Raw genomic sequence first — 225,021 nt, forward strand, 5'->3', positions numbered from 1 at the left:
GGTGTTCATGACGCTGCCGGCGCCGGTCTGCAGGCCGCAGCCGAGCGGGCCGAGCAGCTCGAGCGGTAGGTCCTTGTCGACCTTCACCGCGTTGTTCTTCGAGCAGATCGCGTACCCGGCGAAGGACGACTGCCCGAAGAAGTTGCCGGCGATCTCCTCGTCGCCCTTGGACAGCGTCGTCGTGCCGTCCATGCGGGAGCCGAAGTAGTTAAGCGCGGCGAAGACCTCGCAGTAGGCGGGGTGGCCGGAGGTGCACACGTCGCACTCGCCGCAGTGGTCGAAGGAGATGGCGACGTGGTCGCCGATCTCGAAGCCCTCGACGCCCTCGCCAATCGCCTCCACGACGCCCGAGCCCTCATGACCGAGGACCGTCGGCAGCGGCAGCGGGATCATCCCGTGCGCGCCGGAGATGTCGGTGTGGCAGACGCCCACGCCCCTGATCTTCACGAGCAGCTCGCCCTCCTGCGGCGCGCCGACCTCGATCTCCTCAACGGACAGGGGACTCTCGGTATCGCGCAGGACGGCGGCGGTCGTCTTCGTCATGTGGCTCTCCTTGGAACAGTCGGCGGCGACGGCGGACGGCCGTCGCGAGGATGCCCTGAACCTACGTGCGCGACCGTCCGGAACGCTTGCCCTTGCGGGGGGAACCGCACCCCCCAACGTGGGCAATGCCCCGTCCGGGGGACCAAGTGCTCGCGTTGGAGTCAGGCTCCGAAGGGGTCGACCGCTTAGCGTTGGGCGCATCATGAACGCACCCCGAACCCGTGTCCGCCGTGTCTGAGTCCGTCGTCCGGCAAGAGGTCGTCGGCCGCGTGCTGCACGTGGTCCTCGACCGCCCCCCGGCCAACGCGCTCGGGGCCCCGATCATCGAGGGGCTCACTGCGGTTGCCGACACGCTGGAGCGCGACGACACGGTCAAGGTCGCCGTAATCAGCTCCGCGATCGACGGCATCTTCGCCGCCGGCGCCGACATCAAGCAGATGGGGACGCTGGACCCGGAGTCGTTCGCGGGCTACCGCGACGCGCTCCGCGCCCCGGTCGAGCGCATCAACCGCTGCGGCAAGCCGACGATCGCGGCGATCGACGGGCTCGCGCTCGGCGGCGGCCTCGAGCTGTCGATGGCGTGCACGCTGCGGTTCGCGACGGCGGCGTCGAAGGTCGGCCTGCCCGAGGTCAAGCTCGGCCTGATCCCCGGCGCCGGCGGCACGCAGCGCCTGCCGCTGCTGGTCGGCCGCGGCCGCGCGCTGGAGATCATGCTCAGCGGGCGCAGCGTCCCAGGGGAGGAGGCCTTGCAGATCGGCCTCGTCGACCGCCTGGTCGACGGTGACGTGGTGGCGGAGGCGCTCGCCTACGCCGAGACGCTCGCGGCGTTCCCGGTCACCGCGATGAAGGCGATCATCGACTGCGTCGACGCGGTCTCCGGCGTCCCGGCCGACGGCATGCAGCTCGAGGGCGAGCTCGTCGTCGAGATGCTCGCGTCCGGTGAGGCCGCCGAGGGCATCGCGGCGTTCATCGCCCGCCGGCCGGCCGCGTACGCCTGACGATGTCCGCTCCGTCCGACATCGCCACGCCGGACGTCGGCTTCGTCGTCGACTCCGTGTCCTTCCCGATCGAGGAGGGCAAGCTGCGCGAGTTCGCGATCGCGAGCGGCGGCGACCCGGACGCGGTGCTGGCGGCCGGTGTGCTGCCCCCGACCTTCGCGGCCGTCGCCGCGCACTGGCGCGACCAGGCCGCGATGGTGCGCGTGCTGCAGCTCGACATCCGTCGCGTCGTCGTGGGCGGCAGCGAGTGGGAGTACGGCGCACCCGCCTGGATCGGTGACCGGCTGACCGGCGACCGTGTCGTCACCGACGTCGCCGTCAAGTCGAGCGGGATGCTGATCCTCACCCTCACCACGACGCTGCGGCGCGAGGACGGCGAGGTCGCCGTCACCCAGCGCGACACGGTCATCCAGGTCCCGCCGAAGGGCTCGCCCGGGGGGCTCGCCCTTCGGTCGGGCGATCTCGCCCAGGGGGCTCGTTCGCCCAGGTCGGTGGGCTCGTGACGCTCGCGGCCCTCGACGTCCTGACCCCGCCTGTCACCCGGACGCAGATCGTCCGCTTCGCCGGCGCCGCGGGCGACTTCAACCCGATGCACCACGACGAGCCGTTCGCGGTGGCCGCCGGATCGGAGTCCGTCTTCGCGATGGGCCAGCTGACCGCGGCGATCCTGGGCGAGGCCGTGGCGGAGTGGCTCGGCCGCGACCGCGTGGCCGGCTACGGCGTGCGCTTCAAGGCGAAGGTCCTGCCGGACGACGTGCTGCACCTCACGGGCCGCGTCACCTCGGTCGAGGACGACGGCACCCAGGTCTGCGAGCTGTCGGCGACCCGCTCGGGCAGCGACGAGGTCGTGCTCACGGGCTGGGCGAAGGCCCGCCCGTAGGGCACCGTCCGTTCCGGGGCGAGGAGTGTCCTGATTGCGGCAACGAAGCGAGCATTTTCGTGGAACGCGAAACGGCCTCTAACGACGGCGCGATCGGGACTGGCGGCAGTGCGGGGTGCGGTTCCGCGGGCGGTCCCCGGTGGCAGCGAGCGGGAGCGGGGGCGGGGCGTGTTGCGGACGTCCGGGAGCTGCACAGCCCGGCTGGGCGTGGGAGGTGTGGAGGGTTTGGGGGGTATGCCCCGCCGAATCCTCCGAGGGGGCACGGCCGCCCGGCCGTGCCCCGCATGCGCGGAGGGTTTGGGGGGCGTGCCCCGCCGGATCCTCCGCGGACCCGTGCGATCCGCCGTTGGTCCCGGCCGGCGCGGTGAATGGCGGTCCACCGGGCTGGGACCCGTGCGATCCACCACTCGTCCCGCTGGCCAGCCGCCCGTCCCGCGCTCCGCACCCGAGACCCCGCAGCCTCCCAGCGCCCACTGCCGTCTTCAGCCCGCAGTTCTCAAGGCCGCCACCGCTGGGGCGGTCTTCGGCGTCAGCGCCACCGGCCCGAGACCACGAGGCCCGCGGCGTCAGCGCCGCCGACCTCCCGACCACTAGGCCCCAGCGTCGACGCAACCCACAACCACAACAGTTCGTGCAGCGCAGAGGGCCGGCGCGCTCAGACCAGCTGCAGCGCGTCCGCGATCCGGTCCTCGTAGACGCCGGCGCCGCCCAGCAGCACGGCGTCGGACTTCGCCCGCTTGAACAGCAGCTGCATGTCGTGCTCCCACGTGTAGCCCACGGCCCCGTGGAGGAACAGCGCCTTGTCCGCGACCAGGTTCGCCGCGCGCGCCGCCCGCGACTTGGCGACCCAGGCGTCCGTGTGGGCGCCCTCGACGTTCTCCCCGACGGCCCACGCGGCGTACTGCACGGCTGCGCGGGTGCCCTCGATCGCCACCAGCATCTCGGAGGCGGCGTGCTTCACCGCCTGGAACGAGCCGACCGCGACGCCGAACTGCACGCGCTGGCCGACGTACTCCACCGTCAGGTCCAATAGGCGCTGCGACGCACCCAGCGCGTCGGCCGCCAGCACGACGGCGCCCCAGGCCGCCAGGTCGCTGAGCGCCGCGCCGCCTATGCCCGCGAACGTCGTGCCGCCCGAGTCCGGCACTGTCACGTCGCCCAGGCAGCGGGTGCGGTCGACCATCAGACGGGGGACGACCTCTGCGGCCGCCGCGTCGTAGCTGACGACGCTGTCGTCCGTCGGCAGCAGCAGCTGCTGCGCCAGCGGGGCGCCGAAGACCAGGGAGTGCGGCCCCGTGCCGGTCGCGCCCGCGTCCAGCGGTGCGTCGCCGGGGACGACGATGGCCAGGGTCGTCTCACCTTCGGCGGCCGCCCCCACCAGCGCCGCAGCGTCGTCGCTCGTCGAGGAGCCGAGCAGCACCGCGCCCAGCAGCGTGGCGTACAGCGGATCGGCGGGGACCCCGGCACGGCCGAGCTCCTCGGCCAGGACGGTCAGCTCGAGCAGCCCGCCGCCCTGTCCGCCGCGCTCCTCGTCGATGCCGATGCCGGTCCAGCCGGAGCGCACCGCCAGCTCCTGCGCGGGCGCGAGGTCCACGTCGCCCTCGAGCACCCACTCGCGGACCATGGCCAGCGACGCCTCGCGGTCCAGCGTGCCCCGGACGGCCTCGCGGAGGAACTGCTGCTCGTCGGTGTAGGACAGATCCATGCCCGCAACCATAACGATCGTTCCACGCTGGGGGGTAACGATCGTTCCGAACCTGGTAGCGTCGCGTGTCATGAGCACGAATCCCCAGCCCCGCGTCGCCCTCGTCACCGGCGGCGCGAGCGGCATCGGCCTGGCCATCGCACAGCGCCTCGCGGCGGACGGCAACGAGGTCGCGATCGCCGACCTCTCGATCGACGCCGCCGAGCAGGCCGCGAGCGACATCGGTGGCAGCACGATCGCAGTGGATATGAACGTCGCCGACAGCGACGCGGTCACCGCCGGCCTGGCCCAGGTCGTCGGCCAGCTCGGCCAGATCGAGATCCTCGTCAACTGCGCCGGCTGGGACGACCTGATGCCGTTCGTCAAGAGCGACGAGGCCCTGTGGGACAAGGTCATCGAGATCAACTACAAGGGCGTGCTCCGCACGACGCACGGCGTCCTGCCGAACATGATCCAGAACGGCTACGGCCGGATCGTGAACATCGGCTCCGATGCCGGCCGCGTCGGCTCCTCGATGGAGGCCGTGTACGCCGGCGCCAAGGCCGGGGTCATCGCGTTCACCAAGACCATCGCCCGCGAGGCGGCCCGCAAGGGCGTCACCGCGAACGTCGTCTGCCCCGGCCCGACCGACACCCCGATGCTGCAGGGCGTCGTCGCCGCCGCGCCGGATGCCGACAAGGTCATCGCCGCGATGACCTCGGGCGTCGCGATGAAGCGCCTCGGCAAGCCCGACGAGGTCGCGGCCGCCGTCGCCTTCTTCGCCCGCGAGGAAGCGGGCTTCATCACCGGCCAGACGCTCTCGGTGAGCGGCGGCCTGACCATGGCTGGATAAGGGAGAGACCTCATGAGCATCCTCGACAACCTGACCGACATCGCCTACGAGATCGACAACGGCCTCGCGACCATCACCATCAACCGCCCGGAGCGCTTCAACTCGTTCCGGGCGCGGACGGTCGACGAGCTGATTGCGGCGTTCAAGAACGCCTGGGCCAGCGGCGAGGTCGGCGTCGTGTGCCTCACGGGTGCCGGCGACCGCGCCTTCTCGACCGGCGGCGACCAGAAGCAGCGCGCCGAGACCGGCGACTACGGGCCGTCCGAGACCGGCCTCTTCGAGATCGACTCGCTGCATCGCGTCATCCGGGACTGCCCGAAGCCGACGATCGCCGCGGTGAACGGCTTCGCCATCGGCGGCGGCCACGTCCTGCACGTCCTGTGCGACCTGACGATCGCAGCCGACACCGCGAAGTTCGGTCAGGTCGGCCCGAAGGTCGGCTCGTTCGACGCCGGCTTCGGCACCGGCTACCTCGCCCGCGTGGTCGGCGAGAAGAAGGCCCGCGAGATCTGGCTGATGCTGCGCCAGTACACCGCGGAGGAGGCGGCCGACATGGGGCTCGTCAACAAGGTCGTCCCCCAGGCGGAGCTCATGACCGAGGTCCGCGCCTGGGCCGACCAGATGCTGAACCACTCGCCGACGGCCATGAAGGTCCTCAAGCAGTCGATGAACATGGACACCGAGCACTTCGCCGGCACCGGGCAGCTCGCGTTCTCGCACCTGGAGCTGTTCACGCAGACGCCGGAGGCGAAGGAGGGCGTCACCGCGTTCAACGAGAAGCGCGCGCCCGACTTCTCGCCGTTCCGCGGCGCCTGAGCGCGTCTCCCTGCAGCACTCGATGTGCCACCACGTGCGCCGGTGGCGTGTGGTGGCACATCGAGACCCCGCCTGGCCAGCGCCGTCAGCGCCTGACCGGCGGCGGAACCGTCAGCCGAACGTGAACGCGAAGGCCCGGACGCCCGGCGCCAGGCGCAGCTCGAGGTCGTGCTCGCTGACCGAGCCGACGTCGACCAGGCGGTAGAGCCGCTGCCCCGTCACCGTGGCCGCGCCGCCCTTGACGTCCTCGCCCGCGAGCGACGCGGCGATCGGCTCGCCGTCGAGCAGCACCTGGACCTTGCGCGGGGCGTCGCCCTTGGACGCGAGGACGAGGTAGACCTTGCGCGCGTTGAACCGCGTCTTGACCACGGCGTCGCGCAGCGCGAGCGCCGACTCCGGCCCGGCCTTCCAGCGGCCGCCGAGCGCGAAGCCGTCCGTCGGGACCGTCGCGGGCGCCGTGTAATCGTGCTCACCGTCGACGGGCTCCTCGGCGAAGCCGCGCGCCCGCTCGGTCCCGAGGTAGGTCTCTTCGGTGCTGACGCCCTCGGCGATCGTCTCCACCTGCGCCGGGGCGGGCGCGCGACCGTCGACCCCGCTGGCGCCGGCCTCCTTCAGGAGGGACCGCACCGCCGCTTCGGTCTTGGCGTCGTCGCCCTCGCCGAGGTGCGTGTAGCGCACCTTGCCCTCGGCGTCGATGAGGTACTTCCCGGGCCACGCGTTGTTGCCGAACGCGTCCCAGGTGCCGTACTCGTTGTCCTGGACGACCGGGTAGCGCAGCTTGTTCTGCTTGATGGCGTCGGCGACGTTGCCGGCGTCCTTCTCGAACCCGAACTCCGGCGTGTGGACCCCGACGATGGTCAGGCCCTTGTCGCGGTAGCGCTCGTCGAGTGTCCGCAGGGCAGGGAACGTACGGATGCAGTTGATGCAGCTGTAGGTCCAGAAGTCGATCAGGACGACCCGGCCGCGCAGGCGCTTCAGGGTCGTCGGCTGCCCGTTGAACCACTGGCCGGTCTCCTTGAGCTCCGGTGCGGTGCCGAGGACGGGAAGCTTGGCCGGGACGGCGGCCGCCTGCTCGTCGCTGAGGTTCGCCGGCCGCCCGCCGCCCGCCGCCTCACCGGTGCCCGGCGAGGTGCCGCTCCCCGTGACGCCGGCTTGCGCCTCCTCCTGTCGCGCCTCGAACTTCGCCTTGCCGCGGACCTTCTCCAGCCCGGCCTGGACGGAGTCCGAGTTCTCGATGCCCTTCGTCGGGTTCGACAGGAAGGACGGGAAGTCGTTCGCGAGCGCGGTCTGGAAGCGCGTGTCGAGGTCGGCCGCCATCAGGACGGCCGTGGCCAGCAGGATGGCGCCGCTCGCGCGCTGCAGCTCCGCCGCGCGGCCGGCCAGGAGCTTCCGGCCGCCCTTCGCGACGGCGAACAGCGCCGCGGCGGAGCCGATCGAGTAGGCCGCCGCCACCGCGATCGTCCGGCCCGTGGCGCCCTGGGTCGCGCTGACCGAGATCACGGCCGCCAGGATCGGGCCCGCGCACGGCGCGTAGACGAAGCCCAGCGCGCCGCCGACCAGGAGCCCGGACCCGAAGCCGTCGCCGGCGTTCCGCGGACCGAGCCGGGTCAGTGGCGCCAGTCGTGCCTCGATCCAGTGCATCGCCGGGGGCCACAGCAGGGAGAGGCCGACGCCGGCCAGAACGAGGATCGCCAGCGTCCTGGTCGCGCCGTCGGCCAGGCCGACGCCCTCGACCACCGTGGCCAGCGCGACGATCGTCAGGAAGTGCGTCGTCACGAGGCCGATCACGACCCCGGTCGGCCGCCGCCGTCCGCCGGTGCCGGACGCCGACAGCAAACCCGGCAGCACGGGCAGGACACACGGCGTGACCGCGGTCAGCGCGCCGGCGATCGCGGCGAAGAACAGCAACGTCAGCATCGGGACTCTCCTCGTTCGGCATCCCGCCGGGTCGGCGACGACGCCTGCATCTGTCTACGAGCTTTCCCCAGCGCCGGTCTATCTCGTACCGGGCGTCCGGGGGAGACCACACCCCCGTTGGGGGGAGGCGCGCGCGGGCCCTGGCGCGTCGCCGTCCGGATGGCGCGCCGCCGCTCCGCCGCCCGTCAAAGGTGCAGGACGATCTTGCCGCTGTGGCGCCGCTCCTCCATGACGCGGTGGGCCTCGGCCGCTGCGTCCAGCGGCAGGATGCGGTCGACGAGCGGCCGCCAGCCGGGCATGCGGCCGACGAGCTCGAGCAGGGCGGCGAAGTCCCGCGGGCTGCCCATGGTCGTGCCGAGGATCGATTGCTGGGCGAAGTACAGCCGCCGCACGTCGACCTCGGTCGCAGCGGCCTGCGTCGCGCCGAAGGTCACCAGGCGGCCGCCCGCCGCCGTCGCGGTCAGCGGGTCGTGCCAGCTGCCCACGGAGTCGAACGTGAGGTCGGCGCCGCGCCCGCCGGTCAGCTCGCGGATGGCGTCCGGCCAGCCGGCATCGCCGTAGAACGCGCCACCGTCCGCGCCGAGTGCGCAGGCGAGCTCGAGCTTCTCCTCGCTCGACGTCGTCACGAGGACGCGCGCCCCGGCGGCATGGGCCAGGCTGATCGCCACCGACGCCACGCCGCCGCCGGCGCCCAGGATCAGCACGGTCTCGCCGGACTGCAGGCCGCCGCGGGCGAACAGCGCCCGGTGGGCGGTGAGGCCGGCCAGGGGCAGCGCAGCGGCGTCGGTGAACGACCAGCCCGCGGGCGCGGGGAACACGCAGTCGACCGGGACAGCGACACGCTCGGCGTAGGTGCCGGGCGTGACGTCGCCCAGGATCTCCCAGCCGGGTCCCGGCGCGCGCTCGTCGTCCCCCCACCCGAGGGACGGCAGGATCACGACGGCCTCCCCAGTGTCGCTGCGCGTGCCCGCTCCGTCGGAGCCGATCACGTGCGGGAAGGACACCCCGGGGTACTGCCCGCGGCGGACCAGGCAGTCGTGCCAGTTCAGCGCGCACGCCTTCAGGTCGACCACGACCCAGCCGTCGCGAGGCTCCGGGTCGGGATGCTCGCGGCAGGCCAGGACCTCGGGTCCGCCGAACTGCTCCAGGACGACGGCTCGCATCGCAGCGACGATACCCGCGTGGCGCCCACGCTCGGAGGATCCGGCGGGACGGACCCCCGCGATCCGCCGCGGAGGCGGACGCCGACCGCGCCGCTACTTGCGCGGGAGCTTGAGGACCCGCTCGGCTACGATGTTGCGCTGGATGAACGTCGTCCCGCCGGCGATCGACGTGCCCCGTGCCTGGTAGGCCAGCCGGAGCCAGCGCGCGGCCGGACTGTCGTCGTCGTCCGGCTCGAGCTGGCCCGCCAGGCCGTGCTGCGCGACCGCGAAGTCGGCCATGTCCTCCAGCAGCGGTGCCGACATCAGCTTGCCGAGCGACGACGCCGGCCCGGGTGTCCCGGCCATCATCCCGTCCAGCGCGCGCAGCCCGTTGAGGCGGTAGATGCTCGTCCGCGCGTGCAGGTCGGCGATCGTCCGCCGCACGGCGGGGTCCGCGCCGGTGCCCGCGGCACGGACCTCGTCGATGAGGTCGCTGAGGAGGCGCTGCATGTTGACGCGGCCGGTCGCCAGGACCACGCGCTCGTAGCCCAGCGTCGCCATCGCGATCTTCCAGCCGCCGTCGACCTCACCGACCACGAGCTCGTCGGGGATGAAGACGTCGTCGAGGAAGACCTCGTTGAACTCCGCCTCCCCGAGCATGTGCTTCAGCGGGACGATGTTCACGCCCTCGGAGTCCATCGGCAGCAGGAAGTACGTGATGCCACCGTGACGCGGGGCACCGCCGGTCCGCGCGAGCATGATGCCCCACGACGAGACCTGGGCCCGGCTGGTCCAGACCTTCTGCCCGGTGACCCGCCAACCGCCGCCGGCCTCGTCGCGCACGGCGCGCGCCTCGAGCGCCGCGAGGTCCGATCCGGCCGCCGGCTCGGAGAACAGCTGGCACCAGACCTCGTCGCCGCGCAGGATCGCCGGCAGGAAGCGCTCCTTCTGCTGCTCGGTGCCGAAGTCGATGATCGTCGGCCCGGCCAGGCCTTCACCGAGGACGTTGAGCCGGTCGGGCGCGCCGGCCCGGTCGTACTCCTGGGCGAAGATCGCCTGCTGGACGAGCGTCGCCTCGCCGCCCCCGTAGGCCTTCGGCCACGAGAGCCCGGCGTAGCCGGCGTCGTTCAGCTTCCGCTGCCACGGCTGCCAGAAGGGCAGCCGCTCGGCGATCGTCGCCGGCTCGGGTCCGAGCTCGGCGACGGCCGCCTCGAGCCACGCCCGCAGCTCGCTGCGGTACTGCGCGTCTTCTTCGCTGTCGCGGAAATCCATGACCCGTCCTCCCGGTCGCACGACGTGGCGTGCGGTGGTGTATAACGATCGTTACCCTAGCGGATGCCGGGCAGGGTGTCGCCCCGGTAACGATCGTTCCATCAGGAGGAGCAAGCCGTGGATTTCACCTTGACCGAAGACCAGCAGTCGATCCGCGAGGCCGTCGCCGCGCTGGCGGCGCAGTTCGACGACGAGTACTGGCTGCACAAGGACACGAACCACGAGTTCCCGCGGGAGTTCTACGACGCGTTCGCCCGTGACGGCTGGCTCGGGATCTGCGTCCCGGAGGAGCACGGCGGCACCGGCCTGGGCATCACCGAGGCGTCGATCATGCTCGAGGAGATCAGCGCGTCGGGCGGCGGGATGAACGCGGCGAGCAGCCTGCACGGGATGATCTTCGGGATGCATCCGGTGATCAAGCACGGGTCGCCGGAGATGAAGGCGCGCCTGCTGCCGCAGATCGTCTCGGGTGAGATGCACGTGTGCTTCGGGATCACCGAGCCGGACGCGGGCCTGGACACGACCGCGACGAAGACGTTCGCGAAGCTGAACGAGGCCGGGGACGAGTACACGGTCAACGGCCGCAAGGTGTGGATCTCCAAGGCGCTCAACAGCGACAAGGTCCTGTTGCTGACGCGGACGACGAAGGTCGAGGACTGCCAGAAGAAGACGGACGGCATGACGCTGTTCCTGACCGACGTGAAGTCGCCGAACATCGAGATCCGGCCGATCCCGAAGATGGGCCGTGAGGCGGTCGACTCCAACGAGCTGTACATCGACGACCTGAAGATCCCCGTGGAGGACCGGGTGGGTGACGAGGGCCAGGGGTTCAAGTACCTGCTGGACGGCCTGAACCCGGAGCGGATCCTGATCGCCGCCGAAGCGCTGGGCCTGGGACGCGTCGCGCTGAAGAAGGCCGTCGCCTACGCGAACGAGCGCGTGGTGTTCGGCCGGCCGATCGGCAAGAACCAGGGCATCGCGTTCCCGCTGGCCGACTCCCGGATGCGGTTGGACGCGGCGGAGCTGATCCTCAGGAAGGCGTCGTGGAAGTACGACCAGGGGATCAACGCGGGCCAGGAGGCGAACGCCGCGAAGTTCCTGTGCAGCGAGGCCGCGACGGAGGCGTGCGACCGGGCGATCCAGACGCACGGCGGCTTCGGCTACGCACGGGAGTACCACGTGGAGCGGTACTACAAGGAGGCGCGTCTGCTGAAGCTGGCGCCGCTGCCGCAGGAGATGGTCCTGAACTACATGGCCGAGCACGTGCTCGGCCTTCCGAGGAGCTACTGAAGCCATGCGTGGACTTGACGGGCGGATCGCGCTGGTGACCGGCGCCGGCGCCGGCGTGGGGGAGGCCGTCGCGCGCCGCCTCGCCGAGGAGGGCGTGCGCGTGGTGCTCGCCGACCGCGACGGCGATGCCGCGCAGGCGGTCGCGGCGACGCTGCCGCACGACGCCGTCGGGGTCGCCTGCGACGTCGCGTCCCCGGACGACGTCACGGCCGCTGTCGAAGCCGCGGCCGCGCTGACCGGCACGATCAACATCGTCGTCTGCATCGCGGGCAACTCGCGCCCGGCGATGCTGAAGAACCTGGATGAGGAGACGTTCGCCTCGGTCGTCGACGTCCACCTCGGCGGCACCTATCGCACCGTGCGCACCGCGCTGCAGTACCTGCCGGACGACGGCACGGGCCGCATCATCACCACGACGAGCGCGGCCGGGCAGTCCGGCACGATCGGCCAGGCCAACTACGCGGCGGCGAAGGCGGGCATCATCGGCTTCACGAAGTCCTGCGCGAAGGAGCTGGCGCGCAAGAGCATCACGGCGAACGCGGTGGCGCCCCTGGCGGCGACCGCGATGACCGAGAAGGTCCGCACGGACGAGAAGCTCGCCAAGCTCACGCTCGCCCGGATCCCGCTCGGCCGCTTTGCCGAGCCCGCGGAGGTCGCCGGGACGTTCGCGTTCCTGGCCTCCGACGACGCGGCGTACATGACCGGTCAGGTCCTGGCCGTCGACGGCGGGACGGTGATCTGAGTCATGTCCCGCGAGATCCACTCACCCCTGCTGGACGCCTCCCGCGAGGTCGTCATCGTCGACGCGGTCCGCACCGCCATCGGCCGCTCGCACCCCGAGAAGGGCGCGTTCCGCGACACCCACGCCGCCGACCTGCTGGAGACCTGCCTGGTCGGGCTGATCGACCGCAGCTCGCTGGACCCCGCTGAGGTCGACGACGTCATCGCCGGCTGCACCGCCCCGTTCGGCGAGCAGTCGCGCAACATCGCGCGCAACGCCTGGCTGCAGGCGGGCTACCCGCCGTCCGTCCCCGGCATCCAGATCGACCGCCGCTGCGGCTCGGCCCAGTCCGCCGTCGCCTACGGCACCGCGATGATCGCGTCCGGCACCCACGAGCTCGTGATCGCCAGTGGCGTCGAGCACATGCAGCACGTCCCGATGCCGTCGGTCGTCGAGACCGAGAAGCTCTACGGCCCCGCGTGGACGTCCAAGCTCACCGACCTCTACGACGTCAAGGGCCAGGGCTGGAGCGCGGAGGAGATCGCGCTGAAGTGGGACATCTCCCGCACGGAGATGGACCAGCTCGCGGTGACCTCGCACGAGCGCGCCATCCGCGCCACGGAGGAAGGCCGCTTCAAGGACGAGATCGTCCCGCTGACTACGCCGCACGGCGTCGTCGACACCGACCAGGGCATGCGCCCCGGGACGTCGCTCGAGACGCTCGCCGGCCTGAAGACGCCGTTCCGGCCCGAGGGCGGGCGCGTCACCGCCGGGACGTCGTCCCAGATCTCCGACGGCGCGGCCGCGGTGCTGCTCGCGTCGCGGGCCACCGCCGAGCGGCTCGGCCTGCGGATCCGGGCGCGGGTCATCGACCACGTCACGGTCGGCGTCGACCCGGTGCTGATGCTCACCGGCCCGATCCCGGCGACGCAGAAGCTCCTGGCTCGCACCGGGCTGCAGATCGGCGACATCGACCTGTTCGAGTGCAACGAGGCGTTCGCGTCCGTCGTGCTCGCGTGGGCGAAGGAGCTCGGGCCGGACATGGACCGCGTGAACGTCAACGGCGGTGCGATGGCGATCGGCCATCCGGTCGGCGTCACGGGCGCGCGGATGTTCGCGACGATCCTGAACGAGCTCGAGCGGACCGGCGGGGAGCTCGGCCTGACGACCATGTGCTGCGGCGGCGGCCAGGGCGTCGGCACGATCATCCAGCGGGTCTGAGCCGGCCGCATGCCCGCCATCCTGGACCCGGACGCACCCGACCTCTCCGAGTGGGTCAGCGCCGGGGACGGGGTGGTCGCGGCGCAGTGCTGCGCGGAGCCGACGGCGCTCATCGCGGCGCTCGCCGCGATCCCCGGGGTCGGGGACGGCGGGCTCAGCGTGTTCGCGGGGATGAGCTACACCGACGTCTTCGCGCGGGTTGCGGAAGCAGGTGTGCGCGTCGTGTCCTACGGCGGCCTCGGGCGCACCGGCAAGGTGCCGGGCCTGGAGGTCGTCCCGTGCAACTACTCCGCGCTGCCGGCGCTGTTCGCCGCGGGCCGGCTTCCCGGCGATGTCGTCCTGCTCCAGGTCTCGCCGCCCGACTCAGGCGGCCGCTGCAGCTTCGGCCCGGCGGCCGAGTACCTGGTCGACGCGCTGCCGCACGCCCGGGCGGTGATCGCGGAGGTGAACGAACGCTGTCCGCGGACCGCGGGCGCGTCGATCGCGTACGCGGACCTCGACGCCGTCGTCCACACGCGGCGTGAGCTGGCGACCGGGCGGGCGGGGGAGCCGGGCGAGGTCGAGGCGGCGATCGCGCAGCACGTGGCAGCGCTCGTGCGCGACGGCGACACCCTCCAGCTCGGCGTCGGCACGCTCCCCGAGGCGATCCTGCGCGCGCTCGGCGGTCACCGGGACCTCGGCCTGCACGGCGGGATGATCACCGACGGCGTCCTGGCGCTGATCGGGGCGGGCGTCATCACGAACGCGCGCAAGCCGCGGCCCGACCGCGGCCTCACCGTCACCGGCGCAGCGCTCGGGACGACGGCCCTGCTGGACGCGCTCGACGGCCGCACGGACATCGTCTTCCGCGCGACCAGCGAGACCCACGCACCGGCACGGATCGCTGCGGCGGGCCGCCTGGCGACGATCAACTCGGCGCTGCAGCTCGACCGCGACGGCAACGCGGGGAACGAATCGGCCGGCGGACGCCAGATCGGCGCCATCGGCGGACAGGGCGACTTCCTGCGCGCAGCCGCTGCCGCGGGCGGGTCCGCCGTGGTGACGCTGCCGGCGGCGCGCATCGTCGCGCGGCTCGACGGCCCGGTCAGCGTCCTGCGCGCCGACATCGACTGGGTCGTCACCGAGCACGGGGCCCGTTCCCTGGCCGGCCTGACGCCGAGCGCGCGCCGTGCCGCCCTGACCGAGCTGGCCGGCCGCGACCTGGACGCCGACGCATGACGACCGTCCGCCGCAACCCGTGCCCCCAGCCCGGCACCGGAGGGGCCCAACATCCATCGTGCCGTCTCCAGGGGGGCAGGACCGATGTTCGGCCCTGGAGGCGGTAGGGCCGTGAGTGCGACGGAGCTCACGCGGCACGCCCGCGAGCGACCCGGCCACCCCGCGTTCGTCGTGGCCGGGGGCGACGGCGGGACGCGCACCTACGCCGAGCTCGAGGACCGCTCGTCCCGCCTCGCATCTGTCCTGCTCGGCGCCGGCCTGCAGCCGGACGACGTCGTCGCGGTCGTGATGGACAACCGGGTCGAGTTCGCCGAGGCGATGTGGGCCCCGCTGCGCTCGGGCCTGCGGGTCGCCGCGCTGAACACGCACCTGCACCCAGCCGAGCTCCAGGCGCTGCTGCGCGCTGCGGCGCCGCGGGCGATCATCACCGACCGCCCGCCGACCGGGGCCGAACATCCGTCGTGCCCGCCCCACGCGGGCAGGATGGACGTTCGGCCCTCCCGGCCGCTGCTCCGCATCAGCGTGGGGTCGCAGCTGGAATCGCTGCTCGCCGCCGCTGCCCGGCTCGACCCGGCGCACGAGCGCGCCGGCGCGCGCATCGCCTACAGCTCCGGGACGACGGGCCTGCCGAAGGCGATCGCCGAGCCGCTCCCCGACCGGGCCGGCGATGGCGACGCGCTCCCGCCCCCGCGCCTGGCGCCGCTCATGGAGCTCCTCGGGATCGGCGCGGACTCCGTCGTCCTCTCACCCGGCCCGTGCTACCACAGCGCGCCGTTCGGCTTCACGTCCACCACGCAGCGACTCGGCGGGACGGCGGTCACGTCCGCCGACCGGTTCGACCCGCAGGCCTGCCTCGACGCGGTCCGGGAGCACGGCGTCACCCACCTGCATCTCGTCCCGACGATGCTCGTCCGCCTCCTGCGCCTGCCCCAGGACGCTCGCGCCGCCTTCGCCGCCGCGAGCCCGCTGCAGGCCGTCGTCCTGGGCGGCGGCGCCTGCGCCCCGCAGGTCAAGGCCGACGCGCTCGAGTGGCTCGGCCCGATCGTGCACGAGTACTACGGCGCCAGCGAGGGCTACGGCCAGACGTACGCCTCGCCGCTGGACGCCGTGGCCCACCCCGGGACGATCGGCCGGCCGGTCAGCGGGACGATCGCCGTCACCGACCCCGCCGACGGCAGCGACGCCCCGGTCGGGGTCACGGGCCGGATCACCTTCGGCCGCGGGGGCTTCGGCGACCTCGGCCACCTCGACGAGGACGGCTTCCTGTACCTCGACGGCCGCGAGAGCCAGGTCGTCATCAGCGGCGGGGTCAACGTCCACCCGCAGGAGGTCGAGGACCGGCTGCTCGCGCACGCCGCCGTCCTCGACGCGGCCGTCTTCGGCGTGCCCGACGACGAATACGGCGAGCGGCTCGTGGCCCTCGTCCACCTGGTGGCGGATACCGACGCCCACGATCTCCCCGCCGAGCTCGCGGCCCACTGCCGCGAGCAGCTCGCGGGCTTCAAGTGCCCGCGCACCATCCTTCTCACCGACTCGATCCCGCGGTCCGCCGCGGGCAAGCTGCGCGTCAGCGACGCGCGCATCCACTACCAGGAGGTCCTCGCATGTCATCGGTAAACGCCCCGTGGTCCGGGATCGGAGCCGCGCTTCCGTGCGTCGACGCCTACGGCACGGGAACCCCCGTGCTGCCGGTGGCCAGGGCGGCCGAGGCGGCCGGGCTGGACCACGTCTGGGTCCCGGACCACCTGATCTTCCACCGCCCGATCCTCGAGTCGGTGACGACGCTCGCGGCGGTCGCGGGCGCCACCGAGCGGGTCGGCCTCGGCTTCGCGATCCTGAACCCCGTCCTGCGCAACGTCACGCAGCTGGCCAAGCAGCTCTCGAGCCTCGCCGTCCTGGCCCCGGACCGGCTGCTCCTGGGCGTCGGCCTCGGCGGTGAGATCGAGGCCGAGTTCGTCGCTGCCGGCGTCGACAAGACCACCCGCGGAAAGCGCCTGGACGAGGTCCTCGAGCTGCTGCCGCGGCTGCTCGCGGGGGAGCAGGTCAGCTTCGACGGCCACAACGTCGTCGAGTGCGCCGGCCTCGCGCCGATCCCGGACGCGATGCCTCCCGTCATCGTCGGTGGCCGCTCGCCGGCCGCGCTGGCCCGCGCCGCCCGCGTCGGCGACGCCTGGATGCCGATGTGGATGGACCCGTCGACCGTCGCCGACTACAAGGCGCAGCTGGCCGTGCAGGCGGCCGCGGTCGGCCGTCCCGCCCCCGGCGTCGCGCTCGTCGGCTTCGTCAACATCGGCGACGACGTGGAGAAGTGCCACGAGCAGGCCGGCGAGCTCGTCAAGCGGCAGTACGCGATGCCCTACGAGAAGGTCCGCAAGTGGACGCTGGTAGGGGACGTGGAGGAGGTCGCGCGGCGCATCGCCGAATACCGCGCCGCCGGGGTGGACGGGTTCAGCCTCGCGTTCGCCCACCCCGATCCCCTGTCCCAGGTGGACCCGCTGGCGGCGGTCCGGGAGCTCGCCCTGGCCTAGTGGCGGACGGCGCCTGCGTAACGGCTGATCGCCTCGGTGCGGTTCGCTGCACCGACCTTCCGCAGGATGTGCTTCACGTGGGACTTCACCGTCCCCTCCTTGATCACCAGCCGCTCGGCGATGACCTGGTTCGTGTAGCCGTGGAGCATCATCGCCATGACCTCGCGCTCGCGTTCGGTGAGCAGCTGGTCGATGGCCGTCGCCGCCTCGGTCGGGCTCGGCTCCGGGTCGCCCTGGGTGCCGGGGTCGTCGTGCCGGACGAGCTCGATGTCGCTCGTCGCCACCGTGCTCATGAAGCTCTCGACGACGTCGAACGTCTCGCGGACGTGCGCGCGCTGGCGGGCCATGCGCTCGAGCAGGACCGCGCGCTCGTAGATCCGCCCGAAGGCCTCGGCGAACATCCACAGGATGTCGCGGTCCTCGTCGTCGACGGGCGCCCCCGCCGCGCCGTGGTCAGCGTGCATGAAGCCGACGACCCGCCCGGCGGGCGTGAGCGGGACGACGACGTAGCTGGTGCTGCCGGTCAGCGCGGCGAGCGGCAGCGCGGAGCCCTCGGAGTCGTCCACGGTCAGCGGGTGGCGGCTGTCGAGGACTGCCTGCTCCTGGGGCAGGAGCGCCAGGGCGACGCCGTCCGCCGACGCCCGCAGCAGCTCGTCGGAGTGCTCCTTGTCGTCGGTGAACCAGGCCATCCAGGGATACCAGGCGTCGCCCACGATCCGGCTGAGCAGGACGCGCTCCAGGCCGCAAGCGCTCGACGCCTCGCGGCAGGCAGCGTCCACCAGCTCCGCCGACGTCTGGAACCGCCGCAGCCGGCTCAGCGACTCGTCGACGGCGACCGACAGCGCGCGCCGGCGGGCGTCGTTCGTGCGCCGGACGATGTCGTCGACCTCGAGGGCGTCGGCTGCGAGCGTCGCGAGGTCGCGCAGCAGCGCGGGCGTCGGCGGCGCTGCCTGCGCGTCGGCGTCGTCGAGGTGGGTCAGCACCGCGTCGAGCACCAGCCGGGCGACCGTCGAGCCCGGCGGGGTCACCGCGATCACCTTGGCCTCCCAGCCACTGCCGAGCAGCGCGTCGGCGCGCAGCGGGAGCGCCGCCAGGCGCTGGGCGGTGGTCTCCCGGCGGGGCCGGTCGGTGCGGACGCGGGGCCGGAGGCTCAACGCTCGTCCTGCTCGAGCCGCAGCAGCTGCAGGTAGCGCGCGACCGCCTCGGCGCGGTTGGCCACGTGGAGCTTGCGCAGGATGCGCTTGACGTGCGACTTGACGGTGCCCTGCGAGATGACCAGCTGCTCGGCGACGGCGGTGTTCGTCGCGCCGGACGCGACGAGCTCGAGCACCTCGCGTTCGCGGGCGGACAGCAGCGAGGACAGGGCGGACGGGCGCCCGCCGTGCCCGCCACCGACCCAGCCCGCTCCGCGCGGGACGACCAGGTGCTCGTTGCGCGCGAGCGCAAGCTCCTCGTCGCACAGCTCGTTGATGACCTCGGCCGCGTCCATGAGCGTCGTGTGGATCTCGGCCCGCTGACGCTCCAGGCGCTCGACGAGGATCGCGCGCTCGAACAGCAGGCCGAAGTGCTCGGCGAACGCCCACAGGTTGTCGCGGTCGGTGGCGTCGACCGGGCGGTCGTGGCCGTTGCGGTCGACGTGGAAGAAGCCGATGACGCGCCGCGTCGGCATGATCGGCGCGGCGGCGTACGACGTGACCTCCGCGATGGAGATCAGCTCGCTGAAGGTTCGGTTGTCGTTCGGCGCGTCGGCCACCAGGACAGGGACCCGGCGGCGGACCAGATCGGTCTCCAGGAGCAGGTGCTCGAGGGGGATCTCGACCTCGTCGACGTAGGCGGCGAAGCTGTCGATCTGCGGCGCCTCGGGCGATGCGTAGAGGACCTCGGGGACCCACATGGACCCGCGGACGCGGGAGATCATCGCCCGGCTGAAGCCGCAGGATCGACACAGCTCCTCGGGGGCGGCCTCGATGAGCTCGGCGATCGTGCCCAGACCCTGCAGCCGGCCGATGGCCTCGTTGATCGCCACCAGCGTCCGCATCCGTCGCTGCGCGTCGGGAGTGCCGTCGCCGCCACGCAGGCGGTGCATCGCGCTGTCCAGGCCGCGGATGCTCGCCGCGAGCGCCGGCGCCGACGCGGGAGTGTCGGACCTCAGACCGCCCGCAAGCTGATCGCGCTCGAGGACGAACGACGGGACGTCGCCTGCGCGATCGTCGACGAGTGGCGGCGTGGTGGCTGTCATGAACCGGATCCCTCCCTCAAGGGCATCGCCCGTCCGATGCTACAGACGCCGGGTCGTTGGTTCGCCATCGGCAATCGGGTATGACTCGGGTATGGACGACGAACCGAAGCGCGGCCGCCTGAGCACCGGCGTCTCCGACCTGCTCAACAATCTGTCGAGTGCCGCGCTCCTGATCTTCGCGGCGGTGCTGTTCCTCGCGGGCGCGATCGGCGGCATCGGCCTCGTCAGCCGCCTCGGCGGTGCCGGCTGGTTCATGTACGCGCTCGTCATCGGGACGTACTCGCTGGTCTTCGGCCCGATCATCGCCCAGGCGATGACCATGCGTCAGAACGGCAGCCCGAAGCACCGCGCCGAGCTCGAGCGGCGCCGCGAGCAGCAGCGCCGGAAGTTCGGCCTGCACCTGCGCGCGACAGAGGCGACTCAGGCGCGCGAGGAGGCGGACAGCGCCGAGGGGCGCAGCGCCCAGAACACGAGCAGCAGCCCGGCGAGCGCGACGAACGGCCCCGCGGACAGCGACACGTCCGTGAGGAACCCGGGCAGCAGGTCGTCCGGCGGCGACAGGATCCGGTAGATCACGAGCACCACGCCCAGCGCGGCGGCCGCGTCGAGCGCCGGCGGCAACCACACCACGACGACCTTCCGCGCGTCGGCGTAGAGCAGTCCCCACGCGCCGAGCGCGATGAACGTCAGGTAGAGGTCGAGCAGGTCCGACCCCGACCAACCCGTGAACGTGTCCGGGGTGGAGATCGACGCGACCTCCGGCGAGTACCAGCGCAGCGTCAGGCCGACGAGGAGCACGACCGGGCCGACGAGCAGCGCCAGCCGGGTCGCGGGGGTGGGGGTGATCATCCGGAGCGGTCCAGTGCGGTGATGCGCAGATAGCGCGAGACGGCCTCCGCGCGGTTGGCCGCGCGGAGCTTGCGAAGGATGTGCTTCACATGGGACTTGACGGTTCCCTCGGAGATCACGAGCCGGCTCGCCACACCGGAGTTCGTCTCGCCGGCGGCGAGCAGCCGCATGACGTCGATCTCGCGCGGGGTCAGCAGCTGCTCGAGCCTGGAGGGCGCGCCGTCGAGGAAGCTCGCCGTGTCGTGCGCGGCGCGGGAGGAGTCCTCCTGGTCGATGCGGCTGACCTCCACCTCGGCGAACAGCAGCTCGTCGATCAGCGCCTCGGTCGACGCCAGCATGTTCCGGACCTGGCCGCGCTGGGCCTGCAGGCGCTGGCCCAGGACCACGGTCGCGAACGCGAACCCGAGCCCCTCGGTGAAGACCGCGAGCGCATCGCGGTCGAGCTCGTCGACCGACCCGTCCTGTCCGCGGCGGTCGGCGTGGAGGAAGCCGATGACCTCGCCCTCGGGCATGATCGGCGCGGCGACGTAGGCCGGCGTGCCCCAGGCGTCCACGAAGCCGCGGTGGACCCGCTCGTCCCCGTCCGTGTCGTCGACGAGGATCGGCATCCGCCGCCGCATCATCTCGGTCTCGATCAGGTGGTGGGTCAGCTCCGGTGGGTCCTCGCTGATCTGCGCCAGCAACGCGATCGTGCGGCCCGAGCCCGGATCGGGGTAGGCGCTGACCGGCACCATGTGCTCGTCGGTCACCTGGAAGAGGATGGCGCGGGCGAACCCGCAGCCGCGGCACGCCTCCTCGGTCGCCTGCGCGAGCAGCGCCGTCGAGGACTCGATGCCGCGCAGCCGCGCAAGCCCGGCCTGGATGCCGCGCAGCGTGCCCGCGTGGCGGGCGAGGACCTCGTCGTCGGCTGGGCCGCGGTGCGTGGTCCTCACCCTCGACCGGCGCTAGGCGGCGGGTGCGTGCGACCACACCGTGAAGTCGAAGGACCGCAGGATCGGCATGATCCGCAGGAACTTGCGCACGGGCCCGGTCCACTCGACCTCGCCGTGCATGATCGCCATCGCGAGGTGACGCTCGCCGCGCGCGTAGCTGACGAACTTGTCCGCCGAGCCCCACAGCTCGATCTCGGCGTTGCCGACGATCCGCGGCTCGGCCTGGATCGGCGTGGAGTCCAGGCGCAGGGTCACGCCGACCGTGTCGGTGAAGTAGATGTGCACCGTCGTGTTGGCGAGGCTGAGCCGATCGCCGAGGCGCTCGTCGTGGGCCGCCTGGAGGAAGAACTCCGCGGTCTGCTCGGCGACGCGCTGCGGGTCGGACGGGGGCATCTCGGTGCTGGGCTGCGGCTGTTCGGTCATGTGGATGCTCCTCGGCGCGTCACTGCGCCCTGGTCGTTGGTCTGCGGGGTACGCTGGCCGCCCGGAGGCAGCAGCGGAGGACGGTCGTGGAGAAGTTTGATGATGAGCCGGGCGGGAACTGGATCGAGGGATTCGCCCTCGACGACCCCACGCTCGCCGACAGCATCCTGGGACTCTGGCAGGCCGCGGCCCGCGTTGCCAGTGCAGCTGACGACGAACAGCCCACGCCGCGCGATCTGCGGACCGCGACGGCGCTGCTCCAGGAGGCGTCCGAGTGGGTCGTGACCGCCCTCGAGGGCGGCGACCGGACGTCCACCCCGCGGATGCTCGTCGAGATCAGCCAGGCGCAGGGCGCCGTCCGCGAGTACGGCAACCGGGCGCGTACGCAGGCGCTCGCCCGGGTTCACTCGGGCCTTGGCCGACTGCGCGGGCTGGGGACGGTGGAGGAGCTCATGGAGCTCGGTCCGACGGAGCTCTGCCGGTGCGGCTTCGACCGCGCGATGATCTCGCGCATCGATGGCTCGCACGTCATCCCCCAGGTCATGCACATCCCCGAGGACCCGGACTGGGCGTACGACCTGCAGCAGGTGATCAGCGGGCTGCGGATCGAGCTCGGTCCCGCGGTCGCCGAGACCGACATGCTGCGCCGGCCGGGTCCGATGCTGATGGCGCACGCGCTCGACGACGACCGCATGGCCGCGTCGATGCTCGAGGCCACCGAGACGCGCTCCTACGTCGCCGCCCCGATCATGCCCGAGGGCACCGTGATCGGCTTCCTGCACGCGGACTGCCTGCTCAGCCGGCGGACGCTCGACGAGTTCGACCGCGACCTCATCGGCACGTTCGCGCAGGGCTTCAGCTCCGCGTGGGAACGCGCCGTGCTCATCGAGCGCCTGCGCACGCTCCGCCAGGACGTCCGCCGCGTGCACTCGTCCGTGCTCGCCGTGATGGACGACTTCAGCGAGGCGGCGGTCGAGATCGAGCTGCACGACCCCGGCGACCAGTCGGTCGTCAGCTCGGCCGCCGCGCTCCCCGTCTCGGGGGCGATCCGGCTGGAGCGCCTGCTGACGCGGCGCGAGCTCGACGTCATGCACCTGATGGCCGCGGGGGAGACCAACGCGCAGATCGCGTCCGCCCTCGTCGTGTCCGAGGGGACCGTGAAGTCGCACGTCAAGCACATCCTGCGCAAGCTGCGGGCGAAGAACCGCGCCGAGGCCGTCTCGCGCTTCGTGACGCTGTCGCGACGCGACAACGCCGCCTGAGGTCCTCACGTCGCGACCAGCCCGAGGTCGGTCAGCAGCGTGCGCTGGTCGGCGATGACCCGCGCGACCGGTCCGCCGTCGGTGCGGCGCGCGACGCGCGGGAGGTCGAGGCCCTTCGCCAGCCCGGCCAGGGTGCGGACGGCGGCCTCGGCCAGGGGGAGCTGACGGGCGATCCATTGCTGCAGGTGGCGCCGGTTGGCCGGGCCATGCGTGGCGTCCCGGACGAAGAACTCGAGGACCGCGGTCGTCCACGAGCGCGTCAGCGCCCACTCCTCCTGCCCGGCCTCGGCGACGACGGTCGTCACGTGATCGCCGTGGGCCGGACCGAGGCCCATCGCGATCTCGCGGCGCAGCAGCTGCCCGGCGAGCGGCTCGAAGCAGAGGTTCACCGCGACGAGGGTCTCGCCCCAGTCGGTGCAGGTCGCGGCCTGCTCCAGGTAGTGGTGCGCCGGCAGCCACTCGCGGTCGGTCTCCCAGCGGCTGCGTGCGGTGTGCATCGGCATCTGGCCCATGCGCTGCTCCATGTCGGCCGCGTAGAGCACGATCGACTGCGCCTGGCGATACTGCATCGACGCCTGCAGCTGCAGCCCGTGCGCCATCCCGCCCCACGGCGTGCGCCGGCTCACCGCCTCCAGCAGGCGCCCGCACTCGTTGAACGCGAACGCCGCCACCGGCAGGTTGCGCTGGAGGAACTTCAGCCACAGGGGTGAGACGTCCGAGAACGTCTCACCGCGGATCACGCGGGCGACGGCCGCCTTCACGCGCGCCTCCGCCTCGGCCTCCATCCGCTCGATCGAGCGGGCCCAGCGTTCGCCGGGCCCGGTGAACGCCTGCCAGTCCGTGCACGCCAGCGCCGACCCGCCGGCCGGCTGCGTGGGGGTCTCCTTCCGCGCGGAGACGTCTGGCCGGGTCATGGCGCGACACTAGTCGGGCGGCGAGGCTGCGGACAACCACCCCACGGCGGCAACGCGTTCCCTCTCTCGGGTGAGACGCGCGCACCTGCCACCGATCAGGGCCAGCTTGGGGGGCGAATATCTCCCGAGAGGGGGATGGCACACCGCAGGCACCCGCTTAGGTTCGTGCCAAGGCGGCGCCGTCCGGTGTCGCGCACGAGACAGATTCACAAGAGGAGAACCCCTTGCCCTTTTTCGCTGACGAGGCTGAGGTCTACAAGTACCTGGGCGGCGTCTTCCAGAAGGCGTCCGAGACCGAGGCCGGCCCCAAGATGGCGGCCGCCGACATCGACCTCGAGATCTACTACTCGGATCCCGAGTCGAAGATGCTGATCTCCATGCACGGGGACAACATCACCGTCGAGACCGGCGTCGACAACGAGGACGCGGACGTGAAGCTGTTCATGCCCGCCGACATCGGCGACAAGTACTGGCGTGGCGAGTACAACCTCGCGGTCGGCCTCGCCAAGGGCCAGGTCAAGGCCAAGGGCCCCGTCAACAAGATCCTCAAGCTCGTCCCGCTGACGAAGCCGCTGTTCCCGATGTACCGCGAGATGATCGCGGAGAAGGACGGCGCGACCGCCTGATCCGGACGCCTGTCGGCAGGTCGTGGCGCGCCACCGCTCGACGGTGTGCGCGCCCACCTGTCCCGACGGCGACGATCGGGCCCCGCGAAGCTGTGAACCGGCTTAGGATCGACGGATGAGCTACCTGGCGATCACGGTGAGCACCCCGATGCTCGGGGTCTACTTCTTCGTCGGGATCCTGCTGTTCTTCTTCATCCTGGGCCGCGTGAGTCCGGGTGACGGGTCCGATCTCATCGACTGGGATCCGTCCAAGCGGGTCGACGCGAAGCGCATCGCGGAGCACGAGGACGTCGAGCAGATGCTCGAGACCGCGAACCGGCGCCGCCGCGCGCAGGGGCTGCCGGAGCTCAGCGAGAACGAGGTGCTCAGCGGATTGCAGCGGGAATCGGACAAGCGGGGGTAGGTCTCCTGGCGCACGAGAGCCCCATTTCATGGGGTCTTTTGTCGCCATACCCCCAAAAGGGGGCAGTCGGTTCCCCCTCTCGTACAAGGCACGGTGTCCTCCCACCGGCGTAGTGTCGGCCAATGCCAAGGATTTCACGAGGCTCGGGGAGAGGCGACGCCATGGACGCGCGCCTGGCGTCCGGGAAGCAGATCGACCCCGAGGCGGCGTCGCTGCTCGATCAGGCCGCGAGCTTCGGTGCCGAGCACCAGCTCCACGAGGGGTCGATCCACGTCGAAGAGGACAAGCCGGGCGACTACTGGTCGATCCAGGTCAAGGACGTCAAGAAGTCCTTCGGCCGCGCGAAGATCCTCGACGGCCTCGACGTCGGCATCCCTGAGGGCATGGTCACGTGCATCCTCGGCCCGTCGGGTACCGGCAAGTCGGTGCTCATCAAGCACCTCATCGGCCTGCTCTTCCCGGACCGCGGCGAGGTCCTCATCCACGGCGAGTCGCTGAACGACATGCCGATGTCCAAGCTGCTCGAGGTCCGCAAGAAGTTCGGCATCCTCTTCCAGGACGGCGCGCTCTTCGGCTCGATGAGCGTCTTCGACAACGTCGCCTTCCCGCTGCGCCAGCACACGGACCTCTCCGAGAAGGAGATCCGCCGTGTCGTCAACGCGCGCCTGGACGACGTCGGCCTCGACATCGCCCGTGACCGTCTGCCGAACGAGCTCTCCGGCGGCATGCGCAAGCGCGCCGGCTTCGCCCGCGCCCTCGTCCTCGAGCCCGAGATCGTCATGTTCGACGAGCCGGACTCCGGCCTGGACCCCGTCCGTACGGCGCTCCTGTGTGAGCTCATCCGCCAGATGCACGAGCAGCACGGCGGCACCTACATCGTGATCACCCACGACGTGAACTCGGCCCGCCAGGTCGGGGAGTACTTCGCCGTCCTGTGGAAGGGCAAGATCGTCCAGGCGGGCGAGCGCGACGAGATGTTCAACTCCAAGAACCCGTTCGTGAACCAGTTCCTGAACCGCCGCATCGACGGTCCGCTCGGCATGGAGTGAGCGCCTACGCGCTCTGACGGCCCGGCATATCCCCCAGGGGGGGGATATGTCCTCCCCCCACGGCCTCTACCTGACCCGGTGTAATGGGACAAGGCTTAGTCAACTCCGGCAGGGGACCGTCCCCGCCGACCGAACAGCAGCAACAACGGGAGCAATCGCCATGAACGCATCACAGGGAAGGGGGAACGACTGATGGCCACCAATCTGACTAAGCCGCAAGTTCAGCCAGACGTCAACGTCCCCGGCTATGAGGAGGACGACCGCCCGAGTCCCGGGCAGCGCATCTTCAACGACTACTTCGGCTGGCTCGAGCAGATCGCCGGCATGATGCTGCTCACCGGCAAGGCCGTGGTCGCGACCTTCACGCCGCCGTACAGCTGGAAGGAGGAGTTCGTCGAAGAGGCGTTCCTGATCCTCCGCCGCTGCCTCATCCCCATGATCATCAGCACCGTCGCCTTCGGCTTCGGCGCGCCGGGTCTTCAGGCCTCGAACCTGACGCAGATCTTCGGCACGATCGACCGTGAGGGTGCCTTCTTCGTGATGGCCTCCATCCGCGAGTTCGCAGGTTGGATCAACGGCATGGTCATCGCCGGCGTCGCCGGCACCGCCATCTGCGCCGACCTCGGTGCCCGCAAGGTGCGCGAGGAGCTCGACGCCATGGCCGTCCTCGGCCTGGACCCCGTCCGGCAGATCGTGACCCCGCGCTTCCTCGCGCTGGGCATCATCACGCCGCTGATGAACATCCTGGCGCTGACCTTCGGCGTCATGGGCGGCTGGGTCGCCGCGGTCGTCGTCTGGGGCGAGACCTCGGCCGGCTACATCGCGACGTTCACGTCGAACTTCACCTTCCCCGATCTCTTCGGCGCGGTCTTCAAGACCACCGGCTTCGGGTTCATCATCGCTGTGGCCTGCTGCTACAAGGGCCTCAACGTGAAGGGCGGCGCCCAGGGCGTGGGACGTGCGGTCAACCAGGCCGTCGTCATCTCGTTCGCCGGGATCTGGATCTTCAACTACCTGTTCACGGCCATCCTTCTCGCGGCGTACCCCGAGACCGGCAACCTCCACTAAGGAAAGGAGCACGACATGGAATCTTCAACAATGCGTGAACCTCGCCTTCGTGGTGAGATGTCCGGGCCCCCGCCGAGTCAGCAGTTCAAGACCGGCCTGAAGCGGCCCGTGAACAACCTGCTCCAGGAGGCCGCCGAGATCGGCGTCTTCACCGGGCGGGCGCTCATGGAGCTCCGCGGTGTGTGGCGCTACTCCGCAGAGATCCTGCGGCAGTGCGGCATCCTCATCGCAGGCTCTGCGGCGATCATCTGCTTCATGACGTTCCTGATGGGGACGACCTGCGGCACGGAGGCCAACTACGTCCTCCGTGGCTACGGCGCCACCGTCTACTCCGGCGTCTTCACGAGCTACTGCGCAGTCCGGGAGATGATCCCGTACATGTGGGGCTACATCGTGGCCGCCAAGGTCGGATGCGGACTCTGCGCCGAGATCGGCTCGATGCGGATCCAGGACGAGATCGACGCGATGGAGTCCATGGGCCTCAACCCCATGCGCTACATCGTCGCCACGCGCCTCGTCGCCGGCTGGATCACGTTCCCGCTCATCTGGGTGCTGGCGGTTGCGGCGCACTGGGCGGGCAACTTCCTCGTCATCGTCGTGCAGATCGGCGAGGTGTCGCAGGGTGGCTGGGAGAACGTCCACTGGACATTCACCACACCCAAGGACATCGTGTTCTGCTTCATCAAGGTGATGATCACCAGCACCACGATCATGATCCTGGGCATGTTCTACGGCTACCGCGCGAGCGGCGGCCCGGTCGGAGTCGGCAACGCGACAGCGAAGTCGATGATCCTCAACCTCATCATGATCCACGTCCTCGGCGCGGCCATGACGATGCTGTTCTGGGGAGTCAAGCCGAACGCACCGGTCGGCGGTTAGCCGGCAGGTGTGACGCAGGTCCCGCTGCTGCGACTGGAGGGTCGCAGCAGCGGCAGGTAGGAAGAGCGAGAGAGTCAGGGGTTGGGAATGGCATTGGGACACACTGGCGACGACGTCAGGGACGACGAGCGGGAAGAACGGCTGGGCGCGGGCGACCGCGCCCGTCGCGGCGGTCTATGGATCGTCGGACGGCCGTGGATCCTCATCGGGCTCGCGCTCTTCATCGCCCTGGGCGTGTGGGCGAAGGGCACCCGCACCCAGCCGCACTCGGTGAAGGTCGTCTTCGACGAGGCCGTCAGCGTCTACTCCGGCCTCGACGTCCGCGTCAACGGCCTGGACGCGGGCAAGGTCAAGAGCCAGAAGAACGAGAACGGCAAGGCCATCGTCGAGATCGGCATCAAGGACGACAAGGTCTGGCCGCTCCACCAGGGCACGAAGGCGCAGCTGCGCTTCGGCTCCACCATCGGCAACGGCACGCGCCAGATCGAGCTGCTGCTCGGGCCGGAGAGCGCCCCGGAGATCAAGGACGGCGGGGTCATCCCGAACGCCGACTCGATCGAGGCGACCGAGTTCGACGACATCTTCGACACCTTCGACAAGAAGACCCAGGCCGCGCTGCAGGGCGCGCTCAAGGGGACGGGCGACACGTTCGGCCCGCGCGCCTCGGAGCTGAAGGCCGCCGTGCAGGAGACGCCCGACGGCCTCGAGTCGCTGGCCAACCTCACGGGTGACCTGAGCGCCGACCAGCCCGCGCTGCGCGCGTTCGTCGCCAACACCTTCCGCGTGACGGACACGCTCGCCAAGCGCCGCGGCCAGATCTCGGATCTGATCAACGTCGCCTCGCAGACGTTCCGCACCTTCGCGAACAACACCGAGGGGATCAAGAACTCCCTCGACCGCTTCCCGCCGGCCGTCCGCGAGGCGCGCACGACGCTCGCGCGCCTGGACACCACCGTCGACCACCTGGACGGCCTGGTCACCGACCTGCGCCCCGGCGCCAGGGAGCTCGGCAGCCTGAGCAAGGACCTGCGCCCGGCCCTCGCGAGCCTGCGCAAGACCGTGCCGGTCGCCGTGTCGACGTTCCGCACGGCGCGGGCGACGGCGCCGCGGATCACCACGCTGCTCGATGACGCGCAGCCGTTCTCGGACAAGGCCGCCCCGGTGTTCACGCGCCTGGCGCCCATGTTCTCCTGCCTGCGTCCGTACGCACCGGAGATCGCCGCCCTGGCGCAGACCTGGTCCAGCTGGACCGGGCTCTACGACAACATCGGCCACACCGGCCGCCTGCTGGTGGACGCTGGCGCGTCGTCGATCACGTCGCTGCCGACCAACTCGAAGGACTTCGTCGCTGCGACCGGTCAGGGCTACGCCCTGATCAGGCCCCCGGGCTTCTCAGGCGGCAAGTCGTGGTTCCAGCCGGAGTGCGGCATCACCGCCGACGGCCTGGATCCCTCCAAGGACCCGGAGGCCAACCCGTGAAAAAGCTCATCCCCGCACTGCTCGCGGCTGCCGTCGTGGTGGTCGCCGTGATCATGCTTCGCGGTGACGACGACAAGTACGTCGTCTACATCAAGGCCAAGGACGCCGGCGGCGTCCTGAAGAACTACAACATCAAGGTGGGCGAGGTCGCGGCCGGCAAGGTCGTCGACATCTCCCTCGACGACCAGGACAACGCCGTCCTGAAGGCCGAGATGGACGACGGCGCCTTCCCGATCGGCGCGGGCGCCTCGGCGGCCATCCGGCCCGTCAACCTCCTCGGCGAGAAGTACATCGATCTGGACCCCGGCGACCTCAAGCAGCCGCAGCCCTCCGGGACGACCGTGCAGCCCGACAAGGTGACGGTCCCGATCGAGCTCGACGATGCGCTCAACGTCCTGGACCTCGACACCCGCACGGGCATGAAGCTCCTCATCAACGAGGCCGGAATCGCCATGGCGGGCCGCGGAGCGGACTTCAACGAGACGCTCGACCAGCTGCCCCCGGCCCTCGACGCCGCCAAGCGCGTCGTCACCGAGGTCGACCAGGAGAACGTGAAGCTGAAGTCGGTCATCGCGACCGGCGACCGCGTCCTGGCGACGATCGCCCCGAAGGCCGACGACTTCGGCGACATGGTGAAGAGCGCGGCCGACGCGCTCGAGACCGCAGCGCAGCGCCGCGAGGCGCTCGGCCGGACCGTGCAGACGGCCCCGGCGGCGCTCGCGTCACTGCGCAACACGCTCGTGAAGCTGCAGGACGCCAGCGCGCAGATCTCGCCGGCGGCCAAGGACCTGACGCAGGCCGCGCCGGACCTCGACACGACCCTGAAGCGCCTGCCGCAGTTCGCGGAGGACGCGTCCGGGACGCTCGACGAGATCAGGAAGACCTCGCCGGCGCTGTCGAAGCTCGGCAAGCGCAGCACGCCGACGCTTCGCTCGCTGCGCCCGACGCTCAGCCGGCTCGCGAACTTCGCGACCGACTTCCAGCCGCTGCTCGACACCCTTGACGGGAAGGGCGGCACGAAGCAGCTGCTCCAGTTCGTCAACGGCTGGGCCAGCACCACGAGCCAGCGCGACGGCCTCGGCCACGTGTTCCGCCTGCGGACCACGGCCGACTCGTCGCTGATCACCGGGCTGCTGCAGCGTGGCGGCCTCGGTGCCCTGACCGGCCCGTCACCCGCCGAGACCAACCAGGTCCCGAACCCGCCGATCAAGCGGAAGGCGGCACCGGCGAAGGCGCCGGAGGCCAGCGCGCCGCCCGCTGCGGAGGCGCCGAAGAACCCGGTCAAGAAGATCGTCGATGACCTCGACAAGACGGTCAAGGGCGCGACGGGTGCCGTCAAGGACGTGCTGAACGGCCTCATCGGCAACCGCCAGGACGGCACCGGCCTCCTCGGTGGCCTGACCGGCGGCAAGAAGTCCCAGCCCCAGGGCTCGGGCTCCGGAAGCGGCAACGAAGCCGGCAAGCTCCTCAACTACCTCCTGGGACCATGAGAACTCGATTTGCAGAACGGCCCGCGTCACAGCAGCGCGGGTGGATGTTCATGGCGCTCGTCGGCTCGGTCGGCGTGCTCGGTGTCCTGGTCCTCGTCTACGTCGGCTTCAAGGCCCCTGACAAGATCCCGGGCCGGTCGTACTACAACCTCAAGGCCGAGTTCAAGAACGCGGACAACCTGACGGGCCACTACCAGGTCCGCAACGGCGGCAAGCTCGTCGGCCAGGTCCTCAAGCCGCGGATCGAGAACGGCGTCGCCGTCGTCGACCTGCAGCTGGACCCGACCGAGAAGGGCCTGAAGTCGGACACCCGCCTGGAGGTGCGCCCGCGCTCCGCCGTCGGCGTCCGCTACCTGGACATCAAGCCGGGCAAGAACGGCACGCCGCTGCAGGAGGGGGACACGATCCCCTTCACGCAGACGGGCTCGACGGTCCAGCTCGACACGGTGCTCGGGACGTTCGACACCGAGACCCGCGCGAACGCGCAGAAGTTCCTGCGCGAGCTCGGCACGGGCTTCGCCGGCCGCGGCGAGGACCTCAACGAGGCCATCGGCGGCGCGTCCAAGATGCTCCGCCTCGCCTCGGGCGCGCAGCCCGGCACCGGCGCGGCGGACTCGCTGTCCAGCACCGCCGGCTGGCTCAGCGCGATCGCGGACCGCAAGGGCTCCATCCGCTCGCTGATCTCCGGCTCCGACACGATCGCCGGCACCTCCGACCCGGTCCGCGAGCAGATTGCGGCGGGCTTCAAGCCCCAGGCGAAGGCGCTCGAGCCGTTCGCCCAGGAGCGCGGCGCGATCCACTCGACGCTCGAGAAGGCGCCGGGCACGTTCACCACAGCAAGCAGCCGCCTGCCTGCCGTCGACGGCATGGTCGAGCAGCTGCGCGGGTTCGCCCGCGACATCCGACCGGGCCTGCGCGCCGCGCCGGCCTCGTTCACGCAGACCAGCGCGCTCCTCACGGAGTCCCGCCCCGGCCTGCGCGACGCACGGGCGACGCTCCGACTGGCGGACCGCGCCGTCGATCCGACGCTCGGCCTGCTCGACACGGTCAAGCCGGTGCTGCCGCAGATCGACCAGACGCTCGCGAACACCACGCCGATCGTCTCCCGCCTCGGCGACTTCGGCTGCGACATCGTCCAGTTCGGCACGCGCTGGGGGTCGATGCTCAAGTACGGCAACCAGGGGGGCTCGTACCTGCGCTTCAACCTGAACGCCGGGCCCGAGTCGATCTACGGCTGGTCCGCGCGACAGGGCGGGACCTCGGCGAAGTTCAACTTCTCGCCAGGCCCGAACTGCCAGGCCTACAACGAACCGAAGGTGAAGTAGCAATGGGTGCTTTCAGTCGCTTCGAGCAGGTCCCCGGTCGCGCCCGCGACCGTCACACCCGCAATGGCCTGATCGTGCTGCTCGTGCTGGGCGCGCTCCTGTACTACGCCTACACCAGCGGCAACGTCCCCTTCATCCCGAAGGGTGGCGAGCTCGTCACCGCCGAGTTCGCGACCGCCGCGAACGTGCAGGCCGGCAAGACGCCGGTCCGCGTGTCCGGCGTGGAGGTCGGCAAGGTCGAGAAGGTCGAGCGCCTCGACGACGGTCGCGGGGTCCGCGTGAAGATGCGGATCACCGACGACGGCGTCGACCTGCGCAAGGACGCACGCGCCGACATCTACTGGCGGACCTTGCTCGGGTTCGCGTTCTACATCGACCTCGACCAGGGCTCCGACTCCGCGAAGCTCGGCGACCAGACGATCGCGATGAAGGACACCTCGACCCAGGTCGAGCTCGACCAGGTGCTCGCGAGCGTCACGCCGCCGAGCCGCGAGGGCATCCAGACGCTCTTCAAGGAGTTCGACAAGGGCTTCAACGGCGACACGTCCGCCGGCCGCGCGACCGACGCCCTCGGGCCGTCGATGGCGCAGGTCGCACCCGGCCTCGACGCCCTTCGCGGCACGAAGCCCGGCGACCTCACGGACACCGTCCGCGACGCCAGCCAGCTGATGGGCGCCCTCGCCAAGAACGAGGTGCAGCTCGGGCAGGTCATCGGCAACGCCGACACCACCCTCGCCGTGACTGCTGCCCGCAGCGCGGCCCTCGACTCCACGCTCCGCAACGGGCCGTCGGCGCTCGACCAGACGCGTCGCACGATGACGCGCCTGCGCACGACGCTGGAGATCCTCGATCCGCTCGCGGACAAGCTGCGCCCCGGCGTCCGGGTCCTCGACGACGCGAGCCGCGCCGTGCGCCCGGCCCTGCGTCAGCTGAACCCGACGCTGGCGGACGCCCGTCCGCTCCTGGCGGACCTGCGTCCCGCGTTGACGCGACTGCGGAGCGCCAGCAACTCCGGCATCCCGCTGCTCAAGGACCTCGACCCGACGCTCACCCGTCTGCAGGAGAAGATCCTGCCGGCGCTGGAGAGCAAGGACAAGAGCGACCTGAACATGAAGCTCTACGAGACGATCGGCCCGGCGGTGTCCGGCGTGGCCGGCAGCTCGTCGCTGTACGACTCCTACAGCTACGTGCAGCACTTCCAGGCAGTCGCGGGTGGCGGTCAGTCCGCCGGGTTCCTGCCCTGCAGCCTCAACGTGGCCCCGGTCGGGATCAACTGCAACGACCTGAACAAGGTCGTGACCGGGCTGTTCGCCGGCATCCCGGGCAACCGGATCCGCAACTCGTCGCTCCCGAAGGTGCCGAAGGGCACCGCGGGGACGGCGGCGAAGACGTCGTCGGGCGGCAGCACGAAGCAGTCGGCGCCCTCGGCGGTGTCCAACGTCACGTCGTCCGTGACGCAGGCCACCGGATCTGTGAAGAACCTCGTGACCAACACCCTCACCCAGCTGACCGGAAAGCTCGGAGGCTGACCTGATGCCGAACACCGAACGCCTCTTCATCGAAGTCCGGCGGGCCGCGCGCCCGCTGACGCTGCTGCTGCTCATGTTCGGGCTCGCGATCGCGACGATCGTGGTCGTGTCGAAGAACCTCACGTTCCAGCGCCCGTGGCAGTCGTACCGCACCGTCAAGGTGCAGTTCGACGACGTCAAGGGCATCTTCCCCGGCGGCCATCAGGTCCGCATCAACGGCGTCAAGGTCGGCATCGTCCAGAAGTCCGACCTCGTCAAGGGCCGCCCGGTCCTGACGCTCAAGCTGGAGAAGAAGTGGGGCCCGGTCTACAAGAACGCGAAGATGCGCATCCGGCCCGTCACCCCGCTGCAGGACCTTTACGTGAACATCACGGACCGCGGCACCAAGGACGCCGGCGAGGCGGGCGAGAACGACCTGATCGCGTCGAGCCAGACGGTGACCCCCGTCGACGTGTCGCGGGTGCTGAACACGTTCAACGCCAGCACACGTGACCGCATGACGATCCTGCTCAGCGAGATGAGCAAGAGCCTGGACGACGGCGGCGCGAAGCTGCGCGCGACGTTCGCCGAGCTCGCGCCCTTCTTGCACGTGGCCGAGGACACCACCCGGGTGATCGCCGACCGGCAGGCCGCGGTCAAGCGCATCATCAGCAACTTCGGCAAGCTCAGCGCCGCGCTCGCCAAGCGGGACTCGGACCTCAACAAGTTCGTCGTCCAGGGCAACTCCGCCCTCGGCAAGCTCGCGGAGAACGACCAGCCGCTGTCGGCAACACTGCAGAACCTCGGCGACCTCGTCCCGGTCATGCGTGACTCGTTCGCCACGATCGAAGGCCTGTCCGGCGACCTCGACCCCGCGCTGCGCAGCCTGCAGCCGGTGGCGGCGGACCTGAAGACGGGTCTGGCCGCGCTGCAGAAGTTCGGCAAGGAGGCGACCCCGGCCCTCACGGCCCTGCGTCCCGCCACCAGGGACCTCCGCGTCATGGCACGGCAGCTGCCGGCCACGTCGAACTCGCTGTCCACCGCGTTCACACGACTGCGAGGGCAGGCGCCGCAGTTCGACCGGATCACGCAGACGGTGGATCCGTGCATGGACACCATCCGCCGCTTCATGGAGCAGACCATTTCCGTCGTCAAATTCACCGGGCCCGGCGGGTCGTTCCCCCGCGCCGATCAGATCGTGGACACCGATGTCATCTCCGACGGCGGGACCTCTGGCGCGCTCAACAGCCAGATCATCCCGACGTGCGTGAAGTGAGGAACTGACCAATGCGCGTTGACAACCTCCGCCTCAAGGTCATGGCCCTCATCGGGTTCGTGATCATCTGCATGGCGCTGTTCCTCTACCTGTTCACCTCCGCCGGCGGTCGCCTGCGGGTGAACAGCCCCTACACGGTGAGCACGCTCGTCCCCGACGCGCTGAACATCGTCAACAACTCTGACGTCCGCAAGGACGGCATCCGCATCGGCCGCGTCCGGTCGATCGAGCCCGAGGGCGACATCAGCAAGATCAAGTTCGAGATCGAGAAGAAGGGCCAGGACGTCGTCTTCAAGGACGCGACGATCCGGGTCCGGACGAAGACGCTCGTCGGCGAGAGCTACCTCGACATCGAGCCGGGCACGCCCGCCTCCGGCAAGCTGGCGGATGGGTCCACGATCCCGCTCGACCAGTCCAAGGAAGTCGTGCCGCTCGAGCGGATCCTGTCGAGCTTCGACGCCAAGACGCGTAACGAGGTCCGGCGCAACCTGCGCGGGATCGGCGTCGGCCTCGACGGCGACGGCCAGAACCTCAACAAGCTGTTCGGCACGATCAACCCGGTCGTGGACAACGGCGTCCGGCTCGGCAACATCCTGCAGCCACAGCGCAAGCAGCTCGCCGCGCTGATCGGCAACACCGGTGTCGTGCTGGAGGCGCTCGGTGAGCGCACCGAGGCGTTCCGCAGCCTCGTCCGGGACGCTCGCTCCACCGCGGATGCCGTCGTCGACCGTGACGACAAGCTCCGCGAGTCGCTGCAGGAGCTGCCCGCGACCCTCGACCGCGCCAAGTCGAGCGTGAACAAGCTCGCGAGCTTCTCCACGTCCGCCACCCCGGTCTTCCGGTCGCTGAAAATCTCGTCGCGGTCGCTGTCGCCCGCGATCACGGACCTCGGACCGGCCGCCAAGAGCGCCCGGACGCTGTTCCGCGAGCTGCGTCCGTTCCTGGACAAGGCCGACCCGCTGCTCAGCGAGCTCTCGCCCGCCAGCAAGAAGCTGCGCACCATCATCAGCCCGCTGGACGCGTTCCTGCGGCAGGTCGACCCGACGGCGAACTACCTGAAGGACTACAACGACGAGCTCGGGGCGTTCTTCGCGAACGTCGGTGCCGCGGTCTCCGCCAAGGACGCCTACGGCTACCGTGCCCGCGCGTTCGGCGTCTTCGGGCTGGACGCCATCTCGTCGCTGACGCCCGCGCAGGGCAAGATCCTGCAGGCGCTGACGTCCACCGCGACGTTCGGGAACCTGACCCCGGGCAAGTACAACCCGTACCCGAAGCCCGGCAAGCTCGACCCGATCGAGCCCTTCGACGGGAACTACCCACAGGTGCAGGCGGCGAAGTAGTTTGCTCAGCCGGCCGGGCACCACGCTCGCTGCGGCCCTTGTCGTGCTTCTCCTCTGCGTCGCCGCGGCGACGCAGCTGGAGAGCGTCCCCTCGACCGACCTGCTCGCGGGGTCCCGTTCAGAGATCGCCAAGGCCACATCGGACCTGACCGACCAGTTCGGTCAGGATCCGATAGCGATCTCGCTGGAAGCGGACCTGAGCTCCACGCTCGCGCCCGGGGCGCTGACGAGCCTGCTGTCGATGGAGGGCCGGCTCAACCAGCTCAAGGGCGTGAAGGCGGTCTACGGCCCCGGGACGTTCATCAACCAGACCGTTGTCCAAACCGAGCGGATCGTCAAGCAGCAGCTCGGTGCCGTCGGCAGGCAAGCCGACGCCGCGGAGGCCGCCGCCGTCAAGGCCGCGCAGGCTCGCGGCGACAGCCCCGCGCAGGTCGCCGCGGCAAAGAAGGCTGCGTTCGACGCCACCGTCGGCACCAAGGGCAAGGAGCTGCAGGAGCTGCTGGTTCGCTTCGGCTCCGTCGGGCTGCCCGGCCTGGCCAACGCGAACTTCGTCAAGACGCTGGTCTTCGGCGCGGGCATCGAGCCCAAGCAGCGCTTCAAGTGGCTCTTCCCGGACGCCGAGCACGCCTTGATCCTCGTCCGGCCCGATCCTGGGGTCAGCGGGCCCGACATGCTCGCGCTCGGCAAGCAGATCCGCAGGGTGGTCACGCAGACCAAGCTCGGGGACGCGAAGGTCGAGATCGCCGGGCTTCCGCTCCTCGCTGCCGGACTCGAGCGCGAGACGCGAGCTGAGATCCTGCGGCTGGCGCCGATCGCTGGCGTGGCGATGCTGCTCCTGCTGCTGCTGGTGCTCCGCCGTCGTCGGGGCCGGCTGGCCGCGCTCGCCCTGGCGCTCGGGTCGCTGGGCCTCACCCTCGGCCTCAGCCTGCCCCTGGGGCTCGGACTGACGGTCTCGACCGTCGCCGCGCTGCCGGTGATCCTGGGGCTCGGGCTCGACTTCGCCGTGCAGCTGCAGGCCCGTTACTGGCTCGAACGAGCGGACGGGCTGGCGCCGGACGTCGCGGCGCGCGCGGCACGGGAAGGGCTGCAGCCGACCCTGCTCCTGGCCGCCGGTGCGATGGCCGCCGGATTCCTGGTGCTGATGGTCGGGCCCGTCCCGCTGATCGACCGCCTCGGTGCCGTCCTCGCCATCGGCGTGCTCAGCGCGGTCGCTGTCGCGCTGCTCGTAGGGCCGGCCCTGCTGGTGGCCCTCGACCGCGGGCCGGTGAAGCCGCTCGCGCTTCCCGGCGGCGACCGCCTCGTCCGCTTCTCGCCGGCGCCGATCGTCATCGCGGTCGTGGTCGGCCTCGCGGTCGCCGGGCTCGTCGTCAGCGACCGGGTGGACCTGCAGTCGGACATCTCGCAGCTGGCGCCCAGCAACCTCGAGCAGCTCAAGGACACGCAGGCCTTCCAGCGGGAGATCGGGACCAGCGGCCAGATCAGCGTCGCGGTGCGCGCGACGAACGTCACCGACCCGGCCGTCCTGACGTGGCTCGGCGAGGTCGCGCGCAAGGCGCAGTCCGTCGACAAGCGCCTCAGCGCCGGCCCGAACCTGGCCGACCTCGTGACCGGCGGTGATCCGACCGCGCAGATCAACCGCAGCGGTACACAGGCGATGATGAAGCTCCTGCCGCCGTACTTCCTGGATGCCGTCGTGTCGAAGGACCGGCGCACCGCCGAGCTGACCTACGGCGTGCCGTTCGTGAGCGTCGACGAGCAGGGCCGCATCGCGCGCCGGATCGACGACCTGCTCAAGAACCCACCGGCGGGCGTCAGTGCCTCGGTCGCCGGCTTGGTCGCCGAGAGCGCGAACAGCACGCGTCAGCTGGACCGCTCGCGACCGTGGCTGTTGCTGCTCGCCGCCGGCGTGGTCGGCGCGATCCTGTTCGCCTTCTGGCGCGACTGGCGTCGGGTCGCGCTCGTGCTGGCGCCCGCGCTGCTGGCCGCCGGGTTGTCGTCGCTCGTGCTCGCGCTCTCCGGGGTCACGCTGTCGCCGCTGGCCGCGGCGCTCGAGCCGCTGGTACTGGCGATCGGCCTCGAGTTCGGCATGTTGCTGGACATGAGCTTCCGCCAGGCCCGCGCCGCCGGCCGCTCGCCCGCCGAGGCACGTGCGATCGCCACGCGCGACATCGGCGGCGCCGTCGGCCTGTCGGCCGCGACCGTCGCCGTGGGCTTCGCTGTCCTGGGCGCCAGCCGCCTGCCGCTGCTGGCCCAGCTCGGCTGGCTGGTCGCCGCCGAGCTCGTGGTCTGCCTCGTCGTCGCGGTCCTGATCGTTCCGATGGTCTCCGAGCGCATGGCCCCGAAGGTCCGCGCCGAGGGGTCCCCGTCCGCCGGGAGGACCCGCCCCGGGGCCCGTCCGTCCAAGCAGGAGGTCCCGACATGAGCAAGGGCACACGACCGATCGACGCACCGGAGGAGGTCGCCGACGTCGACTGGGAGCGGCGCTGGGGCCGTCCCGTCGGCGTGCTTGCGATCCTGTCGGTCGTCGGGACGATCGCCGCGGTGCCCGTCGCCGCGAGCGACATCGCCCGCGACTTCGAGAAGCAGAACGACAAGACCGTCCTGATCAACTCGGGCCTGTCCGGGGACGGGCAATTCACGGCGATGGTGCTGCGTGTCCTCTGCATCCTGGTGCTGATCCCGTTCGCGCTCTACACCTTCCGGGCGATCCGCGACCGGGGGAACGAGTCCTACGTGCGGTACATCCCGATCCTGGGCCTCGCCGCGATCGCGGTCGTGAGCATCTCGACGGCGATCGGCTTCCTGGACCAGCGCGACGCCGGCCGCGAGTTCGTCGCCCTCGCCGAGCCGATGCAGACGCTGGCGCGGGCGGAGGAGCTGACGGACGACCTCACGAAGAGCTTCGCCGCGTACTTCAACGTCTTCGGCGGCTTCCTGTTCGGCCTCTGGATATCCATGACCGCGGCCGAGCTGATGCGGGTCGGCCTGACGACGCGCTTCCTCGGCCTGTTCGGGCTCGGCGCCGGCATCACGACGGTCATCGGATCGATCTTCCCGTTTCCCATCAGCTCGGCGCTCTTCATCGCCTGGCTCGGCAGCGTGGGCGTGCTCGCGTTCGGCTACTGGCCCGGCGGGCGCCCGCTCGCGTGGCAGACCGGCCGCGCCGAGTCGCCGATGGAGACCGAGGCGGACGGTCAGTTCAAACGCCGCGGCAGCGAGTCCGTGTGACGATGCACGTCGATCAGGGAAGATCCGTGGGAGCACCCACTGACAGCGAGGCAGAGGACGCGTGATGCGCACACCGACCAGCCCCATCATCCCGAGCGACGGCGGCGCCCCGCCGCCCGTCGTCCACGACGGCGCGCCCGTCGACGAAGGCCCGATGCGCGCGGAGCTGCTGCGGCAGATCCGGCGCCTGGAGATCGAGATCTCCCGCTTCGCGGCGGCGAACTGCCCGTACGAGGACCTGCCCGGGTCCGCCCGTCGCGGGCCGGCGATCCTCACCACCGCGCAGCTCGAGGAGATCCGCGACGAGCTGCTCGCCACGCGCAACGCGCTGCACGAGGTCGTCATCGCGAAGGCGACCGCGAAGGTCAAGGACTCCACGACGGCCACCTCCACACCGCGACGTCGCGGGCTGCGCCGCCGGCGCGAGGGGTAGCCGAGTGGGCAAGCGCAGCCGAGCACGGTCCGGTCCGGTGAAGGGCGTCAGCCGCGAGCCGGCGTCGTCCGGGCGCGCCGCTGCGGCCGCGCCGCCGAGCGCCGACGCCGGCCCGGTCGAGCGCGCGAAGGCATCGTGGAAGGCTGCGGGCGACCTCGCCCCGAACGTCGTCAAGACCCCGGGGCAGAAGCCGAAGGCCGTCATGCGGCCGAGCGCGTCCCTGGGGAGTGGCGGCGGCACGGCCGCCGAGCGTCGCCGCCGCCGTGCGGCCGCGAAGCCCGATCGCCCCGCCGCGCTGTGGGGCAAGGCGCCGATCTCCGAGTTCGCGATCGCGATCGGGCTGATCGTCTTCCTCATCGGCCTGGCCCGCGGGCCGGGCTCCCCCGCCATCAGCGGCGGGCTCATCTTCATCTCGATCGCCGCGATCGAGTTCGCCGGGCGCGAGCACATCCGCGGCTACCGGTCGCACACGCTGTTCCTCTCGATGATGGTCGTGGTCGCCGTCCACCTGAGCATCGCGCTGATCGTCGGCGCGAAGGTCGCCCGGGGGCCGGCGTTCATCGCGGGCGACGTCATCCTGTTCGGCGTCCTCGCGTCGGCCCTGTCCAAGCAGTACTCCATCGCGCGGCTCGATGCCGTGCCCAAGAAGGGTCGATGATGGCCAGCGCCACCCGCCGCTACTTCCCGTTCGTGCAGTTCGAGTTCGCCCATTCGCTCGGGCTCGCAGCCGGGCGGTACCTCCTCCAGCCGCCCCCGGAGGCCCCGCCGGAGCAGGTCCAGGCCGGGTCCGAGGCACGCCGGCGCGCTCCGGAGGCCGCGATGGCCGCCGGCGGTGGCGCTGCGCGAGGTGCGGAGCCGGCTCGCGCCGAGCGTGAGGCGCCCGCGGAGCCGCCCATCCAGCGCGGTGAGGGCGACTCGCGGCTGCTCGGCAGCGCGGACGTCCTCGTCATCCGGGTGCGCGGCGCCAAGGCGTCCAGCGGCTCGTTCCTGCGCCGCGGCCAGAAGGACGAGAGCCCCGACACCGAGCGCGAGGTCCCGCTGACGATCGCGACGGTCATCCGCGGGCGGCACATGCTGCGCGAGAAGATCCAGGCCGATCAGTTCCTGAAGGCGATGGAGCCGCTCGAGACCGAGCGCTGGGTCCGCGACGGCCTCGCCGACCTGAACCGCGCCGTCGGCGTCTATCGCGTCTGCGCGGCCGACCCGTACGTCTTCGACGTCTCGCGCGCCGATCCGCGCCTCGTGCGGCTGGGGCACGGGTTCTCCGAAGAGGTCTTCGCAGGCCGCTGGACGCGGGCGATCAACGTCGAGGCGCCGAAGGCCGGGCGCCTCCCGCGCGCGCTCCAGCTCGCGCCGAGCGAGGGCGTCGCCGCCGTCCTCGCCGGCCAGGGGATCACCATGGAGTCCGAGGAGCTGCTGCTGCGCGTGCTCCTGGACCTCGACCAGCGCCGCTACCGGGCGGCGGCCGTCGGCCTGAAGGGCGCTCTCGACCTGCTCCTGGCCGAGCTCGCCGGGCAGGTCATCGGCGGCCGCGTCCGCCTGCTGATCGACGAGATCACGGAGGTGCGCGAGCCGATCGCGACGCTCGCGATCCGGGCCTGCCGCACGGAGATCACCGTTCCGGAGGCCAAGCAGCTGGCCGAGTGGGCCGAGATGATGGGCGCCGCGATCGACCGCTGGCGCTACGAGCCCCGCGGCTACTGACGCGGGCGTCCCCCCCTGGGGGGAGGGCTTTCCTCCCCTCGGTAGGCGCACCGCGCGCAGGCGGCAGCGAAGGTAGAGCCATCAAACTCTCACTTCAGGAGGACCCGTCGTGGCCACCGTCAGCGTGAAGCACCATCAGATGTTCATCGACGGCAAGGACGTCGATGCCGCCGAGGTCTACGAGATCCGCAGCCCGGCGACCGAGGAGCTCGTCGCCACCATGGCGAAGGGCTCGGTCGAGCACGCGGATGCGGCCGTCGACGCCGCCCGCCGTGCGTTCGAGTCCGGCTCGTGGTCGCGCAAGTCGCAGGAGGACCGCTCCGCGATCATGACCCGGATCGCCAACCGCCTCGGCGAGGAGCTCGAGGAGATCATTGAGCTCGAGACGTGCGCCAACGGCGCGACCGTCCGCCAGGCGACGGGCTTCCACTGCGGGCTCGCCTCGCCGCACTTCCTGTACTTCGCCGAGCAGGCGCTGACGTACGAGTTCGAGCGTGCGGTCGCGACGAAGCCGTACCCGACGCATTCGGTGAACACGATCGTGCGCGAGCCGATCGGCGTCTGCGCCGCGATCGTGCCGTGGAACTTCCCGCTCGTCCTCGGCATCTGGAAGATCGGCCCCGCGCTCGCCGCCGGCAACTCGATCGTCGTCAAGCCGGACGAGAAGACCCCGCTGTCGCTGCTGCGCCTCGCGCAGATCGCCCACGAGGAGGGCGTCCCGGACGGCGTCTTCAACATCGTCAGCGGCGACGGCGCCGAGGTCGGCGCGCGCCTCGCGTCCCACCCCGACGTCGACAAGATCGCCTTCACCGGCTCGACGGCGATCGGCCGCGAGATCATGCGGCTCGCCTCCGGCACGGTGAAGAAGGTCTCGCTCGAGCTGGGCGGCAAGGCGCCGGTCATCATGCTCAAGGACGCCGACCTGTCCTACGCCATCGACGGTGCGCTCTTCGGCTGCATGCTCTACTCGGGCCAGATCTGCGAGTCCGGCACCCGGCTCTTCGTCCACCGCGACAAGTACGACGAGGTCGTCGCGAAGCTCGTCGACCGTGCGTCGACGATCACGCTCGGTGACCCGACCGACTTCGACACCGACATGGGCCCGGTCGTCTCCGGCCGCCAGCGGGACCGCATCCTGTCCTACCTGGAGCAGGCCAAGGCCGACGGCGCGACATTCGCGCTCGGTGGCGGTGCCCCCGACGGCGACGAGTTCGCCAAGGGGTACTGGATCTCCCCGACGATCATCACGAACGTCACGAACGACATGCAGATCGCCCGCGAGGAGATCTTCGGGCCGGTCATGGTCGTGATCCCCTACGACACCGTCGACGACGCCGTCGCAATGGCGAACGACAACGAGTACGGCCTGACGGCCGGCCTCTGGGCGTCCGACCTCGAGGAGGCCCTGGAGGTCGGAGCGCGCCTGCGGGCGGGCACGGTCTGGATCAACAACTGGCACGCCGTCGACCCGGCGCTGCCGTTCGGCGGCTACAAGCAGAGCGGCGTCGGCCGCGAGCTCGGCCCCGGCGCGCTCGACGAGTACACCGAGTCCAAGCACGTGCACCTGGACCTCTCGACGGACGTCGAGCGCCTGCCGTTCGACCTGCTGGTCTCGGCGCCCCAGCCGAAGTAGTCCCGCTCCGGCGGGCGTCGCTCAGGCCGCGGGTTGTGCGACCGCGGCCTGGGCGATGGCGCCGAGCGCCATCTCGCACAGGCGGTCGACGACGTCCGGCGCCTTCAGGACCGACGGCGGCCAGAAGACGACCGAGTGCAGCATGCCGATCGCGGCGTGCGCAGCGATCGCGGCGTCCTGCCGGCTGGCGTCGGGGTAGCACGCGGCGATCGTGCGCCGCCAGCGCGAGCCGTGCTTCTGCAGGCGCTTCTCGAACGTGGTCTTCCACGGGTCGACGAGGCTGCGGTGCTCGTGCGCGTAGATGCTCACGAGCGCGAGGTTCTCGACCGCGAAGGTCGCGTGGTGGCGGACGATGAATGCGAGCTCGGCCTGGGGATCGTCGAAGCTCGCCGACGTCGGGATCGTCACGATGTCGAGAGCGCCCTCGAAGAGGATCGCGAGCAGCTCGTCCTTACCCTTGAAGTCGCGATAGATCGCGGGGCCGTTGGTCCCGGCGCTCCGCCCGATCTCGTCGATGCCGACCCCGTGGAACCCGCGCTCGTGGAAGAGGGTGGCGGCGGCTTCGAGGACGCGGTCGCGGCGGGTCACGGCGTCACAGGTTAGCGATTTGATAACGACCGTTACCCGCTGGCTCGCGATGCGCTACGTGTCAGTCCATCTCCCAGGCCAGGGGATCTGCGTGGGTCGCCGGCTCCGGCGCGCCGAGCTCGGCCAGCACGCCGGCCAGCGCCTCCCGACGGACGCCCCCGTAACTGAGGACGTGCGCCACCGCGCCGCCGTAGGTGAACGCCTGCGGCGGCTCGCAGAGGGCGTCGACGAACGCGTCGTCCCAGCCATCGCGGGAGCGGAGGGCGGTCGCGATCCGGGTGAACGCCGCGCCGGCCAGCTCGAGGCGCCGCGGCCAGTCCCCGCGCACGTCCACCGGCTGGGGGAGGCCGTCCATGGCGGCGACCCAGACCTCGACCGCGTGCACCACACCCTCGGCGAGGTGTCGTGCCGAGGGCTCCTCGCCGTCGAACCACACGATCACGAGCCCCGGCCGCAGGACGCGGTCCAGAGCGGCGTCCGGCAGCTGCGCGGCCGCTGCGACGAGGTCGGCGGACCGGGCCAGGTGATGGGCGAGGAGCCGGTCGACGGTCACGTCGCGGGCGGGCGCGGCGCGGCCCGGGCCGCTCGTGCGCCGGCGGTGGGGGCCGACGGCAGGACGAACCCGGCCGGCGCCAGGAAGTGGATGCCGTTCGGCGCGTCGATGCGCGGCGACGGGACGGCGGCGCCCGCCGCGGCCGCGCGCGCGTACTCGCTCGGAGGCACGCCGAAGGCGCGGGAGAACGCGCGCGAGAAGGCGGCAAGCGATCCGTACCCGGCGGTGGCGGCGACCGCCGCGACGGCGGGCCCGCCCCGTCCGGACTCCGCCTCCGCGGCGGCCGACGTCGTCGCCGCGGGGTGCAGCTGCCACGCCGCGCGCTCGAGCAGCAGGCGCCGGCGCAGCGCGACGGGTGTCTCGCCGGTCGCCGCGGCCAGCAGGCGGTCGAAGTGGTCGCGGGAGAAGTGCGCACGGCCCGCGAGCCCGCGCCCGTCGGCCGCCGGGTCGTCGAGCGACGCGACGATCAGGTCCAGCAGGTCTCGGAGCCGGTCGGCCATGCCCGGCGCATTCTCGCGGCCCGCCCGGTTGACCGTGCGGTTGATCGCGTTCGACAAGCTCGGGCGGGGCCGGGAGGGCCCGTGCGACCCTCGGCGGCATGGCCACCTGGAACGAGCTCCACGCCGCAGAGCCGGCATTCGCGGATGCGGTCCGCACACGACTGGACGCGTACGTCCACAAGACGCTGGCGACCGTGCGTGCCGACGGATCGCCGCGGATCAGCGGCACCGAGGTCCAGCTGATCGACGGCGACCTGTGGATCGGATCCATGTGGCAGGCCCGCAAGGCGCACGACCTGCAGCGCGACCCGCGGTTCGCGCTGCACAGTGGCTCGGACTCGCCGCCGGACTGGACCGGGGACGCGAAGCTCGCCGGCCTCGCGGTCGAGGTCACCGACCCGGAGACCGTCCTGCGGATCAACGGCGAGCACGCCGCGGCCGGTCCCACGCACCTGTTCCGCCTCGACCTGCGCGAGGTCTCGACCGTCACCCTGGCGGCGGGCGGGAAGGAGATCGAGATCGCCGTGTGGACGCCCGGCGCGCCGATCCGGAGGCAGCATCGCGCCTGAGCCGTGAGCGGCGGCGTCGCGCGTGCCGCCCGCTACTCCGCGCGGGCGAAGCGGATCACGTCGGCGCTGCGGTCCTCGGTCACGAGCCCGCGGTCGATCAGGAGGTCGAGGTGGCCCAGGATCTCGCTCAGGGTGAGGAAGACCTGCGTGACGGCGACCTCGCCCCACGTCTCGGTGGCGAGCTCGTGGGCGGTCCGCGGACCGGCGGCGAGCTTGTCGAAGATCTTCTCCGCTCGCCGCTCGTGCTCCTGCAGCCGCTCGGCGATCAGCTCACGGTGACCGGTCACGGGCTGGCGATGGCCGCCGAGCATGACGTCGACGTCGAGCTCCGCGGTCAGGCGCAACGACTCGCGGTAGTCGAGCAGCGTCTTCGGGCGGCGGCCGTCCCACTTGTGGACGAGCGGACGCGAGATCACCGCGTTCGAGGAGATGCCGGCGAGCAGATGGTCGCCCGTGATCGCCACGCGATGCTCCTGGTCGACCAGCAGGATGTCCGACGGCGAGTGCCCGGGCCGGTGCAGGACCTCCAGCGAGCGGCCGGCCAGCTCCAGCGGTCGGCCGGGCACCAGCGGCCGGTCGACCCGGCAGGAGACGCCCCAGCCGCGAACGATGTCGGCGACGGACCGCAGCGCGACCGCCACGTGGTCCTCGACGCCGTGGCGGCGCATCAGCAGCAGGGCGTCGTCGTCGTCCTGCGCGCCGTGGTGCTCCCAGTTCTCGAGCACCGGCGCCAGCTTGTCCAGGCAGGCGATCTCGGCCCGGCCCCGCGACGCGAAGACGTGCGCCAGCCCCATGTGGTCGATGTGCTGGTGGGTGATGACCAGCAGCTGCACGTCACGCAGGGAGTGGCCGAGGCGCTCCAGCTCGCTCTCGAGCGCCAGCAGCGCGACCGCGGAGCTGGGCCCGCAGTCGACGAGCGTGAGCGGGTCGTCCTCGATCAGGTAGCAGTTGACATCGCCCACGCCGAACGGGGTGGGGATGACCAGGCGGTGGATCCCCGCATCGGCAGCCGCTTTCAGCATCGCCCACACCTTACGCGCCTACTTGCGGAGCCAGCGGGTAAGTGCCACCCATGGACGCCACCGCCGCCGCCGTGGGAGCCGCCGACGGCGACTCCGGCCCGCCCTCCGAGCTCAAGCGCGTCATCTCGAACAACGCGCTCCTGCTGCTGGTGGTGGGGGATGTGCTGGGTGCCGGCATCTACACCCTGGTCGGCATCGTCGGCGGCCGCATGGGCGGCGCGATCTGGATGGCGTTCCTCGCGGCGCTCGTCCTCGCCGCCTTCACCGCGGCCGCCTACGCGGAGCTCGTCACGAAGTACCCGCAGGCGGCCGGCGCCGCGCTTTACGTGAACAAGGCGTTCGGCATCCCCTTCCTCACGTTCATGGTCACCTTCGCCGTGATGGCGTCGGGCCTCGCGTCGGCGGGCACCCTCGCCCGCTCCTTCGGCGGCGACTACCTGTCGGTCTTCGTGGACGTGCCGACGGTCTCCGTCGCGCTCGGCTTCCTCGTCATCGTCGCGCTCATCAACTCCCGCGGCATCGGGGAGAGCGTCAAGCTCAACGTCGGGCTGACGCTGATCGAGCTGAGCGGCCTGCTGCTCGTGATCATCATCGGCGGCGCGTACATTCTGGACGGCGGTGGGGACGCCGGTCGCGCCCTGGAGATCAAGGACGGCGAGCCCGCGCTGGGCGCCATCATGGCCGGCACCGGGCTCGCGTTCTACGCGCTGATCGGGTTCGAGGACTCGGTGAACGTCGCGGAGGAGGCGAAGGAGCCGCGGGCGTTCCCGCGCGCCTTGTTCGGCGGCCTCATCATCGCCGGCACGCTCTACCTGCTGGTGACGATCATCGCGTCGATCGCCGTCCCGACGAAGACCCTGGCGGGGTCCTCCGGGCCGCTGCAGGAGGTCGTCCAGCTCGGCCCGCTGAGCGTGAACCCGAAGATTTTCTCGGCCATCGCGCTGTTCGCGCTGGCCAACGGCGCGCTCATCAACATGGTCATGGCCTCGCGGCTGCTGTATGGCATGGGCCGGCAGGGAATCCTTCCCCACGCCTTCACGCGCGTCCTGCCCGGACGCCGCACCCCGTGGGTGGCGATCGTCTTCACGACGCTGCTCGCGATCGTGCTCGTCCTGACCGGTGACCTCGGCGACCTGGCGGACATGACGGTGCTGCTGCTGCTCCTGGTCTTCTCGCTGGTGAACGTCAGCGTCCTGGTCCTGCGCAGGGACCCGGTCGACCACGACCACTTCGTCACACCGGTCGTGCTGCCGGCCATCGGCGCGGTGGTGTCGATCGCGGTGATGTTCAGCAAGGAGGGCGAGACGTTCGTGCGCGCCGGCGTCCTGCTGCTGGGCGGGGTCGCCCTCTACGTCCTGAACTGGCTGTTCATGCGGGCGCGCAGCACCCCTGCTTGACTTCAAGCGCACTTGAAGCGCCATAGTGGGCGGACCATGGCATTCGAACCACAACACCGTCCGGCCGCCGCGGCTGCCGTCGAGGGGGCCACGGTCGCCCTCGAGATCACCCAGCTCGTCAAGCAGTACCCGACCGGCACGAAGGCCTTGCAGGGCGTCGACCTGTCGATCGCCGACGGGCAGTTCTTCGGGCTGCTCGGCCCCAACGGCGCCGGCAAGTCCACCCTCATCCACTGCACCACGGGGCTGGCGAGCCCCACGTCGGGGGCGATCCGCGTCTTCGGGCACGACGCCGTCGCGAACTACACCGAGGCGCGCAAGGCCGTCGGCCTCGCCCCGCAGGACCTGAACATCGACCACTTCCTCACGCTCGAGGAGACGCTCGACTTCCACGGTGGCTACTTCGGGATGCGCAAGGCCGACCGCAAGGACCGCATCGCCGAGCTGCTCGACGCCTTCTCGCTGACGTCGAAGAAGGACGACCGCACCCGCACGCTGTCCGGCGGCATGAAGCGCCGCCTGATCCTGGCCCGGGCGCTGATGCACCGGCCGCGGTTCCTGATCCTGGACGAGCCGACGGCGGGCGTCGACGTCGAGCTGCGCCTCGAGCTCTGGCACTACGTCCAGCGCATCAACGCGGAGGGGACGACGATCCTCCTGACCACGCACTACCTGGAGGAGGCCGAGCAGCTCTGCGACCGGATCGCCTTCATCAACGACGGCCAGATCGTCGCCGAGGGCACGAGCGCGGAGCTGGCCGCCACCTACAACGTCGACTCGCTGGAGGATGCCTACCTGGAGCTGGTCGGCCGCAAGGAGCTCTCCCGCGGGATGGTCAGCGAGGTGGGTTCCTGATGACCGAGGCCCAGATCCGCTTCCTCTCGCTGCTGCGCCGCGAGTGCAGCCGCTTCCTGAAGATCAAGCGACAGACCATCGGCGCACCGCTGCTGGAGACGTTCCTCTACATCTCCGTCTTCGGCGCCGCGCTCGGGTCGCGCATCGACACCCTGCACGGGTACGACTACGTGGTCTTCGTCGTGCCGGGCCTGATCATGATGGCGTGGGCGATCAACGCCTTCTCGAACAACTCCTCGTCGATCCTGCAGCAGAAGTTCCAGCGGGCGATCGACGACCAGCTGTCCTCGCCGGCGTCGCCGCTGGAGCTGCTGCTGGCCTTCACGATGGGCGGGTTCCTCCGCGGCGGCCTGATCGCGACGCTGACGTTCTGCGCCGCGTCGCTGCTCGTCGACCTGCCCGTCGAGCACCCGCTGATCCTCGTGCTGGCGCTGTTCCTCGTCGGCTTCTTCTTCTCGCAGCTCGGCGTCCTGATCGGCGTCCGGGCGGAGCAGTTCGACGACGTCTCGTTCGCGCAGACCTTCGTCCTGCAGCCGCTGATCTTCCTCGGCGGCGTCTTCTACTCCTCGTCGCTGCTGCCCGAGCCGTACGAGACGCTGACCCACCTGAACCCCGTCTACTACATGATCAACCTGGTCCGCTACGGGTTCCTGGGCTACACCGAGGCGAGCGTGGCGCTGTCCCTGGCGCTGCTGGCGCTGGCGGTGGGTGCGCTCTTCGCCCTCAACCTGCGGCTGTTCAAGACGGGCTATCGCCTGCGCGCGTAGCTCCTTACCAGGCCGGCGTGTGGTCCAGAGCTCACATAGGGAGCTCTGGGCCGCACGCCGGGCGTGGGTCAGCAGGTGGTGGGGGCCGACGACGCGGTGCGGGCCGCGCCGTCGCCGCGTCCGAGCTCCTGCAGCTGCGGCGTGCCGCCGGCGGGCAGGACGACCTGCATCCGCCGCGCGCTGCCACGCGTGGAGTCCTCGATCCGGACGATGCCGGCGTGCGTGGTGCCGTCGCTGATCGCCCATTCGACGGTCAGCGCGCCGTCGGCGGTGACGATGCCGTCCTCGGTGCGGCGGCCGCGCGTGTTACTGCACGCCTCGAGGCTGCCGATCCCGCCGGCGTCGAACCGGCGACCCGTGATCGCCTGCAGGAAGCGCTGACGCCCGGTGGCCGTGTCGTTCTGCACCGCGGCACCTGCGGGGGCGGCGGCGCAGGGGCGGGTGGACCGCGCGCTGTCCGTCGTGCGGCCGTTCTGCCGGACCTTGCCGTCGGTGCCGAGCACCAGCAGCAGGCGGCGGAAGTCGAGCGTCGCGTCGTCCGCGCGGACCAGGACCTCCGCGGCGAGCGAGCCGTCCGTCTGCCGCTGGGTGTGGCCGACGACCCACGACCCCGCGAAGTCGTTGCGGACGTTGCCGCCGCCGGACGCGAAGGCGCTGAACTCCTCGGTGCGTTCCACACGGCCGTCGGCGCAGAACAGGGTGTCCTGGCGCTCGCTTGAGTTGGCGTCGCTGCGGAAGGTGACCAGCGCGAGCCCGTCGAGCGCGGCCTTCATGCGCGTCGCGTCGGTCACGGGCCGGTCGTCGCCTGCCGGCGTCGGCGGGGCCGGCGTGGGACCGGCCGGGACGGCTCCGGGCTGCGCGGGCTTGGTGCCGCCCGCCGCCCCGCCGGTGCCCGGGGAGGCCGCCGCCTGAGGGCAGTCCCCGAAGATGCCGCGTCCGGCGCCGCGGGCGGCCGCAGCCGCGGTCCGTAGCGCGCTGCCCCGAGCGAACCGGGTCGTCCCCGTCACCCGTCCGGCGCCCGCGCGGAGGATCGCGGCGTTGATGAACGTGCCGCTCTTGAGCACGTAGCGGCCACGGCCGGCGACGCGCTGCTCGTCGGCGAGGCGCACGCTCGTGCCGGCCGGCAGCAGCGCCCGCAGGATCCGGGTCGAGCGGTCCGCGAAGCAGCTCGCGCGGGCCGGTGCCTTGACGCCGACGAGATCGACGGTCTCGGTGCGCCCGCCGCTGCGGACCGTGAGCGTGTCGCCGTCCGCGACCCGCACGACCTTGCCCGACTTCAGCGGGGCGGACGCTGCGCCCGCGGGAAGCGCGAGCGCAGCGAGGGCGGTGGCGGCCAGGGCCGCGGTGGGGAGCCGGCGCGAGGTGGTCATGATCCTCAAGACGCCGACCTGCCCGCGATCCTTTCCGGCCGGCACGTTCGGCCTCTCCGCTGCCGGACGGGCGCTCATGACGCTAGGCGCGCGACGACGCCGCGCGCCGGGCGATGGGCAGCGTCCGGCGCAGCGTGGCGGTCGCCGCCCCGGTCGCCTGAGCGCTGTCGGTCGCCGTCACCGTGAGACGGACCGACACCGCCCGCGGGCTCGCGGCGAGCAGCGCCCGGAAGCGCGGCGTGAGCGTGATCCGGACCGGAGCGCTGCGGCCCCAGGGGATCTGCGCCTGCGCGCGACCGAGCACGGTCCCGGGTGCGATCCGCAGGGTTCTCCGCGTCGTGACCACGCGCCGGCCGCGGCGCGTCTTGCGGACCTGCACAGCCTTGAGGAAGCGCGTGGCGGTCAGCGTCAGCCGCGAGCGGCACTCCTTGGCGTCGTACACGCACGTCAACCGCAGGGCGACGCGACCGAGCGCGTCGGCCGTCACCGCCCGCGTGACGAGCCGGAGCTCCGGCGGCCGCCCGGCGCGGCCGCCGCCCGGGCCTGCGCCGGGCTCCGCGCTGCCGCTGAGGCCGGTGACGAACGACGCGGGGACGGTGGCGGGGGCGACGCCGGGCGTCGGCCCCGGGGGTGGCGGGCTGGCGCCGGGGGCGGCCGCCGGCGTCCCGCCGGTGGCCGGTGGGGTTCCCGGCGTGGTCGGCGTCCCGCCGGGGGTGGCCGGCGGGGTGCCGCCGGGCGTCGCGGGTGGCGTCCCACCCGGGGTCGCCGGCGGGGTGACGGGGATCGCCGGCGGGGTCCCGGCTCCCGGGGACGGGGTGATCGGGATCGCCGGCGGCTCTGCCGGCCCCGCGGCCCCGCCACGCTGGACGATCGCGCAGGAGGTGCTCACCACGTCGTCCGCGTCGACGACGGCGCGGTCGCCCGGCGTCGCCGGCGGTGCCTGCGAGATCCCGCCGGGACCGGCGACCGGAACCGCGATCGCGTCGCCACAGATGAGGCGGCCGTCGACCGTGGCGTCGCGGGCCAGGAGGGTGTCGACCCCGCCCTCGCCGATCAGGTCGTCGAGGCCCCCACCGCCCTCGAGGGTGTCGTTGCCGCCACCACCGAAGAGGCGCTCAGGGGCGTTGCTGCCGACCAGCGTGTCGTCGCCCGCCGTCCCGATCACGGTCTCGACCGTCCGGATCCGGTCGCGGTCGACGCCGTTGGGCAGGCACGCATCGGGGACGGCGGTTGCCGGCCCGCCGACGGCGCGCACATCATCGGCCGAGCCGTCATCGCAGCCCTCGTCGAGGGTGACGGTGACCGCCGTGCTGCCGTCGTAGCTGTGCACGTCGAGCCCGCCGTTGCCGTCGATGTCGTCGCCGCCGCGACCGCCCACGAGGCTGTCGTCCCCGTTGCCGCCGCTGATCTTGTCGTCGCCGTCGCCGCCGCTCAGGGTGTCGCCGTCCGGGCTCCCGCCGAGCAGGTCGCGGCCCGCGCCGCCCGTGCCCGCGTAGGCGGAGCGACTGCTCAGCTGGTCGTTGTCCGCGTCACCCGCTATCAGCACGGGGAGCACCGGAAAACCGGTGACGCCGGTGGACGGCGGAACGGGGTAGCTGTCGTTGACCTCGAGATGGTCGTTGCCGGCGTCGCCGTGGACGTCCACGACCGGGGCGGCACCGCCCAGGGCGTCGTTGGTGGCCTCGACGATGAGCTCGTCGCCGCCACCACCGAGGTTCGCCACCAGCCGAGCGTCACTGCCGGTCAGGCACTGGGCAAGCGCCCTGCCGTCCTGCAGCCGGCTGCGGCGGCATCCTGGCGCCGGGGCGGCGATATCGGCCGTGAGGACGTCGATCACCTTGACGCCGCTCTCGGGCTGGCCGGCGCGGACGCGGATCTTCTCCACCGCGCTCGTGCCGACGATCGTGAGCGTCCTGCGGCCGTCGCTCGCCTGGCTCACCTCGATCCGGACGGCGGCCGCGGCCGGTAGCGCCACCGCCAGGCCCGCACCCAGCCCTGCGAGCGTCGACACCACGAACAGGCTGCGTCTACGGAGCATGGCGGCACCGTACATCGTGCGTGGTCGCACATACAGGTTTTTCGTCGATCGACGCGCGCGGCCGGTTGCGGGGCTCATGACCACGAGGACGTCGCGGCTGCCCGGTTCCTTCCCGACGACGGCGGAACCGGGCGGCCGCCGCGGGTCAGTAGCTCTTCGGGAGGCCCAGGGAGTGCTCGGCCACGTAGTTGAGGATCATCTCCGCGGAAACCGGTGCGATGCGCGTGAGCCGGGCGCCCCACCACATGTCGCTGATGCCGTACTCGAGCGCCACGCCGTTGCCGCCGTGGGTCTGGATCGCCTGGTCGACGGCGTGGACCGCGGCCTCGGCGGCGGCGTACTTGCCCATGTTGGACGCCTCGCCGGCGCCCTTCCAGCCGGCGTCGTAGAGCGCGCAGGCCTTCGTGACCATCATGCGCGCGAGCTCGACCTCGACCTTGATCTTCGCCAGGGGATGAGCGACGCCCTGGTGTGCGCCGATCGGCTGGCCCCAGACCTCGCGCTCGCGGGCGTAGGTGGCGGCCAGGTCGAGCGCGCGGTCGGCCGCGCCGATGGCTCCCGCCGCCGCCATGATCCGCTCGGGGTTCAGGCCGTCGAACAACGCGCCGAGCCCGCCGACCTCACCGCCCAGGACGCGGTCGGCCGGCACCGTGAGGTTGTCGAAGAAGAGGGTCCACTGGCGGTCGGGCATCCGCAGCGCCGTCGGGATCGGCTCGCGCGTGAGGCCCGCGGCATCCACGTCGACGAGGAACAGCAGCGGCAGGCCGAGCGTCCCGTCCTCCTGCTCGGCGCGGGCGACGACGAGGATCGCGGTCGCGTGCTCGACGGCCGAGATGTACGTCTTCTGCCCGTTGATGACCCAGTCGCCGCCGGCGGCCCGCTTGGCCCGCGTCTTGATCTTGTGGGTGTTGGTGCCGGCGTCCGCCTCGGTCACCGCGAACGAGATCCGCTCCGTGCCGTCCGCCAAGCCCGGGATCCAGCGCTCACGCTGCTCGGGGGTGCCGTGCTTGGCGAGGATCGACCCGGCGATCGCGGGGGACACGACGAGCAGCAGCTGCGTGCAGCCGTGGCGCGCAAGCTCCTCCTGGACGATGGCCAGGCCGGTCATCCCCATCCCGCCGCCGCCGTACTCCTCGGGCAGGTTCGCGCCCACGTAGCCGTGCTCGGCCAGCTCGTCCCAGAGCTCGGTCGGCGGAACGCCCGCCTCCGTGCACTTGAGCATGTACTTCTGGCCATAGCGCGCGGCGATCGCGCCGACCGACTCGCGCAGCAGCCGCTCCTCGGCGGACGGGACGAGGCGGATGACCGGCTCTTCGGCGGTGGACGGGGTCTCGAGCGTGCTCACCCGCCGATGTTCGCGGCTGGCCCGCCCGCGGTCAATGAATCCGTTTCACTTCTGGCGCCCGGCGATGAGTCATGGCGCGGGACGGCGTCTAGGCTTTCACCTATGTGCCGCAACATCCGTCAGCTTCACAACTACGCGCCGCCGGCCACCGAGGACGAGGTCCGGGCCGCCGCCCTGCAGTTCGTCCGCAAGGTGAGCGGGTCCTCGAAGCCCTCGCAGGCCAATCAGGCCGCGTTCGACCGGGCCGTCGAGGCCGTCGCGAGCGCCACGTCCGAGCTGCTCGCCGACCTGGTCACGACGGCGCCGCCGAAGGACCGCGAGATCGAGGCGGCGAAGGCCCGCGCCCGCAGCGCGGCGCGGTTCGCGACCGATCGCGGTCGTACGGCCGCCGCGGGCTGAGCCGGGGGCGGGACGGCGCGGGCCCGCCGCTTCGCCTACCATGGACAGGGTCGAGCGGTCCGCCGCTCGCGTGCGCCCGTAGCTCAGCTGGATAGAGCGTCGGTCTACGGAACCGAAGGTCAGAGGTTCGAATCCTCTCGGGCGCGCTGGTAGGACGACCCCCGCTGCACGTCCGCCGGGACTTGTGCCCGGTGCCACTAGCTCACTGGAGGTGCCCGGTTCCCCCTTTCGGTGGTGGGCACCTGGAGGCCCGCGCGCGAGGCTCGGGCAATGAGCTCTCCGCTGGTCTCGGATCCACGCTTCGTGGAGGCGGTCGACAGCTTGGCCGATCGGCTGGGCGAGGATCGGGCCGCGGTGATGGTGGACGCGGAGGGGTGCCTGGAGGAGATGCGCACCCGGCAGCAGCGGGTGGCGCGGGCGATCTGGGCACGGTGGGCGAAGTACCTCTACTCGCGGGCCTACACGCTGACCTACGACGCGGCTGCGCTGCAGCGCATCCGCGAGCTGGGGCGCGACCACCCGCTCGTCTTCCTGCCCTCGCACCGCTCGAACCTCGACGGCTACGTCATGGCGTCGCTGCTGTACCAGCAGGGCTTCGCGGCGAACCACACGCTCGGCGGGATCAACATGGCGTTCTGGCCGATCGGCGCGCTCGGCCGCCGGACCGGGGTCATCTGGATCCGCCGCAGCTTCCGCGACGACGAGGTCTACAAGCTCGCCCTGCAGCACTACCTGGGTCACGTGGTCCGGCAGGGCAACAACCTCGAGTGGTACATCGAGGGCGGCCGGACGCGGACGGGCAAGCTGCTGCCGCCGAAGCTCGGACTGTTCAACTACCTCGCGGACGCGGTCGAGGATCTCGACGTCGAGGGTGTCCAGGTGATCCCGACGTCGATCGTCTACGACGAGCTGCCGGAGGCGAAGGAGGTCACGAGCGAGTCGCACGGTGCGGTCAAACCACCCGAGGGGCTCGGGTGGCTGCTGCACTTCGCGCGCCAGCAGCGCGGCGACTACGGCGGCGTGCAGGTGAACTTCGGCGACCCGATCGACCTCTCCGATGCGCTGAAGGCCGCGGGCTCCGATCCGGCGGACCGGTCCGCGCGGCGGCTCGCGCGGCACAAGGTCGCCATCGAGGTCTGCGCGCGCATCAACCGCGCGACGCCGGCGACCGCGCAGTCGCTCCTGACCCTTGCGCTACTGGGCGTCGAGGACCGCGCGCTCACCTTCAAGCAGGTGCAGGACGTCCTCGCCCCCGTGCTGCGGTACGTCATCGCGCGAGGGCTGCCGGCGGACGAGGCCGCGCGCCGACTGACCACCCAGGACGGCGTGAGCGAGACCCTCGCCACGCTCGTCGCGCACGGCGTCGTGGACCGGTTTGACGGCGGCACCGAGGCGGTCTTCGGGATCGGCAGCGAGCAGGCCCTGGTTGCCGGCTTCTACCGCAACATCAGCATCCACTGGTTCGTCGACCGCGCGATCACCGAGCTCGCGCTGCTGCGCGCGGCCGAGGACCCCGGGGAGGACGTCGTCCAGGCCGCCTGGGACGAGGCGTTCCGCCTGCGGGACCTGCTCAAGTTCGACTTCTTCTTCGGCGACCGCGAGCAGTCACGCCGTGACCTGACCGCCGAGATCGAGCTCATCGAGCCGGACTGGCGCGAGCAGGGACGTGAGTACCTCGGTGAGATCGGGCCGGCGATGCTGCGGTCCGGGGCGTTGATGGCGCCGCGCATCCTGCGCTCCTTCGTCGAGAGCCATCTGATCGTCGCCGACCGGCTGCAGGCGCTCGGCGAGTGGCCGGCCGACCCGGCGCTGATCGCGCAGGACTGCCTCGGCCTGGGCCGGCAGTACCTCAAGCAACGCCGCATCACGAACCGCGACGCGGTCTCCCTGCACCTCTTCTCACCGGCCGTGAAGCTCTGCGGCAACTACGGCCTCCTCGAGGGGCCGGACGTCCTGCGGCGCCGGGCCGACCACGCGGCCTATCTCCACGCGGTGCAGCGTCGCCTCGCCGCGGCCGTCGACCTCGACCACGCCTCCCTGGCCGATGCGCTGGTGACCTCGTGAACGCCGCTGGGTCCTAGAACCGCCGGGCCTGCGGGACACCGTCCTTCGTCCAGTAGGCCGACCGGGCCGAGCTCGCGAGGTCACCGATCGCGCCGCTGTCCAGCTCCTGCCGGGCGGCACCGCCGAACGGCACCCGGACGAGCGTGCCGACGGTGGTCGACAGCGCGTCGGTCCGCTCGTCGTAGGGGCGCTCGACGTAGACCATCGACCCGTCCGCCAGCAGCGTGAAGTCCCGTTCCCGCGGCGGGTCCGGCAGGCTCGCCGTGGTCTGCCGGCCGGTCTTCAGGTCGACGACGAGCAGGCTCGTCTCGTGGGCCCCGTCGATCGGGACGATGCGCAGGTCGGCGACGCTGACGAAGCGGTCGCCCACGATGCGCACGTTGCTCGAGGTCTCGTTGCTCGCACCGTCGAAGAGGAAACGCGATCGGCCGGCGGGGCGCAGGCAGGCGTAGAGGTCGCGCTCGGCCAGCGGGCCGCGCGCGCTCGGCGAGTAGACGCGGACCCTGGGGGTCGCGTGGAGCGTCGTCGTCCCCTTGGTCGCGCAGGTCGCGGGCCGGGCAGCGTCGGCCACGGTGCCCCCGCCGATCAGCACCAGCGTCGCGGTGACGAGGCCGGCGACGGCGAGGCAGACGGCGTGGCGGCGGCCGCGGCGATGCGAGGGGCGGGGAGCGCTGGAGGTGGGCATGGCGATGATCTTCACGGCCGGTCGCGGACGCGGCTACCCACCCTCGGGTGGGAGTCGGCACACCCCCGCTGACAGGGGGAAACCCCTGGTCCGGAGGGGGAAAACCCTTGTTCTCGCCGCGTCCCGCACGGGGGTCCCCGGCACCCTCGACTGGGTGGCGAACAGGTCGCGTCGATCTTTCGACATGGGGCTATCGGGAGGGCGGCGACCGGTGGTGATCATCCCCCCGGCAACCAACCTGGAGGACTTCCATGAGACGTTCGACTGCGCTTACGGCGGCTGCGGCCGCGGTCGCAGGCACCTTGCTCTTCCCCGGGGCCGCACTGGCCCAGGACGATCCACCGACGCTGGAGTCGCTCGCCGACGGCCTGTCGAAGGTGACCGACGAGGGCAACCTGACCTGGGTCATCGTCGGCACGGTCCTCGTGTTCTTCATGCAGGCCGGCTTCGCGTTCCTGGAGATCGGCCTGTCCCGCGGCAAGAACTCCGGCGCGGGCATCGCGAAGGTCCTCGTCAACTTCTCGATCGCCGCGCTCGTCTGGTGGGCGGTCGGCTTCGGCTTCGCGTTCGGCGGTGACGGGACGATCCTCGGCGACAAGGGCTTCCTGTTCGGCTTCGGCGACGAGATCGGCGGCACGGCGAGCGCCCTGTACGGCGAGACCGTCGGCGGCGGGACCTCGGCGTTCTTCATCTTCCAGTTCATGTTCGCGGCGGTGTCGCTGGCGATCGTCTGGGGCTCGACGCTCGAGCGCATCAAGTTCGCCGTGTACCCGATCTACGCGGTGGTGTTCTCCGCGCTGATCTACCCGCTGATCGCCCACTGGGGCTTCGGCGGCGGGCTCTTCGCGGAGCTCGGCAACGGCGTGCAGGACTTCGCCGGCTCCTCGGTCGTCCACCTCACCGGCGCGACCGGCGCGCTGGCCGCCTGCATCCTGCTCGGCCCGCGCAAAGGCAAGTACGGCCCGGACGGCAAGCCGCGGGCGATCCCCGGCCACAACATGCCGCTCGTCGGCCTCGGCGTCCTCATCCTGTGGCTCGGCTGGTTCGGCTTCAACGGCGCGTCGACCCTCGGCACGGCTGACGGGCGCTTCGCGGAGGTCCTGCTCGTCACGAACCTCGGCGCCGCGGCAGGCGTCGTGGGCGCGATGCTGGCGCTGGCGCTCACCGGACGCAGCCTCGACGTCGGCATGATCGGCAACGGCGCGATCGCCGGCCTCGTCGCCATCACCGCCCCCTCGGGCTACGTCGAGTTCTGGGCGGCACCGATCATCGGCCTGGTCGGCGGCATCATCGTCGTGTTCGGCGTCTTCGCGATCGACAAGTACATCGATGACCCGGTCGGCGCGACGTCGGCCCACGGCCTCGCCGGCATCTGGGGGACGCTCGCCTGTGGCCTGTTCACGTCCGACCGGCTCGCGGCCTACAACGGCATCGGCGACCCCGGGCTGTTCTACTCGGGCTCGTTCTTCCAGCTCGGGAGCCAGGCGCTCGCGGTGCTGCTGACGTTCGCCGTGGTGTTCGTCATCTCGTTCGCGGTCTTCTACCTGATCAAGATCACGATCGGGCTGCGGGTCGACGACGACTCCGAGGACGCCGGCCTCGACATCGCCGAGCACGGCATGTACGGATACCCCGAGCAGTTCATCCCGGCGCCCGAGCTGGTGGGCTACGGCGCCCTCCCGCAGGCCGTCGTCCCGCAGGCCGGCAAGAGCGAGGTGCCCGCATGAAGAAGATCGAGGCGTACGTCCGCCACGAGGCGTTCGAGCCGATCCGGCTCGAGCTCCTGGGGCTGGGGTTCCCCTCGCTGACCATCAGCGAGGTCAAGGGCTCCGGCCGGCAGAAGGGCATCACGGAGCGTTACCGCGGTGCGGAGCTGACCAACTACCTCCGGCCGAAGGTGAAGCTGGAGTGCGTCGTGGCCGACAGCGACGTGCAGACGATCGTGGACACCGTCCTCAAGCACGGCCGGACCGGTGCGGTGGGTGACGGGAAGGTCTTCGTCGCCCCGGTGGACGAGGCGTACCGCGTCCGCACCGGCGAGTCGGGGGAGGAGATCCTCCAAGCGCACTTCGGCGGCGACGCCGCCTGAGGCCACACCGTGACGACGTGCGAGCGCGGCTCCTGGGTAGTTGCCCGTGCCGCACGTCGTCACCAGTGGTTCCGGGGGCGCACCCGTCAAGATGCGGGTCGTGCGTTCCTGGTGGTCCTCCCGCACGCTGTTCTGGCGCGTCCTGCTGCTGAACGCGCTGATCCTGATCGGTGCCGGGACGGCGCTCGTCGTGACCCCGGCCACGGTCAGCTCACCGGCTGAGCCGGCCCAGGTCGCCGAGCTCTTCACCGGCGTGGTGGTGCTGCTCGCAGTCGACGTCGCGCTGCTGCGCGGCTGGCTGCGGCCGCTGTCGCGCCTGGTCGCCGACATGCGCGCGGTCGACCTGCTGGAGCCGGGACGCCGCGTGCCGCAGGACGGGCCGGGGCTCGAGCTCATCGAGCTGGCGAGCGCCTTCAACGAGATGCTCGACCGGCTCGAGCGTGAGCGGCTGCGCAGCGCGACCGCCAGCTTCGAGGCCAGTGAGGGTGAGCGGCTGCGCATCGCCCGCGAGCTGCACGACCAGGTGAGCCAGGACCTCACCGCGCTGCTGATGATGCTCGACCGCGCGCACCGCGCCGCCGGCCCCGAGGCCCAGGACGAGCTCACCGGGGCGCGCGAGCTGACCCGCGAGATCCTGGGCGGCGTCCGGACGATCATCTTCGAGCTGCGGCCCGACCCGCTCGACGAGCTCGGGCTCGCCGGGGCGCTCGAGTCGCTCTGCGACCGTGCGGGCCGCAGCTCCGGCGTCGCGGTCCGGACCGCGCTCGCGCCGCCGCTGCCGGCGTTCTCGCCCGCCGCGGAGGTCGCCATCTACCGCATCACGCAGGAGGCGCTCGCCAACGCCGCGCGCCACGCGGACGCCTCGGTGATCTCGGTGATGCTCCGCAGCGCCCCCGACGCCCGCACCTGCCTGCTGAGCGTGCGCGACGACGGCAACGGACGCGGCCCGACCGGCGGCGACGGCGTCGGCCTGCAGGGCATGCGCGAACGGGCGCTCACGATCGGCGCCCACCTCGACGTGGTGGCGACCGCCGGGGCGGGGACCGACGTCCGCCTGACGATCCCCGTGGGCACGGACGCGTGACGACACCGACTCCGGCATCGACTCAGGCGCCCGCCGCGGGACACGTGCGCATCCTGCTCGCGGACGACCATGGGCTCGTGCGGCAGGGCCTGCGCCTGATCCTCGAATCCGAGCCCGGCTTCGAGGTCGTCGCCGAGGCCGACGACGGCGCGGAGGCCGTGCGCGTCGCCGGCGAGCGGGAGCTGGACCTCGTCATCCTCGACATCACGATGCCGCGGCTCACCGGCCTGCAGGCTCTCGCGCAGCTGCGACGGGTGCAGCCGGCGCTGCCGGTGGTGATGCTGTCGATGCACGACAACGAGCGTTTCGTCGTCGAGGCGCTGCGGGCCGGCGCGAGCGCGTACGTCCTGAAGTCGTCCGTCGACCGCGACCTGATCTCGGCCTGCCACGCCGCGCTGTCCGGCGGGGCGTTCCTCCATGCGGGGGCCACCCGGAGCCTGATCGACACGCTGCTGGCCGGCGACCGGCCCGCGGACGGCCACGGCGACCAGCTGAGCGCCCGCGAGACGGAGGTCCTGAAGCTCATCGCCGAAGGCCATACGACCCGTCAGATCGGCGAGCTCCTGGACATCTCGTTGAAGACCGTCGAGGGGCACCGGACCCGCCTGAGCGAGAAGACCGGCCTCAAGGACCGGACGGCCCTGACCCGCTACGCGATCCGCACCGGGCTGATCGAGGCCTAGGCCCAACTCTGCGGCGGTCAGCCGTTGCCGCGCGCGGGCAGCGGCAACGCGGTGCCCGCCGCCGCGCGCAGGAACGGGAGCGGGGGTAACGCGGCCATGACGCGCAGCTCGTCGGCGGGCGAGGAGGCGTCGTTCATGAACCGCGCGAGGACGTCCCCATCGACGCCCGACGCGAGCGCCTCCAGGTGGGCCGCGAACGCGGGGGGATCCGCGTCCAGGGCGCGCAGGAACACCGCGTCCAGCGCGTCGCGCCGGGCGCTCCCCACACGCGGTGGTCGCGTGCGCCCGTCGCACAGCGCCTGGGCCATCGCCGCCGCCTGCGCCTGGATGCGCACGAACGCGTATCCCGAGGACGGCCGGGCGGCCCCGGCCGGCAGCCCGGCCGCCCACACGCGGGACGTCTGAGGCACGCTCACCGCGCTCATCGGGATCGCGCCGGCTTCGCTGCCGGTCACCGTGAAGGGCTGGGCGACGGCGGCCGCGATCGCGCGCCGCCGGTCACGCGAGGGCGTCGTGTGCCAGGCGAACGAGGTGTCCTCGACCAGGGCCTCGCGGTCGCTGACCGGCAGGGTGTAGACGAACCGCAGCTCCCGCGGATGGTCGCCGTGGAAGGCCATGAGCGTGGCCTCGCCCGGGTCGAAGCACGGCCGGTCGGTCCGGACGAACTGGCCCAGGAAACGCTGGGTCAGCCCGTCGCGGACCGCCGCGCGCACGGCCGGGTGCGCGGGGCCGCGGCAGTCGACGACATGCGCGGCGCTCACCACGCCGGCCGTCGTCCGCAGCTGCACGCCGTCGCCCCGCTCGGCCAGGCCCAGGACACGGACGCCGCGGCGCAGCTCCACGTGCCGGGCCCGCCGCAGGCGTCCGAGCGCCGCGGCGTAGAAGCGGTCGGCGGGCAGCTGCACGTAGGGGTGCTCGTCGGCCTCCTGAACCGCGTCGCCGATCCGCCAGCGCGCCCACGACGCGTCCGCCAGGTGGGTCCAGGGGACGTCGCCCGTGTCCCAGAAGCACCAGGTGCGGTCGCGCGTGTAGTCGGTGCGGCGCTCCAGCAGGACGAGCGGCGGGTCCCAGCCGGCGTCCAGGAGCGCGACCGCGAGCGACAGCCCGGCGCAGCCGGCCCCCACGATCACGAGCGGGCGATCGGTCACCGACGGGTCGCCACCGTGTGCAGCGCGCTGCGGACCTTCCGCCCCGGGGAGACGACCGCGCGACCGGGCCGCTCGCCGAGCCCCTCGCGCTCGAGCTGGCGCAGGATCTCGCGGTACATGCCGGCGGCCGCCCGGATCGCCGGCCGGCCGCGGCGCAGGTGCCGCACACCGCGCAGGCCCTCGTCGTACAGGGTGTCCGCGCGGGCGATCTGCTCGGCCAGGAGCCCGGCGCGACGGCCGGGGACGGGAGCGCCGTGGCGCGCGACGGCATCGGCGGACAGGTAGCGGCGTCCGGCCGCCTCGTCCTCGTCGATGTCGCGCAGGATGTTCGTCCGCTGCATCGCCATGCCGAGGCTGCACGCCGCGGCCGCAGCGTCAGGGTCGTCGGTCCCGAGCACCGCCGCCATGACGAGGCCGACGGTCCCTGCGACGCGGTAGCAGTACCGGTCCACGTCGGCCTCCGTCGCGGGGCGCCACCCGTCCAGGTCGTCGCGCATCCCGGCACAGAAGTCGCGCAGGGCCGCGCGGGGCAGGGGGTGCCGGGCCGCGAGCGCGTCCAGCACGACCGTCTCGTCCGTCGTCCTCGCCGGGCGGCCGTCGCACCAGCCTTCGACCGCCGCCACGCGCTCGCGGGCGACCGCCGGAGGGCCGTCGTCGACCAGGTCGTCGAGCGTGCGGAAGACGAGGTACAGCAGGTAGACGTCCTGGCGGACCTCGGCGGGCAGGAGCCGGCAGGCCAGGCTGAACGTCCGGGCGGCGCGCCGCGTCGTCGTCCGCGCCCGGCGCTGCAGGCCAGCATCGACGACCAGCTCAGACACGCGCGCGGGCCCGCGACGTGTCGGCGGCGACCAGGCCCGCGGTCACCTCGGCGCCGAGCAGGACACCCGGGATCCCTGCCCCCGGGTGCGTGCCGCCGCCGACCCGGTACAGCCCCGCGACCCGCTTGTCGCGATTGGGCGGCCGCAGCGCCGCGCTCTGGTGCAGCGTGGGCTCGAGCGCGAACGCGTTGCCGTCGACGGCGCCGTAGCGCTCCGCGAAGTCGCGCGGGTCCATGCGGTGCTCGACGGCGATGCTCGCGTCCAGGCCGGTGAGGCCGAAGGTCTGCTCGAGGTCGGCCACGAGCCGGTCGCGGAGCGTGTCGCCCTCGCGCGCCCAGTCCACGCGGCCGCGCAGGTTCGGGACCGGCAGCAGGAAGCACAGCGAGTCGCCGTGGCCGTCCGCCATCCCGGGCTCCGTGCGGTTCGGGGCGTGGACGTAGGTGGAGAAGGTCCGGGCCAGCTGCCCGCGCCGCGTGACGTCGGCGATGAAGTCGCGGTACCCGTCCCCGACCAGCAGCGTGTGGTGCAGCAGCTTCTCGAAGCGGCGGTCGGTCCCGAGGTAGAGCAGGAAGCAGGACATCGTCGGGCGCAGCGGCCGGCGCGGCGCCGGGTGGCCGAGCAGCCGGGGGATGTCCAGCACGTCGTTGTTGGCGACGACGACGTCCGCGTCGTGGCGCTCGCCGCCGTGCGTCCACACCGCGCGCACGCGCCCGGCGTGCGTCTCGATGCGCTCGACCCCGGAGTCGCAGCGGACGTCCAGCGCGCCGGCCATCGCGGTCACGATCGAGTGCACGCCGCCGTCGGCGTACCAGACGCCGTCGAGGAACTGCAGGTACACGAGCGCCCCGTAGATGGCAGGGACGCGGAACGGGTCGCCGCCGATGAACAGCGAGTGGAAGGAGAACGCCTCTCGGAGCCGCGGGTCCTTGAAGAAGCGGGACGTCGCCAGGTGCAGCGGCAGCGCCGCGCCGAGGCGGACCATCTTCGGCGTGAAGGCCGCGAGCTGCCCGAGGCTCGCGAACTCCCGGCGGCCCGCGCCGAGGATGCCGTCCTCGTAGATCCGGCCCATCGCGGCCATGTAGTCGTCGAAGCGTCCTGCGTCGGCGGCGCTGAAGCCGGCGAGCTGCTCGCGCATCGCCTCGCGGTCGCGGACGAAGTCCAGGTGCCGGTCCTCGCCGGCCCAGAAGATCCGGTAGAACGGGTCGAGCTCGCGGAGCGTCACCTCGCGGTGGAAGTCCAGGCCGCCGGCGGCGAACGTCTCCTCCAGGACCCACGGCATCGTCACGAGCGACGGGCCGAGGTCCCACGTGAAGCCCCGGTCGATCAGCTGGGCCGCGCGCCCGCCCGGGGTGGCGCGCTGCTCGAGCACGGTGACGTCATGCCCCGCGCCCTGCAGCCGCAGGGCGGCGCCGAGGCCGCCGAGGCCCGCGCCGATGACGACGACCCGGCTCACGCGAGCTCACCGGCGCCCATGCGCGCCGCGGACGGTGCACCGGTCGCCCAGACCGCGATCCGCAGCTGGCGCAGGACCAGGTCGAGCGCGTCGCCGGCCCGGTCCTCGCGAGCGGCGATCAGCAGCGGCCGCGCCATGCCGGCCGCGCGGGCGCCGAGCGCCAGGCAGCGGGCGACGTCCACGCCGTCGCGCACCCCGCCGCTGGCCAGCAGCGGAACGTCGGGCGCGGTGCGGGCGGCGGCGCGGAGGGAGTCCGCGGTGGGGACGCCCCAGCTGCCGAACGCGGCTGCGACCTCCCCGGCCCGGGCGTCGCGGGCACCCTCGACCAGCGCCCAGTTCGTCCCGCCGGACCCCGCGACGTCGACGGCGGCGACGCCGAGGGCGGCGAGCTCCCGGACGTCCTCGCCGTCCATCCCGAAGCCGACCTCCTTCACGACGACCGGCAGTGGAGCCAGCGCGGCGACCACGGCCGCTATACGGTCCCGCACGTCGGCGAAGTGCGGCTCGCCCTCGGGCTGGACAGCCTCCTGCAGCGGGTTAAGGTGGATGCTCAGGCCGTCCGCCCCGAGCAGGTCGACGAGCTGCGTCGCACGCTCGGCGGTCAGGCCGACCGCGCCGAGGTTGGCCAGCAGCAGCGGCGGACGCGCCGGCGACCGGTAGGTCGGCAGGAGCCCGGGGTCGGCCAGCAGCGGGCGCCCGGACCCGAGCACGAAGCCCAGGCCGCGCTCGGTCGCCGCCGTCGCGAGGCGGGCGTTGATGACCGCCGCGTGCGGGGTGCCGCCGGTCATCGCCGAGATCAGCAGCGGCGCGGCGAGGTCGCGGTCGAGCAGGCGGATCGCGAGCTCCACGTCGGCCAGGTCGCGGCCGGGGAGCGCACGGTGGCGCAGGCGCACCGCGTCGAGTCCCGGGCCGCGGTCGTGCGTGACACCGGGCCCGGCGGCGATGCGCAGGTGGTCGTCCTTACGGTTCGGGGCGGTGGCCATCACCCGTGGGTACGGGCGACGGGCCGGCGCGGGTGAAAGCGGACGGCCGCCATCGGCGCCCCCTGAGGGGTAGCGTGCAGGGAATGCCCGCCGCCCTCAGGCCCAGCAGCACGGCCGCCCGGCCCGGGCGCCGCTCGTGAAGGTCATCGTCGTCGGCCTCGGGGAGGTCGGCCTGCACATCGTCCGTACGCTCACGGCCGAGCGGCACGCCATCACCGCCGTGGAGCTCGATCCCGGCCGCGCCGAGTCCCTGCAGAGCGAGCTCGACGCGCTCGTGATCAACGGGAACGGTGCGTCGCCGCGGCTGCTCGAATCGGCGGGGGCCGCGGACGCCGACCTCGTGGTGGCCGTCACCCCGAGCGACGAGAGCAACGTCATCACGGCGCTGGCCAGCCATCAGCTCGGCGCACGGCGCACCGTCGCGCGCGTCCGCGACCCCGAGTACTTCGGCAAGGACGAGAAGTTCGCCCGCGACATCCTGGGGATCGACTTCCTGATCCACCCCGAGCGCGCCACCGCGGAGGACCTCGCGCAGGCGATCATGCTGCCAGGCGCGGTGCACGTGGAGTACTTCGCCGGTGGCAAGGTCGCCGTCGCCGAGTGCGTCGTCACCGACCGCTCGCCGCTGATCGGGCGCTCGCTGGCCGAACGACCGGCCGGGCAGGCGCACCGGATCGTCGGGCTGATCCGCGACACGCGGGTGGTCGCCGCCGAGCCCGGCCATCGCCCGAAGGCCGGTGACCACCTGATCGTCGCCGCCGGCCGCGACGACATCGCCGGCGTCGTGACGCACATCGCCGGCTACACCCGCCAAGTGCGCGACGTGATGATCTTCGGCGGCGGCCGGATCGGCCTGCCGCTCGCACGCCGTCTGGAGGCCGAGGGCCGCTTCGACGTGACGGTCATGGAGGGCGACATCGACCGTGCGCGCGAGATCGCCGAGCTGCTGCGTCATGCGACCGTCCTGCACGAGGAAGGCCTGGGCAAGGACGTCCTGCTGGCCCACGGCGTCGATCGCGTCGGTGCGTTCATCGCGTCCGCCGGCGACGACCGCGCGAACCTGCTCGCGGCGCTGAACGCGAAGCAGCTCGGGGCCGGCCTCAGCATGGCGGTCGTGTCCCGCGAGGAGTACACCCCGCTCGTCGAGGCGCTCAAGATCGACGCGGGCTTCTCACCGCGGCTGGTGACGGCCGAGGCGATCCTGCGCGTCGTGCGCGGCGACAACGTCGAGGCGATCCACCTGCTGATCGGCGGCGGCGAGCTGGCCGACGTCGTCGTCGACGCCGGCTGTAAGGCCGACGGGAAGACGATGGAGTCCGTGCAGACGCTCGCGATCACGCGCATCGCGGCCCTCGTCCGCGGAGACCGCGTCATGTTCCCCGGGGACGAGGAGTGCATCCGCGCCGGGGACCGCGTCATCACCTTCAACGCGCGCAGCGGGATCAGCGCGGTGGTCGGCACCTTCAACGCGTGATCCGCCGGATCGCGCTCGGGCCAGGGTTCAACTGGCGGCTCATCCTGCCGGTTCTCGCGGCGGTTCTCGCCGCGCTGGCCGTCGGCATGCTGGTCTGCGCCGGCTACTCGCTGGCGATCGGCGACGGCGCAGCGCACGCGTTCGCACTGCCGGCAGCGGTGCTCGTCCCGCTGGCCGGTGCGGGAACGCTGCTGTCCCGACGGGCTCGCAACGTGCCGTTCCGCTCGCGCGACGGCTACCTGGCCGTGACGCTCGCCTGGATCGTCGCCGCGGCGGCCGGCGCCGCGCCGTTCGTCCTCGAGGGGACCCTGCCCCGGGCGGTGGACGGGCTGTTCGAGAGCATGGCCGGCTTCACCACCACGGGCTCGTCGCTCATGGACGTCGAGCAGGTCCCCGATTCCGTCCTGCTCTGGCGCAGCCTGACGCAGTGGCTCGGCGGCGTCGGCATCGTCGTGCTGGTCGTCGCGATCGCCCCCGCCGCGGGCGTCGGCTCGCAGCGCCTGTTCCACGCCGAGACCTCCGGCGTGACGCAGGACCGCCTGACGCCGCGGATCGCGGACACGGCGAAGATCATCTGCTCGATCTACGTCGGCCTCACCGTCGCCGGGTTCGCCGCGTTCTTCGCTGCGGGCATGGGGCCGTTCGATGCGTTCAACCACATCCTCACGACGATCTCCTCGGGCGGGTACTCGACGCGGAGCGCGTCGATCGGCGCGTTCGACTCGCTGCCGATCGAGCTTGTCGCGATCGTCTTCATGGTGGCGTCCGGCATCAACTTCGCGTTCTACTGGCGCGTGCTGCGCGGGGGCAGCATCTGGCCGCAGGCCGCCGAGGTCCGCGCGTTCGCGCTGATCCTGCTGGCCGCCACGGTCGTGGTCACGACGAGCCTCGTGATCGCCGGTCACGACGGCGGCTTCTGGGGCGCGCTGCGCGGCGGCGGCTTCACGGTGGCGTCGATCGGCAGCGGCACGGGCCTCGTCACCGACGACTACGACCGCTGGAACGACTTCGCCCGCTCGCAGCTGCTCGTGCTGATGTTCATCGGGGGCTGCGCGGGTTCGACGTCCGGCGGCATCAAGGTCGTCCGCCTCCTGCTGCTGTGGAAGACCGTCGGCCAGGAGCTGCAGCGGCAGCTGCGCCCGCGTGCGGTGCAGGTCCTGCGCACGCGCGGCCGCGTCTTCAGCGAGGACGTGCGGCGCGCGGTGCTCGCGTTCGCGCTGATCTACGGACTGGTCGCGCTGGCCGGGACGTTCGCGCTGCTGATCACGGGTGTCGACGCGGTGAGCGCCCTCACCAGCTCGGTCTCCTGCCTGGCGCTGCTGGGAACGGGCTTCGGCACCGTCGGCCCGACCGAGAACTTCTCGTCGCTGTCCGAGAGCGCGCGCTGCATCCTGATGTTCCTGATGCTCGCCGGGCGCCTCGAGGTGCTGACCGTCCTCGTGCTCCTGACGCCGGCGTTCTGGCGTCGCAACGTCGCCTGAGCCGGCCGCCGGGGAGTCAGGCTCGCCGCGTCGGCTCGAGGCCGAGCGCCTCCGGGACGTGCAGCGCCCGCATGTGCTCGCGCACGCGCTGCGGCTTGTGGCGGTCCCGGCGCGAGACGAGCACCATCGTCGCGAAGGCGAGCGGGACGGAGATCGCCGCCGGCTGGGTCAGCAGCGCCTCGGTCGCCGACCCGGCCGCGGGGTCGAGCATGAGGCCGGCGAGGATCGCGGCCGACGCGGTCAGCGCTCCGGTCGCCATGCCGGCCGCGGCGCCGCGGGCGGTGATCCCGGTCCACCAGATCCCGAGCACGAACAGCGGGCAGAAGGTTGAGGCGGCGAGCGCGAACGCCCACCCGACGAGGACCGAGATGTCGATGTCCCGCGCCAGCAGGGCCAGCAGCGCGGGCAGCGCCACCACGACGGGCGCCGCGCGCCGGAAGCGGCGCACCCGGTCGGCGGGCTCCGGCGCGCGCTGCCTGCCGACGCGCTCCCACAGGTCGTAGGAGACCGTCCCGGCCAGCGAGATCAGCAGCCCGCTGGCCGTCGACAGGAACGCCGCGAACGCCCCGGCAGCGGTGACCGCGCCGAGCAGCTCGCCGCCGAGCCCCGGCCACGCAGCCTCGGGCAGCCGCAGGACCACCTCGTCCGTGGCGCCGGTGATGTACAGCTCGGGGACGAGCACCCGACCGAGCAGGCCGTACACGACGGGGAACAGGTAGAAGAGGCCGAGCAGCCCGAGGACGCGCACGGTCGTCCGGCGCGCGGCCGGTCCGTCCCGGTTCGTGTAGAAGCGGACGAGGATGTGCGGCAGGCCCATCGTCCCCAGGACGGTCGCAAGGAGCAGCGAGAAGACGAACACCGGCGAGGCGCGGCCGTGGGCGGCGACGGGGCGCGACCAGTCCCGGCCCGCGCTCGCGGGGATGTCGTCGGCGACCGGGACGACGGTCCCGGCGGCCAGCCGCAGCTCGCCGGCCGGCAGCGTCCGCTCCGCCCCCGCCGGCGCGCGGAACGCCCGGCCGTCGATCACGTAGCGCGCCGCCGCCGGGAACTCCACGCTGGTGGCCTCGTCGAGCTGGACGACGAGGCCGCCGGGCGGGGCGGTCGGCAGCTCGGCGCCGAACAGGGCCGCGCGGGCGGGCAGCCCGCCGAGGTGGATCAGCAGCAGGCACGCCGGCAGCAGGATGGCGAACGTCTTGACCCAGTACTGGTAGGCCTGCACGTAGGTGATCCCGCGCATGCCGCCGAACGCGACCACGACCGTCACCACCACGGCCACGATGGCGACCCCGATCCAGTAAGGCGCCCCCGTCACCACGCCGAGCGTGAGCCCGGCGCCCTTGAGCTGCGGGACCAGGTAGAAGCCGCCGATGACCAGCACCATGAGTGAGCCCACGACCCGCATCCAGCGCGCCTCCAGGCGCGCCTCCGCGAAGTCCGGGATCGTGTACGCGCCGAAACGTCGTAGCGGGGCCGCGACGAACAGCAGCAGCGCCAGGTAGCCCGCGGCGAAGCCGACCGGGAGCCAGAGGGCCGACGCGCCGATCTTCATCTGCAGTCCCGCGATGCCGAGGAACGAGGCGGCGCTGAGGTACTCGCCGGAGATCGCGGCGGCGTTCCACCACGGGGAGATCGCGCGCGACGCGACGAAGACGTCGGAGGTCGACCGCGCGAGCCGGACGCCGAACAGGCCGAGGCCGAGGCCGCCGAGGGTGACGACCCCGACGGCCAGCAGCGCGATCACGGCCGGCGCTCCTCCACGAGCTCGGCGAACTGGGTGTCGAGGGCATCCGCACGGCGCGTGTACAGCCAGCCGACGGCGAGGAACAGGAGGAACAGCGGCGCCCCGATCAGCAGCAGCGGCAGCGGGACGCCCGCCACCTGCACTCGCTGCAGGCCGGGCAGGACCGCGATCGCGAGCGGCAGCGCGGCCAGCAGTCCCCCGAAGGCGAGCAGCGCCGTCAGCGACAGGAGCAGCTGCGCGCGGACCAGCTGCCGCAGGTAGACGTGCCCGACCTCGGAGTCCGAGGCGAGCTCGTCGCGGGTGCTCCCGGTGCTCATCGCGCGGTCACGCCCGCAGCCGGCGGCGCAGCTCGGCGACCTGCCGGCGGGAGATCGGCACGCCGTGCCCGTCGGCGAACGTCAGGGTTGCGGTCCCGTTCATGAGCGGGTGCAGCTCGACCGCGCGGCGCAGGTTCGCGAGGTAGCCGCGGTGCACGCGCGCGAAGCCGTGCGGGCCCCAGCGGCGCTCGAGGTCCGACAGCGTCGTGCGCATCAGGAAGCGCCCCTCGGTCGACACGATCCGGACGTAGTCGCCGTAGGCCTGCCCGTAGAGGATCGACGCGCGGGGAAGCAATCGGGTGCCGCCGCGGGGCGCGTCCACGAGGACGACGTCGTCGGCGGTCTCCGTCAGGCCGGTCGCGGGCGCGGCGCCCGCGGGTGGGGCGGCAGCGGCGCCGGCCACCCGCTCCAGCGCCTCCTCCACCCGGCGGCGGCTCACCGGCTTCATGAGGTAGTCGACCGCGTGCAGCTCGAACGCCTGGACCGCGGCGGTCTCGTAGGCGGAGACGAAGACCAGCGCCGGCGGGTCGGCGAACCGCGTGAGGACCCGGGCCAGCTCCACGCCGTCCATGGCCGGCATCCGCACGTCCAGGAACAGCGCGTCGAAGCGCGCTTCGCCGACGCGGATGAGCGCGTCGCGGGCAGACCCGACGAGCTCCACCGAGTCCACCCGGCGGGACTGCCCGAGCATCCGCCCGAGGTCCTCGAGCGCGGGCCGCTCGTCGTCGACGGCGAGGACGCGCAAGGTCACGCGGCCCGCACCCCCGCGCGGTACTTCGGCAGCGACATGACCACGTCGGTGCCGCCGGACCCCGTCTCGATGCGCAGGCCGTAGCCCGCGCCGAAGCTCTGCCGCAGCCGCTGCTGGACGTTGGCCAGGCCGATGCCCCCGGACCGCCCGGCGAGCGCCCCGTCCGGATCGCCGACGCCAGGCCCGTCGTCGCGCACCCGGACCTCCACGTCGGCGCCGAGGTCGCGCCCGAGGATCTCCAGGGTGCCGCTGCCGCCGTGGGCCTCGAAGCCGTGGCGGACGGCGTTCTCGACCAGCGGCTGCAGCGAGAGGACCGGCACCACGGCCTGCAGGACCTCCGGGGCGACCTCGATGCGAACGGTCAGACGGTCGCCGAACCGCGCCTGCTCCAGGCGCAGGTACTTCTCGACATAGGTGAGCTCGTCGGCGAGCGTGACGTACGGACGCTGGGCGCGGAACAGGTAGCGCGTGAAGTCGGCGAAGTCCGTCAGCAGCTCGCGGGCCTCTTCGGGGTCGGAGTGGATGTGGGCGGCGATCGCGGCCAGCGCGTTGTAGATGAAGTGGGGCGAGATCTGGGCCCGGAGCGCGCGCAGCTCCGCCTCGGCGAGGCGGCTCTGCTGCAGCGCCAGCTCGGCGAGGGCCACCTGGGCACCAACAAGCGCGGCGCACTCCTGCACGACGCGGGTCTCCTCGGCGCGGACGCGGCCCCCGGACCGGTAGAAGACCAGCAGCGTCCCGACCGCCTCCTCGCCGATCAGGATCGGGGCGACGACCGCCGCGGCCAGCGGGCAGCTGGGCTCCATGCACGCGATGTGCGGCTCGATGCGCAGCCGGTCCGGGGGGCTGACCGGGATGCCCAGCAGCGACGTGTCGCCGGTGTGGTGGTGGCCCGCGCCGTCACCCACGAACGCCAGGACTCCCGACCGGTCGCAGAGGGCGAGCGCGGGCGCGTCTACCAGCATCCGCAGCCAGGGAGCGGCCTCGCCGGCGGTCTCCGCCGTCAGGCCGTGGCGCAGGTGGGGCAGCGTCGCGACGGCGGCATGCAGCGCAGCCTGGCCCGCGCGGCCTTCGGGACTCAGCACGCGCCGCGGCCCGCTGACGAGCCGGTAGACCGCGACACCCGACGCCACGACCACGAGCGCAAGGGCGAAACCGATCATCACGTCCACGTCGAAACAACCCTCTCTCCGGGGACGCAACCCTACCCGCGTCTCCCGGGGCCGTCGAACGGCGGCCGTTCGTCCGCCGTCAACGACCGTTCGTCGTGGTTTCGGGCCGTCCGACCGGTCGGGGTCTGCCCGTCGGCGGCCCGGTCGCGTCCCATTGGCTCATCCGTCCCGCCGTCCGTCCTGGAGGAGCGCACCATGCCCGACCCCACCCCTGAGCCACCGATCGACTGGGTGGCCGCCGAGCGGTCCCCCGAGTTCCAGGCGCTGATCGCCGCCAAGCGGCGGTTCGTCGTCCCCGCCACCGTCTTCTTCCTCAGCTGGTACATCGGGTTCATCCTGCTGGCCGGCTACGCGAAGGACTTCATGGCGTCGTCCGTCTACGAGGGGCTGACCGTCGGCTACTGCCTGGCGCTCACGCAGTTCGCGATGGTCGGCATCCTCGGGGTCGCCTACCTGCGGCGCGCCGAGAACGTCTACGACCCGCTCGCCGCCCAGGCCGCCCAGGTCGCGCTCGACGCCGGCCGCGACGGGGAGGCGCGGTCATGACCGTCCTCGCCGCGTCCGTGAACGTCGAGGCGCTGGTGATCTTCGCCTTCGTGCTGGGGATCACGCTCGCCATCACCTACTGGGCCTCCAAGCGCATGACCGGCGCGGACTCGTTCTTCGCTGCCGGCCGGTCGATCACCGCGTTCCAGAACGGCCTGGCCATCTCCGGCGACTACCTGAGCGCCGCGTCGTTCCTGGGCATCGCGGGCCTGATCTTCATCTTCGGGTTCGACGGCTTCCTGTACTCCGTCGGCTTCCTGGTGGCCTTCCTCACCGTGATGTTCCTGCTCGCCGAGCGGATGCGGAACGCCGGCAAGTACACGATCGCGGACGTCCTGTCGTTCCGGCTGAACGAACGGCCGGCACGCACCGCGGCCGCCGCCGGCACGCTGACGGTCGCGGCGTTCTACCTGATCGCGCAGATGGTCGGCGCCGGGGTGCTGATCCAGGCGCTCGTCGGCTTCGACTTCTCCGTCGCGGTCCTGCTCACGGGCGTGTTCATGCTGATGTACGTCATCTTCGGCGGGATGCTCGCCACGACGTGGGTGCAGATCATCAAGGCCTGCCTACTGATGGTCGGCATCCTGATCATGTCCGCCTTCGTGCTGGAGCGCGTCGGCTTCAACCCGATCGAGCTGTTCAACCGGGCCGAGGCCAACACGACCGCGGAGAGCACGTTCTCGCTCGGGCCGGGCACGTTCCTGTCGAGCCCGGTCGACACCGTGTCGCTCGGCATAGCGCTGGTCCTCGGCACCGCCGGGCTGCCGCACATCCTGATCCGCTTCTTCACGGTCCCGGACGGCAAGGCGGCGCGCGGGTCCGTCGTCATCGCGATGTTCATCATCGGCGGCTTCTACATCCTGACCACGTTCATCGGCTTCGGCGCCCGCGCGTTCCTGGGGCAGGAGGGCGTGGCCGCGGCCGGCACCGGCGGCAACCTCGCCGCCCCGAACCTCGCGCAGTTCCTGGGCGGCGGCGAGGGGACGTTCGGCGGCGACCTGTTCCTGGCGGTGATCGCCGCGGTGGCGTTCGCGACGATCCTGGCCGTCGTCGCCGGCCTCGTCCTGAGCGCGTCCGGCGCCGTTGCGCACGACATCTGGACGAGCATCATCCGCAAGGGCAAGCCGCACAGCGACAAGGAGGAGATCATGGTCGCGCGAATCGCGGCGACGTCGATCGGGGCGATCTCGATCGCGATCGCGATCATCGGCGGCGAGGGCCTGAACGTCTCCTTCATGGTCGGCCTCGCCTTCGCGGTGGCCGCCAGCGCGAACTTCCCGGCGCTGGTCTGCGCGCTCAGCTGGCGGCGGTTCAACACGACCGGCGCGGTGACGGGCGTCACCTTCGGGATCGTCTCGTCGATCTTCCTGGTGATCATCTCGCCGAAGGTCTGGCCGGGGCCGGACGGGGAGGGCGGGATGCTGTCCTTCTACGACCTCGCGAACCCCGGCATCATCTCGATCCCGCTGGGCTTCTTCGGCTGCTGGCTCGGGACGGTGCTCGGCAAGCCCGAGGTCGGCCAGCGGAGCTTCGACGAGCTCTACGTGCGGTCCGAGACGGGCCTGCAGGCCGAGGGGTCGGTGCTGGTCCCGACCGGTCCGGCGGCCGCCGCGACGCCGCCACCGGCCGTGGCGGGCGGCCGCTGACGGGTCGGCGTGCGGTCCAGAGCTCCTGATGTGCGCTCTGGACCACACGCCGCGGCAGGGGTCCGGGTCACGCGGCGCGCCCCAGGAACTCGAGCGCCGTGTCCGCGATGTCGCGCCAGCCGCTGTCGACGACCAGCGAGTGGCCGCGGCCGGGGATCTCCACGTACTCCGTCGTGGCCTGGTTGCGCCGCTGCTTCTTGTAGGCCGCCTTGGCCATCGCGACGGGCGCGGTGTGGTCCTCCGGGGAGCCGATGACGAGCAGCGGCCCGCGGTCGGCCCGCTTGGTGTCGGCCTTCGTCGCCGTCGCGAACGGGTTGAGGTTCGCGATCGCGGCCTGGAACAGCGGCCTGCCCGGCGCGGGGACGTGGTAGGTGTCCCACAGCTGCTGGGACTCCTCCTCGCTGACCGCGTTCCCGAAGCCGAAGCGGAACTGCTTCGGGGTGAGCATCACGGCCCGGGACGCGTTCAGCGGGTTCAGCAGGACCGCCGAGGACGACTTCAGCGCCACGAGCGGCAGCGGCAGCACGCCCTTGAACGGCGCGGGGGAGATGGCGATCGTCGCTGCCGCGAGGCCGCGGCCGGCGAGGATCTGGACCAGCAGGCCGCCGAACGAGTGGCCGACCAGGACGGGTTTGCGGTCGAGGCCCTCGATGACCTCCTGCAGGTGATCGGCGACCTGGCCGACGGACTTGCCGGCGAACGTCTGCGGGTTGGCCTTGCCCTCGGCCACGGTGGCGGGGTCGTCCGGCCAGTTCGGCGTGACGGCGGCGTAGCCCGCGGCCTCGAACGCCTCGGCCCAGCGGTCCCAGCTGCCGGCCAGGAGCCAGAGGCCGTGGACGAAGACGACGGGCGGCTTGCCGGACGCGTTGGCGCGGGCGACCTGCTCGGCTTCGGTGGGGGTGACGGTGGTGGTCATGTTGATCGGTGCTCCTCGGTTCGTGGTGTGTCGCTGCGTTGAAGGCAGCTTCATCCACCGCCGGGGCCCCGACCACGGACCTACGGACGAACCGCTTTGGACCCCGCTCCAAGATCGATCGAGGCGTACTGGAGCGCCCACCAGGCCTCGAACTGCGTGACCGGGTCCTTCAGGCTGGTGCCGGTCAGCTCCTCGAACCGCGCGAGCCGGTAGCGGAGCGTGTTGGGGTGCACGAACAGCTGCTCCGCGGCGCGGTCGACGTGCAGTCCGGCGGCGAGCCAGACGCGGACGCTCTGGGCGGTCTCGGCGTTGAGCGGGTCGACGTACTTCACGCGCAGCGGCGTTCCGACCGCGTGGTCGGCGGCGATTGCCGGCAGCAGACCGAGGTCCTCGAACCGCTGGACGCCGGTGAGGCCGAAGGCGCGGGCGGTCGCCAGCGCGCGGGTCGCGGCGTCGAAGGACTCGGCGAGCTTGTCCAGCGTGCGCGGCGGCCCGGCGCCGATGACGATGGTCGCCGCGCGCGAGTGGAGCTCGGGCAGGAAGCCGGCCACGTCGTCGCCGATCAGCGCGGTCTGCCCGCGCGTGGAGCCGACGGTCTCCCCGAAGCCGGCCACGCGGCGGACCTCGGTCACGGACAGGCCGGCCGGGACGGCGGCGCGCACCGCGACGTACTCGTGGGTCGGGTCGAGGTCGATGGCGGCAGCGCGTGCCGTCAGCTCCGCCGGTGGGAGCGTCCCGAGCAGCGCGCCGCGTACGAAGTCCGAGCGGGTCTCCTGGTCGGCGCGGGCGCTGTCCAGCGCAGCGTCGTGGTGAGCGGCAGTGACGACGACCATGCCGCGGTCCGACCACGCGATCAGCGCCTGCAGGAACTCGAGCATCTGCTCCGGCGGGATGCCGTCGCGTGCGCCGATCGCCCGGGCGTGGTCCAGGACGATCTGGAAGCCGATCCGCCAGGCGAGCAGCATCTCGTCGGCGCGGACGCCGGCGGCGGCGCGGTGGCGCCCGCCGGCGGCGAGGGCCTCGAGCGCGGTGTCGTCCAGCTGCAGGCCGCGGTCGCGGGCCGAGCGCAGGATCAGGTCGAAGGAGACGCGCAGCGACGCGAGCAGCTCCTCGGGCGCGACGTCGCGGTAGACGGGGAGCGCCTCCCGGATGGCGCCGAGCGTGTCCGCCGCGATCGCGTCCGTGTCGGCCAGCACGCCGTCGATGAGGCCGGTCCACCGATCGGGCGCGCCGTCGTGCATGGCGCCTGATCCTACGCGGGCCGCCACGAGGCCATCACGACCGCTGTCCCGGTGCGGGGCGACGCGCGGAGGGTCTGGCGGGCCTGACCCCCGGGATCCTCCGAGCGTCCGGCCCGGCCGCGCTGCGTGGAGGCTCCTGCGGGCCTGACCCCCCGAATCCTCCGAGGGTGCCGCCGCCGGGGCGGCGGCGGCCGATGGCCTTCTCCCGGGCTGGGAGCCGTGCAATCCACCGCTCGCCCCGCCCGGCAGCAGCCAGTGGCATTCCACCCGGTCGGGAGCCGTGCGATCCACCACTCGCCTGCCCGCCCTGCCAGCCACCCGCCCCACGCCCCGCACCCAAGACCCAACAGCCTCGCAGCGCCCACCGCCGTCAACAGCCCGCAGTTCCCAAAGCCGCCGTCACCGGGGCAGTCTTCGGCGTCAGCGCCACCGACCCCCGACCACCGGCCCCGACCACAGCGTCCCTTCCGGACACACGACAGAGCCGACCGCACGGCCATCCGGCGCCGTCAGCCTGCGCGAAGCCCGTCAGGCCACGCGACCCGCTGCCGCCCAGTCGGCCGCGCGGGAGCGGGGGCGGCCGATCATCGCCGCCTCGCCGTCGTCCAGGATCGGCCGCTGCAGCAGCGCCGGGTGCTCGGTGAGGATCGCGACGACGGCCTCTGCGTCCAGCCCGTCGGCCTCCAGGCCCAGGCGCTCGTACTGCTTGTCGCGGCGGATCAGCGCGTCGACCGGATCGCCGGTCAGGCGGCCCGCCAGCGCCCGCAGCTCGTCGGCGTCAAGGCGCTCGGCGACCAGGAGGTACTTGCGCACGGTGACCTCGTGCCCGGCCGCCTCGAGCGCGTCGAGGGCGTGGACCGAGGTCGAGCAGTGCGGGTTGTGGAGCAGGGTGAGGGTCACCCGCGGGAGCCTACGACAGAGCCCGCGGACGACGACGCGGCGCTCAGCCGCCGAGCGTGCGCGACCAGATCTCCCCCGAGACGCGCCCGAGCGCGAGGATCTCCTTCTCGGTCGGCGGCTTCGTGGCCAGCGCCAGACGGGTGTAGGCCAGCTGATCCAGGACGCCGCCCAGCGCGTCGGCCAGGACCTTGACGTCCGACGTCTGCAGGACGCCGTGCTTCTGCAGTCGCCGCAGCCAGCGCTCGATGCGCTCGACGTATCCGCGCCGGACGTCGAGCCAGACGGCGTCCAGGCCGGGCTCGTGCATCGCGGCCAGCTCGCGCAGCACGCGCAGGACCTGGCGGTGCTCGGCGTAGACGCGGAAGAACTCCGTGTTGCGGGCGACGATCTTCTCGTGGTCGACCGAGCTGCCCTCGGTGAGCGGGCCGGTCGCGGCCAGCAGCGCCTCGAGCGGCACCTGGAGCGCCTCGAGCAGGATCGCGTCCTTGTCGGGGAAGTGCCGGTAGAAGCCGGCCTGCGACATGCCGGCGGCGGCGGTGATGTCGGCGATGCGGGTGGCTGCGTAACCGCGCTCGCCGAAACAGCCGGCGGCGGCTTCCAGCAACCGGGCGCGGGACGCCCGTCCGCGGGCGTTTCCGGTGAGCACGACGTCCGTCATCGGTGACAGCTTGACACGCGACCGCGAAGTATGCGAATGTGAATTCGCAGTCGCAAACCGCTTTGGAGGAGACGGTTCGATGGACGCAGTCGACGTGGATCTGATGCAGCTGGACCCGTTCGTCGCGGGCGAGGACGGTGAGCTGTTCCGGCGTCTGCGGGACGAGGACCCGTGCCACTGGAACGACGAGGAGGACGGTCCCGGCTTCTGGTCGCTGACGCGCTACGCGGACGTGAAAGCCGCGGGCTCGGACTGGCAGACGTTCTCCAGCGCGCAGGGCACCCAGATCCAGAGTCGGCGGGCCGAGGGGCATGGCAAGCCGTCGATCCACAACATGGATCCGCCGCGGCACAAGCCGCTCCGGGGCCTGCTGACGTCCGACTTCGCGCGTGAGCGCGTCGAGAACATGGAGCCGCGGGCCCGCGAGGTCGTCAGCGAGTACCTCGACAAGCTCGTGGCCGCCGGTGAGTGCGACCTGGTCGCCACCGCCACGATGCAGATCCCGATCCTCGTCTTCGGGACGATGCTCGGCGCGCCGAAGGAGGACGTCCATCGTCTGCTCGAGTGGACGAACGTGATGTCCGGCCAGACGGACCCGGACTACGTCGCGGACCCGAGCGTCGTGGAGCGTGTCCGGCACGAGGTCTTCGACTACTTCCACGAGCTCACCGAGCAGCGCCGCCGCGAGCCGCAGGACGACCTCATCAGCGTCCTCGTCACGGGCGAGATCGACGGCAAGCGCCTGGAGCGCGACGAGCTCGACCCGTACTACCTCGTGCTGCTCGTCGCGGGCAACGAGACGACGCGCAACATGATGACCGGCGCCGCGCTGCTCCTGCACGAGAACCCGGGGGAGTGGGCGCGCCTGAAGGCGGGCGAGGTCAAGCCGCGCCAGGCGATCGAGGAGGTCGTGCGCATGGTGTCGCCGATCGTCTGCATGCGGCGGACCGCGATGCGCGACGTCGAGCTGCACGGCAAGCAGGTCCGCGAGGGCGACAAGGTCGTGCTGTGGTTCACGTCCGCCAACCGCGACGAGCGGGTCTTCCCCGATCCGGACACGCTGATCCTCGACCGCACGCCGAACAAGCACCTCGGCTTCGGCTGGGGCCCGCACTTCTGCATCGGGTCGCACCTCGCGCGGCTCGAGGGCGAGATCCTGCTCGAGGAGCTGATCCGCCGGGACCTGCGGGTCGAGGTCACCGGCGAGCCCGAGCGCCTGCGCTCGAACTTCTTCCGCGGGATCAAGAAGCTCCCTGTCGTGGTGCGCGCATGATCGACGTCGTCGACCCGAGCACCGAGGAGGTCATCGGGCAGGTCGCTGAGGCCGGACCGGACGGCGTGAACGCCGCGGTCCGCGCGGCGCGTGATGCGTATCCGGCGTGGGCGGCGACGCCGCTGGACGAGCGCCTCGCGCTGCTGGGCGCCCTGGCGGACGGGCTCGAGGCGCGGACCGACGCCATCGGCGGATCGCTCGCCCGTGAGATGGGGATGCCGCTGGCCCAGGCGACCGCGGTCCAGGCGATGCTGCCCGTCGCAGTGCTCCGGTCGACCGTCGAGGCCGCGCGGGACTTCCCGTTCGTCGCGAGCGAGGGCGGCGCGACGATCATCCGCGAGCCGGCCGGCGTCGTGGCCGCCATCACCCCGTGGAACTTCCCGCTGCACCAGATCGCGGCGAAGGTCGCGCCTGCGCTGGCGGTCGGCTGCACCGTCGTCCTGAAGCCGAGCGAGCTCGCGCCGCTGACGATCGCGCTGCTCGAGGAGGCGGCCCGCGCGGCCGGCCTCCCGGACGGCGTGCTGAACGTCGTCCACGGCACCGGGCCGATCACCGGCGAGGCGCTCGTCCGTCACCCCGGCGTGGACGTGATCTCCCTCACCGGCTCGGTCGCTGCGGGTCGCCGTGTCGGCGCGATCGCCGGCGACGCGATCAAGCGCGCGTGCCTGGAGCTCGGCGGCAAGTCGCCGTCCGTCGTCCTCGACGACGCCGACCTCGAGGCGGCCGTCCGCCACACGGTGACCCGCTGCTGCTTCAACAGCGGGCAGGCGTGCAACGCGCCGACGCGGCTGCTGATTCCGGTGGCTCGTGCGGACGACGCCTACGCGCTCGCCGCGGAGACGGCGGCGGCGCTGACCGTCGGCCCCGCCCTCGACGCGCAGACCACGATGGGGCCGGTCATCTCCGCCGCCGCTCGCGACCGCATCCGCGTGCACATCGACGGCGCCCTCACCGCGGGGGCCCGCGCGATCCACGGCGGCAGCACGCCGCCGGACGGTGTCCCGGCGAAGGGCTTCTACGTCGCGCCGACCGTCCTGGCCGGCGTCACCGAGGACATGGCGATCCACCGCGAGGAGGTCTTCGGTCCGGTGCTGGCGATCCTGACCCACACGGGCGACGATGACGCGGTGCGCCTCGCCAACGCGACCGACTACGGGCTGTCGGCCGAGCTGTTCACGGGCGACGACGAGCGTGCCCGCGCCGTCGCCCGACGCCTGCGCGCCGGCCAGGTGAAGGTCGGCGGGGTCAGCGCACGGGACAGCCTCGGCGCCCCGTTCGGCGGCTACGGGCTCAGCGGCCTCGGCCGGGAGCTCGGGCGCTTCGGGCTCGAGGAGTTCGTCGAGACCAAGGCGGTGCTGGGTGTCTGACGTGACCGAAGCGCTCCCCGTCGTCGTCACCGGTTCCGCGTCCGGGATCGGCCGCGCCGTCGCCGAGCTGCTCGTCGCCACCGGGACCCCGGTCATCGGCCTGGACCTCCGTGCCGAGGGGCCGGACGGGGTCGACGCCCGCGCGTGCGACCTGTCGGACGGGCACGCCGTGAGGGCGATGATCGCGACGCTGCCGGACCGGCTCGGCGGCCTGGCGTCCGTCGCCGGAGTCCCCGGCACGCACACGCCGCCCGTCATCACGCTGGTGAACCTCCTCGCGCCGCGCTGCCTGGGCGCCGCGCTGGGTCCGCGGATCGCCCGTGGCGGCGCGATCGTCAACGTCGCCTCGGTGGCCGCGCAGCGCTCGACCCGGTCGGCCGGCGAGGTCGACGCGGTCCTCGACGGGACCGACGCCGAGGCCGTCGCCTGGGTGACCGCGGAGGGCCTCGACGGCACCAGCACCTACGACTTCACGAAGAAGGCCCTGCTCGCGCTGACGTGCCGGCAGGCCAAGGCCGGGCTGGACGACGGCGTCCGGGCGCTCAGCGTCTCGCCGGGGCCGACGGAGACGCCGATCCTCGGCGACTTCGAGCAGACCATGGGGGCGGACCGCATGGCCGCCGCCGCCGGGATCGTCGGCCGGCATGGCCGTCCCGACGACATGGCACCGCTGATCGCCTTCCTGCTCACGCAGGAGGCCCGCTGGGTCAACGCCGTCGACATCCGGGTCGACGGCGGTTTGTTGGGCGTCAGGTAAAGAGAGACAGGAGAGAGATCGACCATGGAAACGCTTGAGTACACGGAAGTCGGACGCGGTATCAGCGTCTTCGAGGACGACACCACGGTCGAGGGGCCGGTGGTCTTCCTCGACACCCCACAGGCGGTCATCGCCTTCGTCACCGGCGGCGACGTCGCCGACACGATCGTGCTCGCGCGTGGCGGGACCACGACGTTCCTGACGCCGGCGCTGACCGCGGGCGTGAAGGGCGTCGTCACGCTCCAGGGTCATCCGGAGAGCCACCTCGGCATCCTCTCCCGCGAGTACGGCATCCCGTGCATCATGGGCGTGACCTTCTCCAAGGGCGTGCGCTCGGCCCGCGGCGAGGTCATCCCCGCCGACGGCGTCCGCCTCCGCCTCGACATCACCACGAAGGACGGCTGCGTCCTCGCCGAGCCCGGTGCGCCCGTCGACGACACCCCGCCGCCGGAGCCCACCGACGCCGACGCCGAGGCCGCGGCGATGGCCGAGCAGATCCAGGTCCTGCTCGAGAACTTCGAGGGCCAGATCCCGCACGGCGCCGAGGGCGACAAGCAGATCCGCGCGCCGTTCACCACCGACATCCTGCAGCTGACCGACGAGAACACGCAGCGCGAGCTGACGGTCACCGAGGCCAACGAGCTGCAGCGCTACATGGCGTGGAACATCTGGGACTTCCTCGCGCTGCGCGCCACGGAGGGCGAGTCGGGCCTGATCCCGCGGCAGGAGTACGAGTGCTTCGGCTGCATCCAGCAGTGGCAGCGCTACCCGGACTTCTACCGGCTGATCCTCGACAAGGTCGGGGTCGACGGCCTGGTCGACATCGGGGCGACCGCCCGCCGCGAGCCGGCCAACAAGGTCAACCTGCTGCACGTCTGGTGTTCGGGGTTCACGCCGATGTTCGGCCGGGCGCTCCTGGGCGAGCTCGGCATCGCGTCGACGGACGATCGCGCCGAGGACTCCCGTGTCCTGCTGCAGTTCATGCGCCGCCTCTATAAGGGCCTGTGGGGCTCGGGCGACATCTTCACGTCGATGCGCGGGTACAAGGCCCCGATGCTGGACCAGGTCTGGCTCGACCGCTTCGCGCAGGACCAGGTCACGCTCGAGGACGAGTCGCGCCGCAAGCTCTTCAACACGTTCAACGCCGCGACCGAGATGCTCGGGTTCCTGCTGCACTTCGACAACCGCAGCGGGCTGAACGACACGGGCCCGTACGACCTGGGCGACGGGAAGTTCATGATCGTCCGCGACCACTTCCTGCACGACCCGATGTACCACTGGCACGACGTCGCGGACGAACTGCCGCACTGCATCACGCAGGCGATGGTGTTCGACACGGCTGGCGCGACGCTGGAGACCGCGCTGATGGACGGCGGGACGCTGTTCACCAAGCCGGGCAACTACCTCAAGCACCTGGTGTCCGCGTCGGTCTACGTGCGCGACACGTGGGACACGCCGGCGTCCGCGATCCGCCGCATCGACGAGGCGGAGATGCAGGCGATCCTCGACGTCTGCGACCCCGCCACGACGAAGCTCTACAAGCGCATCGCGGGCATGTCCAACCGCGACAAGATCAGCTGCGGCGCGCAGGTCTACTACGGCGAGTTCATCGCCGCAATCGCCCGGGCCGCCGGAGTCTGGGACGAGATGGTGAACGAGCACGACTTCTGGGAGCTCGACGAGGTCACCTCGCAGGCCTACTACCCACTCGTGCGGGACGGCCTCGGCGTGCAGCTCGTCGGCAAGCTGTTCATCACGGGGACGGGCTTCCCGCCGCTGCCGGACGGCGCCTTCGACGAGGTCCCGCTGGCGGACCTGCACCCGCTCGCGCTGCGCGGCTCGGTCGCGGATCCGCCCGGGGACATGGCCGCGCTCGCGGAGTCCGGCCTGGTCATCGAGACGCCGGCGGGCTGGATGCTGACCGAGGCCGGGACGGCGAAGCACGCGGCGCTGCTGAGCGCCGAGCTGAAGTCCCTCGACTCGGACGCGCTGGCGCCGATCTACGACCGCTTCCTGGCGGCGAACGGCCCGTTCAAGGCGCTCAACTCACGCTGGCAGTCCGCCGACGAGGACGGACGCTGGGAGCTCGTCGGCGAGCTGGCGGACATCGTCGGCCGGGTGGAGCCCGTGCTGCGCCGGACGACCGAGCAGCTGCCGCGCTTCGGTGGCTACGACGCCCGCCTGAAGGACGCCCTCGCGAAGGTCGAGGCCGGCGAGTTCGACTGGGTCACGAGCGTGAAGCTCGAGTCACTGCACACGGTCTGGATGGAGCTGCACGAGGACTACCTGCAGACGCTCGGCCGTTCCCGCGAGGAGGAGGGCTCCTACTGATGTCCGCCGTCGACTCGGGTCGCCTGACCTGGGCGTTCGACGACGCCCCGTCGGCCGACCCCGCGCTGCTCGGCGGCAAGGGCGCCGGCCTCGTGAAGATGGTCGCGCTGGAGCTGCCCGTCCCGCCGGGCTTCATCCTGGGCACGCCGTGCGGCCGGGGCTACCTGGCGGACGGCGCGCTCCCGGAGGCGCTGGTCGCGGAGATCGACGAGCGGATCGCCGCGCTGGAGGCGGGGGCAGGTCGGACGTTCGGCGACGACGCGGCGCCGCTGCTGCTGTCCGTCCGGTCGGGCGCGCCGGTGTCGATGCCGGGCATGATGGACACGATCCTGAACGTCGGGCTGACCGCGGCCGGGACCGCGGCGCTCGAGCAGTCGAGCGGCAGCGCGTCGTTCGCTGAGTCCTCGTTCGAGCGGCTGCTGCACGGCTTCGCGACGACGGTGCGCGGGATCTCCGCGGGGGTCGTCGAGGACGCGCTGCTGGACCTGCCCTCGGGCAGCGGCGCCGGCGACCGGTGCACGGCGCTGCTGGCGCTCATCGAGGCGGAGGGGGGCGCCGCGTTTCCGGACGCCCGCGGCCAGCTGCTCGAATCGGTCGAGGCCGTCTTCCGCTCGTGGAACTCGCCGCGGGCCAAGGCCTACCGGCGGCACAAGGGGATCGACGACGACATGGGGACGGCGGTCGTCGTCCAGCGGATGGTCTTCGGCAACCGGGGGGAGACGTCCGGCAGCGGCGTGTGCTTCACCCGTGACCCGGCCACCGGCGCGCCCGGCGCCTACGGCGACATCCTCTTCGACGCCCAGGGGGAGGACGTGGTCGCGGGCGAGCGGGACACGCTGCCGGTGGCGGAGCTGACCGAGCGGATGCCCGAGGTGGCTGCCGGCCTCGACGACGTCTGCACGCTGCTCGAGCGGGACGCCCGCGACCTCTGCGACATCGAGTTCACGATCGAGGAGGGGACGCTCTGGATCCTGCAGACGCGTGTCGGTCAGCGGTCGGGCCGGGCCGCGGTGCGGCTGGCCGTGGCGCTGGTGGACGAGGGGCTGATCACGCAGGAGGAGGCGCTGGCGCGCGTGACCGACGAGCAGCTGGAGGCCGCGCGTGCTCCGGTCTTCGCCGAGGAGCCGCCAGAGGGCGACGTCCTGGCGCGTGGCCTGGCCTGCTCGCCCGGGGCGATCGTCGGGGTGGCCGCGCTCACGTGCGAGTCGGCCCAGCGCCGCAGCGACGCGGGCGAGCAGGTCGTCCTCGTCCGGCCGACGACGGCGCCGGCCGACCTGCCCGGCGTGCTGGCCGCCGCGGCCGTCGTCACCGAGCGCGGCGGGCGTGCCTCGCACGCCGCGGTCGTGGCTCGCGGGCTGGAGAAGCCTGCGGTCTGCGGGACCGGGCCGACCGGTATCGCGGAGGGCGACACCGTCTCCGTCGACGGCGACCGCGGCCTGGTCGCGCGCGGTGCGCTGCCGCTGGCCGAGGCCGCCACCGACCCCCTCGTCAAGACCTTCCTGGAGTGGCACGATGCTGACCGCGGCTGACGAGTGGCACGTCCACCAGACGCCTGAGCCGATCGCGGTCTCGGGCACCGATCGCAACTTCTACGACCGCTCGTACTTCGGGGCGTTCGACGCGCCGTCGGGTCTCATGGTCGCCGTCGCGTTCGGGATGTACCCGCACCTGAACGTCGCCGACGCCCATCTCACGGTGGTGGTCGACGGGGTCCAGCACTCGCTGCACGCCTCCAAGACGCTGCACTCCGACCGCGCGACCCTGCGCGTCGGGCCAGTCGCCATCGAGATCGTCGAGCCGCTGCGGCAGCTGCGTGTCACGGTCGACGAGCACGACGGCCTGGCTGCCGACCTGACGTTCACCGGGCAGCACTTCCCGATCGAGGAGCCGCGGTTCATCTACCGCATCGGGCCGCGCACGTTCATGGACTACACGCGGCTCTCGCAGGCGACGACGGTGGCCGGCTGGGTGTCGGTCGACGGCGTCCGCACGACGCTCGGCGACGGCGTGATGGGCCTGCGCGACCGCTCGTGGGGCATCCGTCCCACCGGTGCGCCGGACCCGCAGCCCTACCTGCCGCCGCGCGAGCCGCAGTTCGCCTGGCTGTGGACGCCCGTCCGGCTGCCCGGTCGAACGCTGTTCTGGCACCTGAACGCGGACGCCGCGGGCCGCCCGTGGAACACCCGCGCGACGATCTGCCCGGACGGGTCAGGCGAGGATGGCCACGTCCACGCGCACGGGGTGATGACGCCGATCCTGCATCCAGGGACGCGGTGGGTCGCCGGCGCCGAGCTACGCGTGCAGGCCGACGACGGCACCGACCTGACGCTGTCGTACGCACCGCGCACGCACCTGGAGATGCAGGGCCTGGGCTACCGCCACCCGGTCTGGTCGCACGGCCTCGCCCACGGGGAGCTCGAGGTGGCCCGTGAGGCGATCGACCTCACGTCACCGTCCCCGGACGAGCTGCACCGCTGGCACCGGCAGGTGCTGTGCGACGTCACGGCGACGGACGCGGTCACGGGCGACGCCGAGCACGGGACCGGCGTCCTCGAGCACCTGATCATCGGGCCGTACGCCCCGCTGGGCCTGTAAGCCCGGCCGGGGTGGCAGTGTCTGTCCCCCGCAGGCTGCCGCACACCGTCCATGAGAGGAACCACCCGATGTCCAACCTGCTGATCCACACGCCCGACCAGATCACGGGGGCGTGGCTGTCGTCCGTCCTGCACGAGGACGGCCTGACCGTCACCGACACCCGCCCGATCGGCACCGGCCAGATGAGCCAGAGCCACCGGGTCACGTACGACGGCGGGCAGACCGTCGTCGTCAAGCTCGCGTCGGACGACCCGACGAGCCGCGCGACCGGTGTCGGCATGGGCGCCTACTCCCGCGAGGTGTCGTTCTACAGCGAGCTCGCGGGGCGGATCGGCGGCCCGCTGCCGGCCTGCCACCTGGCGGTCTACGACGCGGCGGACGGGTGGTTCACCCTCGTGCTCGAGGACATCGCCGGCGCCGAGCAGGGCGACCAGATCGCGGGCTGCTCCGTGGAGGACGCCGGGGTCGCGGTGCGGGCGCTGGCGCGCGTCCACGCCCCGGTCCTGGGCGACCTGCACGTGGGCACCACTGGCTGGCTGAACGTCGGCTCGCCCCTGACGCAGACGCTGCTCACTGCGCTGCTGCCCGGGTTCCTCGAGCGCTACGACGGCCGGGTCGCGGACGCGCACGCGGAGGTTGCCCGGCGGTTCGTCCCCGTGATCGACGCCTGGGCCGGCGACCTGCGCCCGCCGATGGGGCTCGTCCACGGCGACTTCCGCCTCGACAACCTGCTGTTCGCCGCCGGCGACTGCAAGGTGGTCGACTGGCAGACCGTCTCCTGGGGGCCGGCGATGTACGACGTCGCCTACTTCCTCGGGGGCGCGCTGCCGGCCGAGGTCCGCCGCGCGCACGAGGAGGCGCTGGTCCGCGCGTACGTCGACGAGCTCGGCGTTCACGGGGTCAGGAGCCTCGACTGGGACGCCTGCTGGGCCGAGTACCGCCGGCAGACCTTCGGCGGCCTGCTGATGGTGATCGCGGCGTCGATGGTCACGGTCCGGACCGACCGCGGCGACGACATGTTCATGGCCTGGTTCGCCCGCGCCGCGCAGCAGGTCCTCGACCTCGACGCGCTGTCGCTGCTGCCCGCGGTCGACGCCGGACGCCCCCAGGCGCTCCGGCCCGCCGCCACGGACGACAGCGGCCGCCACGAGCCCGGTCCCGAGCAGACGTGGAACGAGAGCTGGTACTTCGACGCGGTCAGCGACGACGGGACGCTCGGCGTCTACGTCCGGCTCGGCCGGCTGCCCAACCGCGAGGTCGCGCTCTACACGGCCGCGATCGTCGGCCCGGGTCGTCCCGCCGTGATGGTCGTGGACGACGCCGCGCCGCTGCCGGCGCAGGACGACGAGTCGCAGGTCATCGACATCGAGGGCCTGCGCGCAACGCAGCGCTGCGAGGAGCCGCTGCAGCGCTTCCGGGTGACGCTCGCCGGGGTCGGGGCGGCGCACGCGGACGAGTCCGAGCCGCTGCGCGCCGAGCCGGGAACCCCGGTGGACGTCGAGCTCGACCTGGTCTGGGAGACGGACGGCGTCCCGTACCAGTGGCGGCCGTCGACCCGCTACGAGATCCCGTGCCGCGTCAGCGGGACCGTTCGGGTGGGGGACGAGGAGATCGCGTTCGCCGGCCCGGGGCAGCGCGACCACTCGTGGGGCTCCCGCGACTGGTGGGCGGCCGACTGGATGTGGAGCGGGCTGCACCTGGAGGACGGAACGCGGACGCACACGGTGACGACTCCGGCCGCGCCGGGCATGGGCGTCGGCTACATCCAGGCCGGTGGCGAGGTGCTGGAGATCGCGACCGCGACGTCGACCGAGGTCGTGGCCGACAACGGGCTGATCACGAGCGCGACGCTCGTCACCGGTCCGGATGAGCTGGCGCTGGACGTGGAGCCGGTGGCCTTCGGCGCGCTGCGCCTGGTCGCCCCGGACGGCCGGGTGTCGCACTTCCCGCGGGCGATGGTCCGCGTTGCGGCGGCCGACGGGCGGTCGGGGGTCGGCTGGATGGAGTGGAACCGCAACCAGCCGGCCGGCGAGGGCTGAGGACGCGCCGCGGCGGTGGCCGACCGCCCGAGCGGTCAGCCGCGCTGCTCGGCCAGCGTGTGCGCGACGATCGCGTTCGCGTGGCCGTGACCTAGTCCGTGCTCGTCCTTCAGCAGTGCGACGAGCTCGGAGTGCCGTGTCAGCGTGCTGTCGCGGACGACCTGCTGCCATTCCGCGACGGGGCGGCCGTAGCGCTTCTCGATCGACGGGAAGTAGGACGCGGGTCCCTTGACCTTCGAGGTGGTGTCAGCGGCGTCGGCCATGGCGGATCTCCGGGGTGAGGGCGGAACGGTCTGCTCCGAGGACGAGGCAGGACCCGCCAACTCATCGGTGCTCGACGCAGGTCACCGCGCTGGGCCCGCCCGCCGCCGCGCCGACTCGCTGTACGCCGCGGGCCGGAAGGCGAGCACCGGGTCGCGGGTCGACGCGATGCCGTCGGTCAGGCGCGACGGGTCGAAGACGACGATGTCGCCGCCGGCCTCGGGATCGTCGATGACCTCGGTGAAGGTCAGCGTCCCCACGTCGACGCGGCGGCGCGTGTCCGGCCAGTGCTGCGAAGGGTCGTCGACCGGGTCGTCGGGGTCCGCGATCTGCGCGTCGAGGATGAAGCGGGCGGGCCACGTCCCGAGGCGCTCGCGCAGCTCCTGGGCCAGGTAGTCGTGCCCGCGGTGGCGCGCCTCCTCCTCGGAGATCCGGATCTCCGTCGCCTCCGGGCGCCAGTCGCAGCGCACGTGCTGTGCGGTCCCCTGCGCATTCGTCCAGCGCAGCGCGTGCACGGTGAAGTAGCGGCAGTTGACGTAGCTCGACACCGGGGCCAGTGCCCGCGCGTTGACCGGGAGCGAACGCGCGGCCGCCGGGTGCCGCGCGAGGAACAGCGGCAGCTTGACGTTCGACGTGCGGCCCGTGTTCGCGCGGATGAAGTCCACGAAGTGCTCGGGGGTGGGGGAGAAGAACCGCGGCACGCTCTGCGCCAGCAGGTCCGTCTCGCCGCCGCCCGGCAACGTGAAGCGGACCGCAAGTCCGCGCACGTCCGGCTTGTAGTCGGCGGACTGCGGGTCGCCGCTGCCGTTGGAGAAGCGCGCGAGCACGTCGATCTTGTCCCCCTGCAGGTGGGCTGCCCGCGAGAGCGACCTGGCCTCGGGGGTCGCCGTGAAGACACCTCTGACCCAGGTGCCCTTGGCGTGCAGGGCCCGGGCCTGCGGGTGATCGCCGAACCGCCGCTTGGCGACGTCGACGGCCTGGACTGGATCGGTCGGCACTGCGACGACGCTACCCGCAAGTGTGCGGCACCCGCGAGAGTGGTCGCGTCCGCGCTCAGACGAGGCGCAGCGTCGCGGCGGTGGCGGCCGCAGCGAGGATCACGACCAGGAACGGCGCGCGGCGCCAGATGAGCAGCGCGGCGACGCCGAGCGCGGGCAGCCGGGCGTCGACGCTGTAGCTCCCGTCGGTGCTCACGGTCTGGACGAGGATCAGCGCGGCCAGCAGCGGGACGGCTGCGAGGTCGAGGAGCGCCCGCGTCCCGTCGGGGATCGGCCGGGCGCCGATCAGCACCGGGCCCACAGCCTTGAACAGGTAGGAGACGAGCGCCAGCCCGAGGATCGCGCCCCAGGTCATGCGCGCACCGCCGCCGCCGGCCGGCCACGGTCGCGCCACGTGACGCGCGCCGCCGGGAGCAGCGCAAGGACAGCGGCGACGATCGGGATCCCGGCCGGGGTCAGCGTGATCAGCACGCACGCGATCGCGGCGCCGGTGACCGCGACCCGCGGGGCGCCGGGGCGACGGAGCTGCGGGCTGAGCAGCGCCAAAAAGGCAGCCGGGAACATCGCGTCCAGGCCCAGGTCGCGGGGGTCGCCCAGCCCCGAGCCGGCGAGCGCGCCGATCAGCGTCCCGGCGTTCCAGCAGACGAAGACGCTGACGCCGGTCGCCAGGAACGCGAAGCGCGCGTCCTCAGGGGTGTCCTGGGCGCGTGCCATCGCCGTCGATTCGTCGATGACCAGCTGTGCGCGCAGGAGCCTGCCGCCGAGCGAGCCGCGCAGGAGGGGCGCGACCGACAGGCCGTAGACCGCATTGCGCGCGGCCAGCACGAGCGCCGGGGCGAGGGCGGCTGCTGCGCCCCCGCCGCCGCTGATCACCCCGATGAACGCGAACTGGGACGCGCCGGTGAAGACCAGCAGCGACATCGCCATCGCCTGCGCGGTGCTCGCCCCGGCGGCGACGGCGAGCACCCCGAACGACACCGCGTAGAGGCCGACGGCGACCCCGACCCCGGCGGCATCGCGTGCGATCGCGCGGCGGGTGTCGCTGGCGGGCGTCGGGTCCAAGGTCCGAGGCATCCTAGGGACGCCGGGAGGACGGGCGGCGTCATCCGCCGGGGGCTTTCGCGAGCCCAACTGCCACCAGGCGTTCGGCGGAGGGCGGGCGCGCTCGGGGTCAGCCGAGCTGCTGCACGACCGACCCGCGCGCCACGAGGCGCCCGTCCGGCTCGGTCACGTGGACCTCGTTGAAGCAGATGCTGCGCCCGCGCTTGACGGCGACGGACACCGCGGTCAGATCCCTGCCGTGCGCGGCCGCCAGGTACTCGACGTTGAGCGTGATCGTCGACCCGCGCAGCGACTCCGCCGGTTCGTCGACGGCCCACGTGGACGCCATCCCGGCGGTGTCGATCAGGCTCGCGATGGCGCCGCCGTGCACGACGTCGGCCAGCGTCGGCAGGTGGCTCGCGTAGGGCAGGCGCAGCTCGGCGCGGTCGGGCTCGAGGGCGACGAGCTCGATGCCGAGGTGGCGGACCAGCGGCGATCCGGGGACGAACTCGCGCATCACGTCGATGCGGGACGGGGGAGTGGTGGGGGAGGGCATGGCGACCAGGCTCCCCGGCGGGACGACGCACCGCGATTACCTCACGGGTAAGCGGTGGCGGCGCTGCGCGTCCCCCACGTCACGCGGCGAGCGTCGCCGCGAGGGCCTGCGCGTGGTCGGCATCGAGGTCCGCGAGGGCGCGCTCGATGGTGGTGAAGAGGTCGGCGCCCGGGGCGATCGCGGCGGCGAAGCTCGAGAGGTAGAGCAGGTTCTTGAAGAACAGGACGAGCGGCTTCGGCATCCGGAAGCCGCTGCGCGCGAGGATCGCCAGCTGGCGGCCGACGGTGTCGCCCAGCCGCTGGAAGGTCACCGCACCGTCAGCGCGCTGGTCCAGGCGCGCGAGCTCCGCCGCCAGCTCGGTGACGAGCGCCGCGTGGTCGGCGTCCGGCGGGATCGCGCCGAACCGGCTCAGCGCGGCGATCTGGCCGGCCGCGTCCCCGCCGGCGAACGCCATGAGGTACGCGCCGAGGCTCTGGCACTGCGGGGTCGTCAGGCGTCCGCAGATGCCGAAGTCGACCAGCGCGAACGTCCCGTCGCGGCGGACGAGGACGTTCCCGGCGTGCAGGTCCCCGTGAAACAGCCCGTGCAGCAACGTGCTGGTCAGGACGCCGCCGATCGCGACCTGCAGCAGGCGCTCGCCGTCGACGTCCGCTCCGAGCTCCTGCGCAGCGCGGTCGTAGGGGACCCCGGCCACGTGCTCCATCACGAGCACACGCTCGGTCACCATGCCGGCGATCGGCCGCGGGACCTGGACGAAGTCGAGGCCGCAGTCCTCGTAGATGGCAGCGCTCTCGACGAGGTTCAGGGCCTCGAGGCGGAAGTCGAGCTCCTCGAGCGTCAGCTGGGCGAACAGCTCGACGAACCCCGGGAGGTTCAGGACGCCCACCGCGTCCGTCAGCCGCTCCGCCCCCGCGGCGGCCAGGGCCAGGGCGCCGATGTCCGAGCGCAGGCGGCGGCGGAGTCCGGGGCGGCGGACCTTCACGACGACCGCTGTCCCGTCCGCGAGCCACGCGCGGTGGACCTGCCCGATCGAGCCGGCCGCGAGCGCGTGCTCGTCGATCACGGCCAGGGCGTCCTCGCCGAGCTCGCGGGTGACGACGTCCAGCACCGTCTCGAACGGCAGGCGCGGCGCGTCGTCGCGGCACCAGGCGAAGGCCTCGACCCAGGCGGGCGGCAGGATGCCGTCGGCGCTGGCGATGAACTGGCCCAGCTTGATGTAGGCGGGCCCGCCGCGGCGGACGAGCCGCTGCGCGCCGGCGATCGCCCCGGGCTCGGTCCTGAGCGGCCCGGTGGCCGGCGCGCCGGCGGCGGTGGCGGCGGTCGTCAGCAGCAGGAGCGGTGCGTCCGGTGCGGCGCTCGCGATCGCCCGCCACGCGGTGCCCGCCAGCGCCCCGATGGTGTCCGTCCAGATCCGCGGACGGGCCAGCGCGGCGGCCTCGCGGGCCAGCCGCTCCCGCTCGCGCCCGAGCTCGGCGGTGTCCAGGGTCAGACCGAGAGTCGCCATATGTGACATCAAACCATGTGACATCGACTTGTGGCGTGTGAGCTGCCTCACACCCGTGCCGCCGCGCACAGCAGCTGACAACCGGCGTCCGAGCCGGTAGCGTCCCCGGTCTATGCAGCATCAGCTTCACAGCCTCGCTTTCGCCGCGGCCGCCTGAGCGCCCGCCGACACGCCCGTGCTGCGTGTCCGGCGGGTCTCCGCGTCCGTGCCCTTTCGCGAAGCCAAGTAGGAGCTCTTCTCAATGATTCCCCCCTCGTCCGGCCCCGGCCGGCGGACCGACCTCGTCCTCGAGCTGCAGCAGCTGGGTGGTGAGGACCACGACCTCATCGCGGGCCGCGTGCTTGCGCAGTACCCAGACCGGTGGCTGGTCGCCGTCGCCGGCCATGACGAACCCCTGCTGGCGCCGGCACGTGGCCGGTTGCGGCGCGGCGACGGCCTGACCCCCGTCACCGGCGACTGGGTCGCCCTTGACCCCGATGGCGCGATCGCCGCGGTGCTCGACCGCCGCGGCACCGTCGTCCGGCGGGCGGCCGGGCCGGCGGGCGGTGCGCAGGTGCTGGCGGCCAACGTCGACCTGGCGCTGGTCGTCGAGTCGCTCCCGGACCCGAACCCCCGGCGGGTCGAGCGGCTGGCGGCGCTGGCTTCGGCCGGCGGCATCCCCGCGGCGCTCCTCCTGACGAAGGCAGACCTCGATCCCGACGCCTGGCTGCGCGCGACGCCGCTGGCCAGGGAGCTGGGCCTGACGGACGCGGTCGCGGTGAGCGCCGCCGACGGGGACGGCCTCGGGACGCTGCGCTCGATGCTCGCGCCGGGGACCACCGCGGTCCTGCTGGGGCCGTCGGGCGCGGGCAAGTCGACGCTCGTCAACGCCCTCCTGGGTGAGGACCGGCAGGCGACGGGGGCCATCCGCGACCTCGACGGCCGCGGCCGGCACACGACCGTGACGCGCGAGCTGGTCGCGCTCCCGGGCGGCGCCCTGCTGATCGACACGCCCGGCATCCGCGAGGTGGGTCTCTGGGACGGCACCGGCAGCGCGTTCGCGGACATCGAGGCGGCCGCCGCCGCGTGCCGGTTCGCCGACTGCGGGCACGCCGGCGAGCCAGGGTGCGCGGTCGTGGCGACCGTCGACGTCGAGCGCGTGGCGGCGTGGCACAAGCTCGCGCGCGAGCAGGCGTGGGTCGACGACCGCAAGGCCGCGACCCGTGCGCGGGAGCAGCTGGGCCGGCAGCACGCTCAGCGCCAGCGCGTCGATCGGCGGCTGAAGGGCCACGACGGCTGACGGCCGGCGGCCGGTGGCGGGTCCGGCCCCACCGGGAGGGGGAGGCAGCGTCAGGTGTCGTCTTTCGACATGTGGTGCTGCCACCGCCGGGGGGCGCGCCAGGGGGTGGCAGCGTCAGGTGTCGTCTTCCGACACGTGGTGCTGCCACCCCTCGGGGGCGCGCCCGTCGCCGTCATCCGACCGGGACCGGGACCAGCGGCGCGTCGGTCGCCACCCGGGTGAAACGGCCGTTCACGCGCGGTGCCGGCCTGCGGTCCAGCAGGGCGTCGACCTCGGCGCTGAGCAGGCGCGGCAGGTCCACCGCGCGCGGCAGCGCGTCCGGGTCGGCGTGCAGCCCCAGGTGGAGGTCCTGGTCGTGGGACACCATGCCGACCGCCAGCCCGTGGGCGTGCCCGATCGGGACGACGGGGCAGAGCTCGTCCAGCTGCGCGCCGAACAGGCGTAGCGGGTCCCGCGGGCCGCGGACGTTCGACACCGTCAGGTTGAACGCGTGGGCGGACGCCGCCACGCGCAGCGCGGCGTCGCGCGCGGGGCCGCGTAGCAGGCCGACCCCGCGGAGCAGCGTCTGCTGCCCGTCCGCGCGGCCGGTCTGCTTGAACCGCTCGGTCTGCCGCCGGACGTCCGCCAGTCGTGCGCCGGCGCTGTCCAGGTGGAGCGGCAGCCACACCGTCACCTGCGAGATCCGGTTCCCGAGCTCGCCGTACTCCTCCGGTCGTCGCACGCTCACCGGGATCATCGCCTTCAGCGGCACGGGCTCGTGGCCGGACTCGATGGTCAGGGCACGCAGCGCCCCGGATGCGATCGCGAGGGCGACGTCGTTGATCGTCCCCCCGTGTGCGGCCCGTGCGGCGCGGACATCGGCGAGCGGGATCCGGTGGCCGACGAGGGTCCGCCGCGGCCCGTTCGCGGCGTTGACGATCGACCCCGACGGCGACGCGGGTGAAAGCAGGTCCTCGCGGACGGTGTCGACGAGCTGCCGCGCGGTGCGCAGTCCCGCCTGAGCACGGGACCGTGGGCGACGAACTGCACCGATGCCCTCGCGCACCAGCGATCGCGCGACTCCCGCGCCGTCGCCCAATGCGCCGGCAGCAGCGTTCAGGCGGCCGGGTGCAGCCGCCGGGGTCCACGGGACCGGCGCACCGTCCTCGGCGTCCGCGTCCAGGAGCAGGCCCGCGAGCAGCAACGCCGCGGTGCCGTCGGCCATCGCGTGATGCACCCGGCCGACGACCGCGACGCGCCCGTCCCCGAGCCGGGGGACGAGCACCACCTGCCAGAGCGGCCGCGTGCGGTCGAGCGGCTCGGACAGCACCGCGTCGCGCAGCCGCGCGAAGCTCTCGTCGCTGACGACGGTCTCCGCGCCGGTCAGCTCGACGATGTGCGCGTCGAGGTCGAACCGCTCGTCGTCGACCCACCGCGGCTCGCCGAGCGGGCCGAGCGGCGACGCGCTCAGCCGCTGCCGGCAGCGCGGCAGCCAGTGCAGGCGGGCGGCCGCGCGGTCGCGGAGCCCGGCGACGGTGGGACGCGCGGCTCCCGGCGCCACGGTGAAGGTGGCGCTCCAGCCGATGTGCATGTGGGCCCGGTTCGTCTCCACCTTCAGGAAGGCGGAGTCGACGGGGGTGAGTCGCTGACCGTGCGAGGTCGTGGGCATGTGGGGTGCCTCCGTCTTTCGCTGGTGTGCGGCGGGTAGCCGCGGGGCTACCGAGCGTCCCACCGTAGGAGCCGCTGTCAACGGCAGGACACCGCACGTTCACACGCAGACGGGATCCGTCGCTCACCACCGGGCGCCGTTCTCCCTGAGGAGCTGCAGCGCGCGGACCGTCAGCTGGCCGCGCCACTCGAGCGCGGCGGCCGGGGAGTAGCTCGCCCACTCCAGCGGCCAGCCGCCGTCCGGCTCCTGCTGGCCGGCGAGGCGCTCGAGCTCGTCGTCGATCAGCGCCGGTGCGATGTGTGCGCGCAGCGCGGTGCCGGGGGCCGGGACCAGGTCGAGCGGCCGCATCGCCTCGTCGGCGAGGCCACCGGCGACGGGCAGGCGACCGTCCGGCGGGATCAGCTCCGCCAGCCGTGAGAGGACGGTGGGGGCGTCCGGATGGCCGTCGTGCACGCGATCCAGAAGACGCAGCGCGAAGGCCAGCTCCAGGGCGTGGGCGTCCGGACCGAGGCGGCCGGCCGCCGCGACGCAGTAGTCGGTCGCGGTCGCGAGCCACGGGTGCGCGGCGACGGCCGGGTCGTGGTCGGCGACGCGCCACGCGGCCGTGGCGACGATCGCGGTGATCTGCAGCGAGGACGCCGCCGGATCGGCGTCGGTCCAGAACGGCGCGCACCCGGACGGGTCGGGGACGGGCAGCGCGAACGGCAGGCCCCCGTCGGGGAGCGTGACCCGGGCGAGCCAGTCGCAGAGCTCGGCCGCGCGCGGGCTGGTCGCCGGGGCAGCGTCGGCGAAGACCTCGAAGGCGTGGAGCGCCCCGCCGGGCTGGCTCGTCGCCGACCGCAGATCGGGCTCGAGCCCGCGACCGTAGCCGCCGTCGGCGCTCCGGTAGGGCTCGAGCGCGGCGAGCAACGGCGCGGCCTCGCCGTCGGGCTCGCTCAGCCGCTCGAAGCGACGCCGGTCCAGGAGGCGCCCATGGGTGGCCATGAACGCCGCCGCTGCGGGAAGGTCGATCTGCATTCCGACAGCATGCGCCACGCGCGGCAGCGTGTCTTGTCGGTTTCGGTCATCGCGCCGGGCCTCGCCGGTGACAGCAGGGCACGGCGAGTCGCGCCGCGGGCGTCAGTCGGCGCGGTCGAGCACGAGCTTCGCCGTCAGCTCGGCGTCGCCCTTGACCATGCCGAACTTGCTCCAGCCGATCCCGGCGGCCGTGCGGTCGACCGAGACCTTGGTGCTCAGGTGCAGCCGCCCGTCGTCCGACGAGGACGCCGTGACGGGGACCTCCAGGCGCAGGTTGGTGGCACGCAGCTGGAGCGTGCCGGTCGCGTGCAGGGCCCCGTCCGGCGCGGTCTGCAGGTCGGTCAGGACGAAGGTCACGGTGGGGTGGTTCTCGACGTCGAAGAAGTCCGCGGACCGCAGGTGCTTGTCCCGCGGGCCGAGCTTCGTGTCGAGGCTCGCGGCCTGGGCCACCAGCTCGCCCCTGACGTTGCCGGGGGTCGACGTCAGCGTCCCGCCGAACTCCTTGAAGGTGCCCTTGACCGGCACCAGCCCGAATCCGCCCTTCGCCTTGAACCCGAGCGTGCTGGCCGCGGGATCGACGCGCCAGGTGCCGTCGGGAACCCGGCCGGCGGTGGACGGGGATGCGGCGGTGTCGGTGCTCATCAGGTGGAACCTCTGTGTCCGGACGGCGAGCCCTGGGGCCGAGTGGCCCGCAATGTGACTCTCCCTGACCGTAGCGGCGGATAGGGTCCGGGAACGACCGGGTGCTCCCCGGCGGGGACGAAAGCTGTGACGGGGGACAGGGGAAGGCCGTTGCACCTCGGTGCAGCAGCGCAGCATGATGGCGACCATCGGACTCAGGACCGGCCGGCGACAGACCTCACGCGTGGACGCGCGCGCCGTGGACTTCGAGCGTGTCTGGCAGGAGAACCTCACCGTCGTGCACCGCTTCGTCACGCACATGGTCCGTGACGCCGTCCTCGCCGAGGACATCACCGCCACCGCCTTCGAGCGCGCGTGGCGCCACTGGGACAGCTTCGATCCCCGCCGGGGACGCCCGTCCACCTGGCTCTGCCACATCGCGCGGAACCTCGCGGTCGACTACCTGCGGCGCGCGGGGCGGACCGTCGCCACCGAGCACGACGCGCTCGACCGGCTCGCGCCCGCAAGCACCGACCGCATCTGGGAGGGGCTGCCGCCGACCATGATCGCGGCCGTCGGGCGGCTCTCCGCGGTCGAGCGCGAGATCGTGGTGATGCGCGTGCTGCTCGACTTCTCCTGCGAAGAGGCCGCGGAGGTGGTCGGGGTCTCGAAGACGGCCTGCTCGACGTACCTCTCTCGCGCGCTGCTGAAGCTGCGCGGCGGTCTTCCCGACCTGGCCCCGGCGGGGCTCTCATGACGGACGACCGGCGCCCGATCGACGACCTGCTCGCCGACGACCCCGAGGTCGCGGCGGATCTCGCCGCGGTCGACCCCGACGAGCTCGACGAGGTGCTGGCGCTGCTGCGCTCCGCGCCGGCGGCAGCGCCGTCCGCCGACCTGCGCGAGCGCGTCCAGGCGATCACGGCCAGGTCCGCCCCGGCCGCCGCTGCGGCGCCGGTGCGGTGGCGCGGGCGCCTGTGGGCCGGGGGCGGTGCGGGTGCGCTGGCGGCCGGCCTGGTCGTGGCCGTGCTGCTCAGCGGCGGCACGGACGGCACCGGTGGCGGGTCGACGGGTGGGGACCGCATCGCCTCGGGGACGGGGAAGGCGGCGTCGACGGGGACGACGTCCGCGACTCCCGGGGCGTCGGCGACGCCGGCGCCCGTGAAGCCGCAGGGCGATGCGGAGCGGAGCCGGCCGTCGCGGTCAGGGCGCTCGCCGAAGCGCGCGGCACCGGTGCCGTCCGCGCCGCTTCCCGGCGGGGCGGACAACGGCACCGGCAACGGCTCGTCCGGCGCGGGCTGCCCGACCGCGACCGCGGCCGGGTCCGGCCTCGTCGCGCTACGGGTGGGGGATGGGCGGCAGCCGGCCGTCGCGGGCACCATCGACCGCCGCCGGCTCCGAGCCGCGAGCACGCTCGGCACGGTCCGGCCGAGCGAGGTGCGCTCCGCGGCGCCGGGCCACGCGACCACGCCGACCGGATCCACACCGGGCACGGTCCGGCAGCGTCAGCTGCGCCGCGCGGCGCCGGGCCAGGCAACCACGCCGACCGAACCGACGGCGCCTCCGACGACCCCGACCGAACCGACGACTCCCCCGGCGCCCGGGCCGGCGCCGGCCCCCGCGCCGTCGCCCCCTGTGCCGGCCGAGCCGGTGCCCGCGCCGACGACCCCGCCGTCCCCGTCTCCTGCGCCTGCGCCTGCGCCTGCGCCGGGGACGACCGAGACGGCTGCCCCGGCTCCCCCGGCGACGACGACGCAGCCGGTCCAGCCGACCGCGGCACCGTCGCCGGCCGCGCCGACCACCGCCGGGGCGCCCAGGCCGGGCGCGTCGGGTGACACCGGCGCCGGCCGGCCGACCACCGCCTCCCCGCCGTTCACCGTAGGCAGCAAGGCGCCGACGCCGCTGCCGAAGCCGTCCGGTGCCGGACGTGGCCCGTCGACAGCGCGGCCGCAGGCCGCCGGGTCCTCGGCCGGCGATCGCGGTGGCCAGGGCGGCAGCGCAGCGCCGGCCACGGCCCCGGGCTGCTGACAGCGGCACGGGCGCGTCGTGCTCGTGGGCCCGAAGGCCCGCGCGGCGCCGGCAGGCGCGGTCGATGTGCCACCACGTGCGCGGGTGGCGTGTGGTGGCACATCGAGCACCGTCGCTGTCGACCGTGCGGCCCCGGCGGACCGCCGCGAGCGCGCCGGCGCGGCCGGGTACGGTTGGCCGGTGCACCATCCTGAGCGGCAGAACCGGCGGCGATGGGCGGCCGCCACCGTCGGCGGTGCCCTCGCGGCGACCGCGTCGTGGCTGGTGGCGATGGTCGGCGTGCGCTGGCTGCGCGCGGCCCTCGACGGCGCGCGGTTCGCGGTCCGCCTCGTGACGCTGACCGCCTACCGCCGGTGCCCGGACTGCTTCCGGGTCCTGCGGCAGGAGGCCACCGTCTGCCGGTCCTGCGGGTCCCGCACCCGCCGCTGAGACCCGGCGACCGGGGCTCGATGGGGCCGGCCAGTGACGCTCCGGGTCCGTCAGGTGAGCGCCGTCAGGCGGTCGGCTTCGCGCTCAGCGCGGACGCGATCTCGGCGAGCTGGGCCTCGATCGCGGTCAGGCGTGCCTCGAGCTTCGCGGTGCCGCCGGCGTGCTCGATGCGGTCGAGGACGTCCTCGACGCCCTCCAGACGCTGGGCGACGGAGCGGACGCGACGGGTCAGGCGCTCGATGTCCGCGGCGCTCGGCAGGTTCAGGCCGCTGAGGGTCAGCTCCTGGGCCGCGACGGCACGCTCGCGGAACTCCATGACGCGGGTGATCGAGCCGGTGACGAGCGGGTTCTCGAGCAGTTCCTTGGCGATGCTGCCGGCGGCGTTCTGGGCGGAGGAGGACAGGTCGGGCATGCGGTGACTCCGGGGAAGATGGTGGACGTCGTTGCTGTGGGTACCCAGGCTACGGCTCGAGGTGACATCCGTGTCACCGAACCGGCGCGTCGCGCGCAGCACCCCGCGACGCAGGATTCGTCCGCCGCGCGGCAAACAACCACCGGATGGCCGCGCGTCGGCACCCCACCGAGGATCCGGGCCCGGCGCCCCGCACCCGCCTGCGCCGCCTGGGGCCCGCGTTCTGCTTCGGCATCCTCCTCGGGCTGGTCATCACCGGGCTGACCTTCGCCGGGAGCATCGTGCAGCAGGACGATCGCGACGCCGCCGGGGCCGGTCTCGGCGTCGCGGCAGCCACCGGTGCCGTCAACCCGCCGGTGACCGTCCCGCCGGCCACCGTCCCGCCGGCCACCGTCCCGCCGGCGACCGGCCCAGGTGTCACCCCCGGCGCCGCGCCGCAGGGCACCACGTCCGCCAGACCGGCCACCTCGCCGGCCGCGGCCGGCGACGCGATCACCGTCGCCTGGGCCGGGGACATCGTCCTGGGCTCGCAGTACGGCCTGCCTCCCGACCGCGCGCGCCGGGTCTTCGCCGGCGTCGCCCCGGTGCTCCGCGACGCCGACCTCACGATCGGCAACTACGAGGGGACCTTCGGCCGCGGCGGCAGCTCTAAGTGCGGCGCTTCGCCGAGCGGGATGTGCTTCGCCTTCCAGGCCCCGCCCGAGAACGCGGCCGCCCTCGAAGCCGCCGGCTTCGACGTCATGAACCTCGCCAACAACCACGCGCTCGACTACGGCGAGTCCGGCCTGCACCAGACCATCCAGGCGCTGGACCGGGTCCACGTCAAGCACGCCGGCCTCCCGGGCTCGGTCACGACGGTCCGGGTCAAGGGGCGCCGCGTGGCGATCATCGGGTTCGCGCCGTACAAGTGGGCGACGTCGCTGACCGACATCCCCGCCGCCCGCGCGCTCGTCACCCGCGCGGCCCGCCGGTCGGACCTCGTGATCGTCCTGATCCACGCCGGCGCCGAGGGGTCCGACAAGACGCACACCCCCCGCGGCACCGAGACGGCCTTCGGCGAGGACCGCGGCGACTCCCGCGCCTTCGCGCAGGCGGTCGTCGAGGGCGGCGCCGACCTGGTCCTGGGCTCCGGGCCGCACGTGCTGCGCGGCATGGAGCGGATCCACGACCGCGTCGTCGCCTACTCGCTCGGCAACTTCGCGGGCCATACGAACTTCGGGATGGGCGGCGTGCTGTCCAGCAGCGGGATCCTGCGCGTGAAGCTCGGCCCCACCGGGCGCGCGCTGTCGGGCAAGCTGACCTCGGTGGTCCTCACGGGTCCGGGGACGCCGACGCTCGACCCGTCGGGGGCGAGCGCCCGCCTGGTCGGCCGGCTCTCCCGCGAGGACTTCGGCCACCGCCGCGTCCCGCTCGACGCCGAGGGTCGCTTCGGACAGGCCCGCCGGGACGCGCTGCGGTCCGCCCGCGCACGGCGCGCCGCGGCCGACTGACTCCCGACGCGGCGATCGCTCACGAGCTTGGGTCCCCCGTCCGCGTATGCGAGACACAGGACCCAAGCTCCGGGCCTCAGCGGACCTCAGCCCAGGGGGACGACGTCCAGCAGGGCCCACGCGCTCGCCGCGATCCGCTCCGGCGGGTACGCCGCGTCGTCGAGCGTCAGCCGCGCGAGCTCCTCGCCGACGCTGAGCAGCATCCGCGCGACGATGTCGACGTCGATGCCCGCGGTCTCCGCGCTGATCCCCGCCAGGCCCCACTGCACCAGCGGCTCCAGGCGCTCCGCGAGGACCGCCCGCCTGCGGCTGACCAGCTTCTGGACGACGAGCGGCGCGCTCTCCGGCCGCTGCAGGACGACCCGGTAGGTGAGCGGGGCCTGCGTCACCGCGGTCAGGAACCGCGCGAGCGTCAGGGCCAGCAGCTCGGGCGCCGTGTGGCCCGCAGGGTCGTCCGGCAGGAGCGCGTCGAGCGTCTCGCGGGTGCGGATCTCCTCGCGGCGCAGCAGCGCCAGGAGCAGCAGGTTCACGTTCGCGAAGCTGCGGTAGACGATCGCGCGGTTGACGCCGGCACGGCGGGCGACGGCCTCCATGTTGAGGGCGTCGAAGCCCTCCTCGGCGAGCAGCGCCAGCGTCACGTCGAGCAGCTGCTCGCGGCGCTGGGCGCGCGGCATCCGCCCGGCGCCGGCGCTCGCCGCGGCCGCGACCGCGTCCGGGGCCGTCTCGCCCGGCCGGCCGTCGGCCAGGGCCGGCGCAGGGGCCGCGGCCAGTGCGACCAGCGCCGGCGGCGGTGGGGTCCCGCGCGGGCTCCCGGCCGGCACCAGGGCCAGCCCGTCGCGCGCGATGGACGCCAGCCGCGCGGGCGGGTAGCGCCGCGGGTGCAGCAGCATCAGGCGCGCGGCGTCCTCGCCGGCGGCCACGATCAGCCGGGCGAACAGCTCGTGGTCGAGACCCAGCGGACCGCCGCGCCGGGCGACCCCCCAGTCCAGCAGCGCCGTGATGCGGGCCGCGATCAGGCGGCGGGTGCGGGCGATCCGCTCCCGCAGGCCAGGGGATGACCCGCGCGGCGGCATCAGCACCAGGCGCCACGTCCGCGGGTTCGCGCGGACCGCCTCCAGGAAGGCGGCGACGCCGTCGACGAGGAACTGCTCGGGCTCGACGTCGTCCCCCGGGTCGCCGCCGACGATCGCCAGCAGCGGGCCGAGCGCGGCCTCCTCCTCGCGGTCCAGGAGTGCGACGAGCAGGCCGTCCAGGTCCCCGAAGAGATCGTAGATCACCGGTCGCGTGACCCCCGCGCGCCGGGCCACGGCCTCGACGCTGACGGCATCGAAGCCGTCGTCGGTGATCACGTCGAGGGCGGCGTCGAGCAGCTCGCGGCGCCGCTCCTCGGGCGGGAGCCGGCGGGTGCGCGCGCGTGGGGGCGTGGCGGCCACGTCTCCAGCGTGGCAGGTCGGGCGGGCGGTCCGCGGACCCGCGGAGGCACACGCGTGAAACCGACGGCACCAACCTGTGTAACACTGCCGTAGCTACACCACCGTTACAAGCGTGGGCGGAGCCTCAAAGCGCACCGCCCGCGAATCGATCCGAGAAGCCGGAGATCCGATGAGCACCTTCCTTGCCGCCGCTGAAGCGGTCACCGCCGCCGGGGCCAAGCCCGCCGGTGGCGCGCCGATCCGCGACATCCTCGTCGTGGGCGTCGGCACCAACGTCCTCACCGTGCTGCTGATCGCGCTGATCGTGGCCTACCGCCGCGGCGGCGCGCCGCGCTTCCGCCGCTTCGAGTCCGCGGTCGAGCGGGCTGTCGGCCTGCCCGGCTGGGCCGCGATCCCGGGCTTCGGCGCCATCGGCTTCGCGCTCCTGACCATCTGGGGGGCGACCTGGGACATCGGGCTGCACATCGACGTCGGCCGCGACGAGGGCCCGCTCGGGACCGCCGCTCATTACCCGTTGCTGTTCGGCCTCTTCGGCATGTTCCTGATGGGCGTCCTGTCGATCGGGCTCGCGCCCAGGGACCCCGCGAAGTCGAGCGTCGTCGCCTTCCGCATGCCCGGAGTGGGGACCGTCCCCGCCGCCGGCGCGCTGCTCGCGTCGGCCTCCGCGTTCGCGATGGCCGGCTTCCCGCTCGACGACGTCTGGCACCGGATCTTCGGCCAGGACGTCACGCTCTGGGGCCCGACCCACACGATGTTCATCGGCGGCGTGCTGGCTGCCGGGGCGGGCGCAGCGCTGCTGCTCGCGGAGGGCGCGCGCGCCTCCGGGTCCGAGCCGTTCCGCGGCCGCGGCGTCCTGCGCCGCCCGGTCGCCGCCGTCCTCGCCGGCATCTTCCTGTACCTCTGGACCGCCGCCATGCACGAGTTCAACTGGGGCGTGCCGCAGTACCGCGAGCTCTGGCAGCCGCTGCTGCTGGCCTTCGGGGGGGCGCAGGCGCTCGTCCTGGCTCGCGTGCTGGGCGGTCGCGGCGGGACGCTGGCCGCGCTGGGCATCTGGCTGCCGATGCAGCTCGCCATGGTGCTCGCGATCGGCGGCCCGCTGGAGACCACGGCCCCCGCGATGCCGCTGTTCATCGCGGAGGCGCTGATCATCGAGGCGATCGCCGCCCGTCGCTGGAACGACCCGGTGCGCTTCGGCGCGGCCTGCGGCGTCGGCGTCGGCACGCTCGGCCTGGCGGCCAACTACGGGTGGTCGCACGTCGTGATGCCCCTGCCGTGGCAGCCGTCGCTGCTGACCGAGGCGATCCCGGTCGCGATCGCCGCGGGCGTCGCGGGCGGTGTCCTCGGTGCGCTCATGGCGCAGGCGCTGCTCGGCAACCTGCCGTCCGGCCGGCGTCCGCTCGCCATCGCGGTGCTCGCGTCCGTCGTCGCCGTCGGGCTCGGCGTGAACGCCGCGATCACGGAGGCGCCGAGCGGCGTCACCGGGACGGTCGCGCTCAGCAACGAGCGCGAGGCGGTGACCGCCGGCGGTGACCGGACGACCGTCGCCGACCTCACCTTCAGCACCAATCGACCCGACCTGACGACCGACGCCGACTGGGTCTACGTCCTCGGCTGGCAGGGCGGGGGTCGCTACCTGAACCGCCTGAAGGCGGTCGGCGACGGCGTGTTCCGGACCACCGAGCCGGTCCCGGTCGGCGGCGAGTGGAAGTCGTTCGTCCGCGTCGCGAAGGGCCGGGTCATGCTGTCCGCCCCCGTCCGCATGCCGGCTGATGCCGCCGTCGACTTCGCCGGTTTCGCAGCGCCCGCGGTCGGGACGACGGCCACGCGCACGATGCTCCGCGACACGAAGCTGATGCAGATCGAGCGCAAGGAGGACGGACCGACGTGGGCCTGGATGCCGGCGATGCTGCTCGTGCTCGGGCTCGACCTCTCGCTGTGGGTCTTCATGGCCTTCATCAGCGTGCGGATCGGCCGCATGGCCGGCCGTCCGGGAACGATCGACACGCCGCGCGGCCTGCTCGTCGATCAGGCCGACCGGGCGCTCGACGCCGCCCGCCGCCGGATCCCGACCCGGGCCTGACCCGCGCTTCGTCCCGAACGGGAAGGGCCTGACAACGGCCCTTCCCGGGAGCAAGCGGTCGCGTACCCTCGCCGGCGTGAGCGAGCAGCTGAGCGGTGCGGCCCTGGTCGTCCTCCGGGACGGTGACTACGCGCAGCTCCGCGAGCTGCTGAAGGTGGCGGTCAAGGAGCTGATCGCGGCCGACGTCTTCCGCGTGCAGCGCGTCGACGGCCGCGGACGGCGGCGCAAGGAGCAGCTGCTGCTCGTCCCCGGCTCGGGGTCGGTGCCCGTGCAGCAGCCGCTGCCGCTCGTGTACGGCCTGATCCTCCGGGTCCCCGCGACGGCGGCCGACGGCACCACCGACGGGCGCGAGCTCAGCGCCGTGGCCAAGTCGCTGGCGCGGTCACCCGAGGGCCGGACGCTCGTCAAGGAGCTGCTGGCGGTCCTGGCCACGGCCGGCTACTTCACACGCGAGGAGCGCCGGACGCTGGGCGTGTTCCGGCGCGTCCGGCATCACCGGACCGCCGGTGGCGAGCGTGCCCTCGAGCAGTGGGACGACGAGCGCACGGCGGCGCGGTCGCGCCGGACGGCGCATGCAGGAGCGGCCGACACGGGTGGGAGCTTCGACCACTCGTTCGACAGCTCCTTCGACAGCTCGTTCGACTCGAGCTTCGACTCCGGCTTCGACAGCGGAGGAGGGGACGGAGGCAGCGACAGCGGAGGTGGCTGCGGCGGCGGCGGGGACTGACGGACGTCAGTTGATGGGCGGCGTCACGGCCGCGGGGGTGAACGGCAGGTCGACCGACGACTCCGGGGGCGTCGCCGGCTGGGTCAGGGCGCCGAGCGGTGAACGGGCGATGACGTCGTCGCCGGCCGCGGAGTACATCCCGAACCCGATGACGCCGCAGGCGAGCAGCAGGCTGAACGCGACCACCAGGAAGTGCAGCCCGTCACGGCTGCTCGCGTCGACCGGGCGCTTCGCCGTCGACGGGTTGCGGTCGATCCACGATGCGGCCGGCACCCCCGCCCTGAGCGGCGTGCCCGTGCAGGCGGCAGCGACCGCGTGGCCGGTGGCGGCTGCGGCGGACGGGGCCGCCGGCCGCCGCGGGCGTGCGGCCGGCCGCGGGACCAGCGGGGCGGGGGCCGGGATCACGACCGATCCGGAAGGCGGCCGGACGACGGCGGGGCGCGTGCCGGCACCCCGCGTGGCGGCCCGATGCGCAGCGCCGAGCTCGGTGGCGGAGGCCCGGCGGGGTGATCCGGCGACGGTGTCCATGTCGTCTCAACGGTGGTCGCGTCCCCGTCTTACGCAGGTAGGTCGAGAATATTTCCTTCGCCGCTCAAGACGTCGAGTCGAACGGCCGATCGCGCGCGCGAGAGACCGCGCACCGCGCCCCTCAACGTCCCGCGCCGCCTCCGCGGGCTGCGTCCCCGCGGCGGACCGCGTCCGCCAGCGCCTGCCACGGCGCCGGGTCCCACCAGCGTGTCGCCAGACCCGACGGGGACGGCAGGACCCAGGCCTCGGTGCCCGCGAACGCCGCCGGCGAACGACCATGGGCCGCTTCCCGCCCCAGCGCCGCCCGGCCGGCCGTCAGGCTGGTGAACGCGACCACGGCCGGCCGGTGCGCCACCACGGCGGCGACCAGCCGCGGGACGTCGAACGGGTCGCGGCCGAGCGCCGAGTCCGCTCCGCTGCGGGTCTTGCACAGGTCGGTGAGCCCGATGCCGGCGGACAGCAGCAGCGCTGCGCCCTCGGTCGGTGCGTAGCGGTGCGGCGTCAGCCCGACCGCGTGGAGCGTCGGCCAGAACCGGTTGCCCGGACCGGCGTAGTAGGCGCCGACCCGCGCTGAGACGGCCCCCGCCGCCGTGCCGCAGAAGACGAGCCGCAGGCCCGGGGCCAGGTGGTCGGGGAGGATCACCGGCCATCTGTCGTCGCCGCGGGCACGGCATCGATCCTACGCGCGAACCCCGAGCCAGAACACCAACAACAAAACGGGTGCTCGGTAAGTTACACTCCAGGTCATGGCCACGACATTGCCCTCCGCCAACAAGCGGACGATCTTCGACTCCGAGCACGACGACCTGCGCGAGAGCTACGCGAAGTTCCTCCAGAAGGAGGTCGTCCCGAACTACGACGAGTGGAACAAGGCGCAGCTCGTCGGGCGCGAGCTGTTCACGAAGTCCGCCGAGCACGGGTTCCTCGCGATGGAGATCCCGGAGGAGTACGGCGGACCGGGCGTCGAGGACTGGCGCTTCAACGTCGTCCTCGCCGAGGAGGCCGTCAAGGCCGGGGTCGGCGACGCGATGGCCGGACCGCTCCTGCACAGCGACGTGGTCCTCCCCTACATCATGGCCTCGGCCAACGACGAGCAGAAGGCGCGCTGGCTGCCGGGTATCGCGTCCGGCGAGCAGGTCCTCGCGATCGCGATGACCGAGCCCGGCACCGGGTCCGACCTGGCCGGCATCAAGACGAGCGCCAAGCGCGTCGGCGACACCTACGTGATCAACGGCGGCAAGACGTTCATCACCAACGGCATCAACGCCGACCTCGTCGTCGTCGCGGCCCGCACCAGCGACGACAAGCACGGCGGCCTGTCGATGTTCGTCCTCGAGCGCGGGATGGAGGGCTTCACCCGCGGCACGCAGATCGAGAAGCTCGGGCAGCACGCGTCCGACACGGCCGAGCTCTTCTTCGACGACGTCGTCGTCCCGGCCGAGAACCTGCTCGGCGCCGAGGGCACCGGGTTCTTCCAGCTCGTGAACCGGCTCGTCCCCGAGCGCCTGGTGCTCGCGGTCAGCTCGACCGCCGGCTGCGAGAGCGCGTTCGCGATGACGCTCGAGTACATCAAGGAGCGCAAGGCGTTCGGCAAGCCGATCGGGTCGTTCCAGAACTCGCGCTTCCAGATGGCGGAGCTGCGGACGAAGATCGAGCTCACGCGGTGCTTCGTCGACCGCTGCATCGAGCGGTACGTCGCGGGCACCTGCACGGTGGAGGAGGCCGCCATGGCCAAGTACTGGTCGACCGACCTGCTCTGCGAGGTCACCGACGTCGGGGTGCAGCTCCACGGCGGCTACGGCTACACGATGGAGTACCCGATCGGGAAGGCCTGGGTCGACGCCCGCATCGGCCGCATCTACGCCGGCACCAACGAGATCATGAAGGAGCTCATCGGCCGCACGATGGGCCTCTGAGCAACGGGCCGCGGACGGCCCGCCGGCCGTCCGCGCGCCCACGGCTACGCTCAACGCATGAGCACGCCGCAGCAGCCGGTCGGGTCGGGGTTCGGGTACCGCAGCACAGCGGCGGAGGTGGTCGACGGCGTCGACCTGACCGGCCGCCTGGCGATCGTGACCGGCGGCTACTCGGGGCTCGGGCTCGAGACGGTCCGCGCGCTCGCGGGCGCCGGCGCACAGGTCGTCGTCCCGGCGCGTCGGCCCGTGGCCGCCCAGGAGGCCCTCGCCGACATCCCGGGTACGGAGGTCGACGAGCTGGACCTCGCGGACCTGCTCAGCGTCGCCGCGTTCGCCGGCCGCTTCGTGGCCTCCGGCCGCAGCCTCGACATCCTCATCAACAACGCGGCGGTCATGGCCTGCCCGGAGACACGGGTCGGGCCGGACGGCTGGGAGGCCCAGCTGGCGACGAACCACCTCGGCCACTTCGCGCTCGCCGCCGGGCTCTGGCCGGCGCTGATCGCCGGCAACGGCGCCCGGGTCGTCGCGCTCTCGTCCACCGGGCACAAGCTGAGCGCGATTCGCTTCGACGACCTGCAGTTCGCCACCGGGTACGACAAGTGGCAGGCGTACGGTCAGGCCAAGACGGCGAACAGCCTCTTCGCGGTCGAGCTCGACGCGCGCGGACAGGCGTCCGGGGTGCGCGCGTTCGCCGTCCATCCCGGCGGGATCATGACCCCGCTCCAGCGTCACCTGGGCCGCGAGGAGATGATCGCCAGCGGCTGGATGGACAGCGACGGCAACGTCAGCGAGCGCTTCAAGACCGTCGAGCAGGGGGCCGCGACGTCGGTGTGGGCCGCGACTGCTCCGCGGCTGCAGGGCCTTGGGGGCGTCTACTGCGAGAACTGCGAGGTCGCCGAGCGGACCGTCCCGGGTGCTGAGGACGCACGTATCCGCGGGGTCGACGCCCACGCGGTCGACCCCGACGACGCCGCCCGGCTGTGGGCGGTGTCGGCGCAGCTGACCGGCGTCGACCCGTTCGCCGCGGCCTGACGCGGAGCCGGCACCGTGGCCCGCGAGTACGACGAGATCACCGATCACCAGCGGGCGTGGATCGCCGAGCAGCCGCTGTTCTTCGTGGGGACGGCGCCGCTCGCGGGGGACGGACACGTCAACGTGTCGCCGAAGGGGCCGATCGGGTCGCTCGCAGTGCTCGGTCCGCGAACGGTCGCCTACCTGGACATCGTCGGCAGCGGCGCCGAGACGATCGCGCACCTGCGGGAGAACGGCCGCATCGTGGTCATGCTGTGCGCGTTCGCCGGTCCACCGCGGATCCTGCGCCTCCACGGCACCGGGGCGGTGCTGATGGCCGGCACCGAGGGGTACGACGAGCTGCTCGCCACCGCGGGCTTCGACGATCCGTCCGTCCCCGAGAGCCGCCGCGCGATCGTGCGGGTGACGGTCGACCGGATCGCCGACGCGTGCGGGTACGGCGTCCCGCTGATGGAGCACGTGGGGGAGCGGCAGCACGCGGTGGCCTGGGCCGAGAAGAAGCTGCGCGGCGGCGGGACCGCCGCGATCGACGCGTACGTCGCGGAGAAGAACGCGCGCTCGATCGACGGGCTGCCGGCGATCGATGTCTGACCCGCTCACCGGCCTGTCCCGCTTCCGCCCCCAGGGACAGCGGCAGGCCCACCGCCGCTTCAGGCTGCGCTGTCGCCGGCCCGGAACATCCGCTCGAGCTCGGTGCGCATCGCGGGCCAGGCGCTCGGGCGAGGCTGCTCGCGTGGCTCGAAGGCGTCGCCGAGCGCGAGGCCGCGCATGGCGCTCAGCGCGATGTTCAGCCGCGACTCCCAACCCGGGACCTTGATGAGGTCGCCGCCGAGGTTCGCCGCCTCGGCCATGATCTGGCGGCGCATGTCCTTCTCCACCGGGACGAGCCGGTCGTAGAGCTCGGGGTCGTCCGCGGCGGCGATCCACAGCTTCACGAAGATCCGGAAGATCGGCCCGGAGAGGTCCTGCCACAGCAGGTCGAGCAGCGCGACCGTCCGGTGGGCCGGGTCGGTCGGCAGGCTGCGCGCCTTGGCCGCCGTCTCGCTGATGCGCTGCGCGGCGAGCCGCTCGACGGCGGCGCCGACCAGGTCGACGCGATACGGGAAGTGATGCGTCTGCGCGCCCTGGGACACCCCCGCCAGCTCGGTGACCCGGCGGGTCGTGGTCGCCGCGTAGCCGACGTCCAGCACGCTCTGGATCGTCGCGTCGAGGAGCTTGCCCCGTGTCTCGGCGGTGCGCTCCTCCTGGGTCCTGCGGACGTGCGGTGTGGCCACCGCGCCGATGCTATTGGAGCGGCGACCGGCACCGCCCGGCGTCCGCGCTGCCGTGGACATCCGCGGCCGCCGACTATTCCCGCGGCGCCGTGCCGGGCTCGAGCTCCGGCGTCGCGGGCCCGGCGGCGACCCCGGTGCGCTCGACGTACTCGAGCCGCTTGCCGTGGTCGAAGTCGAGCATCGCGCGGTCGGCCTTGGTGGCACGCATGAGCGCCTCGCGCGCCGGGCGCGGCAGCAGGACGTTCGCCTTGCTCAGCGGCCCCATGACACGCGGGACGAACACGTCGAAGCGCCCCGAGGTGATCGACTCGATGACCGCGGCGGCGACGTCCTCCGGCTCGACGTTCTTGACGCCGCGGGCCGGATCGACGCCGCTCGTGAGCTCGGTGTTGACGATGGCGGGCATGACGAGGCTGAAGCCGACGCCGCGGCCGCGGAACTCGAGGCGGACCGCCTCGGTGATCCCGACGACCGCGTGCTTGGTCCCGCAGTAGCTCGCGGCGCCCGGGAAGCCGCCCTTGCCGGCGGCGGAGGCGACGTTGACGATGTGGCCACGCCCGCGCGCGAGCATCCCGGGAAGCGCGGCCTTCATCCCGAACAGGACGCCGTCGACGTTGACCGCGAACTGCTTGCGGGCGGTCGCGTCGCTCTCCTCGAGGAACGGGCCGATCGGCATGATGCCCGCGTTGTTGACGAGCACGTCGAGCGGACCGAGCGCGTCCTCGACCGCCGCGACGAACCCGTCGACCGACGCGCGGTCGGTCACGTCCAGCGGCAGGCCGATGGCGCCCCCGCCGACCTGTGCCGCGGCCTGCCCCGCGAGCGCGGCGTCGAGGTCGCCGATGGCGACGCGCGCGCCCTGGGCGGCGAAGGCGCGGGCCGTCGCAAGGCCGATGCCGCGCGCCGCGCCGGTGATGGCGACGGTCGCGCCGGGAAGGGTGACGGGGGTCATGGGCGGAAGGGTACCGCGCAAAGAGAGCACTCGTTCGGTAACTGGTCGGGGCCTGACCGCGGCGCTACGGTGAACCGCATGTCCGCTCCCGCCTCCTCTGCTCTCGACGTCCACCCGCTCTGCCTCGGCGGCAATGTCTTCGGCTGGACCGCCGACGACGCTGCGTCGTTCGCGGTGCTCGACCGCTACACCGGCGCCGGCGGCAACTTCGTCGACACCGCCGACGTCTACTCAGCCTGGGTCCCCGGCCACGAGGGCGGGGAGTCGGAGGCCGTGATCGGCCGCTGGCTCGCGCAGCGCGGCGGAGCGGACGGGGTGCAGATCGCGACGAAGGTCGGCATGAACGCGGCGTCCGGGTTCCACAACCTCAAGCCGGAGACGGTCACCGCGGCCTGCGACGCCTCGCTGGAGCGCCTGGGCGTCGAGCGGATCGATCTGTACTACGCCCACCGCGACGACACCGACGTCCCGCTCGAGGAGAGCCTCGGCGCGTTCGACGCACTCGTCAAGGCCGGCAAGGTCGCGCACATCGGCGTGTCCAACGTCCCGCCGGACCGGCTGCGTGAGATGGTCGCGGTGACGAAGGCCGAGGGCTACGCGCCGATCGCCGCGCTGCAGCCCGCCTACAACCTGCTCGATCGGGCGGGATTCGAGGACGAGCTGCAGGCGATCTGCGCCGAGAACGACATCGCGTGCGTGCCGTACTACGGCCTGGCCATGGGCTTCCTGACCGGGAAGTACACGCAGGAGTCGGTCGCGGCGGACATCGACTCGCCGCGCGCGAAGGGCGCGATCAAGACCTACGCCGGCAACGAACGCACCTGGGTCACCCTGGATGCGCTGCGCGTGATCGCGGCCGAGCGGTCGGTCCCGGTCGCCGCGGTCGCGCTCGCCTGGCTGCACGGGCGTGACACGGTCCTGGCGCCGATCGCCAGCGCCCGGACCGTCGAGCAGCTCGACGACCTGCTGCCCTTCGTCGGGCTCGAGCTGACGGCCGACGAGGTCGCGGCGCTGGACGCCGCGTCCGCGGCCTGACCCCGTCCGGAGTCCCAGCGGACCCGGGTTCACCGGTCCGCCACACCGGGGGCGGCGGGCGCACTACGGTTCCGCTGTGGATCTCGACCGTCGCGAACTGCTGAGGACCGGGGCGCTCGGCGCGGGCGCCGTCCTCCTGGGCGGCGGGGGCCTGGGCGCGCTCGGGCGGCTTGCGTCCGGGGCAGAGGCCGCGGCCGCCGTCCCGAACGTCCTCAGCGGCGGCCTGATCCCCGAGGTCGTCACCGTCACCGAGCGCGCGTTCCAGGCGTGGTGGCTGACCGACACGCCGCAGGACACGACCGTCGTCCTGCGCGCCCCCGGCAAGGCACCCGAGACGCGGGTGCTCGAACGCGACAAGCTCGTCCACGTGGCGACGGTCGACGGCCTGCAGCCCGGGACGCGGTACCGCTACGAGCTCCGGTCGGGCGGGCGGACGATCCCCACGACGCTGCTCCACACGGGGACCGTCACGACGCTCACGCCGCCGCCGGGCCGGCTGCTGGCGACCGTGGCGCTGATGAACGACCTCCACATCGGGGAGGGCTGCTCCGGCACGATCCAGACGATCGCCGGCCAGTCGTTCCCGCCGTGCAACAGCGGGGACCGGTACGCGATCCGCATGACGTCGGCCGCGATCCGCGCGCTGCGGACGGTCCGCCCCAAGGTCGACTTCGTGTTCGCCAACGGCGACATCACCGCGGAGGCCCGGCCCGGTGAGATGAAGACCGTGTTCGGCATCCTGCGCCGCGCCCGGATCCCGTTCGACGTGACGCGCGGCAACCACGACCGGCGGCATCGGGACAGCTGCCTGGCGGGCGACAACGACTGCTTCCGTGAGTACGCCGCCCCGAACAGCCCCCTCGGCGAGCACGCGTACCACTGGGCCCGCGACATCGCCCCCGGGGTGACGGCGATCGGCCTGGACTCATGCGACCCGGAGACAGGGAACGGCCGCCTGGACCGCGGCGGCCAGCTCGAGTTCCTCGAGGCGGAGCTGCGGCGCACGGCGGCGGCCGGGCGCCGGGTCCTGCTGGGGTTCCACCACCCGGTGACGCTGTACCAGGAGCTCACGGTCCTGCCGCCGGTGCTGTTCGGGGTCTCGCCGATCCTCGGCGGGCAGGACGCGCTCGACGTGATCGCCCGGCACGACCATGTATCCCTCGTGGTCCACGGCCACACCCACCGCAACTACGTCGGCTACGACGGGCGGTCCGGCTACCGCACGCCGTTCCTGGAGAACGGCGCGGTCAAGGAGTACCCCGGCGGGTTCGGGCTGCTGCGCTTCTACGAGGGTGGCGTGCTGCGGACGTTCCACCGCGTCGCTGAGCCGTGGTGCCGGGACTGGATCGCGACGACCGCGACCCAGCTGTTCGGCCGTCACCCCGACTACACGCGCGGCCCGCTCAGCGCCCGCGCGTTCACGCACCGGTACGACGGCAAGGGCTTTCAGCCGCCCGCGTCGACGGTCCCGGGCGCGCCGGACCTGCCGTTCGTCGGCAGCTGACCCCGCGGTAGCGTTCGGGCCATGATCCCTCCGATCGTCGACGTCGACTGGTGGCTCGCCCGCCGCGAGCAGGTGGTCACCGCCGACGTGCGGTTCTACCTCGACGGCCGGTCCGCCCGGGCGGCCTACGACGCCGGGCACATCCCGGGCGCGGTGTTCGTCGACCTGGCCGGCCGGCTGGCGACGCACGGTGCCCCGGCGGACGGGCGGCATCCGCTGCCCTCGCCGGAGGACTTCGCCGCCGGGATGTCCGCGGCCGGGATCGGCGACGGGGACGTCGTGGTCGCCTACGACGACACGGGCGGGACGACGGCCGCGCGGCTCGTGTGGATGCTGCGCGCGCTCGGCCACGACGCGGCGCTGCTGGACGGCGGGCTGGCGGCGTTCGCCGGTGAGCTCGAGACGGCGGAGTCCGTGCGCCCGCCGGCGACGTTCACGGCGCGTCCGTGGCCGGCGGACCGGCTCGCGACGATCGACGACGCAGCCGCTGCCGGGGCGGCGGCCGTCGTCCTCGACGCCCGCGACCTGGCCCGCTACACGGGCGAGGTCGAGCCGGTCGACCCGCAGGCCGGACACATCCCCGGCGCCCGCAGCCTGCCCTGCCGCGAGCACCTGACGGAGTCCGGCCGGTTCGTCGGGGTGGACGCGCTGCGCGAGCGGTTCGCCGCGGTCGGCGTGACGGCGGGGGCCGACGTCATCTCCTACTGCGGGTCCGGCGTGACGGCGTGCCACAACCTGCTGGCGCTCGAGCACGCCGGGCTCGGTCCCGGCCGGCTCTACCCGGGATCGTGGTCGGCGTACAGCAACACGCCGGACCGGCCGGTGGCGACGGGCGAGTCGCCCTGAGCTGCGGTCAGCCGGTGGCCGCGAGCGGCGCCGCACCCGTGTCCAGCCCGCGCGGGACCAGGGCGTAGTCGACCCGCCCCGTACTGAACCGCGCCACCGACCCGGGCTCCAGGCGCGTTCCGGACAGCTCGGGCATCGCCTCGATGCCCGGAGCCGTGAGGCCGAAGAAGCGGTGCGCCCACTTCGCGGCATAGGTGCGCAGCGCGTACTCGGCGCCGACCTTCGTCCCGCACCAGCCCGTGGCGTGGAGCGTCGCTCCGTGCCAGAGCTCCCAGCGCCAGCGGCGGTAGCCGATGCGCCCGGCGGCGAGCTCGTGGAGGGAGTAGTGGAACTGCAGGCCTTGGACGGGGATCACGCGCGCTCCACGGTAGCGACCGGCAGTGCGGGCGGCCAGTCCTCAGGCGCGTGGCGGCGCCGGGCCGTCCCCGCGGCGGCAGCGCTCCGAGCAGTAGCGCACCGACTCCCAGTCCCGTGCCCACTTGCGGCGCCACGCGAACGGCCGCCCGCAGGCGGCGCAGGGCTTCGTCGGCAGGTCCGCCTTGCGACGCATGCGCGCCATCGTCAGCGCGGCCCGTCGGACGGCTGGCACGCGGGGCACCACCACAGCGTCCGGCCCGCGAGCAGCTCGTGCTCGATGTCGCCGGCGCAGCGGCGGCAGGCCGCACGGCGGTACACCTGCACGCGGTCACGGCCACGCAGCTTGGACCGCGCGACGCCGCCCGTCTCGGCCGTCGGGACGGTCACGATCTTGCCGGCGCGCTCGCCGTCGCGTAGCTGCACGCGCAGGACGTCCCACAGCTCGGTCACCTTCGTCGCCGGCACCTCGCGCGCCGGGAGGAACGGGTCGAGCCCGGTCGCGAACAGCGACTCCGCGCGGTACACGTTCCCGACGCCCGCCAGGACGGTCTGGTCCATGAGCGCCGCGGCGATCGGGATCCGGCGGCGGGTGAGCGCGGCCGCGAACCGCTCCGGGTCGGCGTCCCGCCGGAGGGGGTCCGGTCCCAGCCGCGCGAGCAGGGCGTCCTCCTCGGGGGGCTCGAGCAGCTTGGACGCGACCGCGCCGCTGAGGTCCCACGCGACCGCGTCGCCCCGGACGCGCAGGCGGCAGGTCTCACGGGCCGGCACGCCGTCCGGATCCGCGCGCCGGACGAAGCGGCCGAACAGGCCGAGGTGGACGTGCAGCGTCAGGTCGCCGTCGTAGCGGTGCAGCAGGTGCTTGCCGTAGGCGTCGATCGCCGTCAGGCGGCGTCCGTCCAGGAGCGCGGCCGCCCGGCCGGCCGGGGCGGCGGCGCGGACCGTGCTGCCGCCCGCCGCCTGCGGGGAGCTGACGGCCACCGTCTGGCCGATCAGGTCGGCGGCCTGCCGCCGCGCGAGGCGATGGATGGTGTGGCCCTCAGGCATGCCTCTACGGGTACGGACCGCCGCCGACCGCGGGTCAGACCGCCCGACCGCCTACCCTCCACGGCCGATGCCGCCTGCGAAGAGTCCGTACCGCCGCCGTCCGGGCGCGAAGAGCAAATCGCTGCCCGACGTCCCGCCCGAGCGCGGGCTGGGGGAGACCCTCATCTGGACCGACGGCGCCTGCCAGGGGAATCCCGGTCCGGGCGGCTGGGCGGCGCTCGTGCTCGCCAGCGACGACGAACCGGCCGTCGAGCTGTCCGGCGGCGCGCCGCACACCACGAACAACATCATGGAGATGACGGCTGCCCTCGAGGGGCTGCGCTCGCTCCCCGACGGGTCGAAGGTGTGCGTCGTCACCGACTCGCGCTACCTGCTGGACGGCATCACCTCGTGGATCGTCGGCTGGAAGAAGCGCGGCTGGAAGACGGCCGGTGGCGACCCCGTGAAGAACCGCCAGATCTGGGAGGCGCTGGAGGCCGAGGTCGGCCGCCACGAGGCCGTTCGCTGGCACTGGGTCAAGGGCCACGTGGGCAACGCGCTCAACGAGCGGGCGGACGAGCTGGCGGTCGCGGCCGCCGCGGCCGCCGCCTGATCCACGGCGCCGATGCGGACGTTCACGCTCACCGTCCGGCCGGGACGCTTCGCGGTCTGCCGCCTGGCGGCCGCTGCAGCGGCGCCGCCCGCCCCGCCCGCGACGGCCGTCCTCTACTCGGTCACCCGCACCGCGGACGAGCTGTCGATCGTCTGCCCCGAGGCGGAGGCGCCCGCCGGTGCCGTGGTCGAGGGCGGCTGGCGGGTGCTCACGCTCGCCGGCCCGTTCGACCTGAACACCGAGGTCGGCGTCCTGGTGCGGATCCTGCAGCCGCTGGCCGACGCGGGGGTCGGGATCTTCGCGCTGTCGACCTACGACACGGACCATGTGCTCGTGCACGACGCGCAGCTCCCGCAGGCCGTGGCTGCGCTGCAGGCTGCCGGCCACACGGTCGACGACGCCTGAGCCTCACCCGGGCCATGTCTCCCGAAAGCGGAGGGCGGCGTCAGGTCACGCTGCGGACCGCCGCCGCGAGCCGTGCGAGGCCCTCGCCGATCTCGGTCGCGTCGTGCGCGGTGAAGGAGAGGCGCAGGGTCGCGTGGTCGGGCGTCCCGGCGAAGAACGGGTAGCCCGGGACGAACGCCACGTCGTGCTCCAGGGCGCGGGTCAGCAGCGCCTGTGCGTCCCAGCCGTCCGGCAGGCGGGCCCAGACGAACATCCCGCCGTCGGGGCGGTTGTGCGTCGATCCCTCGGGCAGCGCATCGAGCAGGCCACCGAGGAGGGCGTCCCGCCGGGCGCCGTACTCGCCGCGCAGCGTGCGCAGGTGCGCGTCGAGGTCGACGTGGGTCAGCCAGTGCGCGGCGGCGGCCTGGTCGACGGTCGACGAGTGCAGGTCGGCCGCCTGCTTGGCGACGGTCAGGGCGTGGCGGAGCTCCGGCGGGGTGCGGACCCAGCCGATGCGCAGGCCCGGCGCGGCGACCTTCGACAGCGTGGACAGGGCGAGCGTGCGGTCCTCGGCGCCCGGCAGGGTCGCGAGCGCAGGCAGCGGGTCGCCGGCGTACCGCAGCTCGCTGTAGGGATCGTCCTCGACGAGCCACAGCCCGGTCCGGGCGGCAAGTGTCGCGAGCGCCCGGCGACGGTCGAGCGGGAGCGTGCGGCCGGTCGGGTTGTGGAAGGTGGGGATCGTGTAGAGGAGCTTCGCGCCGTGCTGCGCCGCGAGCCGCTCGACCGCATCGACGTCGAGCCCGTCCTCGTCGCACGGGACCGGGATCGCCTCCGCGCCGGCGAGCGCGAACGCCTGCAGGGCCGCGAGGTAGGACGGCTCCTCCACGAGGATGCGGTCGCCCGGCTCCAGGAGGACCGTCGCCAGCAGCGTCAGCGCCTGCTGCGATCCGCTCGTGATGAGCAGCTCGTCCGCCTGCGTCGGCAGGCCGCGGGCGGTGAGGCGTGCGGCGATCGCGGCCCGGAGCGCCGGGTCGCCCTCGGTCGTGGAGTACTGCAGCGATCGGCCCGCGACCTCGCCGTCGGCGAGCACGGCCGAGTACGCGTCGCGGAGTCCGCGGGCGTCGAAGAGCTCGGGTGCCGGGAGCCCGCCGGCGAAGGAGATGACCCCGGCGCGGGCGGTGAGCGCCAGGATCTCGCGTACGGGGGAGCTCTTGACGTCGCGCAGGCGCGCGGCCAGGGGCGGGACGGCGGCGCGCGGGGGAGAGTTGAGGGTCGAGGGCTCCACGGGCTGAACGGTACCGTTCTGCCGCCCGGGCGTCGCGGGCCTGCGCCGGGTCCCAGGCGGGGTGCTCCTGCTAGGCGGCCAGCGCGTCGAGCTCGTCGTCCCCGAACGCAGCGACGGCGCCGTCGACCGTGAACGTGGGGACACCGCGCACCCCGCGCGCGATCGCCGCGTCGGTCCGGGCACGCAGCGCGTCCTTCGTCGCCTGGTCGCCGGCCGCGATCAGCAGCGTCGCGCCCGGGAGCCCCGCGCGGTCGCAGGCCAAGGCGATGCCGTCCGCGGTCGCGAGGTCGGCGCCGTCCGTGAACGCGGCACGGAGCGCCGCGAGCGCGAACGTCCGCAGCGCCGCCTGGCCACCGTGCCGCTCGACGGCCGTCGCGACGCGCATCGCGGTCAGATAGCTCGTGGGCCACGGGTCCGGCCAGACGACCGGCGGCAGGTCGCGCTCGCGGGCCCGGCGCTCGACCTCCGCCATCCCGGTCGTGCGCGGCGCGTCGCCCTGCGTCGCCCACGAGCTGCGCCCCGTCGCGCCGAAGACGGCCCCGAGCAGGACGGGCTCCCAGACGACCGTGCGGGGCGCCAGCAGTGCGTCCACCCGCTCGGCGGCGAGCCAGGCGTACGGGGAACCGAGGTCGAAGCTAAAGGTCACGTCGGACATGGGCCGGATCGTCGCAGAGGGCCGGCGTGTACCTCTAAGGTATTCAGGGCGATGGCGATTCCCTACGACCGCAATGCATCGCTGGTCAGCCACCATCCGTCGCTGATCGGGGACAGCGCGGCGGGGGACGAGTCGGTGCAGGACGGGCAACGCGCGCGGATCCTGGAGGCGATGACGCAGACGGTCGCGGACCAGGGCTATCCGCGGACCACGGTGGCGGACGTCGTCCGCGCGGCCGGCGTGTCGCGCTCCACGTTCTACGCGCTCTTCGACGGCAAGGAGGAGTGCTTCCTGGAGGCGCATCGCCTCGGCAGCGAGGTGCTCGAGCAGCACGTCTACGCCGCGGTGCTGGCGGCCACCGACGGGTGGCGCGGCCGGCTGCAGGACGGCCTGCGCGAGTACCTGCGGATCCTCGAGGACGACCGGGTCTTCGCCTACACGTTCCTCGTGGAGATCCACCAGGGCTCGCCCGCCGCAGCGCTTGCGCGGGACGAGGTCCTGGACCGCTTCGCCGCGCTGTTCAGCGCCGCGCACACCGCGGCCGTCGCCGCAGGCGAGGGGGAGGGGGAGCCGAACCTCGCCGTCTTCGCGATCCTCGCGCACGGCATCGACGCGCTGGTCGGTCGCGCGCTGCGCACGGGGAGCCCGCCGGCGCTCCCGGAGCTCGAGCCCGTGATCCTGGATGCATCGCTGCGGGCGCTCCGCGGGGCCTGAGCGCATGCGGCGTGCTGCCAGAACACCGACATGGGCCTTTTCGCAACACGCCGCCGGCGACGACCGCCGGGTACGGTCGGCCGATGGCCCCCACCACCCACCCGTACGGCGACCACCCGCACCAGTTCGGCGAGCTCTCGCTCCCAGACGGGACGGCGGCCGGCGGTGCGCCCGTCCCGGTCGCCGTCCTCGTCCACGGGGGCTTCTGGCTCGCGGAGTTCGGCCTGGAGCGGATGCGGGCGCTCGCGCACGACCTGGCCGCACGCGGCTGGGCGGCCTGGAACGTCGAGTACCGGCGCCTGGGCGCGGGCAGCGACGGCGGCTGGCCGCAGACCGCGCAGGACGTGTCCGCGGCGGTCGATCACCTCCGCACCCTCGCGGCGGACGTCCCGCTCGACCTGGGCCGCGTGGTCACGATCGGTCACTCTGCAGGGGCGCACCTCGTCCTGCTCGACGCGGCCGAGCGTCCCGGCGACGCGCCTGTGGGCCTGTCCGCGGTCGTCGGTCAGGCGCCGCTGACCGACGTCGAGCACGCCTACAGCCTGGGCCAGGGCATCGACATCATCGAGGCGTTCATGGGCGGCGGGCCCACAGAGCGGGCGGCCGAGTACGCGGCGGCCTCGCCGGTCACGCGCGTGCCGCTCGGCGTCCGGCAGCTCGTGGTCCAGGGCGAGCAGGACGAGATGGTGCCGCCGGCGATGGTGGCGTCCTACGTCGCGGCCGCGCGCGAGGCGGGGGACGACGTCACGTTCGACCTGCGTCCGGACGACGGGCACTTCGAGCTGATCGAGCCGGACTCGGGGGGCTGGGCCGCGGTCCTCGCCTGGCTCGAGGCGCAGGGCGTCTGACGAGCCGCGGGCGCGATCGTTGCTGCGCACCGCTGCCATACGCAGCGCCACGCAGCACGCTAGGCAGCGGGAGTGCGTGGGGTCGGGGCCTGGGACCCCCCGCCGAGGTCGTGCGCGTGCGCGTCGCCCGTCGTCGCCAGCGCCACCGCCTCGACGACGGCGCGCGCCTTCAGCAGCAGCTCCTCGTACTCAGCCGCCGGTTCCGACTGCAGGACGATCGCGCCGCCGGCACCGATGCGGACCTCGCCGTCGACGCAGACCGCCGTCCGGATGGCCACGGCGAGGTCGGCGGTCCCGTTCAGCCCGAGGTAGCCGATGGCCCCCGCGTACGGGCCGCGCGCCCGGTCCTCGAGCGCGTCCAGCAGCTCCATCGTGCGCTCCTTGGGGGCGCCGGTCATCGAGCCCGGGGGGAACGCGGCACGGATCGCGTCGGTCGTCTCCCGGCCGCCTGCCAGCGTCCCCCGCACGCTGGAGACCAGCTGATGCACGGCGGCGTAGGACTCGACGACCATCAGGTCCGGGACGTTCACCGAGCCCACCTCACAGACCGAGCCCAGGTCGTGCCGCGCGAGGTCGACGATCATCAGGTGCTCGGCGCGGTCCTTCTCCGACGCGGCGAGCCCGTCGCGGGCGCGGGCGTCCGCCACCGGATCCGGGCCGCGGGCGGCGGTCCCCTTGATCGGCCGCGACTCGACCCCGCGGCCGCGGTCGACAGCGAGGAACCGCTCGGGGGACGAGCTGACCAGCGTCACCCCGCCGATCCGGACGAACGCCGCGTGCGGCGCGGGGCTGCGCGCACGGAGCGTGCGGTGCAGCACGAGCGGGTCGACGGCCGTCGTGATGTGCAGCTCCTCGGTGAGGCACAGCTCGTAGCTCTCGCCGCGCCGGATGGCCGCGTGGCAGTCGGCGATCAGCGCCTCGTAGGCGGCACGGGTGCGGCCGGGCCGCACCCGCACGAGCGTCGGGGTGTCGCCGGTGGACTCGCCGGCGCCGGGACCGAGGGACGCGGGCGCGCGGTGACCGCGCTGCAGCGGGAGCAGCCGCGCCGCGATCGCGGTGAACCACTCCGCCGCGGCCGCGCCGTCCCCAACCGGGGTGACGCACGCCAGGTGCAGCTCGCCGCTCTCGTGGTCGAAGGCGAGGACGCGGTCGGCCAGGATCAGCCCGGCGTCGGGCAGGTCGCCGGCGTGGACGAGCGGCCGCTCCGGCCCGCCGTCCGGACCGCGCAGCTCGTAGCCGAGCCAGCCGACGAAGCCGCCGGTCAGCTGGAACGGGGCGGCCGGGGCGTCGCAGCGGAGCTCCCGCAGGCGTGCGGCGAGCAGCGTCAGCAGGTCGCCCTCGTGGAGGGTCGTCGTCCCGTCCGGCGCGCGCTCGACGGTGCGCAGCGTGCTTGCGTCGTGGGTCAGGACGCGCGCGAGCGGCCCGCGCGCGTCGCCCATGAACGAGAACCGCGCGACCGTCGCGCCGGCGCGGCTCGAGTCAAGCCAGAACGCGTCGGAGGCGTCCGCGAACAGCTCCGTGAAGACCGCCTCGGCTTCCGGCGGGTGGGGGATGCGGCGCACGTGGACCTCGACCGTCGGCGGCGGCGCGGGGGGCGGCGCCGACGGGACGCGGGCCGGTGCTGCCGCCCGGCCGCGGACGACCGCTCGGCCGCTGCCGTCCGCCTCGCGGGCCGACGCGTGGCGACGGGTGAGGTCGCGGAAGTTCGCCAGGAGGCGGTCGCCGTGCTCGGAGGCGACGGACTCCGGGTGGAACTGGACGCCGAACCGCGGCCTGGCCGGATCCGCCAGGCCCATGACGACGCCGTCCTGCGTCCACGCGATCCGCCGCAGCGTGGGCGGCACGGTCCGGACCGCGAGGGAGTGGTAGCGGACCGCCGCGAAGCCCTGTGGCAGGCCGTCGAAGAGCCCGGACGGGTCGTCGTGGAAGATGCGGCTGAGGCGACCGTGGACCGGCTCGTCCGCCTCGGCGACAACCCCGCCCTCGACGTCCGCCAGCCCCTGGTGGCCGAGGCAGACCCCCAGGACCGGGACCTCCGCCTGCGTCAACGCCGCGCGGCAGATGCCGAAGTCGCGCGCCCGCGCCGGGTGGCCCGGGCCGGGGGACAGGACGATGTTGTCGAAGGCCCAGCGCTCGACCTGCTCCCAGCTGTGCTCGTCGTTGCGGACCACGACCGGCGGTACGCCGTTGACCTGCGCCAACGCGTGGAACAGGTTGAACGTGTAGGAATCGTGATTGTCGATGAGCAGCGTGAGCATGAGCGACGGCCCGCAGGTCTGGAGTCCCCGCACGGGACGCTGGCAGTCTGCCGCACCCGAGGCGGTGGGCACCGCGGCGCCCCTCGCCGCGATCGACTCGTGGCTGCTGGAGGACGGCCGGGTCCGGGGCCTGGAACGCCACCGCGCCCGCTTCGCCGCCGCGGTCGCGGGTGCGTCACCGGACGCGCGCCACGTCCCCGGCGCGGCGGACGTCGAGCGCTTCCTGAAGGCCGCGTTCGCGCTGCTGCCGACCGAGGGTCGCTCTTTCCCGCGGATCGAGCTGACCGCCGACGGCGACCTGCGCCTCTGGCTTCGCCCTGCGCCGGCCGTCGAGGACGAGGTGGTCGTGTACGCCACGCCGTTCCCGGACCGGCGCCGCCGGCCGCAGCGCAAAGGCCCGGACCTGGCGCGGCAGCACCAGTGGCGCAGCGCCGTCGAGGCGTTCGACGCCGGCGAGGGGCTGCTCGCCGCGCCCGCGGGGACGATCACCGAGGGGATCTGGAGCACGCCGCTGTGGTGGGACGGCGACGTGCTCTGTGCGCTGCCGCGGCGGGCGCCGGTGCTGGACTCGGTGACCCGCAGCCTGGTCCTCGACGTGGCGCGGGAGCTCGACGTGGAGGTCGGCCGCGCCGAGCCGTCCGTCGGCCGGCTGCGCGACAGCGAGACGTGGATGCTCAGCGCGCTGCACGGCATCCGGCTCGTGACCGGGTGGCTGCTCGTCCCGGGCAGCGCGCCGGAGCCGGCACTGCGCGTGCCCGGTCGCGCGGCCGAGTGGCAGGCGCGGCTGCAGGCGCTCGCCGCACCGGTCGTCGACGACGGCGGCGGCGGCGCTCAGCGCTGACCGACGATGAACGCGTCCAGGCCCTTCGCCGTCCTGCGGTGGATCATGAGCCTGAGGACCGGCGTGTAGCCGAGCAGCCCAGGGACCGTCCCGAGCGCCTGTCCGCCCCAGGCCCGCAGGTCGAACCGGTCGCGGTGTGCGGCGATCAGCCCGCCCGAGAAGACGAAGCTCGCCCGCACGTCGTTGTGGACCCGGCGTCCGGTCTCGGTGAAGGTGTAGTCGGCCAACCAGTGCGCGGTGCCGGTACCGCCGGGCTCGGCCTGGCGGTCGACCACGGTCACCTTCAGGTCGCTGTCGGCGCTGCGGCTGCACAGCATCCGCCACATCGCCTGGCCGCGGCCGTCCTCGAGGTGGCCGAACGCCGGGTCCTCGAAGGTCGCGTCGGGCGTGTAGCAGGCGGCCATCGCGTCCCCGTCGCCGGCGTTCATCGCGGCGTACAGGCGGTCGATGGTGGCTTCGCAGGCGGCGACGTCTCCGGGCATGGGCGCGAGCCTACGCGTCCCCGGCCGGTGGCGGCGCGGTTTGCGGCGGGCGGCCGAGCGCGCCCAGCAGCACCGCCGTGAAGTCCGCGATGCGGTCCGGGCTGAAGCGGTCCGGTTCGGCGAGGACGATCCGCGCCGCGTCCTCGCCCATGGTGAGCAGCCCGCGGGCGAGCAGTTCGGTGTCGATGCCGTCGGGTCCGCCGCGCTGCGCGACGCCCCATTCCACGAGCGGCTCGAGCAGCGCGAAGACCATCGACCGCCCCTCGGCCACCTTCTGTCGAACGAGGGGCGGTGCGCCCTCGACGGGGAACAGGACGAGGCGCCACAGCCGCGGGTGGTCGCGGACGAGCGTCGTGAACGCCCGGATCGCGTCGACCAGCAGGACGTCCGGGTCGCGGTCCACGGGCAGCTCCGGGATGACCGCGGAGACCTGCCCGACGGCGCGGTTGGCGGCGTGGTCGACGAGCGCCTCGAGCAGTCCCTCGAGGTTGCCGAACTGCGAGTACACGACCGTCCGCGCGATGCCCGCGTCCCGCGCGACCCGGTCGATGCTCACGGCCCCGAAGCCCTCGTCGAGCACGATCGTCGTGACGACGTCGAGCAGCTGCGCGCGGCGTTGCTCGGCGGGAAGGCGCCGGGTCCTGGAGTCGGCCATGGGCGCCTGACTCTGTCAGACCGTCGGCACGCTCTGAGGCGGCGTTCGCCATCTGGCCAAGACGCGCCACCCGATCTTTGTCCGCCGGGACAAAGCGGTGCCCGTCCGCGCTCCGCAGGCTTACGCGGTCCGCTTTTCCGGCCAGCAGGACGGCGCGCAGGGTCACCATGTCGTAGCGCCGCGGTCGTCACACCGAAGGAGAACCATGAGGCTCACCACCACGCTCGCGCGCGCGACGGGCGCCGCGCTGCTGCTCGTCCTGCTCGCCGCCGCGCCGGCGCTCGCCGACACCGCGACCGAGACCGCCGGCTTCGCCGGCAAGCTCCCCGACCAGGTCGCCATCAACTCGGTCTACGTTTTCATCGCGGCGATCCTCGTGATCTTCATGCAGGCCGGTTTTGCGATGCTGGAGATCGGCTTCGTCCGCGGCAAGAACGCGGGCTCGGTCGTCGCGAAGATCCTGGTGAACGTCGCCATCGCCGGCATCGGCTGGTGGGCGATCGGGTTCGGTTTCGCGTTCGGCGGCGACGGCGCGCTGCTCGGGACCCACGGCCTGTTCCTGGCCGGTGACGACGTCAGCAAGCACTTCGCGCTCGCGTACCCCACGAAGGCGAACGGCGTCTCCCTCGAGACCCTCTGGCTGTTCCAGTTCGGCTTCTGTGCCGTGACGCTCGCGATCGTGTGGGGCACCACGCTCGAGCGCATCAAGTTCGGCGTCTACGTCGCCTACGCGATCGTCTTCTCGACGTTCATCTACCCTGTCGTCGCGCACTGGATCTTCGGGGGCGGGTGGCTGCAGACCGACATCCACGTGCAGGACTTCGCGGGCTCGATCGTCATCGACGTCACGGGCGCGGCGGCGGGCCTCGCGGTGCTGCTGCTGCTCGGCTCGCGCCGCGGGAAGTTCGGCCCCGACGGCAAGCCGCGGGCGATCCCCGGGCACAACATGCCGCTGTTCGGGCTCGGGGTGATGATCCTCTGGCTCGGCTGGTTCGGCTTCAACGCGGGCTCGGCGCTGGGCGCGCTGGACGGGCGCTTCGGGACGATCGCGATGATCACGCAGCTGGCCGGCGGGGCGGGCGTGCTGACCGCGATGCTCGTCATGTACTACAAGACGAAGACCTTCGACATCGGCATGGCGGGCAACGGCGCGATCGCGGGCCTGGTCGCCGTCACCGGGCCGGCCGGGTACATCGAGCCGTGGGCGGCGCCGCTCATCGGCGGTGTCGCCGGGGTGATCGTGGTGTACGGCGTCCTCCTGATCGAGAAGCGCCTGGACGACCCGGTCGGTGCCCTCGCGGCGCACGGGATCTGCGGCGTGTGGGGCGCGCTGGCCTGCGGGCTCTTCACGTCCCCGCGCCTGGCCGCGGTCAACCTGCCGGGCAGCCAGGGCGGGCTCTTCTACACGGGCTCGCTGACCCAGCTCGGGTCGCAGGCGCTCGGGGTGACGGTCATCTTCCTGTTCGTCTTCGTGAGCTCCTACGTGGTCTTCTGGGTCATCAAGGTCACCTACGGGCTGCGGGTCACGGCCGCCGAGGAGAACGCGGGACTCGACATCAGCGAGCACGGCATGTACGGCTACCCGGAGCAGTTCATCCCGGCGTCCGAGCTGTTCGGGAGCGGGTCGACGCCGCTGTCGGACCCGGAGCTGGGCGCGACGGTCTGAGGTCAGGCGGCCGAGCCGCCGGGGCTGTCGCCCGTGGTCGACGGGGTCGGGGTCTGGGTCGCGGGCGGCGTCTGGCCCGTCGAGGGCGCCTCGCCGGCCGGGGGTGCCTGGCCGCCCGGCGCGCGGCCCGGGCCCGGGCCGCCGCGTCCACCGGAGGGGCGCTGCTCGAGGCCGGTGACCTCGAACGCGGCGCTCACGAGGACATGCTTGCGGCCCGTGCTGGTGGCGACGCGGACCACGTACGAGCCGGCCGGCGTCTTCATGACGCCCTCCACCGTCCCCGGGTACTTCGCGGTCGCCGCCGCTGCTGCCCTGGTGGCCGCGGTCCCGGTCACGAGCGTGCCGCCGCCGGGGTCGCCGGGGCCGCCGGGGCCGCCGGGGCCGCCGCCCGGCCCGCCGCGTCCCGCGGCGCCTGCGGTCGCGGCGTCCTGACCGGTTCCGGCGGCCCCGCTGCCGGCGGCCGAGCCCCCGTTCCGGGGGCCGGGGGCGACACCCGCGCCGGCGGTGCCCCCGGTGCCGGCGCCCGCGTTCTGCGCGGCGGCCGACCCGGTCGCCGCGGAGGCGCTCTGGGCGGAGTCGCGGGCCGAGCCGCAGCCGGCGGCGCCGCCCGCGACGACGATGGCGCTGAGGACCCCGACGATCGTCCGGGGGCGCTTGGAGAAGAGGTTCATGCGTTCGAGGATCGGCGGCGCGCGTGGGGCTGGGCTGCGAGCGACCTGGGGAACCGCTGAGACCGGGCGGGACGATCCGGGCGCCGGGACCGTGCGCGCCGGCGCATGCATGACGTGCGTCAGCGCGCAAGGTCCCGCCGGCGCTGCACGGGAAACGGCATCGATCGGGCCGCGGCACGCGACCATGTGGGGGTGAAGACGCGACGGACCCGAGCGACGGTGGTCGCCACGGCAGGCCTGGCCGGACTGCTGCTGGCCGGCTGCGGCGGCGACGACCGGAACGGTCCCGACGCCGCCGCCGACTGCGCCGCGTACGCGCGGACGAACAGCAATGGCCTGACGGGCGGCCTCGAGTACACCGGAAGCGTCAAGGCCGACGTCGACGCCCTCGTCGCGGACGCGGGCGTCGACGAGGACCAGCGCGCCGCCGTCGCCGAGATCGTCGTCAGCGTCTGCGACGACGCCCGCGCCACCGGACGCCGTGAGAGCTTCAAGACCGCGGTCGCCGGCGCCCGCCGTGCCGCCGAGCTCAGCGCAGGACCCCGCCCGTCGGACTCCGCCGTCCCGGCCACGGTCCAGCCGCGGGATCTCGAGCGCGCCGTCGGGGACGCCGTCGTCGCCCAGGGCCGCATCCCCGACAGGATCGCCTGCGACACGAGCCGGCCCCTCGCCCGCGGCGACGTCGCCGACTGCCGGGTCGACGGCCGCCCGGTCTTCGTCTACATCAAGAAGGCCGGCCCACCGGTCGAGATCGAGCTGTCCGGCCCATAGCCTGACGACCCACTCCGGTCAGGCTCGATATCCTCACCGTTCCGCTTTTGCTGGACATGGAGAGATGCCGGAGCGGTTGAACGGGGCGGTCTCGAAAACCGTTGTGCGGTGTAAGCCGTACCCAGGGTTCGAATCCCTGTCTCTCCGCTGTAGCTGCGCGACCCGGGCGGCGACCGACCTCGGTCCCCGCCCGCAGGCGCTCAGAGGAATCGGCTCACGCCCGCCTCGCGCACGGCCGGTACGTCCGCTGGTCGACGTACCGCGCGCCGGTGCTCGTCCGGACCGTGATGCGCACGCGCACCGTCGCGCTGCGCCGGCCGGTCAACGTCACGCGGACGACATGGCGACCGTCCACCCGCCGAACGGCGACGCGCTTGCCGGCCACGGTCGCCGTCGCGCTGACGATCCGGCCGCGGCGCGGTGTGCGGACGCGGATGGTGACCACCCGGTTCGCCGCGCAGCGCTTCGCCGCCGCAGGCTTCGCCGCGGGGACGGGCAGCGGGTCGGCCGGGACCCGGCAGGTGTTCAGCGCCGGCTGTCCGGCGAACCTGGCCGTCAGGAAGGCCACGGCCCCGGCTTCACCGGCGACGGCTTCGATGAAGTGCTCGCCGGGGGCCTCCCGGTGCTGGACGGTGACGCCCGCACGGCAGTACCGCTCGAGCAGGAGTCGGCTCGGGCCGATCGGCGCCAGCTGGTCGTCGACCGCGTGGTAGTCGTAGACGGGCGCCGCCGGGATGCCCGGGAAGGTCAGTGGGCTCGCGCGCCGGAAGACCTCGGTCCACGGCGGTCCGTCCAGCGCCGAGGGGTCCTTCAGGAAGCTGCTCGCGCGGAGCGCCGGATGCTTGGTGACGGCGTCGATGATGCAGTCGTCCTGGCTGCGGGCGATCGCCGCGCGGCCGGCGTCGTTGAGCTGGTCGCTCAGGCGGTACTCCGGGTAGGCGCGATCGAGCCCGATGAACCCGATGGCGATCGCGCCGCCGAACAGCGAGCCGTCGAACGCGCCGAGGCCGCCGCGGATGCTGGCGTTGTTGCCGCCCAGCGCGACGCCCGCGAGCTTCAGGTCGGGCGCGTAGGTCGGCTGCAGCTGCGCGGCCGTGCTGCTGGCGATCGCCCCGCCCGAGTAGCCCCACACGCCGATCGGAGCCTGCGGATCGAGGCCCGCGGGCTTGAACGCGCGCGCCGCCCGCAAACCGTCAAGGACCCCGCGCGCCTGGCCGTCCCCGCCGAGCCAGGCCGAGTCCGGGCCCTGGTAATCCGGCACGACGACCGCCCAGCCGCGGTCGAGCGCCGCCGCGATGGTGCTTGCGTCGGGCGTCGTGTTGCTCGGCGCCGCGAGACCCTGCGTCAGCACCCACGACGGGGCGCACTTCAGGCCGACCCCGTCCTCGGCCATCTGGTAGCTCAGCACCGGCCGCGGTCCGCCGCCGGTCCACGGCGTCTCGGGGACGAGCACGGTCGTGATGTACGCGGAGGCTGCCCCCGTCGTGTCCTGCGTCTTGAAGCGGACCTGCCAGGCCTTCGCGCGGATCGGGATCGAGAACTGCGTGGCGGTGACCGGTCGCGAGTCGATGACGCTGCCGTTTGCGAGCTTCTCGATCCCCGCGGGGACGCCGTAGAACGGATCGTCCTTCGGCGACGCCGCACCCGCAGGGGCGGCCCACAGGGCGGACAGCACGACGGCGAGCAGGACGCGTTTCATCGTGGGGCTCCTTGATCGAGGGGGGCCGTCGCCGCGCGGCGCCGGCTGGTGATGCTGACGGTCATGAGGCGCCTCGCACGAGCGCCGTGACCCAGCGGACGATGTCCGGGGCCAGGCCCGAGAGCGGCGCGGACGTCGTCTCCAGGGCGTCGCACGCCTGCACCCGGATGCCGTTGCTGACGGCCACGTAGGCGGTCGCCGGAAGCGCGCCCAGCGCCGGTTCGCGCTCGCGCATGGCGGCGTGCTCCTGCGCGAGCAGCGCGGCGAAGGTCGCGACCCCCTCGCGTCGCTTGATTCGGGCGGCAGCGCCCACGGCGTCGAACTCGATCAGGAACGCCCGCGCCGCCTGGCGGTCGCCGTCCAGGGCGGCGAGGTAGCCGCCGATCGCAGCCGCGATGCGCTCGTCCGGCGTGTCGGCGGCGTCGAGCGCCGTGGTGATCGACGCGACGAGCGCGGCGACGTAGGTGTCGTAGGCCTCCATGAGGCACGCCTCGAGGCTCGCGAACTGCGCGTAGAAGCCGTTGGGGGAGACGCGCGCGGTCCTGACGACCTCGGTGATCGTCATGGCGGCGAACCCACGGACACTGATGACGGCCACTGCGGCCGCCATCAGCCGCCCCCGCTGCGACGCAGCGACCTCAGCTCGTGAAAGCGCGTGACGGCCCGGGGGCAGCGCGGTCAGCGACCCGAACACAGACCCCGGTTGAAGCTCGACAGCCGTCATCCTCTGGCGACGCTACCAGAAAGAGATAGGCCGCCTTATTCGATTCCGGGAGTGCCGCGAAGGCGAGGGTCAGGCGGTCTTCGCGGCCGCTGCGTCGTGCAGGTCCAGCAGCTCGATGGACTGCTCCCGCATGTCGTTCTTGCGGACCTTGCCGGTGACCGTCATCGGGAACTCGTCGACGGTGTGCACGTACCGCGGGATCTTGTAGTGCGCGAGCTTGCCGCTGCAGAACTCGCGCAGGGCGGCAGCGTCGATCGCCGCGGCGCCGTCCCGAAGCTGGATCCACACGCAGAGCTCCTCGCCGTACTTCTCGTCCGGGACCCCGACCACCTGCGCATCGGCGATGTCGGGATGGGTGTAGAGGAACTCCTCGATCTCCCGCGGGTAGACGTTCTCCCCGCCGCGGATGACCATGTCCTTTGACCGCCCGACGATGTTCAGGTAGCCGGCCGCGTCCATCGTCGCGAGGTCGCCGGTGTGCATCCAGCCGGCAGCGTCCTTCGCCTCGGCCGTCTTCTCCGGCTCGTTCCAGTAGCCGAGCATCACGGAGTAGCCGCGCGTGCAGAGCTCGCCCGTCTCGCCGCGCGGCACGGTCAGGCCGGACAGCGGGTCGATGACCTTGATCTCGATGTGCGGCCCGACCCGCCCGATCGAGCCGACGCGGAGCTCCAGCGGGTCGTCCTTCCGGGTCTGGGTCGACACCGGGGAGGTCTCGGTCATGCCGTAGCAAATCGACACCTCCGCCATGTTCATCTCGCCCACGACGCGCTTCATGACCTCGGCCGGGCACGGCGAGCCGGCCATGATGCCGGTCCGTAGGGTGCTGAAGTCGCAGTCCGCGAACGCCGGGTCGCCGAGCATCGCGATGAACATCGTCGGCACGCCGTAGAGGGACGTGCAGCGCTCGGCGGTGACCGCGGCGAGCGTCGCGGCGGGGTCGAAGCCGGCGGCCGGGATGACGACGCAGGCGCCGTGGGTCAGCGCGGCGAGGTTGCCCATGACCATGCCGAAGCAGTGGTAAAAGGGGACGGGAACGCAGATGCGGTCCTGCTCCGTGTACGAGCACAGCTCCCCGACGAAGAAGCCGTTGTTGAGGATGTTGTGGTGCGTGAGCGTCGCGCCCTTGGGGAAGCCCGTCGTCCCCGACGTGTACTGGATGTTGATCCGGTCGTCGCGGTCCAGCGACGCCATCCGCTCGGCCAGCGCCTCGCCGCCGACCGGCGTCGCGGCGAGCGCGTTCCAGGCGACGTCCTCGAAGAACACGACGTCCTCGAGGCCGGGCAGCTCGCCGGCGACCTCGTCGACCATCGCCCGGTAGTCGCTCGTCTTGAAGTCGGCGGCGCTGAACAGCAGCCGCACCCCGGACTGGTCCAGCGCGAAGGTCAGCTCGTGCGTGCGATAGGCCGGGTTGACGTTGACGAGGATCGCGCCGACCTTCGCCGTCGCGTACTGCACCAGCAGCCACTCGATCCGGTTCGGGCCCCAGACGCCGACGCGGTCGCCTGCCTCGATGCCGTGAGTCAGCAGCCCGCACGCGAGGCGGTCGACGGCCTCGTCCAGCTCGGCGTAGGTGAGGCGCACGCCCTGCGCGCAGGAGACGACGGCCTCGCGGTCCGGATGGGCGGCGGCGATGCGCGTCAGGCAGCTGCCGATCGTCTCGCTGAGGAGGGCGGTGGACGAGGGGCCGTGGGCGTAGGAGAGCTCGGTCATCTTGGTCCCTCGGGGGTGGGGGTCGACGGGACGGCGGTGGGGGCCGCCTGCCGGCGCAGCTCGCGCGGGCTGACGGCGAACTCCGCGCGGAAGCAGCGCGAGAAATGGGCGGCGTTGGGAAATCCCCAGCGCAGCGCGACGTGCGTGACGGCGGCCCCGGGAAGCTCGAGCAGCTCGGCGCGGGCGCGCTCCAGCCGGCGGCGCTTGATGAAGCCGCCGACGCTCTCGTCCGTCGACGCGAACAGGGCGTGCAGCGTGCGGACGGAGATCGCGTGCGCGCCCGCGATCTCGCGCGGGTTCAGGCGCGGGTCGTGGAGCCGCGCTTCGATCCAGCGGTGGATCTGCGGCAGCAGCACCGCGCGCAAGTCGCCACCGGAGCGCGGCGCGACGACCGCGCGCATCAGCTCGAGCGCTGCATTGGCGGCCGCTGCGCAGGCCGGGCCGTCGAGGTGGTCGAGCTCCCGCGAGAGCATGTCCAGGTACCCGGCGAGCAGCCGGCTGTGCGCGGAGCCCGCCGGGATGTGCACCGGGATCGAGCCGCCGAGCCCCAGGATGCGCTCGCGCGGCAGCAGCAGCGTGCGCTTGCGCAGTGGCTCGAGCACCTCGAAGTCGGCGGCCAGGTCGCCGTCCCAGACCACGCAGTCGCCGGGCCCGAGGAGCATCTCGCGGCCGGCCTGGGAGACGCGCTCGCGGCCGGCGCCGACGACCAGGACACCGGCCCAGCCGGGGTCGACGGCGAGCTCCCTCCGGCCGCGGTGCCCGCTGCACGGGTCGACGGCGCAGTCGACGAGCGCGAGCTCGCCGAAGCGCCGGCGCGTGAGCTCGGCCTCGAAGGTGGCACGGGCGGGCTGTGGGACGGCGACGTCGAAGCGCAGGTGGGTCTCGGCGAGCGCGTCGTGCCAGCTCTCCACCCGCGCGGCCGAGCTGAGCCCGCGCGTGTCCCACGTCTCTGTCGGTCGCGTCGTCATCGAGCAGCCCGACCGAGACTAACCGCCCAGCAGGTGCTCGACGAACCAGTCCCGTGCGGCCCCGGACGAGCGCTCGAACCCGTCGCCCGTGTAGGCGTCGAAGTGACCGCCGGGCAGCAGCACGAGCTTCTTGGGGTGCGCCGCCGTCTCGTACGCCTCGCACGCCCACTCGCCCGGGGCCAGCCGGTCGAGCGGTGCGACGACCATCAGCAGCGGGGTGGGGGAGATGCGCTTCAGGTACTCGCCGGGCTCGTAGCCCTGGAACAGCTCCAGGGAGCGCGCCGTCACCTCGTTGACGAACGACGGAGCGCGCTCGGCTGCGGCCCGGGTGAAGAACTCGTACGAGTCCGCGGTCGGCAGCGCCGACTGCTCCAGAGGGTTCTCGTGCACGACCGGCATGGTGATCGGGTCGTCGCCGTTCGCGCGGCCCAGGCGGTCGGCGGCCAGCAGCTGCCACGTCGCGTCCCAGAAGTCGACGCGGACGAGCGTCTCGAAGTTCCGCCGTCCGGAGATCAGCGGCACCTGCCCGCAGACCGCCTTCACGCGCCGGTCGACCGCCGCCACGACGTAGGCGTGGGCGCCGCCGTAGCTCGACCCCCAGACGCCGATGCGGGACGCGTCGACCTCGGGCCGGCCCTGCGCGTAGGTGATCGCGTCCTGGAAGCCGCGGACCTGCTCCCAGGGGTCGATCTCCTGCCGCGGCTTGCCGACGCCGACGTCGCTCGCGCCGAAGCCGGGGTGGTCGTGGACGACGCACGCCAGGCCGGCGGCGGTGAAGACCGCCGCGTACTCGTCCAGGTGCATCTCCTTGACCGCCGCGAAGCCGTGGGCCATGACGATGCACGGGACCTCGCCCGACGCGCCGTCGGGGGTGAAGAACCACCCGCGCAGGGTGACGCCGCCGGACACGAACTCGATGTCTTCTCTCATGGGCCGACACTAGGAGCGGTGCCCACCGGATGCTTGCCTGGGAGCGACGGACACTTGTCGCTGCGCGCACGGCCTCCATCCGCAACTGCTCTCCAGTGACAATTTATACCGCAAACGACGCCCTCATGAGGCTCTCGATCGTCCCCCATAATCGCCCGTCGCAGTCCAGGACCCACTGAAACAGAGGAGCGAGAATGCGAACGACTGAGCATGCGGTGATCATCGCCGGCGGCGGTCCGGCCGGCATGATGCTGGCGGCCGAGCTGGCGCTGGCGAGGGTGGATGTGGCGGTGGTCGAGCGGCGTCCCGACCACGTGCTGGTGGGCTCGCGGGCCGGCGGGCTGCACGCACGGTCGATCGAGCTGCTGGACCAGCGCGGGGTGGTCGACCGCTTCCTGGCCGTGGGCCAGGTGGCCCAGGCCGCGATGCTGGCGACGACGGTGCTCGACATGAGCGACTTCCCGACCCGCCACCCGTACTCGCTCGGGATCTGGCAGAACGAGATCGAGCGGATCATGTCCGCGTGGGTCGCCGAGCTGCCCGTCCAGGTGTACTACGGCAGCGAGGTGACGGGGCTGACGCAGGACGACGCCGGCGTGGACGTCGAGCTGTCCGGCGGCGGGACGCTGCGGGCGCAGTATCTGGTCGGCTGCGACGGCGGGCGCAGCGTCGTCCGCAAGGCGGCGGGCATCGCGTTCCCCGGCTGGGAAGCGACGATGAGCAACCTGATCGCCGAGGTCCAGACGACGGAGCCGCCGGAGCTCGGTGTCCGGCACGATGCGACGGGGGTCCATGGCCTGGGCCGGCTGGAGTACGAGATCGTCGACGGCGAGGTGGTCTACAAGGACGAGGGCCCGGTGCGCGTCATGCTCACCGAGCAGCAGATCGGGTCCGGGGAGGCGACGCTCGACGACCTGAAGGACGGCCTGAAGCGGGTCTACGGCACCGACTTCGGGATCCACAGCCCGACGTGGATCTCGCGGTTCACCGACGCGACACGGCAGGCGGCGAGCTACCGGGCCGGGCGTGTCCTGCTGGCCGGCGACGCCGCGCACGTCCACTACCCGGCCGGCGGGCAGGGCCTCAGCCTGGGGGTCGGGGACGCGGTCAACCTGGGCTGGAAGCTCGCGCAGGTCGTCCGCGGGACCGCTCCGGACAGCCTCCTGGACACCTACCACGACGAGCGCCACCCGGTCGGCGCGCGGGCGCTGCAGCACACGATGGCGCAGGCCGCGCTGCAGAAGCGGGACGACCGCATGCGGTCGCTGGTCGACCTGGTGAGCGAGCTCGCGCGGATGGACGAGCCGCGCCGGCGCGTCGCTGGAATCGTCTCCGGGCTGGACATCCACTATGACCTCGGCGAGGGCCACCCGTTGCTCGGCCGGCGGATGCCCGACCTGGACCTGGTGACGGCGGACGGCGGTGCGGTCCGGGTCTTCGAGCTGCTGCACGGCGCCCGGCCGGTCGTGCTGAACCTCGGCGAGCCGGGTCGCCTCGACGTCGCGCCGTGGTCGGACCGGGTCCAGCTCGTCGACGCGACTTACGCGGGGGAGTGGGAGCTGCCGGTCCTCGGCGTCGTCGCCGCGCCGGCCGCGGTCGTGATCCGGCCCGACGGCCACGTCGCCTGGGTAGAGGACGGGGACGGCGGCGGGGCCGGCCTGCCCGAGGCGCTCACCACCTGGTTCGGGCCGCCGACGCCGGTCTGAGGCCACCGGCGCACAGCAGCAGCGACGGCGGCGGCGGCGAGGTTGGGCCGCCCGGTCAGGGGCGGTACTCGCCCCTGGCCATGCGGTCGACCAGTCCGCCGTAGAGGTCGATCCCGACCGCGATCCCCTGGCCGACACCGGCGGCCGGACGGGCGTTGATCTCCAGCAGCGCCAGGGCGCCGTCGGTGCGGCGGCGCAGCTGCACGTTGCAGATCGCGTTCATGCGGAAGTGGCGGATGAGCGGCAGCACGACCGCGAGGTGCTCGGCGTCCTGGCTCAGGTGGCGCCCAGCACCCTGCTTGTGGCGGACGAGGAAGTCGACGACGGCGCCGCGATCGGCCAGCACGTCCACCGACCACTCGTCGCCGGGCATCAGCTCCATGACGAGCCAGTCGCGGCCGTCCGGCGTCCACGGCACACCCGGCTCGAGCACGACGAAGCCGATCGCCCCGACGCCGGTGCGCGGCTTGGCGCAGACGCGGTGACCGGCCGCCGTGATCGCTGCCCGCGCGGCGTCCGCCTCCTCCTGGGTCCAGACCAGGAAGGTCAGGGCCACAGGAACGCCGAGGCGCTCGGCGGTCCGGGTCGCCTCCCACTTGTCCTCGAGAACGTCGGGGTCGACCGCGGGCGCGACGACCTGCACCCCCTGCGCGGCGAACCGGTCGGCCGCGCGGCAGATGCGACCCAGGTGCCGGCGCCACGTGAGCAGGTGCGTGGCACCGTGCTCGGCGGTCTGCTCGAGCAGCCACTCGACGTACGCCGCGCCGCTGACGTCGCGCGGCTCGAGGACGCCGACGTCGCCGGCGGCCAGATGCGGATGACCCTCCAGGTACGAGGACGTGATGAGGCGGTCACAGCGGCCGCGGACGGACTCCATGCAGGGGCCGAGCGTGCGCGTGGCGTGGTTGGCCCACACGGTCAGCGTCGCGTCGCGGGTGCGCGCGCTCGGCGGGGCTGGGACGCTGTCGCCCCAGGTGGCCGGCAGCGCGTCGACCGGTGCGGATCCGGTGAGCGTGTGTGTGGTCGTGACCGGGAGGGTGGTCAGCCGGGGGGCGACGCGCACTACCGGCTGCGCAGGCGGCCGTCGCGGCACAGGGCGGGGCGCGCGACGCCCTCACCCTCCGCCGGAGACCCGATGGAGCGGTTGGCATCCCGAACCCTGCGCGCGTCCGGGAGGGGACGGGGCTTCGGGATGTGATGAGAGTCGTTTATGGCGTCACCCAAGCTAGCAGCCGGATGACGACGGGCTGACCCTGCTCCCCGGTCCGGACCACGCGGTCATCGCCGTCTACGCGGGGCAGTTCCCGTCGGCCAGCGGCGGGACGGCGACCGCGGTCTTCCGGGATGGCACGAGGGTGACGCAGCCGCTCTCGCTCTCGCCCTGACGCCGGCCCTGGGAGGATGAGCCGATGTCCTCCCCGACCCTGCGCGGCCCGTTGGTCGGTGCCAGCGCGATCGTCGTCCGCGATGGGCGCGTGCTGCTGGGCCGGCGTCGCGGCGCCCATGGCGCCGGGACGTGGTCCTTCCCCGGCGGCAAGGTCGATGCCGGCGAGGCGCCCGCGACCGCGGTCGCACGCGAGCTCGAGGAGGAGACGGGGCTGATCGCCCGCGCGGTCACGAGGGTCACGTGGACGGACGACGTGTTCCCGGACGACGGCCTGCACTACGTCACGCTGCACCACCTCGTCGAGGCCGTGGGGGAACCCGCGCGGCGCGAGCCCGAGAAGGTGGACGGCTGGTCCTGGCATCGGTGGGACGCGCTGCCGGAACCGTTGTTCGCACCGGTCGCGTCGCTCGTCGAGACGGGATGGCGGCCGGCGTGAGCGGCACGGTCGGCGGCGGTGGCCCCGGGGACGCGGGGTCGCGCGCGGCAGGCTGGATCGCCGGCCTGCCCGTGGCGGCCGACCTGCGGGCGGCGCTCGACTTCCTGGCCGAGTCGCACGACCTGGCCTACGTGATGCGGCTGAACCGGCTGCGCGACGGCTCCCGGCCGGAGTCCAGCGCCGAGCACAGCTGGCACCTGGCGCTGTGCGCGGTGGTCCTCGCCCGGCAGACGGCCCCGGGGGTCGACCTCGGCCGGGTCCTCACGATGCTGCTGATCCACGACCTCGTCGAGATCGAGGCGGGCGACGTCCCCATCTACGACCTCGAGGAACGCGCAGCGGTCACGGTCGCCGAGGAGCGGGCGGCCGACCGGATCTTCGGGTTGCTGCCGGCCGCTGAGGCGGGGGCGTTCCTGGCTGCGTGGCACGAGTTCGAGGCGGCGGCGTCCGACGAAGCGCGCTTCGCCCGCGGGCTCGACCGCCTGCAGCCGATGCTGCTGCACGCGGCCGGCGACGGGTCGGCCTGGGCCGGGCGCGGCGTGACGGTTGCGCAGGAGCGGATCCTGGTCGCTCAGGTGACGGAGTTCTGGCCGGCGCTTGGCGCGATCGCGGAGGCGATCCTGGTGGACGCCGCGCGGCGCGGCTGGCTCGCCCCCTGACGCCGAGTTGCGATCGGCGCCATACCGGGCGGCCGTGCATCGCATCTGGGCCAGTGGGATGGTCTGTCAGCGGACGCGGACCGTGGCGCTCCTGCGCACCGTCGCGCCGCGGGGCGTCACGAACGTCAGCCGCAGCTCCAGCCCGCGTACCGCCGGGACCGCGCGCAGACCGGACCGCCCGGACGGCGACACCGGCAACGACAGCGCGACGGTTACGGGGTCCGGGACGGTCTGCCGAACGCGGGCCACCAAACGGCCGGACGGCGTCCACAGCTCGGCGGCCAGCCGGCCCGGCGGCAGCGCCAAGCGCAGCTGGTACCGCCCGCCCGAGCGGAGCAGCATCGATCGCCGGGCAGCCATCGGCCGGACGGCGGCCAGCGCTCTGCGCACGCCGGTGCGTTCGCGGGCGTGGGCGGCCGCCGGCGTCGTCGTCACGGGCTCGGGGTTGGGGACGACGTCACGCGGCGTCGTGGGTGCGGCGACACCCGCGGGGGCCGGCGGTGCGTCCGGTGGACGAACCGGGCGCACCGGGACCGGGAGGGCCGGGATCAGCGTGGTGTCCGGTGGGACGCCGGGGTCGGCGGGGACCCCGGGGGCCGGCACGTCGTCGAGCGGGCTGACGTAGATGAGCTCGCCAGCCTCACCCGATCCGGAGCCCTCCGTGAAGACGAAGTAGGTCCCCACCAGCGTGAGCCGGCCGTCCGGCCCGATCAGCATCGTGGCCGTGCCGTTGCCGAACGACTGGCTGTAGCCGTGCGTCGCGACCGGGAGCAGCTGCGCCGTCCCGGTCGCCTGGTCCTCCAGGTACTCGCGCCAGCTGCCGAAGTCGCCGAACGCGTGTTGGCCCTCCTGGAGGGTGAAGCGCTGCCCGCGGAACGTCAGCTCGTCGCGGTCGCCGAGGCCGCCGCCCAGACCGAGCGGGGTGAAGAGCGCATCTGCGGCGCCGTCCGCCCGCGCGGCCCACGCCCGCATCCCGAGGAGCAGCCCGGTCGCGCGCCGGTCGACCACTGAGTCACGGAGGTAGTGGAAGCCCACCACCACGTGCTGCGCGCCGGCGTCGACGCTGCGGATCGAGGGCGTCCCCTCGGCGACCGGGGCCAGTGAGCGGGGTGCATCGAACGTCGCGTCGGGCCGGCCGGCGAGCAGTGCGTCCACGGTCGGGAAGCGGCGGAACCGCAGGTGCGGCCCGCCGTCGTCCGCCTCGGAGACCACGAGCGCGCCGCCGCCCGGAAGCAGCGCGACGGTCGGCTGGCTGTCGTGATCGCCGAGGTCCGCGGTGCGGCGCCAGCGCAGCAGGTCGCTCGACGTGCCGACGCGGCTCACGAAGCGCCCGTCCACGTCGGCGTGCCAGACCCCGAGGTAGCGCCCGTCCGGAGCCTGGACCACCTTCAGCGCGTCGAGCTTCCCGCCCCGATCGTCGGTCGCCCGGTACCGGACTCGGGCCGCGTTCTTCGGACGGGCCAGGCGCCACGTGAGCTCGTCCCCCGGGGACTTGGTCGTGATGACGAGCTCGGGAGGCCGGGACGACTCGCGGGACGCGAAGCCGGCCGGGCGCGAGCGGTCGCCGTCGATCCGGAAGCCGAGCGTGCTGTCCGTGACGACCGCGGCCGTGACGTCGTACTCGGCCCACTGACCTGCGGTGACCGCCGGGAGCGTCGCGATCGGCCCGGTGACCGCGGTCGGGCTCCGCGCCGGAGTGACCGTGCGCTGGTTCCAGTCGGTGGTGGTGAGGCTGACCGTGGTCGGCGCGTCGCTCCCGCGGGTGACCCACAGCCGCAGCACCACGCGCGCCGGGGGGACGGGCAGCGCGGCGACCCGCACCCGGAGGAAGGCGGATGTCCCGCCGCCCGCGCGAAGGGTCGGCGCGCGGGTGCCGCCCGTGGCCCCGCCCGCGGCGCGGGACAGCGAGACGTCCGCGGTCACGACGGCCTGCGGGACCGGGAGCGCCGCCCGCGCCGTCGCCGTCACGGTCGCGGTCGTGCCGGCGGCCGCGACGGCCGTCGCGACCGCGGCGAGCGTGGTCAGGGTGAGCGTCGGCCGCAGGCGCACGAGTGCCAGGGTGCCAGGCCGGGCCCGGTCGCGCACCCGGTTCTCCCAGCCGGGCGGACTCGGCGAGGGCCGCTTCTGCCTGCTGCTGGTCCATGGCGTGGCTCGTGCCTCCGGAAGTCACTTGCTTGCCTATGAGGAAAGTCGGACGACTTTCGTGTCAGGAACGTCGCCTGGTTCGCGCGCCGGCGGACTCCGCCAGCAGGACCTGCGGCCCCAGCGATGCGGCGAGCGCGAGCGCGACCTGCAGCTCGACCGGGCGCTCGGTCAGCGGGCGTCCGATCAGCGCCTCCGCGGCCCGCGCGCGGTTCGTGACGGTGTTCGGGTGCACCCCGACCCGGGAGGCGGTCGCCGTGCGGCTGCCGTGCTCCTCCAGGTAGACGAGCAGCGTGGCGCGCAGGACGGCGTGATCGGGATCGTCGCGGGCGAGGTCGCCGAGGCGGCGCAGGGCGAACCGGCGGGCCCGTGGCAGATCGTCCGCGAGCAGGGCCACCAGCTCGACGTCGTCGTACCGGGCCGTCCCGCCGCCGTCCGGGGCGGCGGTCCCGGCGCCGAGCATCGCGACCTGTGCCGCGGCGAGCGCGTCCGCGTGGGTCGCCCGGAAGCCGTCCAGGCCGGGCGCCGGGTCGCCGGACGCGATCCACGTGTCGGCCGGGCGCGCCGCGTCGACGGCGGCCCGCAGCGCGTCCGCGGCGGGGGCCGCGGGTAGCGCGACCCAGCCCCACGCGACGGCGCTGGCGGCCGGCACCAGCAGGGGCGGCGGGGCACCCAGGCGCAGGGCCACCTCGCGGGCGGCCAGCACCAGCGGCCGGGGAACGTCGAGCGCTGCCGGGACGTCGCCGCCCGCCGGGGCGCCGTGCCACAGGACGAGCCCCACGTGGTGACGACGGAACTCGTGCGCGGCCGTCCGGCTGAGCGCGTCGACGTCGACCGACCGGCCGCTCAGCGCGGCCAGCACGGCCTCGCGCCGCTTCGCGTCCGGGGTCCGCGCGGCCCGTGCGTGCTCGCGGGCGTAGGCGGCGGTGAGCTGCGCGGTCAAGCCCGCGAACCACGCGAACGTCAGCTGGTGAGCGAGCCGCATCGTCCGGGCCTGCAGCGCCGGGCTGAGGCCGGCGGTGGTGATGCGCTCGTCCCAGGCGTCGGCGAGTGCGCCATGCGCGAGCTGCAGGATCTGCAGCAGCGGCCCCAGGGGGATGCCGTCGCGGACCATGACGCCGACCTGGAACAGCAGCTCGGGCGGCGGCTGCACCTGTGCCGGCGGCTCGCCGCGCCGCCAGCCGTCGACGAGCGCCAGCAACGTCGCGCGGGAGGTGCGCCGCGTCTCCTCGACGGTCACGGGGTCGACAGCCGCCTCCGGCACCTCACGGTGGACGAGCGCAGCCACGGTGCGGGCGATCGCGTCCGCGTCCTCCGCGATCACGGCGACGGTCGTGCGCAGCGCCGCCTCGGCGGCGGCGGCCCCCGTGCCGGTCGGTGTCCTCGGACTGTCGCGCGCCGGCATCGTGCTCGCCAGCCTAGTGGCGTGAGATAACATCTGTGAGCCGAAGCGGTGTGACCGAAGCACAGGTTGACCGCGCCGCTGTCCGGCAGGATCGGAGCATGGAAAGCGGTCCCGTCGTCGTCTACGCCGCCACCGGCTACACCGGCCGGCTGATCGCCGCCGAGCTCGCCGCCCGCGGCATACCGCTGGCGCTGGCCGGGCGTGACCGGGGGCGCCTCGCGGCGCTGCAGGCGCAGCTCGGCGCGGGTGAGGTCGCCGTGGCGGCGCTGGACGACCCGGCCGCCCTGAAGGCGGCCGCGTCCCGTGGCCGCGTGCTCATCAACTGCGCCGGCCCGTTCAGCGCGAGCGGCGACGCGGTCCTCACCGCCGCAGCAGCCGCGGGCGCGCACTATCTCGATACGACGGGCGAGCAGGACTGGATCCGGCGCGTCTTCGAGGTCCACGACCCGCTCCTGCGAGACGCCGGTGTGGCCGCCGTCCCCGGCCTGGCGTTTGCGCACACACCCGGCGACCTGCTGGCGAACCTCGTGGGCCGGACGGTCGCGCCCGCCCGCCGCGTGACGATCGCCTACCACGTCGAGGGCTTCGACATGACGCGCGGGACGCTGCACTCCTCGCTCGAGCAGATGAACGGGCTCGACGTCGCGTACGAGGACGGCCGCTTCACCGGGGGCGGACGGCGGCCGCGGCGCGCGTTCGTCACCTTCCCACCGCCGATCGGCCGGCAGCTCGTGGCGCGCTACCCGACCGGCGAGGTTGTGACCGTGCCGCAGCACGTGCAGGCCCGCGAGGTCGTCGCCCGGATCAGCGCGACCTCGATCGCGCCGCCGCCGGCAGCGCCGCTGCTCCCGGCCCTGACCCCGGCGCTCGGGCGGCTGCTGCGCTCGCCGCTGCGGCCCGTGCTGGACCGCGTGATCGACCTGCTCCCGGAGGGCCCGGCCGAAGCGGACCGCAAGGCCGTGCGGTGGACGATCGTCGCCGGCGCGACGGGGGAGGACGGACGCACCGCCCGCGGAATGGCCAGCGGGCCGGACATCTACGGGCTCACGGCGCGCGCGATCGCGCAGGCGGCGGTCGAGCTCGCGGACCCCGGGTTCGCCGGCCGCGGTGCGCTCGCCCCCGCGCAGGCGGTCGACCCGGCCGCGTTCCTCGACGGCCTCGGGCCCCTCGGTGTTCGCTGGCACGTCGACGGTCCCGCTCACGCCGGCGCCACCGCCGACCGGACCGCGGCGACTGCCGACACGGCAACTGCAGAAACGGCGGCCGGCGACACGACGACCGCGGGCACTGCGACGACGGCCGTCGCGGGCGCCGGGGCAGCAGCGCAGGCGCCGGACGCGGCGGCGACCGCATGAGCACGCCCGGTGCGGCTGTCGTCACCGGTGGTGGCGCGGGCCTCGGCGCCGAGCTCGCCCGGCTGCTCGCCGCGCGGGGCTACCGCGTCGTCGTTGCGGACATCGACGCGGCCGCAGCGCGGGCCGTCGCCGACCCTCTCGGCGGCGAGGTCGCGACGCTGGACGTCGCCGACCTGGCCGCGTGCCGGGCGCTCGTGGCAGCGACACCCGACCTCGCCGTCTGGGTCAACAACGCCGGGCTGCTGGCGACCGGGCCCAGCTGGACGACCGACGAGGCCACCCGCCGTCGGCTCTTCGACGTCAACGTGCACGGCCTCATCAACGGGACCACGGCGGCGCTGGAGCGCTTCCGGCCGGCGGGCCGCGGGCACGTCCTGAACATCGTGTCGCTCGCGGGCCTCGTCCCGGCCCCGCACGAGACCATCTACGGCGCCACGAAGCACGCGGCCCTCGCGTACTCGGTCGGGACACAGCTGGACCTGCTGATCGCGCGCGAGCGCGGCGTGCGGATCTCGGCGCTGTGCCCCGACGGCATGTGGACGCCGATGCTGTTCGACAAGGCGCGGGACCCGAACGCCTGGCCATCGTGGTCGGGCGTGATGCTCACGCCCGAGGCGGTCGCCGCCGAAGCGGTCGCGCTGCTGGACCGGCCGCGGATGGTCCGCTCGATCCCCCGCCGGCGCGGTGCGCTGCTGCGTGCCGGGGCCGCCGTCCCCGCCCTGATGGCGCCGGCGCTGCCGGTCGTCGTCGCCCTCGCCCGCCGGCGCCAGCGCCGCTTCGCCGACCGCCACGGCGCCTGACCGCCCCCGACCCACGAACCCACGGACCCGGAACCCGACATGACCGCCATCACCCGTCCAGCGCCGTCGCTCGACGACCTGCGCCCCGTCCCCGACCTGGACGCCGCCCGCGCCGTCTGGCCGCGCGGGCGTCGCCTGGACGCCGTCCGCACCGCCGGTCTGGCGTTCAAGGAGCACTTCAAGGCGCAGGGCACGGTCCTCGGCGTGCGCAGCGTGAACCTCGTCACGGCGCCGTATCCGACGACGTTCGCGTTCCACGGCGCGGTCCGCCTGCCGACGCCGTACGTCTTCATCACGAACCGCATGGTCGTCGTGCAGTACGAGGACTTCGCCGGCGTCCGCCGCACGCTGGTCTGGGAGCCGACGCTGCCCGAAGGCTCGGTCAAGGCGCCGTTCTACGCGCAGACCGCCGCGACCGTCGACCGGATCCCCGGCGGGCAGTGGCTGGCCGACAACGTCCTCACGATCACCGAGAACGACACGGACGACGTGCTGCGCGCGTGCGGGCTGCGGGCGGAGGACGTCGACTACGTCAGCTTCGACCACCTGCACGTGCAGGACGTGCGCATGGTGCTCGGCACGACCGCGCCGATTCCGGGCGAGGACGCGCCGCGCGAGCCACTGTTCCCGAACGCCCTCGTGCTCGCGCAGGAGACCGAGATCGCGACGCTCGAGGATCCCCACCCGACGCAGTGGCCGTGGTACGTCCCGGACACGCTCGTCGACGCCCGGGTCGAGCGCTTCGGCCGGCTGCAGGGCTCGGTCGAGCTGGGCGTCGGGGTCGCGATCGTCTGGACGCCCGGGCACACCGACGGCAACCACTCGCTTGTGGTGAACACCGAGGACGGGGTGTGGGTCAGCTCGGAGAACGGTGTCGCGCTCGACAACTGGCAGCCGGAGCTGTCGCGCATCCCCGGCATCGCCCACTACGCGCGCTTCTACCAGCGCGAGATCGTCCCGAACGCGAACACGCTCGAGGACTTCCAGGACCAGTACGACTCGATGGTCCTCGAGAAGACCCTCGCGGACCCGTGCCGCGACGATCCGCGCTGGCGGCAGGTGATCCCGTCGTCCGAGCTGGCGGACATCCGGCGGCAGTGGCCGGTGCGGCCGACGTACCGGCACGCCGGGATGAACTACGGGACGCTGCTCGCGACGTGACCCGGGACGTGCGGGCCGTCGCGGCCCTCCACGCAACGTTCTTCGCCGCCGCGGGAGTCGTGACGCTCGCGCTCGACGCACCTGCGAAGGGCTGGGCGGTGCTCGCGCTGGTGGTGGCCTACAACGTCGGGCTGCCGCTCACAGCGCGTGCGGTCGGCCGCCGCGACTGGGTGTTGCTGTGGCGCTTCCTGCTGCCGGTGTCGATCTTCCAGATCGTGCCCGACTGGATCCTGGCGACGGTCGTCGGGACGCTCGACTTCCCGGTGATCGGCGGTCCGCGTCTGGACGACGCGATCAACCTGAGCATGGGGGGCATGTGGGTGCCGCCCCTGTTCATCGTGCTTGCGCTGGCGCGCGGCAGTGCGCCGGCCGCGGCCGGCCTGGCGGTCGCGGTGTTCCTGGGCAGCGAGCTGCTCGCGCCGGTGGTCGACCTGTGGGAGCCGACCGGCGACACCACGCAGGTGGCGGGCGTCGCGTTGTACGTCCTGCCCGCGGAGGCCGCGCTCGGCTGGGCGGCCGCGACGGCGTTCGCGCTCGTGGGCGCGGCCTCGCACGGCCGCCGCGTCCTGGCGGCACTGGCGACGTCGACGTTCTACACGGGCGCCCTCGTGGTCGCCTACTTCGCGATCGACGTGGCCGGGTGGTCGGTGACGGTCTGATCGCCGACCGGGCGGCTCGCGCGTCCGGGCCTGCGAGACGCGGAACCAGCCGAGAAGGAGCCCCGGCCCCGCCGCGGCGCGCCAGAGCGCGCCGGGCCGGGCGGGAGCGGACCGGCGTCCCTACGGAAGGGCGCTCGGCAGGTTGTTGTTGCGCGGCGTCGGGATCGTGAACTCGACCGCGCCGTCGTTCGGGTTGGCCGCCGGCGGGGGCGGCGGTGTCGTGCTGCCGCCGCTGATCGTGATGCCGGCCATGACGGCGATCGTGGCGACCACGGCGACGATCGCCGCGATGCCGGCCAGCTTGACCTGGCCCTGGTCGGGGCCCGTCGGGAGGACGCGGGCGTCCGCCGCGGCGGCCACCGGCCGGGCGACGGGCGCCGGTGCCGGGGTCCGGCGGGCGACGGGGGCCGCGCGCGGGGCGCGGACGGGCGCCCGGACTACGGGCGCGGGGTTCCAGACGACCTCGGGCGCCGGCGCTGCCGCCGGTGCGACGTCCACCACGGGGGCGGGATCGCGATAGGCGGCGGGTGCCGGCGTGGGTGCGGGCTCCGTCGAGAGCGGTCCGTAGCCGTTCTCGTCGGTGAAGGTGGCGATGGCGGCCGCGGCCGCCCGTGCGCGTTCGGAGCGACCGAACGGGCTGGCGCGGGTCGTGTCCGGCTCGACCGCGTCAGGTGCTTCGGGAGTGAACGTCGAGTGCCCGCTCATGCGTTCGCCCCCAGGTCCGCGCGGCGGAAAGCCACGCCGCTGGCGATTGCGTCTCTGCTCATCATGGTTGCCCCCCGGCATTGAGACGCCACACGCAGTGGTGCGGTGACGGTCTGGGTAAGCCCCTGCCTACCTGACGAGCAGAATAGCGCCAAAATCGCGATTCGTCGAGTATCGACCGAAGTCTTTACAAACCCATCACGACTCCGCTTTCTCGCCGGTCGGACGATGGTGGTCGGTCCGGAAACCGGCGCAGCTGCGCCGCGCGGGACCGCAGGCGCTGCCGTCGCCTTGCGGCGACAGCAGCACGCGCGCCGGGCCTACGAGATCGTGAGGGTGTTCACGCCCGGATCGGTCGGCGTCCGCGCCGAGACGTCCGCGTAGGTGTACATCTGGCCGGGCTTGCTGCCGGCCTTGCCGAACCCGAAGCCGGCGGACTCGAGGACGGCGACGGCGTCGAGGATCTTGTAGAAGCCCGGGGCGTTCGTCGTCGGCAGACCCGGGGTGTCCTCGCGCTGCGCGAACTTCGCGTACACCCGGTCGTTGCCGAGCTTGCCGAGCGACTGCAGCGCGAGCGCCCGGTGGACGGACTCCACGGCCATGATCTCGGCGGCGTACCGCGCGAAGCGGGTCCCGCTCAGCGTGCCCTGCCGGGCGAAGACCGTCAGGCCGAGCAGGTAGGCGTTGACGAAGACCTGATCGCCGACGGCCAGCGTGGTCAGGAGCGCCTCGGGCGAGGAGAAGACCTCGTCCGGCACGTGGATCGAGGTCGTGACGGCCTTGCCGCCGACGGCGCTGCTGGTCAGCAGCTCGTAGTGGTTCTTCTCCTGCTGCGCGGCGGCGCGGATGTTGCGGGTCGTCGTCGCGTCGAGCTTGCTGCCGAGCTTCTCCGGCCCGAGCGTGTTGACGATCGTCGCGAGGACCTCGGCCGTCGCGGCGACAGCGAGGATGTTGGCGACCGAGTTGTCCTCGTTGGTCTTGACCGCGGCGCCGGCGGGGGCCGTCCCCATCGCGAGGCCGAGGACCCCGGCGCCCGCGAGGGCGGCCGTCGTGCCCTTGATGAGCTGACGGCGGGTCGCCGCGCTCTCGTGCTGGTTCTGCCGGTCGATCGTCTCGAACAGGTGGTTGCTGACGTCGGTCATGTAGTGGACTCCTTGCCGCCGGGAGTGGCGGCGTCGTGGGACACGCGTAGAGGCGAGTGCGGCGGGGCGCCCGGCCCAGACGCATGCCGACGGGAATCCGGTGTGGGTGGGCACGGTGAGCGGCGGTCCTCGGCGTCCCGCCGCTCACCGGCCCGGACTCAGCCCGGCTCAGAACGCCGCCTCGCAGCTGGTGATCGGCTGGTCGTTGCTGTCGCGCTGCGCCCGGTCGTAGCCCGTGCCGCAGGCGACGATGTCGCCCCAGCCGTCCCGCGCGAGGACCGTGTCGTTGCCCTGGCCGGCATCGAGGCGATCGATGCCCGTCCCGCCGTTCAGCGTGTCGGCGCCGCCGCCGGCGCCGATCGTGTCGTGACCGCTGCCGCCCGACAGGTTGTCGCTGAACTGCCAGCCGTAGACGTGGTCGTCGCCGTCGCCGCCGAGCAGGTTCGGAGTCTGCGGCCCGGGCGCGCCGCCGGCCGTGCCCTTCACGTCGACCACGTCGTTGCCGGCCCCGCCCGCGAGGGTCGCGGTCACCGGGACGCCGAGGTCGGCGACCAGGCGATCGCTGCGGTCGCCCGTGTCCACGTAGACGCTGCGGACGAGCGTCGTCGGGCACTGGACCTGATTCGCGTTGTAGTTCACGCACCCGGCGGGCTGGCCCACGAGCGGGTCCACGTTGTTGCGCTCCCACACGAGGATGTATCCCGGGCGGCTGTAGACCTCGATGTCGTTGGCCTCCCCGGGCGCCGCCCTGACGGTAAGCACCTGGCCGCCCGAACCGGTGCGGCTGGCCGTGGACGCCTCGGCGCCGGCCGGCACCGAGGCCGCGACGGCGGCGACGGTGGCGAGTCCGAGGAACGACTTCTTGAGCGTGCTGATGGACATGGCTTGCGGCCTCCGGGTCGGTCGCAGTGCGGGGTGCGCTGCGGTGTGTCCGGAGTCTCCGCCGCGCCCGTCCCCGTGTCCGTCGCGTCCGCGACACAGCGGGGGTGCCGCCGGCGACACCCCCGTCCGGAGCCGCGCTCAGGCGGCTCCGTTGTCCGCGCCGCAGTTGGGGGCACCGAGGGCGATTGCCTCCTTGTCGCGCCGCGGGGCGATCTCGGTCGCGCCTTCGATGACCTTGGTGTACGCGGCCTCGTCGTTCGCCACCAGCGCCTTCTGCGCCGCGAGCGCGGCCGTCTTCCCGGCCTGGAAGTCCTTCATGAGCTGGTCCCACTCGGCCTTCACGTCGTCCGCCGGCTTCAGCTTGGCGAGGTCGTCCGCCTGGCCGGCGACCAGCGGCACGGCGACCTCGAGGTACTTGATCGTGCTGGCCTTGTCGGTCGGCTGCTCGAGCTCCTTCTCCTTCTTGTCGTACCCCACGCAGATCGCGTCGGCCTTCGCGGCGAGCTCCTTCTTGGCCAGCGCCTGGTCGCCGCCGCCGTCGTCGTCGCCACCGCAGCCCGCGAACGCGAGGCCGCCGGCGGCGAGCAGGGTGAGCAGGGCACGGCGGGGGCGGAGCATGGTGGGTCCTGTCGGTCGAATGGCGATGCGCACCATGTTCCCTGCCGCGGCGGTCGGCCACATCGGGGGCGCACCCCCAGGCTTTCGCGCCGGCGCCGGTCAGGGGCCGAGCTCGACGATCTGCTCCCACGTCCCGCGGTCGAAGAACGGCAGCGGCGGGGCCTGGCCGGCGCCCTGCGCGCCGACGTCGTACAGCAGCCGGGGCTCACGCCAGCGGGCCGGGTCCTCGCTCCCGAAGCGCTTGGCCAGCGCGTCGAACGCGGTGACCGCGGCGGCACGGTAGCCGGCGGGCGTCAGCGTCCGCAGCGCGTAGGACTCCTTGGCCGTGATATCGAACGCGTGGCTGCCGCCCGGCCGGTCCTCGAACCGGGACGCGCCCTTGCCGAGCCGCGCGACCGCCCGGGCGGCGAGCGCGGTCTTGTACGCCTCCCAGGCGGCGACGCCGGGATCCACGGTGCCGTCCGCGGCCTGTCGGTGGTAGTCGCCGTCCCACGTCAGGACCGTGTCGAGGATCGACTTCGCCTTCCCGGTCGCCCCCTTCTGGGCGCGGCGCAGGCGCGCGCTCGCGAGCGGGCGCTGCTGCGCGACGCGGCCTTCGCGCTCCACCACGCTACGCGCCGCCTGGAACGACGGCGCCTTGCGCAGGTCCCGCACCAGGCGCATCAGCCACCCGACGCGGTGGAACTGCCCGGTGACCCGCTCGGAGGACTCGCCGTCGCCGCTCGTCCAGCCCTGCGACGGGATGTTGTTCCAGTTCGCGAGCCAGCCCTGCTTCGGGTTGATGACGTGCGGCATCTTCGAGCGGGGGACGAGGCCGCCCCACTCGGCCTCGCCGGTGCCGGGCAGCGGCAGCCGCTCGTCCCAGCGCGACGGGCGGATCTGCACGAGGCCCGGGTGCCAGTACCCGATGTTCCCCTGCGAGTCGGCGGCCATGATGTTCTCATTCCACGTCACCGCGCGGGCGGCGGCGTCCACGTCCTTGATCGTCTTGGCGCGGTTCAGCAGGTCGATGCCGACGAGCGACTCGAGGTCGCGCTGCCAGATGGCGTACTTCCGCGCGTAGGCGACGTTGCCCTCGACGGCCTGCACGGGGCCGTGGACCGTGCGGCAGACGCGGCGCGTGACCGATCCGGACTCAGGGATCTTGCCCCCGAGCAGCAAGTCGCTGGGCGGGCTCTTGAAGTCGAACCGCTCGTTGCGGCAGTCCATCTTCCGCCACTGGCCCTTGTACAGGTAGGACTCGCGGTCCTGCGGATCGAGCTTCTCGGCGTAGAGGTCGTCCTCGTCGGACAGGCCGCTCGTGAAGCCCCAGGCGACGGTGTCGTTGTGGCCGATCCCGACGACCGGGATGCCGGCGGCGGTGACCCCGCGCACGTCGTACCCGGGCGCGTGGAGCTCGATCTCGACGAACAGCTCGGGCACCGAGAAGCCGAGCTGCGGGCCGTTGAAGAGGATGGCGCGCTTGCCCGGTGCGCGGACGGCGAACATCGACGAGCCGCCGGTGCGGCCGATCATGCCGGCCGGCCGGTCGGCCTTCCGGGCGGCGGCACGGGCGGTGCCGTCGCTGGTGGCGGGCAGCGTCTTCGCGAAGGCGAGCGAGCGCTTCCGGGCGGCGGCGGCCTTCTTCGCGGACAGCACCCGCCCCTGCGGGAAGAGGCCTTCGCTGCGCGGGATCGTCGAGAGCTGGCCCTTGATCGAGCGGGGCAGCAGCGCGTCGAGGACACCGGCACCGCTGTCCTGGACCGCCCGCAGGTTCCGCAGCTCGCTGCCGTCGCCCGATGGGACGGTGCGCGCGAGGAAGACGCCGATGCCCAACGTGTCGACGACCGTCCACGGGGTCAGCGCGGTCCCGGTCGCGATGTACTCGGCCGGAAGGTCGGTCGGCGTCGCCTGCAGGTGGCTGATCCAGGCGTTGATGCCGTCCACGTACGCCTGGGTGCGCTGGCGCAGCGGCAGCGGGAAACGCTCGAACTGGGCGTTCAGCTCAGCCGGCGTGTAGTAGTCCCGGCGGGAGATGAGGTCGTCCCCTAACGCGCCCTTGCCCGTGACCTCGGCCAGGCGGCCCTGCGTGGCGTGCCGGAACGCCTCCAGCTGGAACATGCGGTCCTGCGCCAGGGCGTAGCCGGCGCCCCACCAGGCGTCGAGCTCGGTGGCGCCTGTGACGGCCGGGACGCCGAACGTGTCGCGCCGGATGCTCACGCCGGCCTTCGGCGTCTCGGGGGTTCCGGTCGCGAGGTTCATGCCGAACGGCTTGCGCTTGAAGTCGATGAACAGCGGCTGCTGGTCGTACAGGTGCGGTGAGCCGGTGCCGCCGGTCAGCCCGGTCAGCGAGACGTACCCGCTCTGGCCGGGCGGCAGGATGCCCTCGGCTTCGATCACGCGGGCGGGGGCGGAGGACGGGAGGGCGAGGGCCGCGCCGGCGGCGACGACGAGCGCCAGCGCGCGGCGGTGGGGACGGGACATGGGGGCGACACTAATGGGCTGCGAACGCCCGCGTTCAGCGAACCGTCGGCGACGGGCTGTCGCGGTTCGGTCGCTAGATGGTGGACTCTGCGAAGACGGGTGGTCCCAGGCGCGTGCAGCGTGGATGCAGGGCGCGTTCGGGACGGCCGACGCAGGGCCGGCGTCCTTCGTGGGCCGGCCGGGACGCGCCCTGCGTCGCGCGGTGCGTGCCTGGGCGCCGGCCGGCCGCGGGGTCGACCATCTAGGTTCGAGTCGTCCATGAACGCACCCGACGTCCCGATCGAGCACAACCCGCACTGCCTCGGCTGCGGGTCCCGGAACCCCTCGTCGCTCGGGTTCACGGTCGACCACGTCGAACCCGGCCGGCTGCGGGCGCGCGTCGCGTTCACGCAGGCCCACGAGGGTGGGGTCGGGCGCGTCCACGGCGGGGCGGTGGCGACCGCGCTGGACGAGGTGATCGGCCGCCTAGGGCACTACGAGGTCGAGGGGCGCGACTGCGTCACCGCGGAGATGCAGGTGCGCTACCTGCTGCCCACCGTCACCGGCGCCGAGTGCACGGCCGAGGCGGTCCTGACGCGGCGCGAAGGCCGCAAGCTGTGGATCACCGCGGAGCTGCGGGCGGGGGACGCGGTGCAGGCGACCGCGACCGGGCTGATGATCGAGCTGCGCTCCGCGGCCTGAGCGGCGGGCCGGATCAGGCGATCGGCGGCCGGCTGGCCGGGACGAGGTCCAGGCGGGTCGCCGCGAGGTGGACGGCCGTCTCGATGAAGCGGTGCACCAGCGGGTTCTGATCGCCCGTCCGGCGGCCGATGGCGAGGACCGACGGCGGCAGGTCCGGGCTTGTGAGCGCGTGCAGTCCGACCCGCGAGTAGAAGCGCGTCCAGCCGACCGGGGCGATCGCGAACGCCTGGCCCGAGGCGACCAGCTCGAACGCCGACTCCAGGGTCGCCACCGGCCGCGAGGTCGACGGGTCGGCGCCGGCGGACCAGAAGTCGTTCCAGCGCTGGTCGGGGCCGGCGGGGCGGGCGGCGGCGAACGGGCGCAGCTCGTCGAGCGCGATCTGGTCGCGGCCCGCGAGCGGGTGACCCAGGCCCACCAGGATCAGCCGCGGCTCGGTGAGCAGGTCGACGACGACCAGGCCGTCGTCGGTCAGCGGGGGCCGCAGAAACGCGACGTCGGTCGTCCCCGAGCGCAGCCCGGCGCTGGGGTCGTCGTAGAGGTGCGGCTCGAACTCGACGATCGCCCCGGGCTCGCTCGCGGCGAAGGCCGCCACGATCGGGTCGGTGAGCTCGAGCGCGGCGCCGGCCATCGCGCCGACGCGCAGCAGACGGCGATCCATGCGGCCCTGGTGGTTCGCGCTCGTGACGGCCTCGTCCCAGTCGGCCAGCAGGGTGCGCGCGCGGTCGGCGAACTGCCCGCCGGCCGGCGTCGGATGGCCCGACCGCGTGGTGCGCTCCAGCAGCCGGACGCCGAGGTCGTCCTCCAGGCGGGCGACCGCGGCGCTGACCGCCTGCTGCGTGAGGTGCAGCTCGCGCGCCGCGAGCGTGAAGCTGCCCGTGTCCACCACCGCGAGGAAGACCCGCAGCCGCGAGGTGTGGACGTCGGTCGGCGGCACGCCGCGGACGCTACTTCACCCGTTCACAACGACGGGCTTGTGAATCGACACCGCAGTTCTGTTTCCCTTCTGCGCGCCGGTGCAGGACGGTGGTGACGTGACCCGACGCGTGCTGCCGACCACCCTGACCTCCGTGATCGCGGCGGCCGCCGCCGGCGGGCTCGTCGCCGCGGCCGCACCGGTCGCCGCGTCGGCTGCGCCGACCCCCGCGGTCAGCGGCGGGACGACGGCAACCGCGAAGGTCTGCGGGACCACGCGCGTCGTGCGCCGGGTGGCTGCCGGGGCTGCGGTGCGCTTCACGGTCCCGGCTGCCCGCCAGGCCCGCGTGCGCGCGGCGCGGGCCGGGTCAACGGTGGTCGTGGAACGCTGCGAGGCCGGGCGCTGGACCGCGCTGCGGACGCTGCGCCTCGGCGCCCGCGCCACCGCTCTGTCGGGTCCGCTGACCGGCGCGAGCGACACGGCCGCGGACCTGCGGGTGCGGGTGCGGTCCCGGGGCGGCGCGTTCGGTCGCGCTGCGCACGTGCGCGTCGGGGTGGGGGAGGTCGTCGACGTCCCGGTGAGCTTCCGGGTCGTCAACCGCAACCGCACGGCGCTCCCGTGCCTCGGCGCCCCGGACGGCAAGACCTACACGGTCCGCGGCACCCTGGTCGGGCCGCGGGCCGTGCTCGACGCCGGGAAGGCGGCGGCGACGCTCTACCTGCACGGGCTCGGCTACTCGGGCGACCTGTTCTTCCGCTTCCGGGACGTCCCGGGCTACGACTACCCGCTGCAGCAGGCGCAGGCCGGGCACGTGTCGGTGGTGGTCGACCGCCTCGGCAACCCCGCACACGACGACCTCCCGGACGGGAACGCGACCTGCTTCCCCGCCCAGGCCGACATGGCCGACCAGATGGTCCGCCACCTGCGTGCGGGGACTTTCGACGCGCCGGGCGCGGCGCGGCGGTTCGACCGCGTCGTCCTCGCGGGGCACTCGGCCGGCGGCCTCATCACCGAGCTGACGCAGCACGCGTTCAAGAGCGCCGACGCGATCGCGGTCATCGGCTACACCGACACGCCCTCGCCGCTCACGCTGGCGACATTCGCGGTGGCCGGCGGCGACTGCCTGACCGCCCCGCAGCGGGCGCGCGGCGTCACGGGCGCGCCCGGCTACGCCCCGTTCGGGCGCACCAACGCGGACTTCGCCGCGGGCCACTTCCACGACATCGACCCCACGGTCGTGAAGCTCGTCCTCGCGCGGCACAACCGCGACGCCTGCGGCGACCTCCTCGGCGCGCTGCAGTCGCTGGCCGGCAACGTCCTGCTCACCCGCACGATCACGGCGCCCGTGCTGATCATCTCGGGGTCGCGGGACGCGCTGTTCGCGCCGCCGACCAACACGCTCGCCGCCGCGACGGCGTTCACCGGGTCCCCGGACGTCGCCCTCGTCGAGCTGCCCGGCACCGGCCACGCGGTCACGCTCGGGCGCACCCGCGAGGCGTTCCGCTCGGCCATGGACGCCTGGCTCGCGCGGCACGGCGCTTGACGCGCGTCAGGTCCGCCGGGGTCGGCGGTCCCGTTGGTCGACAGCAAGCGAAGCGCGGCGCCGCGCCATACGATGGCGCGTAGTGACTCATCCGCACGACACGCTCGTCGAGCGCGCCGAGGAGGTCGGAGCGATCGACGCCGCGCTCGACCGGGCGGTCGCGGGCGGCGGGAGCGTGGTGGCGCTGCTCGGCCAGGCCGGCATCGGGAAGACCCGGCTGCTCGACGAAGCCCGCCGGCTCGCGGCGGAACGCGGCGTCGCCGTGCTGGCGGCCAGCGGCGGCGAGCTGGAGCGGGACATCGCCCATGGCGTGCTGGCGCAGCTGCTCGAGCGGGCGGTGCTTGACCGACCGGCCGATGAACGCGCCGCGCTCCTGGAGGGCGCCGCCGCGCTCGCCCTGCCGGCGCTGGCGCCGGCGCTCGCGGCCCCGGCTGCCGCGACGCCGGACGGCATCGAGCACGGCGTCTACTGGCTGCTGGCCGGCCTCGCCGACCGCGAGCCGCTGCTGCTGCTGCTCGACGACGCGCACTGGGCGGACACCGCGTCCCTGCGCGCACTGGCCTACGTCGCCCGGCGCGTGACGGACCTGCCGGTGGTCCTGCTGATCGCCACGCGGCCGGTCGAGGAGTTCACCGAGCGCCGGACCGGTGCGCTGCTCCTGTCCACGGCGGACCCGCTGCTCGAGCCGGCGCTGCTCACGCGGGCGGGCGCCGAGCGCCTCGCCGACGCCGCCGCGGCCGCGGTCCCGGGCACGCTCCTGGACGCCTGCCACGAGGTCAGCGGAGGCAACCCGTTCTACCTGCGCGAGACGCTGGACCACGTCGCGCGCCAGATCGCGGACGGGATGCCGCCGACGCCGGCGTTCGTGCGCTCCGTGGCCCCGCGCGGGCTCGTACGGGTGCTGCTGCTCCGGGTCGGCGCGCTCGGGGAGGACGCCGCCGCGGTCGCCCAGGCGCTCGCGGTCCTCAGCACGCCGACGCTCGGGCTGCTCGCGACGGTGGCCCAGCGCGACGCGGAGCGGACCGCTGCCGCGCTCGCGAGCCTCCGCGGCGCGGGGCTGCTGGCGGCGAGTGAGCCCATCCGCTTCGTCCACCCGATCGTCCGCACCGCGATCGCTGAGGACCTCGGGCCCGGCGTGCCCGCCGTCCTGCACGCGCGCGCCGCCGCGGCGCTGAGCCAGGCCGGCGCGGCGCCCGCGATCGTCGCGCACCACCTGCTGTGGGTCGTCCCGGCCGGTGATCCGGCGACGGTCGCGACCCTTCGCGCCGCCGCGGGCGACGCGCTCGCGGGCGGGGCCGTGCAGGAGGCGGTGCGGCTGCTGCAGCGCGCGGACGCGGAGCCGCCGCCAGGCCCCGACCGGGCCGCGGTGCTCCGGGAGCTCGGCGGGGCCGAGATCGCCGCGGGCGCCCTCAACGACGCGGTCGACCACCTGCAGGCCTGCCTGGAGCACGGCCTGGACGACGGCCGCGCGGCGGTCGTCCTGGATCTCATGAGCGCGCTCGCCGCGCTCGGCCGGACCGACGCGGCGGTCGCGCTGGCGGACGCCGAGCTCGAGGCCGCCACGGGGGACGATGCCCTGCGGCTGCGGGTCGATCGGGGGACCGCCGCGCTCTTCGACCCGGATCACGCCGCCGACGCGATCGCCGCCATGCGGGGCCTCGGGACCCTCGCGGGAGCGACCCTGGCCGAGCGCCTGGCGCTCGCGCACGCCGGGCTCTTCGCCGCGTACGATCCGGGCTCGCGCGCTGCGGACGTCATGGCGATCGGCCGGCGGTCGCTGCAGCACGACGACCTTGCTCCGCACACGCGCAGCGAGTTCAGCCACGCGTCGATGCGGTGCTTCGTCCTCAACCACACCGAGGACCACGAGGTGCTCCCCGGCGCCATCGACCGCCTCCTGGACAACGCCCGCGCATCGGGCTCGGCGTACGGGGTCTGTTGCGTGGTCATGGAGCGCGCGATGTTGCGGTCGTTCTGCGGGGACCTGGCGGGGACGGTCGCCGACGCCGAGGCGACGCTCGACCTCGCCGACGACCTGGAACGCGAGGCCATCGTCGACCGCATGCGGGCCTTCTGCGTGACCTACCTGGTCCAGGCGCGCCTCCTGCGCGGCGAGCCGGCGCTGGCGCGAGCGGCGATCGACCGGTCCGGCGCATGGGGCGGACCTGCGGCCGAGCCGCACCTGGCCCTGCTGGGCCAGGCCGCCGGGGCGCTCGCGCTCGCCGACGGGGACGCGGCGGCGGCCCTCCGGCACTTCCAGGAGGCCGGCGCCTACTGCCGCGGGATGGGCTACGAGGACCGTGACATCCGCTGGCGCGGCGGCGTCGCGCGGGCGCTCCACGCCCTCGAGGACGAGGCCGGCGCCGTCGCGATGGCCGACGAGCAGCTCGCGCTGGCGCGCGTGTGGGGTGCGCCCGTGGGTCTCGGGATGGCGCTGCAGACCCGGGCTGCGGTGGCCGCGCGGGCCGATGCCCGCGCGCTGCTCGAGGAGGCCGTCGAGGTCCTGCGCGGTGGACCGAACAGCGTGCAGCTCGGTGCGGCGCTGATCGATCTCGGGCGGGTGCTGCAGCGCGGCGGGGAGCGGACGCTGGCGCAGGAGCGGCTGCGGGAGGGCGTCGACTTCGCCGTCCGGGGCGGCGCCGAAGCGCTGGTCACGGTCGGCCTGGAGGCGCTCAAGCGACTCGGCACGCGTCCGCGACGGCGGGTCTTCAGCGGCCGCGGCTCGCTGACCGCCGCCGAGCTGCAGGTCACCGAGCTCGCCGCCGCGGGCCAGACGAACCGCCAGATCGCGCAGGCGCTGTTCGTCACCGTCCGGACGGTCGAAAGCCACCTGTCCGCGGCGTACCGCAAGCTCGACATCAGCTCCCGGCGGGAGCTCGCGGGGGCGCTCGAGAGCTAACTGCCGCCGCTCAGCTGCTTGTTGCAGGCCGTGAGCGCCGTCGTCACGACGGTCGGGACCTTGCCCTGCTTGACCTGGTCGTTCAGGTCCAGCAGCTGCTTCGCCGTCCTGCCGCCGCCGGCGAGCCGGTCGGCCACGCACTCGCACAGCTTGAGGTTCGCGTCCTTGCCGCCCCGGCAGTCCTTGGACAGGGCGGCCTTCGCCGCCGTCAGCGTCGTGGGCTTCTTCGCGTCCTCGCTCGATCCGCATCCCGCGGCGCCGCCGACCGCGACCGCGCTCGCCAGCAGCGCCAGCGTCCTTCTGGCCGTCGTCATGTGAGCTCCTCTCTCGGCCGCCGCGACGGGTGCGGCGGGCTGCCGCCAGACCCTACAAAGAGACGCCGCGACCCCTGGGGAGAACCGTCGGGGCGTGGCGCGCGTAGAACATCCATGTGACCCCCTTAGCTGTCTCCCTGTCCGGTCCCGGGTCGGTCCTGCCGATCGCCGCCGCCGCAGTCGTCGTCCTGATGCTCGCCGTCTGGCTCCTGAGCATCCGGCTGCAGGACGTCTCGATCATCGACCCCGTGTGGGGGCCGGCGCTCGCGCTCGTCGGCGTCGTGGGCGCCCTCGTGGGGGACGGCGACAGCGGGCGGCGCTGGCTGCTCGCCGCGATGGTCGTCGCCTGGGGCGGCCGGCTCGGCTGGCATCTGACGGTCCGCAAGCTGCACGACCCCGAGGAGGATCGCCGTTACAAGGTCATGCGCGACCGCAAGGGCGACGCCTTCGTCCTGTGGTCGCTGCGGATGGTCTTCGGCGTGCAGGCGCTGCTGGTGCTCGTCGTGTCGCTGCCGCTCGCTGCGGCCGCCGGTGCCGACGGCAGCGGCAGCCTCGACGCGCTGGTGATCCCCGGGATCCTGGTGTGGGCGATCGGGCTCGCGTTCGAGACGGTCGGCGACGCGCAGCTGCGCGCGTTCAAGGCGGACCCGGACAGCAAGGGCCAGGTCATGGACCGCGGGCTCTGGCGCTACACCCGGCACCCCAACTACTTCGGCGACGCCTGCGTGTGGTGGGGCCTGTGGCTGGTGGCGATCACGGCGGGCGGCGTCTGGTGGACGGTCGTCGGACCGATCGTGATGACGGTGCTGCTCGTGCGCGTCTCGGGCGCGGGGCTGCTCGAGAAGGACATCGGCACGCGGCGCCCGGGTTACGCGGACTACATCGCGCGCACCAGCGGGTTCATCCCGCTGCCGCCCCGCAAGGCGCAGGCGTGACGGTGCCGGCCCCGGGTCCGCGGCGCGGTCGCTCGAACGAGCAGCGGGTCGACGTCGGGCGCGGGATCAGCCTCTGCTACGAGGAGCTCGGTACGCCGGACGGGCCCCTGGTGGTCCTCGTCATGGGCCTCGGCCTGGACCTCTGCTGGTGGCGCGACGACTTCTGCGCGGACCTCGGCGCGCGCGGATTTCGCGTCGTCCGCTTCGACAACCGCGACGTCGGGCGCTCGACGGCCTGTCGGGGACCGGGGGTGTCCGCGCTCGGGTTCCTGCGACGCCGGGCGACGCCGACGTACACGCTCGGGGACATGGCGGACGACGTCGCGGTCCTGATCGCGTCCCTCGACACGTCCGGCGCGCACGTGGTGGGCGTATCGCTCGGGTCGTTCATCGCGCAGGAGGTGGCGATCCGCCATCCCGGGCTGACGCGCTCGGTCGTCTCGATCATGGGCCGGCCGGGGGACGGGCGCACCGGCAAGGTGTCCCGCCGCATGATCCCCGAGTTCCTGCGCTCCGGCCCCCGTGATCAGGCGGGTGCGATCGAGCACCTCGTGCGGTCCTTCCACCGGATCGGCTCGCGCGACCGCACCGAGGCCGACGACGAGGACGTCCGTGTCGTCATGCGCCGGAGCTTCGCCCGCGAGGAGGGCGACGGCACGGGGTCCGGCCGGCAGCTCGCCGCGATCCTCGCCGAACGCGACCGGACGGCCGACCTCGGCGGGCTGACGATGCCGGCGCTCGTCGTCCACGGCCTGCACGACCGGGTCGTCCTGCCGAGCGGTGGCCGCGCGACGGCGGCGGCGATCCCGGGCGCCGAGCTGCTCGAGATCCCGCGCATGGGCCACGACCTCGCGCGCTGGACGTGGCCGGCGGTGCTCGATGGCATCGAGCGGACGGCGCGCCGAGCCGCCTGACCGACTGAGTCAGGCGGGGCGCTTGCCCAGCAGGTAGTGGCTGACCAGCCAGGCGTCGCCGCCCTTGTAGCGCCAGATCTCGTCCGTCGACAGCAGGAACAGCCGCCAGCCACCGAGCAGGACGCGCGCCTGCTGCAGCGTCCGGCCCTGGGACTGCAGCAGCGCCAGGGCCTCGTCGGCGCGGGCGTCCAGCTGCGCGAGCCAGGCGACCAGCGTCTTGGCGTAGTGCGTGCCGTTGACGACCCAGCGGTCCTCCAGCTGCAGGTCCCGCTGGAAGCGGGTCATGAGGTCGTGCGAGGGCATCAGGCCGGCGGTGAAGAAGCGCTCCGCCGCCCACGTGGACTCGAAGAGGTACGGCAGCGTGCGGTGGCTGAAGACGTGCACGAAGAGCTTGCCGTCGTCCGTCAGCCAGGTGGAGACGCGGCGGATGAGCTCCTCCCAGTTGCGCATGTGCTCGAACATCTCGATCGACATGACGCGGTCGAAGGTCCCGGCGTCGGCCGGCGCGAAGTCGTTGACGTCGGCCGTGACGATCGTGAGGTTGGTGAAGCCCTTCGCGCGCGCGATCGCCTCGATGTGCTCCCGCTGGCCGTGCGAGTTGGAGACGCCCGTGATCTGCGCCGCCGGGTACTTCTCCGCGAGCCACAGGGAGAGCGAGCCCCAGCCGCAGCCGAGGTCCAGCACCCGCATCCCGTCCTCGATCCCCGCCCGGCGGCAGCTGAGGTCGAGCATCGTCTCCTCGGCCTGGGCGAGGGTGCTCGTCCCGTCCTCCCAGAGGCAGCCGGAGTACTTGCGGCGCGGCCCGAGCACGATCCCCAGGAACTCCGCCGGCAGCTCGTAGTGCTGCTCGTTGGCCTTCTCGGGGACCTCGGCGATGGGGCCGCTCGTCATCCGCGTAAGCAGCGCCTTCAGCCGCGCCTCCTGGGCCTCGATCCCGCCACGGGACTCGTGCCGCTCGCGCCAGTGGGCGCCGTACTTCGAACCGAGCCGGAGCGCGGCGTCGGGGACGATCCCGCGGCCGAGTCCGGCGTCGAGGAGGCGGTAGCGAAGGGCGCTCATCGGGGACTGGATTCGTGCTGCGCCTGCTTGCGGATCACCGCGGGCGCGGCTGCGGCGGGCCGTCGAAGCGGGGCAGACCGTCGTCGGCGTGGACCTCCCATGGGGCGGCGGCACCTGCGAACGAATGGAACTGGACCTGGAGGCCGGGGTCGTCGTCGAGCGCTCCCAGCCGCACGGACACCTCCGGCCCGTCGGGCCAGTCGCCGCCGAACAGGCTCGACCCGCACGTGCGGCAGAAGACCTTCGCCATGCCGCCGTCGTCCGGCCGCCAGACGGTCAGCAGGTCGGCGCCGCGGATGAGCTCGAAGCCCTCCCGCGGGACGCGGCCCTGGGCCGACGCGGCTGCCCCGGAGTGCTTGCGGCAGCGCGAGCAGTGACACAGGTTCGCGCGGCGGAACGGTGCGGTGACGGCGTACCGCACGCCGCCGCACAGGCAGCTGCCGTGAACGGGATCGACGGGGGACGGGTCAGGCATGCGGTGAGTATCGCCCGTCCCGCGAGCGTCGCCCGGCGGGCCACGCGGCTACGGTCAGGGACGATGCCGCACTACACCTCGCCCCTCGCCGAGTCGCTCGCCCCGGACCTGCTCGCGCGCCTGGACCGCTACGCCCGCGTCGCGACGCAGTCCGCCCGTGGAGACCATGCGCAGCAGGTGCCGTCCACCCCCGGCCAGCTCGACCTCGCGCGGCTGCTGGCGGACGAGCTGCTGGCGATCGGGCTGGGCGACGCCGCGGTCGACGGCAACGGGTACGTCACCGCGACGCTGCCGGCGAGCGGCGGCGGGGGCGACGAGGTCGTCGTCGGCCTGATCGCCCACGTCGACACCAGTCCCGACGCTCCGGGCGACGGTGTCGTCCCGATCGTGCACCGCGAATACGACGGTGGCGTCATCACGCTGCCGAAGGGCGGCACGACGCTCGACCCCGCGACGGAGCGCGAGCTGGGTGCCAAGGCCGGCCACGACATCGTCACCGCGTCCGGCGACACCCTGCTCGGCGCCGACGACAAGGCCGGGGTCGCCGAGATCATGGCCGCGGTCGCCCACCTGCAGGCCCACCCGGAGCTCCCGCGGCCGACGCTGCGGATCTGCTTCACGCCCGACGAGGAGATCGGGCACGGCGCCGCGCTCCTGGACGTGGAGACGTTCGGCGCCCGCTGCGCCTACACGCTGGACGGCTCGACGCTCGGCGAGGTCCAGGACGAGACGTTCAGCGCCCTGGAGGCGACGCTGACCGTCACCGGCGTCGACGTGCACCCCGGCTGGGCGAAGGACGTCCTGGTCAACGCGGCGACGGTCGCCGCGCGCATCGTGGCGGCGCTCCCGGCGGAGCTGACGCCGGAGCGGACGTCGGGCCGCGAGGGCTTCATCCACGTCTACGAGGTGGCGGGCGACTCGACCGTCACGACCGTCCGGGCGATCCTGCGCGACTTCGACGACGAGCTGCTCGCCGGCCACGCGGAGCTGCTGCGGACGACCGCGCAGGCCGTCGTCGACGCGACCCCCGGCGCGCGGCTCACGGTCGACGTCCAGCCGCAGTACCCGAACATGCGCGCCCACCTGGAGCCGTTCCCGGAGATCGTCGACCACGTGATCGCCGCGATCCGCGCCGAGGGCCTCGAGCCCATCCGCGAGCCGATCCGGGGCGGGACCGACGGCTCGCAGCTCAGCGCGCGGGGCCTGCCGACGCCGAACATCTTCACGGGCGGCCACGCGTACCACTCGGTCCGCGAATGGGCCTCGCTGCAGGATATGGCCGCGGCCGCCGCGGTGGTCGTCCACCTGGCGGGGGAGTGGGCGAGGCGGTAGCCGGCGCGACTGCATTGCGCGGGAAAGGCGGTTGTGGTCGGGGGTCGGTGGCGCTGGCGCCGAGGACCTGGTGCTCGCGTGCTGGTGGCGCTGACGCCGAGGACCGCCCCGGTCGCGGCGGCTGTGGGAACTGCGGGCTGCAGACGGTGGTATGCGCTGGGCGGTCGCGGCGGCCTGGGCGCGGGGCTGTGGGCGGGGTGGCCGGCTGTGCGAACCGCGGAGATCGGGGACCTTGTCCCTCAGCGCATGCCATGCATGCTTCAGCGCGCAAGGTCGGCTCCGCACCCGCGACATCGGGGTCCTCGGAGGATGTGACGGGGTTTGCCCCCCAAACCCTCCACGGGTCATGGCCGCGGCCGGGCGGCGGTGGTCCCTCGGAGGATTCGGCGGGGCATACCCCCCAAACCCTCCACGCGTCCGGGCACGGTCGGGCGGCAGCGCCCCGCGGTCCGCGCACGCTCCGCACCCGCTTGGCTGCCACCGCGGCCCGCCCGCGGAGCCACGGCACACGCCGTCACCAAAGCCGGTCGCGCCGTCGTTGAGGCTGTTTGGCGTCCTACGAGAGTGCTCGCTTCTTCGCCGCAACCAGATCATCTGACTGCCCCGAAAGAGCGGACCGGCTCCGCGGACCTCAGGACGGTGACGGCGCCCGATCGGCCGGTGAAGGCAACCGGTCGCCGACGTCCTGCAGCAGCTCACGGCAGACCTCGATCAGCCGCGCCCGCAGCACCTGACCGCGCTCCGTGAACGCGCGTTGACGCGACACGTAGTCCGCGCGGCCGTCCGCCGTCTCGATCGCGACCGGCTCGAGGCCCAGGGCGCGCAGGTCGTAGGGCGACGCGCGCATGTCGAGCTCCCGCACCTCGCGCGCGAGCAGGAAGCAGTCGGCGGTCAGGTTCGACGGCGCCGCCGGCCCGAGCTTGTAGGCCCACTTGTAGAGGTCCATGGTCGCGTGCAGGCAGCCGGGCTGCTCGACGTCGACCTGGCCGGCGCGGTCCAGCGGCTGCTCGTTCAGGGGACGGGCGGCGTCCGTGAAGAAGCGGAACGCGTCGAAGTGCGTGCAGCGGACCCCGCTGCGCGCGACGACGGCGTCGGTGGCGTCTCGCCCGAGCCGCAGCGGCCAGCGCTCGTGACGCCGGTCGTCCGGCTGCGAGCGGTAGACCATCGCCCACTCGTGCAGGCCGAAGCACCCCAGGCGCGGGGCACGCCCGGCGGTCGCCTCGAGCAGCGCCAGGATCCGCGCGACGGCGTCGCCGCGGTCGGCCAGGTAGGCGTCGACGTCCAGCGTGACCCCGTCCTCCCCGGACGGTCCCGCGGCCGGGACGTGCCAGCGCCAGCCGAGCCGTTCGCGCAGCGCGTCGCCGCCCGGCCGCCGGCGATCGCCGCCGCGCACCGGCGCTGCGCCGTCGGCCAGCAGGACGACGCCGGCGCCCGGGTGCCAGCGCCGCAGCTGGGCCGGGCGCTGCGCGTAGTACGTGAAGAGGAAGTCCTCGACCGGGTGCGCGACCCGGTCCGCGGAGCGCGCGCGATGGCCGGCCGTCCAGGCGTCGACGCGCGCGGCGTGGTCCGCGGCGTCGGCCCGCCAGGACCGCTCCCTGCGGAAGATCAGGCCGCGGCCTTCGCCTCAGCGGTCTTCTTCACGCCGCTCGCGAGCTGGCCGACGACGCCGCGCATGACGCCAAGCAGCGGGTAGCGCAGCGGCAGCGCCGCGTCGAACGTCACGCGGTAGGTCATGTAGGTGCCGCCGGCCCGCTCCTCGAGGACGACGTCGCCACGGTGGTTCTTCACGGGGGCGCCGGAGATGATCCCGTAGGAGAAGTGGGTGGCCGGGTCGTAGCGGTAGATCTCCTCACGGAGCGCGGGTCCCGCACCGCTGATCTTGCGGACCGCACCGACGCCGTTGCGATCCGACGTCCCTTCCTTCTCGAGCGTGAACTTGACCGGGCCGGGCGTGAACGCGGTGGCGCCCTCGTGGTCGGTCAGCACGTCGAAGACGGTCTGGATCGGCGCGTTGATCTGCTTGGTGATGAGGAATCCGGGCATCGTGGGCCGCACACTACCTCGCAGGCCCACGCCGGCGACGTCCGCCGAACTGGCGCGTTCAGATGATGCCGACGATCGCCGCGCAGTCCCAGTTGCGCGCGCCGCGGCCGTTGTCCCAGAGCTTGGCCGCCAGACGGTCCTGCTCGGCCTTGGAGGCCATGTAGGCCTGCGGCGTCGAGCCGCCGAGGCCCTTCCAGGTCGAGACGATGAACTGGTAGTAGCCCGACGCGGTGGCCCAGTTGGGGCCGACGTTGCGGCCGCCCGACTCGCACTGGACGATCGCCCACGGGATCGCCCACGGACCGCCGGGGCCGACCTTCGAGACCTGTGCCTTGAGCGCCGCCTTCTCCTGTTCGGCCAGGACCTTGGTCAGGCGGGACTGCGCGCTCTTGCGGTTCGCACGGCTCGCGTTCAGCGCCGCCAGCCGCGTGCTGCGCGCCTCGGCGAACGCCTGCCGGCGGGCCTGGAGACCGGCGTTGATCTGGGCCAGGCTGTCGCGGCGCTCGCGGACGGCGGCCTCCGCGGCACGGCGGCCGGGCAGGAGCTTGGTGTAGGTGCGGCGCTCGCCCAGCGCCTCCGTCTTCGCGCTGCGGACCTCCCCGAGCAGGTCGGCGTCGCGGTTCTGCACGCGGCGCAGGAACTCGAGGCGCTCCATCAGCGCCGAGAAGTCCTGCGCTCGCAGCACCACGTCGGTCCAGTCGAGCTGGCCCGCCTCGTAGCGCGAGCGCAGCACGGCGCTCAGCTTCTCGCGGACCTCCTTGAGGCGGTCGCGGAGGCGGACATGACGCGCGCGGGCGGCGCGCAGCCGGGTCTCGGTGTCGTTCAGGCGGATCTCTGCGCGGGTGAGCTCGGACTCCGCTGCGTTCAGGCGACCCTGCAGCAGCGCGATCGCCCGGCCGGCCCGGACCTCGAGGACCTTCAGCCGCTGGGCGGCCTGGCCCAGCGTGGCCTCGCGGGCCTTGGACTGGTTGATCGCGGACCGCAGCTCGTCGGTCGTCGCGGCGCGCGCGGTCCCGCCGCCGTCGTTTCCGCCCGGCAGCACGGCGAACGCGACCAGGGCGGCGAGGACGAGCAGCCCCATGAGCAGCGGGCGGGTGATGGCGAGGCGGGCGGCAGGCATGCGGACGGCCACCGGTCGCCGGTGGCATCCCGTCACGGTAGGGCGGATCCGTCCGCGGGGCGAGGCCTGCAAGCGGCCGCCCGCGTGTGGCAGGCTCGCGCCCATGCGCCATGCCCTGTTCCTCGCGCCGTTCGACGCGCTCAGCGAACCGGCCCTGCTGGTGGACCTCGCCGGACGGGCCGAGGCCGCCGGCTGGGACGGCTTCTTCCTCTGGGACCACATCACCTACCGCGATCCGGTGGTCGCGCTGGCGGACCCCTGGATCGCGCTCGCGGCGGTCGCCCAGGCGACCGAGCGCCTGCGCCTGGGGCCGATGATCACGCCGCCCGCCCGTCGGCGACCGTGGAAGCTCGCGCGGGAGGTGACGACGCTCGACCGGCTGTCGGCCGGCCGCGTCACGCTCGGCCTGGGGCTGGGGTCGGACAACAGCAAGGAGCTGTCCGGCTACGGCGAGGAGCTCGATGCGCGCCGCCGGGCGGGCATGCTCGAGGAGTCGCTGGATCTGCTCGAGCAGTGCTGGTCGGGTGCGCCCGTGCAGCTGGACGGCGAGCACTACACGGTCGACACGAAGCCGTTCGCGCCCCGGCCGGTGCAGGACCCGCGTCCGCCGATCTGGCTCGCGTCGCGTGGCGAGGCGAAGCGTCCCCTGCGCCGGGCTGCGCGCTACGAGGGCTGGTTCCCGATCGAGCTCGCCGGCCCGGATGCGCTGCGGGCCGGGATCGAGGAGATCGCCGCGATCCGCGCCGCCGAGGGGCTGCCGCCGGCGTTCGACGTCGCCTGCACCACGGACGACCACGAGGACCACCGCCCCTGGGCGGCCGCGGGCGCCACGTGGTGGCTGCATGGCTTCGGCCTCACCCCGGACCGGGCGGACGTGGAACGGACGATCGCAGCCGGCCCCCCGGACGACTGACGTCGCCGCCCCGGCGCCGAGACCCGTTCTCCATCACCCGGTCCGATGGAAGACGGGTCTCGGCGTGCAGTGGGGGCTAGGCCGGGGCGGGCTCCACGAAGAGGTCCACGATCAGGTCCTCCTCCTTCGCGCCCTCGCCCAGGTAGCCCGACAGGTCGGTCACGCCGGCGCGGTCGCGCAGCACCTCGTCGTCGATGAGGAACTGGCCCGTGAGCTCGCGTGAGTCGGTGGTGAAGATGGCGTGGGCGGCGTCGGCCATGATCTCCGGCCGGCGCGAGCGGGCGATCGACGCGTCCCCGCCGAGCAGGTTCTGCACGGCGGCGGTGGCGATCATGGTCCGCGGCCAGAGCGCGTTGGAGGCGACGCCCTGCTCGCGGAACTCCTCGGCGAACCCGAGCGCGCACATGCTCATGCCGTACTTGGCGATCGTGTAGGCGACGTGGTTCCCGAACCACTTGGGGTCGTACGACAGCGGCGGGGACAGCGTCAGGATGTGCGGGTTCGTTCCCTCGATCAGGTGCGGCAGGCAGGCACGGCTGACGACGTACGTCCCGCGCGTGTTGATGTCCTGCATCAGGTCGTAGCGCTTCATCGGCAGGTCGAGCGTCCCGTTCAGGGCGATCGCGCTGGCGTTGTTGACGCAGATGTCGATGCCGCCGAAGCGCTCGACACAGGCGGCGACGGCGCGGTCGACGGACTCCTCGTCACGGATGTCGCCGACGATGCCGAGGGCCTTGCCGCCGGCGGCCTCGATGTCGGCGGCCGCTGTGTGCACGGTCCCTTCGAGCCGGGGGTCGGGCTTGTCGGTCTTGGCCATGAGGCAGACGTTCGCGCCGTCCTGGGCGGCACGGATGGCGATCGCGAGGCCGATGCCGCGGCTGGCGCCGGAGATGAACATCGTGCGGCCGGCGAGGGTCGGGGTGGTGGTCATGGGTTGCAAATTACTACTGACCACGAGCGGATGCAGGCGCGACGGGACGGACGGGGGGTGGGGCATGATGCGCAGCGTGGCCCTCGACCTCCCGCCGCCCCCACCGCCGGCTGCCGTCGCGAGCCCGCGCGCTGCTGTGGCCAGGCCGGTCAGCGGCCGCATCCGCGGGTTCGAGCTGCTGAAGGTCAACCAGACCACGACGCAGGTGGCCCGCGGCGGCTCGCGACCGCTGTGCCAGGCGATCCCGTTCACGGCCACCCGCGTGAAGCTGCGCTGGACCAGCGCGCGGCGGGCGCAGGTCCTGCGGCTGGACGTGCGGGCGCCGGGCCACGCGACGCGCACGCGCACGGTCCGGGTCGACCGCGCCGGGGCCGGCGTACGGGTCGTCGAGCTGACCCCCCGCGGCGAGGGGCTGGACGACGAGGCCTTCCCGCAGGGCCGCTACGTGTTCACGCTACGCGCGGGCACCCGCCGGCTGGACCGGACGAGCTTCGTCCTCAGCGGCGCGGTCAGGACCTGCTGACGGCGCGGGAGCCGCGTCCGCCGCCGGCCGCCAGCCCGGGCCGCGCAGCAGGTAGCCGGCGCGGTCGCGCCAGTTGCGGGTCCCGCGCACGTCGTGCCAGATGGCCCCGTACTCGTGGCTGACGACCTTGAGCGGGTTGAACGTCGCGATGTTCGTGGTCAGGCCGAAGCGCACGCGCTCGGTCTCGCCCTGGAAGGACCCGAAGATCCGGTCCCACACGATCAGGACGCCGCCGTAGTTGCGGTCGAGGTAGATGTCGTTCGCCCCGTGGTGCACGCGGTGGTGGGACGGCGTGTTGAAGATCAGCTCGATCGGCCGCGGCAGCGTCCCGATCCGCTCGGTGTGCAGCCCGAACTGGTAGATCAGCGACCACGACTGGGCCAGCAGGATCATCCACGGCTTGTAGCCCAGCAACGCCAGCGGCAGCCAGAACGGCAGCGTCAGCGGGACCCACGGCTGGCGCAGTGCCGTCGACAGGTTGTAGTGCTCGCTGGAGTGGTGGACGACGTGGCTCGCCCAGAAGACACGGACCTCGTGCCCGACCCGGTGGTAGGCGTAGAACGCGAGGTCGTCGAGGACGAACAGCAGCGGCCAGACCCACCAGTCGCCGGCGTCCATCTCGAGCGGGCTGAGCTCGAAGGCGGCCGCCCAGACGGCGATCAGGACGATGTGCCAGAAGGCGTTCACGGCCACGCTGCCGATGCCCATGGTCAGCGACGTGCGGGTGTCCCGGACCTCGTAGCCGATCAGGGCGGTCTGCTCCTCGGCGTGCTCCTTCGCCTCGCGGCGGAACGCGAGGATCTCCACGGTCATCATCAGGACGAAGAACGGCGTGGCGTAGACGGCGAGCTCGATCATGGTGCGGCGGCCTCCGTGAGGGTGAGCGCCCGCAGCGTGCGGGCCGTGAGCATGGTGGCGGCGGCGCGGGCCGCGTCCTGGTCGCCGTCGAGGACGGCGCCGATCAACGCCTCCGTCGTCCCGGCGTCGTGCAGCTCGTCGCGCAGGAACACGATCGCGGCGGCGCGCAGCGTGTCCTCCCCGGCGAGCAGGCTGTTGTAGGCCAGGCGGTAGGCGATGTTCCGGGAGGCGTCGACGAGGACGTCCCAGAGCTCGCGGTAGGCTTTCAGCAGGGTGGCGTCGTCCCCGGCCTGGCGGGCGGCGATCAGGCCCGCGGCCCGCGCGCGGAGGTGGTCCCGGGCGTCGTCGTCGGCGCGCTGGGCGCTGCGGACGGCGATCTCGGCGGCGAGGCACGCGCGCAGCTCATAGCCGGCGCGGACGGCGCCGATGTCCCCGGCGCCCGGTAGGTCGGTCAGGAGCTCCAGGCCGCCGGTGCGGCTCCAGTCCAGGACGCGCGTGGCGCCGCCCTGGGAGACCTGCACGAGCCCGGCCTGCTGCAGGCGCTTGACGGCCTCGCGGACGGCGTGCCGGTTGACGGCGTGACGCTCGCTGAGGGTCCGCTCGGAGGGGATGCCGTCGCCGACTGCGAGCCGCCCGCCGAGGATGTCGGCGCGCAGGGCGTCGTAGACGGCGGTGGAGACGGGGGTGCGGACGTCGGCCATGGCGTGCGCTCGACTGTAGCAACTGGTTGGACCAGTTAGCAAGCAGGTCCCTGCTGAACGCCGCCGCTGTCAGGGAGCGCCACGCATGCGGTGCAGTTCCTGTCAGCGAGCGCGGGTCAGGCGGACGAGGGGCGCGTGACCAGCGCACTGAGGACGATCTGCGAGCGCGTCCGGACGACGCTGCCGTCCCGCTGCAGCTCCCGGATGAGGCCCTCGAGGTCTGCGTTGGAGCGCGTCCGCACCCGCGCGATGGCGTCCGCCTCGCCCGTCACCGACCAGGCCTCGACGACCTCCGGGTGGTCGCGCAGCTTCCGCGCCACCTCGCTGAGCTGGGTGCCCGGCGCGAAGAACAGCTCCACCATCGCCTCGGTCGACCAGCCCAGCGCCCCGTGGTCGAGGATCGCCGTGAAGCCGTGCAGCGCGCCGTCGGCCAGCAGCCGGTCGACCCGTCGCTTGACCGACGGCGGGCTGAGCGCGACGCGGCCGGCGATGTCGTCGTACGTCCGCCGCCCGTCCTGTACCAGCAGCGTAAGAATTTGCCGGTCAAGGTCGTCCATTCGTCATATTCTTGCGCAGATTCGACGCAGAATGGCATCGAAAGTGCATCAGACGCGGCGTACCCTGGACAGATGCCCGCACGAGAGCCCGTCGCCCGCATCCTGTTCGACGAGTCCCACGGCCAGGCCTGGACGATCCGCCCCGAGATCGCGGCGCAGATGCAGCCGTCCCATCCCGCCGACTCGTCGTTCGCGGACGCAGCCGCTGTCCTGCGCGCGCACGACCTGCAGACCGTGCCGCACCTTCCCGGTGACGGACCGCTCGACGAACGCGCGCTGAGCACCGCCGACGTCCTCGTCATCGCCCACCCGTCCGAGGACCGCTGGGAGCGCACCGTGCCGGGCGGCTCGCCGTGCTTCACCGCCGCGGAGATCGACGCCGTCGCGAGCCATGTGCAGAGCGGGGGCGGCCTCGTCGTCCTGGGCGAGACCGAGCAGGACAAGTACGGGACGAACCTCAACGAGTTGCTCGCGCGGTTCGGCCTGGGCGTCGCGCACGACACCGTCAGCGACTACACCCAGCACCGCAAGGGCAACCCGCACTGGATCGTGGCGGACCTGCCGCGCACCGCGCGCGGCCACGACGTCGACGTCCTCGCCCGGGTCGAGGGACTCTGCTTCTACCGCGCCGGGACGCTCGACCTCGACGCCGCCCCCGCCGGCACCCGCGTGCTCGCCACCGCGTCGCAGACGGCGTCGTCCCCCGGCGCGCCCCTCGCGGCGGTCACCCACCACGGCGCCGGCCGCGTCGCGGTGCTGAGCGACTCCGACCTCTTCGGGGACGACTGCCTGGGTGCGCTCGGCCATCGCGATCTGTGGCTCAACCTCGTCGTCTGGGCCGCCGGCCCGCGCCTGGCCCGCCCACTCGCCGAGGCACCGTCCGCGCTGGCGGCCGACCCTGCCTGGCCCCGGCTGCGCGACGCCACCGACGCGCTGCGCCTGCTGCAGCAACCCGACGGGACGCTTGCCGCCGACGCCGGCCGCAACCAGGCGGACGGCCTGGTGCAGACCATGCTCGATGCGGTCGCAGCGCTCGCGGTCCACGTCCCCCACCAGCAGGACCACCTGGACGCGGTCCGCGCCGACCTCGACGCGTGGCGCACGGGCGGGTTCGCGACGCCGGACTTCACGGCGAGCCTGGAGTGCTTCCGCCCCGACCGGCACCGCGTCGACGGCATCGAGCACCTGGTCCTGTTCCCGATGTACAAGCAGAACGGCTCGCGCGACAAGGTCTTCGAGGCGCTGATCGTCCGCGTCCCCTGGCCCGCGTGGCTCGCCGACCTGGAGCGCACGCGCTACGACAACGCGAAGTTCGTGCCCGTCACGCTGGTCGGGAACACCGCCGGCTACGACAGCGACTGCGCGGTCCTCTTCCCCGAGACCGTCACCGTGAGCGGCGCACCTGCGAACCACTTCGGCGGCATCTTCTGCGACCGCGAGAGCGCCCGCTTCCGCGAGCAGGTCGGCGCTGCGGCCCGGGTCCTCGGCGTGAACCTGCCGCCGGACGCCGAGGCGCTGCTCACCAGCGAGTCGCTCTCGCGGGACGCCTTCGTCCTGTGGGACCTGGTCCACGACCGCGCCCACTCGCACGGCGACCTGCCGTTCGACCCGTTCATGATCCGCCAGCGCGCGCCGTTCTGGATGTACGCGCTGGAGGAGCTCCGCTGCGACCTCACCGCCTTCACCGAGGCGGTCGCGCTGGAGCGGGAGGGGTTCGCCTTCGCGCGCCACGTGCAGACCGCGATCCTCTTCGACCGCCTGTTCCGCTTCCCCGTGACCGGGCCGCGGGTGCGCAACTACGACGGGCTCGGCGGGCAGTTGCTGTTCGCGTTCCTGCACAAGACCGGCCGGATCCACTGGACGGACAACCAGCTGACCATCGACTGGGACCGAGTGGCCGACGGCGTCCTCGAGCTGCGGACGAAGGTCGAGGAGCTCTACCGGGACTCGATCGACCGCTCCCGCCTGGCGCACTGGGCGGCGGCGCACGACCTCGTCGCCGCCTACGTCCCGTCGGCGAGCGGCTCGCGCTGGGCCGGAGCGGTCCGCGGCTACCCGGAGGTCGAGGACCTGCGCCCGTTCATCGACGAGGTCCTCGAGGACGAGTTCCCGCTCTCGATGTTCTACCTCGCGCTGCAGCGGCGGCTGGCGGCGCTGGAGGCGGACGCAGGCCGGGTCCCGGTCCCCGCGTGAAACGCACGGACAACCGCCGGGCGGACGTACACTGCGCGACATGACCCTCGACTCTCGGGCCCTCGCCGGGCGCACGATCGCGATCGCGGGGGCCAACGGCTCGCTCGGTCCCTACGTCGCCCGCGCCGTCGCCGCCGCGGGCGCGACCGTCGCGCTCACCGACCGCGACCTGCCGGCGCTGGAGATCCTCGCCGCCGAGCTCGGGGTCCCGGCCGAGCGCGTCGACTGCCAGGTCGTCGACCTGATGAACGAGACCGAGACCCGGAAGTGGGCGCACTCCGTCCGCAGCCGGTTCGGCGGCGTGGACGGCCTGCTGCACCTGGTCGGGGGCTGGCGCGGCGGCAAGGCGCTCGCGAAGTCGCCGCTCGAGGACTGGGACGCGATGAACGACCTGCTCGTGCGCACCGTGCAGCACACCTCCCGCGCGTTCCACGACGCCTTGAACGACTCGGGCGTCGGGCGCTTCGCGATCATCGGTGCCCGTCAGGCCGCGGAGCCGTCCCACAAGAACGCCGCCTACGCCGCGGCCAAGGCTGCCGCCGAGGCCTGGACCTTCGCGCTTGCCGACGCGTTCAAGGAGGCCGACCACGGCGCGACCGCCAACGTCGTCGCGATCAACGCCCTGGTGACCCCGGAGCAGCGCACGGCCGAGCCCGACAAGGCGTTCAAGACCTTCACGGACGCCGAGGACATCGCCGACACCCTGGTGTGGCTCTGCAGCGACGCGGCCGGCAAGTGCAACGGCCAGCGGATCGAGCTGTACGGGCGATAAGTGACCCACCCGCCCGCCCCCAACCGCGGTTTCGCCTCGGACAACTACGCGGGCATCCACCCGGAGGTCCTTGCGGCGATAACCGCCGCCAACGACGGCACGCACGCCAAGGCCTACGGTGCCGACCCCTGGACCGCTCGCCTGAAGGACCTGTTCGCGCAGCACCTCGGCGACCAGGCCACCGCGTACGTCATGTTCAACGGGACGGGCGCGAACGTCACCGCGCTGCGGGCCTGCTGCCGTCCGTGGGAGGGCGTGATCTGCGCCGACACGGCGCACGTCCACGTCGACGAAGGCGGCGCGCCGGAGCGGATGGGCGGCCTCAAGCTGCTGACCACGCCGACGCCCGACGGCAAGCTGACGCCGGCGGACATCGCGCGCCTCACCATCCGGGTCGGCGACGAGCACGCTGTCCAGGCGCGTGTCGTCACCGTCACCCAGCCGACGGAGCTCGGGACGCTCTACTCGGTGGACGAGCTGCGCGCGCTGGCCGAGGCCGCTCACGAACGGAACCTCCTCCTGCACGTCGACGGCGCGCGCATCGCGAATGCTGCGGTCGCGCTGGACGTGCCGTTCCGCGCGTTCACGACGGACGTCGGGGTGGACGTGGTGACCTTCGGCGCGACGAAGAACGGCGCGCTCGGCGCGGAGGCCGTCGTCTTCCTGACGCCGGGGCTGGACGAGGGCTTCCTGTACCTGCGCAAGCAGTCGATGCAGCTGGCCTCCAAGGGCCGCTTCTACGCGGCGCAGCTGGTGGCGCAGCTGGAGGGCGACCTCTGGCAGCGCGCGGCGGCGGGCGCCAACGCGATGGCGACGCGGCTCGCGTCCGGGGCCGCCGCGATCGACGGGATCAGCGTCACCCAGGCGGTCCAGGCGAACGCGGTCTTCGCGATCGTCCCGCCGGCCGTCGCCGCGACGGTGATGGAGGAGTACCCGTTCTACGTCTGGGACGAGCACACCGGCGAGGTGCGCTGGATGTGCTCGTGGGACACGACGGCCGACGAGGTCGACGGGTTCCTGGCGGCCCTCGCCGCAGCACTCGCGTAGCCCGAACCGCCGCGGGCGGGTAGCGTCGGGCCATGGGAGAACTGAAGCTCGGCTACAACACCGGCTACTGGTCGCCGGTCGGCCCGCCGCACGGCGTGGAGGACTCGGTCGCCGAGGCCGATCGCCTCGGCCTGCACTCGATCTGGAGCGCCGAGTCCTACGGCTCGGACGCGATCTCGCCGCTGGCCTGGTGGGGCGGCAGCACGAAGAACGTCAGGCTCGGCACCTCGATCATCCAGCTGAGCGCGCGGACGCCGGCGATGACCGCCATGACCGCGATGACGCTCGACCACCTCAGCGGCGGGCGCTTCATCTGCGGCCTCGGCGTGTCGGGTCCGCAGGTGGTCGAGGGCTGGTACGGGCAGTCCTTCCGCAAACCGCTGGCCCGGACGCGCGAGTACGTCGCGATCATGCGCGACATCTGGGCGCGCGAGGGGCCGGTCACCGCGGACGGCCCGCAGCTGCCGCTGCCCTACGTCGGCGGGGACGGACGGCCCGAGCCGACGGGCCTGGGGAAGTCGATCAAGAGCAACCTGCGTCCCTACCGCGACGACATCCCGGTCTACCTCGGCGCCGAGGGCCCGAAGAACATCGCCCTGGCCGCCGAGATCTGCGACGGCTGGCTGCCGCTGTTCTACTCGCCGAGCCACGAGGACTTCTACCGCGAGTCCCTCGACGCGGGGTTCGCGGTCGAGGGCGCCCGCCATACCCGCGAGACCTTCGAGGTCTGCGCGACGGTCCCGTTCATCGTCACGGACGACGTCGAGGGCGCCGCCGACTTCCTGCGCCCCATGTACGCGCTCTACTTCGGCGGGATGGGTGCGAAGGGGACGAACTTCCACGCCGACGTCGCGATCCGCATGGGCTACGAGGCGGAGGTCGAGCAGATCACCGACCTCTACCTCGAGGGTCGCAAGGACGAGGCCGCGGCGCTGGTCCCGACGAAGCTGGTGGAGCAGCTGGCGCTGATCGGGCCGAAGGACAAGCTGCGCCACGACCTCGAGGCCTGGAAGGACTCCCAGGTGACCACGCTGCTGATCGGTGGGGACGTGGGGACGGTCCGCACGGCCGCGGAGCTCGTACTGGGCTGACCACGGGGCGGCGATCGGTCCGCGCGCGGGTCAGTCCGTGAGCTCGCGGACCACCAGGTCTGCCTTCTGGCGGCCCTCGAGCGTCAGGACGACCCGCCCGCCCGCCAGCGCGGCCGCGTCCAGCAGGCTGTCGCCCGCCAGCCGCTCCGCCTCCTGCGCGCCCGCGGCGCTGAGGACAGCGGTCTCGACGCCCGTCCGCAGCCGCGACGCCAGCATCACGCGCTCGAAGCGCTGCTCGTCCGGGGTCAGCAGCTCGCGGCCGGCGACTGGCGCCTGGCCGCGCTGCAGCGCCGCCGCGTGCGCGGACGGGTGCAGGACGTTCCACCAGCGGACCCCGCCCACGTGCGAGTGCGCGCCCGGGCCGATGCCCCACCAGTCCCCGCCGTCCCAGTAGCCCAGGTTGTGCCGGCACGCCGCGTCGTCCCGGGCCGCCCAGTTGCAGACCTCGTACCACTCCAGTCCGGCCGCGGTGAGCGCGGCGTCCGTGCGGGCGTACCGCTCGGCCATCGTGTCCTCGTCCGGCTCCGGCAGCTCCCCGCGCCGCACCTGCGCGGCCAGGCGGGTCCCTGGCTCGACGATGAGCCCGTAGGCGCTGACGTGGTCCGGCTCGGCGGCCAGCGCGGCCTCCAGGGTCCGGTCCCAGTCGGCCGCCGTCTCACCGGGGGTGGCGTAGATGAGGTCGAGGCTGACCTGCTCGAAGCCGGCGGCCCGAGCCTCGCGGACCGCCGCGGCGGGGCGCCCGGGCGTGTGCGTGCGGTCGAGCGTGGCCAGGACCGACGGCACCGCGCTCTGCATGCCGATGGACACCCGCGTGAAGCCGGCGGCGCGCAGCACCGCGAGCGATGCCGGGTCGACGGACTCCGGGTTGGCCTCGGTCGTCACCTCGGCGCCGGGAGCGAGGCCGAAGAGCTCGTCGACCAGGTGCAGGAGCGCGGCGAGGTCGGCGGCCGGAAGCAGCGTCGGGGTGCCGCCGCCGACGAACACGGTCTGCACCGGTCCGGCGTCCGGGCCGACGACCTGCCGGGCCAGCCGCAGCTCGGCCGCGGCCTGGTGGACGTACGAGCCGCGCGACACGCCGCCGGCCAGCTCCGCCGCCGTGTAGGTGTTGAAGTCGCAGTAGCCGCAACGGGTCGCGCAGAACGGGACGTGCAGGTAGATGCCGAACGCCCGCCCGCTCGCCGCGCCCGCGCGGACTCCCTCGGGGAGGACGCCGGAGGCGGGGACCGTCTCACCGTCGGGAAGCACCGCGCACATGACCTCCCACAGTGTGGCGGGCGCCCGCCGGTCCGGTAGGGTCGTCGCCGAATGCGGCCCGGGTTCCCAGCGACGATCGTGGTCCTCGGGCTCATGCTGGCGCTCCTCGGCGGCTGTGGGGACGACCGCGTCGAGGTCAACAACGCCTACGTCGCGTCGACCGACCGCGTCGTCCGGACGTTCGAGAACCGTTTCCAGGCGCTGCAGGCGGACTTCACGCCGATGAGCACGCCCGCGCAGGATCAGAAGACGCTCGTGAGCATGCAGTCGGCGGTCGCCGACGTCGTCCTCGCGCTCGGCAAGATCGTGCCGCCGGACGACATCAGGGACCTCCACGTGCGGCTCCTCACCCGCGTCAAGGAGTACGGCGGGGCGATCGCCACCGCGCGGCGAGGGTTCGCCTCGGAGGACCCGAAGGCCGTGAACGACGCACGCGGCGCGTTCGCGACCAAGCTGCAGCAGGTCGCCGGCCAGGTCACGGCCACCATCACGACGATCAACGACAAGCTGCGCTGACGCTCAGGCGGCGGCGATCGACGAGGCCAGCTGCCGGCTGGCGTTGACGGCCAGCAGGAAGTCGTCCCAGGACCGGGCGAGCTCACCGGCGGCGAGGACGTCGCACAGCTCGCGGAGCGCCCGCAGGTCGTCGACCTCGCGGTCCCACTGCAGGACCACGGGGATCCAGAGGCTCGTCTGCTGGGCGACGAGCTCGCGGACCGCCGGCAGGACCTCGGCCGCGGTGCCGTGGAGCGGTGCGTAGGCCGGCATCCAGACAGCGTCGCCGCGCCAGCTCGGCGTCGGATGGAAGCCCATCGTCGCGACGCTGGCCGGCCCCCCGCAGACGACGTCGAACCGCTCCGCGAGCACGCGCCAGCAGATGGCGCCGAAGCGGTCGAACGGCGGGACGAACACATCGGTGTGCAGCGCCTCGTCGCGTAGGGCGGCGATGGCCTCGTCCAGGCGCGCGGCGATCTCCTTCGGCTTCCCGCCGGGGAACTCGCTCCGCCGCGACGCCTTGGTCGACCGGCTGCGGTGGTCCAGGCCGTGCGCGCCGAAGCTCACCCCGTCCCGGCGCAGCTCGGCCAGCAGCTCGCGCTCGTCGCTCGCGTGGACGCGGTACTCGTCGGTCTGCGGCTCGAGCGGCCGGCGCGGGACACGGGGCAGCACCGACATCAGGTAGGGGACGCCGGCGTCGCGCAGGACGGCGTGGAACTCGGCGGCCCGCGTCGTGCTGACCGCCGCGGGGGCGTCCCAGGCGTTCATGTGCGGGAAGCCGTCGACCCGGATCAGGAGCTTCGGGCGGCCCAGGGCCGCGTCGCCCAGGATCGCCCGGCGCGCCGCCATGCGCGGTCCGGTCGAGTGCTCGTGCCCCGAGAGCCTGCCCCGGCGCAGCTGCCGGGCCTGGAACAGGCGGCTCGGCAGCGACGGGATCATGCCGGTGCGGACGGTCCGCAGGACCTCCGGCGTGCGCAGCGCCGAGGGCTCGACCAGCCCCAGCGCCAGCTCCTCGCCGAAGAGCAGGCCGGCCGTGCGGATCTCGTCGAGGCTCATCCCGGAGGGCATTCGCCCGAACCCTAGGGGACTGCTGGCGAAGCTGCCGTCCCTGCCGGTGACCGGCACTCCCGGCGCGGCGGGCGCGGTGCGGGCGTTAGCATCACGCCGCGTGACCACCATCGTCGCCGCGCCCCGTCCGACCGCCGAGGACGCCTGATGTCCCCGACATGGATCTGGATGCAGGTCGTCCTCGTGATCCTCATCCTGATGTCGATCATCATCGCCACGACCAAGCTGGTCTGACGGGTCAGCGCCCCAGCAGGCGCCCGAGCGGCCCGGTGCGCCGGGTGACCATGACCGGGGGCGCCGCCGGGAGGGGCCGGCCCGCCAGGGCCGCGAGCGGGGCACGCCGGCCCAGGTGCTCGATGGCGTCGGCGGTCAGGCCGGCCTCGGCGAGCGGACCCCCGATGCCGGGCGGCCGGCGCGCCGGCGAGTGGGCGTCGGAGGCGACGGTGTGGACGAGGCCGTCCGCCAGGAGGTCACGGGCGAACCGCGCGACGTCCCGCCCGAAGCGCCCGCTGAACGCGCCGGCCGTCATCGACGTCAGCGCGCCTGCCTCGACGAGCCGCGCGAGGAGGGCCGGCTCACGCTGGAAGGCCGGCACGCGCTCCGGGTGGGCCAGCAGCAGGCGGTCGTGCCCGCGGCGCCGCAGCTCCGCGACCGCCGCCTCGACCCCGGCGGCGACCGGGCTGAGCGGGCACTCCAGGAGCAGCAGGCCGCTGTCGTCGAGCGTCAGGCGCCGGAGCTCGTCGTCCGGGAGCTCGAGAGCGCGGGTCAGGGCGACCTCGGCGCCGGGACGGACGTCGAGCGGGACCGTGCGCTCGGCTAGGAGCGCGCGCACATCGGCGACCTTCGCGGCGATCAGGGCGCTGTCGTTCGCGGGCCAGTCGAACGAGACGTGCGGGGTCGCGAGGACCGTCGTCGTCCCGGCGGCGACGAACGCCTGCGCCAACGCGACCGTGTCCTCCGCCGTCCCGGGACCGTCGTCGATGCCGAACAGGATGTGGCAGTGGAGGTCGATCACGTGGGTCCCAGGATACGGCGGCGGCGGGCGCTCCCGCCCTGGCCGGATGTGCGGCGCGCGCTGTACCGCTGAGTACCATCAACGGCATGTTCGGATCGATCGTCGTGGGCACGGATGGTTCGGAGACCGCGGCGACGGCGGTCGACGAGGCGGTCGCGCTGGCGAAGGCGCTCGGTGCCAAGCTCGAGATCGTGAGCGCCTACGAGCCCGTCGCGGCCGAGCGCCTGCGGGAGGAGCGCAGCCAGGTCCCGGGCGACCTCCAGTGGATGGTGAGCGCGCGCGAGGACGTGGACGGGACGCTGCGTGCGGCCGCGGCCGTGGCGGCGGATGCCGGCGTGCAGACCGTGGCGGTCCACGCGCGGCAGGGCGACCCCGCCGACGCGATCCTCGACGTCGCGGAGGAGCAGGGGTCCGACCTGATCGTGGTCGGCAACAAGGGCATGACCGGCGCCAAGCGGTTCCTGCTCGGGTCGGTGCCGAACAAGGTCAGCCATCACGCGCCGTGCAGCGTGCTGATCGTCCGCACGAGCTGACCCGCCCGGTGCCGCAGCTGCGGCTCGTCGCCGCCGTGACCGCCCGGGTCCCCGGCCGTCGTCAGCCCGCGGGAAGCGGCGCGGCGCCCAGCGCGGCGGCCGCGTCCAGCAGCCCCGCGCCGTAGGAGCGATCGGGGCCTCTGTACCCGAGGTCACGGGCGGTGGCCTTCAGCCGCCCGGCGATCGCCTCGGGCGTCGGGTTCTCGCCGAGCGTGCGCGCGGCCAGCATGAGCGCGATCGTGCCGGTGACGTGCGGTGCGGCCATCGAGGTGCCGGCGTACCCGTCCGGGACGAGGAAGCGGGTCGGGTCCGCAGCACGGAACGTCACCTGCCGGATCGCCCGCCCGGGCAGCGCGTTCGGGCGGCAGCGCGGGTCGTCCGGCTGCACGCGCGAGTCGCTGCCACCGCCAGGGGCGACGAGGTCCAGCCCCGGCCCGGTGTTCGAGTAGTCGGCGACGCAGCCGCGCTCGGTCGTCCCGCCGACCTGGATCGACAGCCACGCGTAGCTGCGTCCCGGAACCGTGTCGACCCCGTCGTTGCCGGCCGCCGCGACGACCGACACACCCCGCTGGCGCGCGTAGCGCAGGGCCCCGCGGATGTCGGGCGCGGCCGTCAGCGTCGCGGGCCGGTGGTTCTGGTCGGTGAGCTGGATCGAGACGTTGATGACCTTGGCGCCGCGGTCCACCGCGTAGCGGATGCCCTGCGCCACGCGGAACGAGGAGCCCTGCCCGAACTGGTCCAGCACGCGGACCGCGAGGATCTTCGCGGCGTACGCCACGCCGACCATGCCGTAGCCGTTGTTCGCCGCTGCGGCGATCTCCCCGGCGATGAACGTCCCGTGGCCGTCCTCGTCGTTGGAGAAGTCGTCGCCGTCGACGAAGTCGCGGCCGCGGACCATGCGCACCGCGGGCAGGTCGGGGGAGCGGCGGTACGGGCCGCGGTCCGCGTAGGCGACCCCGGTGTCCAGGACGGCGACCGTCACGCCGCGCCCGCCCTCGCCGCCGGCCTTGCGGGCGAGCTCCCAGGCCTCGGGGGTGCGGATGCCGTAGGCGCCGGTCAGGTCCCACTGGCGCCGCAGCCAGCCGCCGGTGGTGCCGTCCGGGCCCGTGGTGCCGGGGTCGTCGAAGACCAGCGGGGCCTGGTCGGCCTGCGCCACGCGGGCCCCGAAGGCGGGGGTGGCCCAGGCGACCGCCCGCCGGCGCGCGAGGGCTGCTGCGGCGGTGGTCGCGTCGGTGTCCGGGCGCAGCCGGCCGACGAGCGCCCCGCCCGCGCCGGGGAAGGTGGAGCGCACGCCGGCAGCCGCGAGCGCCGCGGTCCGCGCGGCCGGGGTGGTGCCGTGCTTGAAGCGGACGACGACGCGGGTGGCGGGGTCGGGGGTGGTCGCGGCGGCCGCGGCCGACAGGGCGGGCGCTGCCGCGAGCCCGGTGAGGAGCAGCCCGGCGACACCGGCTGCTGTCGCTGTCGCCGTCCGCAGGCGGAAGCGACGTCGGTGGGGGAGTGGGGCGCGGATAGGGCGGAGCATGGCGGGACGGACACGGCGGCGAGCCGGCAGCGGGGACGCGGGGCGACGGGCAGGCCGCTGAGCGTGAACACCCGCTGATCGCAGAAGACTCGGGCTGCTGCACAATGGTGACGTGACCGACGGTGCCCTGTTCGTGCCCGACCCGGCCGCCCCTGCCGACGAGGACGCGATGCGGCTGGCGATCGCCGAGGCGCGGCTGGCGGAGGCGCACGGCGACGTGCCCGTCGGCGCGGTGGTCATCGACGCCGGCGGCCAGGTGATCGGGGCCGGGCACAACGAGCGCGAGCTGGCCCAGGACCCGACCGCCCACGCCGAGATCCTGGCGCTGCGGCGCGCCGCGGCGGCCGTCGGCTCCTGGCGGGTGCTGGACGCGACGCTGGTGGTCACGCTCGAGCCGTGTGCGATGTGCGCGGGGGCGATCGTGCTCAGCCGGGTGCCGCGCGTGGTCTACGGGGCGACGGATCCGAAGGCCGGCGCGGCCGGGAGCGTCGTCGACCTGCTGGCGCAGCCCCAGCTGAACCACCGGCCCCAGGTCGTTCGCGGCGTCCTCGAGCCCGAGTGCGCCGAGCTGCTCCGGGCGTTCTTCCGCGCCCGCCGCCGCTGACCGCCCCCGCAGGCCGCCTCGTCAGGCCGCGCCGCCCGGGCCCTGCGAACGGTCAGCCCGTCGTGCGCAGGCCCAGCAGGTCCGTCACCGTCACGAACCGGTAGCCGCGTGCCTTGAGCGCCTTGATGACGCCGGGCATCGCCTTCACCGTCTGCGAGCGGTTCCCGCCGCCGTCGTGGTCGATGATGATCGCCCCCGGCGCCGTGCCGGCCAGGATCGTCCGCTTGATGGCCGCGCTCCCGGGGTTCCTGTAGTCCGCGGGGTTCACCGTCCAGATGATGTTCGCGAGCCGCTGGGCCTTGAGCTCGTCGATCACGCGCTGGTTGACCGCGCCGAACGGCGGGCGCAGCAGGCAGGGCACGAACCCGCCGGTGGCGGCCTTGATCACGTCCTGCGTCATGCGGATCTCCCGCCCGATGTCCGTCGTCGAGCGGGTCAGGTAGGGATGCGTGAACGAGTGGCTGCCGATCATGTGCCCCTCGGCGAGCATCCGCCGCAGGACGGCCTCCGACCCGGCGACGTGGTCGCCCTGGACGAAGAACGTGGCCGGGACCCGCTCCTTCCGCAGGATGTCGAGGATCTTCGGCGTGTACGGCGAGGGCCCGTCGTCGAAGGTCAGTGCGATCCGGCGGCCACTGGCCGGACCGTGCCGGCGGGGGCGGCTGTCGCCCTTGAACTGGCAGCCGGTGAACGGCGGGGCCACGGGGAGGGCGCCCGTTGCGCGCAGGGCCGGCCCGGTGCTGTCTGCGGCCGCGCGGGCCGGGACGGGTCCGGTCCCGGGCAGCGCTCCCACGGCGATCACCAGGAGGAGCAGGGCAGCGGTGAGCGCCACCGCCGCGACGAGCGCGGCGCGGCGAGGCGGCGGTGAGGACATGCGCCCGATAGCGTGGCACACATGTCAGCCGGCTACGCAGATGTCCGAGTCGAGCAGGAGGGCGGGGTCGCCCGGCTCATCCTCGACGCCCCCGAGCGCCGCAACGCGCTGACGGTCGCCATGGCCCGCTCCATGGTCGACGCGTGCGACGACCTGGACCGCGATCCCACGGTCGGCGCCGTCGTCGTCTGCGGCGAGGGCGCGTACTTCTGCGCCGGCGGGGACCGTCCCACGCTCGCCGCCGCCGGCGAGGACCCGGCCGACCCCGAGCAGTACGACGGCATGGGCGACATCTACCGCGCGTTCGCACGCGTCGGCGAGCTGCGGATGCCGACGATCGCCGCGATCCGGGGCGGCGCGGTCGGCGCCGGGATGAACCTCGCGATGGCCACCGACGTGCGGATCGTCGCGCGCGACGCGAAGCTGGCCTCGGGCTTCATCCCGATCGGCCTGCACCCCGGCGGCGGGCACGGGGTCCTGCTCGGCCGGACCGGTGCCCGCGAGGCCGCCGCTGCGCTCATGCTCTTCGGCGAGGCCGTGGACGGGGAGCGCTTCGCGCAGCTCGGCCTGGCCTGGGCGGCGGTCGACACGGCCGACGTCGAGGCCAAGGCGCTTGAGCTCGCGGCCCGTCCCGGCGCGGACCCCGACCTCGCCCGGCGCACCGCCGCGTCGATGCGGATGGAGCTCGGCCCGCCCGCGATGACCTGGAACGCGGCCCTGCAGCTCGAGCGGCCCGAGCAGATGTGGTCGATGCGCCGCAAGGCCCAGGCCGCCGCCGGCCAGCCCTCGTCGCAGGACGCCTGAGGCGTTCGGCGTGGGCACGCTCGGGGACTGGGGCACGACGGTCGCCGAGCGCGCGCTGCCGCTGCCGTGCGACGACCTCGTCCCGGGCGCCCACACGCACCTGAACCGCGCGGTCGACGTCCATGCCCCGGCGGCCACCGTGTTCCCCTGGCTATGCCAGCTGCGCGTCGCCCCGTACAGCTACGACACGCTCGACAACCTGGGGCGGCAGAGCCCGCAGACGCTGACCCCGGGGCTGGAGGAGCTCGCCGTCGGCCAGCGGATCGCGTCGATCTTCCGCATCACGGCGTTCGAGACCGGTCGCTCCTTGACGATGGTGACCCGCCATCCGCTGTTCGGGCACGTCGGGTGCACCTACCTCGCGGCCCCGGCGCCCGGCGGTGACCCGGGCCGGTCGCGGCTGCTGGTGCGCTTCGTCGTTCGCTACCCGGGCCTGCCGTTCGGGCCGGTGATGCGGCTGGTCCTGCCCCCGGGCGACCTCGTGATGGCCCGCCGCCAGCTGCTGAACCTGAAGGGCCTCGCGGAGGCCCAGGCCCGCTGACACCGACGGCTCCCACCCCGGGGACGGCGAGTCCCGGGCGGCGTCAGGTGAGCGCGCCCAGCGTCCCCACCGCTGCGACCAGGACCGCGACCCCGGCCAGCTGCCGAGCCGTGAGCCGCTCCGCGTAGAAGATGCGGCCGAGGCCCGCCGCGACCGCCCCGGTCAGCGACGCCAGCACCGCCGCGACCGCGATCGAGCTGCCCGACCCGACCGTGAAGCAGATGAAGCCGATGACCTCCAAGCAGCCGCCGGCGGCGACGAAGGGCACGATCGACCGCGGCACGCCCATTCGCCCCGCCAGGGCGAGCGGCACCGACAGGACGAGCACGCCGATCAGCCGCGCCGGCAGGACGGCCCAGGCGACCGGCACCTCGTCGCCCGCACGGCCGGTCGTGTAGAGGCCGACGCCGAAGATCAGCGCCCCCGCAGTGGCCAGGAGCGCCGCGCGCCGGATGTCCTGCGGATGCTCGCCGCCCGGGACGGGGTCCGCGACCTCCGGCGGGTCCACCTGCCAGGCGACCATGACCACGCCGACGAGGACGGACGCGAGCGCGACCGCCTGCACGGCCCCCAGCGACTGCCCCGCCAGGACCGCGATGACGGCCGTGACCCCGCCCTCGGCGGCCACGATGGGCGCCACCACGCCGACCGGCCCGGCCTGCAGCGCGCGGTACGTCACGAGCAGGCCGCCGATGTTCGCGACGCCGGAGCTGAGCAGCCAGACCGCGGTCATCCCCGACACGTCGGGGGCCGCGCTGAACGCCAGCAGCGGGAGCAGCAGCGCAAGGCCGACGACCATCACCCACGCGAGGGCGACCTGCGGGCCGACCGCCCGCGAGGAGCGCGCCGCGCAGACGGACGCGAAGGCCCAGGCCACGGCGGCGCCCGTCCCGCCGAGAATCGCCCCCACGTCAGGCGGCGCGGCGGGGGGCGCCGGGCATCAGGACGGCTGGGACGCCTTGCAGCGCTTCACGGCAGCGGCGGCCAGGCCACTCAGCTCCGGGCTGATGGCGCCGCCGTTCTTCTGCCGCTCGACGATCTCCTTCGCGACGAGCTCCGAGTCGGCGGTCTCGCGCAGACGGGCGATGACGCACGCCGTGACCTTGTCACCGAGCCCCTCCTCCTTGATGCCCTGCTCGAACGCCAGGCGCAGCGCCTCACGGCCGTCCGGGCTGTCGGCGAGGCACTCGATCAGCAGGCCCTGCACCTGCTGCCCCTGCGGCGAGTCCTTGCGGTTGCCGAAGATCGCGTAGCCGATCTGGCGCTGCTCGCTGGCCGGCAGCGCCGTGAGCCGCTTGTCGACGCAGTTCTCGGTGGCGCCGTCGGTCAGGAGCTTGTCGGCGCCGGCGATGCCTTCCTCCTTCAGCGCGTCGGTGTAGCCCTTCGTCAGGCTGCCACGCAGGAGCGAGCGGACCAGGTCGGTCCCGAACTCGTCGAGCTTCCAGTCGCCTTCGACCTTCTTCAGCGCCAGCGACCCTTCCACCTTGAGCTTGTCGATCGTCGTGGTGATGTTGGCGGTGGCGTCGCTGCCGTCGACCTTCGTGCCGCTCACGGTCACGTCGGCCTCCGTGCCTCCGGTACTCGCCTTCAGGCAAGCGGACTGGCTGCCCCAGACGGCCGTGACCAGGCGGGTGGTCGACAGGCGGCACTCCGAGCCTTTGTCGGCACCGTTGAGGACGGCGCGAGCGACCTTCTCGACCTCGGTCTTCTCCTTGTCGCTATCGCTGCCACCACAGCCGGCGACGGCCGCGAGGCCCGCGATCGTCAGGGTCAGCAGGGCTGCGCGCGGGGCGAACATGCCGGGGAGGCTAGCGCGGGCGCCTGACGTCGGGCCTCCGCGCGGGGATGGGCAGCGACCGGCCGCGGACCGATCATCTACCGTCCCCGCCGTGCTCCTCGCCCCGTACACCACGCTGCGCCTGGGTGGTCCGCCTCGTCAGCTCGTCGAGGCCGGCGACGAGCAGACGCTGATCGGTGCGGTCGGCGCCTCGGACGCGGCGGGGGACCCCGTCCTGCTGCTCGGTGGCGGCTCGAACGTCGTCATCGCCGACGCGGGCTTCGCAGGGACCGCGGTCCTGGTGCGCACCCGCGGGATCCGGCGGACGGACGGCGGCGGCAAGGTCGTGCTCACGGTGGCCGCCGGTGAGGACTGGGACGGCCTGGTCGCCCACTGCGTCGCCGCGGGCCTGGCCGGCGTCGAGTGCCTGAGCGGCATCCCGGGCTGCGTCGGGGCGACCCCCATCCAGAACGTCGGCGCCTACGGCCAGGACGTGGCCGAGACGATCGTCGGCGTCCGGGCCTACGACCGCCAGGCCGGCGCCGAGGTCAGCCTGACCGCCGCCGAATGCGCCTTCACCTACCGGCACTCGCGGTTCAAGGCGCAGCCGGAGCGCTTCCTGATCCTCGAGGTGAGCTTCGCGCTGGACCGCGCCATGAGCTCGAAGCCGCTGCGCTACGTCGAGCTCACGCGGACCCTCGGCGTCCCGATCGGGGGGACCGCACCGCTGGACGACGTCCGCGCCGCGGTGCTCGCGCTCCGGGCGGGCAAGGGGATGGTCCTGGACGCGGCGGACCACGACACGTGGTCCGCGGGGTCGTTCTTCACGAACCCGATCCTGGACGTGGAGGCGTTCGCCGCGCTCGACGCGCGGGTCCTCGACCGGGTCGGCCCGGACGCGCGGCTCCCGCGGTTTCCCGAGCCCGACGGCCGCCTGAAGACGTCCGCGGCATGGCTGATCGAACGGGCCGGGTTCGCGAAGGGCCATCGGCCGCCGGGGACGGCCGCCGATGCGCCGGTGTCGATCTCCACCAAGCACACGCTCGCCCTGACGAACCGCGGGACGGCGCGCACCGCGGACCTCGTCGCGCTGGCCCGCGAGGTGGCCGCCGGCGTCGAGGCGGCGTTCGGCGTCGCGCTCGTCCCGGAGCCGGTGTTCGTCGGTCACGCGTGGGCGTGACCGACGGCTATCAGGCGGCGACCGACTCGCTGGCCTGCTCGCGCGCGGCGAGCGGGCTGCCGCCGCGCTGGTTGCGCCACTGCAGCGGCGTGACGCCGCCGTAGCGCCGGAAGGCCTTCGCGAACTGCGCGCTCTGGCGGTAGCCGACGTGGCGCGCGATGTCGCGGACCGGTGTGCGGGTGTGGACCAGCAGGTCCGCGGCGCGCTCCATGCGCAGCCGGGTGAGGTAGGCGCGGAACGTGTCCCCGTCCTCCTCGAACAACCGCTGCACCTGGCGTCGCGAGGACGCGACGGCGCGGGCGACGTCGTCGAGCGTGAGGTCCGACTCGCCGAAGCGCTCGTCGAGGTACTCGCGCACTTCGACGTACAACTCACGCCGCAGGCTGATGGTGAGCGGACGGTGCTTGACGGGGCGGCTCATGTCGAATGTACGGACGAGGTCCCCGGATGGCGCACTTCTCCGCGGATTGTGCGCATCGTTACACCGCCGATTGGTGCGTAGGCGCCAAGGGCAGCATCTCGTGTGGAGGGAGAGGAGAGCGGAGCGGTCGACAGCGGCGGGCGGATGCGCCGCTGTCCTCCGTCCTCAGGGCCGGCCGGGGTGCGGTCAGGCCGGCGGTGCCGGCACCTGCGCGGCGGCCTTCTTGGCGGCGGCGAACCGCGCGCTCGTCACCGCGCGGTCGACGAAGACCAGCTTGGTGATGACGTCCTTGGTGATGACGAACGGGTACAGGTCCGCGATCCCCATCGACCGGCAGATGGCGTTCATCGCGTACGTGAACGGGATCCAGTTGCGCAGCGTCATCCGGAAGCCCAGGTCGGTCGTGTCCCCGGGGCGGGCGAGGTCGGTCTGCAGCTCGTGCGCCGCCGCGGTCTGGCTCGTGTCGACGATGTGCAGGTAGTGCGCCCAGGTCTCGGCCCAGTCCTCCCACGGGTGCATGGTCGCGTAGGAGCTCACGTGAGACTTCGCCCAGTCGACGGGCGGACCCTCCTCGTAGTGCCGCTCGAGGGCCTTGCCGTAGTCCTCGCGCTCGTCGCCGAAGAGCTTGCGGTAGTCGTCGATCAGCCCGGTCTGCTCGATCACGATCGGCCAGTAGTAGTGGCCGACCTCGTGCCGGAAGTGCCCGAGCAGCGTGCGGTAGGGCTCGCCCATCTGGGAGCGCACCTGCTCGCGGTGCGCGTCGTTGGCCTCGTCGAGGTTCAGGGTGATGACGCCGTCGGCGTGGCCGGTCTGGACGGGGCGCTTGCCCGGGGACAGGAGGTCGAACGCGAGGCCGCCGTCCGGCTTCGTGCGATGGCCCTCGATGGGCAGGCGAAGCTCGAGCAGGGTGAAGACCAGCCGGCGCTTGGCGGCCTCGGCGTCGGCGAACTCGGCCAGGGCGCCGTCGTCCCCGTCGTCCGGCCGGGTCTGCGTCAGCGCGCAGCTGACGCACAGCTTGCCGGGGGCCGGGACCAGCCAGTTGCACTTCGCGATGACGTCGTTCGTGCAGCGGTACTGGACGGGCTCGTCCGTGGCGAGCTTGTCGTCCCCGACCCGCCGGACCGCGCCGGAGTCCAGCGGCTCCTCCAGGACGACGGTGACGACCTCCCGGCGATCGGGGTCGAAGCCGAGCCCGGACAGGCAGTGCAGGCACAGCGAGTTCTCGAAGAACACCATCTGCTCGCAGACGGTGCAGTGGAAGGTGCGCACGCGCTAGACCGCCAGCCAGAGGGCGTCGTCGCCCAGCGGCGTGCGCGTCGCGAGGCCGTCGGCGACAGCGTCGATCAGGGAGCCCTCTGCGACGTCCGCGTCGGCATCGGTCAGGTGCAGCGCCATGATCGCGGCGACCTCGGCCGTGGTCAGGCCCGACGGGAAGGCGCGCAGCGCGTCGATCGCCTGCTCGGGCGGGGCCTGCCGCTCGAGCGACACGTCGAGGTTCGCGATGCAGACGTCGTACGCCTCCAGCGGCTGGAAGCCGCCGGCCTCCAGCGACCGTCCGCCGGAGTGCGTGAAGACGAGCGACGGGGCCGTGAAGCGGACCGGGCCGTCGGTCTGCGCCGCCTTGCCCTGGAACTCGGTCGCGCCGCCGGCGGCCGACCGTGCCTGGGCCCGGTCCTCCTGGTAGGCGGCCTCGACCCGCGCGTCGTCCAGGCCGCCGACGATGAGCGTGGTGTCGAGTCCGGCCACGCGGTCGAGCGCCGCGGTGATGCCGGCGTCCGTGTCGAACAGCTCCGTGGTGGTGAAGTGGGTGAACTGGAGCGCCCGGAAGACGTCGTTCGTCAGCTCGGGGGCGAGCAGGCGGGTGGCGACGATCGCCCGGCACGCGCGACCGGTCGCGGTGACGCGCTCGCGGGGGGTCGGGGCCATCGGCATCCCGAAGCGGCGGAAGGAGAGGTTGCCCCGTGCCTGGCGGACCGGCGTGTACCCGCGGTCGATGTACGCCTGCGGATCCTCGGTCAGGCCGATCGTCACCAGCTTCCAGCTGAGCTGGCGGCCGTACCGCCAGCGCAGCGCGGCGAGCGCGGGCGACGCGGAGTACGCCCACGGGCAGCCCGGGTCCGTGTAATGGGTGACGGTGATCGAGGGTGCACTCACGGCGGCGGACATACCCGCAATCGTTGCAGACGCAACAACGAGCGGTCCGCCGCCGCAGTGCGGCCGTCCGGCCGCGGCGGGGCCTGCGCGCGGCGGGACGACCTTGCCGGGACGAGACGGAGCCCGGCAAGCTGTGGGTGGGCGGCCCTGCGGTCAGCCCTTCGCGCAGCCGGAGGCGCCGATCTTGGTCGCGGCGGCGCTGAACTCGGCGCCCAGCTGCGGGACCCGCTCGAGGTCCTTCAGGCCGCTCTCGTCTTTCGCCTTGGCCTTCGCGAGCAGGCCGTCGAGGAAGTCGGCGAGCTCGGACTCCTTGGCGGTGAACGCGTCCCAGTCGGCCTTCACGTCGTCGGCGGGCTCCAGCGCCTTGAGGTCGGTGGCCTCCTTGCGGGTGATGGGGGCGATCTTCTCGAGGTACGCGGCGGCCTCGGCCGGGTCGCTGGTCGGCTGACCGAAGTCGGCCGGCGCCGTGATCTTGAGCGACGCGGTCTTGGCCGTCTGGCAGATGACGTCGGCCTGCTTGGCGAGGTCGGCCTTGCTGAGCCCGGACGATTCGTCGTCGCCACCACAGGCGACGAGTCCGAGCGCGGCGGCGGTGGCGAGGATGGTGAGCGGCTTGCGGAGGTTCATGGCGGCTACGGTGCCGCGTCACGCCGTCCCGCGCATCAGGGGGAGACCCCCGAAGTTTTCGCTCAGGGCGTCGTGACGCCGGCCTTCGGGGGCTCCGTCGCGCCCTCCACGGCCCCGGGTGCGGCGCTGGAGACGGGCTCCGGCTCCGGTGCGGCGATGATCGTCGGGTCGGACTCGGCGAGCTTCGCCTGGTCCTTCTTCAGGTCCCCGCGACGCACCGCACGGCGAACCGGCCGCTTCACGCGGACCTCCCGCGCGAGGTAATAGGACCCGATGACGAAGACGGCCGAGAACAGCTGCGCGCCGATGGTCTCCCAGGTGGGGTAGACGCCGAACCAGAGGCCGCCCCAGTACGGCAGGTCCAAGTCCAGCGGAGTGATCGGGAGCCACCCCGTCCCCTGCATCGTGCGCGCCGTCTGGCCGACCATGACCACGAGCACGAAGCCGATCATGACGCCGGTGACGACCAGCATCTTCTTGTACGGCAGCTTGCGCTGGAGCGCGAAGGTGACGACGGCGACGAGCATGGTGAGGCCGAGCCCGAGGCCCGCGCCCTCGACGACCGCGGCGGTGCCGGCGCTGAGCTGCAGCGACTGCAGGAAGAGGACGGTCTCGAAGCCCTCGCGGTAGACGCTGGTGAGGCCCAGCAGCCCGAGCCCGAGCACCTGGGCGGAGAAGAACCCGACGTTGTCGAGCTTCTCGAACTTCTTTCGCTGGCGGTGGAACTTGCCGATCCACTCGCTCCAGTAGACGCGGTGGAAGAACCAGTTCGTGATGAGCAGCAGGACGCCGATCGCGACGAGGCCGACGATCGCCTCGAGCTTCTCGCCGTACTGGTCGAGCGAGTGCAGGAGCGTCTGCGCGAGGATCCACGTCAGGACGCTCACGAACAGGCCGAGCACCGCGCCGATGAAGACCGGGCGGCGCTGACGGCGGCGCACGCCGACGAACGATGCGGTGATCGCGGCCAGGATCAGGACGCCCTCCAGGCCCTCGCGGAACACGATGATCGCGGCGTTCGTGACGACGGTCGCGCGGTTGGCCGAGTCGCCCAGCGTGGCCGCGGCGTCGCCGAGGCGCTCGTCCAGGTGGACGCGGGTCTCGCGGATCTCGCGGCGCGGCGCCCGCTTGGCGATCAGGGTCGCGAGGCCGTCGTAGTCGTCCGCGCCGAACCAGATCAGGCCCTCGACGGTGAGCGCCAGGCCCTGGTCGAACGACTTCAGCCGGCGCTCCGGGCCGAACTCGAAGAACGCGTACGCCTCCAGGCGGGCCTGCTCGGCCTGGGCGTACTGCCCGGCGCCGACGGCGGCCTCCATGCGGTCGAGCGTGAGGGCGATCAGGTCGTAGTCGGACTCGTCGGTCTTCGCCTTCCACTCGGACGGCATGATCTTGCGCAGCGTGTCGTCGATGCGGTCCTCGACCGCCTCGACCTCGCTCGTCCGCGCGACGCCGCGGGTCGACGTCGCGGCCTTGTCGATCATCGCGTCGAGGATCGCGAGGTCGGCCTTCGCGCGCTGCGTGGCGGCGCGGTCGCGGCGTGCCAGCTGGTCCTGCAGGTCGGCGAAGGACGCGACGGCGCCGGACTGGAACGCGACGGCCTCCTGGATCTCGAAGTCCTTGGTGACGCGGTCGTCCTTCGTGCCGCGGCCGTACTCGACGGGGATCAGCGCCAGGAACCGCAGCAGCTGCTGGGCGCGACGGGCGGACTCCTCGGGCGTGAACGGGGCGGCGGTGAAGCCGTCCAGCGCCGCGGCGACGCGCTTGTCGGCGGCGGCCTGACCCGTCTTGTCGCCACGGGCGGCGGCGGCGCGCAGATCGGCGAACGTGGCGCCGGCGCTGCGGGCCGCGGGTGCGCCGCGGTCCTCGCGAAAGCGCGCCTGGAGCGCGAGCCAGTAGCCCTGGGCCTGTGCGGCGGCCTCGGCCCACGGGCCCCGGAAACCACGGTCGGCGTTGCGCCGTGCATCGGCCAGCAGCTCGCGCAGTCGGCCCTGGAAGGCGTCCAGCAGGTCCTTGCGGACGATCTTCTGGGCTTCCTTGCCGCTGAGCTTGCCGGCACCCAGCTGCTCGACGGCGAGCGTCGCGTCGGCGCCGGCACGGGTGAAGCGGGTGGCGGTGCGGAACTCGCGCAGCAGCAGCCACTCGCGCGTGGTGGCGGCGTCCCCGCGGCCGGCGGCGGCCAGGGTGACGGCGGCGCTACCGCGCAACAGGGCGGCGCGGATCGCGCCGCGGGCGGCGGCGAGGGCCGGCGCGTCACCGGCCCGGGCGGCGCGGCGGGCCAGTGCGAGCTCGGAGCGGACGTCGCGGTCGGCGGTGGCGTCCGCGCGGGCGATCCCGTCGCGCAGGCGGCCGCTGTAGGCCGTTGCCGCCTTGTCGGCGGCGGCGGCGGCCTGGCGTGGCCCGTCCAGGATCAGCGCCTGCTGGGCGTCGAAGAGGCCGTCGCGGACCTGCTCGGCGGTGCGCCAGGCGGGCTGCGCACCCGGGGTGGTGGTCTGCGCAGCAGCGGGTGCGGCGGTCGTCCCGAGCGCGACCAGGACGCAGAGCAGCAGGGCCAGACGGAGCTTCGGCAACCACATGGACTGCAGATTAGGGGATCCTAAGGGACGGGTACGTGCCCGCTGATCAGGATCCCCTAACTCTGGCGCGCCGGCCCGTCTCCGGGCGCGGCGCTGGGCGGATGCAGTCAGTCCTCGAGCTTGATCCCGAGCTTGCCCGCGGCCTGCGACACCTGGCCGGCGATTGCTTCGGCCCGGGTCTGCGCGTCGCCGCCGAGCGTCTCGGCGTCCTCCGCGGTGAAGGTCTTGCCCTTGGACTCCGCGTCGCGCAGGTCCGCGGCGAAGTCCCGCAGGTCGGTCAGCGCGCGGCCGGTCTGGTCGGCCTGAGCCTTGTCCGCGCCGGCGATGACGGGCTCGATGCTGCCGTACACGAGCACCAGGCCGCTGAGGATGTCGGTGATGTCGCTCAGGCGCGAGGTGGCGACGAAGCCCTTCTCGCTGGCCTTGCCGCCGGCGATGAAGCGGGAGTTCTTCCAGGCCTCGAAGTATTCGCTCATCGTGGGGGTCATGACGACGACCGCGGTGAACGCGTCGGCCGGGGCCGGCTGCCACTTCTTGGAGGCGGCGTCGAGCTCCTTGGCGTTCTTCTCGAAGTCGCGGGCGGCGGCGACGTAGAAGTCGGCGTCGGGGAGCGCCTCGCCGAACTCGACCTTGCCGTCGCCGTCGACGTCGGGCTCGACGCCCTTGGCGGCGAACTTCGGCTCCGTGTTGAAGAGCGAGCTCTCGAGCAGGAAGAAGAAGTTGCCGGGCTGCTTGAAGGTCTTGCCGGCGGGCGTCTTGATGCTGAAGGGCACCGCGCTCTCCGGGTCGCTGCCGTCGCTGCCGGCGTCCAGGATGACGTCGTAGTCGGCCAGGACCGGCACGCCGGCGACGACGCCCTCGGCCTGCTCGTAGGCCGGGTTGGCCGCGCGGAAGGTGGCCTGCGACTCCTTCAGGAACGCGGCGACCTCGGGGCCCTTGTCCTTCAGCAGCTTGGCGTAGTCGAAGTCCGCGGCCTTCGCAAGCTCGTAGTAGCCCTCCGCCTGCGTGCGCAGCTTGCCGGTCTCGGAGACGAGCAGGGTCGTGTGCTCGAGGAGGTAGTCCTTCACGGCCCCGAGGTTGGCGTCGGCGGCCTGCTGGCCGGCCGTCGACGCGGTCGACGGGGTCGCCGCCGCGGACGTGGTGTCGTCGTCGCCGCCACAGCCCGCGGCGAGCAGCGTCGTCGCGGCGAGGGCGGCGAACAGGGTGGCGGCGCGCGAGCGCCGCGAGAGGGCAGGGTTCAGGTGCACGAGTGCGTCTCCGGGTCCACGTGGAAGGGCGGTCCGTATTAGGTGTCCCTTATACGAACCTGCGGAACCGTAGAGCATTCCGACCCGGGCCGTGGGATATCGACCGGTGTCGCCCGGACGCGGCCGGACGCGCGTAGGGTTCGCGACATGGGAGAGGTCCGCAGGGGTCGTGTCCGTCGTGCGGCGTTGGCTGCGTGCGCGGCGGCAATGGGGCTGGCGTGCGTGGCCGGGGTCGGCGCCGCCCCCGCGCGGGCCGACGTGACGTGGCTCTGCCACCCGGGACAGGCGGACGACCCGTGCGAGATCCCGCTCGACACGACGGTCCGCGAGCAGGGGCGGCCCGACCGCGTCGAGACCCCGCCGCGCGCGCCGTCCGCCAAGCGACCGGTCGACTGCTTCTACGTCTACCCGACGGTGTCGAACCAGGTCGGCCTGAACACCACCAAGGCCCGCGATCCCGAGCTCGTCTCGATCGCGCGGTACCAGGCGGCGCGCTTCTCCTCGCGGTGCCGGATGTTCGCGCCGATCTACCGGCAGTTCCCGCTCGCCGGGATCCCGGCGCTCGCCCTGGGCGGCGGAGCCACCGCGCCGGCGGGCATCGCCTACGGCGACGTCCTGGAGGCGTGGCGGTCCTACCTGGAGAAGGACAACGGCGGGCGCGGGGTGGTGCTGCTGAGCCACTCACAGGGGACGCTCATGCTGCGCCAGCTGCTGCGGCAGGAGATCGAGCGCCGGCCCGAGCAGCGCCGGCGACTCGTCGGGGCGGTGCTGCTGGGCGGCAACGTCACCGTCGCGAAGGGCCGGACGACGGGCGGCGACTTCCGCGACATCCCGATCTGCTCGGCACGCGGCGAGGCCGGCTGCATCGTCGCCTACTCGACCTACTCGACCGATCCGGGCGCGGTCAGCTTCTTCGGCAGCACGCAGACGGACCTCACGGCGGCCGCGTTCAACACCCCGCGGGGCGCGGGCTTCGAGGTGGCGTGCACCGACCCGGGCGTGCTCAGCGGCATCGGCGGGCCGGTCAGGGTGACGCTGCCGACCACGCCGTTCGCGGCGGGGCCGATCAACGCGGGCATCATCGTCACGAACGGCGGGCCGCCGCCGACCGCGCCGACGACGTGGGTCGAGCCCGCCGACCGGGCGGTCGGGGCCTGCCGGAGCATCAACGGCGCGAACGTGTTCCGCTACGACCCGGTCGACGGCGCGCGCCGGCCGAACGAGTTCCCGCCGACCTGGGGGACGCACCTGCTCGACATGAACCTCGGCACGGAGCGGCTGACGACGATCGTCGGCCTGCAGGCGGATCGCTTCCTGGCGCAGGGGTTCACCGCCGGGAAGGCGCGGCGGAACACGCGCACGGGGGCGGCGACGATCATCGTGACGGCGCCCGGGCCGGGGACGGTCGCCGTCGCCGCGGCGGGCGTCGTGGGCCGCTCGCGGACGCTGGGCAGTCCACGGTCGACGACGCTGACGGTGACGCCGCGCGGGGCCACCCGGCGGCTGCTGGCGCGCCGCGGGCGGGCGACCGTCCGCATCGCCGTCCGCTACCGGCCGGCGGTCGGGGCGGTCGCCACGCGGACCGTGCGCATCACGCTCCTGCGGCGCTGAACGACGAAGGGCGCCGCGTGGGCGCCCTTCTCGACTGCGGTCCTGCGGGTCCAGCAGGCCGGCCGCGAACGCCGGCCGGCCGGGTGACTACGGCGTGACGGTGATGTACACGCGCTTGCGGCTCGTCGCCGTGGTGGCGGAGCCGTCGCTGTTACGCGGCGACACGACGAACGCGTTGTCGTTCTTGGCGTCGGCCGGGGCGCAGACGACGACGGTGGCCGGGTTGCAGCGCGAGACGCTGACCTCGCCGCCGAAGTTCGGATCCGCACCGGCGGCACCGTCGACGTCAACCTGGTTCTGGATCGCGATCGTGGCGCTGAAGCCGTTGTTCACGACGCTGCTGCCGGCGCTGATGTACGCGTTCTGGTTGGTCTTGTAGGCGTCGATGACCGTGAAGCCGCCCGACTGCTCCTCGATCTCGCCCTTCTCGTTCAGCAGCAGCCAGCGCGTCTTCGACGCGTCGACCTTCTTGGTGGCGTCGGCCGCAGCGACGGTCGTCGCGGTCGTCACGATGTCGGACGCGTTCGCGCCGTCGACCCGGTCGGCGTTCAGGCCGGTCGCGACACCGGTCGCGTTGGTCGTGAACGGCTTCTTGGTGTCGCCACCGGCGCCCGCGGTGATCGAGCCGACCGAGGTGCCCGCGCTCGAGTTGAACTCGAAGGCGTAGCCCGTGGACAGGTTGTTACCGCGCAGGCAAGGGTTGGTCGGGGGCACGGCAGCGGAACCGCCGCTGGTCGAACGGCAGCCGTAGACCGCGCCGCCGCCCGAGGTGGAGAGGTTGGACTGACGCGTGGAGTAGCCGCCGGTCGGGCTGTTCGTCGCGTTGATGTCCGCGATGACCTGCGTCTCGACGGTCGCGGTGCCGTTGCGCTTGCCCTCGAGCAGTGGACCGCCCGTCGCAGCAACGCCCGTGGCGGTGACGCCGACGACAAGGATTCCGGTGGCGGCGATGACCGAACGCGTGCGGACGGACTGGCCGGACAGACGAGCGCGCAGGCTGCGGCGCCCTTCCGGGTTCTCGTTCTTGCTCATTGGTACTCCCGTGTGAGTTGATGGAGACTGCGGGCGGGGGTGACGCCCTATGCCCTGCACTCCAGGCATTTCCCTTTCAACCACCTGGGGCCCGGAGAGGTTGCGGTACGTGCTCGCACGGGCGCCCGTCCCGGCGCCGCGCCGTTGCTCGAGGTGCCACCACATGCCACCGGCGCACGTGGTGGCACATCGGCCGCGGGCTAGGCCAGGTTGGACCGGCGTGGGTAGGCGATCGCCGGGTCGGTGAGCACGTTCACCAGCGCCGGCTTGCCCGCGTCGAAGGCACGCTGCAGCGCGCCCTTCAGCTTGTCGGGGTCCTCCACCATCTCGCCATGCCCGCCCAGCGCTTCGACGAGTTTGTCGTAGCGGGTGCGCGGCGTCAGCTCGGCCGCGACCGAGTACCCGTAGAGCATCTCCATCGGGTGCTTCTCGAGCGCCCAGATCCCGTTGTTGCCCATGACGCCGACGACGTTGACCCCGTGGCGGGCCAGCGTGTCGTACTCCATCCCGCCGAAGCCGAACGCACCGTCGCCGAGCATCAGGACGACCTGCTTGTCCGGCCGTGCGAGCTTCGCCGCGAGGGCGTACCCCGGGCCTGAGCCCAGGCACCCGAACGGGCCGGGGTCCATCCAGCAGCCGGGCTCGTAGCTGTCGATGACCTTGCCCGCGTAGGACACGAAGTCGCCGCCGTCGCCGATGATGATCGCGTCCCGGTCGACGACCTCCGCGAGCTCCTTGTAGAGGCGCATCGGGTGCAGCGGGCTCCGGCCGTCCGCCAGCTCCTCCGCCTCGCCCGCGCGCTTCTCGGTCTCGCTCGCGCGCAGCTGCGCGACCCACGCCGACGTGTCCTGCGCGCCGCGTGCGCCCTCGCGCAGCTTGGTCAGCGAGTCGGCGATCGACCCGACGAGCTCGGCGGCGACCGGCCGCGGGTGGTCGCGGATCGCTTCGGCGCGGTCGATCACGATCAGCTCGGTCTGCTCCCCGAACGCGCCGCCGAACGCGAGGCGGAAGTCCATGGGGACACCGATCACGAGCGCGACGTCGGCGCCCTTGAGCCCCTCGCTGCGGGCCCGCGAGAACGCGAGCGCGTGGTCGGCGGGGACACAACCGCGGGCCATGCCGTTGAGGAAGACCGGAATGCCGAGCTCCTCGACGAGCTCCTTGAGCGCGACCTCGCCGTGGGCCCAGTAGAGGTTCGTGCCGGCCATGATCACCGGGCGCTCCGCGTCCCGCAGCAGGGCGATCGCGCGATCCAGCTGCCCGCCGTCGGCCTCGGGGCCGGCCGCCGGATCGCGGGACGGGACGGGCGCCCCGTCGTCCTCGGCCTCGGAGAAGACGTGGTCCATCGGGAAGTCGACGAACGTCGGGCCGGTGTGCGGCGCGAGCGCGGTGTCGATCGCCTCGTCGACGAGCCCGGGGATCTCGGCCGTCGAGTCAGCCGTGCGCGCCAGCTTGGTGAGCGGCCGCACGAACGGGACGTGGTCGATCTCCTGCAGCGAGCCGGTGCCCCACCGCAGGGCGGGAGCGCGGCCGGCCAGAACCGCGATCGGCGACTGGTTCATCTGCGCGCTGCCGAGCGCGCTCATCGCGTTCGTGACGCCCGGCCCGGCCGTGACGGCGGCGACGCCGACCTCGCGCGTGACCTTCGCCCAGCCCTCCGCGGCGAACGTCGCGGCCTGCTCGTGGCGCGTGTCGACGATCTCGATGCCCTCGTCCCGGCAGCCGTCATAGATGGGGAAGATGTGGCCGCCGGACAGCGTGAAGATCCGTGACACGCCGTGGGCCTTGAGGCGGCGGGCGATGAGCTTGCCGCCGTGGACCTGGGTCTGCTGCTCAGTGGGAGTCGACATGGTGTCGAGCCTATCCCGGCTCCGCGGACCGGTCCTGCACGTGCGCTTGCGCAGGCGGGTCCAGCGGCGACCCGCGCGCGCCAGCTTGATAAACAGGAAGGCTCGTGGCTTCCACTCCGCCTCGCCGACGGCGCACGCCCCCGCCCCCGCCGCGCCGCCACCGTCCGGTGCCGCGCGGCCCGAAGCCCCAGAACTGGCGGCGGCGGTCGGCCGTGCTCCTGGCGCCCATCCTGCTGGTCGCGCTGAGCGTCGTGATGCTCCGCATCGTCTACACGGACCGCGCGCTGCCCGGGACGCACCTGGCCGGCGTGAACGTCGAGGGCGACAGCAGCGCGTCGCTCAAGGAGCGCATGACGCGCCTGAAGGCCAGCCCCGTCACCGTCTACGCCGCCGGCAAGCAGCTGCGCATCACCCCCGTCGACGCCGGCTACGAGCAGGACGTCGAGGCGACCGTCGACCGCGTCCTGGACGCGGGGCGCGACGGCCCGCTGTTCGGCCTGGTCAAGTCCGCCCGCGGGGTCTTCGAATCCCGCGAGGTCGCGCCCGCCGACCGCGTCGACGCCGCCAAGATCGACGCCACCAGCCGCCGGGTCGCCCGCCTGATCAACCGCGAGACCTTCCCGGGGGCGATCGACATCGACCCCAGCACGTACGAGGTGAACGTCCAAGGGCCCCGCAAGGGCCGCACCGTGAACCGGCCCGCGCTGAAGGGCCAGCTGGTCGAGGCCCTGCGCAGCGGCAAGGAGGAGTTCCGGGTGCCGTTCGACCCGCGCCCGGTCGCCAAGGTCAGCGCGGTCCGCAAGGTCGCCGACGATGCGCGTGCCTTCCTGCAGCAGGACCTCGTCATCACCGGTGCCGGGGAGCCGATCGTGTGGGGCAAGGAGACGCTGGCCTCGTTCCTGCGCCTGCGGTCCTCGACGAAGGACCGCAGCAAGGTGCGCCTCGGCAGCGACGAGCCGCGCCTGATCGAGCTGGTCGCCGGGATCGCCAAGGCCCGCGACCGGCCGCCGCGCGAGCCGTCCTTCGCCGCGCCGTCGAAGCTGGCCACGCTGGACGGCAAGGGCGCGGTCACCTGGCGCTCGCGTGCTGCCCGGGTCAGCGTGACGCGCGCCGGGTTCAGCGGCCGCACCATCGACCGCGAGGAGGCCGTCATCGCGATCGCGGACGCCGTGCGCACCGGCCGCCACACCGCGAAGCTGCCGGTGAAGCTCGCCAAGCCGAAGGTCACGCAGAAGGCGGCGGAGAAGGTCGACTCGCTGATCGGGACGTTCACGACGCGCTACGAGTCCGGCCAGCCGCGCGTCACGAACATCCGCCGCATGGCGCGCACCGTGGACGGCACGGTGATCGCGCCCGGCGCCCAGTTCGACCTGAACGCCGTCGTCGGCGAGCGCACCTCCGCCAAGGGCTACGTCAAGGCGCCGTTCATCGGGGACGGCAACAAGATCGTCCCGTCGATCGGCGGCGGCGTCTCGCAGTTCTCGACCACGATGTACAACGCCGCGTACTTCGCCGGCCTGCGGGTCGACACCCACCAGCCGCACTCGCTCTACATCAGCCGCTATCCGCCGGGGCGCGAGGCGACGCTCGACTTCCCGTCGATCGACCTGAAGTGGACGAACGACACCGACGTGCCCGTGGTCGTGCGGACGTTCACCGACTCCAGGTCGGTGACGGTCAGCCTCTACGGGGACAACGGTGGCCGGACGGTCACCGCGAAGCCCGGCCCCCGGCAGCCGCTGGCGGGTGGCGACTTCGAGATCAAGGTCACACGGACGGTGAAGTACGGGGACGGCCGGACGGCCGACGACTCCTTCACGTCGAAGTACGCGAAGGGCGACGAGTAGCACCCGCTCTGCGCCGTGTCTGCGCGGCGGCTGCATCGACTCTGCACCCCACGGGGCCGAACGTCCGTCGTGCCTCCATATAGGGGGCATGACCGACGCTCGACTCCTGAGAGACCTCGCCGCCCGTCAGCAAGGATGCATCGCGAGGTGGCAGCTGATCGCCGGCGGCTGGACGGCCGCGCGATGCGACCATGCGATGGCGGGTCTCCGTCGCCTGCAGGATGGCGTCTGCCTGACCGGGTACGCGCCGGTGACGGACCTCCAGCGGCGCATGGCAGCGACGCTCACCGCCCCGCGAACGGTCCTCGCTGACCAGAACGCCGCGTGTCACTGGGACTTCCTCTCTCGGGAGCCGCGTGCCGTGTCGGTGGTACGACCCGGGCGTCGGGGCATCGAGCGGACGTCGACGCTGGTGGTGCGGTACTCGGCGACGCTCGACGGCAACGTCGTGCGGCGCCACGGACTGTGGGTCACCTCGGCGGAGCGCACGGTGATCGACGTCTGGCCTCAGTTCCAGGGGCGAGCGCAGGCACGGCTGCTTCGCGAGGCTGTCCGACTGCGTCACACCTCCGTCCCGCAGCTGCTGCTCGCCCTGCACGACCATCGCGGCCGACGGGGTGTTGCCTCGCTCCGCGAAGTCTGCGCGCTCTACGCACGACTGCCCCTCGGCCGGTGTCGGTCGGACGCGGAGATCGAAGGCCTCGTGATCCTTGACGCCGCAGGTGTCGCGCTCCCGGAGGTGAACGAAGTCCGTGCCGGTGAGGAGGCGGACTTCAGCTGGCCAGAGCGCCGGCTGATCATCGAGATCGACGGACCGCAGTTCCATCGGGACCCGCTGGAGGACGCGCGCAAGGCGCGGATCTGGTCACGGGCCGGATGGACCGTCCGCCGGATCTCGTCGAACGACCTCTACAACGACCCGCGGAGCCTGGTCGCCCTGGCGACCCGCTGACCCGACGTCGATCGCCGGCCGCTCGTAGCGCGCCCAACGTCCGTCCTCCCCGCCATATCCGGGCAGGACGGACGTTCGGCCCCTGTGGGAGGCGCCCCGGCCCCGGTCCCCGCCCCGGCCCCCGCCCCGGCCCCGGCCCCGGCCCCGGTCCCGGTCCCGGTGCTGTCAGTCCGGCCGGCGGACCGCGGGGTTCGCCGGGTCCCGCTCGTCAACTCCGTGAGGGGAGCCGTACTCCGCCAGCAGGTCCAGGAACGGCTGCGCGGGGAAGGCCTCGGGGCCGAGGACACCGGCACCCGACCACGTGCCGCCGGCCAGGAGCTCGAGCGCCACCACGGGGTTGATCGCCGTCTGCCAGACCACGGCCTGGCTGCCGTCGAGCGCCATCGTCGTCTCGTTGTCGACCACGTGGTAGAGGTAGGTCGCGCGCGGCTTCCCGTCCAGGCCGGTGCCGGTGACGAGCGTGCCCGCGCAGGTCTTGCCGGTCATCTGGTCGCCCAGCTCGGCCGGGTTCGGCAGGACGGCGGCGACCACGTCCCGCGGCGCCACGGAGCTGCCGCGCACGTCCACCGGCGTCGTGGAATCCAGCCCCAGCAGGTGCAGGGTCTTCAGCACGCCGATGAACTCGTCCCCGAGGCCGTACTTGAAGGTGACGCGCTCGCAGTCGACCCAGCGCGGGATCAGGACGACCTCCTCGTGCTCGACGTTCACGCACTCGACCGGCCCGATGCCGGCCGGGAACTCGAAGACCTCCGGCTCGCTGAACGGCTCGGTCACGTAGAACCCGCGCTCCCGCTCCCAGATCAGCGGCGGGTTCAGGCACTCCTCGATCGTCGTCCAGATCGAGAACGTCGGCGCGAACGCGTGGCCGGCGACCTCGAGGTTCGCGCCGTCCCGCACGCCGACCTCGTCGATCGTGCTGAACATCGTGTCGGCGGCGTGGCGGGCGAAGATGTCGCTCAGGCCCGGCTCGATGCCGATGCCGACGAGCGCGAGCTGCCCGTCGGCCTCCCACGCGCCCGACTCGGCGAACTGCGCGTCCCCGAGCATCACGCCGGTCTTCGCGTAGGGCTCGTCAGGGTGGCGCTCGGACAGCGTCATCGCCATGTCGAGGTACGTGATCCCGGCCTCGCGGGCGGCGGCGAAGATCGGCGGGTTCAGGCGCGGGTCGCAGGCGTTCAGGATCACGTCCGCCTCCTCGGCGCGGATCAGCGCGACGATCGCCTCGGTGCTGGAGGCGTCGCACGTGACGCCGGCGATCCGCGGGTCGCCGAGCCGTGCGGCACTGGCCGCCGCGCGCGCTCCGTCCAGATCCGCGAGGACGAGCCGCTCGAAGAAGGGCCGGCGACGGGCGATGGCGGCAGCGGCCGACCCGACGCCCCCTGCCCCCAGGATGACGATGCGCATGCCGCGAACCTACCCGGGCGTCGTGTGCCGAGGTGGAGGCGCCGCGGGGCGTCGATGTGCCGATCCGCCCAGATGCCGGGCGGGGCCTGTACTGCCGGGCTGCATCCATCATCATGCGGACCGGTGCCGCCGCTCGACGACCCACAGCTCGCCCTCAGCGTCGACCGCCAGGTCCGCGTGATCGTCGTCGAGCAGCGCGGGACGGAGCTGCGCGAGCTCGCCGTGGGGCCGCTGGACGAGCGTGATGCGCGCCTGCTCGCGGCGCTGCTGCTGGGCCGGGACGCCACCCCGGCGGACGACGGCCCGTGGCGCGGTGCGGTGGCGGGCGGCACGCGGACCGTCCAGCTGCATCGATGACGGTCGCCGGGACCCATCGGCGGGGGCGCAATCGATGCGGACGCTGATCGTCTCCGATCTGCACCTCGGTCAGCGGGCGGGCCACGACGTGCTGCGGCGGCCGGTGGCGCTGCAGGCGCTGGTCGACCAACTGAAGGACGTCGACCGCCTCGTCCTGCTCGGCGACACGGTCGAGCTGCTCGAGGGACGCCCCAAGCCGGCGATGCGCGCGGCGCTCCCGGTGCTCCGCGCCCTGGGCGCTGCACTCGGCTCGGGCAAGGACGTCGTGGTCGTGCTGGGCAACCACGACCACGCCCTCGTGCGGCCGTGGCTGCGCCGGCAGCGGACCGCCGGGCGGCGGATCGGCCTCGCGTCCCGCGTCCCTGCGTCCTCCTCGGCCTCGCTGCGGGCGATCGCCGCCGCGCTCAAGCCGGCGCGCGTGCAGGTCCGCTACCCCGGCGTCTGGCTCGACGACGGCGTGTGGGCCACCCACGGGCACTACCTGGACCGGCACCTGTTCCCGAACGGCAGCACCGGGGTCATGATCGGGCGCGGCGTCCCCGAGGGCCGTGCGTCCGCCGAGGACTACGAAGCCGCGTCGGGACCCAGCGCCGCCGCCGTCCAGGGGCTCGTCGCCGCGTCGCTCCCCGGCATCGTCGGCGAGCCGCTCGACCGCGCCGCCGGCCTCGCGCGCCGGGCCTCGCTCGTCGCGCTGCCGGTGGCCGCCAAGCTGCTCGGGGCCGGCACGCTGGCCCCGATCAGCGCGGGCGCGCTCGGCTTTCAGTTCCGCCGGGCGGGGATGCCCGCCATGGGGGAGGTCGCCGGCCGGCTGAACGTCAAGGCGGATCACGTCATCTTCGGCCACCTCCACCGCGCCGGACCGCGCTACGGCGACCACGTCCCGGAGTGGACCCCGATCGGCGGCCGCGCGCTGACCAACAGCGGCTGCTGGGTGTACGAGCCGCTGCTGCTCGCCGGCGCGCACCCGCCCCACCCGTACTGGCCGGGCGGGGCGGTCCTGCTCGAGTCGGGTCAGGCGCCGCAGGCGCTCGGCCTGCTCGACGACGTGGACGAGGACCTGCTGCGCTGACGCAGCGTCGCGGAGCTCGGGTCCCCATCTGGGAGGCACAGGACCCGAGGATGGCCCGTCGCGGTCACGTTCGACCGCCCGCGCGTGGTGGCAGGCGGGGACCTGCACGGCGCCAGGCGCCTGTCGCCGCTTGCGCCACCTCGCCGGAGCCGCGACCCTAGGGCGCGTGACGGACCCGCACGCAGCCACCCGCGTCGCGGCCGAGCGCTACGACGCCAGGCGGGACGAACGGGCGCGGATCGCCGCCGCGATCCACGACGACGCCCTGCAGCGGGTGCTCGCCCTGCGCCAGGACGTGGAGGAGGTCGGCGGCACCCTCGACGCCCCGGCCGTCGCCGCCCTGCACGACGCCGTGCGCGGGATCGAGACCGCACTCCGCCACGCGACCGCTGCGCTCGACGACGGCGCGCTCGACGAGGTCACCCTGGCCGAGGCGCTCACCCGCGTGGCGGCGGACGTCAACGTGCGCGGTCGCCTCGCGATCGACGTCAGCGTCGACCCGGCGGCGACGGGCCTGCACGACATCGCGATCCGCGACTGGGTCCGGGAGCTCCTGCGCAACGTCGCCAAGCACGCGAGCGCGAGCCGCTGCGCGGTCGCGGTGACGGTCCGGGGCGACGAGGTCGAGGTCGTGGTCCTCGACGACGGCGCCGGCCTCGATCGGGCCGCCGTCGCGCGGGCGGAGCGCGACGGGCACGTGGGCGTGGCGCGCCTGCGCCGGGCGGCCGAGGGCCTCGGCGGGACGCTGACGCTCAGCAGCCCGGGACTCGGGACGCACGGCACGTCCGCCGTCGTCCGCGTGCCCTGCCGCGGGCTGCAGACCGAGGGCGAGCTCGAGCGCCTCCTGAGCCAGGAGCGCCGCTGGGCCGGAGCCCTCCTCGCCGCCCTCCAGGACGCGCTGATCGTCATCCGCGACGACGTCGTCGTCCACGTCAACGACGCGTTCTGCGCGCTGTTCGGCCGGTCACGGGCGCAGCTGCTCCAGCTCGACGTCGTCCGCATGCCCTGGTGGCCGGCCGCCGCGGCGCAGGAGGCTCGGGCCCTGCTGGAACGCGCCGCCCGCGAGCCGGGCCTCTCGGCCGAGTTCGTCATCCCGCGTCGTGACGGGCGGCGCACGCCGGTCCACGTCCGCCTCCAGCGGATCGACGACCCGGTCGCGGGCACGGCAGGGGTCGTCATCACGATCCGCGACCTCACCGAGCAGTACGCGGCGGCCGAGCGCGAGCGGGCCGAGCACGAGCTGCGGTCGACCATCGAGACCGCGCGGCGACTGACCGGGCTGCAGCGTGCCGCGGCGAACGGCACCGCAGCGGTCCTGGAGGTCATCGGCGCGATCCTGCACCAGCACCTGGGCTGGCAGAACGCCGTCCTGAACCTGCGCGGCGACGACGGCTACGAGGTGGTCTGGGACCCGCGCGGCGTGCTGACCGGGGCGCGCTACGCACCCGCCGAGCTCGAGGTCTTCCTCGACGCGCGTTTCCTCCGCGGCGGGTGCTGGCACGTCCCGGAGGAGCTGTCGCCCAACCCCAGCCTCGAGCCGACCTACACGGACCCGCAGCTCGTGCCGGGGACCGACCCGGACGCGGAGCGGCCCGGAGACCTGCTGTTCGTCCCGCTGCGGACGCCGGAGGGGACGCTGCTCGGGCTCCTGTCCGTCGACGGCGCCCCGGGCGGCCGGCGCCCGAGCGACACGATGCTCGAGGTCCTGGCGACGATCGCCGACCACGCCGCGACCGCCCTGCTGCGCGCGGCCGACCGGGCCGTGTGACCGGTCCCCACGAGGTGACCGGACCGGTCAGTTGACCGACGGGTCCTCGGGGACCCGGGCCAGCTGGGCGTACGCGCCGCCCTTGCGCTCCAGCGCGCGCGACCACAGCTCCTCCGCGTCGCCGGCGAAGACGTCGTCGGGCCGCGCGTCGAGCAGGATCCAGGCGCCCTCCTCCAGCTCGTCGTCGAGCTGGCCGGGCGCCCAGCCGGAGTGACCGGCGAAGACCCGCGCGCGCCGCGTCGCCGCGGCGATCGCGTCGAGGTCGGCCTCGGCCGGCAGGAACCCGATGTCCTCCAGGACCAGGGCGGCAGCCAGCGCGGCGTCGGAGAACTCGGCGAGGACCATGACCGCGTCCGTCTGCACCGGACCGCCGACGTAGACCGGGTCGCCGGCCTCCACGACGCCGCGCAGCTCGTCGACCGACTCGGTCACCGAGGAGTCCGACGGCCGGTTGAGGACCAGGCCGAGCGTGCCGTCGCCCGAGTGCTCCGCGATCAGGACGACGGTGCGCACGAAGTTCGGGTCCACCAGGGCGGGGGACGCGATCAGGAGCTTGCCCTTGAGGGACGGGAGCGACATCCGGTGCATTGTCGCGCATGCGGGTCCGTCGCGGTCCCGGCGCCGACGACTGTCCTACGAAGGCGGCTACCCGACGAGCGCGCGGAGGATGCTGCCGAGGAAGCCGCCGACCGAGCGGGCGTCGGTGCCGTGCTCGCGCTCGAAGCGCTCGGCGTCCTCGTCGCTGACGAACGCGAGCAGCAGCTCCTCGCGCGAGCTGCCGAGCTGGCAGGCCTCCGTGTCGATGCTCGCCAGCGCTGAGGCCTGCGCCCCGTTCGCCAGGTCGTCCAGCAGCGAGCCGCCCCCGGCGGTCGCCGGCTGCGGTCGTGGCTGGCAGGGATCGGCGATCGGGACGGGGTCGGGCGCGCGGCGGTGGTGCTCCTCGACCTGTGCTGCCAGGACGACGCAGCCGAGGATCGCGGCACCGATCGCCCAGGTCGGCGGCGGCAGGCGCGTCGAGACGAGCAGGACCGCGCCGCCCAGCGCGAGCAGCCCGGTGATCAGGAATGCGGCGAAGAACGACTCGCCGACCGCGTCGACGAGCGTCTCGTCGGCGCGCGCGGCCAGCCGGTCGTACTCGGCGCGCTCGACGCCTTCGAGCGTGTCCCCGTTCTCGGCGATGGTCTTGCGCAGCACTGCCCGCGGCGACTCCGCGTCCACGCTCGCCAGCAGCGCCGGCGCGAGCTGGAGCTTGCGGGTCGGGTTGATCTCGGCGTCCAGGACGAGGGCGACGCCGCTCTCGCGCGCCTTGAAGGTCGCGTCGTCGAGCCGTGCCGCCGTGATGGGCGCGATGACCGCCAGCGCCACGGCGATGCCGATGTGCCGGATCGACAGCAGCCGCGCGGCGTCCCGGGCGTCGCGCTCGGGCAGCAGCTCGCCCCCGAGCGCCGGGAGCGCCAGGCCCATCCCGAACCCGGCCAGGGCCTGCGGCGCGATCGTCCAGGCGACCCGCGCGTCCGGCAGGAACGCCAGGGCCAGCGTGCCCAGGCCGACCAGCGCGCAGCCGGCGGCGGCGCGCCAGCGGGCGTCGCCCCCCAGGCGGCTCCCCGCGAGGGCGAAGAGGGGGACGACGGTCACGGTCGCAGCGGCGGCCAGCGGCCGGACGGCCCAGCCGGCGACCAGCAGGAGCACGAGCAGGAACAGCACCGCGCTGAGCGCCGCGGAGACCATGCCGAGTGCGGCCGCCGCGCGCCAGTCGGTGTGCGGCGGGTCGTGCAGGAGCGTCGCCGAGCCGGGGGCCACGGCGGCAGGGGCGGGCTCGGCCGCACGGGCCGCCGGGGCGTCCATGGTCAGGCAGACGCCGGCCGCGGCCAGCGCGACCGGGATGTTCACGAGGAAGATCGCCGGCCACGAGAACGCCTGCGTGAGCGCGCCGCCCAGCGCCGGGCCCAGGGCCGCCGACAACACCGCGGCGCCGAGCCACAGGTTGCGAGCCGAAGTGGCCGGAGGGTGGGTGGGGTTCGATTCGGGGTCGTGGTCGGACAGAAGGCTGAACGTCGTCACGAGCGCCGCCGCGCCGCCGGCAGCCTGCAGCGACCGGGCGGCCAGCAGCACCGGCAGCGAGTCGGCGACCGCGCAGCCGAGCGAGGCCACCGCGAACGTCACGAAACCGGCGGCACCGATCCGCGTCGCGCCGTAGGCCTGCGCGAGCCGCTCGACCGGCACCAGCACCAGGGCGAGGACGACCGTGTACACGCCGATGACTGCGGCAACGCCCTGCACGGTCGTGTCGAGGTCGACCAGCAGCTCCGGCAGGGCGAGCGTCACGATCGACGCGTCGGCGAGGGCCAGGCCGGCAGCGACAGCGAGCAGGACGGAGCGGGGACGCACGGAGGGACAGTGTGGCGGTTCCGCCGGAGCCGCGGGTGCGGTCGTCCGCCCGGGCGTTCAGCCCGTCCCGACGATGCGCCACGGCGACGTCGCGTCGCCGGTGAGCGCCAGGATCCAGAAGTCGACGAAGCTGCGCTCCTCGTCCTTGTTGCCGGACAGAAGCGCCACCGTGTCGCGGTCCTCGATGTACCGTCGCCCGCGGGCGCTGATGGCGACCGTGAGCTGCGCGGGCTCGGGGCTCGGGCGGATCGACTGCACGTCGATCCGCTGGACGCTGACGCCGCGGACGACGAGCCGCGTGGACGGGTCCGGCCGGTCGTCGCCGGGGTGCAGCATGGCTCGGATCGCCTCCGGTGTCGCGAGCGCCTCGAGCGCCGCGTCGGGTCCGTCGACCGCCTCCATCCACGCTTCCACGGCACGGCTGACGCAGGCCATGATCACGTCGGGCCCGAAGCGCGCGTCGGCCAGCGACAGGTCGAGTGCGGCGGCCTTCGCGTCCTCGGCGAAGTTCGGGTCGACGAGGTCAGCGGTCGTGTAGCCCGGGAGCGGGGTGTCGGCCGCCGCGACCTCCAGGGTCGCCTCGGCGCCGATCCGCTTGTCGTCCCCCCACGGCGAGGCGACGATCGCGTCCCCGAGGTGGTGCTCGCCCTCGTCCTTCTGCTCGATCGAGAGCAGGATCCAGCGGGCGTCCTCGTCGGCCTGAGTGCGGCCGAGCGTCCAGTACTCGGTGAGCGTGGTCGCGGGGGAGGTGGCGTTGTTGTGGTAGACGGCGCCGCCGCTGCGCGTGACGCACCAGTCGTCGAGCTGGGCCTCGACGAGCACGACCACGCGGTCCTCCATGTCGTCCTCGCGGTTGACGAGCCCGACGTAGCCGACCGTGGGGCCGCTGCGGATCAGGACCTTGTTGTGCCAGCCCTTGCGGGCGAAGTCGTCCAGGCGGCGCTCCCACTCGACCATCAGGTCGCGGCCGGCCAGCAGGCCGAGTGCCTCCGTGTCGCGGGCGTCCCACGCCTCCTGCACGTCCACGAACAGCCGCGTGGCCTCCTGCTCGACGGTGGCGGCGTCGAAGTGCGCGTCGTCCTCGGCGGCCTCGTGGCTTGCGAGCTGGACCTGGGCGATGCGCTCGCGGCGGCGCCTGCGCCAGCCGGCGCTCTTCATCCAGCCGACGACCGCGGTGCCGCCGAAGAACAGCAGGACGACGACGATGAAGATCGCGAACTCGGTCGCCGACCACGAGCCGCCGCCGCTGCCGCCCCCGCTGAAGGAGCTGCCGCCGCCACCGCCGCCCCCGCCACCGCCGCCACCGAACGAGGAGGACCCGCTGCCCCCGGCGGCGAGGATGAGGGAGGACACCAGAGCGAGCACGTCGCGTATGCAACCAGACGCGGGCTCAGCGGTGCGCGGCCAGCCAGCGCTCGAGCCAGAGGCGGTCCTGGGGCCGCATCTGCACCAGCTGCAGGCCGTGGCGGTCCGCGGCGTCGCGGCGGCGGACCTCGCCGATCGCGTCCAGCGGCCGGCCGCCGTCCAGCCGCAGGCGCAGGCGGACGAGGTCCCCCCGGGTCAGCGCTGCCGCCCCGCTGACCGCGACGCCCGCGGCGGACAGGTCCTCGGTCCGGGCGACCATCCCGGCCACCACCCCGGGGTGGTGGATGCTGATCGTCCGGTCGACCGGGACACGGATGGCGGACCGGCGCTCCGCGGCGCTCGGCGCCGCCGTGTGCGGAACAGGGCCCGTCCCGTCGACGGGCGCCTCCAGGACGGCCCAGACGGTGTCGGTGCGCAGCCGTCCGTGTTCGTCGGGGACGGCCAGCAGCGTGGCCACGCGCTCGGCCGCCGGGGCCGGCGGGAGCGAGGTCAGCAGGACGACGCGCCGGTGGAGCGTCCGGGTCGGTGCCGGCGGGGCCTCGGCGAAGACGAGCTCCGCCGCACCCTCCACGGCGCGGGTGACCAGCACCCGCGCGGAGCCGACACCCGGGACGACCAGCCGGGCGAGCTCGGCGGGGGCGACGGTCGCCGCCGCGACGCCGTACGCGGCCGCAGCGCTCGCAGCGAGGGTGGCGGGGACCGTCACCCCCGGAGACGTCGGCCGCGCAGCGCCGGACTTGAGGCGTCAGCGCACGTAGAACGCGGCAGCGGCCGGCCGCCACACCAGGAGCTTCTTGAAGTTCAGGTCGAAGAGCCCGACCTTCACCTTCCAGCGACCGGTCTGCGCGCCGCCGGGCACGGCGTAGCTCAGCTTGAAGGTCCGGGGGATGCCGCCGCGCAGCCGCTGGCCGCGGAAGGCGACCTGGTAGGTCGGCTTGGTGCCGGCCCCGGGCCGATAGAGCTGGATCGCGACCACGACCTGCGCCGTCGAGCGGGCGGTCAGGCGCACGTTGACCCGGGCGTTGCCACCGCGGCCCACGCGCGGCGCGAGGACGGTGGCCTTGACCGCCACCACCGGCGCGGACGTCCGTGTCTTGACGGGCTTGGCGGGCTTCTTCGCCGGCCCGCCCGGGAGCACCTCGAGGCCGGCTGCCGTCGCCGCGTTCGCCAGCGTCTTGAACAGCCCGCCGTCGTCGTCCTGCCCGTCGCCGTCCTCGTCGCAGGCGCAGGTGGCGTCCGGCAGCGCCTTGCCGAACAGCATCCCGATCACGCCGGCGTTGACGTAGGCACGGCGGACGGCGTCGCCGCCGCTGCCGAGCAGCGTCTGGACCCGGTTGTCCTTGTAGTGCTTCGGCGTGTTCGGCTGCGACGCGTTGCCGACGGGGAGCTGCCACAGCACGATCGAGCGCGCCGTGGTCGCCGAGACGCCCCGGAGGTAGCGCGCCTGGCGCATGAAGTCCTCGGGCGTCCAGAAGGACGCGCCGCCATCGCCGTCGCGGACCTCGCGGTAGCCGGCGTCGCGGTCGGACTGCTCGGCGAAGATCAGGTCGAACTTCGCGCCGAGCGCCTTGTAGTAGGCGCTGGAGGCGGCGGCCAGCTCGTCGATGCGCTCGTCCGACGGGTCGCTGAGCGCGATGTCCTCGCCGGTGCCCCACACGCTCAGGTGGTAGCCCAGGAGGACCTTCGGGGCGTAGGTGTCGCGCAGGCGGACGAAGGCCTGCGCGAGGCCCGCGGCGGTGTTGGGCAGGCCGGCGAGCTCGCTCAGCCCGGTCGTGGCGACCTGGACCGTCTCCGCCGCGCCGCCGCGCCGCTGGATGTATCCCCAGAGGTCGGGCTCGACGTGGAGGACCGACGTCTGGCCGGTCTCGCCGGCCTTCTGGAAGAACAGCCGGACGTCCTGGAGGTAGGACGTCATCGTGTCCCGGTTCTCGAGGTTGGCGAAGAAGCCCGCGACCTCCTCCATCCCGGCGCCGGGAAGGGTCTCGCGCAGGTGATAGAGGCTGAAGACGGGCAGGAAGCCGTGCGCCACGCTGTCGTTGACGAAGCTCGACACGAACGAGCCGCCGCCCATCGTCCACTTCGACCACCCAGCGCCGGTGTTCGAGCCGCCGGACAGGTAGTGGTAGCGCGCGGTGAGCCGCGTGGCGTCGCGCAGGATCCCGGCGCCGTTCTCCTCGTCACGGGCACCCAGCACGAGCCGGTCCGACGGCCAGCCCGCCGGGACGGAGGCGTGGGCGGCAGGGGCGGCCGCCGTCAGCGCGGTCAGGAGGAGCAGGAGTAGGAGAAGGGGGCGGGGGGTACGCAAGGCGCCAATCCGAAGAGCTTCGGTAGATGCTCAACCCAACATCGGCTCGAACGGAGCGGATCAGCAGGGCCCTGGCACGCACGCGTTCGGAACAACACCGACAAGGTGACGCGCTTGTGGGGTGACCACCGACCCGTCCGTTAGGTTTGTGGCGTTCGCCCTCAAGGTCGAGCCTCCAACTTGCCGAAGATCGACACAACATGCGCAACAGCACCCCGCGAGCCGCCGAAGTCCGTGATCTGACCATCTCCGGCGGCCGTCGTGTGCGGGTCCGCTGTTGGATGGGCGTCGGCCGTCCGCTGGTCCTCCTGCACGGCCTGCTGGACGACTCCGAGGGCTGGGTGCAGCTCGCCCGCGACACGCAGCGGCCCTGTTACGCCCTGGATCTGCCGGGCTTCGGCGCCTCCAGCCTGCCCACCCGCCCCCGCCTGAGCGCCTACGCCGAGGCGATCGTCGAGGCGATGGACCAGCTCGACGTGGACGGCTGCACGCTCGTCGGGCACTCGCTGGGCGGCGGTGTGGCCACCGCGGTCGCCGAGCGCAGCGACAAGGTCTGGGCGCTGGCACTGCTGGCGCCCGCCGGTTACGGCCACATCCGCGTCGCCGAGGCCGTCAGCCTCCCGATCGTCCGCAACATCGCCGAGGCCGCGCTGCCGCTGGCGCTGGTCAACCCGCTGACGGTGACCGCGGCCTACGCCACGTTCGTGGCGCACCACCGCCTGCCGTCGAAGGACCTGATGGACCGCGTGCGCCGTCGTGCCTGGCGTTCGGGCCCGGGCGTCCGGATGGCCGTCGAGACCATCGCCGCCGCCGGCCGCTCCGAGCACGGCTTCACGAACCGCCAGATCGCGTTCCACGGTCCCGTCGCCGCCCTGTGGGGCGAGCACGACGCGCTCGTGAACCCCGGCCATCTCCCGACGCTGCAGGCCGCGATCCCCCAGGCGCACGCCGAGGTCTGGCGCGGGATGGGCCACCACCCGCAGCGCGAGCGGCCCGCCGACCTCGCCCACTTCATCGAGTCGCACGCGGTCACCGGCCGCACCCGCCGGCGCCCGACGCTGCGGGTCCAGCGCGCCGCCTGAGACGGTTCGCGGGCCGCGCGGGCCGCGCCGTCCTTGGTCGGTGTGAATGTCGGTCCACCGGGCTGGGAGCCGTGCGATCCGCCACTCAGCGGCGCGGTGTTGTCATGGCAGCAGCAGACGGGCCCGATCCTGGTCGCCGGCGGCCCGGCCGCCGTCCCGCGGTCGAGCTGATGGAGCCATCCAGCGCCCGCCGCCATCAAGAGCCCACGAGCGGCGCGAGTACCATGGATCAAGCGGTACGCACGTCCCACAACGGCTTCCGCTGCCACCCGTCCCGCGTCTTCGTCCAGGAGGCCCCGTGCCTGTCCCCCGTCAGTTCCCCGTCGCCGCGGTCCTCGCCGCCGCGTCGGCCGCCCTGGTGCCCTCGGTCGCGGATGCCGCCACGCTCACCGGGACCGTCGTCGGCCGGCCGAGCGTCGCCGGGCAGCGCATCGTCGTCCCCGTCCTGCTGTCGGCCGGTGGCGAGAAGGCCGCCGGTGCCGCGCTGGCGCGCGTCGTCGTCCCCCGGACCGGCGGCCTGCGCGCGCCGAACGTCCGCCTGAAGCCGGACGACCTGCGGATCGGCGACCGCGTGACGGCCGCGGTCCCGCGGGTCACGGCGCGCCCGCAGGCCAGGACGCTGCGGATCACGCGGCGGTCGGCCACGCCGTCGTTCGCGCGGATGGACAGCCAGCGGACGACCGTCACCGCCGGCGTGAAGCGCGGCATCGCCCAGGCGCAGAAGATCATCGCTGCCCCGACCAGCGTCCTGGACCCCGACCGGCCGGCGGCGAGCAACTTCGAACTCCGCGAGCAGCTGCGGTCGGTCCGCACCGACCTGAACCTGTTGATCGCGGACCTGCGCACGACGGGTGCCGGACTGGACGCGGCCGTGACGCAGATCGTCGCGTCGCGACCGGCCAAGGGTGCCCGCCGCGCGGCGGTCGAGCGCCAGCAGGCCAAGGTCCTCGCCGGGCTCGGCGCCGACGCGACATCCGCCCGGGACGCGGCCAAGGCACTCGACGACGCGGTCGCCGAACTCGACGAGGCGATGAACGCCGTCGGGACGCCGAGCGCGGAGCCGCTGCCGGTCGAGGGCGTCACCGCGGTGAGCAGCGTGCTCTACGCGATCCTCGACCTGCTGCGGGGCTGAGCGTGCCGGCGGACACCGGCGCGGCGAGCGACAGCGGCGCCGACGGCGCCGGCCGGGTCGTCGTCCCCGACTGGCCGGCCGGGACGGTGACGCTGCTGGCCGTGACGGAGGACGACGGGACGCCCGGCCTGCTGCCGGTCTCGACCGCGGTCGCGGCAGGCGACGCCCGGGTGCTGCTGGCGCTCGGCCGGCGGCGGGCGTCCCTGGCGGCGCTGCGGGCACGACCGCGGTGCGCGCTGGCGGTCCTCGCGGCCGGCGACGTGGCGGTCACGCTGCACGGCTCGGCCGCTGTGCTCGCCGACGGCCCGGATGGTGCGGAGGGCATCGCGGTCGTCGAGCTGACGGTCCTCCGCGTGCAGGACCACAACTCCCCGCGCTTCACGATCGACGGCGGCGTCCCCTGGGCCTGGGTGGACGACGAGGCCCGCGAGCGGGACGCGGCCACCCGCGCGGCCCTCCAGCGCTTCGCGTAGGCGGACCCTTCCGCCACGCCGACGTGAATGACGATCCACCGGTCTGGGAGCCGTGAGATCCGCCAGCGCTCCGCGTCGCGCGCGCCGGGTCGCAGCGCCCTAATAGCCTGCCGGGCATGAAGCTCGCCACCTTCCTGCCGCCCGCTGCCGGCCCCGACTCGGTCCCCGTCGGCGGCGAGGTCCGGGAGGACATGGTCGTCGCGTTCGCGGACGGACAGACCGTGCTCGACCGCCTGGCCTCCGGCGATCGCACGCCTGCCACCGGTCCGGCCTATCCGCTCGCCGATGTGGCGCTGCTGGCCCCCGTCCCGGCCCCCCGCTGCATCTTCGGCATCGGCCTGAACTACGTCGCCCACGCGGCGGAGACCGAGCAGGAGCTTCCCGAGGCGCCGATGGTCTTCATGAAGCTGCCGTCCGCGGTGGTCCCGCCGTCGGGCCCGATCGTCTGCCCGCCGGTGGTCAAGCGCCTGGACTACGAGGGCGAGCTCGGGGTCGTCATCGGGGTCGGCGGCGCGATCGCGGGCTACACCGTCTGCAACGACGTCTCCGCCCGCGACCTGCAGCGCCGGGAGAAGCAGTGGACGCGGGCCAAGGGCTTCGACACGAGCTGCCCCTACGGCCCGTGGATCACGACGGTCGACGAGGTCCCCGACCCGCAGGACCTGCGCCTGCGCACGTGGGTCAACGGCGACCTGCGGCAGGACGCATCGACCAGCGACCTGCTGTTCGGCCCGCAGCAGCTGGTCGACTTCCTGCTCGAGACCTGCACGCTGGCGCCCGGCGACCTGATCCTCACCGGGACCCCGGAGGGCGTCGGCGCTGCCATGGACCCGCGCGTGTTCCTGCAGTCGGGCGACGTCATCCGGATCGAGATCGAGACGCTGGGAAGCATCGAGCATGCCGTCGCCTGACCCGGGTCCGGCCACTCCCGCGGTCCTGCCGACCGCCGATGCCCTGGTCGCCCTGCGTGAGCGCCTCGGCGAGCTCGACGACCTGCAGCAGGCCGCCGGCCTCGCGGGCTGGGACGAGCAGACCAAGATGCCGCCCGGCGCCGCCGCCGCCCGTGGCGAGGTGCTCAGCACGCTCAGCCGCCTGGCCCACGCGCGCCTGACCGACGACGACCTCCACGCCCTGCTGCAGCAGCTGTCGGCGGCGACCGACCTCGGTGACCAGGACCGCCGCCTCGTCGCGGCCGTCGCGCGGGACGCCGACCGCGCACGCCGTGTCCCGGAACGGCTGGTCGCCGACATCACGCGGCACACGACCACCGCCCAGGTCGCCTGGCAGGAGGCCCGCGCCGCCGGCGACTACGCGCCGTTCCGCGGCCCGCTCGAGCAGCACGTCGCCTACCGCCGCGAGCTCGTCGCCTGCTTCCCCGAGGCCGCGCACCCCTACGACGTGCTGCTGCACAACTTCGAGCCGGACTTGACGACCGAGCGGGTGACCGCGGTCTTCGCGCAGCTGCGCGACGGCCTCGTCCCGCTGATCCGGCGCATCGCCGACAAGCCCGCGCCGCCCGCGCTGCCCGGCCCGTTCCCCGTCGAGCAGCAGCGCGTCCTCGGGATGGAGATCGCCCGCGCGCAGGGCTTCGACGATGACCACTGGCGCCTCGACGACGCGATCCACCCGTTCGCGGCCGCGCTCGGCTCGAGCGACATCCGGGTCACGGCCCGCTACGACGACCAGACGCTCACCGGGCTGTTCGCCGTCATGCACGAGGTCGGGCACGGGCTCTACGAGCGCCAGGCCGCGCCGACGCTCGCGCGCACCACGGTCGGCACCGGCGTCTCGCTCGGCATCCACGAGTCCCAGTCCCGGCTGTGGGAGAACCTCGTCGGCCGCTCCGAGGCGTTCTGGTCGCACTGGCATCCGCGAGCGGTCGAGCTGTTCGGCGCGGCGGCCCTCGGCGGCGACGACCTGGCCGCCTTCCTGAAGGCCATCAACGTCGTCCGTCCCTCGTTGGTCCGGGTCGAGGCCGACGAGGCGACGTACTCGCTCCACGTCATCCTGCGGTTCGAGCTCGAGGTCGCGCTCATGGAGGGGACGCTCGCCGTCGCGGACCTCGACGCTGCGTGGAACACCAAGACCCGTGAGCTGCTCGGGCTGGACGTCCCGTCACCGACCGTCGGCGTCCTGCAGGACATCCACTGGGCGTACGGCGAGCTCGGCTACTTCCCGACCTACGCGATCGGCAACATCGTCGCCGCCCAGCTCTGGACCGTCATTGAGCGGGACCTGACGGACCTCGACGCGGACCTGGCCGCCGGCGAGACGAGCCGTCTGCGCGAGTGGCTGCGCGAGCACGTCCACCGTCATGGTCGCCTCTACTCGCCCACCGAGCTGCTGCAGCAGATCACCGGCTCGGGCCTCGACGCGCAGCCGTTCCTCGATCAGCTGACGGCCAAGTACAGCGCGCTGTACGACCTGGAGGCCTGACCGGGTCGCGACGTCCGTCTGCGGGCGCACGGCGGCGCCGCGCACGCGCAGGATCGCTCCGGCCGGTCGCTAGCGTCGCCCCGATGCACGTTCGTGTCCGTCCGTTCCTCGCCGGCGCAGCGGCCGCAACCGCCGCCCTCGCCGCCGCCGGCAGCGACGGCGCCGAAGCCCTGGCCGCGCCGGCGACCCCGACCGGGACCCGGACGCCGGCCACCCTGCCCGAGGGCATCGCGATCCCGGCCGGCGCGCGGCCGCTCGCGCCGACGCTGGTGCTGGCCGGGCTGGGCGCCGCCGCACTCCCGGACACCCGGACGCTGCTCACCGTCACCGGCAACCCGGCGACGGTGTGGCGCGCGTTCGCCGGCAGCGTCGCGAAGGCGTTCCCGGCGGAGCGCATCGACCCGGACCGCCTCATCGGCTGCGCGAACGACGCGGACGACGGCTTCGCGTGCACGATCGCGCTGGACCGGCGCGAGCCGGGGACGAAGGACCGGCTGACCGTCGTCGCCAGGATCGCGACCCTGCCTGACGACGTGACCGGGCGCTACGTGATCGAGGTGACCACCGACCGCGACGGGCGCGCCGGCACGGCCGAGACCTACGGCACCGGCGGCGGACCGACGTCGACCGCCGCCGCCTTCCCGGCCGTGAAGCAGACACGCCGGGCGACGAAGGCCGGCGACCCGATCGCGCCGGGCCGCGTCGACGACCGCTACCGCGTGCTGCACGGCAGCACGCTCGTGTCGGTCTGGGGCCCCGGGAGCCTCACCGGCGGCTTCGACGCCCTGCTGAAGGTCAGGCCTGGGACGACGGTGGTGGCCGTCGGCTCCGCGTACGCCCGCCAGTCACGGCAGGACAAGGGCGGGACGCTCGTCTACCGCGCGCGCCGCGGCGCGACCAGGGTCACCCGCTGGGTGCCGCCGGCGGGTGCGGGCGGGTACTCCCCGGAGATCGTCGCCGTCGACGCCCCTGGGACCACGCAGGACTTCGTGTACTACTCGCTCGCCGAGGACTGACGAGCGGCCGGCCTAGTGGGTCGAGAGGACCCGGTCGATCATCCCGTACTCCATCGCCTGCTGCGAGGAGAAGAAGCGGTCGCGCTCCATGTCCCGGTGGACCTCTTCGGTCGGCTTGCCGCAGTGCTTCGCGTAGATCTCGTCGATCCGTGCGCGCGTCTTGAGGATCTCGCGGGCGTGGATCTCGATGTCGGTGGCCTGGCCCTCGAAGCCGGGGGACGACGGCTGGTGGATCAGGATCCGCGAGTTGGGCAGCGCCATGCGCTTGCCGGGTGCGCCGCCGGCCAGCAGCAGCGAGCCCATCGACATCGCGATGCCGCAGCAGATGGTCGACACGTCGGGCTTGATGAACTGCATCGTGTCGTAGACGGCCAGGCCCGCGTAGATCGACCCGCCCGGCGAGTTGATGTAGATCGAGATGTCCTTCTCGGGGTCCGCGGACTCCAGGTGCAGCAGCTGGGCGACCACCAGGTTCGCGAGCGTGTCGTCGACCGCGGAGCCGAGGAAGATGATGCGGTTGTTGAGCAGCCGCGAGAAGAGGTCGTACTCGCGGTCGCCGCGCGCGGTGCGCTCGACGACGGTGGGAACCAGGGGCATGTGAAGCAGCCTAGCTACCTGCGCGCGGGCGACGGCGCCCGGCGCGACCGCGTGCAGCAGATCATCGTGGCCGCGAAGTAGCATCGCCCGCCATGACGGGGGGCCGCCATCGGTGGATCGCAGGGATCCTCCTGTCGGCGCTCGTCCTGCCGGTCGCGCTGGACGCCGACGTGTGGCCCTACACGTCGCTGCAGCTGTTCTCGAAGGTCCGCACGAACGAGCTGCCGAGCTACCACCTGCTGGGCGACGGGCGGCCGGTCCGCAGCGTCGACGGCGTTCCGCGCCTGGGCTCGACCGTCAAGAGCATCGGCGAGGAGGAGGACGCGGCGGTCTGCGAGCGCCTGCGCGGGCGCGTGCACGCCCGCCGGCTCAGCGGCGAGACCGTGTATCGCGACATCGCGACGGACCGGTTCATCCGCCGCGAGGAGCGCTGGTCGTGCGACCCCACCGGCTTCCGGGTGGTGGAGCACGATGATTGACCGCTGGTTGCTGCGGCCGTCGACCGCCGAGCACCTCGCGGCGCTGCGCATCGGCCTGTTCGCCGTCGTCCTCGTCCGCGTCCTCGCGACCGACTGGCGCGGCCTGGCCGACGACGCGCTGCTGCAGCCGCTCGGCGTCGCGCACGTCTGGTCGCTGGTGCCCCACACGGCGCTGGTCGTGCTGGCGCTCGAGGCCGTCGTGGCGGTCGCCTGCGTCCTCGCCGTCGTGGGTGTCGGCGCCCGGGTGGCCATGCCGCTGGCGTGGTGCGGCTTCCTGCTCCTGAGCGGCCTGCACACGAGCCAGGGCAAGCTGATGCACAACGACGTCCTGCTGCTGGTCGCCGCACTGCCCGTCGCGCTCGGACCCGCCGCGGACGCCTGGGTCTGGCGCCGCCGGGACGCGGCGCCGGCCGAGCCGCGCGGGACCCCGACCGCGTACGGCTTCTGGACGAACCTCAGCATCGCGTCGGTGGCGCTCGTCTACGGCCTGGCCGGCCTGCAGAAGCTCCGCCACAGCGGCCCGGAGTGGGTCTTCAGCGACAACCTGCGCAACGTCCTGCTGGGCTCGACCAACGGCCGCGACCCCGGGTCGATCGCCCATGACCTGGCCGACGCGCCGTCCTGGGCGCTGCGAACGGTCGCCGCCGCGACGTTGCTCTTCGAGCTGTCGTTCCTGCTCCTCCTCAGCCACCGGATCCGGCGCTGGGGTGCGTTCTGGGCGCTCGGCGCGGCCGGCATGCACGCCGGTATCGGTGCGGCGATGGGCCTGGACTACACCCGCTGGATCGCAGTGGACCTGATCGTGCTGGTCCCGTGGGCCACGGCGTTCGCCGTCCGTTTCCCCGCCGCCGGCGACGGGGAAACCGACGGTCGACGCCGCGGGCGGGCCACCCGCGCGCCCGCCGCCCGCGCGCCCGCCGTGCGTCCTCCTACAGGTTGACCCCGGCCATCCCGCCTGCGTCGTAGCGGTCGCCGGCGACCGTCGGCAGCGACTCCGCGATCCGCTCGCGGTCGGCGGCGTCGAGCGTGAGTTCGACGGCTGCGGCGTTCTCCTCGACGCGCTCGGGCTTCGTCGTCCCCGGGATCGGCGCGATGTCCTCGCCCTGGCTCAGCACCCAGGCGAGCGCGAGCTGCGACGGCGTCGCGTCCTTCTCCTCGGCGATCGCCTTGATGACCTCGACGAGCTCGAGGTTCTTCGCGAAGTTGTCCCCGGCGAAGCGCGGGTTCACGCGGCGGAAGTCGCCGGGGTCGAGGTCGTCGATCGACGTGATCGCGCCGGACAGGAACCCGCGGCCCAGCGGCGAGTACGGCACGAACCCGATGCCGAGCTCGCGGACCGTCGGCAGGATCTCGTCCTCGACGTCCCGCGACCACAGCGAGTACTCGGTCTGCAGCGCCGTGATGGGGTGGGTGGCGTGGGCGCGGCGGATCGTGTCCGGCGCCGCCTCGGACAGCCCCAGGTGGCGGACCTTGCCCGCGCTCACGAGCTCGCCCATCGCGCCGACCGTCTCCTCGATCGGGACGTCCGGGTCCACCCGGTGCTGGTAGTAGAGGTCGATGTGGTCGACGCCCAGCCGCTTCAGCGAGCCCTCGACGGCCTCGCGGACGTACTCGGGCCGGCCGTTGATCGCACGCTTCTTGGGGTCGTTCGGGTCACGCTGGATGCCGAACTTCGTGGCGAGGACGACGCTTTCGCGCCGATCGGCGATCGCCTCCCCGACGAGGCGCTCGTTCGTGTGCGGCCCGTACATGTCGGAGGTGTCGAGGAAGACGACACCCAGGTCGAGCGCGCGGTGGATCGTCGCGATCGACCGCGCGTCGTCGCGCGTGCCGTAGAAGTCGGACATGCCCATGCAGCCGAGGCCGAGGGCGGAGACCTGCAGGCCGCCGTCGTGGCGGCCGAGGGTGCGGGTGGGGACGGATGTGCTCATCCCTCCACCATAGGAACGCCATGATGCGGGCCGATGCCTGCCCGTGTCCCCGCCTGGCTGATGGTCCTGGCCGCCGCGATCTCGATCCAGTTCGGGGCGGCGATCGCGGCGACGCTGTTCGACGACATCGGCCCGGCCGGGGTGAGCCTCCTGCGCCTGGGCTTCGCGGCGCCGATCCTGCTGCTCGTCTGGCGGCCGCGGGTGAAGGACTACGCGCGCGGCGATCTGCAGCTCGCCGCTGCGTTCGGGCTCGTGCTGGGCCTGATGAACCTGTTCTTCTACCTCGCGCTGGACCGCATCCCGCTCGGCATCGCGGTGACGATCGAGTTCGCCGGCCCGCTGGCGGTCGGCGTGTTCGGCTCGCGCCGGCGGGTCGACGTCGCCTTCGCTCTCCTCGCCGCGCTCGGAATCGTGCTGCTGGCCTCCGCGGACGGGACCGAAGGTGAGGGCCTGGACCCGCTCGGCCTGTTCTTCGTCGGCATCGCCGCGGTCTGCTGGGCGGCGTACATCCTGCTCGCGCAGCGCGCCGGCCAGCGGTTCACGGGCGGCCGGGGCCTGGCGCTCGCCTCGGTGGTGGCCGCCGCCGTACCGCTCGTGCCCGGCCTGGTCGAAGGCGGCACCGACCTCATCGATCCGACCCTGCTCCTGGCCGGGCTGGGCATCGCGCTGATGAGCTCGGTGATCCCGTACTCGCTGGAGACCGAGTCGCTGAGGCGCCTGCCGGCGAGCGTCTTCGGCGTCCTGATGTCGCTCGAGCCGGCGATCGCCGCGATCGCCGGGTTCGCGATCCTGGGCCAGGCGCTCGGGATCCGCGAGTGCGTGGCGATCGGGTTCGTCGTCGCCGCCAGCATCGGCGTCACCCGCGGCGCCCGGCCGTCGTCCGCGGTCCCCGTCGACGGCTGACGCCCTCGGGGTGCCGACCGCTCATACTTGCGGGCGCTCCGTGTTCACCCTGAACCTGCCCAACGCGCTGACGGTCTTCCGGATCCTGCTGGTCCCGGTCCTCGTCGTCGCGCTGCTCGACCAGACGCCGAATGGCGACCTCGTCGCCGCCGTCGTCTTCGCCGTGGCGTCGATGACCGACGCCGTCGACGGCTACATCGCCCGCGCCCGCAACTCGATCACGAACTTCGGGAAGCTGATGGATCCGATCGCGGACAAGCTGCTGATCCTCGCCGCGCTGATGGCGCTGGTCAGCCTGGACCGCGTCGCCGCGTGGGTGGCGACCGTGATCATCGCCCGCGAGTTCGCCGTCACGGCCACGCGCATGGTCGCCACGCAGCAGGGCGTCGTCATCGCCGCGAACTGGTGGGGCAAGGTCAAGACGATGGTCCAGGTCGCCTGCGTCTTCTTCCTGATCGCGATCGACGGATCGCCGGCCTGGCTTGACGCCCTGGTCTACGGCACCGTCGCCATCACGATCGTCTCCGGCATCGACTACTTCTTCGGGCTGCGACGCCTCATGCGCGAAGCCGAGGAGCGACGCCACCACCCTGTCGGAGGAGAAGCATGAAACTTGCCGGCGCTCTCATCGCGTTCGCGTCGCTCGCGACCGTCATCGCGTTCATCGCTGCGCTCAGCGGCTCCAAGGACGACCTCCCGGGGGACCTGCGCTCGTGCGTCAAGCGCGGCGACGCGGTGATCGTGCACGGGCAGGCGAACCTCGGTGCGGCGCGACAGGAGATCCGGGCGAAGTCGCTGACCAAGCTGCGCACGGCGCGGCGGGGGGACGACACGATCATCCTGATGGCGGGGCAGCGCTTCCGCCTGATGGTGCTCGCCAACGACACCTCGCCGACGCTGGCCGGCGATCTGCCCAAGCGGCTGTACGAGCACGCGGACGAGTTCCCGCTGGTCGCCATCGAGGTCGATCCGATCAAGGGCGTCCTCGGCGACTGCATCGGCATCGTCGGGCTCTGACCGCCGGGCCACCAGGCCACTGGCCGCCGCGCCGGCGACGACCGGGTTCCTACCGCAGCGCGACTGCGGCCACGGGGACGTCGTCCAGCTCGCCGGCCGCCCAGAGCTCGCCGAGCAGGTCGACCGCCGCCGGGTCGAACTGCCGCCCGCGCTGCCCGCGGACCTCGGCCCACGCGAGCTCGGGCGGCATGGGCGCGCGGTAGACCCGGGCTCGCGTCATCGCGTCCCAGGCGTCGGCCAGCGCCAGCAGGCGTGCGCCCGCCGGAACCCCGCCGGCCCGCAGCCCGTCCGGGTAGCCACGCCCGTCGTGCCGCTCGTGGTGGCCACGGACCCACGCCGCCTGCTCGGCGCCCAGCACCTCGCTGGCGATCTGCGCCCCGAGGTCGGCGTGGCGGCGCACGAGCGCCATCTCCGCCGCGCTGAGGCGCCCCCGCTTGAACAGCACGGCGTCGGGGACGCCGATCTTCCCGACGTCGTGCACGAGCGCCGCCTCGCGCAGCAGGGCCACCCGGGCGGGGGTCCAGCCCGCGACCTGCGCGAGGCGGACCGCCAGCTCGGCGACCCGCTCGGAGTGCAGCGTCGTCGACGGGTCCTTCGCGTCGATCGCCCGGGCCAGCGCCCGCACGCCCGAGAGCGCCTGGGACCGCGCGAGCCGGTCCGCCCGCTCGGCGGCGCTGAGCTCCTCCACGATCTCCGGCGTGTAGCGGAAGGCGACATTGCGACCGTGCGCCTTGGCCCAGTAGAGCGCCCCGTCGGCCAGCCGCAGCAGGCCCTCGGCGCTGGCCCCCAGCGCGAGGTCGCAGGTGCCGGCGGACGCGGTGATCGGCCCCAGGTCCCCGAAGTCGCCGTGGACGATCGAGCGGCGCATGCGGTCGGCGGCGGCGAACGCCCCGAGCCCGTCGACCTCCGGCATGATCACCGCCAGCTCGTCGCCGCCCACCCGGCCGACCGGCTCCCCGTGGCGCGCCGTCGCCCGGAGGCAGCGCGCGGCCTCGGCGAGGACGCGGTCGCCGGCCGCGTGGCCGTGCGCGTCGTTGACCGCCTTGAAGTGGTCGATGTCGAAGACCGCGACCGCCAGGGCACGGCCGTGGCGCTCGGCCCGCTCGACCTCCTCGTGCAGGCGCTCGTGGAACGCGCGGTGGTTCAGCAGGCCGGTGAGCGGGTCCGTGGTGGCCTGGGCGGTGAGCCGCTCACGGGACTGGGCGTTGGCGACCGCCAGCGACACGAGGCCGGCGAACCGCTCCACGCGCTCCTCGGTGTCGGCGGGCAGCGTCGTCCGGGACGTGGTCGCGACGATCACGGCACCCCAGACCTCGTCGGCGACGACGACGGGGGCGCCCACCCGCTGCAGGAACGGCAGCAGG

At 73.3% G+C, this 225,021-nt stretch carries 215 protein-coding genes and 2 tRNA genes (2 of these 217 only partly in view); 115 read left to right on the top strand and 102 right to left on the bottom strand.

What is annotated here, in order from left to right:
- A protein-coding gene (locus DSM112329_RS04285) for an NAD(P)-dependent alcohol dehydrogenase (protein WP_354700575.1) crosses the window boundary here: on the bottom strand, positions 1-543 show its 5' portion. The gene continues 561 nt to the left of window position 1, outside the view; only the first 543 of its 1,104 coding nucleotides appear in the window; it begins with the start codon at positions 541-543; the stop codon falls past the left edge of the window.
- Positions 544-773: 230 nt separating this feature from the next.
- Between DSM112329_RS04285 and DSM112329_RS04290 the strand changes: the two genes are divergently transcribed.
- Genes DSM112329_RS04290 through DSM112329_RS04300 form a run of 3 tightly spaced genes read left to right on the top strand, consistent with a single transcriptional unit; the run spans position 774 to position 2,421 of the window.
- A complete protein-coding gene (locus DSM112329_RS04290; protein WP_354700576.1) occupies positions 774-1,541 on the top strand; it encodes an enoyl-CoA hydratase-related protein in 768 nt (255 codons plus the stop codon).
- Between the two features lie 2 nt (positions 1,542-1,543).
- Positions 1,544-2,044 (top strand): MaoC family dehydratase N-terminal domain-containing protein, encoded by a 501-nt coding sequence (locus DSM112329_RS04295; RefSeq protein WP_354700577.1) that lies wholly within the window; start codon positions 1,544-1,546, stop codon positions 2,042-2,044.
- Complete coding sequence (locus tag DSM112329_RS04300; protein WP_354700578.1) at positions 2,041-2,421, top strand: MaoC/PaaZ C-terminal domain-containing protein; 381 nt, start codon at positions 2,041-2,043, stop codon at positions 2,419-2,421. Before DSM112329_RS04295 ends, DSM112329_RS04300 begins: the two co-directional genes overlap by 4 nt.
- A gap of 655 nt (positions 2,422-3,076) precedes the next feature.
- Here the strand turns inward: DSM112329_RS04300 and DSM112329_RS04305 are convergent.
- On the bottom strand, positions 3,077-4,126 hold the full coding sequence (locus DSM112329_RS04305) for an acyl-CoA dehydrogenase (protein WP_354700579.1): 1,050 nt from the start codon (positions 4,124-4,126) through the stop codon (positions 3,077-3,079).
- A 70-nt stretch (positions 4,127-4,196) separates the two neighbouring features.
- On the opposite strand from DSM112329_RS04305, the gene DSM112329_RS04310 reads away from it, so the two are divergent.
- Both DSM112329_RS04310 and DSM112329_RS04315 read left to right on the top strand, forming a co-directional pair.
- Complete coding sequence (locus DSM112329_RS04310; protein ID WP_354700580.1) at positions 4,197-4,958, top strand: SDR family oxidoreductase; 762 nt, start codon at positions 4,197-4,199, stop codon at positions 4,956-4,958.
- A gap of 12 nt (positions 4,959-4,970) precedes the next feature.
- Positions 4,971-5,774: an enoyl-CoA hydratase-related protein gene (locus DSM112329_RS04315; protein ID WP_354700581.1), complete on the top strand. Its 804-nt coding sequence runs from the start codon at positions 4,971-4,973 to the stop codon at positions 5,772-5,774.
- Between the two features lie 111 nt (positions 5,775-5,885).
- Here the strand turns inward: DSM112329_RS04315 and DSM112329_RS04320 are convergent, their stop codons facing one another.
- The 3 genes from DSM112329_RS04320 to DSM112329_RS04330 all read right to left on the bottom strand — a co-directional run bounded on the left by DSM112329_RS04320 (position 5,886) and on the right by DSM112329_RS04330 (position 10,105).
- Complete coding sequence (locus DSM112329_RS04320; protein WP_354700582.1) at positions 5,886-7,691, bottom strand: cytochrome c biogenesis protein DipZ; 1,806 nt, start codon at positions 7,689-7,691, stop codon at positions 5,886-5,888.
- A gap of 185 nt (positions 7,692-7,876) precedes the next feature.
- Positions 7,877-8,854, bottom strand: a complete 978-nt coding sequence (locus DSM112329_RS04325; RefSeq protein ID WP_354700583.1) for a zinc-binding dehydrogenase — start codon at positions 8,852-8,854, stop codon at positions 7,877-7,879.
- A gap of 93 nt (positions 8,855-8,947) precedes the next feature.
- A complete protein-coding gene (locus tag DSM112329_RS04330; RefSeq protein ID WP_354700584.1) occupies positions 8,948-10,105 on the bottom strand; it encodes an acyl-CoA dehydrogenase family protein in 1,158 nt (385 codons plus the stop codon).
- A gap of 117 nt (positions 10,106-10,222) precedes the next feature.
- Here DSM112329_RS04330 and DSM112329_RS04335 point away from each other — a divergent pair, with 117 nt between their 5' ends.
- The 6 genes from DSM112329_RS04335 to DSM112329_RS04360 all read left to right on the top strand — a co-directional run bounded on the left by DSM112329_RS04335 (position 10,223) and on the right by DSM112329_RS04360 (position 17,083).
- Positions 10,223-11,395 (top strand): acyl-CoA dehydrogenase family protein, encoded by a 1,173-nt coding sequence (locus DSM112329_RS04335; RefSeq protein ID WP_354700585.1) that lies wholly within the window; start codon positions 10,223-10,225, stop codon positions 11,393-11,395.
- A 4-nt stretch (positions 11,396-11,399) separates the two neighbouring features.
- Complete coding sequence (locus DSM112329_RS04340; protein WP_354700586.1) at positions 11,400-12,137, top strand: SDR family oxidoreductase; 738 nt, start codon at positions 11,400-11,402, stop codon at positions 12,135-12,137.
- Between the two features lie 3 nt (positions 12,138-12,140).
- Entirely contained in the window at positions 12,141-13,337 is a 1,197-nt protein-coding gene (locus tag DSM112329_RS04345; RefSeq protein ID WP_354700587.1) for a thiolase family protein, read from the top strand.
- A gap of 9 nt (positions 13,338-13,346) precedes the next feature.
- Complete coding sequence (locus DSM112329_RS04350) at positions 13,347-14,555, top strand: acetyl-CoA hydrolase/transferase C-terminal domain-containing protein (RefSeq protein WP_354700588.1); 1,209 nt, start codon at positions 13,347-13,349, stop codon at positions 14,553-14,555.
- 111 nt (positions 14,556-14,666) lie between these two features.
- On the top strand, positions 14,667-16,172 hold the full coding sequence (locus tag DSM112329_RS04355) for an AMP-binding protein (protein WP_354700589.1): 1,506 nt from the start codon (positions 14,667-14,669) through the stop codon (positions 16,170-16,172).
- On the top strand, positions 16,160-17,083 hold the full coding sequence (locus DSM112329_RS04360; protein ID WP_354700590.1) for an LLM class flavin-dependent oxidoreductase: 924 nt from the start codon (positions 16,160-16,162) through the stop codon (positions 17,081-17,083). The genes DSM112329_RS04355 and DSM112329_RS04360 overlap by 13 nt, the downstream gene beginning before the upstream one ends.
- Here DSM112329_RS04360 and DSM112329_RS04365 read toward each other — a convergent pair.
- Together DSM112329_RS04365 and DSM112329_RS04370 are read right to left on the bottom strand one after the other, a co-directional pair.
- Complete coding sequence (locus DSM112329_RS04365) at positions 17,080-18,237, bottom strand: LuxR C-terminal-related transcriptional regulator (protein ID WP_354700591.1); 1,158 nt, start codon at positions 18,235-18,237, stop codon at positions 17,080-17,082. The genes DSM112329_RS04360 and DSM112329_RS04365 overlap by 4 nt on opposite strands.
- Positions 18,234-19,322, bottom strand: a complete 1,089-nt coding sequence (locus DSM112329_RS04370) for a LuxR C-terminal-related transcriptional regulator (protein WP_354700592.1) — start codon at positions 19,320-19,322, stop codon at positions 18,234-18,236. Before DSM112329_RS04370 ends, DSM112329_RS04365 begins: the two co-directional genes overlap by 4 nt.
- Before the next feature lie 91 nt (positions 19,323-19,413).
- Here DSM112329_RS04370 and DSM112329_RS04375 point away from each other — a divergent pair, with 91 nt between their 5' ends.
- The gene (locus DSM112329_RS04375; protein WP_354700593.1) at positions 19,414-19,893 is read left to right on the top strand and encodes a hypothetical protein; all 480 of its coding nucleotides are present in this window, start codon (positions 19,414-19,416) and stop codon (positions 19,891-19,893) included.
- A gap of 274 nt (positions 19,894-20,167) precedes the next feature.
- Here the strand turns inward: DSM112329_RS04375 and DSM112329_RS04380 are convergent, their stop codons facing one another.
- Positions 20,168-21,103 carry a LuxR C-terminal-related transcriptional regulator gene (locus tag DSM112329_RS04380; RefSeq protein WP_354700594.1) on the bottom strand — a complete coding sequence of 312 codons (936 nt, stop codon included), beginning with the start codon at positions 21,101-21,103 and terminating at the stop codon, positions 20,168-20,170.
- Positions 21,104-21,115: 12 nt separating this feature from the next.
- Entirely contained in the window at positions 21,116-21,526 is a 411-nt protein-coding gene (locus DSM112329_RS04385) for an SCP2 sterol-binding domain-containing protein (RefSeq protein ID WP_354700595.1), read from the bottom strand.
- Positions 21,527-21,612: 86 nt separating this feature from the next.
- On the opposite strand from DSM112329_RS04385, the gene DSM112329_RS04390 reads away from it, so the two are divergent.
- Positions 21,613-22,788 (top strand): LuxR C-terminal-related transcriptional regulator, encoded by a 1,176-nt coding sequence (locus DSM112329_RS04390; RefSeq protein WP_354700596.1) that lies wholly within the window; start codon positions 21,613-21,615, stop codon positions 22,786-22,788.
- 5 nt (positions 22,789-22,793) lie between these two features.
- Here the strand turns inward: DSM112329_RS04390 and DSM112329_RS04395 are convergent, their stop codons facing one another.
- Positions 22,794-23,702 (bottom strand): hypothetical protein, encoded by a 909-nt coding sequence (locus DSM112329_RS04395; protein WP_354700597.1) that lies wholly within the window; start codon positions 23,700-23,702, stop codon positions 22,794-22,796.
- 224 nt (positions 23,703-23,926) lie between these two features.
- Here DSM112329_RS04395 and DSM112329_RS04400 point away from each other — a divergent pair, with 224 nt between their 5' ends.
- The 17 genes from DSM112329_RS04400 to DSM112329_RS04480 all read left to right on the top strand — a co-directional run bounded on the left by DSM112329_RS04400 (position 23,927) and on the right by DSM112329_RS04480 (position 43,143).
- Complete coding sequence (locus DSM112329_RS04400; protein ID WP_354700598.1) at positions 23,927-24,328, top strand: hypothetical protein; 402 nt, start codon at positions 23,927-23,929, stop codon at positions 24,326-24,328.
- 115 nt (positions 24,329-24,443) lie between these two features.
- Entirely contained in the window at positions 24,444-24,731 is a 288-nt protein-coding gene (locus tag DSM112329_RS04405) for a hypothetical protein (protein WP_354700599.1), read from the top strand.
- Positions 24,732-24,892: 161 nt separating this feature from the next.
- A complete protein-coding gene (locus DSM112329_RS04410) occupies positions 24,893-25,780 on the top strand; it encodes an ABC transporter ATP-binding protein (protein WP_354700600.1) in 888 nt (295 codons plus the stop codon).
- Positions 25,781-25,972: 192 nt separating this feature from the next.
- The gene (locus DSM112329_RS04415) at positions 25,973-26,848 is read left to right on the top strand and encodes an ABC transporter permease (RefSeq protein WP_354700601.1); all 876 of its coding nucleotides are present in this window, start codon (positions 25,973-25,975) and stop codon (positions 26,846-26,848) included.
- Between the two features lie 57 nt (positions 26,849-26,905).
- Positions 26,906-27,727 (top strand): ABC transporter permease, encoded by an 822-nt coding sequence (locus DSM112329_RS04420; protein WP_354700602.1) that lies wholly within the window; start codon positions 26,906-26,908, stop codon positions 27,725-27,727.
- 87 nt (positions 27,728-27,814) lie between these two features.
- Positions 27,815-29,206 carry an MlaD family protein gene (locus DSM112329_RS04425; RefSeq protein WP_354700603.1) on the top strand — a complete coding sequence of 464 codons (1,392 nt, stop codon included), beginning with the start codon at positions 27,815-27,817 and terminating at the stop codon, positions 29,204-29,206.
- Positions 29,203-30,696: an MlaD family protein gene (locus DSM112329_RS04430; RefSeq protein WP_354700604.1), complete on the top strand. Its 1,494-nt coding sequence runs from the start codon at positions 29,203-29,205 to the stop codon at positions 30,694-30,696. Before DSM112329_RS04425 ends, DSM112329_RS04430 begins: the two co-directional genes overlap by 4 nt.
- Positions 30,693-32,021: an MlaD family protein gene (locus DSM112329_RS04435; protein WP_354700605.1), complete on the top strand. Its 1,329-nt coding sequence runs from the start codon at positions 30,693-30,695 to the stop codon at positions 32,019-32,021. The genes DSM112329_RS04430 and DSM112329_RS04435 overlap by 4 nt, the downstream gene beginning before the upstream one ends.
- A gap of 2 nt (positions 32,022-32,023) precedes the next feature.
- Positions 32,024-33,550, top strand: coding sequence for an MlaD family protein (locus tag DSM112329_RS04440; protein ID WP_354700606.1), 1,527 nt, complete (start codon positions 32,024-32,026; stop codon positions 33,548-33,550).
- 4 nt (positions 33,551-33,554) lie between these two features.
- On the top strand, positions 33,555-34,805 hold the full coding sequence (locus DSM112329_RS04445; RefSeq protein WP_354700607.1) for an MlaD family protein: 1,251 nt from the start codon (positions 33,555-33,557) through the stop codon (positions 34,803-34,805).
- Between the two features lie 11 nt (positions 34,806-34,816).
- Positions 34,817-36,145 carry an MlaD family protein gene (locus tag DSM112329_RS04450; RefSeq protein WP_354700608.1) on the top strand — a complete coding sequence of 443 codons (1,329 nt, stop codon included), beginning with the start codon at positions 34,817-34,819 and terminating at the stop codon, positions 36,143-36,145.
- Between the two features lie 43 nt (positions 36,146-36,188).
- Positions 36,189-38,567, top strand: a complete 2,379-nt coding sequence (locus DSM112329_RS04455) for an MMPL family transporter (protein ID WP_354700609.1) — start codon at positions 36,189-36,191, stop codon at positions 38,565-38,567.
- Complete coding sequence (locus DSM112329_RS04460) at positions 38,564-39,373, top strand: DUF4386 family protein (RefSeq protein WP_354700610.1); 810 nt, start codon at positions 38,564-38,566, stop codon at positions 39,371-39,373. Before DSM112329_RS04455 ends, DSM112329_RS04460 begins: the two co-directional genes overlap by 4 nt.
- Before the next feature lie 64 nt (positions 39,374-39,437).
- Complete coding sequence (locus DSM112329_RS04465; RefSeq protein WP_354700611.1) at positions 39,438-39,806, top strand: hypothetical protein; 369 nt, start codon at positions 39,438-39,440, stop codon at positions 39,804-39,806.
- 37 nt (positions 39,807-39,843) lie between these two features.
- Positions 39,844-40,464, top strand: coding sequence for a hypothetical protein (locus tag DSM112329_RS04470; RefSeq protein ID WP_354700612.1), 621 nt, complete (start codon positions 39,844-39,846; stop codon positions 40,462-40,464).
- Positions 40,464-41,510: a hypothetical protein gene (locus DSM112329_RS04475; protein WP_354700613.1), complete on the top strand. Its 1,047-nt coding sequence runs from the start codon at positions 40,464-40,466 to the stop codon at positions 41,508-41,510. The genes DSM112329_RS04470 and DSM112329_RS04475 overlap by 1 nt, the downstream gene beginning before the upstream one ends.
- Positions 41,511-41,619: 109 nt before the next feature.
- Positions 41,620-43,143, top strand: coding sequence for an aldehyde dehydrogenase family protein (locus DSM112329_RS04480; protein ID WP_354700614.1), 1,524 nt, complete (start codon positions 41,620-41,622; stop codon positions 43,141-43,143).
- Between the two features lie 21 nt (positions 43,144-43,164).
- Here DSM112329_RS04480 and DSM112329_RS04485 read toward each other — a convergent pair whose 3' ends face one another.
- From DSM112329_RS04485 to DSM112329_RS04495, 3 genes are all read right to left on the bottom strand, one after another.
- Positions 43,165-43,731 carry a TetR/AcrR family transcriptional regulator gene (locus DSM112329_RS04485; protein WP_354700615.1) on the bottom strand — a complete coding sequence of 189 codons (567 nt, stop codon included), beginning with the start codon at positions 43,729-43,731 and terminating at the stop codon, positions 43,165-43,167.
- A gap of 61 nt (positions 43,732-43,792) precedes the next feature.
- Positions 43,793-44,284 carry a hypothetical protein gene (locus DSM112329_RS04490; protein ID WP_354700616.1) on the bottom strand — a complete coding sequence of 164 codons (492 nt, stop codon included), beginning with the start codon at positions 44,282-44,284 and terminating at the stop codon, positions 43,793-43,795.
- A complete protein-coding gene (locus tag DSM112329_RS04495) occupies positions 44,281-44,784 on the bottom strand; it encodes an AraC family transcriptional regulator (protein ID WP_354700617.1) in 504 nt (167 codons plus the stop codon). The genes DSM112329_RS04490 and DSM112329_RS04495 overlap by 4 nt, the downstream gene beginning before the upstream one ends.
- 98 nt (positions 44,785-44,882) lie before the next feature.
- On the opposite strand from DSM112329_RS04495, the gene DSM112329_RS04500 reads away from it, so the two are divergent.
- Complete coding sequence (locus tag DSM112329_RS04500; protein WP_354700618.1) at positions 44,883-45,353, top strand: pyridoxamine 5'-phosphate oxidase family protein; 471 nt, start codon at positions 44,883-44,885, stop codon at positions 45,351-45,353.
- Positions 45,354-45,385: 32 nt separating this feature from the next.
- Here the strand turns inward: DSM112329_RS04500 and DSM112329_RS04505 are convergent, their stop codons facing one another.
- Positions 45,386-46,375: an MBL fold metallo-hydrolase gene (locus DSM112329_RS04505; RefSeq protein WP_354700619.1), complete on the bottom strand. Its 990-nt coding sequence runs from the start codon at positions 46,373-46,375 to the stop codon at positions 45,386-45,388.
- A 50-nt stretch (positions 46,376-46,425) separates the two neighbouring features.
- On the opposite strand from DSM112329_RS04505, the gene DSM112329_RS04510 reads away from it, so the two are divergent.
- Genes DSM112329_RS04510 through DSM112329_RS04520 form a run of 3 tightly spaced genes read left to right on the top strand, consistent with a single transcriptional unit; the run spans position 46,426 to position 49,394 of the window.
- Positions 46,426-47,772, top strand: coding sequence for an APC family permease (locus DSM112329_RS04510; RefSeq protein ID WP_354700620.1), 1,347 nt, complete (start codon positions 46,426-46,428; stop codon positions 47,770-47,772).
- A 36-nt stretch (positions 47,773-47,808) separates the two neighbouring features.
- Entirely contained in the window at positions 47,809-48,627 is an 819-nt protein-coding gene (locus tag DSM112329_RS04515; protein WP_354700621.1) for an ABC transporter ATP-binding protein, read from the top strand.
- Positions 48,627-49,394: an ABC transporter permease gene (locus DSM112329_RS04520; protein ID WP_354700622.1), complete on the top strand. Its 768-nt coding sequence runs from the start codon at positions 48,627-48,629 to the stop codon at positions 49,392-49,394. Before DSM112329_RS04515 ends, DSM112329_RS04520 begins: the two co-directional genes overlap by 1 nt.
- A gap of 68 nt (positions 49,395-49,462) precedes the next feature.
- Here the strand turns inward: DSM112329_RS04520 and DSM112329_RS04525 are convergent, their stop codons facing one another.
- From DSM112329_RS04525 to DSM112329_RS04535, 3 genes are all read right to left on the bottom strand, one after another.
- The gene (locus DSM112329_RS04525) at positions 49,463-50,764 is read right to left on the bottom strand and encodes a hypothetical protein (protein ID WP_354700623.1); all 1,302 of its coding nucleotides are present in this window, start codon (positions 50,762-50,764) and stop codon (positions 49,463-49,465) included.
- 82 nt (positions 50,765-50,846) lie between these two features.
- A complete protein-coding gene (locus DSM112329_RS04530; protein ID WP_354700624.1) occupies positions 50,847-52,802 on the bottom strand; it encodes a hypothetical protein in 1,956 nt (651 codons plus the stop codon).
- Between the two features lie 145 nt (positions 52,803-52,947).
- Positions 52,948-54,105 carry an acyl-CoA dehydrogenase family protein gene (locus DSM112329_RS04535; RefSeq protein ID WP_354702438.1) on the bottom strand — a complete coding sequence of 386 codons (1,158 nt, stop codon included), beginning with the start codon at positions 54,103-54,105 and terminating at the stop codon, positions 52,948-52,950.
- A gap of 144 nt (positions 54,106-54,249) precedes the next feature.
- Here DSM112329_RS04535 and DSM112329_RS04540 point away from each other — a divergent pair, with 144 nt between their 5' ends.
- The 3 genes from DSM112329_RS04540 to DSM112329_RS04550 all read left to right on the top strand — a co-directional run bounded on the left by DSM112329_RS04540 (position 54,250) and on the right by DSM112329_RS04550 (position 56,610).
- Positions 54,250-54,546, top strand: coding sequence for a DUF2277 domain-containing protein (locus DSM112329_RS04540; RefSeq protein ID WP_354700625.1), 297 nt, complete (start codon positions 54,250-54,252; stop codon positions 54,544-54,546).
- A 72-nt stretch (positions 54,547-54,618) separates the two neighbouring features.
- Positions 54,619-54,692, top strand: a tRNA-Arg gene (locus DSM112329_RS04545).
- A 124-nt stretch (positions 54,693-54,816) separates the two neighbouring features.
- On the top strand, positions 54,817-56,610 hold the full coding sequence (locus tag DSM112329_RS04550; RefSeq protein WP_354700626.1) for a 1-acyl-sn-glycerol-3-phosphate acyltransferase: 1,794 nt from the start codon (positions 54,817-54,819) through the stop codon (positions 56,608-56,610).
- Between the two features lie 13 nt (positions 56,611-56,623).
- On the opposite strand, the gene DSM112329_RS04555 is transcribed toward DSM112329_RS04550, so the two are convergent.
- Positions 56,624-57,295 (bottom strand): hypothetical protein, encoded by a 672-nt coding sequence (locus tag DSM112329_RS04555; RefSeq protein WP_354700627.1) that lies wholly within the window; start codon positions 57,293-57,295, stop codon positions 56,624-56,626.
- Positions 57,296-57,546: 251 nt separating this feature from the next.
- Here DSM112329_RS04555 and DSM112329_RS04560 point away from each other — a divergent pair, with 251 nt between their 5' ends.
- From DSM112329_RS04560 to DSM112329_RS04575, 4 genes are all read left to right on the top strand, one after another.
- Positions 57,547-59,022, top strand: coding sequence for an ammonium transporter (locus DSM112329_RS04560; protein WP_354700628.1), 1,476 nt, complete (start codon positions 57,547-57,549; stop codon positions 59,020-59,022).
- Complete coding sequence (locus tag DSM112329_RS04565) at positions 59,019-59,384, top strand: P-II family nitrogen regulator (RefSeq protein ID WP_354700629.1); 366 nt, start codon at positions 59,019-59,021, stop codon at positions 59,382-59,384. The genes DSM112329_RS04560 and DSM112329_RS04565 overlap by 4 nt, the downstream gene beginning before the upstream one ends.
- 100 nt (positions 59,385-59,484) lie before the next feature.
- Entirely contained in the window at positions 59,485-60,468 is a 984-nt protein-coding gene (locus tag DSM112329_RS04570) for a HAMP domain-containing sensor histidine kinase (RefSeq protein WP_354700630.1), read from the top strand.
- Positions 60,469-60,512: 44 nt separating this feature from the next.
- Complete coding sequence (locus tag DSM112329_RS04575; protein ID WP_354700631.1) at positions 60,513-61,151, top strand: response regulator transcription factor; 639 nt, start codon at positions 60,513-60,515, stop codon at positions 61,149-61,151.
- Positions 61,152-61,168: 17 nt separating this feature from the next.
- Here the strand turns inward: DSM112329_RS04575 and DSM112329_RS04580 are convergent, their stop codons facing one another.
- The 4 genes from DSM112329_RS04580 to fni are packed head-to-tail and all read right to left on the bottom strand — an operon-like array spanning position 61,169 to position 65,553.
- Complete coding sequence (locus DSM112329_RS04580) at positions 61,169-62,299, bottom strand: lycopene cyclase family protein (RefSeq protein WP_354700632.1); 1,131 nt, start codon at positions 62,297-62,299, stop codon at positions 61,169-61,171.
- A complete protein-coding gene (locus DSM112329_RS04585; RefSeq protein WP_354700633.1) occupies positions 62,296-63,117 on the bottom strand; it encodes a phytoene/squalene synthase family protein in 822 nt (273 codons plus the stop codon). The genes DSM112329_RS04580 and DSM112329_RS04585 overlap by 4 nt, the downstream gene beginning before the upstream one ends.
- The gene (crtI, locus tag DSM112329_RS04590; protein WP_354700634.1) at positions 63,110-64,570 is read right to left on the bottom strand and encodes a phytoene desaturase family protein; all 1,461 of its coding nucleotides are present in this window, start codon (positions 64,568-64,570) and stop codon (positions 63,110-63,112) included. The genes DSM112329_RS04585 and crtI overlap by 8 nt, the downstream gene beginning before the upstream one ends.
- Positions 64,567-65,553: a type 2 isopentenyl-diphosphate Delta-isomerase gene (gene fni / locus DSM112329_RS04595; RefSeq protein ID WP_354700635.1), complete on the bottom strand. Its 987-nt coding sequence runs from the start codon at positions 65,551-65,553 to the stop codon at positions 64,567-64,569. Before fni ends, crtI begins: the two co-directional genes overlap by 4 nt.
- A gap of 136 nt (positions 65,554-65,689) precedes the next feature.
- Between fni and trkA the strand changes: the two genes are divergently transcribed.
- Together trkA and DSM112329_RS04605 are read left to right on the top strand one after the other, a co-directional pair.
- Positions 65,690-67,027 (top strand): Trk system potassium transporter TrkA, encoded by a 1,338-nt coding sequence (gene trkA / locus DSM112329_RS04600; RefSeq protein ID WP_354700636.1) that lies wholly within the window; start codon positions 65,690-65,692, stop codon positions 67,025-67,027.
- A complete protein-coding gene (locus DSM112329_RS04605) occupies positions 67,024-68,508 on the top strand; it encodes a TrkH family potassium uptake protein (RefSeq protein WP_354700637.1) in 1,485 nt (494 codons plus the stop codon). Before trkA ends, DSM112329_RS04605 begins: the two co-directional genes overlap by 4 nt.
- A 16-nt stretch (positions 68,509-68,524) precedes the next feature.
- On the opposite strand, the gene DSM112329_RS04610 is transcribed toward DSM112329_RS04605, so the two are convergent.
- The 4 genes from DSM112329_RS04610 to DSM112329_RS04625 are packed head-to-tail and all read right to left on the bottom strand — an operon-like array spanning position 68,525 to position 72,477.
- Positions 68,525-70,249, bottom strand: a complete 1,725-nt coding sequence (locus DSM112329_RS04610) for a cation acetate symporter (RefSeq protein ID WP_354700638.1) — start codon at positions 70,247-70,249, stop codon at positions 68,525-68,527.
- Positions 70,246-70,566 (bottom strand): hypothetical protein, encoded by a 321-nt coding sequence (locus tag DSM112329_RS04615; RefSeq protein ID WP_354700639.1) that lies wholly within the window; start codon positions 70,564-70,566, stop codon positions 70,246-70,248. Before DSM112329_RS04615 ends, DSM112329_RS04610 begins: the two co-directional genes overlap by 4 nt.
- Positions 70,567-70,573: 7 nt before the next feature.
- On the bottom strand, positions 70,574-71,317 hold the full coding sequence (locus DSM112329_RS04620) for a LytTR family DNA-binding domain-containing protein (protein ID WP_354700640.1): 744 nt from the start codon (positions 71,315-71,317) through the stop codon (positions 70,574-70,576).
- Positions 71,314-72,477, bottom strand: coding sequence for a histidine kinase (locus DSM112329_RS04625; RefSeq protein WP_354702439.1), 1,164 nt, complete (start codon positions 72,475-72,477; stop codon positions 71,314-71,316). The genes DSM112329_RS04620 and DSM112329_RS04625 overlap by 4 nt, the downstream gene beginning before the upstream one ends.
- A 204-nt stretch (positions 72,478-72,681) precedes the next feature.
- On the opposite strand from DSM112329_RS04625, the gene DSM112329_RS04630 reads away from it, so the two are divergent.
- Entirely contained in the window at positions 72,682-73,032 is a 351-nt protein-coding gene (locus DSM112329_RS04630; RefSeq protein ID WP_354700641.1) for a DUF485 domain-containing protein, read from the top strand.
- A gap of 17 nt (positions 73,033-73,049) precedes the next feature.
- Positions 73,050-74,678, top strand: a complete 1,629-nt coding sequence (locus DSM112329_RS04635) for a sodium/solute symporter (RefSeq protein WP_354702440.1) — start codon at positions 73,050-73,052, stop codon at positions 74,676-74,678.
- A gap of 67 nt (positions 74,679-74,745) precedes the next feature.
- Here the strand turns inward: DSM112329_RS04635 and DSM112329_RS04640 are convergent, their stop codons facing one another.
- The 4 genes from DSM112329_RS04640 to DSM112329_RS04655 all read right to left on the bottom strand — a co-directional run bounded on the left by DSM112329_RS04640 (position 74,746) and on the right by DSM112329_RS04655 (position 78,393).
- The gene (locus DSM112329_RS04640) at positions 74,746-75,594 is read right to left on the bottom strand and encodes an alpha/beta hydrolase (RefSeq protein WP_354700642.1); all 849 of its coding nucleotides are present in this window, start codon (positions 75,592-75,594) and stop codon (positions 74,746-74,748) included.
- Between the two features lie 80 nt (positions 75,595-75,674).
- Entirely contained in the window at positions 75,675-76,835 is a 1,161-nt protein-coding gene (locus DSM112329_RS04645) for a helix-turn-helix domain-containing protein (RefSeq protein ID WP_354700643.1), read from the bottom strand.
- A gap of 528 nt (positions 76,836-77,363) precedes the next feature.
- On the bottom strand, positions 77,364-77,735 hold the full coding sequence (locus tag DSM112329_RS04650) for an ArsC/Spx/MgsR family protein (RefSeq protein WP_354700644.1): 372 nt from the start codon (positions 77,733-77,735) through the stop codon (positions 77,364-77,366).
- Between the two features lie 43 nt (positions 77,736-77,778).
- Complete coding sequence (locus DSM112329_RS04655; RefSeq protein WP_354700645.1) at positions 77,779-78,393, bottom strand: TetR/AcrR family transcriptional regulator; 615 nt, start codon at positions 78,391-78,393, stop codon at positions 77,779-77,781.
- A gap of 79 nt (positions 78,394-78,472) precedes the next feature.
- Here DSM112329_RS04655 and DSM112329_RS04660 point away from each other — a divergent pair, with 79 nt between their 5' ends.
- The 7 genes from DSM112329_RS04660 (at position 78,473) to DSM112329_RS04690 (ending at position 88,755) form a co-directional block, all read left to right on the top strand.
- Positions 78,473-79,666 carry a cytochrome P450 gene (locus DSM112329_RS04660; protein ID WP_354700646.1) on the top strand — a complete coding sequence of 398 codons (1,194 nt, stop codon included), beginning with the start codon at positions 78,473-78,475 and terminating at the stop codon, positions 79,664-79,666.
- Positions 79,663-81,033: an aldehyde dehydrogenase family protein gene (locus DSM112329_RS04665; RefSeq protein WP_354700647.1), complete on the top strand. Its 1,371-nt coding sequence runs from the start codon at positions 79,663-79,665 to the stop codon at positions 81,031-81,033. The genes DSM112329_RS04660 and DSM112329_RS04665 overlap by 4 nt, the downstream gene beginning before the upstream one ends.
- A gap of 1 nt (position 81,034) precedes the next feature.
- Positions 81,035-81,790, top strand: a complete 756-nt coding sequence (locus DSM112329_RS04670) for an SDR family oxidoreductase (protein ID WP_354700648.1) — start codon at positions 81,035-81,037, stop codon at positions 81,788-81,790.
- A gap of 24 nt (positions 81,791-81,814) precedes the next feature.
- The gene (locus tag DSM112329_RS04675; protein ID WP_354700649.1) at positions 81,815-84,121 is read left to right on the top strand and encodes a PEP-utilizing enzyme; all 2,307 of its coding nucleotides are present in this window, start codon (positions 81,815-81,817) and stop codon (positions 84,119-84,121) included.
- Positions 84,121-85,650, top strand: coding sequence for a pyruvate, phosphate dikinase (locus DSM112329_RS04680; RefSeq protein WP_354700650.1), 1,530 nt, complete (start codon positions 84,121-84,123; stop codon positions 85,648-85,650). Before DSM112329_RS04675 ends, DSM112329_RS04680 begins: the two co-directional genes overlap by 1 nt.
- Positions 85,634-86,716: a hypothetical protein gene (locus tag DSM112329_RS04685; RefSeq protein WP_354700651.1), complete on the top strand. Its 1,083-nt coding sequence runs from the start codon at positions 85,634-85,636 to the stop codon at positions 86,714-86,716. Before DSM112329_RS04680 ends, DSM112329_RS04685 begins: the two co-directional genes overlap by 17 nt.
- Before the next feature lie 68 nt (positions 86,717-86,784).
- Positions 86,785-88,755, top strand: a complete 1,971-nt coding sequence (locus DSM112329_RS04690; RefSeq protein WP_354700652.1) for a phosphotransferase — start codon at positions 86,785-86,787, stop codon at positions 88,753-88,755.
- 35 nt (positions 88,756-88,790) lie between these two features.
- On the opposite strand, the gene DSM112329_RS04695 is transcribed toward DSM112329_RS04690, so the two are convergent.
- From DSM112329_RS04695 to DSM112329_RS04720, 6 genes are all read right to left on the bottom strand, one after another.
- Positions 88,791-89,018 (bottom strand): DUF4287 domain-containing protein, encoded by a 228-nt coding sequence (locus DSM112329_RS04695; protein ID WP_354700653.1) that lies wholly within the window; start codon positions 89,016-89,018, stop codon positions 88,791-88,793.
- 81 nt (positions 89,019-89,099) lie between these two features.
- Positions 89,100-90,014 (bottom strand): catalase, encoded by a 915-nt coding sequence (locus DSM112329_RS04700; RefSeq protein WP_354700654.1) that lies wholly within the window; start codon positions 90,012-90,014, stop codon positions 89,100-89,102.
- 55 nt (positions 90,015-90,069) lie between these two features.
- Positions 90,070-90,369 (bottom strand): AzlD domain-containing protein, encoded by a 300-nt coding sequence (locus tag DSM112329_RS04705; protein ID WP_354700655.1) that lies wholly within the window; start codon positions 90,367-90,369, stop codon positions 90,070-90,072.
- Positions 90,366-91,076 carry an AzlC family ABC transporter permease gene (locus DSM112329_RS04710; protein WP_354700656.1) on the bottom strand — a complete coding sequence of 237 codons (711 nt, stop codon included), beginning with the start codon at positions 91,074-91,076 and terminating at the stop codon, positions 90,366-90,368. Before DSM112329_RS04710 ends, DSM112329_RS04705 begins: the two co-directional genes overlap by 4 nt.
- Positions 91,077-91,185: 109 nt before the next feature.
- Positions 91,186-91,611: a PaaI family thioesterase gene (locus DSM112329_RS04715; RefSeq protein ID WP_354700657.1), complete on the bottom strand. Its 426-nt coding sequence runs from the start codon at positions 91,609-91,611 to the stop codon at positions 91,186-91,188.
- Positions 91,612-91,690: 79 nt separating this feature from the next.
- On the bottom strand, positions 91,691-93,115 hold the full coding sequence (locus tag DSM112329_RS04720; RefSeq protein ID WP_354700658.1) for an AarF/ABC1/UbiB kinase family protein: 1,425 nt from the start codon (positions 93,113-93,115) through the stop codon (positions 91,691-91,693).
- A 241-nt stretch (positions 93,116-93,356) separates the two neighbouring features.
- Here DSM112329_RS04720 and rsgA point away from each other — a divergent pair, with 241 nt between their 5' ends.
- On the top strand, positions 93,357-94,394 hold the full coding sequence (rsgA, locus tag DSM112329_RS04725; RefSeq protein WP_354700659.1) for a ribosome small subunit-dependent GTPase A: 1,038 nt from the start codon (positions 93,357-93,359) through the stop codon (positions 94,392-94,394).
- 172 nt (positions 94,395-94,566) lie between these two features.
- On the opposite strand, the gene DSM112329_RS04730 is transcribed toward rsgA, so the two are convergent.
- From DSM112329_RS04730 to DSM112329_RS04740, 3 genes are all read right to left on the bottom strand, one after another.
- A complete protein-coding gene (locus DSM112329_RS04730; RefSeq protein WP_354700660.1) occupies positions 94,567-96,042 on the bottom strand; it encodes a wax ester/triacylglycerol synthase family O-acyltransferase in 1,476 nt (491 codons plus the stop codon).
- Positions 96,043-96,165: 123 nt separating this feature from the next.
- Positions 96,166-97,059, bottom strand: coding sequence for a hypothetical protein (locus DSM112329_RS04735; protein WP_354700661.1), 894 nt, complete (start codon positions 97,057-97,059; stop codon positions 96,166-96,168).
- 102 nt (positions 97,060-97,161) lie between these two features.
- Positions 97,162-97,701, bottom strand: a complete 540-nt coding sequence (locus DSM112329_RS04740; RefSeq protein ID WP_354700662.1) for a YceI family protein — start codon at positions 97,699-97,701, stop codon at positions 97,162-97,164.
- 223 nt (positions 97,702-97,924) lie between these two features.
- On the opposite strand from DSM112329_RS04740, the gene DSM112329_RS04745 reads away from it, so the two are divergent.
- The 3 genes from DSM112329_RS04745 to DSM112329_RS04755 all read left to right on the top strand — a co-directional run bounded on the left by DSM112329_RS04745 (position 97,925) and on the right by DSM112329_RS04755 (position 100,137).
- On the top strand, positions 97,925-98,437 hold the full coding sequence (locus DSM112329_RS04745; RefSeq protein ID WP_354700663.1) for a sigma-70 family RNA polymerase sigma factor: 513 nt from the start codon (positions 97,925-97,927) through the stop codon (positions 98,435-98,437).
- A complete protein-coding gene (locus tag DSM112329_RS04750) occupies positions 98,434-99,708 on the top strand; it encodes a hypothetical protein (RefSeq protein ID WP_354700664.1) in 1,275 nt (424 codons plus the stop codon). The genes DSM112329_RS04745 and DSM112329_RS04750 overlap by 4 nt, the downstream gene beginning before the upstream one ends.
- 180 nt (positions 99,709-99,888) lie before the next feature.
- On the top strand, positions 99,889-100,137 hold the full coding sequence (locus DSM112329_RS04755; RefSeq protein ID WP_354700665.1) for a hypothetical protein: 249 nt from the start codon (positions 99,889-99,891) through the stop codon (positions 100,135-100,137).
- 64 nt (positions 100,138-100,201) lie between these two features.
- On the opposite strand, the gene DSM112329_RS04760 is transcribed toward DSM112329_RS04755, so the two are convergent.
- Complete coding sequence (locus tag DSM112329_RS04760; protein WP_354700666.1) at positions 100,202-100,549, bottom strand: hypothetical protein; 348 nt, start codon at positions 100,547-100,549, stop codon at positions 100,202-100,204.
- A gap of 146 nt (positions 100,550-100,695) precedes the next feature.
- On the opposite strand from DSM112329_RS04760, the gene DSM112329_RS04765 reads away from it, so the two are divergent.
- A complete protein-coding gene (locus DSM112329_RS04765) occupies positions 100,696-102,039 on the top strand; it encodes a CapA family protein (RefSeq protein ID WP_354700667.1) in 1,344 nt (447 codons plus the stop codon).
- An 86-nt stretch (positions 102,040-102,125) separates the two neighbouring features.
- Here DSM112329_RS04765 and DSM112329_RS04770 read toward each other — a convergent pair whose 3' ends face one another.
- A complete protein-coding gene (locus DSM112329_RS04770) occupies positions 102,126-103,472 on the bottom strand; it encodes a helix-turn-helix domain-containing protein (RefSeq protein ID WP_354700668.1) in 1,347 nt (448 codons plus the stop codon).
- Between the two features lie 169 nt (positions 103,473-103,641).
- On the opposite strand from DSM112329_RS04770, the gene DSM112329_RS04775 reads away from it, so the two are divergent.
- A complete protein-coding gene (locus DSM112329_RS04775; protein WP_354700669.1) occupies positions 103,642-105,552 on the top strand; it encodes a hypothetical protein in 1,911 nt (636 codons plus the stop codon).
- Between the two features lie 76 nt (positions 105,553-105,628).
- A complete protein-coding gene (locus DSM112329_RS04780) occupies positions 105,629-106,279 on the top strand; it encodes a hypothetical protein (protein ID WP_354700670.1) in 651 nt (216 codons plus the stop codon).
- Positions 106,280-106,285: 6 nt separating this feature from the next.
- On the opposite strand, the gene DSM112329_RS04785 is transcribed toward DSM112329_RS04780, so the two are convergent.
- Together DSM112329_RS04785 and DSM112329_RS04790 are read right to left on the bottom strand one after the other, a co-directional pair.
- A complete protein-coding gene (locus DSM112329_RS04785) occupies positions 106,286-106,807 on the bottom strand; it encodes a hypothetical protein (protein WP_354700671.1) in 522 nt (173 codons plus the stop codon).
- Between the two features lie 121 nt (positions 106,808-106,928).
- Positions 106,929-107,450 carry a mismatch-specific DNA-glycosylase gene (locus DSM112329_RS04790; RefSeq protein WP_354700672.1) on the bottom strand — a complete coding sequence of 174 codons (522 nt, stop codon included), beginning with the start codon at positions 107,448-107,450 and terminating at the stop codon, positions 106,929-106,931.
- Positions 107,451-107,553: 103 nt separating this feature from the next.
- Here DSM112329_RS04790 and DSM112329_RS04795 point away from each other — a divergent pair, with 103 nt between their 5' ends.
- The 3 genes from DSM112329_RS04795 to DSM112329_RS04805 are packed head-to-tail and all read left to right on the top strand — an operon-like array spanning position 107,554 to position 110,346.
- Complete coding sequence (locus DSM112329_RS04795; RefSeq protein WP_354700673.1) at positions 107,554-108,723, top strand: acyl-CoA dehydrogenase family protein; 1,170 nt, start codon at positions 107,554-107,556, stop codon at positions 108,721-108,723.
- Between the two features lie 57 nt (positions 108,724-108,780).
- On the top strand, positions 108,781-109,755 hold the full coding sequence (locus tag DSM112329_RS04800; protein ID WP_354700674.1) for an SDR family NAD(P)-dependent oxidoreductase: 975 nt from the start codon (positions 108,781-108,783) through the stop codon (positions 109,753-109,755).
- 15 nt (positions 109,756-109,770) lie between these two features.
- Positions 109,771-110,346, top strand: a complete 576-nt coding sequence (locus DSM112329_RS04805) for a pyridoxamine 5'-phosphate oxidase family protein (protein WP_354700675.1) — start codon at positions 109,771-109,773, stop codon at positions 110,344-110,346.
- A gap of 59 nt (positions 110,347-110,405) precedes the next feature.
- Here the strand turns inward: DSM112329_RS04805 and DSM112329_RS04810 are convergent, their stop codons facing one another.
- Both DSM112329_RS04810 and DSM112329_RS04815 read right to left on the bottom strand, forming a co-directional pair.
- Entirely contained in the window at positions 110,406-111,029 is a 624-nt protein-coding gene (locus DSM112329_RS04810; RefSeq protein ID WP_354700676.1) for a TetR/AcrR family transcriptional regulator, read from the bottom strand.
- A gap of 73 nt (positions 111,030-111,102) precedes the next feature.
- Positions 111,103-111,981, bottom strand: a complete 879-nt coding sequence (locus DSM112329_RS04815; protein WP_354700677.1) for an SDR family oxidoreductase — start codon at positions 111,979-111,981, stop codon at positions 111,103-111,105.
- Between the two features lie 78 nt (positions 111,982-112,059).
- Between DSM112329_RS04815 and DSM112329_RS04820 the strand changes: the two genes are divergently transcribed.
- The 3 genes from DSM112329_RS04820 to DSM112329_RS04830 all read left to right on the top strand — a co-directional run bounded on the left by DSM112329_RS04820 (position 112,060) and on the right by DSM112329_RS04830 (position 115,366).
- Positions 112,060-113,016 carry an aldo/keto reductase gene (locus tag DSM112329_RS04820; protein WP_354700678.1) on the top strand — a complete coding sequence of 319 codons (957 nt, stop codon included), beginning with the start codon at positions 112,060-112,062 and terminating at the stop codon, positions 113,014-113,016.
- A 76-nt stretch (positions 113,017-113,092) separates the two neighbouring features.
- Positions 113,093-114,520: a metallophosphoesterase family protein gene (locus DSM112329_RS04825; protein WP_354700679.1), complete on the top strand. Its 1,428-nt coding sequence runs from the start codon at positions 113,093-113,095 to the stop codon at positions 114,518-114,520.
- A 21-nt stretch (positions 114,521-114,541) separates the two neighbouring features.
- Entirely contained in the window at positions 114,542-115,366 is an 825-nt protein-coding gene (locus DSM112329_RS04830) for a sulfurtransferase (protein WP_354700680.1), read from the top strand.
- 7 nt (positions 115,367-115,373) lie between these two features.
- Here DSM112329_RS04830 and DSM112329_RS04835 read toward each other — a convergent pair whose 3' ends face one another.
- From DSM112329_RS04835 to DSM112329_RS04845, 3 genes are read right to left on the bottom strand one after another with little or no spacing between them, the layout of a single operon-like run.
- Complete coding sequence (locus tag DSM112329_RS04835; protein WP_354700681.1) at positions 115,374-115,721, bottom strand: hypothetical protein; 348 nt, start codon at positions 115,719-115,721, stop codon at positions 115,374-115,376.
- Positions 115,722-115,763: 42 nt separating this feature from the next.
- The gene (locus DSM112329_RS04840) at positions 115,764-115,925 is read right to left on the bottom strand and encodes a DUF2256 domain-containing protein (protein ID WP_354700682.1); all 162 of its coding nucleotides are present in this window, start codon (positions 115,923-115,925) and stop codon (positions 115,764-115,766) included.
- 2 nt (positions 115,926-115,927) lie between these two features.
- The gene (locus tag DSM112329_RS04845; RefSeq protein WP_354700683.1) at positions 115,928-116,767 is read right to left on the bottom strand and encodes a DNA-formamidopyrimidine glycosylase family protein; all 840 of its coding nucleotides are present in this window, start codon (positions 116,765-116,767) and stop codon (positions 115,928-115,930) included.
- 67 nt (positions 116,768-116,834) lie between these two features.
- Here DSM112329_RS04845 and rnhA point away from each other — a divergent pair, with 67 nt between their 5' ends.
- Positions 116,835-117,359, top strand: coding sequence for a ribonuclease HI (rnhA, locus tag DSM112329_RS04850; protein ID WP_354700684.1), 525 nt, complete (start codon positions 116,835-116,837; stop codon positions 117,357-117,359).
- Positions 117,360-117,371: 12 nt separating this feature from the next.
- Positions 117,372-117,764, top strand: a complete 393-nt coding sequence (locus DSM112329_RS04855) for an ACT domain-containing protein (protein WP_354700685.1) — start codon at positions 117,372-117,374, stop codon at positions 117,762-117,764.
- Positions 117,765-117,804: 40 nt separating this feature from the next.
- On the opposite strand, the gene DSM112329_RS04860 is transcribed toward DSM112329_RS04855, so the two are convergent.
- Both DSM112329_RS04860 and DSM112329_RS04865 read right to left on the bottom strand, forming a co-directional pair.
- Positions 117,805-119,028, bottom strand: coding sequence for a PLP-dependent aminotransferase family protein (locus DSM112329_RS04860; protein ID WP_354700686.1), 1,224 nt, complete (start codon positions 119,026-119,028; stop codon positions 117,805-117,807).
- Between the two features lie 70 nt (positions 119,029-119,098).
- Entirely contained in the window at positions 119,099-119,683 is a 585-nt protein-coding gene (locus DSM112329_RS04865; protein WP_354700687.1) for a DsbA family protein, read from the bottom strand.
- A 51-nt stretch (positions 119,684-119,734) separates the two neighbouring features.
- Here DSM112329_RS04865 and DSM112329_RS04870 point away from each other — a divergent pair, with 51 nt between their 5' ends.
- Together DSM112329_RS04870 and DSM112329_RS04875 are read left to right on the top strand one after the other, a co-directional pair.
- Positions 119,735-120,397, top strand: coding sequence for a TetR/AcrR family transcriptional regulator (locus DSM112329_RS04870; RefSeq protein ID WP_354700688.1), 663 nt, complete (start codon positions 119,735-119,737; stop codon positions 120,395-120,397).
- Positions 120,398-120,480: 83 nt separating this feature from the next.
- A complete protein-coding gene (locus DSM112329_RS04875) occupies positions 120,481-121,245 on the top strand; it encodes an alpha/beta hydrolase (protein ID WP_354700689.1) in 765 nt (254 codons plus the stop codon).
- A 59-nt stretch (positions 121,246-121,304) separates the two neighbouring features.
- Here DSM112329_RS04875 and DSM112329_RS04880 read toward each other — a convergent pair whose 3' ends face one another.
- Positions 121,305-123,503, bottom strand: a complete 2,199-nt coding sequence (locus DSM112329_RS04880) for a chorismate-binding protein (protein ID WP_354700690.1) — start codon at positions 123,501-123,503, stop codon at positions 121,305-121,307.
- On the opposite strand from DSM112329_RS04880, the gene DSM112329_RS04885 reads away from it, so the two are divergent.
- A complete protein-coding gene (locus DSM112329_RS04885; RefSeq protein WP_354700691.1) occupies positions 123,487-124,344 on the top strand; it encodes an aminotransferase class IV in 858 nt (285 codons plus the stop codon). The two genes, DSM112329_RS04880 and DSM112329_RS04885, sit on opposite strands and share 17 nt — an antisense overlap.
- On the opposite strand, the gene DSM112329_RS04890 is transcribed toward DSM112329_RS04885, so the two are convergent.
- Complete coding sequence (locus DSM112329_RS04890) at positions 124,335-124,826, bottom strand: nuclear transport factor 2 family protein (protein WP_354700692.1); 492 nt, start codon at positions 124,824-124,826, stop codon at positions 124,335-124,337. The genes DSM112329_RS04885 and DSM112329_RS04890 overlap by 10 nt on opposite strands.
- Positions 124,827-124,836: 10 nt before the next feature.
- Positions 124,837-125,481, bottom strand: coding sequence for a TetR/AcrR family transcriptional regulator (locus DSM112329_RS04895; RefSeq protein ID WP_354700693.1), 645 nt, complete (start codon positions 125,479-125,481; stop codon positions 124,837-124,839).
- 205 nt (positions 125,482-125,686) lie between these two features.
- Here DSM112329_RS04895 and DSM112329_RS04900 point away from each other — a divergent pair, with 205 nt between their 5' ends.
- Positions 125,687-127,147, top strand: coding sequence for an ammonium transporter (locus DSM112329_RS04900; protein WP_354700694.1), 1,461 nt, complete (start codon positions 125,687-125,689; stop codon positions 127,145-127,147).
- A 2-nt stretch (positions 127,148-127,149) separates the two neighbouring features.
- Here the strand turns inward: DSM112329_RS04900 and DSM112329_RS04905 are convergent, their stop codons facing one another.
- Positions 127,150-127,818 (bottom strand): hypothetical protein, encoded by a 669-nt coding sequence (locus tag DSM112329_RS04905; RefSeq protein ID WP_354700695.1) that lies wholly within the window; start codon positions 127,816-127,818, stop codon positions 127,150-127,152.
- 192 nt (positions 127,819-128,010) lie between these two features.
- On the opposite strand from DSM112329_RS04905, the gene DSM112329_RS04910 reads away from it, so the two are divergent.
- Positions 128,011-128,589, top strand: a complete 579-nt coding sequence (locus DSM112329_RS04910; protein WP_354700696.1) for a hypothetical protein — start codon at positions 128,011-128,013, stop codon at positions 128,587-128,589.
- Between the two features lie 58 nt (positions 128,590-128,647).
- Positions 128,648-128,736: transfer RNA gene (locus tag DSM112329_RS04915), tRNA-Ser, on the top strand.
- 67 nt (positions 128,737-128,803) lie between these two features.
- Here DSM112329_RS04915 and DSM112329_RS04920 read toward each other — a convergent pair.
- The 5 genes from DSM112329_RS04920 to DSM112329_RS04940 form a co-directional block, all read right to left on the bottom strand.
- Entirely contained in the window at positions 128,804-130,288 is a 1,485-nt protein-coding gene (locus DSM112329_RS04920; protein WP_354700697.1) for a lipase family protein, read from the bottom strand.
- Between the two features lie 61 nt (positions 130,289-130,349).
- Positions 130,350-131,012, bottom strand: a complete 663-nt coding sequence (locus DSM112329_RS04925; RefSeq protein ID WP_354700698.1) for a TetR/AcrR family transcriptional regulator — start codon at positions 131,010-131,012, stop codon at positions 130,350-130,352.
- 69 nt (positions 131,013-131,081) lie between these two features.
- Positions 131,082-132,722, bottom strand: a complete 1,641-nt coding sequence (locus DSM112329_RS04930) for an AMP-binding protein (RefSeq protein ID WP_354700699.1) — start codon at positions 132,720-132,722, stop codon at positions 131,082-131,084.
- On the bottom strand, positions 132,719-133,690 hold the full coding sequence (locus DSM112329_RS04935; RefSeq protein WP_354700700.1) for a helix-turn-helix domain-containing protein: 972 nt from the start codon (positions 133,688-133,690) through the stop codon (positions 132,719-132,721). The genes DSM112329_RS04930 and DSM112329_RS04935 overlap by 4 nt, the downstream gene beginning before the upstream one ends.
- 18 nt (positions 133,691-133,708) lie before the next feature.
- The gene (locus DSM112329_RS04940; RefSeq protein ID WP_354700701.1) at positions 133,709-134,620 is read right to left on the bottom strand and encodes an alpha/beta hydrolase; all 912 of its coding nucleotides are present in this window, start codon (positions 134,618-134,620) and stop codon (positions 133,709-133,711) included.
- Between the two features lie 194 nt (positions 134,621-134,814).
- Here DSM112329_RS04940 and DSM112329_RS04945 point away from each other — a divergent pair, with 194 nt between their 5' ends.
- The gene (locus DSM112329_RS04945; protein ID WP_354700702.1) at positions 134,815-136,326 is read left to right on the top strand and encodes an FAD-dependent monooxygenase; all 1,512 of its coding nucleotides are present in this window, start codon (positions 134,815-134,817) and stop codon (positions 136,324-136,326) included.
- A 55-nt stretch (positions 136,327-136,381) separates the two neighbouring features.
- Here the strand turns inward: DSM112329_RS04945 and DSM112329_RS04950 are convergent, their stop codons facing one another.
- Positions 136,382-137,389: an ATP-grasp domain-containing protein gene (locus tag DSM112329_RS04950; protein WP_354700703.1), complete on the bottom strand. Its 1,008-nt coding sequence runs from the start codon at positions 137,387-137,389 to the stop codon at positions 136,382-136,384.
- Between the two features lie 346 nt (positions 137,390-137,735).
- Between DSM112329_RS04950 and DSM112329_RS04955 the strand changes: the two genes are divergently transcribed.
- Positions 137,736-138,149 (top strand): NUDIX domain-containing protein, encoded by a 414-nt coding sequence (locus DSM112329_RS04955; RefSeq protein WP_354700704.1) that lies wholly within the window; start codon positions 137,736-137,738, stop codon positions 138,147-138,149.
- Positions 138,146-138,808 carry an HD domain-containing protein gene (locus tag DSM112329_RS04960; RefSeq protein ID WP_354700705.1) on the top strand — a complete coding sequence of 221 codons (663 nt, stop codon included), beginning with the start codon at positions 138,146-138,148 and terminating at the stop codon, positions 138,806-138,808. The genes DSM112329_RS04955 and DSM112329_RS04960 overlap by 4 nt, the downstream gene beginning before the upstream one ends.
- A gap of 66 nt (positions 138,809-138,874) precedes the next feature.
- Here DSM112329_RS04960 and DSM112329_RS04965 read toward each other — a convergent pair whose 3' ends face one another.
- A complete protein-coding gene (locus DSM112329_RS04965) occupies positions 138,875-140,857 on the bottom strand; it encodes a hypothetical protein (RefSeq protein ID WP_354700706.1) in 1,983 nt (660 codons plus the stop codon).
- Between the two features lie 157 nt (positions 140,858-141,014).
- Positions 141,015-142,355, bottom strand: coding sequence for a helix-turn-helix domain-containing protein (locus DSM112329_RS04970; RefSeq protein ID WP_354700707.1), 1,341 nt, complete (start codon positions 142,353-142,355; stop codon positions 141,015-141,017).
- Between the two features lie 98 nt (positions 142,356-142,453).
- On the opposite strand from DSM112329_RS04970, the gene DSM112329_RS04975 reads away from it, so the two are divergent.
- The 4 genes from DSM112329_RS04975 to DSM112329_RS04990 are packed head-to-tail and all read left to right on the top strand — an operon-like array spanning position 142,454 to position 146,330.
- Complete coding sequence (locus DSM112329_RS04975) at positions 142,454-143,710, top strand: saccharopine dehydrogenase NADP-binding domain-containing protein (protein WP_354700708.1); 1,257 nt, start codon at positions 142,454-142,456, stop codon at positions 143,708-143,710.
- The gene (locus DSM112329_RS04980) at positions 143,707-144,510 is read left to right on the top strand and encodes an SDR family NAD(P)-dependent oxidoreductase (protein WP_354700709.1); all 804 of its coding nucleotides are present in this window, start codon (positions 143,707-143,709) and stop codon (positions 144,508-144,510) included. Before DSM112329_RS04975 ends, DSM112329_RS04980 begins: the two co-directional genes overlap by 4 nt.
- Before the next feature lie 39 nt (positions 144,511-144,549).
- The gene (locus DSM112329_RS04985) at positions 144,550-145,671 is read left to right on the top strand and encodes a hypothetical protein (protein ID WP_354700710.1); all 1,122 of its coding nucleotides are present in this window, start codon (positions 144,550-144,552) and stop codon (positions 145,669-145,671) included.
- A complete protein-coding gene (locus DSM112329_RS04990; RefSeq protein WP_354700711.1) occupies positions 145,668-146,330 on the top strand; it encodes a hypothetical protein in 663 nt (220 codons plus the stop codon). The genes DSM112329_RS04985 and DSM112329_RS04990 overlap by 4 nt, the downstream gene beginning before the upstream one ends.
- Before the next feature lie 120 nt (positions 146,331-146,450).
- Here the strand turns inward: DSM112329_RS04990 and DSM112329_RS04995 are convergent, their stop codons facing one another.
- The 5 genes from DSM112329_RS04995 to DSM112329_RS05015 form a co-directional block, all read right to left on the bottom strand.
- Positions 146,451-147,035, bottom strand: a complete 585-nt coding sequence (locus DSM112329_RS04995) for a hypothetical protein (RefSeq protein WP_354700712.1) — start codon at positions 147,033-147,035, stop codon at positions 146,451-146,453.
- Between the two features lie 320 nt (positions 147,036-147,355).
- Positions 147,356-148,177 carry a ferritin-like domain-containing protein gene (locus DSM112329_RS05000; RefSeq protein WP_354700713.1) on the bottom strand — a complete coding sequence of 274 codons (822 nt, stop codon included), beginning with the start codon at positions 148,175-148,177 and terminating at the stop codon, positions 147,356-147,358.
- Between the two features lie 168 nt (positions 148,178-148,345).
- Positions 148,346-149,059: a hypothetical protein gene (locus DSM112329_RS05005; protein ID WP_354700714.1), complete on the bottom strand. Its 714-nt coding sequence runs from the start codon at positions 149,057-149,059 to the stop codon at positions 148,346-148,348.
- 138 nt (positions 149,060-149,197) lie between these two features.
- Positions 149,198-149,677, bottom strand: coding sequence for a hypothetical protein (locus DSM112329_RS05010; protein WP_354700715.1), 480 nt, complete (start codon positions 149,675-149,677; stop codon positions 149,198-149,200).
- Between the two features lie 99 nt (positions 149,678-149,776).
- Positions 149,777-152,140: a penicillin acylase family protein gene (locus DSM112329_RS05015; protein ID WP_354700716.1), complete on the bottom strand. Its 2,364-nt coding sequence runs from the start codon at positions 152,138-152,140 to the stop codon at positions 149,777-149,779.
- A gap of 258 nt (positions 152,141-152,398) precedes the next feature.
- Here DSM112329_RS05015 and DSM112329_RS05020 point away from each other — a divergent pair, with 258 nt between their 5' ends.
- Positions 152,399-152,821 (top strand): PaaI family thioesterase, encoded by a 423-nt coding sequence (locus DSM112329_RS05020; RefSeq protein ID WP_354700717.1) that lies wholly within the window; start codon positions 152,399-152,401, stop codon positions 152,819-152,821.
- 13 nt (positions 152,822-152,834) lie between these two features.
- Here DSM112329_RS05020 and DSM112329_RS05025 read toward each other — a convergent pair whose 3' ends face one another.
- Complete coding sequence (locus DSM112329_RS05025) at positions 152,835-153,755, bottom strand: LysR family transcriptional regulator (protein WP_354700718.1); 921 nt, start codon at positions 153,753-153,755, stop codon at positions 152,835-152,837.
- 97 nt (positions 153,756-153,852) lie between these two features.
- Here DSM112329_RS05025 and DSM112329_RS05030 point away from each other — a divergent pair, with 97 nt between their 5' ends.
- A complete protein-coding gene (locus DSM112329_RS05030; RefSeq protein ID WP_354700719.1) occupies positions 153,853-155,277 on the top strand; it encodes an alpha/beta hydrolase in 1,425 nt (474 codons plus the stop codon).
- 82 nt (positions 155,278-155,359) lie between these two features.
- Positions 155,360-158,176: an AAA family ATPase gene (locus DSM112329_RS05035; RefSeq protein WP_354700720.1), complete on the top strand. Its 2,817-nt coding sequence runs from the start codon at positions 155,360-155,362 to the stop codon at positions 158,174-158,176.
- Here DSM112329_RS05035 and DSM112329_RS05040 read toward each other — a convergent pair.
- A complete protein-coding gene (locus DSM112329_RS05040) occupies positions 158,173-158,490 on the bottom strand; it encodes a hypothetical protein (RefSeq protein WP_354700721.1) in 318 nt (105 codons plus the stop codon). The genes DSM112329_RS05035 and DSM112329_RS05040 overlap by 4 nt on opposite strands.
- 116 nt (positions 158,491-158,606) lie before the next feature.
- Here DSM112329_RS05040 and DSM112329_RS05045 point away from each other — a divergent pair, with 116 nt between their 5' ends.
- Positions 158,607-159,425: a DUF1295 domain-containing protein gene (locus tag DSM112329_RS05045; protein WP_354700722.1), complete on the top strand. Its 819-nt coding sequence runs from the start codon at positions 158,607-158,609 to the stop codon at positions 159,423-159,425.
- Complete coding sequence (locus DSM112329_RS05050; protein ID WP_354700723.1) at positions 159,422-160,339, top strand: alpha/beta hydrolase; 918 nt, start codon at positions 159,422-159,424, stop codon at positions 160,337-160,339. Before DSM112329_RS05045 ends, DSM112329_RS05050 begins: the two co-directional genes overlap by 4 nt.
- A gap of 9 nt (positions 160,340-160,348) precedes the next feature.
- Here the strand turns inward: DSM112329_RS05050 and DSM112329_RS05055 are convergent, their stop codons facing one another.
- Entirely contained in the window at positions 160,349-161,398 is a 1,050-nt protein-coding gene (locus DSM112329_RS05055) for a cyclopropane-fatty-acyl-phospholipid synthase family protein (RefSeq protein ID WP_354700724.1), read from the bottom strand.
- A 34-nt stretch (positions 161,399-161,432) separates the two neighbouring features.
- A complete protein-coding gene (locus DSM112329_RS05060) occupies positions 161,433-161,873 on the bottom strand; it encodes a GFA family protein (RefSeq protein ID WP_354700725.1) in 441 nt (146 codons plus the stop codon).
- A 63-nt stretch (positions 161,874-161,936) separates the two neighbouring features.
- Between DSM112329_RS05060 and pepT the strand changes: the two genes are divergently transcribed.
- Positions 161,937-163,205 (top strand): peptidase T, encoded by a 1,269-nt coding sequence (gene pepT, locus DSM112329_RS05065; RefSeq protein ID WP_354700726.1) that lies wholly within the window; start codon positions 161,937-161,939, stop codon positions 163,203-163,205.
- 631 nt (positions 163,206-163,836) lie between these two features.
- Here pepT and DSM112329_RS05070 read toward each other — a convergent pair.
- The 3 genes from DSM112329_RS05070 to DSM112329_RS05080 form a co-directional block, all read right to left on the bottom strand.
- A complete protein-coding gene (locus DSM112329_RS05070) occupies positions 163,837-164,598 on the bottom strand; it encodes a 3-methyladenine DNA glycosylase (RefSeq protein ID WP_354700727.1) in 762 nt (253 codons plus the stop codon).
- A gap of 212 nt (positions 164,599-164,810) precedes the next feature.
- Complete coding sequence (locus tag DSM112329_RS05075) at positions 164,811-165,248, bottom strand: SRPBCC family protein (protein WP_354700728.1); 438 nt, start codon at positions 165,246-165,248, stop codon at positions 164,811-164,813.
- Positions 165,249-165,306: 58 nt separating this feature from the next.
- Positions 165,307-166,368 (bottom strand): transglycosylase family protein, encoded by a 1,062-nt coding sequence (locus tag DSM112329_RS05080; RefSeq protein ID WP_354700729.1) that lies wholly within the window; start codon positions 166,366-166,368, stop codon positions 165,307-165,309.
- 103 nt (positions 166,369-166,471) lie between these two features.
- Between DSM112329_RS05080 and DSM112329_RS05085 the strand changes: the two genes are divergently transcribed.
- Positions 166,472-167,281, top strand: a complete 810-nt coding sequence (locus DSM112329_RS05085; protein ID WP_354700730.1) for an LLM class flavin-dependent oxidoreductase — start codon at positions 166,472-166,474, stop codon at positions 167,279-167,281.
- Between the two features lie 76 nt (positions 167,282-167,357).
- Here the strand turns inward: DSM112329_RS05085 and DSM112329_RS05090 are convergent, their stop codons facing one another.
- Positions 167,358-168,212, bottom strand: coding sequence for an NAD(P)-dependent oxidoreductase (locus tag DSM112329_RS05090; protein WP_354700731.1), 855 nt, complete (start codon positions 168,210-168,212; stop codon positions 167,358-167,360).
- A 76-nt stretch (positions 168,213-168,288) separates the two neighbouring features.
- Between DSM112329_RS05090 and DSM112329_RS05095 the strand changes: the two genes are divergently transcribed.
- Positions 168,289-168,735 carry a hypothetical protein gene (locus tag DSM112329_RS05095; RefSeq protein ID WP_354700732.1) on the top strand — a complete coding sequence of 149 codons (447 nt, stop codon included), beginning with the start codon at positions 168,289-168,291 and terminating at the stop codon, positions 168,733-168,735.
- On the opposite strand, the gene DSM112329_RS05100 is transcribed toward DSM112329_RS05095, so the two are convergent.
- The 3 genes from DSM112329_RS05100 to DSM112329_RS05110 all read right to left on the bottom strand — a co-directional run bounded on the left by DSM112329_RS05100 (position 168,667) and on the right by DSM112329_RS05110 (position 170,851).
- The gene (locus DSM112329_RS05100; RefSeq protein ID WP_354700733.1) at positions 168,667-169,593 is read right to left on the bottom strand and encodes a sterol desaturase family protein; all 927 of its coding nucleotides are present in this window, start codon (positions 169,591-169,593) and stop codon (positions 168,667-168,669) included. The genes DSM112329_RS05095 and DSM112329_RS05100 overlap by 69 nt on opposite strands.
- On the bottom strand, positions 169,590-170,294 hold the full coding sequence (locus tag DSM112329_RS05105) for a GntR family transcriptional regulator (RefSeq protein ID WP_354700734.1): 705 nt from the start codon (positions 170,292-170,294) through the stop codon (positions 169,590-169,592). Before DSM112329_RS05105 ends, DSM112329_RS05100 begins: the two co-directional genes overlap by 4 nt.
- Positions 170,295-170,410: 116 nt before the next feature.
- Positions 170,411-170,851, bottom strand: coding sequence for an Lrp/AsnC family transcriptional regulator (locus DSM112329_RS05110; protein WP_354700735.1), 441 nt, complete (start codon positions 170,849-170,851; stop codon positions 170,411-170,413).
- Positions 170,852-170,923: 72 nt separating this feature from the next.
- Between DSM112329_RS05110 and DSM112329_RS05115 the strand changes: the two genes are divergently transcribed.
- Genes DSM112329_RS05115 through DSM112329_RS05130 form a run of 4 tightly spaced genes read left to right on the top strand, consistent with a single transcriptional unit; the run spans position 170,924 to position 175,954 of the window.
- Positions 170,924-173,044 carry a DUF6421 family protein gene (locus tag DSM112329_RS05115; protein ID WP_354700736.1) on the top strand — a complete coding sequence of 707 codons (2,121 nt, stop codon included), beginning with the start codon at positions 170,924-170,926 and terminating at the stop codon, positions 173,042-173,044.
- Positions 173,045-173,084: 40 nt separating this feature from the next.
- Complete coding sequence (locus DSM112329_RS05120; protein ID WP_354700737.1) at positions 173,085-173,816, top strand: SDR family oxidoreductase; 732 nt, start codon at positions 173,085-173,087, stop codon at positions 173,814-173,816.
- Positions 173,817-174,863, top strand: a complete 1,047-nt coding sequence (locus DSM112329_RS05125; protein WP_354700738.1) for an aminotransferase class I/II-fold pyridoxal phosphate-dependent enzyme — start codon at positions 173,817-173,819, stop codon at positions 174,861-174,863.
- Between the two features lie 41 nt (positions 174,864-174,904).
- Positions 174,905-175,954, top strand: coding sequence for an LLM class F420-dependent oxidoreductase (locus tag DSM112329_RS05130; protein WP_354702441.1), 1,050 nt, complete (start codon positions 174,905-174,907; stop codon positions 175,952-175,954).
- A 30-nt stretch (positions 175,955-175,984) separates the two neighbouring features.
- Here the strand turns inward: DSM112329_RS05130 and hemW are convergent, their stop codons facing one another.
- Positions 175,985-177,208, bottom strand: coding sequence for a radical SAM family heme chaperone HemW (hemW, locus tag DSM112329_RS05135; RefSeq protein WP_354700739.1), 1,224 nt, complete (start codon positions 177,206-177,208; stop codon positions 175,985-175,987).
- Between the two features lie 51 nt (positions 177,209-177,259).
- On the opposite strand from hemW, the gene DSM112329_RS05140 reads away from it, so the two are divergent.
- The gene (locus DSM112329_RS05140) at positions 177,260-177,724 is read left to right on the top strand and encodes a hypothetical protein (protein ID WP_354700740.1); all 465 of its coding nucleotides are present in this window, start codon (positions 177,260-177,262) and stop codon (positions 177,722-177,724) included.
- 3 nt (positions 177,725-177,727) lie between these two features.
- On the opposite strand, the gene DSM112329_RS05145 is transcribed toward DSM112329_RS05140, so the two are convergent.
- Both DSM112329_RS05145 and DSM112329_RS05150 read right to left on the bottom strand, forming a co-directional pair.
- Positions 177,728-178,771, bottom strand: coding sequence for a DUF2334 domain-containing protein (locus DSM112329_RS05145; protein ID WP_354700741.1), 1,044 nt, complete (start codon positions 178,769-178,771; stop codon positions 177,728-177,730).
- 238 nt (positions 178,772-179,009) lie between these two features.
- Entirely contained in the window at positions 179,010-179,786 is a 777-nt protein-coding gene (locus DSM112329_RS05150; RefSeq protein ID WP_354700742.1) for a CpsB/CapC family capsule biosynthesis tyrosine phosphatase, read from the bottom strand.
- Between the two features lie 86 nt (positions 179,787-179,872).
- On the opposite strand from DSM112329_RS05150, the gene DSM112329_RS05155 reads away from it, so the two are divergent.
- Entirely contained in the window at positions 179,873-180,319 is a 447-nt protein-coding gene (locus DSM112329_RS05155) for a universal stress protein (RefSeq protein WP_354700743.1), read from the top strand.
- 61 nt (positions 180,320-180,380) lie between these two features.
- Here DSM112329_RS05155 and DSM112329_RS05160 read toward each other — a convergent pair whose 3' ends face one another.
- A complete protein-coding gene (locus tag DSM112329_RS05160; protein ID WP_354700744.1) occupies positions 180,381-181,841 on the bottom strand; it encodes a S8 family serine peptidase in 1,461 nt (486 codons plus the stop codon).
- A 112-nt stretch (positions 181,842-181,953) separates the two neighbouring features.
- Between DSM112329_RS05160 and tadA the strand changes: the two genes are divergently transcribed.
- The gene (gene tadA / locus DSM112329_RS05165; protein ID WP_354700745.1) at positions 181,954-182,445 is read left to right on the top strand and encodes a tRNA adenosine(34) deaminase TadA; all 492 of its coding nucleotides are present in this window, start codon (positions 181,954-181,956) and stop codon (positions 182,443-182,445) included.
- Positions 182,446-182,497: 52 nt separating this feature from the next.
- On the opposite strand, the gene DSM112329_RS05170 is transcribed toward tadA, so the two are convergent.
- On the bottom strand, positions 182,498-183,319 hold the full coding sequence (locus DSM112329_RS05170; RefSeq protein ID WP_354700746.1) for a polysaccharide deacetylase family protein: 822 nt from the start codon (positions 183,317-183,319) through the stop codon (positions 182,498-182,500).
- Between the two features lie 21 nt (positions 183,320-183,340).
- Between DSM112329_RS05170 and DSM112329_RS05175 the strand changes: the two genes are divergently transcribed.
- Together DSM112329_RS05175 and DSM112329_RS05180 are read left to right on the top strand one after the other, a co-directional pair.
- Entirely contained in the window at positions 183,341-184,123 is a 783-nt protein-coding gene (locus DSM112329_RS05175) for an enoyl-CoA hydratase-related protein (protein ID WP_354700747.1), read from the top strand.
- Positions 184,124-184,133: 10 nt separating this feature from the next.
- Positions 184,134-184,664, top strand: a complete 531-nt coding sequence (locus DSM112329_RS05180) for a hypothetical protein (protein WP_354700748.1) — start codon at positions 184,134-184,136, stop codon at positions 184,662-184,664.
- A 43-nt stretch (positions 184,665-184,707) separates the two neighbouring features.
- On the opposite strand, the gene DSM112329_RS05185 is transcribed toward DSM112329_RS05180, so the two are convergent.
- Both DSM112329_RS05185 and DSM112329_RS05190 read right to left on the bottom strand, forming a co-directional pair.
- Positions 184,708-185,574 (bottom strand): EamA family transporter, encoded by an 867-nt coding sequence (locus DSM112329_RS05185; protein WP_354700749.1) that lies wholly within the window; start codon positions 185,572-185,574, stop codon positions 184,708-184,710.
- Positions 185,575-185,604: 30 nt separating this feature from the next.
- The gene (locus DSM112329_RS05190; protein WP_354700750.1) at positions 185,605-186,462 is read right to left on the bottom strand and encodes a hypothetical protein; all 858 of its coding nucleotides are present in this window, start codon (positions 186,460-186,462) and stop codon (positions 185,605-185,607) included.
- On the opposite strand from DSM112329_RS05190, the gene DSM112329_RS05195 reads away from it, so the two are divergent.
- Complete coding sequence (locus DSM112329_RS05195) at positions 186,461-187,621, top strand: UDP-N-acetylmuramate dehydrogenase (RefSeq protein WP_354700751.1); 1,161 nt, start codon at positions 186,461-186,463, stop codon at positions 187,619-187,621. The genes DSM112329_RS05190 and DSM112329_RS05195 overlap by 2 nt on opposite strands.
- 10 nt (positions 187,622-187,631) lie before the next feature.
- Here the strand turns inward: DSM112329_RS05195 and DSM112329_RS05200 are convergent, their stop codons facing one another.
- The 6 genes from DSM112329_RS05200 to DSM112329_RS05225 form a co-directional block, all read right to left on the bottom strand.
- Positions 187,632-188,042 carry a helix-turn-helix transcriptional regulator gene (locus DSM112329_RS05200; RefSeq protein ID WP_354700752.1) on the bottom strand — a complete coding sequence of 137 codons (411 nt, stop codon included), beginning with the start codon at positions 188,040-188,042 and terminating at the stop codon, positions 187,632-187,634.
- 186 nt (positions 188,043-188,228) lie between these two features.
- A complete protein-coding gene (locus tag DSM112329_RS05205; RefSeq protein ID WP_354700753.1) occupies positions 188,229-189,311 on the bottom strand; it encodes a putative zinc-binding metallopeptidase in 1,083 nt (360 codons plus the stop codon).
- 3 nt (positions 189,312-189,314) lie between these two features.
- Positions 189,315-190,208 carry a hypothetical protein gene (locus DSM112329_RS05210; protein WP_354700754.1) on the bottom strand — a complete coding sequence of 298 codons (894 nt, stop codon included), beginning with the start codon at positions 190,206-190,208 and terminating at the stop codon, positions 189,315-189,317.
- Between the two features lie 141 nt (positions 190,209-190,349).
- The gene (locus DSM112329_RS05215; protein ID WP_354700755.1) at positions 190,350-190,823 is read right to left on the bottom strand and encodes a hypothetical protein; all 474 of its coding nucleotides are present in this window, start codon (positions 190,821-190,823) and stop codon (positions 190,350-190,352) included.
- A gap of 62 nt (positions 190,824-190,885) precedes the next feature.
- Positions 190,886-193,396, bottom strand: a complete 2,511-nt coding sequence (locus tag DSM112329_RS05220) for an FTR1 family protein (RefSeq protein WP_354700756.1) — start codon at positions 193,394-193,396, stop codon at positions 190,886-190,888.
- 107 nt (positions 193,397-193,503) lie between these two features.
- Complete coding sequence (locus DSM112329_RS05225) at positions 193,504-194,643, bottom strand: EfeM/EfeO family lipoprotein (RefSeq protein ID WP_354700757.1); 1,140 nt, start codon at positions 194,641-194,643, stop codon at positions 193,504-193,506.
- Between the two features lie 147 nt (positions 194,644-194,790).
- On the opposite strand from DSM112329_RS05225, the gene DSM112329_RS05230 reads away from it, so the two are divergent.
- Positions 194,791-196,254: a DUF3089 domain-containing protein gene (locus DSM112329_RS05230; protein WP_354700758.1), complete on the top strand. Its 1,464-nt coding sequence runs from the start codon at positions 194,791-194,793 to the stop codon at positions 196,252-196,254.
- Between the two features lie 87 nt (positions 196,255-196,341).
- On the opposite strand, the gene DSM112329_RS05235 is transcribed toward DSM112329_RS05230, so the two are convergent.
- Positions 196,342-197,286, bottom strand: a complete 945-nt coding sequence (locus tag DSM112329_RS05235) for a hypothetical protein (protein WP_354700759.1) — start codon at positions 197,284-197,286, stop codon at positions 196,342-196,344.
- A gap of 200 nt (positions 197,287-197,486) precedes the next feature.
- Positions 197,487-199,136 (bottom strand): acetolactate synthase, encoded by a 1,650-nt coding sequence (locus tag DSM112329_RS05240; RefSeq protein WP_354700760.1) that lies wholly within the window; start codon positions 199,134-199,136, stop codon positions 197,487-197,489.
- 212 nt (positions 199,137-199,348) lie between these two features.
- On the opposite strand from DSM112329_RS05240, the gene DSM112329_RS05245 reads away from it, so the two are divergent.
- The gene (locus DSM112329_RS05245; protein WP_354700761.1) at positions 199,349-200,983 is read left to right on the top strand and encodes a VanW family protein; all 1,635 of its coding nucleotides are present in this window, start codon (positions 199,349-199,351) and stop codon (positions 200,981-200,983) included.
- Positions 200,984-201,179: 196 nt separating this feature from the next.
- On the top strand, positions 201,180-201,935 hold the full coding sequence (locus DSM112329_RS05250) for a DUF559 domain-containing protein (RefSeq protein WP_354700762.1): 756 nt from the start codon (positions 201,180-201,182) through the stop codon (positions 201,933-201,935).
- A gap of 165 nt (positions 201,936-202,100) precedes the next feature.
- On the opposite strand, the gene DSM112329_RS05255 is transcribed toward DSM112329_RS05250, so the two are convergent.
- The gene (locus tag DSM112329_RS05255) at positions 202,101-203,339 is read right to left on the bottom strand and encodes a saccharopine dehydrogenase C-terminal domain-containing protein (RefSeq protein WP_354700763.1); all 1,239 of its coding nucleotides are present in this window, start codon (positions 203,337-203,339) and stop codon (positions 202,101-202,103) included.
- A gap of 123 nt (positions 203,340-203,462) precedes the next feature.
- On the opposite strand from DSM112329_RS05255, the gene DSM112329_RS05260 reads away from it, so the two are divergent.
- From DSM112329_RS05260 to DSM112329_RS05270, 3 genes are all read left to right on the top strand, one after another.
- Positions 203,463-203,696 (top strand): hypothetical protein, encoded by a 234-nt coding sequence (locus DSM112329_RS05260; protein WP_354700764.1) that lies wholly within the window; start codon positions 203,463-203,465, stop codon positions 203,694-203,696.
- Between the two features lie 34 nt (positions 203,697-203,730).
- Positions 203,731-204,765: a metallophosphoesterase gene (locus DSM112329_RS05265; protein WP_354700765.1), complete on the top strand. Its 1,035-nt coding sequence runs from the start codon at positions 203,731-203,733 to the stop codon at positions 204,763-204,765.
- A 166-nt stretch (positions 204,766-204,931) separates the two neighbouring features.
- Positions 204,932-206,533, top strand: coding sequence for a PAS domain S-box protein (locus DSM112329_RS05270; RefSeq protein WP_354700766.1), 1,602 nt, complete (start codon positions 204,932-204,934; stop codon positions 206,531-206,533).
- Between the two features lie 27 nt (positions 206,534-206,560).
- Here the strand turns inward: DSM112329_RS05270 and DSM112329_RS05275 are convergent, their stop codons facing one another.
- The 5 genes from DSM112329_RS05275 to DSM112329_RS05295 all read right to left on the bottom strand — a co-directional run bounded on the left by DSM112329_RS05275 (position 206,561) and on the right by DSM112329_RS05295 (position 212,591).
- Positions 206,561-207,112 (bottom strand): YqgE/AlgH family protein, encoded by a 552-nt coding sequence (locus tag DSM112329_RS05275; RefSeq protein ID WP_354700767.1) that lies wholly within the window; start codon positions 207,110-207,112, stop codon positions 206,561-206,563.
- Positions 207,113-207,178: 66 nt separating this feature from the next.
- Complete coding sequence (locus DSM112329_RS05280) at positions 207,179-208,921, bottom strand: MFS transporter (protein WP_354700768.1); 1,743 nt, start codon at positions 208,919-208,921, stop codon at positions 207,179-207,181.
- A gap of 57 nt (positions 208,922-208,978) precedes the next feature.
- Positions 208,979-210,274 carry a TIM44-like domain-containing protein gene (locus tag DSM112329_RS05285; protein WP_354700769.1) on the bottom strand — a complete coding sequence of 432 codons (1,296 nt, stop codon included), beginning with the start codon at positions 210,272-210,274 and terminating at the stop codon, positions 208,979-208,981.
- 37 nt (positions 210,275-210,311) lie between these two features.
- A complete protein-coding gene (locus tag DSM112329_RS05290) occupies positions 210,312-210,992 on the bottom strand; it encodes a PilZ domain-containing protein (RefSeq protein ID WP_354700770.1) in 681 nt (226 codons plus the stop codon).
- A 39-nt stretch (positions 210,993-211,031) separates the two neighbouring features.
- Positions 211,032-212,591 carry a hypothetical protein gene (locus tag DSM112329_RS05295; protein ID WP_354700771.1) on the bottom strand — a complete coding sequence of 520 codons (1,560 nt, stop codon included), beginning with the start codon at positions 212,589-212,591 and terminating at the stop codon, positions 211,032-211,034.
- A 200-nt stretch (positions 212,592-212,791) separates the two neighbouring features.
- Here DSM112329_RS05295 and DSM112329_RS05300 point away from each other — a divergent pair, with 200 nt between their 5' ends.
- From DSM112329_RS05300 to DSM112329_RS05325, 6 genes are all read left to right on the top strand, one after another.
- The gene (locus DSM112329_RS05300) at positions 212,792-213,673 is read left to right on the top strand and encodes an alpha/beta fold hydrolase (protein WP_354700772.1); all 882 of its coding nucleotides are present in this window, start codon (positions 212,792-212,794) and stop codon (positions 213,671-213,673) included.
- A gap of 298 nt (positions 213,674-213,971) precedes the next feature.
- Entirely contained in the window at positions 213,972-214,805 is an 834-nt protein-coding gene (locus DSM112329_RS05305) for a hypothetical protein (RefSeq protein WP_354700773.1), read from the top strand.
- 2 nt (positions 214,806-214,807) lie between these two features.
- A complete protein-coding gene (locus DSM112329_RS05310) occupies positions 214,808-215,278 on the top strand; it encodes a hypothetical protein (protein ID WP_354700774.1) in 471 nt (156 codons plus the stop codon).
- 116 nt (positions 215,279-215,394) lie between these two features.
- On the top strand, positions 215,395-216,189 hold the full coding sequence (locus DSM112329_RS05315; RefSeq protein ID WP_354700775.1) for a fumarylacetoacetate hydrolase family protein: 795 nt from the start codon (positions 215,395-215,397) through the stop codon (positions 216,187-216,189).
- Complete coding sequence (locus DSM112329_RS05320) at positions 216,176-217,714, top strand: carboxypeptidase M32 (RefSeq protein WP_354700776.1); 1,539 nt, start codon at positions 216,176-216,178, stop codon at positions 217,712-217,714. Before DSM112329_RS05315 ends, DSM112329_RS05320 begins: the two co-directional genes overlap by 14 nt.
- Positions 217,715-217,797: 83 nt before the next feature.
- A complete protein-coding gene (locus DSM112329_RS05325; RefSeq protein WP_354700777.1) occupies positions 217,798-218,730 on the top strand; it encodes a hypothetical protein in 933 nt (310 codons plus the stop codon).
- Positions 218,731-218,742: 12 nt separating this feature from the next.
- On the opposite strand, the gene DSM112329_RS05330 is transcribed toward DSM112329_RS05325, so the two are convergent.
- Entirely contained in the window at positions 218,743-219,387 is a 645-nt protein-coding gene (locus tag DSM112329_RS05330) for an ATP-dependent Clp protease proteolytic subunit (RefSeq protein WP_354702442.1), read from the bottom strand.
- Positions 219,388-219,419: 32 nt separating this feature from the next.
- On the opposite strand from DSM112329_RS05330, the gene DSM112329_RS05335 reads away from it, so the two are divergent.
- Both DSM112329_RS05335 and DSM112329_RS05340 read left to right on the top strand, forming a co-directional pair.
- Positions 219,420-219,806: a hypothetical protein gene (locus DSM112329_RS05335; protein ID WP_354700778.1), complete on the top strand. Its 387-nt coding sequence runs from the start codon at positions 219,420-219,422 to the stop codon at positions 219,804-219,806.
- Positions 219,799-220,746 (top strand): hypothetical protein, encoded by a 948-nt coding sequence (locus DSM112329_RS05340; RefSeq protein WP_354700779.1) that lies wholly within the window; start codon positions 219,799-219,801, stop codon positions 220,744-220,746. The genes DSM112329_RS05335 and DSM112329_RS05340 overlap by 8 nt, the downstream gene beginning before the upstream one ends.
- Here DSM112329_RS05340 and DSM112329_RS05345 read toward each other — a convergent pair.
- On the bottom strand, positions 220,736-221,737 hold the full coding sequence (locus tag DSM112329_RS05345; protein ID WP_354700780.1) for an aldo/keto reductase: 1,002 nt from the start codon (positions 221,735-221,737) through the stop codon (positions 220,736-220,738). The two genes, DSM112329_RS05340 and DSM112329_RS05345, sit on opposite strands and share 11 nt — an antisense overlap.
- Positions 221,738-221,770: 33 nt before the next feature.
- Between DSM112329_RS05345 and DSM112329_RS05350 the strand changes: the two genes are divergently transcribed.
- From DSM112329_RS05350 to DSM112329_RS05360, 3 genes are read left to right on the top strand one after another with little or no spacing between them, the layout of a single operon-like run.
- Entirely contained in the window at positions 221,771-222,640 is an 870-nt protein-coding gene (locus tag DSM112329_RS05350) for an EamA family transporter (RefSeq protein ID WP_354700781.1), read from the top strand.
- A 49-nt stretch (positions 222,641-222,689) separates the two neighbouring features.
- Complete coding sequence (gene pgsA / locus DSM112329_RS05355; protein ID WP_354702443.1) at positions 222,690-223,250, top strand: CDP-diacylglycerol--glycerol-3-phosphate 3-phosphatidyltransferase; 561 nt, start codon at positions 222,690-222,692, stop codon at positions 223,248-223,250.
- Positions 223,247-223,657 carry a hypothetical protein gene (locus DSM112329_RS05360; protein ID WP_354700782.1) on the top strand — a complete coding sequence of 137 codons (411 nt, stop codon included), beginning with the start codon at positions 223,247-223,249 and terminating at the stop codon, positions 223,655-223,657. Before pgsA ends, DSM112329_RS05360 begins: the two co-directional genes overlap by 4 nt.
- Before the next feature lie 49 nt (positions 223,658-223,706).
- Here the strand turns inward: DSM112329_RS05360 and DSM112329_RS05365 are convergent, their stop codons facing one another.
- Positions 223,707-225,021 carry the 3' portion of a diguanylate cyclase gene (locus tag DSM112329_RS05365; protein ID WP_354700783.1) on the bottom strand. The gene runs 1,184 nt beyond the window's last position, so only the last 1,315 of its 2,499 coding nucleotides appear in the window; its start codon lies beyond the right edge, outside the window — the gene reads right to left on this strand; the stop codon is at positions 223,707-223,709.

It is taken from the genome of Paraconexibacter sp. AEG42_29 (genome assembly GCF_040581415.1).
GTDB lineage: Bacteria > Actinomycetota > Thermoleophilia > Solirubrobacterales > Solirubrobacteraceae > Paraconexibacter.

Bases quoted from the DNA above. Each gene is read 5' to 3' on its own strand.
- DSM112329_RS04295 (WP_354700577.1), top strand. From the start codon at position 1,544: ATGTCCGCTCCGTCCGACATCGCCACGCCGGACGTCGGCTTCGTCGTC.
- DSM112329_RS04305 (WP_354700579.1), bottom strand. From the start codon at position 4,126: ATGGATCTGTCCTACACCGACGAGCAGCAGTTCCTCCGCGAGGCCGTC.
- DSM112329_RS04310 (WP_354700580.1), top strand. From the start codon at position 4,197: ATGAGCACGAATCCCCAGCCCCGCGTCGCCCTCGTCACCGGCGGCGCG.
- DSM112329_RS04315 (WP_354700581.1), top strand. From the start codon at position 4,971: ATGAGCATCCTCGACAACCTGACCGACATCGCCTACGAGATCGACAAC.
- DSM112329_RS04320 (WP_354700582.1), bottom strand. From the start codon at position 7,691: ATGCTGACGTTGCTGTTCTTCGCCGCGATCGCCGGCGCGCTGACCGCG.
- DSM112329_RS04325 (WP_354700583.1), bottom strand. From the start codon at position 8,854: ATGCGAGCCGTCGTCCTGGAGCAGTTCGGCGGACCCGAGGTCCTGGCC.
- DSM112329_RS04330 (WP_354700584.1), bottom strand. From the start codon at position 10,105: ATGGATTTCCGCGACAGCGAAGAAGACGCGCAGTACCGCAGCGAGCTG.
- DSM112329_RS04340 (WP_354700586.1), top strand. From the start codon at position 11,400: ATGCGTGGACTTGACGGGCGGATCGCGCTGGTGACCGGCGCCGGCGCC.
- DSM112329_RS04345 (WP_354700587.1), top strand. From the start codon at position 12,141: ATGTCCCGCGAGATCCACTCACCCCTGCTGGACGCCTCCCGCGAGGTC.
- DSM112329_RS04350 (WP_354700588.1), top strand. From the start codon at position 13,347: ATGCCCGCCATCCTGGACCCGGACGCACCCGACCTCTCCGAGTGGGTC.
- DSM112329_RS04360 (WP_354700590.1), top strand. From the start codon at position 16,160: ATGTCATCGGTAAACGCCCCGTGGTCCGGGATCGGAGCCGCGCTTCCG.
- DSM112329_RS04370 (WP_354700592.1), bottom strand. From the start codon at position 19,322: ATGACAGCCACCACGCCGCCACTCGTCGACGATCGCGCAGGCGACGTC.
- DSM112329_RS04375 (WP_354700593.1), top strand. From the start codon at position 19,414: ATGGACGACGAACCGAAGCGCGGCCGCCTGAGCACCGGCGTCTCCGAC.
- DSM112329_RS04385 (WP_354700595.1), bottom strand. From the start codon at position 21,526: ATGACCGAACAGCCGCAGCCCAGCACCGAGATGCCCCCGTCCGACCCG.
- DSM112329_RS04395 (WP_354700597.1), bottom strand. From the start codon at position 23,702: ATGACCCGGCCAGACGTCTCCGCGCGGAAGGAGACCCCCACGCAGCCG.
- DSM112329_RS04405 (WP_354700599.1), top strand. From the start codon at position 24,444: ATGAGCTACCTGGCGATCACGGTGAGCACCCCGATGCTCGGGGTCTAC.
- DSM112329_RS04410 (WP_354700600.1), top strand. From the start codon at position 24,893: ATGGACGCGCGCCTGGCGTCCGGGAAGCAGATCGACCCCGAGGCGGCG.
- DSM112329_RS04415 (WP_354700601.1), top strand. From the start codon at position 25,973: ATGGCCACCAATCTGACTAAGCCGCAAGTTCAGCCAGACGTCAACGTC.
- DSM112329_RS04420 (WP_354700602.1), top strand. From the start codon at position 26,906: ATGTCCGGGCCCCCGCCGAGTCAGCAGTTCAAGACCGGCCTGAAGCGG.
- DSM112329_RS04425 (WP_354700603.1), top strand. From the start codon at position 27,815: ATGGCATTGGGACACACTGGCGACGACGTCAGGGACGACGAGCGGGAA.
- DSM112329_RS04435 (WP_354700605.1), top strand. From the start codon at position 30,693: ATGAGAACTCGATTTGCAGAACGGCCCGCGTCACAGCAGCGCGGGTGG.
- DSM112329_RS04440 (WP_354700606.1), top strand. From the start codon at position 32,024: ATGGGTGCTTTCAGTCGCTTCGAGCAGGTCCCCGGTCGCGCCCGCGAC.
- DSM112329_RS04445 (WP_354700607.1), top strand. From the start codon at position 33,555: ATGCCGAACACCGAACGCCTCTTCATCGAAGTCCGGCGGGCCGCGCGC.
- DSM112329_RS04450 (WP_354700608.1), top strand. From the start codon at position 34,817: ATGCGCGTTGACAACCTCCGCCTCAAGGTCATGGCCCTCATCGGGTTC.
- DSM112329_RS04460 (WP_354700610.1), top strand. From the start codon at position 38,564: ATGAGCAAGGGCACACGACCGATCGACGCACCGGAGGAGGTCGCCGAC.
- DSM112329_RS04465 (WP_354700611.1), top strand. From the start codon at position 39,438: ATGCGCACACCGACCAGCCCCATCATCCCGAGCGACGGCGGCGCCCCG.
- DSM112329_RS04475 (WP_354700613.1), top strand. From the start codon at position 40,464: ATGGCCAGCGCCACCCGCCGCTACTTCCCGTTCGTGCAGTTCGAGTTC.
- DSM112329_RS04495 (WP_354700617.1), bottom strand. From the start codon at position 44,784: ATGGCCGACCGGCTCCGAGACCTGCTGGACCTGATCGTCGCGTCGCTC.
- DSM112329_RS04500 (WP_354700618.1), top strand. From the start codon at position 44,883: ATGGCCACCTGGAACGAGCTCCACGCCGCAGAGCCGGCATTCGCGGAT.
- DSM112329_RS04505 (WP_354700619.1), bottom strand. From the start codon at position 46,375: ATGCTGAAAGCGGCTGCCGATGCGGGGATCCACCGCCTGGTCATCCCC.
- DSM112329_RS04510 (WP_354700620.1), top strand. From the start codon at position 46,426: ATGGACGCCACCGCCGCCGCCGTGGGAGCCGCCGACGGCGACTCCGGC.
- DSM112329_RS04515 (WP_354700621.1), top strand. From the start codon at position 47,809: ATGGCATTCGAACCACAACACCGTCCGGCCGCCGCGGCTGCCGTCGAG.
- DSM112329_RS04520 (WP_354700622.1), top strand. From the start codon at position 48,627: ATGACCGAGGCCCAGATCCGCTTCCTCTCGCTGCTGCGCCGCGAGTGC.
- DSM112329_RS04525 (WP_354700623.1), bottom strand. From the start codon at position 50,764: ATGACCACCTCGCGCCGGCTCCCCACCGCGGCCCTGGCCGCCACCGCC.
- DSM112329_RS04530 (WP_354700624.1), bottom strand. From the start codon at position 52,802: ATGCTCCGTAGACGCAGCCTGTTCGTGGTGTCGACGCTCGCAGGGCTG.
- DSM112329_RS04540 (WP_354700625.1), top strand. From the start codon at position 54,250: ATGTGCCGCAACATCCGTCAGCTTCACAACTACGCGCCGCCGGCCACC.
- DSM112329_RS04550 (WP_354700626.1), top strand. From the start codon at position 54,817: ATGAGCTCTCCGCTGGTCTCGGATCCACGCTTCGTGGAGGCGGTCGAC.
- DSM112329_RS04555 (WP_354700627.1), bottom strand. From the start codon at position 57,295: ATGCCCACCTCCAGCGCTCCCCGCCCCTCGCATCGCCGCGGCCGCCGC.
- DSM112329_RS04560 (WP_354700628.1), top strand. From the start codon at position 57,547: ATGAGACGTTCGACTGCGCTTACGGCGGCTGCGGCCGCGGTCGCAGGC.
- DSM112329_RS04565 (WP_354700629.1), top strand. From the start codon at position 59,019: ATGAAGAAGATCGAGGCGTACGTCCGCCACGAGGCGTTCGAGCCGATC.
- fni (WP_354700635.1), bottom strand. From the start codon at position 65,553: ATGGCCACCGCCCCGAACCGTAAGGACGACCACCTGCGCATCGCCGCC.
- DSM112329_RS04615 (WP_354700639.1), bottom strand. From the start codon at position 70,566: ATGAGCACCGGGAGCACCCGCGACGAGCTCGCCTCGGACTCCGAGGTC.
- DSM112329_RS04625 (WP_354702439.1), bottom strand. From the start codon at position 72,477: ATGATCGGTTTCGCCCTTGCGCTCGTGGTCGTGGCGTCGGGTGTCGCG.
- DSM112329_RS04630 (WP_354700641.1), top strand. From the start codon at position 72,682: ATGCCCGACCCCACCCCTGAGCCACCGATCGACTGGGTGGCCGCCGAG.
- DSM112329_RS04640 (WP_354700642.1), bottom strand. From the start codon at position 75,594: ATGACCACCACCGTCACCCCCACCGAAGCCGAGCAGGTCGCCCGCGCC.
- DSM112329_RS04645 (WP_354700643.1), bottom strand. From the start codon at position 76,835: ATGCACGACGGCGCGCCCGATCGGTGGACCGGCCTCATCGACGGCGTG.
- DSM112329_RS04655 (WP_354700645.1), bottom strand. From the start codon at position 78,393: ATGACGGACGTCGTGCTCACCGGAAACGCCCGCGGACGGGCGTCCCGC.
- DSM112329_RS04660 (WP_354700646.1), top strand. From the start codon at position 78,473: ATGGACGCAGTCGACGTGGATCTGATGCAGCTGGACCCGTTCGTCGCG.
- DSM112329_RS04665 (WP_354700647.1), top strand. From the start codon at position 79,663: ATGATCGACGTCGTCGACCCGAGCACCGAGGAGGTCATCGGGCAGGTC.
- DSM112329_RS04675 (WP_354700649.1), top strand. From the start codon at position 81,815: ATGGAAACGCTTGAGTACACGGAAGTCGGACGCGGTATCAGCGTCTTC.
- DSM112329_RS04680 (WP_354700650.1), top strand. From the start codon at position 84,121: ATGTCCGCCGTCGACTCGGGTCGCCTGACCTGGGCGTTCGACGACGCC.
- DSM112329_RS04685 (WP_354700651.1), top strand. From the start codon at position 85,634: ATGCTGACCGCGGCTGACGAGTGGCACGTCCACCAGACGCCTGAGCCG.
- DSM112329_RS04690 (WP_354700652.1), top strand. From the start codon at position 86,785: ATGTCCAACCTGCTGATCCACACGCCCGACCAGATCACGGGGGCGTGG.
- DSM112329_RS04695 (WP_354700653.1), bottom strand. From the start codon at position 89,018: ATGGCCGACGCCGCTGACACCACCTCGAAGGTCAAGGGACCCGCGTCC.
- DSM112329_RS04705 (WP_354700655.1), bottom strand. From the start codon at position 90,369: ATGACCTGGGGCGCGATCCTCGGGCTGGCGCTCGTCTCCTACCTGTTC.
- DSM112329_RS04715 (WP_354700657.1), bottom strand. From the start codon at position 91,611: ATGCCCTCCCCCACCACTCCCCCGTCCCGCATCGACGTGATGCGCGAG.
- DSM112329_RS04720 (WP_354700658.1), bottom strand. From the start codon at position 93,115: ATGGCGACTCTCGGTCTGACCCTGGACACCGCCGAGCTCGGGCGCGAG.
- rsgA (WP_354700659.1), top strand. From the start codon at position 93,357: ATGATTCCCCCCTCGTCCGGCCCCGGCCGGCGGACCGACCTCGTCCTC.
- DSM112329_RS04730 (WP_354700660.1), bottom strand. From the start codon at position 96,042: ATGCCCACGACCTCGCACGGTCAGCGACTCACCCCCGTCGACTCCGCC.
- DSM112329_RS04735 (WP_354700661.1), bottom strand. From the start codon at position 97,059: ATGCAGATCGACCTTCCCGCAGCGGCGGCGTTCATGGCCACCCATGGG.
- DSM112329_RS04740 (WP_354700662.1), bottom strand. From the start codon at position 97,701: ATGAGCACCGACACCGCCGCATCCCCGTCCACCGCCGGCCGGGTTCCC.
- DSM112329_RS04750 (WP_354700664.1), top strand. From the start codon at position 98,434: ATGACGGACGACCGGCGCCCGATCGACGACCTGCTCGCCGACGACCCC.
- DSM112329_RS04760 (WP_354700666.1), bottom strand. From the start codon at position 100,549: ATGCCCGACCTGTCCTCCTCCGCCCAGAACGCCGCCGGCAGCATCGCC.
- DSM112329_RS04765 (WP_354700667.1), top strand. From the start codon at position 100,696: ATGGCCGCGCGTCGGCACCCCACCGAGGATCCGGGCCCGGCGCCCCGC.
- DSM112329_RS04775 (WP_354700669.1), top strand. From the start codon at position 103,642: ATGAGCACCTTCCTTGCCGCCGCTGAAGCGGTCACCGCCGCCGGGGCC.
- DSM112329_RS04785 (WP_354700671.1), bottom strand. From the start codon at position 106,807: ATGGACACCGTCGCCGGATCACCCCGCCGGGCCTCCGCCACCGAGCTC.
- DSM112329_RS04795 (WP_354700673.1), top strand. From the start codon at position 107,554: ATGGCCACGACATTGCCCTCCGCCAACAAGCGGACGATCTTCGACTCC.
- DSM112329_RS04800 (WP_354700674.1), top strand. From the start codon at position 108,781: ATGAGCACGCCGCAGCAGCCGGTCGGGTCGGGGTTCGGGTACCGCAGC.
- DSM112329_RS04815 (WP_354700677.1), bottom strand. From the start codon at position 111,981: ATGACCCCCGTCACCCTTCCCGGCGCGACCGTCGCCATCACCGGCGCG.
- DSM112329_RS04820 (WP_354700678.1), top strand. From the start codon at position 112,060: ATGTCCGCTCCCGCCTCCTCTGCTCTCGACGTCCACCCGCTCTGCCTC.
- DSM112329_RS04830 (WP_354700680.1), top strand. From the start codon at position 114,542: ATGATCCCTCCGATCGTCGACGTCGACTGGTGGCTCGCCCGCCGCGAG.
- DSM112329_RS04840 (WP_354700682.1), bottom strand. From the start codon at position 115,925: ATGGCGCGCATGCGTCGCAAGGCGGACCTGCCGACGAAGCCCTGCGCC.
- DSM112329_RS04845 (WP_354700683.1), bottom strand. From the start codon at position 116,767: ATGCCTGAGGGCCACACCATCCATCGCCTCGCGCGGCGGCAGGCCGCC.
- rnhA (WP_354700684.1), top strand. From the start codon at position 116,835: ATGCCGCCTGCGAAGAGTCCGTACCGCCGCCGTCCGGGCGCGAAGAGC.
- DSM112329_RS04855 (WP_354700685.1), top strand. From the start codon at position 117,372: ATGCGGACGTTCACGCTCACCGTCCGGCCGGGACGCTTCGCGGTCTGC.
- DSM112329_RS04865 (WP_354700687.1), bottom strand. From the start codon at position 119,683: ATGTCCGACGTGACCTTTAGCTTCGACCTCGGTTCCCCGTACGCCTGG.
- DSM112329_RS04870 (WP_354700688.1), top strand. From the start codon at position 119,735: ATGGCGATTCCCTACGACCGCAATGCATCGCTGGTCAGCCACCATCCG.
- DSM112329_RS04875 (WP_354700689.1), top strand. From the start codon at position 120,481: ATGGCCCCCACCACCCACCCGTACGGCGACCACCCGCACCAGTTCGGC.
- DSM112329_RS04885 (WP_354700691.1), top strand. From the start codon at position 123,487: ATGAGCAGCGTGAGCATGAGCGACGGCCCGCAGGTCTGGAGTCCCCGC.
- DSM112329_RS04880 (WP_354700690.1), bottom strand. From the start codon at position 123,503: ATGCTCACGCTGCTCATCGACAATCACGATTCCTACACGTTCAACCTG.
- DSM112329_RS04890 (WP_354700692.1), bottom strand. From the start codon at position 124,826: ATGCCCGGAGACGTCGCCGCCTGCGAAGCCACCATCGACCGCCTGTAC.
- DSM112329_RS04895 (WP_354700693.1), bottom strand. From the start codon at position 125,481: ATGGCCGACTCCAGGACCCGGCGCCTTCCCGCCGAGCAACGCCGCGCG.
- DSM112329_RS04900 (WP_354700694.1), top strand. From the start codon at position 125,687: ATGAGGCTCACCACCACGCTCGCGCGCGCGACGGGCGCCGCGCTGCTG.
- DSM112329_RS04905 (WP_354700695.1), bottom strand. From the start codon at position 127,818: ATGAACCTCTTCTCCAAGCGCCCCCGGACGATCGTCGGGGTCCTCAGC.
- DSM112329_RS04920 (WP_354700697.1), bottom strand. From the start codon at position 130,288: ATGAAACGCGTCCTGCTCGCCGTCGTGCTGTCCGCCCTGTGGGCCGCC.
- DSM112329_RS04925 (WP_354700698.1), bottom strand. From the start codon at position 131,012: ATGACGGCTGTCGAGCTTCAACCGGGGTCTGTGTTCGGGTCGCTGACC.
- DSM112329_RS04930 (WP_354700699.1), bottom strand. From the start codon at position 132,722: ATGACCGAGCTCTCCTACGCCCACGGCCCCTCGTCCACCGCCCTCCTC.
- DSM112329_RS04935 (WP_354700700.1), bottom strand. From the start codon at position 133,690: ATGACGACGCGACCGACAGAGACGTGGGACACGCGCGGGCTCAGCTCG.
- DSM112329_RS04940 (WP_354700701.1), bottom strand. From the start codon at position 134,620: ATGAGAGAAGACATCGAGTTCGTGTCCGGCGGCGTCACCCTGCGCGGG.
- DSM112329_RS04945 (WP_354700702.1), top strand. From the start codon at position 134,815: ATGCGAACGACTGAGCATGCGGTGATCATCGCCGGCGGCGGTCCGGCC.
- DSM112329_RS04955 (WP_354700704.1), top strand. From the start codon at position 137,736: ATGTCCTCCCCGACCCTGCGCGGCCCGTTGGTCGGTGCCAGCGCGATC.
- DSM112329_RS04970 (WP_354700707.1), bottom strand. From the start codon at position 142,355: ATGCCGGCGCGCGACAGTCCGAGGACACCGACCGGCACGGGGGCCGCC.
- DSM112329_RS04975 (WP_354700708.1), top strand. From the start codon at position 142,454: ATGGAAAGCGGTCCCGTCGTCGTCTACGCCGCCACCGGCTACACCGGC.
- DSM112329_RS04980 (WP_354700709.1), top strand. From the start codon at position 143,707: ATGAGCACGCCCGGTGCGGCTGTCGTCACCGGTGGTGGCGCGGGCCTC.
- DSM112329_RS04985 (WP_354700710.1), top strand. From the start codon at position 144,550: ATGACCGCCATCACCCGTCCAGCGCCGTCGCTCGACGACCTGCGCCCC.
- DSM112329_RS04995 (WP_354700712.1), bottom strand. From the start codon at position 147,035: ATGAGCGGGCACTCGACGTTCACTCCCGAAGCACCTGACGCGGTCGAG.
- DSM112329_RS05000 (WP_354700713.1), bottom strand. From the start codon at position 148,177: ATGACCGACGTCAGCAACCACCTGTTCGAGACGATCGACCGGCAGAAC.
- DSM112329_RS05005 (WP_354700714.1), bottom strand. From the start codon at position 149,059: ATGTCCATCAGCACGCTCAAGAAGTCGTTCCTCGGACTCGCCACCGTC.
- DSM112329_RS05010 (WP_354700715.1), bottom strand. From the start codon at position 149,677: ATGCTCCGCCCCCGCCGTGCCCTGCTCACCCTGCTCGCCGCCGGCGGC.
- DSM112329_RS05015 (WP_354700716.1), bottom strand. From the start codon at position 152,140: ATGTCCCGTCCCCACCGCCGCGCGCTGGCGCTCGTCGTCGCCGCCGGC.
- DSM112329_RS05020 (WP_354700717.1), top strand. From the start codon at position 152,399: ATGAACGCACCCGACGTCCCGATCGAGCACAACCCGCACTGCCTCGGC.
- DSM112329_RS05040 (WP_354700721.1), bottom strand. From the start codon at position 158,490: ATGACGACGGCCAGAAGGACGCTGGCGCTGCTGGCGAGCGCGGTCGCG.
- DSM112329_RS05055 (WP_354700724.1), bottom strand. From the start codon at position 161,398: ATGAGCGCCCTTCGCTACCGCCTCCTCGACGCCGGACTCGGCCGCGGG.
- DSM112329_RS05060 (WP_354700725.1), bottom strand. From the start codon at position 161,873: ATGCCTGACCCGTCCCCCGTCGATCCCGTTCACGGCAGCTGCCTGTGC.
- pepT (WP_354700726.1), top strand. From the start codon at position 161,937: ATGCCGCACTACACCTCGCCCCTCGCCGAGTCGCTCGCCCCGGACCTG.
- DSM112329_RS05075 (WP_354700728.1), bottom strand. From the start codon at position 165,248: ATGCCCGGATTCCTCATCACCAAGCAGATCAACGCGCCGATCCAGACC.
- DSM112329_RS05080 (WP_354700729.1), bottom strand. From the start codon at position 166,368: ATGCCTGCCGCCCGCCTCGCCATCACCCGCCCGCTGCTCATGGGGCTG.
- DSM112329_RS05085 (WP_354700730.1), top strand. From the start codon at position 166,472: ATGCGCCATGCCCTGTTCCTCGCGCCGTTCGACGCGCTCAGCGAACCG.
- DSM112329_RS05090 (WP_354700731.1), bottom strand. From the start codon at position 168,212: ATGACCACCACCCCGACCCTCGCCGGCCGCACGATGTTCATCTCCGGC.
- DSM112329_RS05100 (WP_354700733.1), bottom strand. From the start codon at position 169,593: ATGATCGAGCTCGCCGTCTACGCCACGCCGTTCTTCGTCCTGATGATG.
- DSM112329_RS05105 (WP_354700734.1), bottom strand. From the start codon at position 170,294: ATGGCCGACGTCCGCACCCCCGTCTCCACCGCCGTCTACGACGCCCTG.
- DSM112329_RS05110 (WP_354700735.1), bottom strand. From the start codon at position 170,851: ATGGACGACCTTGACCGGCAAATTCTTACGCTGCTGGTACAGGACGGG.
- DSM112329_RS05115 (WP_354700736.1), top strand. From the start codon at position 170,924: ATGCCCGCACGAGAGCCCGTCGCCCGCATCCTGTTCGACGAGTCCCAC.
- DSM112329_RS05120 (WP_354700737.1), top strand. From the start codon at position 173,085: ATGACCCTCGACTCTCGGGCCCTCGCCGGGCGCACGATCGCGATCGCG.
- hemW (WP_354700739.1), bottom strand. From the start codon at position 177,208: ATGTGCGCGGTGCTTCCCGACGGTGAGACGGTCCCCGCCTCCGGCGTC.
- DSM112329_RS05140 (WP_354700740.1), top strand. From the start codon at position 177,260: ATGCGGCCCGGGTTCCCAGCGACGATCGTGGTCCTCGGGCTCATGCTG.
- DSM112329_RS05145 (WP_354700741.1), bottom strand. From the start codon at position 178,771: ATGCCCTCCGGGATGAGCCTCGACGAGATCCGCACGGCCGGCCTGCTC.
- DSM112329_RS05155 (WP_354700743.1), top strand. From the start codon at position 179,873: ATGTTCGGATCGATCGTCGTGGGCACGGATGGTTCGGAGACCGCGGCG.
- DSM112329_RS05160 (WP_354700744.1), bottom strand. From the start codon at position 181,841: ATGCTCCGCCCTATCCGCGCCCCACTCCCCCACCGACGTCGCTTCCGC.
- DSM112329_RS05170 (WP_354700746.1), bottom strand. From the start codon at position 183,319: ATGTCCTCACCGCCGCCTCGCCGCGCCGCGCTCGTCGCGGCGGTGGCG.
- DSM112329_RS05175 (WP_354700747.1), top strand. From the start codon at position 183,341: ATGTCAGCCGGCTACGCAGATGTCCGAGTCGAGCAGGAGGGCGGGGTC.
- DSM112329_RS05195 (WP_354700751.1), top strand. From the start codon at position 186,461: ATGCCGGGGAGGCTAGCGCGGGCGCCTGACGTCGGGCCTCCGCGCGGG.
- DSM112329_RS05190 (WP_354700750.1), bottom strand. From the start codon at position 186,462: ATGTTCGCCCCGCGCGCAGCCCTGCTGACCCTGACGATCGCGGGCCTC.
- DSM112329_RS05200 (WP_354700752.1), bottom strand. From the start codon at position 188,042: ATGAGCCGCCCCGTCAAGCACCGTCCGCTCACCATCAGCCTGCGGCGT.
- DSM112329_RS05210 (WP_354700754.1), bottom strand. From the start codon at position 190,208: ATGTCCGCCGCCGTGAGTGCACCCTCGATCACCGTCACCCATTACACG.
- DSM112329_RS05215 (WP_354700755.1), bottom strand. From the start codon at position 190,823: ATGAACCTCCGCAAGCCGCTCACCATCCTCGCCACCGCCGCCGCGCTC.
- DSM112329_RS05220 (WP_354700756.1), bottom strand. From the start codon at position 193,396: ATGTGGTTGCCGAAGCTCCGTCTGGCCCTGCTGCTCTGCGTCCTGGTC.
- DSM112329_RS05230 (WP_354700758.1), top strand. From the start codon at position 194,791: ATGGGAGAGGTCCGCAGGGGTCGTGTCCGTCGTGCGGCGTTGGCTGCG.
- DSM112329_RS05235 (WP_354700759.1), bottom strand. From the start codon at position 197,286: ATGAGCAAGAACGAGAACCCGGAAGGGCGCCGCAGCCTGCGCGCTCGT.
- DSM112329_RS05240 (WP_354700760.1), bottom strand. From the start codon at position 199,136: ATGTCGACTCCCACTGAGCAGCAGACCCAGGTCCACGGCGGCAAGCTC.
- DSM112329_RS05250 (WP_354700762.1), top strand. From the start codon at position 201,180: ATGGCGGGTCTCCGTCGCCTGCAGGATGGCGTCTGCCTGACCGGGTAC.
- DSM112329_RS05255 (WP_354700763.1), bottom strand. From the start codon at position 203,339: ATGCGCATCGTCATCCTGGGGGCAGGGGGCGTCGGGTCGGCCGCTGCC.
- DSM112329_RS05265 (WP_354700765.1), top strand. From the start codon at position 203,731: ATGCGGACGCTGATCGTCTCCGATCTGCACCTCGGTCAGCGGGCGGGC.
- DSM112329_RS05275 (WP_354700767.1), bottom strand. From the start codon at position 207,112: ATGTCGCTCCCGTCCCTCAAGGGCAAGCTCCTGATCGCGTCCCCCGCC.
- DSM112329_RS05300 (WP_354700772.1), top strand. From the start codon at position 212,792: ATGCGCAACAGCACCCCGCGAGCCGCCGAAGTCCGTGATCTGACCATC.
- DSM112329_RS05315 (WP_354700775.1), top strand. From the start codon at position 215,395: ATGAAGCTCGCCACCTTCCTGCCGCCCGCTGCCGGCCCCGACTCGGTC.
- DSM112329_RS05320 (WP_354700776.1), top strand. From the start codon at position 216,176: ATGCCGTCGCCTGACCCGGGTCCGGCCACTCCCGCGGTCCTGCCGACC.
- DSM112329_RS05325 (WP_354700777.1), top strand. From the start codon at position 217,798: ATGCACGTTCGTGTCCGTCCGTTCCTCGCCGGCGCAGCGGCCGCAACC.
- DSM112329_RS05335 (WP_354700778.1), top strand. From the start codon at position 219,420: ATGACGGGGGGCCGCCATCGGTGGATCGCAGGGATCCTCCTGTCGGCG.
- DSM112329_RS05340 (WP_354700779.1), top strand. From the start codon at position 219,799: ATGATTGACCGCTGGTTGCTGCGGCCGTCGACCGCCGAGCACCTCGCG.
- DSM112329_RS05345 (WP_354700780.1), bottom strand. From the start codon at position 221,737: ATGAGCACATCCGTCCCCACCCGCACCCTCGGCCGCCACGACGGCGGC.
- DSM112329_RS05350 (WP_354700781.1), top strand. From the start codon at position 221,771: ATGCCTGCCCGTGTCCCCGCCTGGCTGATGGTCCTGGCCGCCGCGATC.
- DSM112329_RS05360 (WP_354700782.1), top strand. From the start codon at position 223,247: ATGAAACTTGCCGGCGCTCTCATCGCGTTCGCGTCGCTCGCGACCGTC.